Here is a 222,814-nt window from a genome sequence, read left to right on the forward strand (position 1 = left end):
TCCCGGTACGGTCTCGATCACCTGCGGGGCCAGCTTCTGGCGGAGGCGGTGCACGTACACCCGCACGATGCGCGGCCCGGAGGTCGTGCCCGGGAAGCACCGCTCCAAGAGCTCCTCGACGGTGAAGGTTTTCTCCGGGTAGAGCGCGAAGTGCTCGAGCAGCGCGAACTCCTTCTCGGTGAGGACGACCGATCGCCCGTCGTAGCGCACGCGGCGGGCGGCGAGGTCCACCTCGAGGGGGCCCCGCACGAGCCGGGACTGCTTGGTTTGCGCTTCGCGGCGCAGCAACGCCCGTACGCGGGCTAGCAGCTCGCGGAGGGCGAAGGGCTTCACGAGGTAATCGTCCCCGCCGAGGTCGAGCCCCGCCACGCGGTCCTCGAGGGCGTCCCGGGCGGTGAGGAACAGGATGGGGCCCTGGTACCCCGCCTCGCGTAACTGTTGGGCGAAGACGAAGCCGCCGTTCTCGTCCTCGGGGAGCATCACGTCGAGGATCGCGAGGTCGGGCTCGCCGTCCGTCAGGGCTCGCCAGGCCGCCTCGAGGTCCGGGGCCCAGGTGACCGCGTACCCTTCGCGGGTGAGGAGGGCGCGGAGGGGCTCGGCGACCGTGGGTTCGTCCTCTACGAGCAGGATCCGCATGCCCTTCTCCTTCCTGGACGCGGCCGCGCCTTGGCCTCGAGGGTAGCCGCAGGCGGTAAACGGGGGGTTAACGCGCGGCGACGGCCTTCCCCGGCCGTTCATCCAACACAGCGTCCGGGATGGCCTCGAGGGCGCGCTGCACGAGCTCGGGGCCCGCGGTGGGGTCCAGCAGGCCTTCCGAGAGCACGCGCCGGAAGCGGCGTCCGCCGGGCGCGCCCTTGAAGAGGTTCAGCAGGTGGCGGGCGATGCGCCGTAAAGGCACGCCCTCCATGAGGCGCGCCTCGATGTAGGGCAGCATCGCCATCACCACCTCGCGCCGGCTGGGGGCGCGGTCCAGGCCGAAGACCTGCTGGTCCGCTCCGGCCCACGCCCACGGGGTCTCGTACGCGGCGCGGCCGATCATGACGCCGTCCGTGTGCTCGAGGTGCGCCATGGCGGCGTCGAGCGTGCGCACACCGCCATTTAGAACGATCGTGAGTTCGGGGAAGTCCTGCTTGAGCCGGTACACCTCCCCGTAGCGCAGGGGGGGCACCGCGCGGTTTTCCTTGGGGGAGAGGCCCTGGAGCCAGGCCTTGCGGGCGTGCACGATGAAGACCGTGACCCCGGTCTCGGCCACAGTCTCCACGAAGCGGGCCAGGTGACGGTACTCGTCGAGGTGGTCGATGCCGATGCGGTGCTTGACCGTGACCACGGGCGCGGCCTCGCGCATCGCCCGGGTGATTTCCCGCACCCGCTCGGGGTCCGCCATCAAACACGCGCCGAACCCGCCCTCCTGCACGCGGTTTGAAGGGCACCCCACGTTCAGGTTGATCTCGTCGTACCCCCACGCGACCCCGATCCGGGCGGCCTCAAAGGCCAGGTCGGGGTCACTCGAGCCGATCTGAAGCGCGAGGGGATGCTCCTCAGGGTGGAAGGCCAACAGCCGAGCGCGGTCCCCGTGGATCAGGGCGCGGTCCACGACCATCTCCGTGTAGAGCCGGACCTTCCGGCTAACCTGGCGCATCAGGTAGCGGAAGTGCCGGTCGGTCCAGTCCATCATCGGGGCGATGGACAGGGTGTGCGGGTTGGGAGGCGGTGCGTGCGGCATGGCGCAGGCGTTACACGCGCACCTCTTCGGGCGCCTTCCGCTTCGGCTCGCGGAACTCGATCTGCTCCCACTCGCCTTCCTCGATCACCTCGAGGTTCGGGTTTTGCGCGCGGAAGTACGCGACCACCTCCTGCACCAGGTCGTCCGGGGTGGAGGCAGCGGAGGTGATCCCGACCGTGCGCACGCCCGCAAACCACTCGGGGCGGAGGTCCTGCGCGGTATCGATCCGTTCCGCGCGGCCCACCAGGTTCCGAGCGAGCTCGAGGAGGCGCATCCCGTTCGAGGAGTAGTTGCTGGTCAGGACCAGGAAGAAATCCACGTGCGGCGCGATGCGTTTCACGGCGTCCTGGCGGTTTTTGGTGGCGTAGCACAGGTCGTCCCGGCTCGGCACGACGAGCTTGGGGAAGCGCTCGCGCAGGATCGCGATCGTCTCGAGGGTGTCGTCCACGCTGAGGGTGGTCTGCGTGAGGACGACCACCCGGTCGGGGTCCGGGACCTTCACGGTGCGGGGGTCCGCGAGGCGGGGGTCCTTGCCCACGTGGGTGTGCACCGCGACCAGGATCGTGCGGTCCGGCGCTTCGCCCATCGTGCCCTTGACCTCCTGGTGGTCGGCGGAGTCGCCGATCAGGAGGATCCAGTACCCTTCGCGCGCGTAGCGCTTGGCCTCGGAGTGCACCTTGGTGACGAGGGGGCAGGTCGCGTCGATCTGCCACAGCCCCATCTCCGCGGCCTGCCGGCGCACCGTGGGAGGGATGCCGTGCGCGGAGAACACCACGGTATCGGCTAGGCGGCGCTCCTTGCGCAGCGCCTCGATCTCCTTGAGGTCCTCCACGAAATGCACGCCGTACGCCTCGCGCAGGCGGCGCACCACCACGTCGTTGTGCACGATAGAGTGGTAGACCACCAGCTCTCCCTGGTCTTTAAGCTCCCGCGCGGCCTTCTCCACCGCCTGGATGGCCATCACCACCCCGGCACAAAACCCCCGCGGTTTGGCCAGGTAGACCCGCTCGACCATGGGGCTCATTCTACCCTCTGGGCCGGGCGGGCGCTACACGGCGGCGTACCGCCCGCCCGGCAGCGCCTGGGCGAGGCCCTTGAGCTCGAGGGCCGCGAGGCCCGCGAGCACCTCGCCGGCCGTGAGCTGTAGCTCTTCCGCCAGCTCGTCCGGTAGGGCTTCGCCCGCCGCGCGCAGTGCCGCGTACAGCCGGGCCTCCGCCTCGGTAAGCTCGGGCCGGAGCGCGGGGGTTGGAGCGAGGTTCAGGGCTTCGAGGACCTCTGCCGCGTTCGTGACGAGCCCCGCGCCTTCCTGGATCAGCCGGTTGGGGCCGGCCGCGCCGGGGTCGGTGGGGCGGCCGGGCACGGCGAGCACCTCCCGGCCGAGCTCGAGGGCCAGCGCGGCGGTGATGAGCGCCCCGGACTTTGGAGGAGCCTCCACCACGAGCACGGCCCGGGCCAGGGCGGCGACCACGCGGTTACGACGGGGGAAGTACTCGGGCCGGGGGGGTTCGCCGAAGGGCAGCTCGCTCACGAGCGTGACGCGCTCGGCGAGCGCCTGGTTCTCCCGGGGGTAGATGCGGTCCAGCCCGCTGCCCAGGACCCCCACGGTGAGTCCGCCGCCCTCGAGGGCCCCCGCGTGGGCTTCGGTGTCGATGCCGCGCGCGAGGCCGGAGATGACCGCCACGCCGGCCTCGGCCAGGGCGCGGGCGGTTCGGCGCGTCCAGGCCTTGGCCCAGGGGGAGGCTCGGCGGGTTCCCACGATCGCGACGCTTTGCTCGTAGGGGGGCAACGCCCCCCGCACGTACAGCACGAGCGGCGGGTCCGTAAGGTGGCGCAGCGCCTCGGGGTAGTCCGCCTCCCACAACCCCAGGATCCGCGCGCCGTGGGCTGCCGCCTGGGCTCGAGCGCGCTCGGCGACGCCGTCGGCCAGGGTTTCGGCGTACGCCGCGGCGATCCGGGGGCCCAGCACCGCCCGGACGCGCTCCGGGGAGGCCGCCCCCTCCTGAAAAGCCCGCATGAACCGCGCCGGGCCAACGCCAGGGGTTAAGGCCAGGGAGAGCCAGTCCACATCATGAGTATAAAAGGAGGTGCCCGCGGGAACGGTTCGGGTGAACCGGGCCGGAGGTTGCGGCTATACTGAGTCGATGACGAACGCGAAGACCTACTCGGGGTTCGTGGCGATCGTGGGCAAACCCAACGTGGGCAAGTCCACCCTGCTCAACACGATGCTGGGGGTCAAGGTCGCCCCCATCACCCCCAAGCCCCAAACCACTCGCAAGACGGTGCGCGGCATCTACACCGAAGGCAACCGGCAGATCGTGTTCGTGGACACGCCCGGCCTGCACAAGCCAGCGGACGCGCTCGGGGAGTACATCAACGAGCAGGTGTACGAGGCCCTCGCGGACGTGAACCTGATCCTGTGGCTGGTGGACCTGCGCCACCCCCCCACCGACGAGGACCGCCTCGTCGCGCGGGCCCTCGAGCCGCTCGTGGGGCGGGTGCCGATCCTCCTCGTGGGGAACAAGGTGGACGCGGCTAAGTACCCGGACGAGGCCCTCGAGGCCTACCGCGCCCTCCTGCCCCAGATCGAGGAGGTGCGAACGCTCTCCGCCTTGGACGAGCGCGACGTGGCCAACCTCCGCGCGGAGATCCTGGCTCTTTTGCCCGAGGGGCCCTTCTTCTACCCGGACACCTTCACGCGCAGCGACCAGCCGCCCGAACAGTGGGCCGCGGAGATCGTGCGAGAGGAGGCGATGAAGCGCCTCCGGGAGGAGGTCCCGTACGCGGTCGCGGTCAAGGTGGAGACCTTCGAGGAACGGCCGAACGGGGTGGTGTACATCCAGGCCGTCCTTTACGTGGAGCGCGAGGGGCACAAGGCGATCGTGATCGGCAAGCAGGGCCGCATGCTCAAGGAGATCGGGCGGGCGGCGCGCAAGCAGCTCGAGGTCTTCCTGAACCGCAAGGTCTACCTGGACCTCGAGGTGCGGGTGTACCCGAACTGGCGCAAGGACCCCGAGGCGCTCCGCGAGCTCGGGTACGAGTAACGGGCAAACCCCCATCATGAACTTCACTACATATACTGCGTCCCCTACGCTGTAGGGTTAGCTAACGGAGGAGGCATGCCCTGGCTACTACCCAAATCCATCACTCCGGAGGCCGACGAGTGGCTCGAGCGCTGGCTGGGTGAACTCACCGAGCGCCTCGCGGACCCCGCGACCGACCGGAACGCCCTGGTGGCGGAGATCCTGAGCGAGGTGCTCTATGCCCGGCCCTACGAGGAACTTAAGGAAACGGCGCCCCTGGCAGCCTTAGCGCTGGACCCGCGGAACGTCACCTTCGAGGCGGAGTACTACGCGGCGACCGACCCCGAGAAGTTCGCGCGCGTCAAGCCGCTCCTTTGGCTGTGGAAGACGCTCGACCTCACGCCCCTAGGGCAGTCCATCCACTCGGGGGTGCGGATCCGCCGGGCGCTCGCGCCCTTTATCTTTAAGCGCGTGGGCAAAAACCCCAAGTTCTTCCAGAACGTGGAGTTCAGCGTGGGGTACAACCTCGAGCTCGGGGACGACGTGGTGGTGCACCGGCACGTCCTGCTGGATGATATCGGCGGGATCGTGATCGGGGACGGCGCTTCGATCTCGGACTACGCGAACATCTACAGCCACACCCACCACGTCCTGGCCTCCCCGGACGTGACCTTGAAGCAGACCATCATCGGGAACGGCGTGCGCATTACCTACCACGCCACGGTCCTCGCCGGGGTGCGGATCGGGGACGACGCGATGGTAGGGACCGGCGCGGTCGTGACCCGGGACGTGCCCCCGCACGCGATCGCGCTGGGTATCCCGGCGCGCCCCCGGCGCTACAAGGTGCGGCACGACTGCCCCTACTGCCGCGCGGAGGCACCTCACCCCTCGGACGAGGTGCCGAAACTCCCGGACCGCAAGCCCAACCCCGACTACCCGGACTTCCTGCCGCCGGGGTTCGGCACGCGCGAGGCCTGACGGGACCGCAAGGCCCGGATGAGTTCCTGCGCCCAGATCACGACCTCCCGCGCGGTCTTGCGGGAGGTCGCTCGGCTCAGGTCGTAATCGGCGCGTTCCCGCAAGCGCTCGGCCTGGCGCACCCGGCGGGCCCAGGCCGCGAGGTCCGTGCCCTCGGCCTCCTCGCTGAAGGTGCGGAGCAGGGCCTTGCGGTGCGGGAAGCTGCGCCCGGCCTCGAGGTAGTACGCCACCAGCGCCCAGTGCATCGCGTAGTACGCCCGGCTCAGGCTAGCGCGCGGGCTGTGCCCGAGGAGGAGCCGGGCCGCCTGGAGGTCCTCCTCGGCCCGCCGCCAGGCTTCGTGGCGCAGCTCGAGGGGCATGGTCTCAGGCGACCGTGACCTCGAGCCGGTCCGGGTAGAAGGCCAAATACCCCGCGATGGGCTGCGCGTCGGGCTGGTCGGGCTCCGGGTAGCTCCAAGCCGCGTTCTCCGCGGTGTGGTCCCCCACGCGGACCGTCCAGTAGCGGGCGAGGCCCTTGTAGGGGCAGCGGGTTTGGTGGTCCGTGGGGGTGAGGTACTCCATGCGCACGTCGCGCGGCGGGAGGTAATAGACCGGCGGCAGGCCGGTCTCGTGGAGGACCAGCGCATGGGTGGAGTCCGCCACGACCGTACCGTTAAACCGAACCGTTACCCGGCGCGCTGCGGGTTCCACGCGGAGGCGCTTCATGCCTTTACTGTACCCGCGCAGCGCGCCGGGGGCGTGTGGCGGTTGACGTTTTCTCGGCTCAGGTGTCCTCTAGGGCGAGCTTCTCGAGCTCCCCGTCGGGCTGGCCCGCCGGGTAGAGGCCGTTGAAGCAGGCGAGGCAGACCGGGCCGCCGATCGCGCGTTTCACGCCCGGCTCGCTGAGGAACGCGAGGGAGTCCGCCCCAATGTACGCCCGGATTTCCTCGACGGAGTGCGTCGCGGCGATGAGTTGCTTGCGGGCCGCGGTGTCGATCCCGTAGTAGCACGGGTAGCGGATCGGGGGGGAGGAGATCCGCACGTGCACCTCCCGGGCGCCGGCCTCCTTCAGCATCCGCACGATGCGGCCCGAGGTGGTGCCGCGCACGATCGAGTCGTCCACCAGCACCACGCGCTTGCCCCGCACCGCGGAGGTCGCGGCGAGCTTCAGCTTGACCTTTAAGGCCCGGGCCTCTTGCGTGGGCTGGATGAAGGTCCGGCCCGCGTACGGGTTCTTGTAAAGCCCGTAATCGAAGGGAATCCCGGAGGCGCGGCTGTACCCGATCGCGGCCCCGATCCCCGAATCCGGCACGGGCACGACCACGTCCGCTTCGACGGGGGCTTCGCGCGCCAGCTCCTCGCCCAGCCGGATGCGGGCCGCGTGCACGTCGATCCCGTCCAGCGTCGCGTCCGAACGGGCGAAGTAGATCCACTCGAAGGCGCAAGGGGTGGGGGCGGGCTCCAGGACCTGCCGGCTTTCCAGCTCGCCGGTCTCGGTAGAGACCCACACCAGCTCTCCCGGCCGCACGTCGCGCACGAACTGCGCCCCGATCAGGGGGAAGACCACCGGCTCGGAGGCGAACACGTACCCGCCGTTCTCCAGCCGCCCGATCACCAAAGGGCGCACGCCGTTCGCGTCGCGGAACGCCAGGAGGGTCTGCCGGTTCATCAAGGTGATGGAGAACCCGCCCTTAAGCTCCCGCATCGCGCGCGCGGTGGCCTCCACCAGGCTGAGCTGGCTGTAGCGGGCGATCAGGTTGATCATGACCTCGGTGTCCCCCGTGGTCTGGAATACCGCCCCCTCGCTCAGCAGGCGTTGCCGGATCTCCAAGGCGTTCACGAAGTTCCCGTTGTGCGCGATGGCCAGGATGCCCTTGCTCGAGCGCACCGTGAGCGGCTGGGCGTTAAAGCGCAGGTTCGAGCCGGTGGTGGAGTACCGCACGTGCCCGATCCCCAGCCGGGCCCCCTCGAGCTGGAGTTTCGCGAGCCGCTCGGGGGTGAAGACCTGACTGACCAGCCCCAGGTCCTTCTCGAGCCGCACCTCCTTCCCGTCGCTCACCACGATGCCAGCGGCCTCCTGCCCCCGATGTTGCAGGGCGAACAGCCCCAGGTGCAGCAGGCCCGCCACGTCCACGGGCTCCGGGCTCCAGACGCCCAGCACGCCGCACTCTTCGCGGGGTTTATCAAGGTTGAACTCGTCCACGCGCCTCACCCCAGGATCTCACGGAGCGGCTGCTCCCACGCCTCGCGCAGCTCGGTTACGTCCCAAGAGAGCCGCGCGCTTGGAAGGAGGACCTCGAGGCGCGCCCCGCCCACCTCGCCGAGCACGTGGTGGGGCAGGCCCTCGGCCTCGAGCCAGGCCGTCACGTCCTGCAGGTGCAGCTTGTCCACCGTGAAGAGGACGCGGCTCGCGGCCTCACCAAACAGGAGGGCGTCGGGCCGCAGCTCGTCCCGCAGCTCGACGGTCGCGCCGAAGCCGTAGGGGAAGGTCATCTCCGCCAGGGCGACGAGCAGCCCACCGTCCGCGACGTCGTGCGCGGTCTGGACCCAGCCCCGCTGGATCAGCTCGCGGATCGCGGCTTGAACGGCGCGTTCGCGCTCGAGGTCCAGCCGGGGTGGGCGTCCGGCCTCCAGGCCGTGCACGCGCCAGAGGTACTCGCTCGCGCCGAGCTCCTCGGTGTTCTCGCCCAGCAGCACGATGACCTCGCCAGGGGTTTTAAAGCCCATCTCCGCGCGACGCTCGAGGTCCTCCAGCACCCCCACCACGCCCACCATCGGGGTGGGGGGGATGCGGTAGGTGGGGCCCTCGTTGTAGAGGGAGACGTTGCCGCTCACCACCGGCACCCCGAGGGCGAGCGAGGCCTCGCGCAGCCCCTCGATCGTCTCCGCGAGTTCGTAGTACCCTTCGGGGGTCTCGGGGTTCCCACAGTTGAGGCCGTCCGTGTACGCGAGGGGCGTGGCCCCTACCACGCTCACGTTGCGGCACGCCTCCGCGAGGGCGTGCATCGCGCCAAGCCGGGGCGCGAGGAGGCTGTAGCGGGGGTTCGCGTCCACCTTGACCGCGATGGCTTTGTTCGTGCCCTTGACGCGCAGGATCGCCGCGTCCCCCTTGCCCGGGACGAGCACGGTGTTCGTGCCGACCTGGTGGTCGTACCGTTCGTAGATGGGGCGGCGCGAGGCCAGGTTGGGGCTCTGGAGCATCCGCACCAGGGTGGCCTCGAGGTCCGCGGGGATGGGCACGCGGGAGACGTCCGTCTCGCGCCGCTTCCGGATCTCGGGGTCCTCCCGGCCGACCCGCACGTAGGTGGGGGCCTCGGCGAGCGCCTGGACCGGCACCTCGGCCACGACCTCCTCCCCGTCCTTGATGCGGAAGACCGGCTCCGCGATCGTGCGGCCCACCGGAACGGCGTCCAGCTCGTACCGGGCAAAGAGGGCCTCGAGCTCCGCCTCCTTGCCCTCCCGCGGCACGAGCACCATGCGCTCCTGCGACTCGGAGAGCATGACTTCCAAAGGCGTCATGCCCGCCTCGCGCCGCGGCACCTTGCGGACGTCGAGCTCGATCCCGAGCCCCGAGTTGCGCGCCATCTCCGCGAGGCTCGAGGTCAGCCCCGCCGCGCCCATGTCCTGCACGCCCTCGACCAGGTCCCGCTGGATGGCCTCGAGGGTTGCCTCTAAAAGGAGCTTCTCCATAAAGGGGTCGCCGACCTGGACGCTGGGGCGCTTGGCCTCGTTGTCCTCCTCGAGCTCCTCGGAGGCGAAGGCCGCCCCGCCGATCCCGTCGCGGCCGGTCTTGGCTCCAGCGTAGTACACGGGCCGCCCGAGGGAGGCCCGGCTTTTCTTGAGGTCCTCCTCGCGCAACAGCCCCACGCACATCGCGTTCACCAGGGGGTTCTCCTGGTAGCTGGGGTGGAAGTACACGTCGCCGCCCACCGTGGGCACGCCGACGCAGTTCCCGTAGTGCGCGATGCCCGAGACCACCCCGGAGAGGAGGTAGCGGGTGCGGCGGGCGGCGGCCGCGTCGCCCTCGAGCTGGCCGAAGCGGAGGGCGTCCAGCACGGCGATGGGCCGCGCGCCCATGGCGAACACATCGCGCAGGATGCCGCCCACGCCGGTCGCAGCGCCCTGGAAGGGCTCGACCGCGGAGGGGTGGTTGTGCGACTCGATCTTGAAGGCGACCGCCCACCCGTCCCCGATCCGCACCACGCCGGCGTTCTCGCCCGGCCCTTGCAGCACGTGCGGCCCTTCGGTGGGCAGGCGCTTGAGGAGGGGGCGGGAGTTCTTGTAGGCGCAGTGCTCCGACCACATCACCTTGAAGAGGTGGAGCTCGAGCCGGTTCGGGGCGCGCCCCAACAGCCGTACGATCTCGCGGTACTCCTCTAGGGGAATGCCGACCTCTTCCAGCCAGGGGTTGAGCGTTTCTTCCATCGCCATACGGGTCCTCTTAGCGCGCGACCTTGGTGAGTTTCGGCAAGAGCTCGACGAGCTCGAGGTGGTTCTGAACGCGGGCCGTGGGTTCGGGGCCGCCGTTGCGCCGGGCGTGCCCCGTGTAGAGCACCGCCCAGGGGTAGCCCGCCTGGAAGGCGCCGGAGATGTCGGTGCGGGGGATGTCCCCGATGTGCAGGGCGTCCTTGGCTTCGACCCCGAGCGCCGCGAGGGCCGCGTCGAAGGCCTCGCGGCTGGGTTTGACGCTCCCGGTCTCATCCGAGAAGGAGTAGGCCTGGAAGTACCGGTCCAGCCCGTGCCGCTTCAGGTGCTCGCGCAGCACCCGGCCGGGGGTAAGCCCCGTGTCGGAGACGATGGCGAGCGGGTAGCGCTTCGCGAGCTGGGGGATCGCCTCCAGCACGCCGGGCAGGGGCTGGAGTTCGCCCGCGAGGGCGGTCTCCTCGAGCCGGCGCGCGGTCATGGCGATGAGCCCCTGGTCGTGGGGAACGCCGAGGAGCTTGAAGATGTGCGTGACCCGGTCGTAGGTGGTCATGACCTCGCCGGCCTGCCAGGCCTCCTCGAAGGCCAACGCGGCCTGGCGGTAGGCTTCACGCACCTGACCCTCATCCGCGGGAACGCCCGCCTCGGAGGCCGCGTCCAGCAGGATCTCGTACCGCTTGGGCATGACCCGCGCGGGAAACTCCGGGCTTTCGACGAACAGCGTCCCCCAAAAATCGAAGGTGATGGCCTTCATCCCACAACCTCCAAACTCATGCGCAGCGCTTGAAAGAGCCTCGAGCCGTCCTCCGAGCCTAGGGCCGCTTCGACCGCACGTTCCGGGTGCGGCATCATTCCCAGCACGTTGCCGCGCTCGTTCACGATGCCCGCGATGTGGTTCAGGCTGCCGTTGGGGTTGTGGGCCTCCCCCAGCTCCCCGTTGGGCCCCGCGTAGCGGAAGACCACCTGGCCCTGGTCCTCGAGCCGCGCGAGGGTCTCGGGGTCCGCGTAGTACCGGCCGTCCCCGTGCGCGATCGGGATGCGGAGCACCTCGCCCGCTTGGTAGAGGTGGGTGAAGGGGGTGTCGGTGCGTTCGACGCGCAGGAAGACCTCCTTGCACACGAAGTGCAGGCAGGTGTTCGCGAGGAGCGCGCCCGGCAGCAGCCCCGCCTCGGTCAGGACCTGGAAGCCGTTGCAGATCCCGATCACGGGGTGCCCCCGCTCGGCGAGACGGCGCACCTCTTGCATCACGGGGGAGAACTTCGCGAGCGCGCCGGAGCGCAGGTAATCCCCGTACGAAAACCCCCCGGGCAGGACGACCGCCTCGAAGCCCGAGAGGTCGGTCTCGGTGTGCCAGACGAGCTCGGCCTTCACCCCCGCCCGTTCCAAGGCCCAGACCTTGTCCCGATCGCAGTTCGAACCGGGGAACTGCACGACCGCGACCTTCACGCTACCTCCACCGCTTTGAGCTGGTAGGTGAAGACCTCCATCACCGGGTTGGTGATCGTCGAGGCCATCCGCTCCACCTGCTGGCGGGCCTCCTCCTCTGAGGAAGCGTCGAGCTCGAGCTCGATCACCTTGCCCACCTGGATGTTCCGCGCGTTGAACCCGAGCCGGTTGAGCACGCCTTCCAAAGCCCGGCCTTGGGGGTCGAGAATCCCTTCCTTAAGCTCCACCAGGATCGTCGCGTGGTAGGTCATCTCCAAACTCCTTCCCGTTCTACTGGGGCTCGGCCTGGGTGGCCGCCCGGACGCGCTTCAAGACCTCCTGGTACGCTTCCTCCACGCCGCCCAGGTCGCGGCGAAACCGGTCCTTGTCCATTCGTTCGCCGGTGCCGACCTCCCACAGCCGCACGGTGTCCGGGCTGATCTCGTCCGCGAGGACGAGCGCGCCGTCGGAGGTGCGGCCGAACTCGAGCTTGAAGTCCACGAGCTCGAGCCCTTGCCGCGCGAACAGGTCCTTGAGCAGCGCCCCGACCCTAAGCGCCTCGCGCCGCAGGGTCTCCACCTCCTTTGGGGTGGCGAGGCCCAGCGCGACGGCGGCCTCCCCGGAGATGGGGGGGTCGTTCAGGGCGTCGTTCTTGAGGCAGAACTCCACCAAAGGCGTCCGGAGGGGCGTGCCTTCCTCGATCCCGTACCGCTTGGAGAACGAGCCCGCGGCGCGGTAGCGCACGATGACCTCGAGCGGCACGATCTCCACCCGCCGCACCAGCATCTCGCGCTCCCCGAGTTGGCGCACGAAGTGCGTGCGCACCCCGTGGGCCTCGAGGTACGCGAACAGCGCCGCGGACACCTGGTTGTTCACCGCGCCTTTGCCTTGGATCGTGCCCCTCTTGGCGCCGTTGAACGCGGTCGCGTCGTCCTTGAAGTACACGCGCACGGTGTCCGCTTCAGGGCCGGGATAAATGATCTTCGCCTTACCTTCGTAGAGCTTCGTCTCCATCATCAGTCCCCAAGCACCTTCGAGCCGCCCGCTTGTCTCCTTGGCTCCCATTCTACAGCCCGAACCGAGCGTAGATCGCGTCTACATGGCGCAGGAACCATTCCGGATCGAACGCATCCGCAAGCGCTTCGGCGGAAAGCGGGTTTTCCGGATCGGTCCGCAGCAGGTCCCGGAAGGCCTGGCCCGTCTCCCAGCTCTTGAGGGCGTTGCGCTGCACGAGGCGGTAGGCGGCCTGACGGTCCAGCCCGTGCTCGATGAGGAGGTTCAATACGCGCTGCGAGTAGACCAGTCCCCGCGTGAGCTCGAGGTTGCGCTTCAGGTTCGCCTCGTGCACCACGAGCCCCTGCAGCACCCGGTGCATGCGGCGCAGCAGGTAGTGCGCCAGGGTGGTGGAGTCCGGGAGGATGACGCGCTCCACCGAGGAGTGGCTGATGTCCCGCTCGTGCCAGAGCGCGACGTTCTCCAGCGCGGCCTGCAGGTTCGATTTCAGCAGGCGCGCGAGGCCGGAGATGTTCTCGAGCGCGACGGGGTTCTTCTTGTGCGGCATCGAGCTCGAGCCGGTCTGCCCTTCCGCGAAGGGCTCCTGGGCCTCGAGGACCTCGGTGCGCTGCAGGTGCCGGAGCTCGACCGCGACGCGCTCCAGGTTCGCTCCTAGGATCGCGAGGGCGCTGAGGAGCTCGGCGTGCCGGTCGCGGGGCACCACCTGGGTGCTCACGGCTTCCGGCACGAGCCCGAGCCGTTCGGCGACGTAGGCCTCGATCTCGGGGGGCACGTGCGCGTAGTTCCCTACCGATCCGGAGATCATCGCGACGCGGATCCCTTCGCGGGCGCGCCTAAGGCGCTCCTGGTCCCGCTTTAAGGCCGCGTAGAAGGAAAGGAAGCGCAACCCGAAGCTCGTGGGTTCGGCGTGCACCCCGTGCGTGCGGCCCACGGCGGGCGTGTGCTTGTACCGCACCGCGAGGGCCTTCAGGTCCTCCAGCACCGGGGAAAGGGCCTCGAGGACGAGGTCCACGGCCCGCACGAGCAGGGCGTTTTGCGCCGTGTCCACCACGTCCGTGCTGGTCAGGCCCAGGTGCAGGTACCGGGCGATCGCCTCGAGGGCGGTCCACTCCACGAGCGCGCGGGTGAAGGCCACGATGTCGTGCCGGGTCTCGGCCTCGATCTCGGCCACGCGCCGGGCGAAGGCATCGTCGATGGGGCGGGCCTCGAGGGCCTGGCGTAGTCGGCGCGCGGTGCCTGGGGGCACCTCGCCGAGTCGTTCCCACGCCTCCAGCGCGAGGGCTTCGACCTCGGCCCACATGCGGTACTTGTTGGCCTCGGTCCAGAGCGCTTTCATCTCGGGGGTTTGGTACCGTTCGATCATCTGGCCTCCATCCAAACGCAAAGCGGCCCGGCGGCACGCCAGGCCCACGCACGCCTCAACGTGAGGCGGGAATTTCGGGGAACGAACGCCAATCGGTGGGTCACGCCGACCACTCGCCGTCCTTCGCTGCCTCACTGGACAGCCTGGTGGACGGCACCCCGAGCCTATCACGCGCTACGCGCGCGACGCAACTAGGACTCCGTCCCCGCCTCGCCTTCGCCAAGCGCGACGTACTGGACGCTGTGCGCGGGGATCAAGAAGGTGTGCTCGCGCAGCGTGACCCTCAAGGGACGGCCTGCCTCGAGCCGCGCCTCGATCTCCGCCAGGGCTTGCTCCGCGTCCTTTAGGCTGTCGTAATGCCCGTACGGCAAGCGGTCTACCGCCGGAGGGTTGAACACCCCGACGCGCCAGCCGCGCGGGCGTTCGGGCACCCGCCGTTGCTGCCGGTCTTCCTCGGTAAGGTGGTCGTTGGGATACAACCAGACCACGATGGACCAGACCTTGGCCATCTTTTCCCCCTTACGCCCAGTATACCCGTACGTCGCGCCGGCACGCGGTTGGGCGGCGGTCGGGTGATATCGTGAGGGTTGATGAAGTTCGCCCACCTGCACCAGCACACCCAGTACAGCCTGCTCGACGGGGCGGCGAAACTCCAGGACCTCATCGAGTGGGTCAAGCAGGTTACGCCCGACGAGCCGGCTCTCGCCATGACCGATCACGGGAACCTGCACGGGGCGGTGGATTTTTACAAGAAGGCCACCGCAGCGGGCGTCAAGCCCATCATCGGGTACGAGGCGTACGTCGCGGCCGAGTCCCGCTTCGACCGGAAGATGGGGAAGGGGCTGGACGGGGGGTACTTCCACCTCACGATCCTCGCGGAGAACTTCACCGGGTACCAGAACCTCTGCCGCCTGGCCTCCCGCGCCTACCTCGAGGGCTTTTACATGAAGCCCCGCATCGACCGCGAGCTCCTGCGCGAACATAACGAAGGGCTGATCGTGCTCTCCGGCTGCCTCGGGGCGGAGATCCCCCAGTTCATCCTCCAGGACCGCCTCGACCTGGCCGAGGACCGGCTCAAGGAGTACCTGGAGATCTTCGGGGACCGGTACTTCATCGAGATTCAGGACCACGGCCTGCCCGAGGACAAGAAGGTCAACGCCGTCCTCAAGGAGTTCGCCCGCAAGTACGGGATCGGCATGGTGGCCACCAACGACGGCCACTACGTGAAGAAGGAGGACGCGGAAGCGCACGCGGTGTTGCTCGCGATCCAGTCCAAGTCCACCTGGGACGATCCGAACCGTTGGCGCTTCCCCTGCGACGAATTCTACGTCAAAAGCCCCGAGGCGATGCGCGCCGCGCTGCCCGCGGAGGAGTGGGGGGATGAGATCTTCGACAACACCATGGAGATCGCGCGACGCTGCAACGTCGAGCTGCCTGTCGGGGACAAGATGGTCTACCGCATCCCGCGGTACCCCCTCCCCGAAGGGCGCGACGAGAACCAGTACCTGCGCGAACTGACCTTCCGGGGGCTGCTCGAGCGCTACCCGGACCGCGTAACCGAGGCGCTCTATCGCGAGTTCCTGAAAAAGCTCGGCCGCACCCCGCACGGGGACGCACAGGCCCTCGCCGCGGAGATCGCGTTGCTCCCGAAGGAACTCCGCGAGAAGGCCCAGGCCTTCTTGCCCAAGCTCGAGGAAGGCCTCGAGTGGGACGGGTGGGCGATCCTCGCGCGCGCCGAGTACGAGCTCAGCGTGATCGAGCAGATGGGGTTCCCCGGGTACTTCCTGATCGTGCAGGACTACATCAACTGGGCGAAGAACCAGGGGATTAGCGTGGGGCCGGGGCGCGGCAGCGCGGCGGGCAGCCTCGTCGCGTACGCGATCCGCATCACGAACATCGACCCTTTGGAGTTCAACCTGCTCTTCGAGCGGTTCCTGAACCCCGCGCGCGTGACGATGCCGGACATCGATACGGACTTCTCCGACGTGCGTCGCGACGAGGTCATCCAGTACGTGCGCGAGCGGTACGGGGAGGACAAGGTCGCGCAGATCGCGACCTTTGGGACGATGGCCTCCAAAGCAGCCCTAAAGGACGTGGCGCGGGTGTTCGGCATGCCGCACAAGCGCGCGGAGGAACTCGCGAAGCTCATCCCCGTCCAGTTCGGCAAGCCCATGCCGCTCGCTAAGGCCGCCGAGACCATCCCCGAGATCCGGCAGGCCATGGAGCAGGACGAGCAGGTACGGCGCGTCTTCGAGGTGGCCCGCCGCCTCGAGGGCCTGAACCGGCACGCCTCGGTGCACGCCGCGGGGGTGGTGATCGCTGCCGAGCCGTTGACGGACCTGGTCCCTTTGATGCGGGATACCTCCGGGACCGGCGTGGTCACCCAGTACGACATGGGCTCGGTCGAGGCCTTGGGCCTGTTGAAGATGGACTTTTTGGGGCTCCGCACCCTCTCCTTCCTGGAGGAGGCCAAGCGCATCATCCGGGAGTCGAAGGGGGTGGAGCTCGATTACGACCGGATTCCCCTCGACGACGCGAAGACCTTCGAGCTCTTGGGGCGCGGTGAGACCAAGGGGATCTTCCAGCTGGAGTCCAGCGGGATGAGCAGCACCGTGCGTGGGCTCAAGCCCCGCCGCATCCAGGACATCATCGCCCTCGTTTCCCTGTACCGGCCGGGCCCCATGGAGCACATCCCCACCTACATCCGGCGCCACCACGGCCGCGAGCCCGTCACGTACGCGGAGTTCCCCCACGCCGCGAAGTACCTCGAGCCCATCCTGCGCGAGACCTACGGCATTCCCGTCTACCAGGAGCAGATTATGCAGATCGCCAGTGCGGTTGCGGGGTACAGCCTGGGCGAGGCGGACCTGTTGCGGCGCGCGATGGGCAAGAAGAAGGTCGAGGAGATGCAAAAGCACCGGGTGCGCTTCGTCAAGGGGGCGGCCGAGCGCGGGATCCCGGAGGACGAGGCGAACCGGCTCTTCGACATGCTCGAGGCCTTCGCCAACTACGGGTTCAACAAGAGTCACGCCGCGGCGTACTCGCTGCTCTCCTACCAGACCGCGTACGTCAAGGCCAACTACCCCGTAGAGTTCATGGCGGCTTTGCTTACGGTGGAGCGCCGCAACTCGGACAAGGTCGCGGAGTACATCCGGGACGCGCGCGCCATGGGGATCGCGGTGCTGCCCCCGGACATTAACCGCTCGGGGTTCGACTTCCGCGTCGTGGGGCAGGAGATCCTCTTTGGGTTGAGCGCGGTGAAGAACGTCGGGGAAGGCGCGGTTCGGCACATCCTTGAGGAGCGCGATCGGGGTGGTCCCTTCAAGTCGCTCGCGGATTTCTTGAAGCGCGTGGACCTGCACCAGGTGAACCGGCGCGCGGCGGAGTCCTTGATCAAGGCCGGGGCGTTCGACGCGTTTGGCGAGCGGGGGCGGATGCTCGCCGCGCTCGAGAGCCTCATGAAGTGGGCCCAGGCCGAGAAGGAAAGCCAGGCGGCGGGGATGATGGGCCTGTTTGCGGGGGCCTCCACCGAGCCGCCGCTGCCGGAGGTGCCGCCCTTGGATGAGGTCACAAAACTCCGCTACGAGAAAGAGGCCCTCTCGATCTACGTGACTGGGCACCCCCTGTTGAACTACGAGGGGTTGCGCGAGGCCGCGACCTGCACGATCGAGGAGCTGCCCCGTTGGTACGCGGAGCAGGGGAACGGCCGCCGCGCACGGGCGTTGCTCGCGGGGATGGTGGAGTCCGTGGTGCGCAAGCCCACCAAGTCCGGGGGGATGATGGCGCGCTTCAACCTGGCGGACGAGACCGGCGCGGTGGAGGTCGTGGTCTTCGGCCGCGCCTACGGTCGGGTCTCCCCCCGCTTGAAGGAGGACCAGCCCGCCCTGCTCGTGGTCGAGGTGGAGGCCGAAGGCGAGGGGGAGACCCTCCGGGTGATCGCACAGGACCTGTACCTTTGGGAGGAGCTCGAGGGGCTGCCCCAGGTGCTCGAGCTGGATCTGGACCTGGCCCTCCTCGAGGATGAGCGGGTTCTGGAGCTCAGGAGCTTGTTGGACGAGCACGCGGGCACCCTGCCGGTCTACCTGCGCGTGCGGGGGCCGGGGGGGTGGGTGCTGTTGGAGGCCCGCGAGGTGCGGGCCGCGCCGGAAGCGCTTGAGGCGTTGGGGCGGATGGACTGGCTCACGGCCCGCACGGTCCCGGACCGGGAGGCATTGCTGTACGGACAGCTTGGAGGGGACGGCGCGGAGGAGGTGGTGCCGTTTTAACCCCACCGTAGCGAGCGCCACGGTGGGGGGACGAGACCCGGAGGATCTCGCTTACGCCTGGGTTTCCTGCTCGAGGAACCGCACCAGGCTGCGTACGCCGAACCCGGTGCCGCCCGCGGGGCCTAGGGCGTGGGGGCGTTCCGCGAAGGCTGGGCCGGCGATGTCCACGTGAACGAACGGAGTGGTGGCGAACTCGGTGAGGAATAGCCCTGCGGTGATCGCGCCGCCCCAGCGGACCCCGGCGTTTTTGAGGTCGGCCACGTCGCTTTTCAAGATCCGGCGGTAGTCCTCGTCGAGCGGCATGAGCCAAACCTTCTCCCCGGCCTCCTCCGCGGCGCGGACGAACCGCTTGCCCAGCCCTTCGTCCGCCGCGAAGACGCCGGCGATTTCCTCGCCCAGGGCGATCACGCAAGCGCCGGTCAGGGTGGAGAGCTCCACGATCGCGTCCGGCTTCTCCTCCGAAGCGTACGCCAAAGCGTCCGCGAGGGTGAGCCGGCCCTCGGCGTCGGTGTTCGTGACCTCGATGGTCTTGCCGTTCATGGCGCGGATCACGTCGTCCACGCGGTAGGCTGCGCCGCTCACCATGTTCTCCGCCGCGGCGATGTAGGCGCGCACCTCCACCTCGAGGCCGAGCCGGGCGGCGGCCAGGACCGCGCCGAGCACCGCGGCTGCGCCGGCCATGTCGGCCTTCATGCTCCGCATGCTCTCGCGGGGTTTTAAGGAGTACCCGCCGGTGTCGAAGGTCATGCCCTTGCCCACGAGGGCAACCCGGCGTTTGGGGGTGCCCTGGGGACGGTAGACGAGCTTGATGAAGTGCGGGGGGTTGGCCGAGCCTTGGGCGACCGCGAGGTAGGCGCCCATGCCCCGCGCCTGGATCTCCTCAGGACCCAAAATCTCGCACTCGAGCCCGTGCGCCTCGGCCAGGGCCTGGGCGCGGCGGGCGAGTTCGGCGGGGGTCAGGACGTTCGGGGGTTCGTTCACCAGGTCGCGGGCGTACCAGACGGCTTCGGCCACCGTCTGGGCGCGCTCCACCGCTGGGCCGAAGGCGCGGGCCAGGATGAACCGGACCTTGCGCTCCCGCGCGTGGGTTTTGTACTTGTTGAACGCGTACCCCCCGAGGAGGATGCCTTCGGCTAGGGCGTACGAGACCTCTTTTTTCCCGAAGCGTTCGGCTAGGAAGGCTTCCACGACGGCCTCGCGCAGGCCGGTCGCGGCGACGGCCTGCGCGAGGCGCGCGCCCGCGCGGCGCACGTGCTCGAGGGTCAGGCCGCGTTTTTTACCCAGGCCGAAGAGCATCGCGAACCCTTCCTCGGTCTTGACCAGAAGGGTTTCCCCGAAATCCCCCGCGAAGCGGGTTTTCTTCAGGGTTTCGGAAAGCGCGCCCGCGAGCTCTCGATCCAGCAGAACGCCTTCCTCGGTGAGCTCCCCGGCGAGCACCCCCACAACCCTAAGGGGCGCGGGAATCTCAAACACTTTCCGTCGAGCCGACTTAATACGAATGTTCATAGCGTTATGAGCATATCACGCCGTTTGTGGCAGAATGAACACCATGAAGCAGATCGGCGGTTCGGCTGCCTTGGAGGGTGTGATGATGAAGGCCTCGGACGCGTGGGCCCTCGCGGTGCGCCTGCCCGACGGCAGCATTCACGTGGAACGGCACGAGGAAACGGCGCTCGCTCAGCGGTTCGCGTGGGCGCGCTGGCCCCTCGTGCGGGGCGTGGTGGCCTTGTTCGATGCGTTGTCCGTCTCGTACCGCGCGCTTTCCCGCAGCGCGCAGCTGGTGGGCGAGGAGGAGGAGGAGCTTTCCCGAGGGGCGTTGTACGCCACCATGGCCGTGAGCACCCTGATCGGGATCGCGTTGTTCATCCTGCTGCCCGCCGGGATCTCGCGCGTGTTTGTGGACGCGGCGGCGCACCCCGTGCTGTTTAACGCCCTCGCCGGAGTGTTCAAGGCCCTGATCCTCGTGGGGTACCTGGTGATGATCGGCCGCCTCCCGGATATCCAGCGGTTTTTCATGTACCACGGCGCGGAGCACAAGGCGATCGCCGCGTACGAGGCGGGCTTGGAACTCACGGTGGAGAACGTGCGCGCCCAACCCGCGTACCATCCGCGGTGCGGCACGACCTTCATCGCCTTCGTCATCCTCTCGAGCATCGTGGTGTACAGCCTGCTCCCGCGCCCGGACGTGCTCTGGTGGCTGTTCTTGGGCCGGGTCGCTCTCCTGCCCGTGGTGGCCGGGGTGGCGTTTGAGCTGCTGCGCTTTTCCGCGACGCACACAGACCCCATCTCCCGCGCCTTGCGCTGGATCGGGTACCGCTTCCAGATGCTCACGGTGAAGGAACCCACCGACGACATGATCGAGGTGGCGATCGAGAGCACCAAAGCCGCGGTCGCGGCTCGAGCGAAGGCGGTCGCGGTGGCCTAGGGGGCGCGGTGCGGCTGGAGACCCTGGCGATCCACGCAGGGCGGGCGGTGGACCCGGCCACGGGAGCCGTCCGGCCCCCGATCCACCTCTCGACCACCTTCGAGCGGGACCCGGACGGGGGGTACGCCCGGGGGTACGTGTACGCCCGGTACGGCAACCCGAACCGCGCCGCGCTGGAAGAGGCCCTCGCGGCCCTCGAGGGCGGCGCGGCCGCGCTGGCGTTCGCCTCGGGGTCGGCCGCGACGATGAGCGTCTTCCAGGCGCTTGAGCCCGGGGATCACGTGGTCGCGCCGCTGGACGCGTACCACGGGACCGTGGGGTTGCTGCGCGAGCACTTTACGCGCTGGGGCCTCGAGGTCACCTTCGCGGACCTTACCGATCCCGAGCAGCTCGAGGCGGCCCTCCGGCCGAACACGCGGCTGGTCTGGGTTGAGACGCCGTCCAACCCCTTGCTGCGCATCACGGATATCCGCCGTGTGGTGGAAGCGGCGCACGCGGTGGGGGCGCGGGTCGTGTGCGACAACACCTGGGCCACGCCGGTGCTGCAGCGGCCCTTGGCGTTGGGGTGCGACCTCGTGGTGCACGCGACCACCAAGTACCTGAACGGGCACGGGGACGTGACGGGCGGAGTGGTGGTGGCGCGCGAGGTGGACGCGTGGTTTGAGCGCCTCCGCGCGATCCAGGTGCAAGGCGGGGCGGTGCCGAGCCCCTTCGACGCCTGGCTCGTGCTGCGCGGCCTCGCCACGCTGCCCTACCGCGTGCGGGCCCACACGGAGCACGCGGCGCGCGTGGCGGCCTTCCTCCAGGCGCACCCCGCGGTGGAGGCGGTGCACTACCCGGGGCTTGCGGACCATCCCGGCCACGCGGTGGCCGCCCGGCAGATGGAGGGGTTCGGGGGGATGCTGGCCTTCCAGGTGCGGGGCGGGCGGGAGGCCGCCCTTGCCGTGGCGGCGCGCGTGCGGCTCATCACCCGCGCCACCAGCCTGGGGGGGGTGGAGAGCTTGATCGAACACCGCGCCTCGATCGAGGGGCCCGGGACCCGCACGCCGGAGAACCTGTTGCGGCTCTCGGTGGGGCTGGAGCACCCGGAGGACCTGATCGCGGACCTCGAGCAGGCCCTGGAGGCCGCGGTGTAGCGCGTGTGCGCTGGCTTTCCTTTCCCGCGGGTGGTCGGGGTACAATACCCTTTTGTGAGCGAGCGGCGTAAAGGGCGTGTGCTGGCGGCGATGAGCGGAGGGGTGGACTCCTCCGTGACCGCGGCGCTGTTGAAAGAACAAGGTTATGAGGTCATCGGGGCCATGATGCGGTTTTGGCCCGATAACAAGCCCGAGGACTGCTTCAACACCTGCTGCAGCCCCGACGCGGCTTATGAGGCCCGCCGCGTCGCGGACCAGATCGGGATCCCCTTTTACCTCCTCGACTACCGCGAGGTCTTCGAGGTGGAGATCATTCAGCCCTTCCTCGAGGGGTACCGCCGGGGGGAGACCCCCATCCCGTGCGTGTGGTGCAACACGCGGGTGAAGTTCGACGCCCTCCTCAAGAAGGCCCGCATGCTGGGGTGCGACTACGTCGCGACCGGGCATTACGTGCGCCGCGTGGAGGGGCCCCAAGGCATCGAGTTCCACCGCGGCGGCGACCCGAGGAAGGACCAGACCTACTTCCTGTGGGGCACGCCCCGCGAGGCGATGCCGCACATTCTCTTTCCCGTGGGGCACATGCAAAAGCCCGAGGTCCGGCGGCTCGCGGAGCGGTTCGGCCTCATCACTGCGAAAAAACCCGAGAGCCAGAACATCTGCTTCGTGCCGGGCTCGGTGCGCGCGTTTCTCGAGGAGCACCTCGGCGGACAGCCGGGGCCCGTAATCGACCTGGAGACCGGCGAGGTGATTGGCGAGCACGCGGGCGCCCAGTTCTACACGGTCGGGCAGCGCAAGGGCCTCGGCTTGTGGAAGACGCACCTCGAGCGGTACGTGGTCGAGGTGCGGCCCCAGACGAACGAGGTGATCGTGGGGCCGCGGGAGGCCTGCCAGTGGCGGGGCCTGGAGGCGCGCGAGATCAACCTACTGCTGGATCCTGAGACGCTGCCCGAGGTGGTGACCGCCCAGGTGCGCTACCGGCAGCGGCCCGCCCGGGCGCGCGTGCGGGAGCTGGGGGCGGGGCGGTTTGTGCTGGAGTTCGACGAGCCGCAGTTCGCGGTGACGCGAGGGCAGTCGGTGGTGCTGTACGACGGGGACCGCCTCTTGGGAGGCGGGGTGATCCACCGGCCGCTGGGGAACGCGTTGGGCCTCGAGGTTCCGGCGGTGCAAGCGCTGGGGTAGCCAGTCCGGCGAAGGAAAGCGTCCGCGCCCCCCGGCCATGGCCGGGGGGCGCGGGTGTGGGGCGCTAGGCGTGGGTGGGGTCGGGCTGAGCTTCTTCGGGCAGCTCGAGGGCGGGGAAGAGGTGCCGGTGCTGCAGGGTGCGCACGGCGAAATCGTAGGTGAAGTAGCTGTACGCCCAGTTCGTCATGACCATGAAGCGGTTGCGCCCGCCGGTGAGGTACATGAGGTGCACGCCGAGCCACGCCACCCAGGCGGGGAAGCCCGTGAGCCGGACCCGCCCGGTCTCGAGCACCGCGTGGTTGCGGCCTAGGGTGACCATGTTCCCCTTGTCCTTGTACTGGAAGGGACGGAGGGGCTGGCCGCGGAGGTGACGGCGGATGTTCCGGCCGGCGAGGGTACCTTGCTGGATCGCGACCTGAGCGACCTGGGGGTAGGGGCGGCCGGTCTTGGGGTTGATGAGGAGGTTCACGTCGCCCACGACGTAGACGTGGGGGTCGCCCTCCAGGTGCAGCTCAGGGGTGGTGGGCACACGCCCGTTGCGTTCGGCGGGCAGGCCGGGCAGCGCGGCGCCCGCGACGCCGGCGGACCAGACGGTGGTGAAGCTAGGGATGAACGCGCCGTTCTTGAGCTTCACGCCGCTCGGGGTGACCTCCGCGACCATGGCGCGGGTCATGACCTCGATGCCGAGGCGCTCGAGGAAGCGCTGGGCGTAGGCGGAGGAGGCGGGGCTGAGGTGTGCCAGCACCCGCGGTCCCGCCTCGATCAGAAGGATGCGGATCTCGCGCGGATCGAGCTCGGGGTAGTCGCGGCGGATCACGTGGTTGCGCAGCTCACCGAGCGCGCCCGCGAGCTCCACGCCCGTGGGGCCACCACCCACGATGACCCAGGTGAGGAGGGCGCGTTTACGCTCGGGGTCCGGGGTGTGCACCGCCTCCTCGCAGGCGGAGAGGATGCGGTCACGGATCTCCTTGGCCTCCTTGAGGGTCTTGAGGCCGAAGGCGTGCTCGGCAACCCCGGGGATGCCGAAGTCGTTGGATTTGCTGCCGGCAGCCACGACCAGGTAGTCGTACGGGATGGGCTGCCCCTCGACCCAGAGGGTTTTCTCCTTGAGGTCCACCCCCTCGGCCCGACCCAGGTGGAAGCGGGCTCTGGGGAAACGGCGTAGGTACGCGCGTATGGGGAAGGCGATCTGGGTGGCCTCGAGCCCCGCAGCGGCGACCTGGTAGAGGAGGGGCAGGAAGACGTGGGAGTTGCTCTGGTCCACCAGGGTCACGCGAACCGTGGGGTCTTTGGAGAGCTCCCGTACCGCGTTCAAGCCTCCGAAACCCGCGCCGACGACGACGATGTGCTTCTGCATGCTAGTCCCTCCTGGAGCCGGTATCCCCGGCCTCCGGGACAAATGTACCATCTTTCACAAGCTCTGCCTAGGCCAAAGCTTACATTTCCGTTAGGGACGAACGTCCCGGTACAGGGCCCGGTAGACCGCGTAGGCCTCCAGCACCTTCGCCACGTACTCCCGCGGCTCGGCCCGCTCCTGAAAGCGCATGAACTCCCACCACCCTCCCAGCCGCGTCACCCCGCGCTGCGTGTACCCCACGCCGCCGTTGTACGCGGCCACCGCGCAGGCCAAGACCCCGCTGCAACGGTCGAGCAGCCAGCGCAGGTACCGTGCCCCGTACCGGATCGCGGCCTCGGGATCGTGCGGATCCCCTGGTGCCTCGCCGAGCATCCGTGCCACGTCCTCCCACGTCAAGCGCACGAACTGCATCAGCCCCCGCGCTCCGGTCGGGCTCACCGCCTGGGGGTCAAAGCGGGACTCCACCCGCATCACCGCCCAGATCAGGTACGGATCGATCCCCTCCCGGGCCGCGTACCGCTCCACCCACTCCCGGTACGGCCGCGGGTACCGAAGCTCAAGGACCTCCCGCCCCAAAAGGGGCAGCCGCTCCGCCTCGCGCACCGCCTCCCGGTACGCCCCCAAGCGGTAGAGCGCCTGAGCGAGCGCGAGCCGCTCCTCGGGCGACCGCTCCTGTTGCAGGGCGTACCGCACCTCCCCCAAAGCCCATGCTCGCTTTCCGGACGCCTCGAGCGCCCAGACGCGCTCGAGCACCTCAGGCGGGCGGGGGGTGGCCGGGGACAGTTCGGGGAGGGGCACGGGTTTCCCCACCATCGCGCCGAGACCGCCGTTTAGCCGTTCCCAGGCCGATTCCGCCAGGGACTTCAAGCCGTTCCGCTGGGCCAGCACCCAGGCCCGAAGCGCGGCGTCGTCCGCGTACACGGACGCGCCCCGAGCGAGCTCGAGGTACACCTCGAGGGCCTCCTCCGTCGCCTCCATGGCCTCCAGTAACCCGGCCGCGCGCCAGCGGCCCTCGGGCGTGCTGTTCCGGTACGCCTCAACCGCGGCGCGGAGCCGCCCCTGCCGCTCGTGCACGTACCCTTCCCCGTAGCGTCCTTCCGGCCCCGGGTAGCGCTGGAACGCCGCGAGGGCTTCGTCCCACCGGCCGAGCTGCACCAGGACCCACCCCAGGCCCAGCCAGCCGCGGGCGTTCGTTCGAGCCCACGCTTGGTAGGCGGGCAGGGCCTCGACGTACCGCCCCAGGCGGTACAGGGCCCGGGCCCGTAGGTCGGGACGCACCCCTTCGGGAAGGACCTCGAGCAACTCGGCGTAAGCCCGGCCAGCGAACAAGGCCTCGTACACCGCGTCGCGTAGGGAGGGGTGGGTTTGTGCGAGGCGTTTGAGCGCCCGGAGGGCCTCGGCGTCGGGCAGGGAACGCCCGTAGGCCTGCACGGCCTCCGTCGCGCGCCCGGCGGCCTCGAGCAGCCGGGCGGCGCGCACCCAGGCGGCGGGGGTGTCCTCAAAACGCGCGTAGATGAGGGCGTACTCGGCGCGTCTCTCGGAGGGAAGTTCGGCCGCTTCGGCTAGGGCGTCCGCGGCCAGGACCCGCACGTACCCCTCGCGCGTGCTTAGGGCCTGGAGGACCTCGAGTTGCCGGGCGGACAGGGCCCGCTCGAGCTGGGCGTAGGGTTCAGGCAGGCGCTGGGCCTTGCAGGACACAAGCGAAAGAAGCAGTACGCCAAGACCGGCCCCCCACCACCGCATACCCTTACCCTAGGCCAGCTGGGGAAGAGAATCGTGAGGTGTTTGACAGCCGGGCGGGGAACCCCCTAATATAAGTGCGGCTTTGGGGCGTCGTCTAATGGCAGGACAGCGGACTTTGGATCCGCCGGTCGTGGTTCGAGTCCACGCGCCCCAGCCACTTTTTTATTTCCCATGGCGGTGTGATCCACCTCCTAAGCCCGCACCGGTCCCGGGGCCTAGACTGAGGGTATGAGCCCGCGCGAGGCGGTAGTGCTCAGCGAAAACCCTCCGGTCCGCGCGCACCTCGAGATCCTGCTCGAGGCCGAGGGGTTTCGGGTCGCGGCGTTTGAAGGGGTTCAGGAGGCGATGGAGCACTTAAAGCGCACCACGCCGGACCTGGTGGTGTTGGACGAGGGGCGGGCCGTGGATGCTTTGGGGGTGGCCTGGCGTCTCAAGCGCGTCCGGCGGTTGAAGGGGGTGCCTGTGGTGATCCTCGCCGCTCGCGAGGACGACCGCACGCGCGTGACCGCGGAGCTCGCGCGGGTGGACCGGGTGATCTCCAAGCCCCTCGAGGAACGCAAGGTGCGGGCGGCGCTTCGTGATCTTTTCAGGTTCACCGGGTAAACTGGCCCTGTGAAGGTTGCGCGCTGGCTTCGGACCGGCAGAGTGTGGCGCTACCTGCTACTCGCGGTAGCGGCAGGCGTGGTGGGCGGTGGCGCGGCCGCGCTTTACGTCGCGTGGCGGTGGAGCCAGGACCTGCCCAGCCTCGAGGCGCTGGAGAACCTGAGCCTCACCGCGACCACGACCGTGTACGCGCGGGACGGGACGCCCATCGCCACGCTCGCCTCGGTGGAAGACGGCCGGGCGATCAACCGGTCCCTGGTGCGGCTCTCCGAGGTCTCGCCCGCGGCGGTCGCTGCGGTGGTGGCCTCCGAGGACCGCCGCTTCTTCCAGCACTACGGCATCGATTGGATCCGCCTGCTGGGCGGTTTGTACAACACCCTGCGCGGGGACCTCCAGGGTGGTTCGACGATCACCACGCAGGTCGTGAAGAACACCGTGCTGCGCGAATTGGCCACCACCCGCAGCCTCGAGCGCAAGTTCAAGGAGTTCCCCCTGGCCCTCGAGCTCGAGCGCCGCTACAGCAAGGAAGAGATCCTGGAGATGTACCTGAACGTGGTGTTCTGGGGGGGGAACCTCACGGGGATCCGTGCGGCGGCCGAGGCCTACTTCGGGAAGGACCCTTCCGAACTCACGCTCGCCGAGGGGGCGTACCTCGCGGTGCTGATCCCCGCGCCGAACGAGCGGTACAAGGACCTCGAGGGTGCCCGCCGGCGGATCCGGCGCCTGCTGGACCAGATGGTGGAGGACGGGTGGATCACGCCGGCGGAGGCCGAGGCCGCCTGGCGGCAGCCTCTGGTGCCCAAGGGGTGGGAGGCGCGCTACGACGCGGAGGGGAACCTGCTCGAGGCCCGGCTCGTGGACCCTTCCGCCCGCGTGATGCCCGAGCTCGCCGCGACTATCGCGCCGCACTTCGTGTTCGAGGTGCGCAAGGAGCTCCTGCGGCGTTTCGGGCCACAGAAGGTGTTCGGTCAGGGAGGGCTGAGGGTGTACACCACGCTGGACCTCGGGATGCAGAACGCGGCGGAGGCCGCGGCGGCCGAGGCGGTGGAGGCCGGGCGGTTGCCGGACGGAGCGCAGCTCGCGATCGTGGGCTTGGACCCGGAGGACGGCCGGGTGTACGCCATGGTGGGGGCCCGGCCCGGAACGGTCGGGGAGTTTAACCGCGCTACCCAGCTAGGGGACGGGATCGGGCGCAGTCCAGGCTCGGCGGTGAAGCCCTTCGTGTACGCCACGGCCCTCGAGGCGGGGTGGACGCAGGCCACCACGGTCGAGGATAGCCCCGTGGAGTACCCGGACCCGACCGAGCCGGACGGGGTGTGGAGCCCGAAGAACTTCGACGGCACCTTCCTGAATCGGCCCGTAACGATCCGGTACGCCCTGGATCGCTCGTTGAACGTGCCGGCGGTGCGTACCGCGGAGGCGATCGGGTTGGAGCGCGTGGTTGCGAAGCTGCGCGCGGCGGGGTTTACCGTGCCGAAGCACCCGGGGCTCGCGGTAGCGATCGGCGGGGTGGAGGTCACGCCTCTCCGGCTCGCGGCGGCGTACGCGAGCTTCATCAACGGAGGGTACGTGGTCGAGCCGCAGTTGATCGAGCGCGTGGAGGACGCGGAGGGTCGGGTGCTTTACCAGATGACCCCGACGCGCAAGCGGATCTGGGATGAGGTGGTGGCCTACCTGGGGTGGGACATGTTGAAGGGGTACGTGTACGACCCTATGGGGGGCTTGGCGCGCCGCGCCCGAATCCCGGGGCGCGTGGTGGGCGGGAAGACCGGGACCTCGAACGAGGCGCGCGACCTGTGGTTCGCCGGGGTGACGCGGGGCCTTTCGGCGGTGGTCTGGGTCGGCCGGGACGACAACAAGCCCCTGGTCTTGAACGGGCGGGCCCCCTCCTCCTCCGTAGTGAACCCCCCGATCTGGAAGAACTTCGTGGAGGAGGCCCTGCGGGGCCGGCCCGGCCAGGACTTCCCGCCGCCTAAGGGGCTTGTGGGGGTGAGCATCGACCTGCTCTCTGGAGAGCCGAGCCCCCAGGGTACCCTGGTCTTCTTCCGCGCCGAGCGCGTGCCTGCACGAGCCGCGGTTCCCGTGGGTGCGCACGTGCTGGTCGGGCTCGAGCCGGACCGCGACTGCATCGCGGGGGTGGGGGTGCCTTCGGAGGCGGTTCGCTGGAAGGCGGTCCCCCCGGACGAGGTAGACCGCTACCGTTGCCGCTAGGACACACCCCCGCCGGATGGCGGGGGTGCGCTAGGGACGCTTACTGGCAGTTCGGGCACAAGCCGCGCAGCTCGATCCGCGGGTCGCCTACGAACCAGCCGGTCTGCTCTTCGACGGAACGGGCGATCCCCTCTCCGTTGAAGGAGGGGAGTTCTTCAGCGAGCACGTCCTGGATCCGGCCGCAGCTGACGCAGATCAGGTGGTGGTGTCGTTCGGAGAAGCCGTCGTACCGGGTGTGGCCCTGCTGGTCCTTGAACTCCCATAGCAGGCCGGCCTCGCGCAGCACCTGGAGGTTCAGGTATACGGTAGAGAGCCCGATAGAGTACCCCTTTTTCTTGAGCCCGTGGTAGAGCTCCTCAGGGGTGGGGTGCCTCAAAACTTGCACCTCCCGCATATCCCGCATAAACCTTCACCCCCTCCCCCCGGCGGCCAGAGACCCAGGGCATAGAGCTCCCGCAGGGCGAGCTGCACCACGAGCTCAGGCAAGAGAACCCGCGCCGCCCGCTCCCTGGCCTCCCGCCAGCTTCCTTCCCCCTCCATGCCCACCCAGTGGGCCAACAGGTAGGCCAGAAGGGAAAGCACCAGAAAACGGTGCACCCCCAAAGCCGTCCGCTGCCCAAACTGCCCCAGGGAGAACTCGCTTTTCGCGGCGCGGAAGAAGTGCTCTATGGCAAACCGCCTCTTTCCCCAAGTGAGCGCCGTCCGGGGCGTGGCGGGAAAGGTGGCCACCACGTACCGCCACTCCCAGCCCCCTTGGGGCAGGGGGTAGCGGTACCAGGCCACCCAGACCGGGAAGGAAAGCCCCCAAAGGTAGACCCGGCTCCCCTGCCGCCTGAGGTCCCCAAGCCTCCCCCCTTCCCGCAGCCTCCGGTCCCGCCGCATCCCCACCACCGCTTCAAAACCCAACCGCTTCACCCCGAAAAGGAACCGGGTGGTGCCAAAGGCCGCATCCGCGGCCACCCGTATCCGGAAGGCCCGGCGCATCCAGGGGGGCAGAGAGGCCAGGAGGCTTAGGGCCAGGCGGGAGAGGGCCTTCTCCCCCTTGCCCCGCCAGAGGCGGTAGGCCCAAGGGATGCGGAGGTCTCCGTAGACGAGGTAGAGGACCACCAGATGGAGTCCCCACTTGCCGTGAAAAAAGGAGAGGGGCAGGGCCTGGAAACGGCCCCGCTTCTCCAGAGTGACTAGGTCCAGGACCACCAGGAGACGGGGCTTGGGGCCTTTTTTCTTTCTGGCCCGGTCCAGGGCTTTCTCGGCCTCTTTTCTTGCCAGGCGGATGAGAGCGCGGGTGGGCCAGGGGTAGCGGTTGAGGAAGCGAGAGAGGGCGGAGGGGGACTTGACCTGGCTGTGCTGGGGTCTGGCCTTGCCGTGGCCGTGGAGGAGGAGCAAGAGCAGGGCCTTGAGGGATTCCTGGAGGTGGGGGCTTGGCAAAAGGGCCAGGAGGGTCCAAAGTAGGGACAGGGCCGCTTGGGTCATGGCACCCGTCATCAGACGGGAAACCAGCGGCCCCTTTCAAGTGGTCCTGGCGCATAGGTATCCCCAGGGTGCATAAGTGCAAGTTTTGAGGTGCACGTTCTTACGGTCCAGGTAGGCGAGGATGCGTTCCCGGGGAAGGGTGTGCCGCAATCCAGCGTTTTTTAGCCTTTGGCGATAAATTTCCCGATCTTTAGTTCTAGCCATACTCTCCCCCTTCCTTTCCCTTTGCGTCATTATACATTAAAGTCCTTCCATTTGCGATGGGTTCCTAACTGTTTAATCGGTATAATTTAAGTGCGCATGGAGGTCTCATGAAGGATCGTCCCGCTTACCGCTTCCTTTACCTGCTCTACGCTCTCGGCGTCCTGCACCTACTGGGGCTTACGGTCCTCGAGGCGTACCGTGCGTACACGTACCGCCAGGAAGCCGCGCGCATCGAGGCGGAGAACGCCGAGATCGCGGCGCGCATATCCCTGTTGGAGGAAGAACTGGCCCACGCGGCCGACCCCGCCTACCGCGAGGCCCTCGCCCGGCGGCTAGGGTACGTGAGAAAGGACGAGGTGCTGTATGCTCGACCGGATCATTGAGCGCTTTCTCGAGGACGAGGGCCTGACCGAAGGCCTCACGGACGAGGACGCGCGGGAACTCCTGTCCTGGTTGGTGGGGCTCGTGGAGGAGATGGAGCATCCCGAGGGCGCGTACGTCGCGCAGCTGCACCGCATTGGTCGGCAACTCGCGCGGATCAGCCGCCGGTACGGCGTCCCCATTGAGGAGCTCATCGACCTCGTCGAGCTCGCCTGGGAGGAGCCCGGGGAGGACCCGAGCGGCGGAGCGCGTCCGATGCGGGCGTAGTACGATAACCGTGTGATTCGTGTGGTGCTCGTTGGTCCGCGGGAGGCCGCAAACGTTGGGATGGTCGCCCGGGCCATGAAGAACTTCGGGCTTAAGGAGCTGGTGCTCGTCGCTCCGGAAATCCGGGACATGAGCGAGGCGTACCGCCTCTCCTCCCGCGCGCACGACGTGCTCGAGCGCGCGCGGATCGTCCCCACCCTGGACGAGGCCATCGCCGACTGCGTGCTCGTCGCGGGCACCACCGCGCGCCGGCGGGAGCGGTACGCGGGCCTCGCGGCCACGCCGCGCGCAGCGGCCGGCCTGATCCGGGCCGCCGCGGCGCGCGGGCCGGTCGCGCTCTTGTTCGGCCGGGAGAACTTCGGCCTGTTCAACGAGGAGCTCGACCGGTGCCACTACGTGCTGCACATCCCCACCGCGCCGGACTACGCGAGCCTGAACCTCGCGCAGGCTGTGCTCCTGGTGGCTTACGAGCTTTTCCAAAGCCAAGCCGGGGCCTTACCCGAAACCGATCCGGCCCCCGCGGCTTCCCTCGAGGCCTACTTCCGCGACCTCGAGGCGTACCTGATCGAGATCGGGTACACCGACCCGCCCCGGCTGCCCAGCGTGATGCGGCACTTCCGCCGTATGGCGCACAAGGCGCTGTTGACCGAGGAGGAGGTGCGGATGCTCAGAGGCTTGTTGCGGCAAAGCCGGTGGGCCATGGGGAGGCGCCGTGATTAAGGGTGAACCGTACGCTGGCCTGTACCAGCGCGTGCGCCTCGCGCGCGCGCTCTTGCCCCCCGCGATCGTAGTGGTCGTGGTGTTGTTCGAGCTTTGGGTCTGGCCGTACGCCGAGATGCGCTGGGCTTTCTGGCTCCAGCTCGCCTTCTACGGTCTGATCGGCCCCTTCGTCACCTGGGTCACCCTGGACTGGATCGCGGAGGAGGTGCATAAACGCGAGACCACCGAGCGCGCCTTGCTCGAGGCGAACCGCCGCATCAACGCGGTGCGCGAGGTGATGCGGCGCTCCCTTCTCGCGGAGAACCTGGAGGAGGCGATGCGGTCCGTCGCTTCCGCCATCCGGGAAGCCCTAGGCCGGGAGGTGGCCCTCGAGCTCGAAGGGTTTCGCTGGGCCACCCCCGGCTTCACCGCGCCCCCCGCGCAGGAGATCCAGCTGCACCGCTCGGGGGGGCGGCTGCTTTTAGCGAGCGCGGCGGACCCGGACTTCCTCGAGGTGCTCGCGGGCGAGGTGGACAGCGTGCTCGAGGCGGCCAAAGCCCGCACGCGTGAGTTGTTGACCCTGTTTGAGGTGGACCAGGCCCTGCGGGCCGAGGCCAACCTGGAGAAACTCCTGGAGGGGCTCCTCGAGAAGATCGTTCGCTGGGCGGACGCCGAGGGAGGCGCGGTCTACCTGCTGGATGAGGAGGGGTTGCTGCACCTCTGGGCGCAGCGGGGGATCGACGTGCCGCCCCAGGCCTTCCTGCCCGAGGGGGCGTGGGCCGAGGCCCTGGAGGAAGCGACCTTCGTCGCGCCGCGCCGGCTCGCCGTTCCTTTGCGGGAGAAAACCCGCGTGGGGCTTCTCGTGCTGCAAGGGCCGGAGGAGCAGATGCGGGAGAAGCTTCCCTTCCTGCGCATTCTGGCGGGCCAGGTCACGCTCGCGGTGCGCAACGCGCAGGCGTACCTGCGCGCCGAGGAGCTCGCGATTAACGAGGAACGCAACCGCATCGCCCGCGAGATCCATGACGGCATCGCCCAGGCCCTCGCCTTCATGGCCCTAAAGCTCGACCTCGCCACGCGCCTGTTGGAACGGGACCCGAAGACCGCCCTCGCCGAGATCCAGACCGTCAAGGACACCCTCCGGCAACAGATCCGCGAGGTGCGGCGCAGCATCTTCGCCCTCAGACCGATCGACCTCGAGCGCTACGGCTTCCTGGACTCCCTCCGCCGCTACGCCGAAGCCTTCGCGGAGCAGGCAGGGTTCCGGGTGCGCCTCGAGCTGCCCGAGCGCGTGAACCTCTCGCAGGCTTCCGAGCTCGTCCTGTTCCGCGTGCTGCAGGAAGCCCTGAACAACGTCGCCAAGCACGCCCAGGCCCGCACGGTCACGGTGCGGCTCGAGCCGGTGGGCGCGAAAGGCGCGTGTCTCGAGGTTCGGGACGACGGGAAGGGGTTCGATCCCGAGGCCACCCAAGCGAGCGGCCTCGGGGGGTTCGGCCTTACCCAGATGCGCGAGCGGGTCCTGGCGCGCGGCGGTACCTTCGAGGTGCACAGTGCGCCCGGTGAGGGCACGCGCGTGCGGGCCAAGCTCTTGTACTAGGGAGGCCAAGTGACGTATAGCGGCGCGGTGCTCGCGGGGGGACGGTCCCGCCGGTTCGGGACCGACAAGGCCCGGTTCATCTGGCGCGGCAAGCCCCTGCTCGCCTGGGTGTTGGAGGGCCTCGAGGGCGCCGCGGAGCGCTTCATCGTCGCGAACCGGCCGTACCCGGAGTTCGGGGTGCCGGTGCAGCCGGACCTCCTCCCTGGGGGGGACAGCCTCTCGGGGTTGCACGCGGCCCTGGCGCGCGCCCGGTGGGACTGGGTTGCCGTCGCGGCGTGCGACCTGCCCTACCTCACGCGCGCCTACTGGGACCACCTGTATACCGAGGCCCAGCGTGGCGGCGTGCGGGTCGTGGCGGGCGTGGGGCCCGAAGGCTTTCCCGAGCCCCTCGCAGCCCTGTACCACCGCTCCTTGAAAGAGGAGGTCGAGCGCCGCCTCCGTAGCGGTCAGCTGCGGTTGGGACGGCTGCTCGAGGGTGAGGGGGTACGTCTCGTGCCGTGGGCGGTGCTCGAAGCGCGCTTCGGCCCGCGGTTGTTTACCAACGCCAACACCCCGGGGGACCTCGGGGCGGTATAAGGGTATAGGGAGGCAGGGATGCCAGCAACCGTGACGGTAGAGGTACGACAGGTGGGGCCCGCGACCTCCGAGGGACGGGTGCGCACCCACACGGTGCGGATCGACCGGCCGCTGGAGAAGGGCGGCGCGGACCAGGGTCCGATGGGTGGGGAGCTCTTGCTGCTGGCGCTTAGGGGGTGCTTCATGAGCAGCCTGCTCGCCGCGATTCGCGCGCGTGAGGCTGCGGTTACGAACGCACGCGTCGAGGTGGTGGGTACCCTGGCCGAAGCGCCCCCGCGGTTTTCCGCGATCGAGCTGCGGGTGCACGCGGACCACGCGGACCGCGCCTTGATGGAGAAGCTCGTGCAGATCTCGGAGCGCGCCTGCATCGTGGCGAACACCCTCAGGGACGCGGTGGCGCTAAGCGTGCGTTTGGTTTAGGTGCGCGGGACGTGTTGGGGGTTAGGGCTCCCGTTCAGTTACGCTCGTCTTGTCGGGGTCGGTGCGCCATCCCTGGGGGTGGCGTTTGGCTAAGGTGGAGGCTTGGCTTGCCAGGTTGATTAGATCGTCAGCGGTGGCCGCTGAGTTGGCGGGGATTCTTCCCTCACGCCGTCCTCCGGAAAGGCCCAGGGAGATGCCCAAGGGAGGCAGGCCGTCGATTTGGAGCGCGCGTACCGCAGTGATAAGAGCGTCAAGGTGTGGAATGACCTCCCGGCGGGGTTTCGGCAGGAGGATTGCAAATTCGTCCCCTCCGTACCGAAAGGCTTCACCCTGGTGGTTTTGGGCAAAGTGTTGAAGCACCTTAGCCACGGCCTTAAGCGCCCGGTCCCCGAGCACGTGCCCGTACTGCTTATTCAGAGTACCGAAATCATCGAGGTCCGCGAAGAGGAGGGTGGGATCCTCGCCGCGGGAGAGGATCTCCTCGAGACGGTAGCGCAGAAGATCCGCGCGCGGCAGTCCCGTGAGCGGGTCGTACTGGCTGCCCAGGGCGTGCATCAGCGTTTTTATGGTGAGGATGCCCACAGGACGCGCTGCCTCGACCACCACGATTCGCTCGACGCCAGCAGCCTGCATGCGCGTGTAAGCGGTAAGGATGCTCTCCTCGGGTGTGATCGTGATGGGGTTCGCGCTCATTGCGTCCACTACCAGACGGTTAGGGTGTGCGCGGCGGGTGTCTCGGGAGGTCAGGATACCGACGAGCCGTTCGCCTTCGACCACGGGCAGGCCGCCGATGCCCTGCTCCTCCATAAGGGCTGCGGCTTCGCTCACGCTCCGGTGCGCTTCGATCACGATCGGGTCAGGAGTCATGAGATCCGCCACACGCTGCATCGCGCCCATTTTATCCGAGGTGAAGCCCTTCCCGGATACTACGAGAAGGAGAGGGTGCGGTCCAGGAGAATCTCCAACTCGATATCCACCCGAAGCACGTCCTCCGGACTGATGAATTGGGCAAACTCCTCGAGCAGGATACGCGCGAGGTGTTTCCCGTCCAGAAACCGCAGATGCGCCTTGCGCACCAGGATGGCTTCGACAGGCTCCGCGTCGCCCTCGACCCGCAGCAGGGTGTACTGCCCTGGAGCGATGGCCTCGGCCATGCGGCGGGCCGCCTCCGGGCCGATGGGGGCTAAGCGGCCGATCAACAGGGCGTCCCGTATGGGCGGGATTTCAAAGCGCTGGGCTCGCGCGCGTACGCGCAGGCTGCGTTCGCCGTTGAACATAGAGGATTGGCGCATACCTTGACTATACGGGATATTGGATGTGGGCACTGGTTCTATAGTTGAGGTAAGGTGTGGCGCGCCCGCGTTTTGGGGGCGGCGCCCTCACACCTCGACCGGCACGCCGTACTGCGCCACCCGCACCGCCTGCCCCCGCGCGTGGAGGCGCTTCCCCAGGGCGTGCAGCTTCTCGAGCTCCCCGTGAACCAAGAGCACCCGGGGCTCCTCGGCGAGCCAGTCCAGCAGCTCGTCCTGCCCCGCGTGCCCGGAGAACCCGCCCAGGGTGTGCACCGAGGCCCGCACGGGCACCTCGTGCCCATAGATGCGAACCGCGGCGGGCCGCTCGAGGATCCGCGCGCCGAGCCCGCCCCGGGGCTGGTACCCCACGATCACCAAGGCGCTTTTGGGGTCCGGCAGGTGGTGACGCAGGTGGTGCAGGATTCGGCCGCCTGAGAGCATCCCGCTCCCCGCGATGATCACCGCGGAGCCCGCGAGGTCGTTCAAAGCCTTGGACTCCTCCACGCTCCGCACGTGCTCGAGCTGCCTTGGGCGGAACGGGTCCACCCCCTGGCGGTACAGGGCCTGCACCTCGGGGCTGAACGTGTCCACAAGCGCGGTGTAGACCTCGGTGATGCGGGTGGTGAGGGGGGAGTCCACGAAGACCGGCACCTCGGGGATCCGGCCCTCCTGCTCGAGCTCGCGGATGTGAAACAACAGCTCCTGCGCGCGTTCCATGGCGAACGAGGGGATGAGCACCTTCCCGCCCGCAGCGAGGGTTTTGGTGAGGATCTCGGCGAACTCCTCGAGCGTGGACTGGAACGGCCGGTGGGCGCGGTCGCCGTAGGTGCCCTCCGAAAGGACCAGGTCCGCGCGCGGCGGGTAGTCCGGGTCCGGCAAGAGCTCCTTGCGGCGGTTCCCCAGGTCCCCGCTGAACACCAGCCGCTTCCCGTCCGCGACCACCTCGACGAAAGCGCTGCCCGCAATATGCCCCGCGTTCCGGAGCGTCACCGTGAACGGCCCGAACGCGCGGGGGGTGTAGTAGGGGAGGGGCTCGAGCCGCCCCACCGCCTCTTGCAGGTCCGCTTCCGTCCAGAGGAGGGGCGGGGGCTCGAGGCCCTTGCGCAGGGCGCGTTCGTGCTCGTGCGTCATGACGCCGAGGGCGTCCTCCAGGATGAGGGGCACGAGCCGCAGGGTGGGCGGGGTCGCGTACACCCGCCCCGCGTACCCCTGACGCACCAAAAGGGGCAGGCGGCCCACGTGGTCGAGGTGCGCGTGGCTCAGGACGACCGCGTCCACCTCCCGGGGAGCGAAGGGGAAGGGCTCCGTGTTCTTCTCCTCATCCGCTCCTTGGTACAAGCCGCAATCCAGCAGCAGCCGGTACCCCTGGTGCTCGACGAGGTGGGCACTTCCGGTGACCGTACCGGCGGCTCCGCATGGGTATAAGCGCATGCTTTTACTTTACTCCTCGCATGACCTTTCCTTGGCCGTTTCTTCCCTAGACTGAAAGGGGATGGCACGGGTCCTCCTGGTGGAAGACGAGGAAAGCGTCCGCGTCGGCCTTCGGCTGGGGTTAAGGCAGGCCGGGTTCACGGTCCTCGAGGCCGCCACCGCTGCCGAGGGGTGGGCTCAGCTCGAAGGGTGCGACGTGGTGGTGCTGGACTGGATGCTTCCGGACGAGCCGGGGATCCGGTTCCTCGAGCGCCTGCGCCGCACGCCGCGGTTCGAGGGGCTTCCGGTTCTGATGCTCACCGCGCGCGCCGCGGAGGCCGACCGGGTGGAGGGGCTGACGCGCGGGGCGGACGATTACCTGGTGAAGCCCTGCTCGCTTCCGGAACTCGTCGCGCGCCTCAAGGCCCTCTTGCGCCGCGCGGGGCGGCGGCGGGTGGTGGAACGGCCGGGGCTGGTGCTGGACCTGGAGCGCATGGAGGTGCGCGTGGAGGGGCGGCCCGTCGAACTGACCCGGAGGGAGTTCGACCTGCTCGCGCACCTCGCACGCCACGCGGGCCGGGTCTTTACCCGTGAGGAGTTGCTGGAGCAGGTGTGGGGACCGGACTTCTTCGGGACCGCCCGCACCGTGGACCAGCACGTGGCGCAACTGCGCGAGAAGCTAGGGGACGCGCCGAACGCACCGCGCTTCATCGAAACGGTCCGGGGCAAAGGGTACCGCTTCAAGGAAGGAGGCTAGGCGCGCGGTGCACCCGTACCAAGCCGCTTTGGAGGCCGCGCGGGAGGGGGTGTTGCTCCACGAGCAGGGCGCGGTGACCTACGTGAACCCCAGCGCGGAGCGCATCCTTGGGATTCGGCGGGAGCGGGTCGCGGGCCGGCCCTTGATCGTCGCGTTGCGGGATCACCGGCTGGAGGCCCTGGCCCTCGAGGGCGGGGAAGGCACCCTCGAGGTGCGCGGCCGGGTCCTCGAGGTGCGCGCGGTGCCGGGGGTGCTCCTGCTTTGGGACGTGACGGAGGTGCACCGGAGGCTTGAGGACCTCGAGGCCGCCCGGCACGCGCTCGCCCACGAGTTCCGCACCCCCGTCGCGGGGATGGCCGCCCTCCTCGAGGCCCTGGAGGGCGGGCTTTCCGCGGAGGAGGCGGCCGAGGTGCGGCGGCTTCTACGGGCCGAGGTGGACCGGCTCGCGCGGCTGGTGGAGGGGGTGGATTTTATGGCGCCTCAGAGGGAGCCTTGCTTCCCGCTCGCCGAGCTCAAGCCGAGGCTGGAGCGCTTCCTTTCCGGGATGCTCAAGGCGCGCGGCGCGCGGCTCGTTTGGGACGCCCCACACCGCGTGCGGGCTGATCCGGACGCGGTGTACCAGGTGCTGCTCAACCTGGTGGAGAACGCCTTGAAGTACGGACCGCCCGGGGAGGTCCTCGTGGTGAGCGAACCCTACGAGGGCGGGTTGCGCCTCGAGGTGCGGGATTACGGGGCGCCGCTCGAGGAGTACAAGGGGTTGTTTCAACCGGGGCGCCGGGGGGTGCACGCGGCGAGCGTGCGCGGCAGCGGTTTGGGGCTCGCCTTGGTGCGCCGCGTCGCGCGCGGGTGGGGTGGGGAGGCCTACGGCCGTGCCTGGGCTGAAGGCAACGCCTTCGGGGTGACCTTTCCCCCGGAGCGGGTAGGCTAGGGAGAAGGAGGAACTGATGCGTGCACGTGAAGCACTGGAACGCGATCTGAACCGGATCACGGAAGAGACCCTGCGGATGATCAGCATGGTGCGGGAGATGCTGCGGGAGGCCACCGAGGCGTTGGTGGAGGCCGACGTGGCCAAGGCCCAGCGGGTGGTGGAGAACGATCGGGAGGTGGACGCCCTCGAGCTGAGAATCGAGAACGAGGCCCTCACCGCCATCGCGCGGCACCAGCCGGTGGCCACGGACCTGCGCTTCATCGCCACGGTGTTGAAGGCCCTCACGGACCTCGAGCGCGTGGGGGATTACGCGGCGCACGTGGCGGAGGACGCGATGCTGCTCGCGAGGGAGGCGCCGCTGAAGCGGTACGTGCTGCTGCCGGAGATGGCGAAGCGGCTGGACCAGATGCTGGACGCGCTGGCGAAGGCCTTCGCGGAGGCGGATGGGGCGGCGGCGCAGACCGTACTGCGGCTGGATGATGAGGTGGACGACCTGTTTGAGCAGATCACCCGCGAGCTGCTTACCTACATGATGGAGGACCCCCGCACCATCTCGAAGGCCCTGACGTTGATGCGCGTGGCCCGCAGCTACGAGCGGCTCGGGGACCATTTGGAGAACGTGGCGGAGCGGGTTTTGTTCTGGCTGACCGGCCGTATGGAGAAGCACCCGGAGGACGCGCGCGGCTGACATGCGCTTGACACGCGGGCGTTAGCTTCAGCGTGGGAGGTAATGGAGATGCGGAACCTAGCGATTCCCGTAGCGTTGGTGCTGATGAGCGGGGCGCTGGCCCAGGGGGATATCCGGGTGGACGGTTCCTCGACGGTCTACCCCATCACCCTGGCGATCGCGGAGGAGTTCGCCATCGAGAACCCCAAGGCCCGAGTAACGGTGGCCTTTTCCGGGACCGGCGGGGGGTTCAAGAAGTTCTGCGCCGGGGAGACGGACATCAACGACGCGAGCCGTCCGATCAAGCAGAGCGAGATCGAGATGTGCCGCGAGAACGGCGTGGAGTTCATCGAGATTCCGGTGGCCTTTGACGGGGTGACCGTGGTGGTGAACCGGGAGAACACCTTCGCCGAGTGCTTGAGCGTGGAGGAGCTGCGCAGGATCTGGGAGCCGAACTCCACGGTGCGGTACTGGAGCGACGTGCGCCCCGAGTGGCCCAAGGAGGAGATCGTGCTTTACGGTCCGGGTACGGACTCGGGGACCTTCGATTACTTCACCGAGGCCGTGGTGGGGGAGACCGGCGCGATCCGCACCGATTACTTCCCCTCCGAGGACGATAACGTCCTTGTCGCTGGGGTGGAGGGCAGCCCGTACGCGATGGGCTTCTTCGGGTACGCCTACTACGTGGAGGAGGCGGACCGCTTGAACGCCATAGCCATCGATAACGGTCAGGGGTGCGTGGCGCCCACCGAGGAGACCATCAACAACGGCACCTACGCGCCGCTCTCCCGCCCGCTCTTCATCTACGTGCGCAAGGACGCTCTGGGGCACAACCCCCTCCTCGTGGAGTTCGTGCGCTTCTACCTCTCCGAGGACGCTCGGGAGTTCATCGCGGACACCGGGTACGTCCCGCTTCCCGACGAGGCGTACGAGCTGGCGCTGGAGCGGTTCGAGCAGCGCGTAACGGGCAGCCTGTTCAACCAGGCCGAGCTGGGCAAGGGGGTGCTCGAGATCCTGCGCGGCGAGTAACGTCTTGACACTCACCTGACATACGCAACGGTAGAGTAGGGCCCAGGGCTTGGCGCCCTGGGCTTTTGGGTGTGGAGGCGGCATGCGAAGCGATACGCCTAACCGTGCGAACCTAGACGCCTTGCGCCGCAAGGCCGGGCGGCGCTGGCAAGAACAGCTGATCGGCGGGGTACTGTTTGCCTTCGCGGCGGTTTCGATCCTAACGACCCTCGCCGTGATCGTGTTATTGGCGAACGAAACGGCCGGGTTTTTCCGCGAGGTCTCCCTCGTGGAGTTCTTCACCGCGCGCGAGTGGACCCCCTTGTTCGCGAACCCGAGCTACGGGATCCTTCCCCTCGTGACCGGTACCCTGCTCGTGACGGGAATCGGCCTCGTCGTGGCCCTCCCCCTGGGGCTCGCCGCGGCGATCTACCTCTCCGAGTACGCCACGGACGAGACCCGGCTGCGGGTCATGCCGATCCTCGAGGTCCTCGCAGGGATCCCCACGGTGGTCTTCGGGTACTTCGCTCTGCTGTTCGTCACACCGTTGTTGCAGGAGTTTATTCCCGGCCTGAAGCTCTTCAACGCCCTCTCGGCGGGGCTTGTGATGGGGTTCATGCTGCTTCCGATCGTCTCCAGCGTTTCCGCCGACGCCATGCAGGCCGTGCCGCGCGCCTTGCGCGAGGCGGCGTACGGTCTGGGGGCCACCAAGCACGAGGTGGTCCTGCGGGTGGTGGTACCGGCCGCCCTTTCCGGCATCGTGGCTTCCTTTATCCTCGCGGCCTCCCGCGCGATCGGCGAGACCATGATCGTCACCCTCGCCGCGGGGCAGCGGCCCTTGTTCACCCTGGACCCCCGCGAGACCATCGCCACCATGACCTCCTTCATCGTGCAGGCTGGGACCGGCGACCAGCCCGCGGGTTCTTTGGCCTCGCGCGCCCTGTATGCGGTGGCCGCTACGCTGTTCCTCATGACGCTGGGCCTGAACATCCTCTCGCAGAAGGTCGTGGAGCGCTTTAGGGAGAGGTACGAATGAACCGCACACCCCTCTTGGCCAGTCCGGAAGAACAGGCGCGCGCCCGCCTGCGGCGGCGCAAAGGCGCGCTGTTCGGCGCCCTCACCTTCCTCCCGGTCGTTCTGGCGCTGGGCCTGATCGCGGTTCTCCTCTTCGATGTCGTCACCGGCGCGGTCTCCTGGCAGGTCATCGAGCCTTCGCGGCGCTCGAGCGGTCAGACCTTCGCCCTCACCGAAGCCCTAACCAAACGCCAGGTGATCGCCCTCGAGCTCGCCGCGCGCGGCTTGACGGAGGAGGAGATCCAGGCCTTCATGAACGACCCGGAGGCGATGCGCAAGTTCGAGGCGCGCAACCGCGTGGAGTTAATGTGGTACACGGAGGACGGCCCGTTCCGCTGGGTCGTGACTACGAGCCGCGACAAGCGCGTCGCGAACTACCCGCTGCTCGAAGGGTGGCGGCGGCTGGCGGAGATCCGGTCGGGCCTCGAGCCGGGCCAGCACCTGGTGCTGAACCCCTGGCTGGACCTTTCCTTCTTCTTCCGGGACGCCTCGCGCACGCCGCTCATGGCGGGGATTCGGGCCGCGCTTGTGGGGACCCTTTGGGTCATGGCCTTGACGGCCTTGATCTCGATCCCGGTGGGGGTAGGGGCGGCGATCTACCTCGAGGAGTACGCGCCGGACAACCGCTGGACCCGGTTGATCGAGGTGAACCTCCGGAACCTGGCGGGGGTGCCGAGCATCGTGTACGGCGTGCTGGGGTTGAGCTTGTTCGTCCGCGCGTGGGGGCTGGGGCCGAGCGTGCTTTCGGCGGCCCTGACCCTGTCGCTCCTCATCATGCCGGTGATCGTGATCGCGTCCCGGGAGGCGATCCGGGCGGTGCCGAACTCGTTGCGGCAGGCGGCGTACGGCCTGGGGGCGACGCGCTGGCAGGTGGTGAGCCGCGTGGTGCTGCCCAGCGCGGTGCCGGGGATCGTGACGGGGGTGATCCTCTCCGTGGCGCGCGCGATCGGGGAGACCGCCCCCCTGCTTTTGGTGGGGGCTGCGGCGTTCGTGCCGTTTTTGCCGTCGGGACCGCTTTCCGAGTACACCGTGATCCCGGTGCAGATCTACTCCTGGGTGACGGAGAACGACCCGGAGTTCGCGCACGTGGCGTCGGCCGGGATCCTGGTGCTGTTGGCGGTGCTTGCGGTGCTGTATAGCGCGGCGTTCTACGTGCGCCGTCGCTTTGGGAGGAAGTGGTGAGCGTGATTCAAGCGGTGGATAAGAACCACGAGACGGTCCGGACGGACCCTGTGCCGGAGGACCAGGCCGCGATCGTCGTGGAGAACCTGAACCTCTACTACGGGAACACCCAGGCCCTCCACAACGTCTCGATCCGGTTTCCTAGAAACCAGGTGACCGCGATCATCGGCCCGTCGGGGTGCGGGAAGTCCACCCTGCTGCGGTGCTTGAACCGCATGAACGACCTGATCCCCGGCGTGCGCGTGGAGGGGCGGGTCCTGTATGAGGGGGTGGATATTTATGACCCGCAGGTGGACCCGGTCGAGGTGCGCCGTCGCATCGGCATGGTCTTCCAAAAACCCAACCCCTTCCCCAAGAGCATCTACGACAACGTGGCCTTCGGGCCTCGCTTGAACGGGTACAAGGGCGATTTGGACGCCCTGGTGGAGAAGGCGTTGCGGGGCGCGGCGCTTTGGGATGAGGTCAAGGACAAGCTGCGCCAGAGCGCGCTCGGGCTTTCCGGGGGGCAGCAGCAGCGGCTGTGCATCGCCCGGGCGATGGCGACCGAGCCGGACGTGATCCTCATGGACGAGCCCACGAGCGCGCTGGACCCGATCGCCACCGAGCGGATCGAGGGGCTGATCCAGGAGATCAAGCAGGACTACACCGTGGTGATCGTGACGCACAACATGCAGCAGGCCGCGCGCATCTCGGACCGCACCGTCTTCATGCACCTCGGCGTTTTGATCGAGGAAGGGCCGACCGAGCGGATCTTCACCAACCCCAAAGACCCCCGCACGGAAGCGTACATTACAGGCCGGTTCGGGTAGCGCCCCGTATAATGACGGTGCAGTGCATGCGTGGAGGGCTTGGATCGCGTGGGGGGCGGGGCTCATTGCAGCCCTCCTCGCCACCTGGGGGAGTATTTCCGGGTGGCCAGGATGGCCGGTCCTAGCCGCGATCCCGATCGCGCTGCTCGCCGCGGGGTACGGGCCGGTGTGGGGCCTTGGCCTCGCGGCGGGGATGACGGGCCTGGGGTGGGCGTTGTGGGAGGAGTCGAGGGTATGGTCCTTGGCCGCCGTAGGGCTTACGGGCGCGGCGGCGGGCCACATGCTGCGGCGCGCCCAGCGGGAGCAACGCACAGCGACCTGGTCCTTGCTGCTCACGGTGCTCGAGGAACTCGCGGGGTGCGAGGACCGGAACGAGGTGCTGGCGCGCCTTCCGGGCCTTTTGGGGCGCTACCTCAACCTGAACGGCAGCGCGAGCGTCCTCGTGCCGAGCACGGACGGGGAGGGGTTGCGCGTTCTTGCGGTGCATGGGTTTTCCCCGGAGGAGGTCGGGCGGCTCCCGTGGCGTTCCGTGACGGGGCGAGCCTTCCACCGCCGCGAGGCGGTGTACGTCCCCAACGTGCACCGCGATCCCGATTACATCGGCCTGGCTGGGAAGGCGGCCCGCCCGCGGTGTGAGCTGGCCCTGCCGCTCTTGGAGCGTGACGAGCCGGTCGCGGTGCTCAACATCGAGTCCGCAGACCCCCTCACGCGCGCGGAACGGCAGGCCCTCGAGCGCTTCGTCCGGACGGTGAGCCGGTTCCTCACCACGCTGGCCGAGCGCCGCGAGGCGGTGTTTCTCGCCCAGCTCACCCAGGCGCTGGCCCAGGCCGACGCCCTCGAGGCTGCCGCAGACCGGGCGCTCGAGGTGCTGCTCGCGGCGGTGGGCTGCTCCAGCGGGGGCCTCCTCCAGCTCCGCGCGGGGCGTTTCGTACCGCTCGCCTTGCGGGGCCTTCCGCCCGAGCAGGAGGCCGCGGTGCGCGCTGGGGTGCCGCTCGGTAGCGGTTTGGTTTCGGAGGTGTACCGCGAGAACCGGGCGATCTTCGTCGAGGATTACCCCGCGTACCCTCAGGCGATCCCGGAGTTTGTGAGGGCGGGTGCGCGGGCGGTTGCGGCGCACCCGGTGGTGGGGGCGGGGGAGGCGCGCGCGCGGGTGATGCTCGTGTTGCAGGACACCCGGATCCGCTCCTGGAGCGCGGAGACCCAGAGGTTTTTAGGCGTGGCCGCCCGCGTGCTCGGCTTGATGATCGCGCAGTTTCGCGCCCAGGAGCGCCTCGAGGCCCTCTTGGAGTTGGAGCGGGGCCTTTTGGACCTCTCCCCCGAAGGGATGTACGCGAGGCTCGTGCAGGCTGCGGTGGACCTCGTGCCGGGCGCGGAGGCGGGAAGTTTATTGCTGCAGGAGAGCGGCCGGTTCCACTACCGGGCTGCGGTGGGGTACGACCTCGATCGCCTCGAGCCGATCACCTTCTCGGAGAAGGAGATGCTCGAGTGGTACGGAGAGGCCCAGGGTTGGCGGGAGGGGCGTCCGCGCGTTCTGGCGGAGGAGAGCGACGCGGGCGAGATCGAACGAATCAGCCACCGAACCGGGCTGCCCGAGGCGGCGGACGAGGCGGGGCGGCTCTCGGAGATCCGCGCGAACCTGTGCGTGCCCATCCCGTACCGCGGCGCGGTCCTCGCCGTGCTGAACCTGGACGCGTTCACGGACCCGCGGGCCTTTGACGCGGCTTCCCTAGAGGCGGCGCGCGCCTTCGCGGTGCAGGCCGCGGTGGTGCTGCACGAGGCCGCCCAGCGCCGCAGGCTGGAGGCCGCCGCCCTCACGGACGCGCTCACCGGGCTACAGAACCGGCGGGCGTTTAACCAGCGGATGCCTGAGGAGCTCGAGCGCGCCCGCCGTTACGGCCACCCGCTGGCCCTGTTGATCCTGGACCTTTCGGGGTTCAAGCGGGTGAACGACGAGCTGGGGCACGCCAAGGGCGACGCGGCTCTGGTGGCTGTGGCCCGCGCGATGCAGCACATCCGGCGGGACGGGGACCTGCTGTACCGCTGGGGCGGGGACGAGTTCGCGGTCCTCATGCCCCACGCGGACCTCCGCGGCGCGATCGCCGCCGCAAGCCGTTACGCGGACGTGATCTGCGCGGTGGAGGTCGAAGGGCGCCAGCTCGGGGTGAACATCGGCGCGGCGGCCTACCCCGAGGACGGGAAGGATATGGACGCGCTGCTCTCGGTCGCGGACCGGCGAATGTACGCCGCCAAGGCCCAAGGCCTGCGCTACCTGCCCCGCTCCGCCGAGGAGGCCTGGGAGGCCTGAACCTCTGCAAGCCGGCCGTCCTCGAGCCGCAGGACGCGCTCGGCGTGCGCGGCGACCCTGGGGTCGTGCGTGACCAGGATCAACCGGCGTTCCCCCGTGACGTGCCTGAGGAGGAGCTCGAGCACCCGTTCCCCGGAGGCCGAGTCCAGGTTGCCCGTGGGCTCGTCGGCGAAGACCAGGGGCGGGTCCGGGGCTAAGGCGCGGGCGATCGCCACGCGTTGCTGCTCCCCGCCGGAAAGCCGGGTGGGCAGGTGGTCCGCGCGGTGCGCGAGCCCCACGGCCTCGAGCACCTCGCGGGCGCGCTCGAGGCGCTTGGGGCGCGGCCAGCCTGCGAGGAGGAGGGGGAAGGCCACGTTCTCCAGGGCGGTCAGGGTGGGCACCAGGTTGAACTGCTGGAAGACGAACCCCATCGTGCGGAGCCGCAGCTCCGCGCGGGCGTCCTCCCCGAGTTGGGAAAGGCGCACGGCACCGTAACGGACCTCCCCGGCGGTGGGCACGTCGAAGCCCGCAAGCAGGTTGAGGAGCGTGGTCTTGCCGGACCCGGAGGGGCCCACGACCGCGGTCACGCCCGTGGGGAAGCGGTAGGTGAAGTCCTCGAGGGCGGTGACGGTCGCGTCCCCTTGCCGGTACCGCCGCGTGAGGTGCAGGGCTTCAAGGTCAGCCATCAGATCCTCCCTAGGGCCTCCACGACCGGGATGCGGCTCGCGGTGCGGGCGGGGAAGAGGCCGGAGAGAAGGCCCAGCGTGAGGGCCACCCCCAGCGCGAACAGGGCGAGCCGGGGCGTGACCGCGGAGAGCGCGATCCCCACCGCTTCGGTGGTGTACAGGTTCACGGCCCACGAGCCCAGGCTGCCGAGCCCCACCCCGAGCAGGCCGCCCGTGAGGGAAAGGGCGAGGGATTCGGCGAGCACTAGGCTGAAGATGAAGCGGCGCTTCGCGCCGATCGCGCGCATTACCCCGAACTCGCGGATCCGCTCGTACACCCCCATCATGACCGTGTTGGCGACCAGCAACCCCCCCACGACGAGCGCGACCAGGCTGATCCCGAAGCGCACGATGTCCGAGATCCTAAGGGCGCGCTCCGCGAACCGCATCACCTCGCTCATGGTTTGAGCGTCCAGGCCCGGAAGCAGCGCCTCGACCTCCTCGGCGACTTGCTCCGCGGGCACGCCTTCGGCGAGGTCGAGAAGCACCAGGCTGTAGTTCGTGGTGTCCAGCACCGCCCGCAACGGCGCCTGCCGCACGAAGATCAGGCTGTCCGCGAGCCCCCCAGATTCTTCTAGAATGCCGGCCACCCGCACGCTGACCTCGCGGTTGAGCCGGAGTTCCTTGCCGAGCTCGAGGCGGTGCCGCTCGGCCACGAGCGCGCCCACCACCGCGCCGGCGTCGGGGTCCAGCGTGCCTTTTTGGACCTTGAGGTTCGGGAAGATCGCGGTGGGCAGCACCCCGTCGGGGAGCCCCTCGAAGAGGAACTGGTCCCCCGGGCCGAACCCCCCGCGGAACAGGAGGAGGAGGGGAATGACCTGGCGGATCCCGATCCGCTCGGCCTCCGCCTCCAGCCGCGCGACCTCCTCGGGGCGGATCTCCGGGAGCGGTGCGGAGAAGCCGCTCGAGCCTTCCGGCAGGACCTGGATCTCCGGGCCGACGCGGGCGATCTCCGCGATGAGCGCCTTGCGGAGCCCCTCGCCGAAGGAGAGGAAGAGCACCATCGCGCTGGTCGCGACGATGATGCCGAGAAGGGTCAGCCCGGTCCGGACCGGCCGGGCGAGGAGGTTGCGGCTGACGAGCGCAGCGATTTCCATTTTCCTCTAATCTACCCGAGTTGGGGGGCGGAAACGGAAAGCCCCGTTATAATCCGAGGTGATGCGCACGGCCGAGATCCGCGAAAAGTACCTGAAGTTTTTCGAGAGCAAAGGGCATCTTGCGCTGCCCTCCTTTAGCTTGATTCCCGAGGACGACCCCACCCTGCTCTTCACCGTGGCGGGCATGGCGCCCTTAAAGCCCTACTTCCTCGGGGCTCGGCCGGTCTTCCCCGGCCACGAGGGCGAGCACCGCCGGGTGGTCACCTGCCAGAAGTGCTTGCGCGTGGGGGATATCGAGAACGTGGGCCGCACCGCCCGGCACAACACGTTCTTCGAGATGCTAGGGAACTTCTCCTTCGGGGATTACTTCAAGCGGGAGGCCATCCTCTGGGCCTGGGAGTTTTTAACGAGCCCCGAGTGGCTGGGGCTAGATCCCGACCGGTTGTACGTCACCGTCTTCGAGGACGACGACGAGGCCTACCGCATCTGGCGGGACGAGGTCGGGGTACCCGAGGAGCGGATCGGGCGGTTCGGGGAGGACGAGAACTTCTGGCCAGCGAACGCGATCAGCCAGGGCCCGAACGGCCCCTGCGGCCCCTGCAGCGAGATCTTCTACGACCGGGGGCCCGGGTTCGGTTCGGCGGACGAAACCGGCCCCAACACCGGCAGCGGGGACCGGTTCGTCGAGGTGTGGAACCTGGTCTTCACGCAGTACAACCGCACCGGCCCCGTGCCCGGCCCGGGGCAGCTCGAGCCTCTCCCTCAAAGGAACATCGACACCGGGATGGGCCTGTACCGCGTGGCCGCGATCCTGCAGGACGTGCAGGATTTCTACGACACCGACACCTTCCGCCCCATCATTGATCGGGTCGTGGAGCTGTCGGGCCGGCCGTACGAGGGCGCGGCCTCCGTCAGCCACCGGGTCATCGCCGACCACGTGCGCGCGGTGGTGGCGGCCCTCTCGGACGGCGCGGTCTTCTCGAACACCGGCCGCGGGTACGTGATCCGCCGCCTGCTGCGCCGCGCGGTGCGGCACGGGTACCTGCTGGGCCTGCGCGAGCCCTTCATGTACCGCCTCGCGCCCGTGGTAGCCGAGGTGCTCGGGGACTACTACCCCGAGATGCGCGATAACCTGCCCGCCACCGAAAAAGCCATCCGCCTCGAGGAGGAGCGCTTCCTCACCACGCTGGAAAGCGGCATCCGCCGCCTCGAGGACCTCCTCCAGGGCATCCCCCAAGGCGGCGTGCTTTCGGGCGAGGAGGCCTTCCGCCTCTACGACACCTACGGCTTCCCCTGGGACCTCACGGTGGAGATCGCCGCCGAGCGCGGCGTGCGGGTGGACCGGGAGGGGTTCGAGCGCGCCATGGCCCGCCAGCAGGAGCGGGCGCGTAAGGCGAGCGCGTTTACCGGGGAGGTGTTCGTCAAGAGCGCCGAGGCCCTGGACACCCTTGTCGCCGCGCGCGGCGCGACCGAGTTCACCGGGTACACCACCCTCGAGGACGAGGGGGAGGTCCTGCTCATCCTCGAGGGGGAGGCCGAGCTCGAGCGGGCCGAGGCGGGCCGGGAGGTTCAGGTGGTGCTGGACCGCACCCCCTTCTACGCCGAGGGCGGCGGGCAGATCGGGGACTTCGGGTACCTGGAGTGGGCGGGCGGACGCGCGCGTGTCGTGACCACGCGGAAAAGCCCCCAGGGGATTCACCTGCACCAGGTGCGGGTCGAGGAGGGGGTGCTCGAGCCGGGCCGTCGGGTGCGGGCGGTGGTGGACCCCGCGCGGCGCGCGACGGAACGGAACCACACCGCGACGCACCTCCTGCACGCCGCACTGCGCGCGGTGCTGGGGCCGCACGTGCGCCAGGCGGGGTCGCTCGTGGCGCCGGACCGGTTGCGTTTCGACTTCACGCACCCCGAGCCCCTGAGCCTGGAGGAGCTGGAGCGCATCGAGCGGCTGGTGAACCGCTGGGTGCAGGCCGACTTCCCCGTCACCTGGACGTACAAGCCCCTCGAGGAGGCCAAGCGCGAGGGGGCGATGGCGCTGTTTGGGGAGAAGTACGCGGACGTGGTGCGCGTGGTGAGCGTCGAGGGCAGCCCGGACGTGCGGGGGATCCTGGATGCGCCCGTGACCTCGAAGGAGCTTTGCGGCGGGTGCCACGTGCGCCGCACCGGTGAGATCGGGTACTTCGTGATCCGCAGCGAGGAGGCCTTGGCCGCGGGGGTGCGCCGGATCGAGGCCCTGACCGGCGAGGCCGCGGTCGCCTTCGCGCGCGGCTTATTGAACCGCACCCAGGCCCTCGCGCGCGAGCTCGGGACGACGGTGGAGGCGGTGCCCGAGCGCGTGCAGAAACTCCAGGAGGAGCTCAAAGCGCGCGGCCGCGAGATCGAGCGCCTCAAAGCCGAGCTGGCCCGCGCCCAGCTGGGGACGGGGGGCAAGGCCGAGGCGCGGGAGGCCGGCGGGTGGCGGTACCTCGCCGCGGAGCTGTCCGGGCTGGACATGAACGCCTTGCGGCGCGCGGCGGACGAGCTGCTGGAAGCGCGCGGGGTGGACCTGGTCGCGGTCGGCGCGGACGGCATGCTCGTCGTGAAGGTCAGCCCCGCCGCGCAGGAACGCGGCCTGGCCGCGGGGCGGGTGATGAAAGCCCTGGCCGAAGCTGCGGGCGGGCGCGGCGGCGGCCGGGAGGCGCTCGCGCAGGGGGGCGGGTTCGACTTGAAACGCGCGTTCGCCGCGCTCGAGGAGGTGCTGCGGAGCCAGTCATGAAGGTCGTGGCGCTCGACGTGGGGGACGCGCGGATCGGCCTGGCCGCGGGGGATACCGAGACCCGCTTCGCCTTCGGCCGCGGGTACCTGCAACGGACGAGCCTCGAGGCGGACGTGCAAGCCGTGGCCGCCTTCGCCGCGCGGGAGGGCGCGCAGCGGGTGGTGGTCGGCCTGCCCCTCCGCACCGACGGCAGCTTGAGCGCCCAGGCCGAGAAGGTGCTGCGGCTGGTGGAGGCGCTGCGCCGGGCGGGCCTTGTGGTCGAGACGGTGGATGAGCGCTACACCACCCAGCTCGCCCAGGCCCGCGTGCGCGCCTTGCCTAAGCGGAAGCGCCGGGAGAAGGGTCGGTTGGACGAGGCCGCCGCGGTGGCCATCCTCGAGACCTACCTGGGCGGCCCTCTCGCTTTGGGCTGCGAGCCGTGATGCGCGATCCCCGCTTGCCGTACCCCGTGTACCCGGCCCTGCCCGCCCCGGGCAGGGGACAACCTCCCCCGCGAGGACGGCGCTTATGGGTGGCGGGGCTAGCAGCGGCCGTGTTCCTGCTTGGGCTGGGGGCGCTGGGGTACGGGTACTTCCTGCTCGGACCGACCGGCGTCACGGCCGTGGTGCGGATCCCGAGGGGCGCGGGCGCGTACCAGGTGGCTGAGGTGCTGGAGGCGGCGGGCCTCGTGCGCGACGCGACCGCCTTCGCCCTGTACGCCCGCGCTACCGGAAAGGCTGGCGCGCTCCGGAGCGGCGTGTATCGCCTCGAGGGGCGGGGCGTGCCCCAGTTGCTCGAGGACCTGAGTGGGAGGCAAGCGCCCTTGGCGGCGCGCCTCACGTTCCCCGAGGGGTGGCGCGCTGTGGAGTACGCGGCGCGCCTCGAGGCGAACGGGTTTGACGGGCGGGCGTACCTCGAGCGGGTGCGCGACCCGCCCGCGGAGCTCACCCCCGAGTATGTGGAAGGCCCCACGCTGGAGGGGTACCTCTTTCCCGCGACGTACACCATCCCGCTGGATGCGACCCCGGAGGAGATCCTCCGGATGATGCTCGAGCGCTTCGAGCAGGAGCTCACACCGGAACGACGGGCGCGGCTTGCGGAATTGGGGTTGAGCGTGCACGCCTGGGTGACCCTCGCGTCGATCGTGCAGGCCGAGGCGGGCAGTGTTGAGGAGATGCCGTATATCGCCGGGGTGTTCCTCAACCGCTTGGATGCGGGGCTACCCTTGCAGTCCGACCCGACCGTAGCGTACGCCTTGGGCAAGCGCCTCCCGGAGCTGGACCGGTTCGCGGGGGATTTCGAGGTGGACTCGCCATACAACACCTACAAGCGCGTGGGCCTGCCTCCCGGCCCGATCAACAACCCAGGGCGGGCCGCGCTGGAGGCGGTCTTAAACGCCAAGCGCTTTTCTCCGGCCGGGAAACCGTACCTGTTCTTCTTCCACGCGCGGGGCGAACTGTACCTGAACGAGGATTTCGGGGGGCATCTGCGCGACCTCAACCGCTACCGTTACGCTCCATGAGCACCAGGGGGTTGCCGCCAGGGTCGGTGTACCCTGCGAGCCGGCCCCACGCCACTTCCCGCACCCAGCCAGGTTCGAGGCCGTGCTCCTGGAGGCGCTCGAGTTCGCGGAACACCGCGGGGACGCGCAGCAGTAAAGCGGCGCGGGCCTCGTTCGCGAGCGGAGGGGTGAGCGCGAGGCGGGGGGCTTTGGGGGTGGGTGCGAGCTCGCTCCAGGGGAGGCGCGCATCCGCGAACCGCTCCGGCCACCCCAGCGCGCGCGCGTACCAGTGGGTGCTCGCGCGCACGTTTCCGACCGGGTAGAGCACGGCGTGCACCGTCGCCTGCCCTACAGCGCGAGGCGCGGCGGGGGCGGGGGCATAGAGCAGGAGGTTACCGTCAGGGTCCCGGATCCACCCGCGAGCCCCCTGTAGGACCGCGACGGCCCCTAAGGGGAGGGGGGCCTGCACCAGCTCGAGGCGGGCACCGCTTCGAGGCACGACCCGCGCGCGGCTGGCCTCGAGCTCGCTTAAGGCGAACCCAAGGGCCTGGTAGAACCCCACGGAGGCCTCGAGGTCTGGAGTGGGGAGGCGTACGGTGTGGAGGAGCATGGCCTCATTATCGCTTGTGCCACCAGGCCCACCCCGCTGCGACCAGGAGGAGGGTGACCCAGGGGGTGGCCCTTAACCCGAACGCGTCCGCGACCGCGCCAGCCAGGAGGCCGCCGAGCGCGAGGGCGAGGGCCAGCATGGCCTCGAAGGCCCCGGTGGCTTCGGCTCGAGCCTCGGGGTAACGGCGGTAGAGGAGTTCGAGGGTGGCGATCTGGAAGGCGGGGTAGAGCGGGATGGCGAAGAGAACGGCCGTGACGTAGGGGTGGGGCCAGAGGGCGATGAGGAGGTAGAGCGCGAGGTAGCCGTGCAGCACCCACCCCAGCGCGCGCGGTGCGCCGAACCGCTCCACCCAGCGGCCGTACGCGGGGGAGGTGAGCATGCCGAGGAAGGTAACCACGGTGAGGGAGTACCCCACGAGCGCGGCCGGCCCTTGGAGACCCTCGGTCAGGTACACGCTGTAGAGGCTGAAGAACGCCTCGCCGCCCAGGACGACGAGGAAGGCGGGGGCGAGGAGGGACGGGACGCCGGGGGGAAGGCCGCGGCGGGGCCGGGTGGGGGGCGGGAGGGTAGAGGGCAGGGGGAGGAGGACCGCGAGGGCGGCGAGGGTGCCGACCGCGGTAGCGAGGGGTAGGAACCCTACCCGCTCGAAGAACAGTCCGCCCAAGAGGCTGCCGAGCATCCACCCCGCGGACTGCACCGCGAAGTACCGGCCCAGCGCCTGGGGGCCGTGCTGCCCGATCAGGGTCTTGAGGCCCGGCTGAAAGGCCGCTTGCAGGCTGGAGAATAGGGCGAGGACCGCGAGGAAGGCGAGGGGGTCCTCGAGGCGCGGCAGCACCCATAGGTTCGCCGCGTACCCCGCGAGCCCCAACCGCACGAGGCGTGTGAGGTGCGCGCGTCCCCAGAGCGCCCAGCGGGGCGCGAGGAGGAAGGTGAGGGTTGCGGGGATCCATACCACGCTCGTGCTGTAACGGGCCTCGCGGGTCAGCTCGAAGAGGTAGAGGGGGGCGTAGATCACCAGCAGCGCGAACGCGGTCGCTTCGATGAAGGCCAGCACGAACAAGGCGCGCACCCCCTCATGCTACAGGGGCTTGCTTACAATGGGAAGTAGAAGCAGGGAGAGGGGAGTGATGCGGGGGATGGACGTCCCGGTATTTACCTTCTACGGTCGCGTTCCGGAAGGGTTGCAGGAGTTTGTGGAGGGCGTGCAGGCCGCGCTCGAGGCGCGCGGGTACCGGTACGACGCGCAAGCGGAGGCTCCGCGACTCGTGCTGAACCTGATTACCCCGGAGGACCCGAGGCCCTACCGCCGCAAGGCCCAGGCCACCTTCGTGATCTCGCTGATGCGCCTGGATCGCGTGCCTGAACCGGCCATCCAGCGCTTGTACCCGTACCTGGTACGGGCGCTGTCCAACATGCTGATCGTGTACACACCCGGCCAGGGCGCGCGCTTTTTTACCCTCGAGCTCGGGCACTACATTGAACCCGAAGGGGCAGCGTTCTACGAGCGGGTCGCGGATCGGATCGATCCCATCGCGCGTTCCGTGCTCGTGATCAACAACCGTTTCGAGGCGGACCTCGAGCCCGAGTTGTGGCAGGGGGACGCGTTGACGGCCGCGCTGCGGGAGGCGGGTCGGCGGCTCGCGGCGTGGGACCTGCTCCCGGCCCCCTTCCCCATCGAGGAGATCCTTCCCCCTGAGGACCTGCGGCACGTGAAGCGGCTGTACGGGATCGGGGGGCTTTCCTACGGGAACCTCTCGGTGCGCAAGGACGCGCAGCGGTTTTGGATGTCCGCCTCGGGGGTGGACAAGAGCAACCTCCGCGAGATCGGCCGGGACATCCTGATGGTGAAGGGGTACGACCCCGAGGCGAACACCATGGTGCTCTCGGTTCCGCCGGGGGTGCGGCCCCGCCGGGTCTCGGTGGACGCGATCGAGCACTGGATGATCTACCGCGCGCATCCCGAGGTCGGCGCGATCATTCACGTGCACGCCTGGATGGACGGCGTGCCCTCCACGCAGTTCAACTACCCGTGCGGGACCTACCAGCTCGCCGAGGCCGTGGCGGAGAAGATGCGCGCAGCGCCGGACCCCGCCTGCGCGGTGGTGGGCCTCAAAAACCACGGCCTCACCATCACCGGACGCACCCTGGAGGAGATCCTCGAGCGCATCGAGGGACGGTTGGTGCGCCAGGTGCCGATGACGTAGGCTTGGGGTGATGGTGCACACGCCGCCCCTCACCCAGGTGGGCGCCCGCGCGCCGGCGGAGCGCCGGGTCTGGATGCGGGCCGTGCAGTACCGGCCCTCCATCCCACGGTTTGTGCTCGCGCGCCTGCTCGGCAAGCGGTTCCCCGTGACCGCCCTGCCCCTCAGGCTCGAGCGCGTTCCCGCGCCGGAGCCGCCCGCGGGGTGGGTGCGGGTGCGGGTGCGGCTGGCGGGCGTGTGCGGTTCGGACCTGGCGCTTTTATACGGAAAGAACTCCCCTAGGCTCTCTCCGTTCTTTTCCTTCCCGGCGGTGCTAGGACACGAGATCCTCGGCGAGGTGGCCGGGAGCCGCGTGGTGGTGAACCCGTTGCTCGCCTGCCGCGAGCGGGGCCTCGAGCCGTGCCCGGCTTGCCGTGAGGGGGAGGAGGGGCGGTGCGTGAACGTGGCGCGAGGCGCGCTCGCGCCGGGCATGCTGGGGTTTCACCGCGAGCTTCCGGGGGGTTGGTCGGAGATGGTGGTGGCGCACCCGGCCCGGTTGTACCCGGTGCCGGACAGGGTGCCGGACGAACGAGCGGTCTTCGCGGAGCCTTTCGCGGTGGTGGTGCGGGGGGTGCGCCTCGCGTTCGAGGGCGGGTTCCCGCGCCGGGTGCTCATGGTGGGAGCGGGCACGATCGGGTTGCTTGCGGTGCGGGCGCTGCGTTTGCTGGGGTTTACGGGGGAGGTGCACGTGATCGCGCGGCGGCCGCACCAGGCCGAGTTCGCTCGCCGGATGGGCGCGGACCGGGTGCACGCGGGGCTCGCGGAGGCCGCGCAGGCCGGGGGGAGCGAACGCTACCGCGCGGTCTTCGGGTACACAGCCTGGCGCGGCGGGTTCGACGCGGTGGTGGACGCGGCGGGGAGCGCCTCGAGCCTCGAACAGGCCTCCTGGATGGTACGGGAAGGCGGGACGATCCTCCTCTTGGGCGCGCCGGGGGTGATGGTACACGATTTCGCGCCGTACTGGTTCCGCGAGGTGCGGCTCGTGGGGAGTTACGTGTACGCCGCGCGGGATTTTCGGGACGCGGTGGAGATGCTCGTGGAGGCCGAGGGGCTCGAGGTCTTGTTGACGCACACCTTTCCCCTCCACGCCTGGCCCGAAGCGCTCCGCACCGCGGTGCGGCACCGGGGGGTGAAGGTGGCCTTTGCGCCGGGGGGCGCGCGTAGACGGGTTATGCTCTAGGGGAGCCGGTACAGCCGTCCTATACTGATAGGCAAGATGCCCGAGCAAGCCAGCGCGTTTCCCGGATGGACGGCGCGCGCCTGGGGGGTGGTCCTTGGAGGCGCTGCGCTCTATAGCGCGTTGTTCTACCTGACCTACCCGTTTTGGGGGCGGGGCCTGGCGCCCTTCTCCGCGCTGTGGGTCCTGGCGGCGGGGTGGAGCTTCGGACCGCGCGGCGGCATCATGGCGGGGTTCATGATCCTGCCCTGGCACCTCGCCCTCTTTAGTTGGGTGCGCGATCCCGGTCCGGCCTACCCCGCCCTCCTCCCCGCTACCCTGCTCGGCGTTATCCTTGGGGGAGGCACGGGGTGGGCCCGCCTCCTTCTCGAGCGCGCGCGGGCGGCGGAGGCCCGCTACCAACGGTTGCTCTACCACCTCCCGGTGGGGGTGGGGGTGCACGACGGAGCGCGCCTCCTGTACGCCAACCCCGAGCTGGCCCGCATCCTCGGCGCGCCCACCCCCAAAGCCCTCGTCGGACGGCCCCTGACCGAGTTCATACCGGAGGCGTACCGTCCCCAGATGCAGCGGCGGTTGGAGGCCCTGCGTTCCGGGCGCACCGCCGTGGTCTCCGCCACCTACCGCCTGCGCCGCCTCGACGGGACCCTCATTCCCGCGGAGGTCAGCGGGCAGCGCGTGCCCTTCGGGCATACGGAGGCCTACCAGGTCGTGGTGCGCGACCTGAGCGAGGAAACGGCCCTACGGACCCGGCTCGAGCACCTCACCTACCGGGACGCGGTCACCGGCCTGCCCAACCGAAACTACCTCAAGCTCACCGCGCGCCAGGTCCTCGAGCAGGCCCAGCGCCGCGGTTGGGTGGTCGCGGCGATCTTGATCGATCTGAACGGGTTTCACTCCATCAACGAGGGATTTGGCGTGCACGTGGGGGACCGGGTCCTACGGGCGGTGGCCGAGGCCCTCCAAGCCACGGTGCGCGCGGAGGACCTCGTGGCGCACCTCGGTGCGGACGAGTTCCTCGTCCTCGCGCAGGACTGCACGCCGGAGACGGCGCTGCGCCTCGTCCAGCGGTACCTCACCGCCCTCGAGGGGCCCTACACCGTTGACGGGCACCGGGCGTACGTGACCGCCACGGCCGGGGTCGCCCTCTACCCTGAGCACGGCACAGCCCTCGACGCCCTGCTCGCCGCGGCGAGCGCCGCACTGCGCGAGGCGCGCGGCCAAGGCGTGCCCGTGCGCCTGCACACCCCCGCGCAAGGCGGTTCTCCCGCGCCCGAGCGGCTCGAGCTCGAGATCGAACTGCGCCAGGCCATGGCCGCCCGCGCGCTGGAGCTGCACTACCAGCCCATCCGCAACCTGCGCACGGGCCGGATCGCGGGGGCCGAGGCCCTCGTGCGCTGGCCGCACCCCGAGCGCGGCTGGATTCCCCCCGGGGCGTTCATTCCCCTCGCGGAGGAGCGCGGCCTGATGCCCGAGCTGGACCGGTACGTGCTCCGCCGGGCCCTGGCCGAGATGGCGCGCGTGCCCGGGTGGTGCGCGGTCAACCTCTCCCCCCAGACCCTGCACGACCCTGGCTTCGTGCCTTTCATCCGGGAAGCCCTCGAGGTGTCCCGTGTGCCCCCGGGCCGGTTGGTCCTCGAGATCACGGAGCGGATGCTGGCCGACCCAGAACGCATCCTGCCCGTCCTTCAGGCGATTAAGGAGCTCGGGGTAGGCCTCGCGGTGGACGACTTCGGCACCGGGTACAGCTCCCTCACCTATCTGCGCCTCTTCCCCCTCGATCACCTCAAGCTCGACCAGCGCTTCACCCACGGGTTGACCCGCAGCACCCAGGACACGGCGCTCGTGGAGGGCATCCTCGACCTCGCCCGGCGGTTGGGGATCGAGGTCATCGCGGAAGGCGTCGAGACCCCCGAGCAGCTCGAGTGGCTCAAGGCTCACGCCTGCGATTACGCCCAGGGGTACCTGATCGCGCGGCCCGGCCCGTTGGAGGCCCTCGACGCCCTCGCGCGTCGGGAAGGCTCGTGATCACGCCTGCACCGGCGTTTGCCGGAGACGATAGCGCTGCACCAGGTACACCAGGGCGATCAGCGCGAAGCCGACGAGGTCGGTAGTGAGTCCAGGCCGCAACAACAGGAAGGCCGCGGCGATCAAGGGAAGGCGCTCGAGCCAGCTCATGCGGGTGAGGAGGAACCCCTGGGTGCCCGCCACGAAGGCCAGCATGCCCACCAGCGCGGTGGCCACCACCCCGGCCGCGTGCCATGCGCTTTGGATGTTGAGGAGCAGGAGTTCAGGGTTAAAGATAAAGATAAAGGGCAGGATCGCGGTGCGCATGTCGTAGATGAACCCCTGAATCCCGGTCTTGATGGGGTTGGAGCGGGCGATGGCCGCCGCGGCGTACGCGGCGAGCCCCACGGGGGGCGTGTCGTCCGCGAGGATCCCGAAGTAGAAGACGAACAAGTGGATTGCGACCAGGGGGATCTCCACCCCGGCGTTTTGGGCCAGGTCCCGGATCACCGGAACCACGAGCGCGGCCATCACGATGTAGTTCGCGGTGGTGGGCAGGCCGAGGCCCAGGATGAGGGAGGCGATCGCGGCCAGGATGAGCACGATGACGATGTTCCCGCCGGAGAGCGCCTGGACGATGTCGGTCAGGCCGAAGCCGAGTCCGGTTAGGGTAACGACCCCCACGATGATCCCCGCCGCGGCGGTCGCGATCGCGATCGAGGTCATGTTGCGGGCCCCGGTCTCGAACCCGTTGATGATCTCGATCAGGCCCGTGCGGAGCCCCTGCCAGGGGCCGCGCCCGCTCCGCCAGGCGCGCCACACCTCCTGCACCAGGATCAGCCCGATCAACAGGAACATCGCGTTCAAGGCGCTGCGTTCCGGCGTGTGGCGCAGGCCGATCAGCTCGTACATCAGCCAGGCGACCGGGATCAGGTAGTGCAGCCCTGAGAAGAAGGTGGGCCAAAACGGCGGCAGTTCCTCCTTCGGCAACCCCTTAAGCCCCAGCTTGAGGGCCTCGAGGTGCACCACGTAGAGGAGACCGATGTAGGAGAGCAGGGCGGGGATCAGGGCGTAGAGGATGAGGTCGGCGTAGGGGATCTGCAAGAACTCCGCCATGATGAAGGCCGCGGCCCCCATGATGGGCGGCATCAGCTGGCCGTTGGTGGATGCGCCGACCTCGGTCGCGCCGGCTTTCTCCGGTGGGTACCCCACGCGGCGCATCAGGGGGATGGTGAAGGTGCCGGTGGTGACCACGTTCGCGATCGAGGAGCCGGAGATCACCCCAGTGAGGAGGCTACCCACGACCGCGGCCTTCGCGGGCCCGCCCCGGAAGGTGCCGAGGGCGCTATAGGCGAGGTCCACGAAGTACTTTCCGGCGCCCGCGCGGTCGAGGAGCGCGCCGAACAGGACGAAGAGGAAGACGAACGTCGCCGAGACGCGGATGGGGGTGCCCCAGATGCCCTCCGAGGTCAGGTAGAGCTGCCCGATGATCTGCCGGAGGCCGTACCCGTTGTGCAGGTACAGGACGTCCGGAGGGGTGATGGGGATGATCCCCGCTGGGCCCATCGCGGCGTACAGGAGTAGCACGCTCGCGATGATCGGCAGGGCCCAGCCCACCACGCGCACCGCGGCGATGAACAGGGTGAGGAGCGTGAGCACGCCCATCACCACGTCCCGCGGCACCGGCACCCCGCCCTGGAGGACCACGATGGTGTAGAAGTTCACCACGACGTAGAGCGCACCGGCCACGGAAAGCCCGGCGAGCACCCAGTCCAGCCAGGGAATGCGGTCCTTGGGGCCGCGCTTGGAAGGGTAGGCCAAAAAGGCCAGCGCGAACGCGAAGGCCAGGTGCATCGGGCCGAGGCGCTCAGGCTCGAGGGAGCCCAGCCAGATCGCCCACACCTGGAAGAGGCTCCATAGAACCGCGATCCCGAAGATCAACCAGCGCTGCCAGACGGCCCGCGGGTTGCGCGCGCCGTACTCCACCTCCTGCATTAACTCGACGGCTTTCTGGTTGTGCGTCTCACTCATGCGTCTACCTCGCCTCAGGCTGGGTTTTCCTACAGCGTACGGGAACGCCCGCATGCGGCGAGAGGCGGGCGCCTACACGAAAAAACCCGGCCCCGGCCGGGGCCGGGTCGGCACGCTTTAGTTTACTCCTCCGGCGGGAGCAGGCGCTCGGGCACCGGGATGCCGACCTCCTGGTAGAAGCGCACCGCGCCCGGGTGGAGCGGGATCGGCATGCCGTCGAGGGCTTTCTCCAGCGTGAAGAACTCCCGCAGGTTCGGGTTCTGGATGTTGTAGAACTCCTCGAGCTTCTCCTGGAAGAGAAGCTTGGTGATCCGGTACACCACGTCCTCCGGCAGGTCCGCGGAGGCCGCCAGCGTGGCCTTCACGGTGACGGTGGGCACCGAGACGTCAATCCCCTGGTACACACCGCCCGGAATGATGACCTGCGCGTAGAAGGGGTACTGTTCCTTCAGCTTGTTGATCGTGTCCAGATCCAGCGCGAGGACCTCGATGTCCGTGGTCAGGGCCGCCTGCTGGATCGCCGCGGAGCCGATCCCCACGGTGTAGAACATCGCGTCGAGGCGGCCGTCCTGGAGCAGCTGGACCGCCTGGCCCGCGCGGCCGCGCACCTGCTGGCCGAGGTCGTCAAAGGTCAGGCCGTAGGCCTCGAGGATCTGCTTGGCGTTTTGCTCCACGCCCGAGCCCACGTCACCGACGTACACGCGCTTGCCCTTGAAGTCCGCGACGGAGCGGATGCCCGAGTCCGCCCGCGCGAGGATGTGGACCGGTTCGGGGTAGAGGGTGGCGATGCCGCGCAGCTTGGTCGCGGGGTTGTTCTTGCAGGCCTCGACGACCGTCCCGGTGTAGCAGTAGAAGGCGATGTCGTTCTGGATTAGGGTCATCTGAAGCTCGCCGCTTTGGATCGCGCCCGCGTTGAAGACGCTGCCGCCAGTGGAGCGGCCGTTGGCCCGCACCCCGATGTCCGCGTCGTTGATGATCTTGGCGATGCCCACCGCGGTGGGGAAGTACAACCCGGTCGTGGATCCCGAACCAATCGTGATAAAGGTGCGTTGCGCCAGGGCCCCGGCCCCAAGCGCCAGGCCCAGCAATGCCGCTAGCACGAACTTGCCGTGTTTCATGCGTTCACCTCCAAGGCAGATAGGTGCCTTACTCAAGGTAGCCTGAACCCATCCCCTCTGTCAACAAAGCATTTTGTTTCCTACAAACACTTCACCCGCGTTTTGGAGCGTGGAAGGAACGAGGTAGTTGCAATGGCGGACCGGCTGCGGAATCATGAAGGTAACGGAGCACCCATGAACCGGCAGCGCATCATCGACGCGATCGCCCTGGCCCAGCGGATCGTACGGCACCACCTCGCGGTGCAGCCGGGGGAGAACGTCCTCATCGTGGCCGACCCGGAGACCGAGACGGACATCTACCTGGCCCTAGCCGGATCGGTACAGGCTGTCGGCGCGGAGTACACCGTGGCCCTGATGCCCACCCGGGGCCAGGAGCGCGCCACACGCCTCACGCGCCCCATCGAGCGGGCCCTCGAGGAGGTGGACGTCCTCATCGGGGTGACGCGCGCCTCCGGCGCGCCGACCTACGCCCCGCGCGTCGCCGAACTCCTCGCCCAGCGCCGGATCCGTGCGCTCTCCATGGTGATGCGGGATCTGGACAACTACCTCAAAGGCGCCGCGACCGCAGACTACGAGGCCCTCGAGGCCCTAGGGCAGCGGGTGGCGCAGCTGTGGAGCCAAGCCGAGGAGATCCGCATCCAGACCCGAGCGGGCACCGACTTCCGCGCCGGCGTGACCAAGGAACCCGTGATGGGGCAGGTGGTGATCGTGGAGTGCGGCCTGGCGCGCGAACCGGGGCGTGAAGCGGCCTTCTCCGATGGGGAGGTCTCCCAACGGCCCCGGACGGGCACGTCCCAGGGCGTGCTCGTCGTGGACGGGCCCGTCGCGGGGCTGAAGGGCATGGACCCCTTCATCCTCGAGGTCGAGGCGGGACGCGTGGTGCGCCTCGAGGGCGGCGGCCATCGGGTGCGCCAGCTCGAGGCGGTCTTCCGCAGCCTGCCCTGCGCGCGGCACATCGCCGAGGTCGGGATCGGCCTCAACCCCAACGCCTTGCGGAACGGGGACTTCGAGGAGGAGAAAAAGGCCCTTGGCAACGTGCACGTGGCGCTGGGGAGCGACCTCTTTTACGGGGGGACGCACGAGTGCGGCCTGCACTGGGACATGGTCCTTTACGACGCGAGCGTGTGGCTGGACGACCTCCTGCTCTTTAAGGATGGCAAACTGATGATTGATGAAACCGCTTGAAGGCATCCGCGTGCTGGACCTGTCCCGCATCCTGGCGGGCCCCGTGTGCACCCAGATCCTCGCGGACCTCGGCGCGGAGGTGTGGAAGCTCGAGTCGCCCTGGGGGGACGACACCCGCCGCTGGGGGCCGCCGTTTCAGGAAGGGGAGAGCGCGTACTACCTCTCGGCGAACCGCGGGAAGAAGAGCGTCGCGGTCAACCTCAAGGACCCCCGCGGCCAGGCGCTCGTCCGTGAGCTCGCGGCCCGGGCGGACGTGCTGGTGGAGAACTTCAAGGCGGGGACGCTCGCGCGCTACGGTCTGGACTACGCGAGCCTCGCGCCCCTGAACCCCGGCCTCGTCTACTGCTCGATCACCGGGTTCGGGCAGACCGGCCCCCGCGCCCAGGAGCCCGGGTACGACGTGGCCCTTCAGGGCATCACGGGCATCATGAGCATCACGGGCGAGCCAGACGGCCCGCCCGTGAAGGTCGGGGTGGCCTGGATCGACGTGCTCACCGGGCTCTACGCCGCGATCGGCATCCTCACGGCCTTATGGGAGCGGGCCTCGAGCGGGAAGGGACAGTACATCGACCTCGCGTTGTTTGACGTGGGCCTCGCGAGCCTGGTGAACCAGGCCCAGGCCTACCTCATGACCGGGGAGGTGCCCGGCCGGTTGGGGAGCGCCCACCCGCAGATCGTGCCGTACCAGGCCTTCCAGGCCCAGGACAAGTGGTTCATCCTCGCGGTAGGGAACGACGAGCAGTACCGCCGCATGACCGAGGCGATCCAGCACCCGGAGCTCTGGGAGGACCCGCGCTTTCAAACCAACGCGGGCCGGGTCGCACACCGCGAGGCGCTTGTCGGGCGCCTGGCCGCCATCTTCCGCACGCGCCCTCGGCAGGCGTGGCTCGAGGTCTTCCACCAGGCCGGGGTGCCGGCCACGCCGGTGAACGACCTGGCCGAGGCTTTCGCGGACCCGCAGGCCGCGGCGCGCGGGGTGCTGTGGCGGGTGGCGCACCCCACGCTGGGGGCGTTGCCCCTTGTGGCGAACCCCCTGCAGTTCATGAGCCGCACCCCGGCAGCCCCCGCGGGGCCCCCGCCGCTCCTTGGGGAGCACACCCGCCAGGTGCTCGGAGCGGTGCTGGGCGTGGAGGAGGCCGAGCTCGAGCGGCTCGAGCGGGACGGTGTAATCCGCTCGCGAGCGTGAGAGACTTTAATCGAAGCTTAATCTTGGCCTCAAGATAAAGGTTTCTTTAGGAGGCTTTAAATTTCGCCCTGCCTCCCTTTCCCTAGGCTGGGGGTGGATTGGAAAGGAGGTAGGGTTATGCAAGCGAAGAACCTGGTTTTAGGTGCGGTGTTGGCGGGTGTATTGGCGGCTTGTGGGACGAACGCGCCGACGGCGAACCTGCCGGACGAGGACGCGGTGGCCGAGGCGCTTTCCGTGGAGGAGGGGCTGGACTCGGCGCTCCTCGAGGATCTCCCGGTGGGGTCGGGCGGCCTCGCGGTGCAGTCCGTGGCGGACCAGGAGGTCCAGGCTACGGCGAACGACTGGGGGTTGCCGCCGGTCGTGGGGCGCGTCCTGCGCGCCTGGGGGGTGCACCTGCCCCCGAAGGACGCGAGCGGGACCTGCGTGATTGACGTGAGCGCGCCGCCCGTGGACGACGACGGGGACGGGGTGGTGGACGCGGCCTCCGCGAGCTTCGACTGCTCCGGCACCATGACCCCCGAGGCGCATCAGGTGGACCAGGAGATTGACTTCACGGTGAGCGGCGTGATCGACTTCACCGACAAGACCGGAGACCACACCGGGTTCACCCTCACCCTGACGGACTTCGTCGTCTCCCTCTCCGGCACCCGGAACGGCCACGCGGTCACCCGGACCCGCACCGTGAACGGCACGGTGGACCTTAGCGGCTCGGCGGACACCGGCTGGACCTGGAACCGGGATCTGGACCTCTCCGTCGTGATCACCGTGGACGGCGCGGTGCACAGCGAGACCACGGTCGCCTCGAGCAAGACCAAGACCTACACCCCGGACGACCCCAACCAGCCGGGCGCGGCGGGCACGGTCACGGTGAACGGCACGACCACGATCACCCGCAACGGCGAGACCCAGGAGCTCACCGTGACCAGCTCGACCGAGCCGCCGCTCCACTGGAGCCGAGAGTGCGCCCGGAGCCTGTATCAGATCTTCAAGGAGCGCCGCTTCGGCGGGTTCGACGCCGGCTGGATCCGGCACGAGAACCTCACGACCGGCGCGTTCTTCCAGGTGACCTACAACGCCTGCGGTGACGTGACGATCAAGAAAAGCCTCTAAAGACCCTAAGTCAGGCGGGGCGGCCTAAAGCCGCCCCGCCCGCGGTGTTACGCCTCCTCGGGGAAGGCCTCGAGGAGCGCCTTTGCCAAAGCCTCGCCGGGCGTGGCCCCCTCGCCCCGGTGGGCCTCGGTTTCCTTCTCGAGCCAGACCGCGCCCTGGTTGAACAACACGCCGCGGTACCCCCGCCGGAAGGCCTCCTCGATCAGCTGGCCTAAGGAGCGGGCCTCGAGGCCGCGCGCGGTGAGGGCCTCGGCCAGGGGGGCGGGGAGGTCCGGGTCGAATCCCTTGCGCGCCGCGAGGGCCTGGTAGGGGCCTTCGCGGAGTTCCATCGTGCCGCCTTCGGCGAAGTACCGGTCCAGAACGCGGTACCAGTCGCCCTTGCGGGTGATGGGGCGCATCGCCGCGTACGCTTCGTCCAACTCCTCGGGGGTGTACGCGCGGTAGCGGTTCTCGTGCACCACCAGCGCGCGCGGCAGGCGGGGGCGGGGGGCGGGGTCCTCGTCGGGGACGCCCACGCACAGGCCGGCCACGGGAATCACGCCTTCCGGCAGATCCACGAGGGCGCTGATCTCCCGGATCCCGTTCAGCACCCCGCCGATCCAGCAGATCCCGTACCCGAGCGCTTCGGCCATGGTGGCGAGGGCGCTGCCGGCCAGGACCGCGTCCACGATGGCGAAGTGGGCCGCGGTGCGCGGCCAGCGACCGAACCTTCCGCCCCGGTGCTCCACGAGCCGCCGGAGCCGCCACACGTCCGCGAGGAGCAGGAAGAACTCCGCGGCGCTCTCGATGTGCTCCTGGTCCCCGGAGAGGTGCGCGATCCGCTTGCGGAGCTCGGGATCCGTGACGCGCAGGATCGAGTACATCTGCGCGGTGGCGTCCGTCGGAGCCCGCTGCGCGGCGTACAGGATCTTCTCCAGGTCGTCTTCCGGGATGGGTTCGCGCTTGAACTTACGGATGGAACGCCGGGTTTGGTAGAGGCGGTACAGGTCCATATCTGGATTTTAAAGACCCCGTGCTTGCCGAATGAAAAAGGACAAACGCCCTCCGGAACGCCCCAGGAAATCCGGTATAATCGGTCCAAATCCAGGGGGATACAGGGGGTGACGATGCCGATTCGTGTAGCGGTACCCAAGGAGGTGGCCCCTGGGGAGCGCCGAGTGGCCCTGGTGCCTGAGGTCGTGGGCCGCTTGGCGGGAAAGGGGTACCAGGTCCAGGTTGAGCAGGGCGCTGGCGCGGCGGCCGATTACCCGGACGCCGCGTACGCCGCGGCCGGGGCTCAGGTGGTGGCGGACCCCTACGCCGAAGCGCAGGTGGTCCTCAAGGTGCAGCCGCCCACCCTCGAGGAGCTCGAGCGGATCCCGCCGGGGGCCGTGGTGGTCGGGTTTATGCACCCGCACCGCTACCCGGACCGCGTGGCGCGCATGCGCGAACGCCGGGTGAACGCTTTCGCCATCGAGCTGATTCCCCGGATCACGCGCGCCCAGCCCATGGACGCCCTTTCCTCCCAGGCCACCGTCGCAGGCTACAAGGCGGCCCTGGTGGCCGCGAACCTTACGCGCCGCTTCTTCCCCATGCTCACCACCGCGGCCGGCACGATCCGACCAGCGCAGGTCCTTGTGCTGGGGGCTGGCGTGGCGGGGTTGCAGGCCATCGCCACCGCCCGCCGGCTTGGCGCGGTGGTCGAGGCCTACGACGTGCGTCGCGCCGCGGGGGAGCAGGTGCGGAGCCTCGGGGCGAAGTTCCTCGAGCTGCCCCTCGACGCCGAGGCCGAGGGCGGGTACGCCCGCGAGCTGACCGAGGAGGAGAAGGCCCGCGAGCGCGAGATGCTCGCGGAAGCGGTGGCCCGCGCGGACGCGGTCATCACCACCGCGCAGGTTCCCGGCCGTCCGGCCCCGCTCCTCGTGACGGAAGCGATGGTGGCCCGCATGAAGCCCGGCGCGGTGATCGTGGATCTGGCGGCCGAGTCCGGCGGGAACTGCGCCCTCACCCGGCCGGGCGAGGTCCTGGAGCACGGGGGGGTCACGATCTACGGGCCGCTCAATCTCCCGAGCGAGCTCGCGGTGCACGCGAGCGAGATGTACGCCAAGAATCTCTACCACTTCCTCGAGCTCCTCACCCAGGGAGGGGAGCGGCTCGAGCCCGACTGGGGGGATGAGATCCTGGCGAAAAGCGCGTTGGTGTGGGCCGGGGAGATCCGGCACGGTCCGACCCGGGAGCGGGTGGAAGGGAGTGCGGGATGAGCGAGTTCTGGGCCGCGCTGTACATCGTGCTGCTCGCGGGGTTCACGGGGTACGAGGTGATCCGCCGGGTTCCGGTGATCCTGCACACGCCGCTCATGAGCGGATCGAACTTCATTCACGGGATCGTGCTGGTGGGCGCGATGGTGGTGCTGGGATACGCGGACACCCCCGCGGAGCGGGCGATCGGCTTTTTGGGGGTGCTGCTCGGGGCCGCGAACGCCGCGGGAGGGTACGCGGTCACCGCGCGCATGCTGGAGATGTTCGAGCGGCGAAAGGAGGGGTAGCGTGCCGAACCTGATCGAGGCCGTGTACTTCCTCACCGCGTTTTTGTTCATCATGGGCCTGCGGCGGATGAGCCACCCGGCCACGGCCCGCCAAGGCATCGTGTGGGCGGGGGTGGCCATGCTGCTCGCCGTGGCCGTGACCTTTTTGTGGCCGGGGCTGCGCAATCACGGCTTGATGCTTTTAGCGATCGCGATCGGTGGGGGGGTGGCCTGGGTGCTCGCGGGGCGCGTGGCGATGACGGACATGCCCCAGATGGTCGCCGTGTACAACGGCATGGGGGGCGGAGCGGCCGGCGCGATCGCCGCGGTGGAGTTACTGCGGGGCGAGGTGGTCGGGCTGGGGTTCGTGGCCCTCGCGGTGCTTGGGGGCCTGATCGGCGCGGTTTCCTTCAGCGGGTCGCTCATCGCCTTCGCGAAGCTTCAGCGCCTGTTGCGCGAGCGCCCGATCGTCTTCCCCGCGCAGCAGGGCGTGAACCTCACGGTGCTGGCCGGCGCGCTCCTGCTGGGCGCGCTTCTGCTCGGCACGCCCTCCCCGGCCACCATCGGCCTGTTCTTCCTGGCCGCGCTGGCCTTCGGGGTGCTGATGACCCTGCCGATCGGCGGGGCGGACATGCCGGTCGTCATCTCCCTCTATAACGCCCTCACCGGCCTGGCCGTGGCCTTCGAGGGGTTCGCCATCAACAACATGGCGATGATCGTGGCGGGCACGGTGGTGGGCGCGGCCGGTACCCTCCTCACCCAGCTGATGGCCAAGGCGATGAACCGCTCCCTCGCGAACGTGTTGTTCGGCGCGTTCGGCGCGGAGGAGGAGTCCGCGGGCGCGGTGCAGGGAAGCCTCAAGCCCATCGACGCGGAAGACGCCGCGATCATGCTGGCCTACGCGAACAAGGTCATCATCGTGCCCGGGTACGGGATGGCCGTAGCGCAGGCCCAGCACAAGCTCAAAGAGCTCATGGACCTCCTCGAGGCGCGGGGGGTGGAGGTGAAGTTCGCGATCCACCCGGTCGCGGGACGCATGCCGGGGCACATGAACGTCCTGCTCGCTGAGGCCGGGGTGCCGTACGAGCGGCTGTACGACCTGGAGGAGATCAACCCAGAGTTCGCCACCGCGGACGTGGCGCTCGTGATCGGCGCGAACGACGTGGTGAACCCCGCGGCGCGCCGGCCGGGCACGCCGCTGTACGGGATGCCCATCCTGGACGTGGACCAGGCCAAGAACGTTCTAGTCGTCAAGCGCGGCCGGGGCAAGGGGTTCGCGGGGATCGAGAACGAGCTCTTCTACATGGACCACACCCGCATGCTCTACGGGGACGCGCAAGCGGTCGTGAACCGCCTGGTGCAGGAACTCAAGCAGGTGTACGCGGCCTAACGCGGATTGTTTCCCGCGGGGACCAACGGCTCCCCGCGGGTGGTGTAGTGTATATGTGGTGCGCTTGCGGGTGTCTGCGGCGTTCGGAATGAACAGGAGGAGAAGAAAGGGGAAGGTCAGATGGAGGAGATGATCGCGCGGCGGGCTGCCCTCAGCCCGGAGGAACAACGCCTCCTCGAACGCATCGAGGACCAAGAGTGGCTCGAGTCGCTCGAGTACGTGCTCGAAAGCGCGGGGCCGGAACGCACGCGGGCCCTCCTAGAGTTACTGGAGCGCCACGCGTTGCGCCACGGGGTCGCGCTCCCCTTCGTGGGGAACACCCCCCTCACGAACACGATCCCCGCCGAGCAGGAGATGCCCTACCCGGGGGACCTCGAGCTCGAAGCGCGCATCCGCAACCTGATCCGCTGGAACGCGGTCGCGATGGTGGTCCGGGCGAACAAGCACTCGGACGGGATCGGCGGCCACCTGGCCACCTACGCCTCGGCCGCGGAATTGTTCGAGGTGGGGTTCAACCACTTCTTCCGCGGCCGCGAGAAGGGGTTCGACCGCGACCTCGTCTACATCCAGGGGCACGCCTCCCCGGGGATCTACGCCCGCGCTTTTTTGGAAGGCCGCTTAAGCGAGGCCCAGCTCCGCAACTTCCGGCGCGAGCTTAAGCCGGAAGGGGGGCTTGCGAGCTACCCGCACCCGTGGCTGATGCCGGAGTTCTGGGAGTACCCCACCGTCTCGATGGGCCTCGGGCCGATCATGTCCATCTACCAGGCCCGCTTCATGCGTTACCTGGAGCACCGCGGCCTAAAACCCAAGTCCAGCGCGAAGGTCTGGGCTTTCATCGGGGACGGCGAGACCGACGAGCCCGAGATCCTAGGGGCGCTGCGCGTCGCCGCGCGCGAACGGCTCGACAACCTGATCTGGGTGGTGAACTGCAACCTGCAGCGCCTCGACGGCCCGGTCTACGGGAACGGGCAGGTCGTGCAGGAGCTCGAGCGCATCTTCCGCGGCGCGGGCTGGAACGTGATCAAGGTCGCGTGGGGGCGGCGCTGGGACGCCTTGCTCGCCCGGGACACCGAGGGCCGGCTCTTGAAGCGCTTCGCCGAGACGGTGGACGGCTGGTGGCAGAAGTACGTCGCGGAGGGGCCCAGGTTCTTCCGCGAACACTTCTTCGGCGCGGACCCCAAGCTCGCCGAGCTTGTGCAGGACCTCTCCGACGCGGACCTCGAGGCCCTCTTGCGCGACCGGGGCGGGCACGACCCCACCAAGGTGTACGCCGCGTACCGCGCGGCCGTGGAGCACCGGGGCCAGCCCACCGTGATCCTCGCGCACACGATCAAGGGGTACGGCCTCGGGGCCGTGGCCGAGGCGCGCAACGTCGCGCACCAGGTGAAGAAGCTCGATACGAGCGCTTTGCGCGAGTTCCGTGACCGCCTCCAGATCCCCGTGCCGGACGAGGCTTTGGAGGAGGTGCCCTTCTACCGGCCGGACCCGGACAGCCCCGAGATCCGCTACCTGCGCGAACGGCGCGCGGCGTTGGGTGGGTTCGTGCCCAAGCGCGAGGTGAAGGCCGAACCCCTCCCGGTCCCGGAGGAGGCCTTCTTTGAGGAGTTCTACAAGGGCACCGGGGGGCGGCCGGTTTCCACCACGATGGCGCTGGTGCGGATCATCGCGAAGCTGTTGCGGCACAAGGAACTCGGCCGGCGCGTGGTGCCCATCATTCCGGACGAGGGACGCACCTTCGGGATGGAGGCCCTTGTTGCTCAGGTCGGGATCTACTCGCCGGTGGGCCAGCGCTACGAACCGCCGGACGCGGGCTCGCTCCTCGTGTACAAGGAGGCCCAAGACGGCCAGATCCTCGAGGAGGGGATCACCGAGGCGGGCGCGATGAGCTCGTTTATCGCGGCGGGCACCGCGCACACGAACTACGGCATCCCCATGATCCCCTTCTACATCTACTACTCCATGTTCGGTTTCCAGCGCGTGGGGGACCTCATCTGGGCCGCGGGTGACAGCCGCGCGCGTGGGTTCCTCATCGGCGCGACGGCCGGCCGCACCACCCTCGCCGGGGAGGGGCTGCAGCACCAGGACGGGCACAGCCACGTCGCCGCCCTCACCGTCCCGAACCTCGTGGCCTACGACCCGGCCTTCGCCTACGAGATCGCCGTTATCATCCAGGACGGGCTCCGGCGCATGTACCACGAGGGCGAGGATGTCTTCTACTACATCACCGTGGGCAACGAGAACTACGCCCAGCCCGAGATGCCCGAACCGCGGGAGACAGTCAAGGAAGGCATCCTCAAGGGCCTCTACAAGCTGCGCGCCTCGAACCTCGCGGACGCCAAGCACCGCGCGCAGCTGTTCGGCAGCGGCGCGATCCTGAACGAGGTGTTGAAGGCCCAGGAGCTGCTCGAGGCCTACGGGGTCGCGGCGGACGTGTGGAGCGTCACCAGCTACAAGAACCTCTACCGCGACGCGGTGGAGACCGATCGCTGGAACCGGCTCCACCCCACCGAAGCGCCGCGCCTGCCGTACGCGGCCCAGGTGCTCAAGGACGCGCCCGGGGTGTTCGTGGCCGCCTCGGACTACATGAAGCTCTTGCCCGACGCCCTCTCCGGGTACCTGCCCAAGCGCATGCACGCGCTGGGTACCGATGGGTTCGGGCGCAGCGAGGCCCGGGCCGAGCTCCGGGATCACTTCGAGGTGGACGCGCGGCACATCACGGTCGCGACCCTGGCGGCCCTGGCGCGCGAAGGGGAACTCGACCCCAAGGTAGTGGAGCAAGCCATTCAGAAGCTGGGTGTTGATCCGGAAAAGCCCGACCCGGTCAAGCTGTGAGGAAAGGAGCGAAGCGTGGCAACGGAGGTCAAGCTTCCCGAGCTGGGCGATAACATCGAGTCGGCCCTAGTGGTGAGTGTTTTGGTGAAGGAAGGGGACCGGATCCAGCCGGGTGCGGCGGTCCTCGAGCTCGAGACCGACAAGGCCACCCTCGAGGTGCCCGCCTCGGCGGGCGGCGTGGTGCAGCGCGTGCTGGTCAAGGAGGGGGACGAAGTCCGGGTGGGGCAGGCCATCCTGGTGCTCGAGGAGGCCGCGGATGCCCCGGCGGAGGCCGCGGCCGAGCCGGCGTCGGAACCGGAACCGGCGCCTGAGCCAGAGGCGGTGGCGGCCCCGGCGAGCGCGGCGGAGTCCAAGCCGTCCGTGCCGGCTTCGGCCCCCGCCCCGCAGGAGCGGCGCCTGATCCCGGCCGCGCCCTCGATCCGCCGCCTGGCGCGCGAACTGGGGGTGGACATCCACCGGATCGAGGGGACCGGAATCGCGGGCCGCATCACCGAGGAGGACGTGCGCCGCGCGGCGGGCCAGGCCCCCGCTCCGGCCCCGGCCGGCGTGCCGCTTGAAGCTCCGCCCCTGCCGGACTTCAGCAAGTGGGGCGAGGTCGAGCGCGAGCCCATGAGCGGCGTGCGGCGCGCCACGGTGCGGCAGATGAGCCTGGCCTGGGCCCAGGTCCCGATGGTCACGCACTTCGACCGGGCGGACATCACCGAGCTCGAGGCGCTGCGCAAGCGGTACCAGAAGAAGGCCGAGGCCGTGGGGGCGCGCCTTACGATGACCGCGATCATCCTGAAGGTGGTCGCGCAGGCCTTGAAGAAGTTCCCCAAGTTCAACGCCAGCATCGACGTCGCGGCGAACGAGATCATCTACAAGAAGTACGTGCACATCGGCGTGGCCGTGGACACCCCGGCCGGGCTGTTGGTGCCCGTGATCCGCGACGTAGACCAGAAGAACATCCTCCAGATCGCCAAAGAGCTCGGTGAGGTCGCGGAGAAGGCCCGCAACCGCAAGCTCAAACCGGAGGAGATGCAAGGCGGTACCTTCAGCGTCTCGAACCTGGGCGGGATCGGCGGGACGGGGTTCACCCCGATCGTGAACACCCCCGAGGTCGCGATTCTGGGGGTGGCGCGCAGCAGCATCGAGCCCGTGTGGAACGAGGAGACCGGGACCTTCGAGCCGCGGCGCATCCTTCCCTTGGCCGTGACCTACGACCATCGCTTGATCGACGGGGCGGACGCCGCGCGGTTCTTGCGCTGGGTGTGCGAGGCGCTCGAGACGCCGTTCCTGCTGCCGCTTGAGGGATAGGCGCGCCGGGCTGGGTCTCGTGGGGAGGGCCTCAGGCCCTCCCGTTTTCATTACCGGACACCCACGGCGTGCGCCATAAGCTTAAGGTACTCGCTCAGGACCGCGCGTTGCCCTTCGGGGGTGGTCCACCAGGCTTCGGGGGGTGCCCCGCCCTCCGCAGGGCGCACGCGCACCGTGATCCCTGAGCCCTGAAAGGCGCGGCGGAAGAGGAGGCGGGCGCGGCGGGTGTGGTACGCGTCGGTGACCACGATGAGGGAGGTCCAGCCCCGTCCCTCGAGGAAGGCCCGCGCGTTTTGGGCCTCCGCGTAGGTGGTGCGCGCGTACCCCGGAACGACCCGGATCCGCTCCGGGTTCAGCCCGGCCTGAAGCGCGACGGCCTGGACCTGCGCGACGTACCGTGCGCGCGCGCCGGGCTCCGCCAGCGGGATCTGGGTGATGAGGAGGACCTCGGCGTACCCCGCCCGCACCAGCCGGGCGGCCGCAGCTGCCCGGTGCTGCGCCCCGGCGAGCGGCAGCACGGCCTGGGCGGGCTCGAGGGGATCCGCGACGACCAGGTACCCCCCGAGGCCCGGCAGCCACAGCACGCGGCCGGCCCAAAGCCCCACGGCGGCGAGAAGCGCGAGCCAAACGAGCCGCTTGGGGACTAAAGCACGGGAAAAACCGGAGTTCATGGGGTGCACCTTTACCCTACCCCGGCCCGCCGCGCCGCTTCGTAAGGCGGGCACCTCCGGGTGTGGGGCGTTACCGAAACCCAAGGGCGGCGGCCCTAGCCTGAGGGGAACGCGAGGGGAGGTGCGGCGTGAGGTGCGTGGGACTCGGGCTGACGTTTGTGCTGGGGGTGGCGTGGGCGCAAGGGGCGGTGCCGCCCTTGGACACCTCGAAGCACCTGGTGCCCTTGGAGGAGATTTACTTCGATACCTTCAACCCCCTAACCGGTGCGGTGCCCTTGAGCGAGGCCTCCCCGGAACTCATCCGGAGGCTGCGCGACGCGATCCCCCCGCTCAACCACCCGAGGTACGAGCCCGCGGACGCGGCGGAGGCTTGGCTGCGCGCGGACGACCTCGTGCTGGGGTACGCCGCAGGGGGCGGGGCGTGGGCCTACCCGGTCCGCATCCTGAACTTCCACGAGATCGTGAACGACACACTCGCGGGGGAACCGGTCCTGGTCTCGTACTGCCCCTTGTGCTTCAGCGGGATCGTGTACAGCCGCCGCTTCGAGGGCCGGGTGCTTCGCTTCGGGAACACCAGCGCCCTGTACGAGTCGGACCTGGTGATGCTGGATTACGAGACCGGCAGCTACTGGTGGCAGGTGGCGGGACGGGCCATCGTGGGGCCCCTCACCGGAGCGCGCCTTACGCCGCTCCCTAGCATGATGGCGACCTGGGCGGCCTGGCGTGCCCTGCACCCGGACACCCTCGTGCTCTCGCGCGGCACCGGGTTCAACCGACCCTACGACCGGGACCCCTTCGCGAACTACACGGACTTCGTGAACAGCGGTCGCTTTCCCTTCCCTGTGAGCGACGCCTCCCGGGACCCACGCCTCTTGCCGGCGACGGTGGTCCTCGCGGTCAAGGTGGGGGACGCGGCCCGCGCCTATCCGATCGAGGCCCTAGGGCGCCGGGCGATCCAGGAGGTGCTGGACGGTCAAGCGATCGTGGTCTTCATCGACGCCGAAGCCCGCACCGGTGGGGCGTACCGGCCGGTCGTGGAGGGACGGCGGCTGCACTTTACCCTCGAGGACGGGCGGTTCCGCGACCAGGAAACCCAAAGCACCTGGAACCTCGCCGGGCGGGCGGTGGATGGGCCGCTTGAAGGCCATCGCCTCGAGGCCCTCCCCACCCGCACCGCGTTCTGGTTTGCGGTGGTCGCGGCCGAACCCCGGATCACCGTGTACGCGCCGGACGCGAACGAACTCCCGTAGAATAGGGGCATGAGCCTGAAGCTTCGCGAACGCGTGACGAACGAGCTGAACCGGCTGAAACAGGAAGGCCTGTACATCAGCCTGAAGGTCCTCGAGGCCCCCCAGGAGCCGGTGACGCGCGTGGACGGGCGGGAGGTGGTGAACCTCGCGAGCAACAACTACCTAGGCTTCGCGAATCACCCGCACCTCAAGCGCCGCGCACGGGAGTACCTGGAGCGCTGGGGTGCGGGGAGCGGCGCGGTGCGCACCATCGCGGGTACCTTCACCTACCACCAGGAGTTCGAGGAGATGCTGGCGCGCTTTAAGGGCACCGAGAGCGCCCTCGTGCTGCAGGCGGGGTTCACCGCGAACCAGGGCGTCCTCGGTGCGCTGCTGGGCCCTGAGGACGTGGTCTTCTCCGACGAGCTCAACCACGCTTCGATCATCGACGGGCTGCGCCTCACCAAGGCCAAGCGCTTCGTCTACCGGCACGCGGACGTCGCGCACCTCGAGGCCCTCCTTAAGGAGCACGACACCGACGGCCTAAAGCTCATTGTCACGGACGGGGTCTTCTCCATGGACGGGGACATCGCGCCCCTCGACAAGATCGTGCCGCTCGCCAAGCGGTACGGCGCGGTGGTGTACGTGGACGACGCGCACGGCTCGGGCGTGCTGGGCGAGATGGGGAAAGGTACCGTGCACCACTTCGGGTACCACGCGGACCCTGACGTGATCCAGGTCGCGACCCTCTCCAAGGCTTGGGCGGTCGTGGGGGGGTACGCCGCGGGCGCGCGGGAGCTGCGGGACCTCCTCATCAACAAGGCCCGCCCCTTCCTCTTCTCCACCTCGCACCCCCCGGCCGTGGTGGGGGCGCTCGTAGGGGCCCTCGAGCTCATCCAGCAGGAGCCCGAACGCGTCCAGCGCCTTTGGGACAACACCCGCTACTTCAAGGACGAGCTCGCCCGCATGGGGTTCGACACCATGGGCAGCCAGACCCCCATCACGCCGGTCTTGTTTGGGGAGGCGCCCGCTGCTTTTGAGGCCAGCCGCAAGCTCCTTGAGCGCGGGGTCTTCGCCGTGGGTATCGGCTTCCCCACCGTGCCGCGCGGTCAGGCTCGCATCCGCAACATCGTGACCGCCGCGCACACCCGGGAGATGCTGGACCGGGCCCTCGAGGCTTACCAGGTGGTGGGGCGCGCGATGGGCGTCATCACCGGGTAGAGCGGGGGGTTTGAGCGGATTGCGACAGCTCGAGCAGTACACCATTAAGGACGCGGAGGAGACCTACCTGGTGCCGTACTGGGGGCACGGGTTCTTCCGTGTGGGGCGCCAGGGCGAGATGGAGGTCACGCCGCTCGGTCCGGACGGGCCGGGGGTTTCCTTGCTCGAGGTCGTGCGGCGCCTGGAGGACGAAGGCCGTCCCTTCCCCATGATCCTGCGGTTCCCGCAGATCCTCGAGGCGCGCGTGCGGGAGTTGAACGAGGCCTTCCGCGCGGCCATCGCCAAGTACGGGTACCAAGGCGCCTACCAGGGCGTGTACCCGGTCAAGGTGAATCAGCGTCGCGTCGTGGTGGAGACGATCGCCCGGGCCGGTCGCCCCTACGCGTTCGGCCTCGAGGCGGGCAGCAAGGCCGAGCTGGCTTTGATCCTGGCGCAGGAATTGGCCGAGGACGCGCTGGTCACCTGCAACGGGTTTAAGGACGAGGACTTCGTGCGCCTGGCCCTCATGGGGAAGAAGCTCGGCAAGCGCGTCGTCATCACGCTGGAGAAGTTCGCCGAGCTCGCGCGGGTCCTGCGCGTGGCGCACGAGCTGGGGGTCCGGCCCCTGCTCGGGCTGCGCTTCAAGCTCCGGGCCAAAGGATCGGGCCAGTGGGCCTCGAGCGGGGGCGAGGGAGCGAAGTTCGGGCTTTCCGCGCCGGAGGTGCTGCGGGCGGTGGAGGTGCTGCGCGAGGTGGGGATGCTGGACAGCCTGGTGATGCTGCACGCGCACATCGGCTCCCAGATCACGGACATCCGCCGCATCAAGGCCGCGGTGCGGGAGGCCGCGCAGACCTACGTGCAGCTCCGCCGGCTCGGCGCGCCGATCCGGTACCTGAACCTCGGTGGGGGGCTCGCCGTGGATTACGACGGCTCCAAGTCCGCCTTCTACGCCTCCGCGAACTACACGACCTGGGAGTACGCGGAGGACCTGGTTTACGTCACCAAGGAGGTCGCGGACCAGCACCGTGAGGTCCACCCCATCCTCGTGACGGAGTCCGGCCGGGCCCTCACCGCGTACCACAGCGTCCTCGTCCTCCAGGTGATCGACGTGATCCGCCCGCCTGGCGAGGCGGCGGTGGAGGTCCCTGAGGACGCGCACCAGCTCGTGAAGGACCTCGAGGAGGAGTACAAGAGCCTCACGATTAAGAACTACCGCGACATCTACCACGACGCGCTGAACGACAAGGAGACGATCCAGACCCTCTACGACCTGGGCCTCGTCTCCCTGCGCGACCGGGCCCTCGCGGAGGCGCTCTTCTACCAGATCGCCCGCAAGATCCACCGCTTGATCCGCACGCTGGATTACGTCCCGGACGAGTTCGAGGCGTTGCCTAAACTGCTCGCGGACAAGCTCGTCTGCAACTTCAGCCTCTTCCAGAGCCTTCCGGATACCTGGGCGATCAAGCAGCTGTTTCCCATCGTGCCGTTGGCGCGCCTCCTCGAACGACCGACGCGCGAGGCAACGATCGTGGACATCTCCTGCGACTCCGACGGCAAGATCGACCGTTTCATCGACCTCAAGGACGTGCGGCACACCCTGCCTATCCACGACCTCCGGCCCGGTGAGCCGTACTACCTGGGGGTCTTCCTCACCGGGGCGTACCAGGACGTCCTGGGCAGCACGCACAACCTCTTCGGTCGGGTCCTCGAGGCCCACGTGCGCGTGGAGGAGCACGGGTTCGTCGTGGAGCGCGTGGTGGGGGGAGAGAAGGCCCGGCGGGTCATCGAGAAGATGGGGTACGAGACCGAGGACCTCACCCGCGCGATGGCGGCGGTCCTCGAGGAAGCGGACGGGCTGAGCCCGGAGGAGAAGCGGGAGTTCCTCGAGCGCTACCGGAACGAGCTCGTGGGGTACACGTACCTGGAGGACTGAGCGTAATACAAGCGCGCGCCGCGGGCCCGGGGCCCGCGGCGCGCGGTCTAGATGGGGGTTAGAGCCCGGCTTCTTGCCGCAGGGCCTCGACCCGGTCCGTGGCCTCCCAGGGGAAGCCGGTGCGCCCAAAGTGCCCGTAAGCGGAGGTGGGGGTGTAGATGGGGCGCAGGAGGTCGAGCTGCTCGATGATAGCCTGCGGGCGCGGGTCGAACACCTTGCGAGCGATCTCGGCGATCTTTTCGTCGGGGAGCACGCCGGTGCCGAAGGTCTCCACCCGCAGCCCGACCGGGCGGGCCTTGCCGATCGCGTACGCGAGCTCCACCAGAGCGCGTTTCGCGAGGCCGGCGGCCACGATGTTCTTCGCCATGTACCGCGCGTAGTAGCTCGCGGAACGGTCCACCTTGGTGGGGTCCTTGCCGCTGAACGCGCCGCCCCCGTGCGGGACCGCGCCGCCGTAGGTGTCCACGATGACCTTACGGCCGGTGAGGCCGGTGTCGCCGTGCGGGCCGCCGATCACGAACTTGCCCGAGGGGTTGATCAGGTACTCGGTCTCCTCGGATAGGTACTCCTCCGGAATCGCGCGGCGCACCACCCGCTGGATCACGTCCTCCCGGATCTGGTCTTGCTCCATCTCGGGAGAGTGCTGGGTGGAGATGACCACGGTCTTGACGTACAGCGGCTTTTCCCCATCGTAGACCACGGTGACCTGCGACTTTCCGTCCGGGCGGAGGTACTCGAGCTCACCGGTCTTGCGGGCCTCGGCCAGCCGCATGGTGAGCTTGTGGGCCAACATGATCGGGAGGGGCATCAGCTCGGGGGTTTCGTCGGTCGCGTAACCGAACATCAACCCCTGGTCACCGGCGCCCACCCGGTCCAACGGGTCCGTGGATTTAAGCACGCGCACCTCGTACGACTCGTTGACGCCCCCCGCGATGTCCGGGGACTGCTCGTCGATCGCGGTGAGGACGGCGCAGGTGTCCCCGTCAAAACCGAACTTCGCGCGGGTGTATCCCACGTCCTTGATCGTCTTGCGCACCAGGCCGGGGATGTCCACGTACCCTTCGGTGGTGATCTCCCCGGCGACGAAGACAAGGCCCGTGGTGACGAGCGTCTCGCAGGCCACGCGGGCCTTGGGGTCCTGCGCGATGAGCGCGTCCAGGATCGCGTCGGAGATACGGTCCGCGAGCTTGTCCGGGTGTCCTTCCGTAACCGACTCAGAGGTGACCAGTCGCAGCAATTCCCTACCCTCCTTCAAAGAGGCATGCCGGCAAGCCGGCTGGATGCTCAGTATAGCACTCCTAGGAGCCCTGCAGGATGAACCGGCTCCGGAATCCGGAGGTGTGGCGCCCGTTGCGGCGTACGAGGAGCGGGTTGTGTATACTGGCGACAGTGCTGAAGCTAGGACTGGTTCTAATCGGGGCGGCCTTGTGGGCGCTGCCCCCCGCGCTATGGCCGGGCCTGGCCCTGGGGGTGGGGTTGTACCTCCTCCTGCGCCGCACCCACCTGCACGGCGCCTTCCTCTGGTTCGCGGGGGTAGCGGGCCTGTACCTCTTCGTCGGGGTTGAGCTCGAGCGCGCGGCCTTGCAGCAAGCGGCCGTGGCGTGGGGGAAGCTCACCCTGGTGCTTTGGGCGCTCGGATTGAGCCTCTCCGCGATGCGCGCCGGTTCGCTCCGCGCCGTGGCCTGGTTGAGCCCCCTGCTGCTGCTCCGGCCGGACGGGGGGATGCTGGCCTGGCTTCTCCTCGCGCACGTGGTCTGGATCATGGAGCGTGCCCGGGAACAAGCACGGTCACGCGGCGCGACCTGGCGAACGAACCGCTCCGCCCTTGGGGTGGCCGCGGCCAGCGTGGCGCTGGTGCTGCTCGGCCTTGTAGGGGGGCGTTTCGAGATCGCAGGCCCCATTGAGGCGGCCCCTGCGGTTCACGAAGACGCGCCGGCTGCGCCATCGGCGGTTTGGGAGGGCACAGGGCGCGCGCCGGCCGGGGGTGGGGGGCGCGCGTGGGTCGTGGAGGAAGCCCCCTCACCAGTGACCGCCCTGGCTCGAGCGGCCTTCCCGGGGATCGTGGCGGCCGCGCTGGGGGGGATCGTCCTCTTCTTCGTGGGGCTTGGGGCGGCCTTCCTTGGCGCGCGCGCAATCCGGACCCCCTTTAAGGGCGTGCACCTGGCCTCCCTACTCGCGGTGGCCTGGACCTTCGGGATGCTCCTCCTCTGGTTCGCCCTTCTTCAGGAAGGGCAAGGTACGGCCGGTGGGGGGAGCCTACCCGCACCCGCGGGGAGCCCAGGGCCCGGCACGGCTCCTGGCGCGGTTGTGCCGAGCCCGGTACCGCCCGCGTTGCGCGACGGGCTCGCGGGCCTTGGCTTGCTGGGCGCATTTGTGGTCCTGGGAGGGGTCCTGGCCGCCTTGGGCGTTCTTGCGCTCGTGTGGCGCGGTGCGGCTGGGCGGCGTTCGGCCGTGGACCGGCCCGTCCCCGCGTCATCGCACCTAGCGGGCACGGTACCCGAGGAAGGGTACGCGGGACGCGTGCGGGAGGTGTACCGCCGCTTCCTCGAGCTCATGCGTTCCCACCAGCCCCGCCAGGACCACGAGACCCCCCGCGAGTACGCGGCGCGCGTGGGGCGAACCTACGCCGGCCTCGCGGCGCCGGTCGCCGAACTCACCCGCCTCTACGAGCCCGTGCGTTATGGGGGGCGTAGCCCAAGGTCGGACGCGGAACGGGCCGAGCGCCTGCTGCAGCGGATTCAAGCGTATTGGGCACGGGAGGAAGCATGATCCAATCCTGGTATGAACGGGTACGCCACAACGTGGCCAAGGTCATCGTGGGTAACGCCGAGCCCGTCCGGCTCATCCTGGGCGCGTTGCTCGCCGGGGGGCACGTGCTCATCGAGGACGTGCCCGGCACCGGGAAGACCACGCTCGCTCGAGCCGTCGCCCGCTCCCTCGGGCTGCCCTTCCGGCGCGTGCAGTTCACCCCGGACCTGCTGCCCTCGGACCTGACCGGCGTGAACGTGTACCGCGAGGGCCGGTTTCACTTTCAGCCCGGCCCCGTCTTCACCTCGGTGCTGCTCGCCGACGAGATCAACCGCGCGACCCCCAAGACCCAGTCGGCTCTGCTGGAGGCCATGGCCGAGTTCCAGGTCACGGTGGACGGCGAGACGCGGCCCCTGCCGCGCCCCTTCGTGGTGCTCGCCACGCAGAACCCCGTCGAGATGGACGGCACTTACCGCCTGCCCGAGGCTCAGCTCGACCGCTTTTTGGTGCGGGTCGCGCTCGGGTACCCCGAGCTCGAGGAGGAGGTCGAGATGCTCCTCCGGATGCGCGAGCACCACGCCCTCCAGGACCTGCACCCCGTTTCGAGCCCGGAGGAGGTTCTGGAAGCGCAGGCGGCGGTCCGGCAGGTGCGGGTGGATCCCGAGATCGCCCGGTACATCGTGAACCTGGTACGCCGCACCCGCGTGGCTGAGGGCGTGACCCTCGGGGCGTCGCCGCGCGCCGCTTTAGCCCTGCAGCACCTCGCCATGGCCCTCGCTGCGATCGAAGGGCGGACGTTCGTGCTGCCCGACGACGTGAAGGCTGCCTTCCTTCCCGTGATGGGGCACCGCGTCCTCCTCGAGCCTGAGGCGCGCCTCGAAGGAGTAACGGTGGAAGCAGTCCTCCAAAGCGTTTTGGCCGCCGTGCCGGTCCCGGTGGAGCGCACGTGAGGGAGGCAGTGTGCTTTGGGTTTCGTTGCTTCTCTTCGCCTTCCTCCTGCTTCTTCCGAGCCGCGTGCGCGTGCAGGGTAGGGTGACGGCTCGCCGCGAAGAGACCTTCCCCGGACGGCCGGGAACGGCTCGGCTGGCGCTCGAGCTCATGGCGCCCGTGCCGGTCTATTACCGCGTGGAGTGTGCGGGGGTGGCGGCCTTGGGGTTGCTGCCCCGGCAGTACCTGGGGTTCGGCATGGGGCGCGTGCGGCTCGTGGAGGAGCTGACCCTCTCGCCTCGGCGTCGGGGGGCGCACGCCTTGCCCCGGGTGCGCGTTTTCGTGCGCGACGTGTTCGGGGTTTGGGAGCGTGAGGTGCCGACCGCTGTGATTCAGGGCCAGGTCCGGGTCTACCCCCGCGTCTACCCGGTGCCGCGCCCGGATCTGGCCCTGACGCTGCTCGCGGAAGGGCCGGAGGTGCGGGGGGTGGGGCTCGAGGACCCCACGCAGTTCCGCGGGGTGCGCCCCTACGCGCCGGGGGACCCGGTGCGGCACGTGCACTGGCGGGCCACGGCGCGCGCGGGAACCTTGATGGTACGGGAGTTCGGCCGGGTGCGAGCCACGGGAATCTGGGTGCACCTGGATACGAGCGGGACAGGCGCGGTGTACCTGGACCACGCGGCGGAACTTGCGGCGAGCCTGCTGGTGCGCGCGAACGAGGAGCGGCTCCTGGTGGCGCTCTCCGCGCCGGGGGGCATGGTGCCCCTCGCGCGAGGGGATGAGGCGGTACGGCGGGCGCTGGGGGTGCTCGCCGAGCTCGAGGCGGAGGCGGCGCCGCGCCCGGTGCCCATCCCACCCCCAGGGGTGAACCTGGTGATCCTCACGCAGCACGCGCCCGTCGCGGTGGTGGATGGGGCTTTGAAGGCGCGTTCCCGCGCGGCACGCGTGCACTTGATCGCCCTTCCGGAAGGGTTTTACCTGCGCCCCGGCGAGCGAGGGCGGCCGCTGTTCGGCAAGCCCGACGCGGTCCTGCGCCTCCTGAAAAAACGCGCGGTGCTGGAGCAGGAGGGGGTGTTCGTGCACCTCCTCCGAGGGGACGACGCCCTGGCGCGGCTTTCGGGGTGAGTATGGAGGAACGAGCGGTAGAATAAGCGTATGCTCGAGTACAAACGCTTGGAGATCGGGGACCCGCTCGTGGACGCGGAACTCAAGGATCCCGAGGGGCGCGCCTACCGGTTGTCGGAGTTTAAGGAGCCGTTGCTGGCCGTGATCTTCATGTGCAACCACTGCCCCTACGTCGTGGGGTCGGTGGGTCGCATGGTGGACCTGGCCCGGCGCTATGCGGGCCGCGTGGCCTTCATCGGCATCAACGCCAACGACTACACCCGCTACCCGGACGACTCCCCGGAGGGGATGAAGCGGTTCGCCGCCGAGCACGGGATCCCCTTCCCTTACGTCCTGGATGAGACCCAGAAGGTAGCGAAGGCGTACGGCGCCTTGCGGACCCCGGAGGTTTTTCTGTTCGACGAGCAGCGTACCTTGCGGTACCACGGCCGGATCGACGACTCCCCGCGCGACGCGACCCGCGTGACCGAGCGCAACCTCGAGGACGCGATCCAGGCCCTGTTAGCGGGCCGGGAGCCGCCGAAGGCCCGGGCGGAGGCCGTGGGGTGCACGATCAAGTGGCGGCCGGGCAATGAACCGGAGGTCCGTATCGGGAAATGAGTGATCCGGAAACGATCGATCGTTTCTTTACCCGTTACGGGTGGCGGGTGGAACGCCTTTCGGACGAGGTGTGGCGCACCGCGTTTCGCGGGGACGTCGCCGTCTACCCCCTTTTTGTCAAGCTCACGCCGGAGTTCGTGTACCTCACCATCGTGCCGTTCGTGGTCGCCCCGCGGGCCGAGGCCCGCGAGCGGGTGTACTGGGCGTTGCTGCGGTTCAACCGGGAGATGGCCCTGGCCAAGTTCGCCCTGGACGAGGACGGCGACGTGCTGCTCACCGTTGAGCTTTCCACCACCGGCCTAGACTACCCGCTCTTCGAGGAGGCCCTCACCTTCCTGACCCACTATGCCGACCTCGCCTACCGTGAGGTCCTGAACCTCGCGCAGGACCCCACCAGCCGCAGCCGGTTCGACGACGGCGGGGATGAAGGGTCCTTGCAGGCCTAATTCAACGCACCAACGCCTCCTTCAGAAGGAAGTCGAGGGCCGGCTCGAGGGCCACCTCGTCCAGGCTAAGTTCTTTAGCTGCTTGGAGGGGCGTGAGGCCCTTCGCGAGCGCGGAGAGAAGCCGTAAGGCCTCGGCGTTCTCGCGCTTGAGGCGTTGGGCGAGGTCGGTGAAGGGGTTGAGGGCGTCCTCGCCGCGCAGTGTGAGGAGGTAGCGGCGGTTAAGGCGCGGGGTATAGGGCAGGGGGGTGAGCCCCTCAAGGTACCGCGCGGCCAGGGCCCGGTAGCGGGGGGCGTTCGTGGGCGGATCGACGGGCCGCACGGGTTTGGCAGGCACCCCGAGGGCCAGCATCCCCGGCGGGATCTCGGCGCCCGGCGGGACCACCGCCCCGGCGGCGACGACTGCGCCTTCGCCGATGCGTGCGCGGTTCAGGACCACCGCGCCGATCCCGATCAGCGCACCTTCCGCCACGTGCGCCCCGTGCACGACCGCGCGGTGCCCGACGGTCACGTCTCGCTCGAGCACGCACGGCTCCCCGGGGTCAGCGTGGAGGACCGCGCCGTCCTGTACGTTGCATCCGGGGCCTATGTGGACGCGCTCGAGGTCGGCCCGAACCACCGCGCCGAACCAGATCGAAGCGCCTTCCTCGACCGTGACGGCTCCCACGACGTGCGCGCCGGGCGCGATGAACGCCGTGGGGTGAATTCGGGGCTCGTGATCCTCAAAGCGCCAGATGCTCAAGGGCTTCCTCCAACAAGCGTACGTCTTCCGGAAAGGCCAGCATCCTCCGGGCCTCGTCCGGAGGGAAGAATCCGCACCCGTTCAGTCCCGCCTCCATCCGCACCCGGCCTGCACCGCGCATGAGGAACCAGCGGATCTCGCGCGGCACGCCGCGGGCGTTGATGTACCGGGTGGAGGAGAGCGGGTGCACGATTCTAGCCTCGATCCCCGTCTCTTCCCGCACCTCCCGCACGGCGGCGGCCTCTGGGGTCTCGCCGGGCTCGAGGTGCCCTTTGGGAAAGACCCAGTACCCGTTGGCGTCCCGGATCAGCAGCACCTCGCCCTGGGGGTTGAACACCACCCCGCCCGCGCCGGGAACCGGTTTCGGTTGGCCTTGCATGCACGCCTCCCTCCCCACCCGTTAAGTGTACTTTTGCCGCAGGTAGGTTAGGGTGCCGTCGTCGATCTCGGCGCCGCCCGCGTAGCGTTCCTCGAGGTTCTCCACGCCGATCAGGGCACGGAAGGCCGCCTCGGTGGCTTCGTCCCACGCGCCGGTGACGGGGCCCGTGTAGTACCCTTCCCGCTTGAGGAGGGCTTGCAACCAGCGGATCTCGGCTTCTTGGAGGGGACGGCGGGACTCGGGGCGGGTGAAGAGCAGCCGGTGGACGGATAACAGGCGCTCGAGCTCGGCCACGGGGTCCGGGTGGTCGTCGACCCTGAGGTCGATCCAGCGGTCGCTGAGGCCCCCGTACCCCTTGCCCTCCCCGACCACGAGAAGGGCGGCCGACTGCCGGCCGCGCTTGTCGCCGCCCGCGCGGTCCCCGGCGAGGAGGGCCTTGACCAGCCGCTCGGGGAAGGGAAGGGTCGCGTGGTGCTTGAAGGCCTCCACCATGGCCTGCACCACCTCCGGCCCGGTGAGGAGGTTGCCTTGGGCCGCGTAGTTCTCCCCGGCCTCGCCGCCCGCCCAGGGGTGGCATCCCTCCCCGGTGAAGGTCAGGCTTTCCCCGGAAGCCGCGACGATCCCGAACTGCCGCAGGGGGAGTTCGGGGTCCGTGCGGCGGAAGGCTTCCAGGCACGCCTCGGGGCTGCCGCCGGCCTCCAGGATCGCGAGGGCCTTGGGGCCGAAGGAGGTGTTTGCGTAGGACTGCGTGGCGACCGCACCGACGCCAGCCTTGGCGTAGGGCACCACCGCGCCGACCGCGAGAAACTTGCTGGCCACCGCGACGCCGAGGTCCCCGGTCTCGGGGTCGCGCGCGACAAGGGAGAACGTGCTTACCGGTCCCATACTTCCATGGTAAACCCGGTGTATTGATAGATACACGCGCCAAGGGGGGAGCGCCTTAACGTTTGAGCATGGAGGAGAACAGAAGCGGGTGGGTGTGGATCGTGATCGCGGGGGTGGGGGTGTTGGGGGCGGTGCTTTTGTTCAACATCTCCGCCAGCTTGCAGCGGACGGCGACGGAAGTCAAGGCGCTGAGCGAGCAGGTGGCGAACCTCGAGGCGAGTATCGGGCAGGTGAGGACGGATCTGGAGCGGTTGCAGGCACAGGCGTCGGGGGTTGGGGACGGGATTGGCGCGCAGGTCGAGCCGCAGGAGATGGCCGCCCGGGTGTGGCGGTTGATCCAGTCCCAGAACTACGCGTTTTCCTGGCATTACGAGCCGGGAACGGCCACGGACTTCTATGAAGGGCAGCCGCCGCACGGGGCGGTGCTGCGCACCTTCACGAACGCGGTGGCCTACGACGCGGTGCAGGCCGAGGTCGGGGCGTTCCCGCCAGGGTCCGTGATCGTGAAGGAGAACCGTACCGCGGAGCGGGATCTGGACTCCGTGACCGTGATGGTCAAGGTGCCGGGGTTTAACCCGGAGGCGAACGACTGGTTCTGGGCGAAGTACGGGGCCGACGGCGCGGTGCAAGCGGCCGGGAAGGTCGAGGGGTGCATCGGGTGCCACAGCCAGGCTAAGGACAACGACTTCGTCTTTAACGCCACGGTGAACCCCCAGGCGCGGCGGTAGCGCGCGGCTAGATCTTAGTCCGTGGGGCGCAAGGGTATAAACTGGGAGGGATGAGCGGGGTTTTATACGCCATTGGCCAGACACCGATCGTACCGCTTGCGCGGCTGAGCCCACCGGGGCGTATGGTTTACGCGAAGCTCGAGTGGCATAACCCGGGCGGGTCGGTCAAGGACCGGCCCGCCCTGTACATGCTGCGGACCGCCTTGGAGGACGGTCGACTACGCCCGGGCGGGCTCGTGGTGGAGCCCACGGCGGGCAACACCGGGATCGGGCTGGCCTTGGTAGGGCGGGCGCTCGGCCTCGAGGTGGTCTGCGTGATGCCCGCGCGGTTCAGCCCGGCGAAGAAAGCGCTGATGGAGGCGTACGGGGCCACGGTCGTGACGACCCCCGCCGAGGGCGGGATGGAAGCGGCGATCGCCAAAGCGCGGGAGATCGCCGCGGTTGAGGGCGGGTTCGTGCCCAACCAGTTCCGCAACCCGGCGAACGTGCAGGCGCACTACGAGACGACCGGGCCGGAGTTCTACCGCCAGCTGGAGGGGCGGATCGACGCGGTGGTCCTCGGGGGCGGCTCGATGGGTACCTTCACCGGGGTTGTGCGCTACTTGAAGGAGCGCCTGCCGCGCCTCAAGGCCTACCTGGTGCAGCCCGAGGGGTCGTACCTCGTCGGCGAGTGCGGTCCGCACAAGGTCGAGGGGATTGGGGCCGACTCTCCCGAGACGACCGCGCTGCTCGACTGCGCTTTGGTGGACGGCGTGTGGAAGGTAACGGACCGGGAAGCACACGCGATGCTGCAGCGGTTAGGGCGGGAAGAGGGGGTGTTGCCCGGAGGCTCCGGCGCGGCCGCGGCGGTCGTGGCGCTTGCCGTGGCCGCGCAGCTCCCCGAAGGCGCGCGGGTCGCGACGCTGTTCCCGGACCACGCTGAGCGGTATCTTGTGCAGGGAATCTTGGGGAGGTTTGAGGAATGGAAGAAACCCTAGGCTTTGCGACACTGGCAGTGCACGCCGGTCAGGAACCGGACCCCGAGACCGGCGCGGTCATTCCGCCCATCCACCTCAGCTCCACCTTCCAGCAGCCCGCACCCGGCGAGCCCCGGCGCTACGAGTACAGCCGCACGCAAAACCCCACGCGTGAGGCCCTCGAGGCCCAGATCGCGGCCCTCGAGGGCGCGCGTTGGGGGTTGGCGTTTGCGAGCGGGATGGCCGCGGTGGACGCGGTGGCGCACCTGCTGCGCCCGGGGGACCGCGTGGTCTTGATGAACGACGTGTACGGCGGCACCTACCGTTACTTCGCCCGCGTGCTCGCGGACTGGGGGGTGACGCCGGACTTCCGCGATCTCACGGACCCTGAGACGTGGGCGTTCGCGGGGGCGCGGATGGTCTGGGTTGAGACCCCCACGAACCCCTTCCTGCGCGTCGTGGACCTCGCTGCCGTCGCCGAAGCCGCGCGCAAAGCCGGGGCGTTGCTTGTGGTGGACAACACCTTCGCGAGCCCCTACCTGACCCGTCCCCTCGAGCTCGGTGCGGACCTCGTGGTGCACAGCGCGACCAAGTACCTGGGGGGGCACTCGGACCTGGTGCTCGGCGTGGTCCTCGGGCGGGACGAGGCGTTGCGCGAGCGGTTGGCGTTCTACCAGAACTCGGTGGGGGCGGTGCCCGGACCGTTTGAGGCGTGGTTGTGCAGCCGGGGCTTGAAGACCCTGGCGCTACGCATGGAGCGTCACTCGGAGACCGCCCAGGCCCTCGCCGCGTGGCTTGCGGCGCATCCACGGGTGCGCCGGGTGCACTACCCGGGCTTGCCCACCCACCCGAACCACGCGGTCGCGGCGCGGCAGATGCGGCGGTTTGGAGGGATGCTCTCGATCGAGCTCGAGTCCAAGGAGGCCGCGGTGCGTTTTGTGAAGGCGTTGCGGTTGTTCACGCTGGCCGAGTCCTTGGGGGGGGTGGAGTCCCTCGTGAGCATTCCGGGCTTGATGACGCACGCTTCCTTGAAAGGCACGCCGTTTGAGGTGCCGGAGCGCTTGGTGCGCCTCAGTGTGGGTGTGGAGGACCTCGAAGACCTCCGTCGCGACCTCGAGGCGGCGCTGGAACGGGTTTGAGTTATAGGGTTAAGCGGCGCGCTGCGCGCGGCTGGGCATGGGGGCCACCGTGGCGTGCGCCACGGTGGCGGGGTTAGCGGGTGGGTTGGGGGATGAGCGTCAGGATCCACACGAACGGGGTCCATTGCTCGCGCTGCACCTCGCAGGGGGAGTCGCACAAGAGTTCGAAGAGGTACGCGAGGTCAGCGTAGTACTCCTGTTCGATCTCGCGCCACCAGTGCTCCCGGCCGCTCGCGAGGAGTTCTGCGCGCACTTGCTCGCGGTGCTGCACGTTCTGGAAGGCGTAGTCGGCGATGACGATGCGCCCACCCGGCTTGAGGAAGCGCTGCAGGTGCTGCAGGACCCGGGCCTTGCGCTCGTCGGGGATGTGGTGTAGGGCGTAGCTCGAGACGATCGCGTCGTACAGGCCCCGCACGCGCGAGAGGTCCTCGAAATGCCCCTCGACGGTCTCGAGGGTGGGGTACTTGGCCTTTGCGCGCTGGAGCATCTTTTGGGAGAGGTCCACGCCGGTCACCTCGACGCCCCGGTCTAAGAACCGTCCGGCAAGGTTTCCGGTCCCGGTCCCTAGGTCCAGGACCCGCCCCCCGGGGGGAACGGCGGCGAGCTCGACCACGCGGTCCAGGATCTCGTCGTAACGTTCAAACCCCCATTCGGCCTCGGTGACTGTCGCGTCGTACTGGTGGGCCCAGGCGTCGAACTCTTGGCGAAGGCGGTGTAGGTCCATGACACCGCCAGTATACCGTTGACTCAATGGGACTCAAGTCTTCTGGCACACAATGTGTGCCTGGTATGTAAGAAGGCGGCACGAACGCGCCCCCCTCCACAGAACCACCCAAACCGCGACGGCTGGAGGGCACTCGAGGGGGGCGTTGAAAACGATGCGCGCTAAGGGTTAGTGCGCAGGGCTGTCCGGATCGTGTACGTGACCGTGCGCCAGCTCTTCCGGGGTGGCCTCGCGAACCTCGCGGATCTTCACGTCGAACTCCAAGGTCTTGCCCGCGAGCGGATGGTTGAAGTCCACCGTCACCTGCTCCCCGTCCACCCCCACGACGGTGAGGGGCATGGGGTTCCCCGCGGCGTCCTCGGCGTAGAACTGCTCCCCAGGCGCGACGATCGCATCGTCGGGAAAAGCCGAGAGGGGCACGACCTGCACGCTATCGGGGTTGCGTTCCCCGTAGGCCTTCTCCGGCCCCACCGTCACCGCGAAGGCCTCCCCGGCCTCGCGACCCTCGATGGCCTCCTCGAGGCCCTCGATGATCTGGTTCTGGCCGTGCAGGTAGGCCAGCTGCCCCTGGTCGACGACCTCGCCGTCGACCCGAAGGGTGTACTCAAACGAAACGACCGTATTTGTGCTAGCTTTCATCCAGTAAACCTCCCTCCAGCCTGTGGCTGAAGTACGCCTAAGTATAGGCCCTCTCCGGGCCCGGTAAGGTGAGGGCCCACACCGTATCCGCCCGATCCTCCCGGAGTATCCTGAACACATGCGTGTGGAGGACGTGATTGGCCGCACCCCCATGGTTCGCCTGAGTCGCGTAGTGGAGCCGGACATGGCCGAGGTCTGGGTGAAGCTCGAGGGCCTGAACCCTGGAGGCTCGATCAAGGACCGGCCCGCGTGGTACATGATCCGGGACGCGGAGGAGCGCGGGATCCTCACCCCCGGTTCCGGCCAAACCATCGTCGAGCCCACCTCGGGGAACACCGGGATCGGCCTCGCGATGATCGCGGCGAGCCGCGGCTACCGGTTGATCCTAACCCTGCCCGCGCAGATGTCCGAGGAGCGCAAGCGCACGCTCCGCGCCTACGGGGCGGAGCTGGTGCTGACCGACCCCGCGCGCCGCATGCTCGCCGCGCGGGAGGAGGCCCAGCGCATCGCGGAGGAAACCGGGGCTTTTTTGCCGGACCAGTTCGCGAACCCGGCGAACGTACGGGCGCACTACGAGACGACCGGCCCCGAGCTCTGGGCAGCGATGGAGGGCCGCATCGACGCCTTCGTGTACGGCTCGGGCACCGGCGGAACGATCAGCGGGGTGGGCCGGTACCTCAGGGAGCAGGGCTCAAAGGCCCAGATCATTGCAGTGGAGCCCGCGCGCAGCAACGTCCTCTCCGGCGGTCAGATGGGGCCGCACCAGTTCCAGGGGATGGGGCCGGGTTTCATCCCCCCAAACCTGGACACCAGCCTGATCGACCGCGTGATCGCGGTCTGGGAGGAGGACGCCTTCCCCCTCGCACGGCGCTTGAGCCGGGAGGAAGGGCTGTTCCTGGGCATGAGTTCCGGGGCGATCGTTTGGGCTGCGCTCCAAGTCGCGCGCGAGCTGGGACCGGGCAAGCGCGTGGTCTGCATCAGCCCGGACACCGGGGCCCGCTACCTCTCCACACCGCTGTACGCGGAGGAGTAGCCTACCCCCGCTTCAGCCCCAGGACGAGCCCCGCGGTGAACCCGCCAGCAAATGGCAGGTTGAAGGTCAGTACCTCCAGAAGCTGGTTCCAGAACCCCCGCAGGCGCTCTTGATCCAGCAAGGGGTCCACGTCCTGCTGGATGCGGGTCCAATCGATCTGGATGTACCCCGCGTAGGCCAACAGCTGCAGGCTGAGGAATCCGATGCCCAGGATGACGGCGAGGACCTTCCCGATCTTTTTCAAGGCGTACCCGGTCGCAAACCCCGCGAGTCCGCCAAACGTGATCTGACCAACGAACGGTTGTAGGTTCTCCACGCCTCCATCATAGGCCCTCCGCACGTACCGCCACGTGCAGCGTGCCTCGAGCACACGGTGGCGTTTTCCCGCGCGGTGCGGTGTACTGGACCGTATGAGGATCGCATTGGGCAGCACCAACCCCACCAAACGCCAAGCCCTGGAGCAGACCCTCGAGCGGCTGGGCCTCGAGGCGGAGATCATCGCGTTCGCCGCGCCGAGCGGCGTGCGGGCCCAGCCCATGAGCGAAGCCGAGACCCGAGCGGGCGCCTATAACCGGGCGCGGGCCGCCTGGGAGAAGAGCGCGGCCTCCCTCGCGGTGGGCCTCGAGGGGGGCGTGGACCTCGCGAGCGGGTGGCTCACCATGTACGCCGCCGCCACGGACGGCCAGCGCGTTGCGCTGGGCCGGGGGCCGGGCCTGGCCCTGCCCGAGGAGGCCCTCGAGGCGCTGCGGCAAGGCCAAACGCTCGGGGCGTTCCTCGAGCGTCGCTACGGCCCCGCGGCGCGCCGGATGGGCGCGATCGGGTGGTACACGCAGGGGCGCCTGGCCCGTGCGGAGGCGTTGGCGCAGGCTGCGCTCATCGCGCTTTCAGGGCTTGGCCTTTAGGGCGTGGAGGGCGTCCTCTAGGCGCGAGAAGTACGCGTACCCTCGCGCTTCGGGCAAGCGAGGGGGGTCGATCAGGTACAGGAACGGCCCCTCCGGGTGGTTGACCACCGCGTGCCCCGCCTCGAGGACCCGCTCCGCCAGGTCCGCGCGGGGCGTTTCGAACGCGTACTCGCCGGGAATCCCGACCTCGGCGAGCAGCTGAAGCCACGCCGCGAACGCCTCCGGGTCCAGGTCCTCCGGGAGCTGGAAGCGCACCGCGCCTCGAGCCGCGCCGAGCGTCCGGTGCCGCCGCAAAAACCGGCGCAACGCGCGGCGCTCGGTACCGCTCGGGGTGTAGCGCAGGTGCTTGGGGGCGAGGAAGCTGTAGCGAAACCCCTCCGGCGCGCGCGCCCGCCAGCGGCTCACCGTTCGCCAGCTCGGCACGCGGTTTCGGGTGGAGGGCAGTTCCACCGTGTCGAACAGCGCCGCGTACCGCGCGAAACGACGCGCGTAGGGGAGCCCCTCGTAAAGGGGCGCGTCGCGCTTATAACCGAGCGTGCCGATCCGCATGGGTCACCGGTAGGCCTCGAGCCACGCCCGCGCCAACCGGGCCATCGCGGGGTGCATTTCGTGCCCCACCCCCTCGAGAACGCTATAAGCGAGCCGACCTGGGTGGGAGCGGTAGGCGGGGCGCAGCGCGTCTAGGGTCGCGCGCATGGACTCGAGGGGCACCACGGGGTCCTCCGCTCCGTGGATGTGCAGGAGGGGCGTGGGAGGGTAGGCTTCGGGCCGGGTGAGGGGCAGGGCCGCCGCGAGGGCCTGGGTCTCGGGGTGGGTGGGGGTGTAATCCGGGGGCGGCTTGAGCGGGTGGCCGCTCGAGGCGAGGGCCACCGCGGCGGAGAGCGGCACGAGACCGTGCGCGATCAACAGGTGCACCACGAACCCCCCCATGCTGAACCCCACCGCCCCGACCCAGTCGGCGGTTTGGCCCAGGCGAGCCTCGAGGGCCTGGAGGAGGCGCGGCGCCTCGTGTGCGCCGCGCCAGGCGGTGAGGTAGAGGTGCTCCACGAAGCGCTTCATGTCCTGGCCGGCGAGCGGGGGGCCGGAGGCGCGCTCGCCGTGGTTAGGCGCGTCGGGGAAGACGCACAACAACCCTGCCTCGGCCAGGGAGCCTAAGGCCCGCGCCGTTTGCTCCTTGCTCGCGAGCGCGCCGTGGAAGACGAGCACCACGCCCCGCGCCGCTTCCGGCCGTGCGAGGATGACCGGGATGCCGTCGAGCTCGAGGCGTTCTTTAATGACCCGCATCTCACGTGAAGAGCTCGGAGACGGACTCGCCCTGGTGGATGCGGTAGATGGCCTCCGCGAACAGCGGGGCTACGGTCATCACCTGGAGTTTTTCCGGTAGAGGGGTGGGGGGGCGGCAGGTGTTGGTCGCGGCGACGGCTTTGATAGGGGAGCGTTGGATGCGCTCGAGGGCTGGCCCCACGTACACGCCGTGCGTCACCGCGGCGTAGACCTCGCGGGCCCCGGCGGCGAGGAGGGTGTCCACCGCTTTGATGAGGGAGCCGGCGGTGGAGACCTCGTCGTCGATAATGAGGGCGATCTTGTTCTTCACGTCGCCCACGAGGCCGCGGGCCTCGACCTCGGTGTCGGAGATCCGCTGCTTGTCGATGAACGCGAGGGGCAGACGCAACCGCCGGGCGAGGTGGCTGGCCCGCTTGATGTCGCCCGCGTCCGGCGCGACGACCACGGCGTTTTCCAGGTCGTCGATCTGGGTGGCGAAGTGGTTGGCGATCACGGTCTCTGCGGACAGGTGATCCATGGGGATCTTGAAGAACCCGTGGACCTGGGGGGAGTGCAGGGTCATCGTGAGGACCCGGTCGGCTCCCGCGGTCTGGAGCAGGTCGGCCACCAGTCGCGCGGTGATCGAGATGCGCGGCTCGTCTTTCTTGTTGCTGCGCGCGTAGGAGAAGTAGGGGATCACCGCGGTAACCCGGTGGGCGCTCGCGCCTTTGGCGGCGTCGATCATCATCAAGAGCTCCATCAGGTGGTCGTGCACGGGCGCGGTGAGGGACTGGATGATGAAGACGTCCGCCTCGCGCAGGGACTCCTCGAAGCGCACGAAGAGGTTGTCGTTCGCGAACTTCTGGGTGGTGCTGCGGCCGAGCGGGATGCCGAGGTGGTCGGTGATCTCCCGGGCAAGGTCTGGGTTGGACTGTCCGCTGAAGATCTTCAGGGGCCTGTTCATGCCGGGCAACAGCATAGCATACTGTTCTCCGGCCTTTGGAGCGGCCAAGGGAGGGACGGTTACCTTTTGATTGGGTTTGTGTGGGATAAAGTAAAGGGTCCATGAGTGCCGGGCACTAGACTTTATGGCCTGCATTAGCTAAAATCTGATATGACTAGACTAAACATATGCGCGAGTTCAATCCCCAAACCCCCACCACCGAGAGGAGTGAAACGATGACCCTTCCGGAAACCCTACCGGCCGTTCCGGTCCGCGGGTCCGTCATCTACCCCACCATGGTCATGCCGATCGACGCCGGACGGCCCATATCGATCCGCGCCATCGACGAGGCCCTCAACCGAGACCGGGTCGTCCTCATCGTCAGCCAAAAAGACAAGGAGACCGAGGAGCCCGGACCGGACGACCTGTACCAGGTCGGCACCGTCTGCAACATCCTCCGCATGCGCAAAAACCCCGACGGGTCGGTGCAAATGCTGGTCCAAGCCTTCGCCCGAGCGCGCGTCACCCAGTACACCGCCCGGGAGGGGTACATCGAAGCCAAGATCGAGCGCTTCGAAGAAGAACTAGGCCCCGAGATCGAGATCAAAGCCCTCTTCCGCGAGGTCCAAGAACGCTTCCAAGCCGTCCTCAAGGAAGGCAAATACCTTTCCCCCGACATCGCCCAGTTCATCCAAAACCTCGAGGACCCCGCCCAGCTCGCGGACTACATCGCCTTCCACCTGGACTTCAAGCTCGAGGACAAGCAGCGCATCCTCGAAACGCCCACGGTCGCGGAGCGCCTCAAGCGCGTCCTCGTCCTCCTCGACGCCGAGCTGGAACTCATCGAAACGCAACGCCGCATCCAGCAGCAGGTCAAGGAGGAGATCGACCGCAACCAGCGCGAGTACTTCCTCCGCGAGCAGATGAAGGCCATCCAGCGCGAGCTGCACGGGGAGGAGGGCGAGGAAGAGGTCGAGGAGTTCCGCCGCCGCATCGAAGAACTCGACCTGGCCGAACCCGTGCGGCACGAGGTGGAGCGCGAGCTCAACCGCCTCGCGCGCATGCACCCCGACTCCGCGGAAGCCTCCGTGATCCGCACCTACCTGGACTGGATCGTCCACCTTCCCTGGAACACGCGCACGGAAGACCAACTGGACCTAAAGCGCGCCAGCGAGATCCTCGATGAGGATCACTACGGCCTGGAAAAAGTCAAGGACCGGGTGCTCGAGTACCTCGCGGTCCGCAAGCTCAAGGCCGACCGGGCGGCGCGCGGAGAGATCCCGAAGGAAGAAGTGAACCGCGGCCCGATCCTCCTCTTTGTCGGCCCGCCCGGCGTGGGCAAAACCTCGATCGCTAAATCCATCGCCCGGGCCCTAGGGCGCAAGTACGTGCGGATCTCCCTCGGCGGCGCCCGGGACGAGTCGGATATCCGCGGCCACCGGCGCACCTACATCGGCGCGATGCCTGGCCGCATCATCCAAGGCCTCCGCCAGGCCGGCACCAAGAACCCCGTCTTCCTCCTCGACGAGGTGGACAAGATGGGGACCAGCTACCAAGGGGACCCCGCCGCGGCCTTGCTCGAGGTGCTCGACCCCGCCCAGAACAAGGAGTTCACCGACCACTACCTGGGCGTGCCGTTCGACCTGAGCGAGGTGATGTTCATCTGCACCGCGAACTTCCGGGACCTGATCCCCGGCCCCCTCCTGGACCGGATGGAGGTCATCGAGTTCAGCAGCTACATCGAGCAAGAAAAGCTCGAGATCGCTAAGCGCTACCTTCTCCCGCGCCAGCTCGAGGAAGCCGGCCTTAAGCCCGGCCAGGTGAACATCACCGAAGCGGCGTTACGACGGCTCATCACCCACTACACGCGTGAGGCCGGGGTGCGGAACCTCGAGCGGGAGATCGGCAGCCTCCTCCGCAAGGCCGCGCGGCGCATCCTTGAGGAGGGCAAGGCACGCGTACGCATTACGGAGCGCGATCTGGAGAAGTACTTGGGCCCGGCCCGGTTCATTCCCGAGACCGAGGCCCGCGAGCCGCAGTGCGGCGTGGCGACCGGGATGTACTACACGCCGGTGGGCGGGGACATCATGTTCGTCGAGGTGAGCGTCATGCCCGGCAAGGGCCAGCTCATCCTCACGGGCCAGCTGGGGGACGTGATGAAGGAGTCCGCCCGCGCCGCGCTTTCGTACGCGAAGAAGAACGCCGAGCGGTTCGGCATCCCCCTTGAGCGGTTTGACGCCTCCGAGATCCATATCCACGTGCCGGCCGGGGCAATCCCCAAGGAAGGCCCGAGCGCGGGCGTGGCGATCACCACTGCGCTCGTGTCCGCCCTCACCGAGACGCCGGTGCGGCACGACGTGGCCATGACCGGTGAGATCACCCTGACCGGCCGCGTCCTGCAGATCGGCGGGGTGCGGGAGAAGGTCCTCGGCGCGCGGCGCGCGGGGATCCGGGAGGTGATCCTGCCCCGCGCGAACGAGCCGGATCTCGTGGAGATCCCGCGCAACCTGCGACAGAACATGACCTTCCGCCTCGCGGAGACCCTGGACGAGGTTCTGGACTGGGCCTTGGTCGGCGGCCTGAAGGCGCTGGAGGAGAAGGGGAAGGCGGCGAAGAAAACCCGCCGGCCTCGGAAGAAGGCCGAGCGGGTCGCGCGGGCGTAGCGGGAAAGGGTAGGCAAGGAAGGCCCGGCCCCGGAGCGCTCCGGGGCCGGGTTGTGTTTTTCGCTACTGTACCTGGACCGAGATCTCTGCTTGCCCTACGTTCCCCGCCGTATCGTAAGCGAATACGGTCAGGTAGTGGCGTTTGGGGGAAGCGGTGGTCAAATCCCAGACGAACTCGTAGGCGTTTGTGGTGGGGTTGAACACGATCTCACCGCTGCTCAGCGCTCCCAGGCGCTGGGCGCCATCGTAGAGCTCGATCTCGGTTACGTCGGGGGTGGAGCTTTCGCCGGAACTGCTGTCCCAAACCTCGATTTGCACCGTGTAGGTCGAGCCTTGTGGGATGACTTCCCCTGGAGACGGGGAGAGGAACCAGACGGCGGGGGGATCCAGGTCCATCCCCACACTGACGTTGGCGTTGCTGCCGCCTTGCGGTGTGATGGTGACGATAGCGGTGTTGTCGTTCGGGTTGGTGTCCGTGAGGTAGTCGGTTTGGATGGTAGCGCTCAGCGTGAGGGTTTGCCCGGCGGTGCCGCTGGTGGTTGTACCGTTCACCGTGAAGCTAGTGTTATCCCCGGGAGCTAGAGAGTCGTAAAGGTATACGATGTTGCTGTAGCTATCAAACCAACCGTTGGGTACATCAACATAGAAGTTAGTCACTCCCGACGGGACGTCGAGGGCGACCTGTACGCTCGAAAGGCTGGTGGGGCCGTTGTTGGTCACGGTGAAGGTACTGTAGAAGGAGCCTCCTTCGGAAGGAGCCCAGCTTTGGGGAACCGCGCTGATCGAGAGGTCTGTAATGGTGGTATGCCATTGGAGGGTCCAGTCGATCACGTGATAGGGGGTGGTGTAGGGGGCTTGGAAGGACCCGTTAAGGGGGGTTCCGGTGACGGTGAGGTAGGAGTATGGATCACCGGTGCTCACGACGAGGTTCCATCCGGCCTCCAGATTGAGGTTAACGGTCACCGTTATGATCCGATCATCAGGTGCGATGCAAGTGGCGTTTCCTTCTGCTTGTACACTGCGGTCCACGTACAGGAACGCTGCATCTAGGGTATACCCGCTGACGGTGAGGAGAGCTGTGCCGAGGTGGCTGTCAGTGAATTGATCCTTGATCCAGAATTGTCCGGGGACCAGCGTGGCGTTGAGGAGCGGTGCGGGCTCGGTCGTCCAGAAGACGGTGCAACCGGCCTGAGGTAAGACAGCGAACAGTTCGGACAGGTCGATGGCGATAGGGGTTAGTGCGTCCCCACCAGGGAGCTGAAGGCTAAAGCTCCCGTCCGTTCCCACCGGCGTTTCGTAGATGGGAGCGCCGAAAACATCGAGAGCCGTGACCTTGGCTTGGAAGGGACTGGGCCAGTTGGGGAGGAGCCCCGTGATGGAAAGCGGCGCACCTTGCCCGGTCGCTGGCGTGATGTTGTACACCCTTTCGATCGTGACCGGGTTGTGATCCTCCCCGAGGCCGCTGACTTGTGCTGTAACGGTGACCGGGTCACTCGTACCGTCCCAAGCGATCCGGACACCCCGCTTGTTTTGGTCGAGGATCGTGCCGCCTTGCACCGTGTAGGTGACCTCGTAATCGGTCGCGGGCACGCTAGCCCCGGTGATCCCGGTTAAGGGGTAAATAAACACATCGACTTCGGAGTTATTGGCCGTTAATCCTCCTACGGGAATCAGCAACGCACTGCGTAGGATGGTTTGTACGGAAAGGGTGACGCTCGTATCGCCCGATATGGCTTGGGTTGCCTCACCCCAGGCCACCTCGACGTCACTGTAATCTTTTACGGAAGCTTCGAATCGGTACGATTTTCCCGCAGGCAGGAGGACAGTGGCGGTGGGATTGTAGCGATCCACGGTAGCGGAGGTCACGGGCGTGCTTCCCTCGTAGACCGTAATGACGGCCTTTTGGGAGCTGCTTGGCGCTCCGGTGGGCTGGATGTCCTTGGGATCGTTAGAGAAAAGCTCCCAAATACTGGAAAGGCCGCTGTACGGTGCTTCGCTAGGGGATTCAGGGAAAGTTACGGAGACGGTAACCTTAGCGTTCTTGGGGGAGGGGGCGGGCTTGCTGCCGGAAGTAGCGTTTTGGTTGCATGCCGCAAGTAAAAGACCTAAAACACTTATAAGAAGTATGCGTCTCATAGATTACCTCCGCTATTAAGGCATAGCACCCCCCTTCATCCCATCCTGTGATTTTCATCACAACACCGCTGTCGCGTTACGCTGGCCGCACGCTGCTTTTGGAAGGGAGGGTGTCGCCCTCCCACGTGGGCCTAGGAAGAGGTTGATTCCTTCGTGTGCTACCTCATAGCTCCACCCCGGCCATCCTGAGAAGCACCCGGCTACGTATGAGGTTGTGAACGAGCAGGATGAGGTTCACCCGGGCCACCAGACCCCAGTAGGACCGGGCCTCTATCCGATGAAGCCCCAAAGACCGCACCATCACGCTAAACCGCGTCTCAATCCAGTTCCGTACCCTTCCCATCCACCCTCTCCACCCCGTCTCCACCACCGTTCCTCCCCTGACCCGATAGGGTGGCGTCTTGACCCCCTGGACCCAGCGAAGACCCCGGTCCCCGAGGACCGCGGGTAAACCGTCCAGGAGGTCCCTTCCCCAGGTATTCCGGGCATTACCGGGGAGAATGGCCCAACGAAAGAAGAGACCCCGCTCGTTCATCACCGGCATGAGGACGTAGCCTCCAAAAGCCCCCAGAGGTCCTACCCCCATCGCGGCCTCGGGAAGAGAGAGGCCGTGGATGCGGTGGCCGTGGGCCAGGGGGATAGGCTTGAGGTCCACCACCTGCAAAAGTCCTTCTCCGCCAGCAAGGCGCGTAGCGAGGCAGGCCGACAGCCCCTGGGCCTTCTGAAGGACCCGGTAGAAGCGGGAGAGGTGGGGGAGGGAGGGGAAGTAAGCCTTCAGGGTGGTTTTGGCGGCCAGGTAGCCTTTGGCGAGGTCCTGGCCCTGGAGGAGCAAAAAGATGGCGAGGGTCAGGAGCTCGGCCAGGGTGGCCTTCTGGTGCTTTTGCTTTGGGGGGGGGTTGAAGCCCTGAGCTTGCAAGGCCTTGAGTTCGTCATCCACCCAGATGTAGGTATCCACCAGAAGGGTTTCCGCGTCAAGATAGTAAAGGGGGTGCTCCCGGTTGGAGTCCATAGCACCCCCCTTCTTTCACATCTTGGGGGTCCAGATCAAGTAGCACACGAAGGTATTTGTTGTAGAAGGAGGGCTCCTCGGTTTTGAAAAGCGGAGCATGTCCTAGCTTTTGCGCGTTGAGGCTTCTGCGGCGCGTGCTCAGTGCACCGACCTACAGAGGTTGAGGGTTCACCTAGACGGTCGGAAGCGAAGAACGGCCTAATGTTTTAGGCCGGCAAAGTCCTACAGGAGAAGAAGAAAAGAACTAATCCTTTCCCTAGAAAGTTTCTTTATCCTAGTTTAGGCTTTGAAGAGAACCTCAGCATAAAGGGCTTCGTAGCGCTTCGTTACGGAGTCCGGGTGAAACCGCGCCACCGCGTCCTCCCGCGCTGCGCGGCGCATTCTGGGCAGCTCAGGGGAGGTTAGGAGGGCCGTGATGGCCTCGGCCTGCGCCTCGACGTCCCCCAGCTCGACGAGGCGGCCCGTGACCCCGTCCCGCACGACTTCCGAGAGGCCCCCGACGCGCGCGGCGACCACCGGCACGCCCGAGGCGAGGGCCTCGAGGGCTGCGAGGCCGAAGGACTCCTCCTGCGAGTGCAGTAGGAAAAGGTCCGCGGCCCCGATGACCTCCTCGGGGTGTTGGGTGGGGGGGAGGAAGGTGACGTGGCGCTCGACCCCTAGTTCCCGTACGGTTCGTTCGACGTGGGGTTTTTCCGGTCCATCCCCCAGCAGTACGAGCCGGGCGCGCACCCCGCGCCGCACGACCTTGGCGAAGGCCCGCACGATGTCGGGAACGCGTTTGATGGGACGGAAGTTCGAGGCGTGCAGCAGCATGGCTTCCCCAGCCTCGACGTAGCGGGACTTGAGGTAGGGCCGGGGGTGGAAGCGCTCGGGGTCCACCGCGTTGGGAATAACTACGGGGTGAACGCCGTAGACGACCCGGGCTTGGGCTGCTAGGGAGTGGGAGACCGCGCTCACGCCCGCCGCGGTCTGGAGCGCGAGGGCCGTCACCTCGCGAAACGCGGGGTCTAGGCCCAGTAGGTTCACGTCGGTGCCGTGCAGGGTGTGCACGAGCGCCGCGCCAGAGGCCGCCAGGTGAGCGGCGGCGGCGTGCGGGATCGCGTAGTGGGTGTGGATGACCTCCAGCCCCCACTCCCGCGCGGCGCGACGCAGCGCACCCGCGAGAGAGAGCGTGTAGAGGGGGCCGGGGAAGACCGGGTAGTTGGGGAGCTCGACCTGCACGAACCGGACCGGGGAGTTCTCCGGGAGCCGGAACGGGCGGCGCGTAGCGAGCATCACGACCGCGTGTCCCCGCAGGGCTAGGCGGTGCGCGAGGTCGGCGGCGACCACACCGCTCCCTCCCAGGCCCGGGTACGCGACGATGCCGAGGCGCATGGGCTCTAGTGTACCGGCCCGTTTCGTGCGGGATGGTGAGGCGGGATGCCGTTTTTCGCTTATGCGCTCGGGTTCCTGGGGGTGTTCGCACGAGGACGTACCTTCTTAGGGTAGAATCCAGTTTGTGAAGGCCTTCAAGCCACACGTTGCCGCGATACCGCGTTACCCGTACGCAAAGGTGCAGGCGCCGATCAAGCTTGATCAGAACGAGAGCCCCTACGACCTTCCCGAGGAAGTGAAACGGGCGGTGCTCGAGCGCCTCGCGACCCTTCCCTTCAACCGCTACCCCGAGATGCACGCCGAGACGTTGCGGGAGACGGTCGCTGATTTTGAGGGGTGGAGCGAACGCGGGGTGGTGCTCGCCCCGGGATCGAACGTTCTGATCCAGACCCTGGTCGCCGCCGCTCAGCGGGTGCTGGACCTCGAGCCTTCCTTCCCGCACTACAAGCTCTCCGCGACGTTGACTGCCACCCCCTACCAGGCGGTGCCTTTAGGGGAGGGGTTCACCCTGCCGGTGGAGGCGCTGGTGGCCGCGATGCGGGAGGCGGAGACGCCCGGCGTGCTGTTCATCCCCAACCCGCACGCGCCCACCGGTACCTTCTACTCCCCAGACGCCTTGAGTCAGCTTGCGGACGCGGCCAGCACGTACGGCTGGTTGATGGTGGTGGACGAGGCCTACTACCAGTTCGCGCCCGCGCACTTCAAGCGCCAGGCGCAGGGTCAGGGGCATGTGGCGATCCTCCGCACCTTCTCCAAGGCCTGGGGGCTTGCGGGGGTACGCGTGGGGTATTTGCTCGCCTCCGAGGAGATCGCGGAGGTGGTGCAGAACCTCTTGCCGCCCTTCGTGATCCCCGCCACGACCGCGGCCCTCCTCCAAACGGTCCTGGAGCACCCCGGGTACGTCGCGGAGCACACGGAACGCATCCGGCGGGAGCGGGAGCGGGTCTTTGTGGAGCTCAAGGCGCACCCTACCTGGAAGGCCTACCCAAGCCACGCGAACTTCCTCCTCATTCGCACGCCGGACGCGGAGGTGGCGTACAAGGAGCTGCTCGCGCGGGGGATTTTGGTGCGGCGCCAGGATCACTACCCGGGGTTCGAGGGGTGCATCCGCGTCTCGATCGGCACGCCGGTGGAGAACGATGCCTTCCTCAAGGCGGCCTTTGAGTTGGGGCGGGAAGGGACGAAGGAGGATGCGTAACGCCCGGATCGTACGCCACACCACCGAAACCCAGGTGCAGCTCGAGCTGGGCCTTGACGGGCCGGTCGGGGGCGAGGTTCGTACTGGCCTGCCTTTCCTGGACCACATGCTCCTCCAGCTCCAACGACACGGCCGGTTTCACCTCGAGGTGCGCGCCCAGGGGGATCTCGAGGTGGACGTGCACCACCTGGTGGAGGACGTGGGGATTACCTTGGGGCAGGCCGTGAAGCAGGCGGTGGGGGACGCGCGGGGTATCGAGCGGTACGCGGACGCGTTCGCTCCGATGGATGAGACGCTGGTGCACGTGGTGCTGGATGTTTCGGGGCGTCCGCACCTGGCCTTTGAGCCGGAGCGGCTCGAGGTGGTGGGGGCGCCGGGGGGCGTGAACGTGTTTCACCTGCGCGAGTTCTTGCGGGGATTGGTGAACCACGCGGGGTTGACGCTGCACCTTCGAGTCCTCGCGGGGCGCGAGGCGCATCACGTGATCGAGGCGAGCTTCAAGGCGCTCGCGCGGGCGTTGTTCCAGGCGACGCGCTTGACGCGGGCGGATTTGCCAAGCACGAAAGAGGTGCTGTAAACGCGATGCGGGCGTTGTTGATCGATTACGGTTCCGGCAACCTACGCTCGGCGGCTAAGGCGCTCGAGGCCGCCGGGTTTCGGGTGCGGGTCTCCGCTGATCCGCGGGAGGCGGCCCGCGCCGAGCTGCTCGTTTTGCCCGGCCAGGGGCATTTCGGTCAGGTGATGGGGGCGTTCAGGGCCTCGGGGTTTGAGGAGGCGGTGCGCGCGCACCTCGAGGCGGGCAGGCCGTTTCTGGGGATCTGCGTGGGGCTGCAGCTATTGTACGAGGGGTCGGAGGAAGCGCCGGGGCATCCTGGGCTGGGCGTGATTCCGGGTACCGTCCGGCGCTTTGCGGCGCGCAAGGTGCCGCACATGGGTTGGAACCCGGTGCGCTTTGACCCCGATAGCGCGTTTGCGTCCCTCGAGGGACGGCACTTTTACTTCGTGCACTCGTACTACGGCCCGGTCGTGGACGGCACGGTCGGGACCAGCGAGTACGCGGGTACGCCTTTCACCGCCGTGTACGCTCGCGGACTTGTGGTCGCCCCGCAGTTCCACCCGGAGAAGAGCGGGCGGGCGGGGCTGGTGTTCCTCGAGGCGTTGCGCGCTTACTTCGCGGCGTGAAGGGGGGTCTCGAGGTCCTCGCGGGTGATGAGCCGGCCTTGAGCGCCCACGGCGGTCGTGACTAGGGCTCCGGCGATGTTCGCCATGCGGGCCGCGGTGAGGAGGTCGTGGCCTTCGAGGATCGCGTGGGCGAACGCCGCGGTGTACGCGTCGCCTGCGCCGGTCGAGTCCACCACGCCTTCCACGGGGTACGGTTCGACGAGCTCCTGCTCCTCCGGTGTGACGACGATCGAGCCGAGGGGGCCGACCTTGACGATGACGCGTTGTAGTTCGTAGGCGTGTAGGGCCTGCACGCCTTCGCTGATGGAGCTCGCGCCGGTCAGGGTGAGGAGCTCGTGCTGGTTCATCAAGAGGTAGTCCACGCCTTTGAGGTACTCTAAGAGCTCCTTGCCCGCGATGCGGACCGCGCCGCTACCGAGGTCCGCGAAGATGGGGATGTTGCGTTTTTTAGCGGCGTTAAGGGCCTTTACGGCGTACTCGCGTTGGGGACCGCCCGCGAGGGCGTACGCGGAGACGACCAGGCCGTCGATCTGATCCAGGGAGCGCGGCCGGAACTCGGAGGCGTCCAGGTACCGGTTTGCACCGGGGTGCGAGACCATGGAGCGCTCCCCGCCCGAGACCACGAAGATCAGCACGGAGGAGGTGGTGTGCTCCGCGTCCTCCTGAAGGTGCTTGAGCTCGACCCCGGTTTGTTTGATCCTCGAGAGGGCCAGGTCGCTGAATGAATCTTTGCCGACGCGTGCCGCTAAGAACACCTTGTGCCCTAAGCTGGCGAGGTTCGCGGCGATGGTCGCGCCGGCCCCGCCGGGTTTCATGAGTGCGCGTTTGGCAGGGACCTCCTCCCCCGCTTCCGGGATTCGATCCAAGAAATAGATAAGATCCACCGAGACGTCGCCCACTACGAAAAACCGCATCTGCCCTCCTCAGGTTTCCTCGAATTTAATTGTGCTCCCATCTTACACCACGGGAGCGCCGGGTTTGGCAACTCCGCTATTATAGCGGCCCACCCGCGGGATGACCAGGGATGGTTACCCCGTAGGGCCAAGCAGCGCCGCCTTCAACCGCTGGAAGGCCTCGAGGTCCAGCGCCTCCCCCCGCACGCGCGGGTCCAGGCCGAGGGCTGAGAGGGCGGCCAGGACCCGTTCCCGCGCGTACCCGGCCGCCTCGAGGTTCTTCCGGAGGGTCTTGCGGCGCTGCGCGAACGCGGCCTCCACCAGGCGGAATAACGCGGGGTCGTCTGGAACGCCTTTGGACTCGAGGCGCACCAGGGTGCTCGTCACGTTGGGCTGGGGGTAGAAGGCCTGGGGGGGGAAGTCCCGGACGCGCTCCACGCGGGCGTGGTACTGAGCGCGGAGCGTCAACAGGCCGTACGCTTCGGTCGCGGGCCGGGCGGCGAGGCGGTCCGCTACCTCTTTTTGCACCAGCACCACCAGCCTCCGGAAGCGGTTCGCGCGCAGCACAGCGGTGAGGAGGGGGGTGGAGATGTTGTACGGCAGGTTCGCGACGAACAGGCTGTCCGGCGGCACCTCGTCCCAGGGGTACGCGAGCGCGTCGCCCGGCACGACCGTCACGTTCAGCCCAGCTAGGGTCTCCTCGAGGACCGGCAGGAGCCGTTGGTCCTTCTCGATCGCGGTGACTTTTGCGCCCGCTTCCGCAAGGGCTCGCGTCAGCGTGCCGAGCCCCGGCCCGACCTCATATACCCGCTCGCCCGGCCGCACCTGGGCGGTGCGCACGATCACGCCGAGCAGGTTGCCGTCCACCAGGAAGTTCTGCCCGAAGCGCTTGTCGGCCCGCAGGCCGTAGCGCTCGAGCAGCGCGCGCACTGTGCGCGGCGCGTAGAGGGGGGGAGTGGAAGGTTCCACCGGGCTAGGGGCTGGGGGTGAGGGCCTCGAGCATGCCCATGACGCGCGCCTTAGCGGCCTCGAGGGTCTCGCTCAGGCTCAGCGCGACCTCCGAAGCGAGGGCGGTGAGCGCGTCCTCGTACAGGCGGCGTTCGCTCGAGGCCAAGGGTTTCGCCTGGTCGCGGCGGTACAGCGTGCCCACGAGGGCGGCGAGCTTGAAGGGGTCACCGGAGGCTAAAAGGCGCTGTTCCTCCCGGTAGCGCGGCATCCACACCGAGGGGAGGGGCAGGTCCTCCGCGAGGGCTTGCCAGAGGCGCTCGAGCTCCGCGGCCGCAAGGGGCGGGCGTAACCCCGCCTCCCGTACGGCCCCCACGGGGACCATGATTCGCGCTGCGTCGCTGAGGAGCTGCACCACGTAGTACTGTTTACGGCTCCCCATGACCTCGCGTTCCACGACCTCCACGATGCGTCCAGCGCCTTGTGCGGGGTACACTACGGCGTCGCCGACCTGAAACATACTGCCCTCTATTCTAACCGGGCCGCGGCCGATGGTTAAAAGGACGCCACCCGCCAGCGCAGCACCTCAGGGCTTACGACGAGCTCGAGGTACTGGTTCCGGTCCAGCGCGTCAATCAAGGCGATGCCGTGCGGCTCGAGGATCTGGATGCCTTGGGGCATCGCGGTGTGCCCGTACACGCCGAACCGGTACCCCATGCGCGCGAGGTACTCGGGGTGCGTGCGCCACCAGCGCTTCGCTTCGTCGCTTTGGTAGAACATCGCGTCGTACGCCTGCAGCCAGGGGGCCGGCCCGACATGGGCGAAGTGCACGCCGTGCAGCCGGTACTCTCGGGGAAAGGCGTGGATCCACGCCTGGAGTTCCTCCGGTAGCGCGAGCCCCCCGCGGTCGGGATCGAACTCGGCGTGCACGATTCCGGAGGCATTCCCGAGCAAAGGGTGCCGTTCCAGCACGGCCGCCTCGTGGTTCCCTAAAAGCACGATCGCGTGCCCCTGGGCGGCCTCCACGTACCGCTTGAGGCGCCACAGGCCCCGCACCTGCGCTCGAGCCGCGGCCTTGAGGTGCGCGGGGTTTTGGGGGTCGTAGGGCTCGAGGCCCGTGAGGCGCGTGTACTGGGCAGCGGTCTTGGGGTGGATCAGGTCCCCGAGGAGGACGACCCGGTACCGTCCGTCGCGCACGGGCAGGGTGGGTAACAGCGTCTCGTCCGCGGCCTGGGCCCGCTTCAGAGCCTGCCAGAGCCGGCCGAACGCCGCGTGCACATCCCCGATGGCCACTACCTTAACCATGCGCTTGCTTCAAGAGGTTGCGCAGTTCCCCGTACAGCCGCCGGGTTTCCTCCGGGGTCTTGCCGTACCCGCCGTAGCGCGTGATGATCCGGGCCGCTTCCATCCCCAGCCCGGCGTCCTTGAGCCGTTCAACCAGCCGGTCGATGAGCTCTTGAGGTTCGGGTTTGCGCTCTTCTGGAAGGGATGGTGGGGTGAAGCGGCCGGTCTCTGGGTCGTAAGCTACCCACCGCTTCTCCAGCCGGTACAGGTCCCGCCCCACCCCGAACTTGACCGCCGCGCGTTTCAGGGCGTCGGAGAAGGCGGCTTTGAGGCTATCGCCTTCCCCCACGTCCTCCTTGGTGATGCCGAGCACGGTCAGGCGGCACTTGACCGCGGGGGGCGCGGTGGAAAGGACCTCGTACGCGTCGAACCACCCCTCGGGCCCCACCACCCGGTCGAGGCGCTCGAGGACGGCGCGTGCGTCCACGTACGGCACGACGAGGGCGCGGCGCTTGTCCTTGGAGAGGGTTTCGATGCGCCACTGGATCGCTTCGGGAGGGAAGGGTTCGGCGAGGCGTGCCCATACGGTTTCGCTCATCAGCTCGATTCTAAACCCGGGATGGGGGAGGGCTGGACAAAATCAGGACTCCGTGCTAACTTAATCCTTGCGGCGTGGGGCCGTAGCTCAGTTGGGAGAGCGCGTGAATCGCACTCACGAGGTCAGGGGTTCAAATCCCCTCGGCTCCACCAAGAAAGCCCGGGCGGCCAGGAGGCCGCCCGGAGCGTTTTGGGTTAGCGCGTGGCGCACAACCCCCACAACGCGACCCCCCCTCCCGAGCGCCGCAAGGCGATCACCCAGTCCCCGTTGCGCGTATCGATGAGCATAACCCGGACGTACGGGCTTTTAGCGATCGCGGTTCGGTTGCCGAGTACGAGCCCCGCCCGCTCCAACGCGCGCACCTCATCCGTCCATGCCCGTACGCCCGGACGTAGCCGCACCTTGAACACCAGGACCTGGGAACGGCAGGGCAGGCCAAGCGTCGCGGCTTGCCGTTGCACGGCGAGTTGCATGCCCAGGTAAGCGAGAGGCGCCTCGAGCCAGCGTGCGGGCGTGAAAGGCGAGGGGAGGGGGGTCCAACGCACCTCCGCGCCGCTCTTCGAGCCCGCGCACGCTGCAAGCCCCACTAAAAGACCGGCCGTGACCCAGCAACGCCAACCTCTCCCCACCCGAAAGGCGCCTCCCTTCGCATTAATGCTACTGGAAGGGGAGTGGTTCCCGTGAAGCTAACGCGCCTCCTGGGCGTACAACTCTCGCCCCTTGGGGGTGGCGAGGTCGGGCCGGCCGGCCTCGATCAAGGCCCGGTCGCGGATGCGACACGAGTCGCACAAGCCGCAGGGTTCCTCGCCCCCCTGGTAGCAGCTCCAGGTGCGTTCGATCGGCACGCCTAACGCGAGCGCGCGCCGGACGATATCCGCCTTCGTGTCCATCACCAAAGGCGCGACGAGCCGGGGGGCCTGCCCCTCCAGGCCGGCCTTGGTGGCGAGGTTGGCGAGGCGCTGGAAGGCCTCGAGGTACTCCGGCCGGCAGTCCGGGTAGCCGGAGTAATCCACGGCGTTGATTCCCAGGTAGATAGCCTCCGCGCCCCGCGCCTCCGCGAGGGAGAGGGCGATGGCCAAAAAGACCGTGTTGCGCCCCGGTACGTAAGTGGGGGGGATCACCTCCGGGTTGACGCCCCCGGTCGGCACCTGGATCGTGGGGTCGGTCAAGGCGCTGCCGCCCCACTGCGCGAGGTTCACCTCGAGAACGTAATGCTCCTGAATGCCTAAGGCTTTGGCGACCTCCTTCGCGGCGGTGAGCTCACGGGTGTGCCGCTGGCCGTACGCGAAGGAAAGAGCGATGACCTCGTACCCGTCCGCGAGGGCCTGGGCCGCCGCGGTGGCGGAGTCCAGCCCTCCGGAGAGCAAAGCCACGGCTTTTGGTTTCATCAACGTACCCCCAGTACCTTGTGCGTCTGCAGGCTGACCCGCCACTCGGGGTGCTGCAGGACGTACTCGAGAATGAGTTGCCGGCTTTTTTCGGTGCTCCACTCCGGTTGCAGGTACTTAAGTGCAGTGGGGGGCACCCGCGCGGCGTGGGTTTCGGCCCAGGCGAGGTCGCTCTGGTTCACGACCACGACCTTCAGCTCGTGCACGTGCGGGTAGACGGAGGGGTGTGGTGGGCGGAACTTCTTGGGGGAGAGCGTCACCCAGTCCCACGCGCCGCTGAACGGGTGGGCGCCCGAGGTCTCGAGGTGCGCCCGCAGCCCGGCCGCGCGCAGGGCGCGGCTTAGGGGCGTGAGGTCGTGCATGAGGGGCTCCCCACCGGTCACGACGACGATCGCGGGGGAGGCGGCCTGGGCCTCGGCCACGAGCGCGTCCACGGAGCGCCAGGGGTGCTGGCTCATATCCCAGCTTTCCTTGGTGTCGCAGAACCAACAGCCCACGTCGCACCCCGCGAGCCGGATGAAGAAGGCGCTCGTGCCCGTCCAGTGCCCTTCGCCCTGGACGGAGTGGAAGGTCTCCACCACGGGGTAGCCCTTACGCATCCTCGTACTCCACCCAGCTCGTGGGGGTCTCCCACACCGTGACCTTGAGCCGCACCCCTTCGGGGAGGCGGCGCTTGGTCTCGTCGTGAATGTACTTGGCGATCATCTCGGCGGTGGTCGCGTACTCGGGGGGCAGGACCTCGTTCAGCACCGCGTGGTCCAGCCCGCCTTCGGTGACGTCCTTCTTGGCCCAGCGTAGCGTCTTGAAGTCCGCGACCATCACCGGGTGCGGCGTGTGCGCCGAGGGGTAGAGCCGGTCGGAGGTGGCTTCCACCCGCACCCGGTAGGTGTGCCCGTGCATCCGGCCGCACGGCCCATCGTAGTCCGTGATGTAGTGCGCGCTGTCAAAGGTAAACTCGGTCACCAGCTTCCAACGGGGCATAACCCTCCACTCCCATGACGTTAGGGCCCAAAGCCCATGCCTCCAAACATCACAGCATAGGCCCCAAAAGGCTTGCTGACCAGCGACGGGCGCACGTTTGCCTCACAAGGCGCGCTCGAGCCGCGCTTGAGCCCAACGGGTTTCCGTTTCACGGCGCGCCGCGTCCCACCCCAGTTCCGCGGCGAGCAACTCCACCACGCGCTCCAGGGCTTCGCAGGCCGCGTTTCGATCCAAAAACGCCAGGCGGGTGCGCCGCGCGAGCACGTCCAGGGCGCGCACGGCGAGCTCCTCCCGGGCCGCCCACACCACCTCGGCCTCGAGGTACGGGTGCCCCGGCGCGAGCCGCGCCCCGTACCCTTCCCCTGCGAGGGCCGCCACCCGTTCCGCCTGGTCGCCGTAGGCGTGGTGCAGGTGAGCGGCGACGTCCGGCGCGAGGTCGAAGGCCTCGGCAAGCCGCGCGGCCCCGCTCGGGTCGAAGCGCGCGGCGCCCACGAGAGGAAGCGCCGCGGTCCGGCAGGGGCCTTGGGGGGTTAGGCCCGCACGTCGCACCGCGTGCGTGACCGCGTCCTCGGCCATCTTGCGGTAGGTGGTCCACTTGCCGCCCGTGATCGTGAGGAGGCCGGAGGGGCTTTCGAGGATCACGTGGTCCCGTGCCAGCCGCGCGGTGTCCGCCTCCTGGGGGCGGGCCACGAGGGGCCGCAGGCCGCTCCAGCGGGCCTTGATGTCCGCGCGGGTGACCTCGAGGTTAAAGTACCGGTTCACGTGTCGCAGCAGGTACTCGACCTCCTCCTCGCGCACCGGGGGGTGCGGGTCGGGTGTGGCGGGCTCGTCCGTGGTGCCGACGAGGGTGTGTCCCAGCCACGGGAGGACGAACAGCACGCGCCCGTCCTCCGTCCTGGGGATGAGCAGCCCCGTGTCCGGGGGGGAAAAACGCGCGTCGAGCACCAGGTGCACGCCCGAGCTGACCCGGAGGATGGGTGGGGCGTCGGGGTCGTCCAGGCGGCGAACCTCGTCGGCGAAGGGGCCGGTGGCGTTGATCACAACGGCGGCCGTGACCTCGAAGGCCTCGCCGGTGATTCGGTCCCGGACCGTCGCGCCCCGCACGCGGCCCTCGCGCTTGAGGAGAGCCGTGACCTCCGCGTGGTTCACGGCGACCGCGCCGTGCTGGAGCGCGGTGAGGACTATAGCGAGGTTCATGCGGGCGTCGTCGAACTGCCCGTCGTAGTACAGCACCCCCCCCACGAGCCCCTCAGGGCGCAGGATAGGGAAGCGGCGGAGGGCCTCATGGCGGGGGAGGAAGCGGCTCCAGCCGATCCCCGCCCGGCCCGCGAGCAGGTCGTAGAGCTTCAGGCCGGACCAGTAGTACGGGGCTTCCCACACCCTATAAAGGGGCGTGACGAGCGGCAGGGGGCGCGCGAGGTGCGGTGCGATCCTGAGGAGGATTCTGCGCTCGTGGAGCGCGTCCCGCACCAGGTTGAACTGCACGCGGTCCAGCCGCTTGACGGCCTGCTCCAGGTACCGCACCCCGCCGTGGATCAGCTTGGTGCTGCGCGAGGAGGTGCCGGCCGCGAAGTCGTCCCGTTCGACGAGGGCGACCTTCAGCCCCCGGCTCGCCGCGTCCAAAGCGATGCCCGCGCCGGTCGCGCCCCCGCCGATCACGAGGAGGTCGAACGCCTCCCGCTTCAAGCGCTCAAGCTGTGCCTGGCGCGTGTTCATGCCGAACTCCACCCGCGGGCCCGCTCAACCGCGCGCCGCCAGCCCGCGTAGAGCGCCTCGCGCCGGGCGGGGTCCATCCGGGGCTCGAAGCGGCGCTCGAGGGCCCACCGCGCCTGAACCTCCGGAACGCTGAGCATCCCGGCCCCCACCGCGGCGAGGTACGCCGCGCCCAAGGCGGTGGTCTCCGTCACCTTGGGGCGCAGCACCGCCGCGTTCAACAGGTCCGCTTGGAACTCGAGGAGGAGGTCGTTGGCCGCCGCGCCCCCGTCCACGCGCAGCTCCTTGAGTCGGAGGCCGGAGGCGGCCTCCATCGCGCGGATGGCGTCCGCGGTTTGGTACGCGATCGCCTCGAGGGCCGCGCGGGCGATGTGGGCCTTGGTGGTGCCGCGGGTTAGGCCGATCAGGAGGCCGCGGGCGTACGGGTCCCAGTGGGGCGCGCCCAGCCCCACCAGGGCGGGCACGAAGTACACCCCGCCCGCGTCGGGGACCGAGCGCGCCAGGGCCTCGACCTCCGCGGAGCGCTCGATGATCCCCAGCCCGTCCCGAAGCCACTGCACCGCGGCTCCCGCGATGAAGATCGAGCCCTCGAGGGCGTACGCGGGGGGGTGGCCTTCGAGCTGCCAGGCGAGGGTGGTGAGCACCCCGTCCCCCGTCACGGCCTGCGCGCCGGTGTGCATCACGACGAAGGCGCCCGTGCCGTAGGTGTTCTTCGCCAGGCCCGGCTCCACGCAGGCCTGGCCGAACAGGGCCGCCTGCTGGTCCCCGGCCACGCCCGTGATGGGGATGGCTGCGCCGAAAAGGGCTGGGTCCGTCTCCCCGAAGCGCCCCGCGGAGGGCCGCACCTCGGGGAGGAGGGCGGCGGGGATCTCGAGGGCCTCGAGGAGCTCCGGGTCCCAGGAGAGGGTGTGGATGTTGAAGAGCAGGGTGCGCGCGGCGTTGGTCACGTCGGTGGCGTGGACCCGGCCGCCGGTCAGGTTCCAGATGAGCCAGCTGTCCACGGTGCCGAAGGCCAGCTCGCCTGACGCGGCTCGGGCCTTGAGGTTAGGGTGCTGCTCGAGGAGCCAGCGCAGCTTGGTGCCGGAGAAGTACGGGTCGAGCACGAGCCCGGTCTTGGCGCGGACCGTAGGCTCGAGGCCCTGGACCTTGAGGGCCCCGCAGATGGGGGCGGTGCGGCGGTCCTGCCAGACGATCGCGTTCGCGACCGGCCGGCCCGTGCTGCGCTCCCAGAGGAGGGTGGTCTCGCGCTGGTTCGTGATCCCGAGGGCTGCTACCTCCTGGGCCGAGATCCCGGCCTGCTCCAGGGCTTGGCGAGCGGTGGCCAGCTGGGTCTCCCAGATCTCCACGGGGTCGTGCTCCACCCATCCAGGGCGCGGGTAGTGCTGGGTGAACTCCCGCTGCGCTTGGGCGACGGGCCGGCCGTGCAGGTCGAACACGATGGCGCGGCTCGAGGTCGTCCCCTGGTCGAGGGCGAGAATATACGGCATGCCTTCCTCCTCGCTTCTCCCTATATCTTACAGGTTACAGGGATCGCGTAGCCGCGCTAGGTCCGGGCCTGCCGCACCTCCAGGCTTCGCAGGCGGTTGACCGCGCCCGCGACCTCGAACAATCGGGGCAAGGCCAGCTCGGGGGAGGGCTCCATGGCGAACAGCCCCTCGATGCTGGCCTCCTGGTGGATGAGCTGCAGGGCTTCTTTTAAGGGCAGGTCGGGCCGGGCTACGGAGCGCAGGCGCTTGAGGAGGACGCCGATCGCGCGGGCTTGGGAGTCGTCCACGAGCTGCTCCAGTGCGGAGAGGTCGATGATCTCCTCCCCGAACACCAGCTCGCGCAGCCCCTTGGCCCGCACCTTCTCCTTGCGGCTACGGCGGGGATTGAACGACTCGGGAAGCGGGCAGCGCGGCGTGACGGTGAGGGGGTGGGCGGGGTCCCCGATCGTGCGGCCGGTGGGTTGGGCTTCGGCGACCGCGCGGGCTTCGCGCGTCACCTCGCGCGGCCGGTAGTCCTCCATGAGGATGACGGTGTCGGCCACATCCAGGTAGTCGCCGCTCCCGCCCACCACGAGCAGGACCGAGACCCCGAGCTTCTCGTGCATTTCCCGCACCCGGTCGATCAAGGGCGTGATCGTTTCTTTTTGGACGAGGCGCTGCATGCGGGCGTCGCGGATCAACAGGTTCGTCGCGGAGGTGTCCTCGTCCAGAAGCAGCACACCCGCGCCGGCCTCGAGGGCTTCCAGCAGGGCCGCGGCGAGGCTGGTGGAGCCGGAGGCGTCCTGCGTGGTGAAGGCGGCGGTGTCCTTCCCTCCGGGCAGGTCGTGGATGAAGGGCCGGAGGTCCACCCCGACCACGCTGCGTCCGTCCTCGCTGCGGATCTTGACCGTGTCGGCTCGCGTGACGACCCACTCGCGTCCGTCGCCGGGGATGTGGGGGTACACGCCGTACTGGATGGCCTCGAGGAGGGTGGTCTTGCCGTGGAACCCCCCGCCGGTGATGAGCGTGATCCCTTCGGGGATCCCCATCCCGGTGACCTCGCCGTGGTGCAGGGTCTTGAGGGTGACCCGGAGGCTGGGCGGGCTTTCGAAGGGCAGCGCGCCCTTTAAGGGGGCGCTGGAGACACCCGAGGCGCGCGGCAGGATGCTGCCGTCCCGCACGAAGGCGACGAGCTTGTGTTCCTTGAGCTGTGCCTGGAGGTGGGCGTGGTCCTCCGCGAGCTTGACCCACGTCCAGGCTTCTTTCTGGTTCAGGCGGCTCCAGAAGACCGCCTCCGCCGCGCGCGGCAGGTGCTCGGTGAGGAGGCGGGCGGCGCTGCGCCCCATCACGCTGCGCCCCTGGGCGGGCAGGCCCACGCGGAAGCGCAGCTCCAGGTACTCCTCGTTGATCGCACAGCCCGAGCGCGCGAGGATCTCCGCGTCCCCCGCGTCCACCAGCACCTTGCCGGAGTGGCCGGTTCCCCCGACGCGAGGGATGGACCGCGCCGCCTGGGCGAACACCCGCAGGAGGTAATCGGTCAGGGCGATTCGGCGCGGGGTCGAGGCCCACAGCTCCGGGGGAATCTGGTGGATGTGCTGCGGGATCCTGAGGCGCACGCGCGAGGGGGTCGCGAACGGATCGGCCTGAACGTGGTCCACGATGAGGACGAACCGCCCCTCGCTCCAGCTGCCCTTGATCTCGTTGTAGGCCTTGTAGCCGCGCCGGTCGATCTGCACGAGGCGCTGCTCGAGCTCGGCAAAGCTCCGCATGCCCCCATCATAAGCGGCGTTGGACGCCTTGGGGAGGCGTGGATTATGGTACGGGCGTGGTGCGCGTGGTGTTGTACCAGCCGGAGATCCCGCAGAACGTGGGGAACATCGCCCGGACCTGCGCGGCCGTAGGGGCGGAACTGCACCTGGTGCGGCCCTTCGGGTTCCGTTGGGGGGATCCGAGGATGAAGCGCGCCGGCCTCGACTACTGGCCGCATGTGCGGTACGTGTTGCACGACACCTGGGCGGCCTTTCTCGAGACGTTGGGGCCCCAGGACCGCCTCTTCGCCTTCACCACCAAGGGGGAACGGCGCTACACCGAGGTGGCCTACCGGCCGGGGGACTACCTGTTGTTTGGCCCGGAGACGCGGGGGTTGCCGCCGGAGATCCTCGAGGTTTGGCCCCGGCTGGTGATCCCGATGCCGGGGCCGGTGCGTTCCCTGAACCTGTCCGTGGCGGTGGGGGTTGCGGTGTACGAGGCGCTTAGGCAGGCGGGGTTTGCCGCGCCAGGTGAATGAGCGCTTCGCGGAGCGCTTCGATGCCTTTTAGGAACTCCGGGATGAGGATGTGCTCGTGGGGGGTGTGGTCCAGCGTGGAGTCACCCGGCCCGTACGCGACCATCGGGACCGGCCAGTGCGGGGCGAGCACGTTCATGTCCGAGGTGCCGGTCTTGAGCTTGAAGACCGGTCGCCCCCCGGCCTTGCGGATCCCGACGCGCAGAGCGCGGGTGAGCGGCGTGTCCTTAGGGCCTTGGTAGGGCACCTCCCGCCCGAAGAAGTCGAGCTCGAGGGTGGGCGGCGCGTAGGCGAGCAGGTGGCGGATGGCTTCTTCCGGGGGTAGGCGCGGCGGCAGGCGCAGATCGAAGAAGAGCTCGGCCACCTGCTTGGTCTGGGCGGGGTGGATCCGGAAGTCGCGCAGCGAGTACTGCACCTGGTCAAACGGCCGCATGCCGGTGTTCAGCCCCTCGGTCCAGGCGCGCACCGAGTTGAAGTAATTGATGAGCTCCTCGGCGGCGTTGGGCTCGTGGTGCGCGGAGTGGAAGTTGTCCTTTTCCCGTCGCACCCGAACGAGCAGGCGCCCCTTGTACCCGAGCGTGATCCCCTCCCAGCCCGAAGGCTCCCCGATGATCACGTAATCCGGGCGCAACAGGGGCGCCACGTACCGCGCGCCTTTGGAGGAGGGCACCTCCTCCTCGGTCGCGCCCACCAGGTGAACCGTGAGGCGCTCGAGTGCCTCCTGGGGAAGGCCCGCGGCGGCTAGGATGAAGGTCACGAACGGCCCTTTGGCGTCCACCGCGCCCCGACCGAAGAGCTTGTCTCCCGCAAGGCGCACCGGGATCTCGCCGGGCACGGTGTCGATGTGCCCCAAGAGCACCACCTGCACCGGCCCGGCCCCGAGCTGGCCGCGGGCGTTATCGGCCTCGTCCACCCAGGCCTTCATCCCGAGGCGGGCCATGCCCTCGGCCAGGTACTCGGCGACGAGCCGCTCAGCGCCCGAAGGGCTCGGGATCTCGAGGGCGCCCTTTAGAAACTCCACGGGGTCCAGCGTTTCCATACCTCTCCTTATCGCGCGAATCCGCCTACGCCGGGAAACCACACGGGGTCGAGCACGAGCACCTCCACGGCGGCGGCCGCCGCGTACGCCACGAACAGCAAGGCAAACCACCCAAGCCGCTGCGCCGTCGGGACCTTAAGGCCGCGCCACGCCAGCGCCAGTATTCCCAAAAAGGCCAGAGCGAACGGAAGCCAGACGCTCCACAGGGGCCACCCCAACGCGCGTGCGATCATGCCTTCGTCGTTTTGCGCGGGGGAAACGATCCCCAGGACGAAGAGCAGATAGGGCAGGAGGCGGGTGTACGCCATGACGGCCGCGAGGCTCGCGCCCACAAGGGCCCGGCGAGGGACTCGGTACAGCACCACCACCCCGAGCCCGGCCAGCGCGAGCGAGGCCAGCGGCCCCCCGGCGACCCCCGCGAGCCCGGCCCCCTCCGGCGCTAAGGGGAGGACGCGGTTAAAGGAGAACGCCGCGGGGATTCCCGCGAGGGCGTACCCTATCCAATGACCGAGTTCGTGGAGGGGGTTGCCTAAGGCGGGAATCACAACGAGGCACGCGACGGCCCAACGGGGCATGACCCTAGCGAAGCACCTCCCGCACGGCCTCGAGGACCCGTTCGAGGTCCGATCGTTCGATCACGAGGGGCGGCAGGAAGCGGATCACGTTGGGGCCTGCGGCGAGCGTCAGAACTTGGTGCTCCTGCTCGAGCCGCTGGATGTAGGGCGCGGACCGCTCCTTGAGTTCCAGGCCGATCATGAGGCCGAGCCCGCGGACCTCGCGCACCCGGGGGGAGTCCAGCTCCCGGAGGGCCTCGAGGAACCACGCGCCGAGCTCGGCGGCGCGCTCCCAGAGTCGGTGCGTCGCGATGTACCGCATCGCGGCGACGCCCGCGGCCATCGCGAGGGGGTTCCCGCCGAAGGTGGTGCCGTGCCCGCCCTTGGGCATCTTGTCCGCGATCGGGTGCGTGGTGACCATCGCGCCCATGGGAACCCCGCCGCCGATCGCTTTGGCGAGGGTGAGGATGTCCGGCGTGATCCCGAAGTGCTCCATGGCGAACAGCTTCCCGGTCCGGCCGAACCCGGTCTGGATCTCGTCCAGGATGAGGAGGGCCCCGACCTCCTGGGTGCGTGCGCGCGCGGCCTGCATGAACTCGAGCGTGGCCGGCCGGACCCCGCCCTCGCCCTGGACGGGCTCCAGGATGAGCGCGGCGGTCTCCTCGTCCACCGCGCGGTGAAGGGCCTCCACGTCGTTGTAGGGGATGAACTCGACCGGCTCCACGAGCGGCGCGAACGGCGCGCGGTACTTCTTCTCCCAGGTGACCGAGAGCGCCCCCAGGGTGCGCCCGTGGAAGGACCGCATGGCCGCGACGAACTTGGTGCGGCCCGTCGCGGCCCGCGCGAACTTCAAGGCGGCCTCGTTGGCCTCGGCGCCGGAGTTGGTGGGGAAGACGCGCTCGAGGCCGGGCGGGGTGAGCTCCACGAGGGTCTGGTAGAACTCGGCCCGCCGGTCGTTGGGGAGGGTTTGGGGCAGGACCATGAGGGTCTCGGCCTGGCGCTTGACGGCCTCCACCACGCTGGGGTTGCTGTGCCCCACGTTCGCGACGCCGTACCCGCCCACGCAGTCGATGTACTCCCGGCCCTCGTGGTCCCACACGCGCGCGCCCTTGCCCCGGACGATGACGAGGTCGTGCTTGTTGTATACGCCAGAGTCGTACCGTTTCTCGATCTCGAGCCAGTTCATACCCGCCTCCTTAGGGGTTATGCGATCACCGTGCCGCGGCCCGCGAGGGCTTGGGTGATGGGGGCCTCGACCCGTGCGTCCCCGAGGACCACGCGCCCCACGCCGTGCTGCACGGCCTGGGCGGCTCCTAGGACTTTTTTCTTCATCCGGCCTTCGGCGTGGGTCATGTAGGCCGCCACCTCCGCCGCCGGGATGCGCGGGATCAGGCTGGACTCGTCCGGGTAGTTCCGCAAAAGCCCCGGCACGTTCGAGAGGAGCAACAGGGCCTCGGCCTGAAGCTGCACGGCCACGCGCGCCGCGGCGGTGTCCCCGTCCGTGTTGATCGCCTCGCCTTCGTAACTGATCGCGGGCGGCGTGAGGACCGGGAGGTACCCGTGATCCAGGAGGAGCGTGAGGAGGTGCGTGTTGACCCGCTCCACCGTCCCGGTGTAGGTGTCGCGCCGCACCTTGAGCTTGCCGTTCTCCAGGTACTTCACGGCCTTCTTGCGCGGCCCCTCGAGCACGCGCCCGTCCAGTCCCGAAAGCCCCACCGCGTTCACGCCGCGTTGCTGCAACAGCTCGACGAGCATCTTGTTCACCTTGCCGCAGTAGACCATCTCGAAGATCTCGAGGGTCTGGCGGTCCGTGAGGCGGCTCGTCAAGCCGCCGGGGTGCTCGAGGAACCGCGGCGGGTGGCCCAGCGCCTCGGCGATGCGGTTGGTTTCGGCCGAGCCGCCGTGCACCAGGACGAGCCGCGTGCCTTCCTTCCAGAGCCGAGCGGCGTCCTCAGCGACCGCCGCGTAGTTGATGCCCTCGGATCCACCGACCTTGACGACGATCATGCCGACCTCCGGATCCGCCGTCACGGGTGCAGCCCCGTGTACGTCAGGCCTAGCGTCTCAGGCCAGCCGAGCTTGAGGTTCAGGGCCTGTAGGGCGTGCCCGGCCGTGCCCTTGACCAGGTTGTCCAGGGCGCTGATCACCACGAGCCGGCCCGTGTCCGGCTCGAGCTCGAACCCGATGTCGCAGTAGTTCGTGCCTTCGAGGACCTTGGGGTCCGGGTAGCGGTGCACGCCTTTTTTCTGCTTGACGATCCGGATGAAGGGGGCCTCACCGTAGACGGCGCGGTACGCGGCCCACACGTCCCGCTCGGAGTACCCGTCGGGGAGGAAGGCCTGCGCGGTCATGAGGATGCCCCGCACCCGCTCGCTGGCGATGGCGGTGAGGTGCACTTCGGGCCGGCCGGGCAGGTACTCGAGCACCTCCGCGGTGTGGCGGTGCCCGGTCGCCTTATAGACCCGTAGGGACCCCGCGCGTTCGGGGTGGTGCGAGGCCGGCGTGGCCTGGGCGCCCGCGGCGGAGGAGCCGACCAGGACGGTGACGAAGACCGGCTTGGGCAGCAGCACCCCTTCCGCGAACAGGGGGTACAGGCCGAGCAGCGTCGCGGTCGCGGTGCACCCCGCCCCGGCCAGGTACGGCTTGGCCAGGATCTCCGCGCGGTTGATCTCGGGGTTCGCGTACGCGAAGCGCTCCAGGAGATCGGGCCGGGGGTGTGGCGCGCCGTAGAACCGCTCGTAGAGCCCCAGGTCCTTCAAGCGAAAGTCCGCGGAGAGGTCGATGATCAAGGGGGCGAGGCCCTGGTAGCGCTCGAACTCCCGCGCTGCGACCCCGTGCGGCAGGGCCAGGACGAGCACGTCCGTGGGCTCGAGGGCTTCCGGTGTCGTGAACTTCAGGTTCGTGGCGCCGCGGAGGTTCGGGTGCACGAAGTGCACGGGCTGCCCCGCGTAGGTGCGGCTCGTGACCTGCTGGACCTCGAGGTACGGGTGCTGTAGGGCCAGCCGGAGGAACTCCCCTCCGGCGTACCCCGAGGCCCCCACGATGGTGACGGTTTTAATCTCGCTCACGCTGCCTCCCGTAGCGCTAGGGCGTACTCGAGGATCTTTCGGGGAATGTCCACGCCGGTGGTGTCCACCGAGTTCTTGAACTCCATGGTGTGGTTGACCTCGTTCACCACGAGCCCGTTGGGGGTCTCGAAGAGGTCCACCGCGACCACCCCGCCCCCTACGGCTTGGGCGGCCTTGACCGCGAGCCGGTCCAGTTCGGGGGTGACGGGGCAGTTCGAGGCCGTCCCGCCGCGGGCGGTGTTCGTGATCCAGTGCGGCGCGCTGCGGTAGATCGCGGCGATGGTGCGGTCGCCCACGACGAAGGCCCGGATGTCCCGGCCGGGTTTCTCCACGTACTCTTGGAGGTAGTGGAGCTGGTGCTGGTACCCCATGAAGGCCTTGTGCTCCAGGAGGGCCTCGGCCGCGTCGCGGTCGTTGACGCGGGCCACCATGCGCCCCCACGAGCCCACCACGGGCTTCATCACCACGGGGTACCCCCACGCCTCGAGGACCTCGAGGGTGGTTTCGGCCTCTAGGGTGAGCGCCGTGCGGGGTTGGGGCACGCCTGCGGCGGCGAGGGCGCAGCTCGTGGCCCACTTGTCCCCGCAGACCTCGATCACCTCGGGGCGGTTCACCACCGGGATGCCGAGGGCCTGGAGGTACCGGCTCGCGGCGAGGCCCCGGGACTGGCTCACCGCGCGTTCCACCACGACCGTGACGCCCTCGAGCTCGGGGGGGCGCGCGTCCAGGGTCATCCTAAGCCGCGGCAGGTAGATCTTCCGGTACGGGACCCCCAGGCGCTCAGCGGCCTCGAAGAGCAGCCGCTCGTCGGTGCGGATGCGGTCGTAGAGGATGGCGAGCACGGGGCTACTCCCCCCAGTCCTCCGCCTCCTCGGGCGCGGGCTCGAGCCGCAGGGGGTCGAGCTCCACAACCTCCAGCTCCGCGCCGCAGCTGTCGCAGACCAAGAGCTCGCCGAGCTCGGGGTTCTCTACCGTGATCGCGTTGCCGCACTCCAGGCACTCTACCGTCTGGGTCATCACTCCTCCTCCTCTTCCACGTCGGACCAGTCGGGCCGGAAGGTGAAGCCGCACTCGGGACAGACCACCGGCCCTTCCTCCTCCACTTCGATCGCTGCTTCGCAGCGCGGACAGTCCACGAAGAACCCGTGTCCGCCCTCGACCACCATGATCTCGAGCGGGTCCAGGCTCATCACCTCCACGACCGCGCTGCACGCCTCGCACTCCAGCAAGTCGCCTTCGTTCAACACCTCAAGCACGTCCTCTTCCAGCGCCAGTATCTCGCCGCACACCGGGCACTCGAGTTCACGGGAACCGGCTTCCATAAGGACCCTCCCATCCTCACTTTACCCGCCCGGAAAGCGCCCGCGGCGTTTGTAGTACTCGAGCAGGGAGCCCGCCTCGAGCGCCTCGAGCAGAAACGCGGGTGGGGGGGTGAGCCGGTAGGTCCGGCCCCCGTGCCGGAGCGTGCCGCTGGCGATCTCGAGTTCGACCTCGTCTCCGTCCTCTAGCGCGTCTACCACCTCCTCCGATTCAAAGGGGATGATCCCCAGGTTCACCAGGTTGCGGTAGAAGATGCGGGCGTAGCTTTTAGCGATGATGGCCTTGAGCCCGAGCCGCTTCAAGGCTTCCGGGGCGTACTCGCGGCTCGAGCCGAGCCCCAGGTTGCGCCCCGCCACGAGCACGTCTCCCGGCCGGAAGGCCTGGGCGAACCCGGGCCGGAGGTGGGCGAAGGCGTAGGTGTGGAACCGGTCCTCGCCCACCATGAAGGGCGCGTACTTCCCGGGGAGGATGTCGTCCGTGTTGATGTGGTCGCCGAACTTCCATACCCTAGGCATCGTTGGCCTCCAGCGCTTCCGGAAGGGTGATGTACCCCGCGACCGCGCTCGCCGCGGCCACCCGGGGGCTTGCGAGGTAGATCTCGGCGTCGGGTGCGCCCATGCGTCCCTTGAAGTTGCGGTTTGAGGTGGAGACGCAGACCTCGCCTGGTGCGAGCACCCCCAGGTGCCGCCCCATGCAGGGCCCGCATCCGGGCGTGCCGATCGTGGCCCCAGCCTGGATCAGCGTGAGGAGGGTGCCGTCTTTCGCGGCTTCCTCGAGGACCTGGCTGCTCGCCGGGATCACCAGCATACGCACCCCCGGCGCGACCCGGCGGCCCCGGAGGACCTCGGCCACCGCGTGCAGGTCCTCGAGGCGGCCGTTGGTGCAGGTGCCCACGAAGACCACGTCCACCTTCTTGCCTTGTACCGCCTGCACCTCGTGCACGTTATCCACGAAGAACGGGACCGAGACCCGGGGGGTGAGGGTGCTAAGATCGATCTCCACCTCACGGGCGTACACCGCGTCGGGGTCCGGGTAGAGCCACTCGGGCACCGCGTACTGCTCGAGGATTTCGCCGGAGGGCACCACGATCCCGGCTTTCGCGCCGGCCTCGACCGTGAGGTTGGCGAGGGTCATGCGCGCGCCGCGCCCCAGGGCTTCGGCCCCGTCCGTGAGGTGGATCTCCACCGCCATGTACGTGGCGCCTTCGGCGGTGAGGCGGCGCACCATCTCCAGGGCCGCGTCCTTGGCGCTGACCCCGGGGGGCAGGGGGCCGCGGAGGGTGAGCTTGATGGACTCGGGCACCCGCAACCAGGTCTGGCCGCTCGCGATGGCCAGGGCAATGTCGGTGGCGCCCATCCCGGTGCCGAACGCGCCCACCGCGCCGTAGGTGGTGGAGTGCGAGTCCGAGCCCAGCACGATCCAGCCGGGTTGGGCCAGCCCTTCCTCCACCAGGACCTGGTGGCAGATCCCGCGCCCCACGTCGAAGACCCGGACCCCTGCCGCCCGCGCCCAGGCGCGGGCCTTCTGCTGCGCTTCGGCCACGGTGACGTTCGCGGCGGGCGCGACGTGGTCGATCACTAGCGAGACGCGCTCAGGGTGCTTGGGGGGGTGGCCCAGCTCGGCCAGGCGTTGGATGACGGTGGGGGCGATCGAGTCCACCACCATGACCTGGTCCACCTCGACTACCACGAGCTCCCCCGCGCGCACCTCGCGACGAGCGCGTTGGGAAAGGATCTTTTCCGCGAGGGTCAGTCCGTTCATGCCAGCACCCACTCCCTGAGGATCCGGTCCAGCTCCTCCAGCGTGAGCGTGCCCTGGTCCGCCAGGGCCTTGATCCGGTGCGTGATGCGCTGGAGTTCCTCCTCCCCAAAGGAAAGGCCAAGCTCCTCCGCGCGCTTTTTGATCGCGGCGCGACCCGTGAGGCGGCTGCCGATGATGAGCTTGCGGGAAAGCCCGAAGGCCTCCGGGGGGTAGGCCTCGTAGGCCTGGGGGTTGAGGTAGATGGCCTTGAGGTGCATCCCTGCCTTGTGACTGAAGGCGCTCTCGCCTGTGATGTAGTTGTTGAAGGGGATCTGGATCCCGGTCATTCGGGCGATCATGCGGTCCAGCTCCGGGAGCATCTCCAGCCGGTACTTCCCGGCCACGTACTCGGGCTGAAGGGTATACATCCGCGCAAGAAACCCCCCGAGGGGCGTGATCCCGTTGCGTTCCCCGATCCCGAGGATGCTGGTGTCCACGTGCGTAGCGCCGGCCTCGAGGGCCTCGTACGCGTTGGCCACGGCGCACCCGGTGTCGTTGTGCCCGTGGAACTCGATGTCCACCTCCGGGCCGACCGCCCGCCGGACCTCGCGCACCAGGGCGTACACCTGGCGGGGGGTGGCGACGCCCACGGTGTCCGCGAGGCCCACGCGGTTCACGTACGGGGCGACGCTGCGGTAGACCGTGAGGAGGTCGTGCTCGTCCGAGCGGAAGGTGTCCTCGGCGGAGAACCGCACCTCGACCTCGGGGGCTTGCTCGCGGATGAGTTCGATGACCTCGAGGGCTTCCTCGATGATGCGGGGGATGTCCCGTCCGTGGGCGGCCCGCAGGTACTTGGAGGTGCCGAAGAGGAGGTCGATCCCCTGCACGCCGGTCTCGAGGGCGGCCCAGGCTGCTTCTTTACGGCACTGGATGTGGGTGATGACCTTGGCCTTGAGGTTCAGGTTGGCCAGGACCTTGGCGTCGCGGGCCGACTGGGGGGAGGCGACGGGCGTGGTGACCTCGATGTACTCGATGCCGAACGCGTCAAGGGCTCGGGCGATCTCGACCTTGTCGCCGGTGCTGAAGTGGGCGCGTTCGAACTGCTCGCCCTCGCGCAGGGTTGAGTCGATGATCGCCCAGCTGCCGAGGGACCGTGGGTTTGTCATCTTGCACCTCCATCGCTGCACCTCCTTAAAAAGAAGGCCGGCCCGCGAACTGAGCGGGCCGGGGGATGGGGAAGCCTGGGTAGGCTACCTACCCCCCGGCGCTCAGTTTTTTCGCGAGCCACGCCATCCTAGTGAAATGTTATACGAAGGGGTGCATGATGTCAACCATAGGTCCGAACCCGCTCCAGGACGGCACGGACCACCTCCTCGAGGTCCATCGCGGAGGTGTCGATCCACACCGCGTCCGGCGCAGGCTGGCTTTGGGCCTTGTCCGCCTCATCCCTGGCCCGAAGAGCCGCCTCGATGGCCGCCACGTCCTCGCCGCGCTCGCGGGCGCGCCGCTGGGCGCGCACCCGGGGGCTGGCCGTCAGGTAGAACTTGAAGCGCGCCCCGGGAAACACCGCGCTTCCCATGTCCCGGCCCTCCACCACGAAAGGCGGCTCGAGCTCAGCCAGCCGGGCCTTGACGTAAGCGCGCACCTCCGGGTGGCGCGCCACGGTGGAGACCACCGCGTCCACGGCGCTGGTGTGCAGCTGTGCGGTCACGTCCTCGCCGTTCGCGAGCACCCGGTTGCCTTCCGGGCGCGGCTCGAGCCGCACGGGATGAGCGCGGAGAAGATCGAGCACGGCCCGCGCGTCCGTGGGGGAGGTGTGGTAGCGCAGCACCTGGTAGGCGATGCCGCGGTACAGGAGGCCGGAGGAGACGAAGGGCACGCCGAGGGCCGCGGCGACCCGGCGGGCCACGCTGGTCTTTCCAGAGGCTGAAGGACCGTCGATGGTGATGATCAGCGACACGCGAGTCCCTCCAGGGTGTTCCAGAAGTCGGGGAAGGAGATCTCAGCCCACTCCGCGTCCTTCACCGTCACGCCGACCGGAAGGCCGCAGACCGCGAAGGCCATGGCGATCCGGTGGTCGTGCATGGGCTCCACCACGCCGGGGCGCACCCCGCCCCCCTGGATCTCGAGCCAGTCCGCGCCCGCCGCGACCCGCACCCCGAGGTTCTCGAGGTTGTGCGCGATCGCCTGCACGCGGTCCGACTCCTTGACGCGGAGCTCCGCCAGGTTCGGGATGTGCGTCGTGCCCTCGGCCCACGCGGCGGCCGCGGCCAGGACCGGCACCTCGTCCACCATACGCGGGATCAACTCGGGGTCCACCCGCACGCCGCGCAGCCGGGAGGAGCGCGCGCGCACCCAGCCCACGGGTTCGCCGTCCTGTCCCTCGGTGACCCGCCACTCGAGGTCCGCCCCCATCTCCGTCAGGACCTGGAGCAACCCGGTGCGCGTGGGGTTCAGGCCCACGCCGTCGATCGTGACCTCGCTTTCAGGGGTGATGAGGGCGGCGACGATGAAGAAGGCTGCGCTGGAGAAGTCGCCGGGCACCACGAGGTCCTTGGCCGGGTACGGCGCGGCGATGTGCGTGCGCACGCGGCGGCCCTCGACCTCGAGGGGCAGCCCGTAATGCCGGAAGAGGCGCTCGGTATGGTCCCGGGTCGGGGCGGGTTCCTCCACCTCGGTTTCGCCCTCGGCGAAGAGGCCCGCGAGGAGCAGGGCGCTTTTCACCTGGGCGCTCGCCACAGGCAGGGAGTAGCGGATTCCCTTGAGGCGCCCGCCGCGGAGGGCGAGGGGGGCGCGACGGCCGCCGTCGCGCCCGTCGATTCGGGCCCCCATCTGCCGCAAGGGCACGACCACCCGGTCCATGGGCCGGGCGCGGAGCGAGGCGTCCCCGGTGAGGACGCTGAAGAAGTCCTGGCCGGCCAGCACCCCGCTCACGAGCCGGATCAGGGTCCCGGCGTTGCCGCAGTCCAGCACGTCCGCAGCCTCGCGCAGACCGTGAAGGCCCACGCCCCGCACGCGGTAGTGCGGGCCTTCCTCCACGATCTCGGCCCCCAGCGCGGCGAGCACCCGGGCGGTGGAGCGCGTATCCCCGGCTTTTAGGGGGTGGAGGATGCGGCTGGTGCCCTCCGCGAGCGCGGCGAGCATCAAGGCGCGGTGCGTGACGGACTTGTCGCCGGGCACGCGCAGGGTGCCCGAGAGCGAAGGGGTGGGGGGCAGGACGCGATCCATCCCCTGGGATTATAGCGCTTGGTGCAGGGGGCGCCTTCGTGCGTGGGGTGAGGGGCCTATAGTAGTAGGGATGGACGCAACGCTGAACCAACCTGAACCGCGCTATTGGGAGAAGCTCCGGTTGGTGGCCGAGACCTTGAAGCTGGTGGAGGGCCCGATCGTGGTGGCGAGCCACGTGGACCCGGACGGGGACGCGATCGGTTCCTCCTTGGGGCTGGCCCGCGCGCTCCGCGCGATGGGGAAAGAGGTCCTGTGGGTCGCGGAACCCCCGCGCTTTTTGCGGTTTTTGGTGGAGGAGTCCGAGTACCACGAGCCCCTCGAGCGCCTACCGGAGGGCGCGACGCTCGTGGTGCTCGACTCGGCGGACGTGGCCCGGGTGGCCGGCGTGCCGGTGGAGGGGTTCGTCATCAACCTGGATCACCACGGCACGAACCCGCGCTTTGGGCACCTGTCGGTGGTGGACCCCACGAAGGCCGCGACCGCCCAGATCGTGAAGGACCTGATCGATCTGCTGGGCGTGGCTTGGACGCCGGAGGTCGCCACGCCGGTCCTGGTCGGCTTGATCACCGACACCGGCAACTTCCGTTTCTCGAACACCACGCCCGAGGTGCTCCAGACTGCGGCGGAACTCGTGGGGTACGGCGTGAAGCTCGCGGAGATCACCGACCGGCTCCAGTGGCGGCCCCCCCAGTACTTCAAGCTGATGGGGCGCGTGCTTTCGACCGTCCAGTTCCACTTCGGCGGGCTCCTGGTAACCGCGCACGTCACGCCCGAGATGGCCCAGGAGGCCGGCGCGACGGAGGAGGACTCCGACGACTTCGTAGGCGCGATCCGCTACGCCGAGGGCAGCGTAGTGGCGATCCTCTTCAAGGACCGCGGGGACCACGTGAAACTCTCCATTCGCAGCCGGGGTGGGGTGTCCGCGCAGAACATCGCCACGAGGCTCGGGGGCGGCGGGCACGTGCCCGCCGCCGGCGCGACCTTGGAGGGGGAGACCCTGGAAGGCGCGTACCCCAAGGTGCTCGCGGTGGTTGAGGAGGAGCTCCGCCGGGCCGGGTACCTCTAGCCCTTACTCCAGCTCGACCTCCTCCGCCAGCAGCACCCCGTTGCGGAACGCGCCTTTGACCTTGACTGCCATCCCCGTCCGGTCCGCACCCCAGAACGCGTCGGCCGGGATCCTTTGGTCCTCGAGCGCGTACGCGGTAAAGGCCGTGGTTTCCACGGGGATCCCGGCCACCTGGAAGGTGCGGGCCACGGAGTTGAACCCCGTAAGGGGACCTTCAAGCTCGAGCTCCACCGCTTCCCGTTCGTCCTCCACCTCCACCTCGCGGGCGTGTACCGTGACCCCGTCGTCCGCGAGGGTGCCCTCGACCTCTACGAACGCGCCTTCCGTCAAGACGCCTTTAACCTCGGCCTGAGAAAAGTCCACGAGGAAGTCGAGCAGCCGGAAGGTTCCGTGAACCGCGTCGAGGGCGTGCACGAGGCCGCTGAGCTCCACCGCCGCCCCCGCGGTGCGCGTTGGGGTTTCCAGGGCCCGCACCCGTTCCAACTGGATCTCCCCACGGCTGAAGGGGTCGTTCGGGTCCCAGCGCGCGGTGCGCTGACCTCGAGCCCGCACGAACCCCCCGTTCGCGAGCGGGCCCCGCACCCGTTCAGCATGCCCGAAGGCCGCCGTGTACACGCCGAGGCCGTAGGTGAAGGTTCGGGCGAGGGGGTCCAGGTCCCGGATCGCGAGGCGCAGCTCGGCGCGGTTGGGGTGCTCGGCCTGGTCCTCGGGGTGGTGCTCGATGCGGGTGGCGAGGATCGCCCCGTCGGGGTCGTTTGGGATCGGGGGACCGAAGGCCGTCACGAAGTCCCCGGGGCTGAGATCGGCCAGCGTAAGGGCAGTCTCGCCTCCGGTGGGTTCCTCCCGGACGATGCGGGTCGCGGGCGTCACGCGCGCCCTAAGACCGAGGACATCCACGAACCCCGCTTCAGGATCGACCTGATCGATCGCACCTTTGGCCCGAAAGCGGACCTCGATGTGCGTGACGTTGACGCGGGGGCCGCTGAGGGTGCCCGTGCCCGCGACCACGACGCCGGGCGCGACGGTCGTGGGCGCGGCGGGCTCGCCGTTCAGCGTGATCGTGGCGGCGCTTAGGTCGAGGACACGCCCGCCTAGCGTGAGCGCGTCGGGCGGTCCTTGGACGACCCCGGCGAGCACGAGGGTTGCGGAGGGGGAGGCGGTAGGCATCACGCTCCCGCAGCCCGCGAGGGTGAGGCCAGCGATCGCGCCGAGCAGCGCTCGGGTGCTGTACGGGTTCATTGTGCACCTCCAGCTCGGAGGGTAACGCCTCGAGCTGAAGGCCAGCTGAAGCGCGCTACGCGGAGTGAGCGTTTTGCCAGAGGCTGGGGAGGGAGGTGCCGTCTTGCGGGAAGACCGCGTAGCGCGGCGGGGCCGCGAGGGGCAGGGTGGGTCCGAGGGCGTTTTGGAGGGTTTGCGCGACGACGCGCGCACCGTGCGCATCGGCCTTCCAGAGGAGGATGAGGAAGCCTTCGGCCGTGGCGGCGACCCGGTCCTTGGGGCGGAGCTCTTTCCTGGCGAGCTGAACCTCGAGGGGCTGCGGGGCGCGCTGGGTGGGGAGGTAAAGGAGCGCGAGAGGAGCGTGTTCGGTCTCGGCGGCACGCTGCAGCTCGAGCCAGTCGGGTTGGAGGGCGTGGAGGACCTCGTGGATGCTGGGGGGCAGGACGAGCTGCACGGTGGGGGTGGGGTGCTTCCGGGCGGCGTTCAGGGCGGTTTCCGCCTGAGTCCAGAGCGCGTCCAGGCTGTGGCCGTGGTCGGGGTAGACCGCGATGCCGGCCCAGGCGGGTATCCCAAGGTGCTCCGCGATCAGGTGTCGGAGCTTTTCGGCGACGACCGCGGAGCCGTAGGTGTCCGCTTTCCACAGGAGGACGGCGAACCCGGCCTGGAGGGGGAGGAGGAGGTCGCGACGACGGAGGTGGCGGCGCAGCAGCCTCTCCTCCCGGGCGCGCAAGGACCGGGGGGTGTGGAAGATCGCGAGGGCGATCGGGAAGCCTTTAAGCTCAGCTTCCTGTACCAGACGCGTCCAGCAGCGCTCCAGGGAGGTCTCCGCCTGGAGGGGTAGGGCGAGGCTCAAGGCCCCCAGCGTGCATGCGAGGAGGCCGATTCCGGCCAGGACGGGTGGGGGGGGCGGTGTGAGGTACAGTACGAGGAGGGCAAGGCCACCGAGGAGGGCGACGGTTCCCCAAGCCCGGGGATACGGGCGGTAGACAGCCCAGAGCAACGCGCCCCCCAGCCCCAAAAGCCCGGTTGCGATCCACGGTTCACGGGATAAAGCCAGAAAGCCGATCAGGTAACCGCTCAAGATAAGGCCGACGAGCAGACGCCGTGGTTTCATAGGCTCCTTCCCTCAAACGCTCCGGCAGTACCTTCAGACTACCACCAGTGCGCGGTAGTCGTTCAGGTTGTTCTGCGTGGGACCGGTGACCACCAGGTCCCCTAGCGCGGCAAAGAACCCGTGGGCGTCGTTACGCTCGAGGTGATCCCGTACCGAAAGCCCTGCGGCGCGAGCCCGGGCGAGGGTATGGGGGGTGAGGAGGGCCCCTGCGGCCTCGGTGTTCCCGTCCAGGCCGTCGGTGTCCGCCGCGATCCCCCACACCCCCGCCTCGTCCAGGAAATGGGCCAGCCACAACAGGAATTCCTGGTTGCGGCCGCCCCGGCCGCTCCCGCGCACCGTGACGGAGGCCTCCCCGCCCGAGAGCAGGACAACGGGCGGGGGGACGGGGGTGTGGTGGGCGCGAATGGACTGGACGAGCGCGGCGTGGAACCGGGCGAGCTCCCGCGCCTCCCCCTGGAAGCGGTCGGAGAGGATCAGGGTGCGGTACCCCACACCTTCCCAGTAGGTCCGGGCTGCCTCGAGGAAGTCTTGATTGGTGCCGATGAGCCGGTTTTCGACCCGTTCGAAGAGCGGATCCCCGGGCTTGGGGGTCTCCTCGAGCGCTCCCCGCGCCCCGCGCTCGAGGTGCCGGCGCGCGCTGGGGAAGTCGAGCCCGTAACGGTCGAGGACCGCGAGGGCTTCTTGGAAGGTGCTGGGGTCGGGGACGGTGGGGCCCGAGGCGATCACGCTGGGGTCGTCCCCGGGCACATCGGAGAGGAGCAGGGCGGTGACGTGGGCCGGGGTAGCCTGGGCCAAGCGGCCGCCTTTGATGCGGGAGAGGTGCTTGCGTACCGCGTTGATCTCTTGGATGGTGGCGCCCGAGGCGAGGAGGGCCTGGGTCAGGGCTTGTTTTTCCTCGAGGCTAACGCCCCAAGGTGCGGCGAGGAGGGCGCTGCCCCCGCCGGAGACGAGGAGAATGAGGTGATCGCTAGGGGAGAGGCGTCCGGCGAGCTCGAGGGCTTTGTTGGCGGCGTTGAGGCTGCGCGCGTCGGGGGTGGGGTGCCCCGCTTCGTAGAGGGGAAGGTAGCGCGTGGGGCCACCGTGCCCGTCGCGGGTCACGCCGAAACCGGTAAGGGTGGGGCCGTAGTGATCTTCCGCCGCGGCGAGCATAGGGAGCGCAGCCTTCCCGACCGCAAGGAGAGCGGTGCGGCCGTGGGCGGACGGGGGAAGGTGGGCCTGGGTGAGGCGGTAGGGGTGGGTGGCCTCGAGAGCGGTGTGGAGGGACTGCGTGAGGTGTTGGCGCATTCGGTCACCTCCTGGGGGTTGGGGTGGGGTCGGTTGACAGGGGCCTGGTACATTGGGTACCTTACAGATAAGTGTAATCGCTGACAGGTTCGGTTGGAAGAGGGCTGGAGCGGCGTTTTTCGTGTAAGCGCTTTCACGGCCTTCGGGACGGAGCCCGCATGGACAAGCGCAACGTCACGATCTACGAGGTGGCCCAGGAGGCCGGGGTCTCGGTCGCGACCGTTTCCCGCGTCCTCAACAGCGGCCGGGTCGCCCCCGAGACCCGCCGGCGCGTCCTCGAGGCGATGGACCGGCTCGGGTACCTTCCGAACACCCTAGCCCGCAGCCTGGCCACCGGCACGAGCCGCGCGGTGGGGGTCATCATTCCCGACGCGGCCGGCCCCTTGTATGGGCGCATGCTGCGCGGCGTGGGGGATGCCCTGGAGGCCGCGGGGTACACCTACATCACCGGGACCAGCGCCCGCGATCCCGACCGGGAAGCGCGCATGCTCCGCGACCTCGGTGCCCGCAAGGTGGACGCGGTAGTCCTGATCGGCTCGAGCCTCGACGGCTCTGCCTTACGGGCGCTTGGGGCGGCCTTACCTCCGGTGGTCCTGGTCGAGCGGGAGGGGGGAGGCGCGGGAGCTCCTGCCGTCACCGTGGATAACGAAGGCGCGGCGTACGCCGCCACCCGGTATCTGATCGCACGGGGACACACCCGGATTGCTCACGTGCGGGGGCCGCGCCGCGCGGGGCAGGAACGGTACGCCGGGTACCGGCGCGCCCTGCGCGAGGCGGGACTCGCCGAAGGCCCCGTGGTTTCGGGAGACTTCAGCGAGCTCGGGGGGTACCGGGCGATGCGGGCGCTTTTGGAACGGCCAGGATTCACCGCGGTCTTCCTCGCGAACGACCGCATGGCGCTTGGGGCCTACAAGGCCCTTCGAGAGGCTGGGGTGCGGGTGCCGGAAGAGGTCAGCGTCGTGGGGTTTGACGATCTGGTCTTTGCCGCCTACTTGGACCCGCCCCTCACAACCCTCCGGCAGCCTGCCTACGAGCTGGGGCGCGCGGCAGCGAAGGCGGTACTGGCCTGTCTGGACGGTGCGGTCCCCGCGAACGTGGTGCTGTCGTGCGAGCTTGTGCCTCGCGCGTCAGTAATGGAGCGGTAAGGAGTTAGGGAGGTGTTGTGATGAGGAAAGGCTTCTGGGCGCTGTTGTGGCTGTTGGGAGGACTGGCGCTAGCCCAGCAGGAGATCGTGTTCTGGACCACCGAGGTCCAGCCTGAGCGCATGGCCAAGCAGGAGGAGATTGTTGCGAACTTCGAGGCCGAGACCGGCATCAAGGTCCGGTTGGTCCCGGTCGAGGAGAGCGACCTTGGTCCCCGCGTGACCGCGGCCTTCTCCGCGGGGGACCTGCCCGACGTGATCCTCACCCCCCTTAGCCAGGTGATCGGCTGGGCGGACGCCGGGATCCTCGATACCGAGGCGGCGACCGAGGTCATCGAGCGGCTGGGGCGTGAGACCTTCGCACCCGGTGCGCTCGAGCTCGCCGCCTTCCGCGGCAACACCGCGGCGGTGCCGATCAGCGGGTGGACGCAGCTGTTGCTTTACCGCAAGGACCTCTTCGAGCAGCACGGCCTTGAGCCGCCCACCACCTTCGACCGCATCCTGAAGGCGATCGAGGTCCTGCACAACCCGCCGGAGATGTTCGGTTTCGTAGCGGCCACGGACGTCTCCAACGACTATATGATGCAGGTCCTCGAGCACTTCTTCCTCGCGAACGGGGTGGAATTGGTGGACGAAGAGGGCAACATCACCCTCGACAACGAGAAGACGCGCGAGGTGCTCGAGTTCTACAAGAAGCTCGTGGAGGCCAGCCCGGAGGGGAACCTCTACTGGCAGCAGTCGCGCGAGCTGTACCTGGCGGGCCGGGCCGCGATGATCGTTTGGTCGCCATTTATTCTGGACGAGCTCGCGGGGCTGCGGGATGCCGTGCCGGTGACCGCGTTTGACGACCCCACGAGCCCCGAGCTCGCCAAACGCACCGGCGTGATCGGTAAGATCGCCGGGCCTTCGAACCCCGAGGGGGCCGGTTGGGCGAGCGTCACCTACCTCAGCATCACCGTGGATGCCGACACGGAAGCCGCGCAGCGGTGGGTCGAGTACCTCCTGAGCGAGGGATACCTCGACTGGCTCTCCTTCGCGCCTGAGGGCTTCTTCCCGGTGCGGCGCGGCACGCCGGACGACCCCACCCGCTTCGTGGAGGCCTGGGCCGACCTCCCGGTTGGTGTGGACCGCAAAGCTCCCCTCTCCCAGTTCTACCCGCCCGAGGTGATCCAAACCATCGTCGAGGGGCTGGACCAAGGCAAGCGCTGGGCCTTCTCGAAGGGGCGCGGCGAGCTGATCGGCAAACTCTACGGTACCCGCGTGATGGCCGAGCTGGTGCGGCGCTACGTGGACGGCGAGCTCTCCTTGGATGAAACGGTCCAGCAGCTCCAGCAGCGGATCAGCTTCCTGAAGTAACCGGCCGGGCCCGCGCCTACGGGGCGCGGGCCCTAATCCACGAAGCGAGGGGTTATGCGAGGGAACAGCCTTTCGGCCCGCGAAGCGCGCCTCGCCTTTTGGATGCTGGCGCCCACCTTCCTCATCGTTTTCGCGATCGTGATCTTCCCGGTGCTGGCGAACCTGTGGATCGCCTTCAAGCCCGTCACGCTCGGGGACCTACGCCCCCCCACCCCTGTGGTGCGCGAACGCATCCGCGCAAGCCCCGAAGCGCCCGGCGACGTCCTCCGAGTCCGTTACCAGATGCGAAACTCCAGCCAGCGCATCCCCATCGAGAATGTCGTCCTCGAGGACGTCCTGCCCGAGGGCCTCGAGCCCCTTCGGCTCGACGAGCGCTGCCGGGTGGAAGGCCGGACCTTGCGTTGCTTCCTCGGAACGTGGTCGCCGGGGCACCGGGAGAACCTGGAGCTCGAGTTCACCGCGACCGAGGTGTACTTCGCGCAAGGCGCGCCGCGCCCGACGGAGAGCCGGCCGGCGATCCAAGGACGCGCCCCGAACATCCTCACGAACCTCGAGTTCACCCTGGAGAACTTCCGCCGCGTGCTCAGCGGCCCGGAGTTCTGGCCTGCGTTCTGGACCACGATCGTGTACACGCTTTTTGGTACGGTCGGCTCGATCCTGTTGGGGCTGTTCGCTGCGCAGTTGCTCAACACCCGTTTCATGGGCAAGGGGATGCTGCGGGGGCTGTTCTTGTTCCCTTACGTTGCGCCGATCATCGCCGTGGCCTTCACCTGGGCGTTTCTGCTCGACCCTTTGTCCGGGACGGTGAACGCGCTCGGTGTCCGCTTCGGGCTTTTGGAGGCCCCGATCAACTTCCTGGGGCAGCGCAGCATTGAGCTGAGCGTGCTGGGCGTTACGTTCACCCTGCCGCTTGCGCTTTCGATGGTGATTTTGTTCGAGGCGTGGCGGTACTTTCCCTTCGCCTTCCTCTTCATCCTGGCTCGGCTGCAGGCGATCCCCCAGGACATGTACGAGGCGGCGGACGTGGACGGCGCGAGCCCCTTCCAGAAGTTCTGGTACATCACGCTGCCTCAGCTCGTGGGGATCCTCTCCACCCTCTTCCTCCTTAGGTTCATCTGGACCTTTAACAAGTTCGATGACATCTTCCTCTTGACCGGAGGGGCTGCGGGAACCAAGACGCTCACGATCCGGGTATACGACGAAGCCTTCGCCCGCGCGGATATCGGGGCGGGCGCGGCCGTGGCTGTGGTGCTCTTTCTGATCCTGGCAGGGTTTATGGTGGTGTACTTCCGTTACGCTCCGGAGGGGGAATGATGCAGCGCGGAGTTTCGATCTTCGGTTGGGTTGCGGGCGGCGTGGTCGGCGCGCTTTCCGGCGGAATGGTGGTGGCCCTGTGGGCGTTGTCCGCTACGATCCTTTCCGGGCACCCAACCGTGATCCCCCTAGGAGCGGCCTTGTGGAGCGGCGCGATCGTAGGGCTGGTGGTGGGGGCGTTCCGGCGTGGGAGGACCACCCCCGCTGCCGTAGCGCTCGGGGTGGGAGGATTGATGGGCTTCGCCTGGTGGGCCTTAAACAGCGGGCGGCCAATCGGGCTGGAGCGGCCGGACCTCTTCTGGGGGTTTTTCGGAAGCCTCGCGAGCTTCGCTCTGGTGGGGCACCTCACGCGCTACGCCCTGCGCGACCTGGACCTCAGCCAGCCCCGGCGCGATACCGTAGAGCACCTCCTCCTCCGACTGCTGCGCGCGGTGGGGTTCGTCTTCTTCGGCACGACGGTGACCTTCCCCTTCTACTTCATGCTGGCCTCGAGCCTCAAGTCGCGCGCGGAGATGCTCTTGGACCCCACCAACCTCAGCATCCAGTTCTCCAAGGGCCTACCCGAACTCCTCGAGGGGTACGTGGAGGTCCTCTACACCTTTAACTTCTGGCGGTACATCCTGAACTCCACCTTCGTCGCGAGCGTCACGGTAGTGGTGACGCTTGTGCTGGGGGTGCTCGGGGCGTACGCCGTGACGCGCCTGCGCTTCCCGGGCAAGGAGCTCATGTCCCGCTCCATCCTCCTGATCTACATGTTCCCCGCGATCGTGCTCGTGGTGCCGTTGTACGCGGTGTTCACCCAGCTCGGCCTGCGGGACACGCTGCCTGGGCTGCTCATCGTCTACCCCGCGACCACGCTGCCGGTCGCTCTGTACATGCTCCGGAGCTACTTCCAGACCCTGCCCGCCGAGCTCGAGGAGGCCGGGTTGATCGACGGGTGCAGCCGCATCGAGGTGATCTGGCGAATCACGCTACCCCTTTCGGTCCCGGCGCTGGCCAGCGTGGGACTGTACGTCTTCATGATCGCCTGGAACGAGTTCCTCTTCGCCTTCATGTTCCTGGACACCCCCGAGCTCTTCACCCTCTCGCGCGGCATGGTGGCCCTCAACACGCAGGAGGTGCCGCGACAGTTCCTAATGGCCGGCGCGGTCATCGTCACGGTACCCGTCATGGTCCTCTTCTTCTGGTTCGAGCGGTACCTGATCGGCGGGCTGACGGCCGGTGGGGTGAAGGGATGATCCCAAGCCCCAAGGAGGCGCGATGCGCATAGTATTCCTAGCGACCCGACTGGCCGGGACCGACGGCGTGAGCCTCGAGGCCGCGAAGATGCGCGCAGTCCTCGAGGCGCACGGGCACGAGGTCCACTACGTCGCGGGTGAGCTCGAGCCGGGCGAGGGGCGGGGCCACCGGATTCCCGAGATGCACTTCGCGGACCCCGTGGCCCAGGCGTTGGGCCAACGCGCGTTTTCGGGGAGCGGGCACGATCCCGAGCTGGACCGCGCGATCCGCGAGCGGGCGGCGGTGATCCTGGAGCGCCTTAGGCGGGTGGTGGCCGAGGTAGATCCCGCGCTTTTCGTGGTGCAGAACGCCTGGGCGATCCCCATGCACCTGCCCCTCGCGCTCGCTTTGGCCTGGTTGGTGCAGGAGACCGGCCTGCCGGTCCTGGCGCACAACCACGATTACTGGTGGGAGCGCGAGCGCTTCCGCACGAGCCGCGTGGCCTGGCTGCTGGAACGGTACTTCCCCTACCACCACCCGGGGGTGGTGCACCTCTCGATCAACACCGCCGCGCAGCGGGAGCTCAAGCGCCGGCGGGGGCTGGACTCCTGGCTGCTCCCCAACGTCATGGATTACCGCACGCCGCCTCCGGGCCTCGACGAGTACAACCAGGACTTCCGCGCCGCGATCGGCGTGGAGGAGGACCAGCCCCTTTTCCTCCAGCCCACCCGCGTCATTCCCCGCAAGGGCATCGAGCTCGCCGTGGACCTGGCCGCGGCCCTGGCGGACCTCGAGCCGGTCCTGGTGGTGACGCACGCGGCGGGGGACGAGGGGCTGGCGTACCTGCAGCGGCTCGAGGCCTACGCGCGTGACCGGGGGGTGGACCTGCGGTACGTGGCGGACCGGGTGAGCGACGAGCGGCGCGTGGAGGGCGGGCGGAAGGTCTACGCGCTTTGGGACGCCTACCCGCACGCGGATTTCGTGACCTACCCGAGCCTCTACGAAGGGTTCGGCAACGCCCTTTTGGAGACGATCTGGTTCAAGAAACCCGCCCTGGTGAACCGGTACCCCGTCTACGCTGAGGACATCGCGCCGAAAGGCTTTCGTTTCGTGGAGATCGAGGGCACGGTGACGCCCGAGGCCGTGCAGGCGGTGCGCGGCCTGCTCGCCGACCCGGAGGCCGTGAGCGAGATGGTGGAGCACAACTACCGCCTGGCCGAGACGCACTACGGGTACGCCACGCTCGAGCGCGTGCTGCGCGCGGCCCTCGCCGAGGCGGGCCTTTCCCTTTAGGGGACGTATGGCCTGGGACCTATCCACCCTGCAAGAACGGATGCGCGCGCGGCTGGCCTTCCTGTACGGCGCCCGGGAGGCCGGGGCGGCCTGGGAGGCGATCGCGAAGCGGGTCGCGGCGTTTCGCGATCGGCACCCGGAGTGGCTCGAGCAAGCCCCTGGCCTGTACGCTGACCACACCGACGTCCTCCTCATCACCTACGGCGACCAAATCCGGACGCCGGGAGAGGCCCCGTTGCGGACGCTGAAGGCCTTCATGGACGCGCACTTAAAGGACCGGGTCTCTGGGCTGCACCTGTTGCCGCACTACCCGTACTCCTCCGACGACGGGTTCAGCGTGATCGATTACCGGCGCGTGAACCCCGAGCTGGGGACCTGGGCGGACGTGGAGGCCCTCGCCCGCGCGTACCGCTTGATGCTGGACGCGGTGATCAACCACATCTCCGCGCAAAGCCCGTGGTTCCAAGCCTACCGGCGCGGGGAGGCCCCGTACGTGCACTACTTCATCGAGCTGGATCCGGGCACGGACACCTCCACGGTCTACCGGCCGCGGGAACACCCCCTCCTCACGCCCTTCGAGACCACGCGGGGCACGCGGTACGTCTGGACTACCTTCTCTACCGACCAGGTCGACCTCAACTACAAGAACCCCGCGGTCCTCGTGGAGGTGCTCGACGTGCTGCTCGAGTACGCCGCGCACGGGGCGGACCTCCTGAGGCTCGACGCGGTCGGCCTACTCTGGAAGGAGCTCGGCACCTCCTGCCTGCACCTCCCCCAGACGCACGCGGTGGTCAAGCTGATCCGCGACCTCCTGAACGCCACCGCCCCGCACGTGATGCTCGTCCCAGAGATCAACGGACCCTTCGAGGAAAACCTCCCGTACCTCGGGGACGGGTACGACGAGGCGCAGATGATTTACAACTTCACCCTGCCTCCCCTGGTGCTGCACGCCTTCTACACCGGGGAAGCGACGCGCCTCGCCCGCTGGCTCGAGGGCGTGCAGCTGCCCTCGAACCAGACGGCCTTCTTCAACTTCCTGGCCTCCCATGACGGGATCGGCGTCCGACCGGTCGAGCCGTTGCTGCCCCCCGAGGAGTTCCAGCTCCTCATCGAGCGGACCCTCGAGCACGGCGGCCGGGTCAATTACCGCCGGGGCCCCGACGGGGAGCGGCGGCCCTATGAGCTGTGCATCACGTACTACGACGCCCTCACCGCCCCGGACGAATCGCTGGATACCGGCGTGGCCCGCTTCCGCGCGGCGCACGCGATCCTCCTCGCCCTGGCTGGCGTCCCGGGGGTGTACGTGCACTCGTTGTTCGGCACCCCGAACTGGCACGAGGGGTACGCGCGCACGCGGCAGGGCCGCACCCTAAACCGCCGGAAGTTCACCCGCGCCGAGCTCGAGGCCGCCCTCGCGCGCCCAGAGGGCCGGTTCGCCCGCGTGTTTCACGAGATCACCCGGTTGCTCGAGGCCCGCCGGGCCGAGCCCGCCTTCCACCCCACCGCGCTGCAGCGCGTGCTCCACCTGCACCCGAACGTGCTGGCCCTGGAGCGCACCGCCCGCGCGGGGTACCGGCTCTACGCGTTGGTGAACGTCTCCGCGCACCCCGTCGCCCTCAGCCTCGAGGGGCTGCGTGGGGGGGAGGTGCGGGAGGTGCTTACCGGGACGCGGTACCCGATCCGGGAAGGGCGGCTCGAGGTGCGGCTCGAGCCCTACGGGGTGCGGTGGTTGCGGGAGCTGGGTACGCTATAAGTATGGACGAACTCCAGCTTCTGGACTGGCGGCGGCGGGTGCATGCCCTGTACGCCGAGGTGCGGGCCGTGCGGGACCCGCACGCGGCTTGGGTGCGCTGGCGGGCGGAGCGCGACAGGCTTTTCAAAACGCACCCGCAGTCCCCCCTCACCCCCGAGCAGCGGGCAGCCTTCACGGGGCTCGAGTACTTCCCTTATGACCCCGCGTGGCGCGTGGAGGGGATGGTGGAACCGGACCCGGCTCCGGAAGCCTTCACGCTCGCGCTGCGGGAGGACGGGACCTTCCGGATGCGCCGGTTCGCGCGGGTGCGCTTCCGGTTGGGGGGCGCGAGTTGGACTCTTGCCTTGTTCTGGATCGAGGGGTACGGGGGCGGCCTCTTCCTGCCCTTCCGTGACGCCACGAACGGCGACGAAACCTACGGGGGCGGACGGTACCTGCTCGACACGATCAAGGGGGCCGACCTGGGGGGGGACGAGGGACGGATCGTGCTGGACTTCAATTTCGCCTATAACCCCTCGTGTGCTTACCACCCCCGCTGGCACTGCCCGCTCGCACCGGAGGAGAACCGCTTGGCCCTTCCGGTGCGCGCGGGGGAGCGGGCCTTCACTGGGTGAACTGCCGGGCCAGGACGGGCAGCCCCTCGGCGAGCGTGGGGTGGATGAGCTGGCTTTGCTCCAGCACCCGCCACGGGGCCCCAGCCTCCATCAGCACCATGATGAGCTGCACGAGCTCGCCAGCCTCGTACCCTACGAAGGTCGCGCCCAGGATCCGCTCGGTTTCCTCGTCGATCACCAGGCGGAAGAACCCCTGGGTCTCGTCCAGGTCGATCGCGCGCGCCACGCGCTTCATGGGCAGCGTCGCCGCGCGCGCCTTGTACCCTTGCGCCTGGGCCTGCTCGAGCGTGAGCCCCGCGCGGCCCAGCTGGGGTTCGGTGAAGGCCACGTACCCCAGGACCCGATCGCCCCTCCGTCGCGCCTCGCCCTTCAGTACGGCCATCAAGCGGCGGTAGTCCTCCCAGGAGACGTGCGTGAACGCGGGTTGTCCGGTCACGTCCCCGATCGCGTACACCCCCTCGGCGGTGGTGCGGAACCGATCATCCACCTTGATAAACCCCCGCGCGTCCAGTTCGATCCCTGCCGCTTCGGCGTTTAAGGCTGGGGTGTTGGGGCGGCGGCCGGTAGCCACCAAAAGGGCCTCCCCCTCGAGGGTCTGGCCGTTTGAGAGCGCGACGCTGAACCGCCCGTTCTCGTGCGCGACGCGCTCGGCTCTCGTGCCGAGGTGGATCCGGACTCCGTCGGCCTCCAGAGCGGCGTGCAGCACCTCGCTGACGTCCGGTTCCTCCGTGGGCATGAGCCGTTCGGCCATCTCAATCACGTGCACTTCGCTCCCGAGCTGGGCCAGGCCCTGCCCGAGCTCGAGGCCCACGTACCCACCGCCCAGGACGAGCGTTCGGGCGGGCAGCTCGTTGAGCTCGAAGAAGGTGAGGTTGGTGAGGTAGGGGGTTCCCTCGAGGCCGGGGATAGGGGGGACGGCGGGCGCGGTGCCGGTGTTGATGATCACGAGGGGCGCGGTGACGGTCAGGCCGCCTCCTTCGACGGTGCGTTCACCCGTGAAGCGGGCCTCGGCCCGCACCACGCGCACCCCGGCCTTCTCGAGGCGGCGGCCCACGCCGCTGGACATCTGGTCGCGCACGCGGCGCACCCGCTGCATCACCGCGGGGAAGTCCACCCGGACCTCGGCGTGGACCCCGAGGCGCGCGGCGCGCCGGGCGCGCGCTGCGGCGTGGGCCGAGGCGAGAAGGAGCTTCGAGGGGTGGCACCCGTAGTTCACGCAGCTGCCCCCCAACCGGTCTCGCTCGAAGAGCACCACCCGTTTGCCTTCGCTAGCGAGGTCCGCCGCGAGCGGCACGCCCCCTTGACCGCTTCCGATGATGATAACGTCTACTTGCTCCATGAACCCACTATACCTATGAGAGGATGGGCGGCCGTAGGGTGCGCGACACGAGGCTAGCGAGGCGGGTAGATCGGGATCTCCAAGAGACGGCCCCTGGGGCTTCGGGTCGCGGCGAAGAGGAGGGCTTCGGCGATCGCTTCGGGGGCGATCCAGGTCTGGGGGTCGGTGTGGGGCATCGCCCGCCGGTTCTGCGGGGTGTCCACCGCCCCCATGGGGTAGAGAACGGCGACCCGGATCGCGTTTTCCGTAAGTTCGGCGTCGAGGGAACGCAGCAGGGCCGCGACCGCGCTTTTCGCCGCGGCGTACAGGCCCATCCCGGCCGCGCCGCCGCGCCAGGCGGGGCCCGCCGCAAACCCGGCGATGAACCCCCTCCCGGCGGCTTTCAGTTCGGGGAGCACTGCACGCACCGCGTAAAAGAGCGAGCGCACGTTTGCGTCGAACAACTGGTCGTATGCTTCAGGGGGCGCCTCGTGCAGACGGCCCGTGGCGAACCCCCTCACGGTATGGATGAGCCCGTCCACCCGGCCGAAGGCCGTCTTGGCGGCTTCCACCATGCGGACGGCCTCCGGGTATTGGGTTAGGTCGTGGGTGAGGGGGAGGGCCTCGAGGGCCTGGGCCCGTTCTTGCAACAGGGGTTGGGCCTTGTCTACCAGCACCAGGCGGGCCCCGGCCCGGGCGAGGGCCTCGGCCACTGCGCCGGCTATGGCGCCCGCGCCTCCGGTCAGGATGAACACCTGGTCTTGCAGGCTGGGCATAGCCTCATTATGCTCCGTGGACCGCGTCGCGGAGGATACGGCCAGGGAGGGCGGAGGAGCGTAGGGTGGGGGCACCGTGGGGTTCGTGCCGTGTTCGAGGAACGTTGCACGCGCCGGGACGTTCCCGCTCGGAGAGCGGAGGGGGGTAGCGCATGCTTTTACAAACGTGGCAGTGGATAAAGGACCGGCGCTTATACGGAGTATTGATGGCCTTGGCGGTGGGGGGGTGGGGGGGCGCGCAGCAGGGCGGGGTGCGCTTCGAGGTGACCTCCGTGGTGGAGGCATTGCCGGCGGACGGTGAGAGTACCGCCACCCTCGTAGCCTTCTTAGCGGATGCTGCGGGCCGTCCCTTCGACGGGGAGGTCGTGCGCTTCGCCTTGCAGCGCGGGGTGGGTACCTTGAGCGCCCCGGCTTTAGGGCAGGACGTGGTTGGGGAGGTGCCGGGTGGGGCGGCCGGGCGCGAGCCGCTCGTGGGGGATACTTCGGTAGAGGGGCGCAACCTGGGGAACGGCGTGTACGTGGCCCGTTACCGAGCCGGGGCGGTGCCTGGACGAGTCCGGATCGGTGCGGTGTGGCTCAGCGCGGCCGATGGGCCGCTGCCCCAGGCCTTCACAGAGATCGACCTGGTGGCCGCCCAAAGCCTTTCGCTCCGGGTGGATGACGACGTCCTCCTCGCGGATGGAAAGGACCAAGCCACGATTATCGCGTACGTGCTGAACGCGCTCGACCGGCCGGCGGTAGGGGAGCGGGTCACCTTCCGCGTCATCCGAGGGGCAGGGGAGCTCGAGTTCCTTGGGGAGGAGAACGGGCGCTACGCTGCGGTGTACACTGCAGGCACCACGCCGGGCGAGGCAGTGATCGAGGTGGCGCTTCCCACGATCTCGCGCCCCCTCCGCAAGCGCGTCACGATTACCGCGGTGGAGGCGGCGCGGCTCGAGGCGCGCGCCTTTCCCCAGCGGGTGGCGCGGCGCGTGACGCAGGGCCCGGTGCGTGCGAGAAACACCGCGACCCTTCTTGTGGCCGTGCGGGATGGGGATGGGAACTTGTTGCGGGGCCTCACACCGCGCGACCTGGTGGCGCAGGTGGTGCGGGGGCCGGGCTCGGTCTCCCAAGGGCGTGAGGTGCAGTTCACGAACGGGGAGGGTGCGGGAGTGTACTACTTCACCTTCTTGGCGAGCGCGGTGAACGGTACCGCGACGATCCAGGTCACGAACCTGGCCTCCCCAGGCGCGCCGACGATCGAGGTGCGGGTGCAGACGGTGTCCCAAAGGAGTGCGGGGCTCGCGGAGGGCCTCGAGTTCGAGGTGTACACCGACGACCCCTTTTACGCGGACGGCCAGTCGCAGGCGCTGGTAGTGGCGATGGTGGCGGACCGGCAGGGCGGGATGGTGGAGGGGCTGGATCTGGACTTCGTGATCACGGAAGGGCGGGGGGAGGTTGTGGCGCGCGGGGTGGAGCTGGAGAATCTCGCAGGTGGGGAGGGTACCGGCGTGTACACGACGACTGTGACGGCGGGCCAGGCCGCGACGGGGGCCCGTACCCGCGTGCGGGCCGCCGTCGTAAACCGGAGCGGTGCGCTGATCACGGGGGAGGTGACGCTGCGCAGCGACCCGCTGGGTACGCCGCGGGTGGTGATCTTCCCAGAGCGGATCCCGGCCAACCGGGCCGCGCGCGCGGTGATCGATATCTTTGATTTTGAGGCAGAGTCCCTCGAGGGGCAAGGAGCACGTTACCGGGTGCAGGTCCTTTCAGGGCCGGGGCAGGTCGTTACGGAAGCCCGGAACGATGGGGGTGGGCTGGACCTCGTGGCGGACGACAATGTGCACACGGCGTTGTACGAGGCGACGGCCCGCGCGGTGGATCAGCGTGTGCGCTTGCGGGTAACGGACGTGATCCCCGGGGGGTACCCGAGCGTGCAGGGGACCCTCCGGTTGGGGCAGGCTACCGTCCTCAAAGGGTTCGTCGTGCCGCGCGAGGTAAGCCGGGGTGAGGCGGTGCAGGTGATCGTGCTGGCCCGGGATGAGTTCGGTCTGCCCGCGGTGGGGCACGAGATCCTCCTTACCGTGGTGGATGGGAGCGGTGCGGTAGTGGCCCGAGGGCGGATGCGGGACGACGGGGGGCGGGTTGGAGGGTATGCGGACGCGTACGCCAACGACGGGATGTACGTGGGGGCTTTCCGCGCCAGTGCGATCGCGAGCCGCGAGATTACGTTGCGGATTACGGACACCACGCCCTCTCCGCAGCCGACGCTGAACCTGCGGGTGCGGGTGCGTTAGGCTGGGAGTTCCAATAATTTTCATCTCCATGCATGCTTTAACTGGGGAGGGCGGCCGGAAAGGCCGCGCTCCCCAGAAAATTCTTTTGGGCGTGCATGGAGATGCGCAGGCGAAATGAGAGTGAAGCCTCGATCTGGGGGCGTACGTATATATATGCGGCTTGGGGGTTATGGCGACGCGGCGTTTGGCTCCTAGGGGTTTGGGTCGCGGCGGCCTGGGGCTGGGCTGCCCAGGTCGAACGCTATGATATCGAGGCCTGGATCCAACCCGCCCAACACCGCTTTGAGGTCACGGCCCGGATCACCGTCTCAGGGCGCGGCTCCCTAGAGCTTTGGTTACCCCGCGCGTTCCGGATCCTGGAGGCGCCCGGGGCGCGTATTGAGGAGCGCGCGCAACACCGGATCCGCTACCCGAACCTCGAGCCGGGCCGGGTGCTCGTGATCCGCGCCGCGCTGGAAGGGCCGGTGGCGCTTGAAGGGTACTTCAACCTGGGTGCGCCGAGAGGGTACGCCCTCGACGCCTGGTACCCGGCCGAGCTCGAGTACCGGCCCCGCCCCTACACCCTGACGCTTTACCTGCCCGCCGGGGTGCGGGCTGTAGGGCCGGGTGTGATGGTGGAGGCCCCCGGCCGCGTCACGCTTACCGGGGACGGGTTCGGCACCCCGGCCTTCGTCTACGGGCCGTACCGACGCGTCGCCGCAGGGCGCGTGGAGCTTTGGTACCCCCCCGAGGCCCAGCCCACCGGCGGCCGGCGCGCGGTGCAGGCCTTGGCTACCCAAGTGGCGGGCATCGTGGAGCGCTACGAGGCCCTATTCGGACCGGGGCCGGACGGGCCGGTGCGCCTCGTGGCCCTCGAGCTGCCTGGCCGCATGGAGGGGTATGGCCTGGCCCACACGGTCCTGGTGCCCCCCCACCGCTTCACGAAACTGGCGGAAGGAAGGCTCGAGCCGGGCGCGTACGCCTTCTTGGCCCATGAGCTCGCCCACACCTGGTGGGGTAATCGCGTGATCCCCCAGGAGCCCGGAGCGTGGTTTCTGACCGAGGGTACGGCGAACTACCTCGCCGCCCTCCTCGTGGAGGAGCGCTTCGGCCCCCAGGTGGCCGGCCGCCTCTGGGAGTACTGGGCGGCCCTCGCCGCCAGGCGGGATGGGAGCGAGGCCTGGCGGTACACGCGAGCCGCTTGGATGCACCGCACGCTCGAGGGCCTGCTCGGTCGCGCGGTCTACCTCGAGGCCCTCGCGGAGCTTGCGCGAACCACGCCGTTCCCCAACCTCGAGGGCTTCCGTGTACACCTGGAGCGCAAGACGCGCGTGGGTCTTGCGCCGCTCTTCGCGGAGTGGATGACCGGCCGTTACCCGGAGTACACCCTCACGCGGGAGGCGTCCGGTTGGGTGCTGGAGAACCGCGGGACCGGAGGGGCGACGCCGGTCACGGTGGAGGTGGACGGCAAGCGTTTTCCGGTGGTGCTTGAGCCTTCCGGCCGGCTGGTGCTGGGCCGGGCGCGCCGGGTGCGCCTGGACCCCGAGCGGTACGTGCTGCCGCTGAACTAGGGCAGGGGAGGGGGCGCAACGCCGCGCCCCCTCCATCGGGTTTGGGCTTAGCGGATCTCTGTTTCGGCCCAGCGCTCGATCAGCTTAAGGGCTTCCACGTGGTCCGCGTCCGCGCCGATCTCGCGCTTAGCGGCCTGGTACACCTCGTGCACCAGCCGCAGCACCGGTGCGGGCAGGTCAGCTCCGTCCAGGACCCGCATCGCGATGCCGATGTCCTTGGCGAGGAGGCCTAGCTTGAAGGTAAGGGGCCAGGCCCGCGTCACGACCCGCTCCGGGATGAGGTTCTCCGTGGCGTTTGACCGGCCGGAGGAGGCGTTGATCACCTCGAGGGCCACCTCGGCCCGCACGCCCTGCTTCACCAGCGCGGCGAGCCCTTCCCCGGCCGCCCACAGGTTCACGGCGAGCAGCGCGTTGTTTACAGCCTTCACCGCGTGCCCTGCCCCGACCGGGCCTACGTGCACGATCTTCCCGGCGAAGGCCTCGATCGCCTCCCGGGCGCGCTCGAGGGCGGCCACATCCCCGCCGACCATCACGGTCAAGGTGCCCCGCTCCGCGCCGATGGTGCCCCCCGAGACGGGCGCGTCGAGGAAGGCGACGCCCTGCTCGGCGAGCCGCGCCGCGATGGTTCGGCTCGCCTCAGGCTCGCCCGAGGTGCAGTCCACCCAGACCGTGTCCGCTTTGAGGTGGGGCGCGAGACGGGCCGCGATCTCGCCCACCTCGCGCGAGGTGGGCAGGCAGGTGAAGATCACGCTGGCCGCGGCGACCTCCTCCAGCGCGACCGCCTTGGAGCCGAAGGCCTCGGCGTGCGCCTGGGCCTTTTCCCGGGTGCGGTTCCACACCAGCGTCTCGAAGCGTTGGGCCAGGTGCCCGGCCATGGGGTACCCCATGGCGCCCAGTCCGATAAACCCTACCTTCATGCTTCCTCCCGGTACACGTTCCGCACCGCGATCAGGTCGGCCTCCCCCAAGCCCATCCGCTCCGCGAGCGTGTACAACGCGCGGGCGTTACCCCCCATAAATAGCGGGAACCGCACGCGGCTGGCCTCGGCCTGGATCAGGCGAAGGTCCTTGTTCATGAGCTTCAGAGGCAGCTGGGGGGAGAGGTCCCCCGAACGGAGCTTCTCGCCCTTCCCCCGGTGGAACGGGGCTGCCAAGGAACTCTTCTCAAGCGCCTCGAAGAAGACCTCCTGCCCCAGCCCGAACGCCGCGGCGAGCGCGCTGGCCTCCGCGAGGGCCGCGCCGGTGAGCGCGGTGATCAGGTTCAGGGCGAGCTTGAGCAGCACCCCGCGCCCCAACTCCCCCGCGAACACGATCGTACCGCCCACCCCCTCGAAGTACGGGGAGAGGGGCTCGAGCCCGGTGGGGGTTCCGCCCGCGAGGATCACCAGCGCCCGCCGTTCGGCCTCCGGGTAGCTGCCTTGGAGGGGCGCGTCCACGTACTGCCCTCCGGCCTCGGCCACGAGCGGCGCGGCCTCCTGCGCCCAGGCCAGGGGGTTGGTGCCGTGATCCACCACGAACAGCCCGGGGTGCACCCCGTCGAGCACCCCGTCCTCACGGTAGAACACCTCCCGCGTGGCTTCGGGCGTCGCGAGCACGAGGCCCAGCACGTCCACCTGCCGGGCGAGCGCGGCGGGGGTCTCGGCCCAGCGCGCACCGGCGGCGAGTAGGGGCGCGGCCTTTTCCCGGGTGCGGTTCCAGACCCACACCTCCAAGCCGGCCTCGAGCAGGTTGCGCGCCATAGGGCGCCCCATGATGCCCGTACCTAGGATGCCAACCTTCATAACCCAACCTCCCGCACGCTAGGGTTTGGCCTGAGTATAAACCGGGGGGTCAGGCGCGCACGAGACGGCGGAACGCCAGGGCGCGCCAGGCCACGAGCAGCGCCAGCGTCACCGCGAGCGTGACGGCTAGAAAAATGAAAAACCCCAGGTCGAACGACCGTCCCAGCACCATGAAGCGCAGCCACACCCCGGCGGGCACCGCGAGCGCCCAGTTCAGCAAAAGGTTACGCCACCCCGGCCGGGTGTAGGTGCGGAGGAAGGGAGCCAGGAGAAACCAGGTGAGCCAGATGGGCGCGGCGTTCCGCAGGATCCCCGCGAGGCTCACGGCCTCCCCGTGCGCCATGAGCCCCAAAACGGCGAACGCCCCGATCATCAGGGCGTCTCCCCAGGCAAGGGTCCTACCCATGGCGGGCCTCCGCCTCGAAAAACACCTTCTCGGCCCGGTACGAGCTGCGCACCAGCGGGCCGCTGAAGACCTCGAGGAACCCCTCCTCGTACCCCCACTCGCGGTACTTCTCGAACTCCGCGGGGGTGACGTAGCGCTCCACCGGGAGGTGGTGGCGGGTGGGCCTTAGGTACTGGCCGAGCGTGAGGATGTCCACCCCTACGGCCCTAAGATCCCGCATCGCTTCGCGAATCTCCGCGTCCGTCTCGCCCAGACCCAGCATCAGGCTGGATTTGGTGAGGACGTGCGGGTAGCGGGCGCTGGCGTAGCGCTTCGCGTGCTCGAGGACCGCCAGGCTCTGATCGTAGGTGGCGCGCGGGTCGCGCACCCGCGGGGTGAGGCGGCGCACGGTCTCGATGTTGTGCGCGAACACGTCCACGCCGCTCGCGATCACCGTCTCGACGGCCGCTCGGTCCCCTTGGAAGTCCGGGGTGAGCGTCTCCACCTTCACCTCAGGGGTGCGGGCCTTGAGCTGGCGCACCACCGCGCCGAAGTGCGCCGCGCCCCCGTCGGGCAGGTCGTCCCGGTCCACGCTGGTGAGGACCACGTACCGGATCCCGTACCGCTGGTTGAGGGCCTCGATCGCCTCGGCGACGTGCTCGGGTTCCTTGGGGTCTACCCAACCCTGGGGGTTTCCGGTGTCCACCGCGCAGAACTTGCAGGCGCGGGTGCACACCCCGCCCAGGATCATGATCGTGAGGGTGCCGTGCCCCCAGCACTCCCCGATGTTAGGGCAGCGCGCCGACTGGCACACGGTGTGCAGCCGGAGGCGCTGCACCATCTCCTTTAGGTCCGTGTACGCCGGGCCGGTGGGTAGGGTGGCCCGTAACCAGGAGGGCTTGTTCCGATCCACGGGTTCGGGTCGCGCCTGCGCCACGCCGCCCGGCACTACCTTGATGCGTTTGATCTCGTGGGTTTCGGGGTCCTCGAGCTGGACCACCTTAAGCTCGATCATCTTGTCCATGTGACCTCCGCCTGGGGTTCGATGCCCTCGCGAAACACCTCGCGGAACGCCTCCACGACGCGCGCTTTAACCTCCTGCATGTCGAGCGGCCGTCCGAGCAGCTTCTCAAGGCTGGTCACGCCCTTGTCCGCCAGGCCGCACGGGATGATCACCGAGAAGTCCGCGAGGCGCGTGTTCACGTTGAGCGCGAACCCGTGGAACGAGACGCCTTCCTTCACCGCGACGCCGATCGCGCAGAGCTTCTCGTTGCCCACCCAAACCCCGGCGTACCCCGGCGTGGGGTAGGTCTCGATCCCGTACCCCGCAGCCACCCGCATGATCGCAGCCTCGATCTTGCGGAGCAGGTCCCGCACCCGCCGCCCGACCGGGAAGATCGGGTACCCCACGAGCTGCCCCGGCCCGTGGTAGGTGACGTCCCCGCCGCGCTCCACTCGGAAGAGATCAAACCCGTTTTCGCGGTACCACGCCTCGGGGAATAAGAGGTTTTCCCCCGTAGCTTTACGGCCCAGGGTGATCACGCGCGGGTGCTCGAGCAGGAGAAGGGTGGGCTCGAGCTCGCCCGAGACCACCCTCCGGTGCACCTGCTTTTGGTACTCCCAGGCTTCGGCGTACGGGACGAGGCCCAGGTCCTCGACGCGAAACTCCATGCCTCTAGTCTACGCCCCTCGGCCCGGCCGCGTGCCAGGATGAGGCTCACAGAGTCTAGAGCGCGAGTTCAGCGAAGATCGCTTCCAGGTTGGCTACGGGCCGGCCGTCCTCGCGCATGATCCGCCGCTTGGCGGGCGGGGCGGCGAAGTAGTCCGGCTGGTGCGCCGCGATGCGCTCCTGGAAGGTGGAGACCTCCTCCTGCCAGAAGATCCCGATCGGGATGCGTTCGCCCCACTCGGCGGCTTTTGCGGCGAAGGCCGCGATCCGCGCCGCGCGTTCCTCCTCCGAGGCATCCGCGGGCACGTTGGGGTCGTACCCTTCCTCCTCGAGCTTGTACACCCGCGGCCCGAACCACTCCTTGGTGTGCAGGTTGTTGTAGGTGGGGCAGGGCTGGAGCACGTCGATCACCGCGAGGCCCTTGTGCTCGATCCCCGCCTTGATCAGGGCCTTGAGGTGCTTGACGTCGTAGGCGTAGGCCCGCGCGATGAAGGTGTACCCGGCGGAAAGGGCGAGCATCAGGGGGTTGATCCGCCCTTGGGCGTTCGGGTGCGGCAGGCTCTTGGGCTGCTCGCCCAAGGCGAGGGTGGGGGAGGCCTGGCCTTTGGTCAGGCCGTACACCTCGTTATCGTAGATGAGGTACAGCAGGTCCACGTTGCGCCGGCCGGACCCCACGAAGTGCCCCGCGCCGATCCCGAGTCCGTCCCCGTCGCCGCCCACCGCGACCACGGTGAGGTCGGGGTTGGCGAGCTTCGCGCCGGTCGCGATCGGCAGGACGCGCCCGTGCAGGGTGTGCACCCCGTAGGTCTGCATATAGTGCGGGGTCTTCGCGGCGCACCCGATCCCGGAGAAGACCACGGTGTTGGTGGGGTCCGCCTTCATCTCAGACAGCGCCATCTGCAGCGCGTTCAGGATCCCGTAATCCCCGCACCCCGGGCACCAGTCGGAGTGGATCTCAGCCTTGTAGTCCGAAAGCTTCAGCTCGATCATGCCGCCATCCTCCTCACACGCCGCGCCTCAAGACGATGCGCTCCGATTGGACCTCGCCCTTGAGTACGGCCTGGATCGCCTCGGTGGCCTCGGTGGCGGAGATAGGCCGGCCGTTGTACTTGACCACGCGGTGCGCGGCCCGCACCCCGGTCTCCTGGCGCAACAAGTCCGCGAACTGCCCCGAGTAGTTGTGCTCCATCGTGACGACCGTCTTGCCCGCGAGCACGGCCTCGAGCTCGGTGGGGAAGGGCCAGAGGAGCTTCACCTGGACGTACTGGAAGCCGCCCAGCCGTTCGAGGGCCTCGAGGGCCGCGCCCTTGACCGAGCCCCACCCCACGACCACGACCCCCGCTTCCTCGCCGAACACCTGGAACTTCTCGTGCGTGGGGATGGTGCGCGCGGCGGTCTCGAGCTTCTTCATGCGTTTTTCCATCATGCGCTCGCGCAGCACCGGGTCCTCGGTGATATGCCCGTACTCGTCGTGCTCGTCCGAGGTGATCCAGTGCAGGCCGCCTGGCGTGCCCAAGGGGATGAAGGGGGAGACGCCGTCCTCGGCAAAGCGGTAGCGGGGCGTCTCCTGGTTTCCCCGTTCGGGATCGGGCGCGTACCGCTTGCCGCGCGAGATCCGGACCGCCTCGAGGTCGAAGGGCGGGAGGGTCACGGTGGTGCTCGCGAGGTACTTGTCGATGAGGTGCACCACCACCGTCTGGTACTCCTCGGCCCAGTTCAGGGCGCGCACCGCGTCGTAGAAGCAGTCGTTCACGTCGCCCGAGGCGAGCACGAGTTTGGGGTACTCGCCGTGCCCCGCGAACAGCGCGAAGCGCAGGTCGCCCTGCTCGGTGCGGGTGGGCAGGCCGGTGGAAGGACTGCCGCGCTGGTAGAGCGTGAGGACGAGGGGCACCTCGGCGATTCCCGCATACCCTAAGCCCTCCACCATCAGGCTCGCGCCCGGCCCGCTCGTCGCGGTGGCCGCGCGGGCGCCGGTCATGGCCGCGCCGATCGCCATCGTGACCGCGGCGATCTCGTCCTCGGTCTGCACGACCGTGACCTCCCCCCCGTCGAAGTGCGCGTGAGCCTCGAGGAAAACCGACTCGTCGGTCGCGGGGGAGATCGGGTAGTAGGTCTGGAAGGCCAGGCCGCCCGCGATCTTGCCGAGGGCGGTGGCCTGGTTCCCGTTCACGTAGAGGCGGCCGCCGCTATCCCCGATCGGCTCGAGGCCAAAGGGCACGGCGTGCCCATTGCGTTGGTAGACTCCCTCCACTACGGCCTTGTTGAGCTCGAAAACGCTCGGTTTACCCGCGAACTGGTCCTCGAGGGCCGCGACCAGGAGGTCCTTCGGGTACCGGAGCAGCGCCAGGCTCGCAGCGACCGCGATCGTGTTCAGCGTGCGCCGCGCCTTGAGGCTCGGCAGCCCCAGCTCGCCGCCGATCTCGTCCGCGAGGGCCTCGAACCCGTACGGGACGAGCGTGACGCCCGAGGCGCGGTGCGCCTCGAGGACGTCCGCGATGGTGGGGGCGTCTTTCCCGAGACGTTCGGCGATCGCGGCCTTGAGGCGCTTGTCGAGCATGGGGAGCCGGGTGAGGGGGGTGGCCTCGTGCTTGGGGTCGTACAGCAGCACGCCCCCCTGGCGGACCTCGCCCAGGTGCCGCACGATGGTTTCGGCGTCCAGCGCAACCAAAAGGTGCACCCCGTCCACGAAGGATCCCAGGGGTTTCGCGGCGAGGCGCACGTCCAGGTAGCTGTGGCGGCCCATGATGTTGGAGTGGTACTCGCGGCGGCCAAAGGCCCACCAGCCGCCCTTACCGGCGGCGCGGGCGAAGAGCGCCGCGGCGGTTTCCACTCCGCTGCCTTGTGGTCCCCCAACGCGCCATGTGAATTCTTGCATCATGCCCTCCGCGCTTTCATACCCTACCGCAGCCGCCTGTTAGGCGGCTACCCCGCCGGACACGCTGGCCGGGCGGGGGCGCGTTAGCGGCGCTCGTAGGAGGTGATCTGGAAGGAGGCGGCCAAGGTGCTTTCCGGGTAGCGCGCGGCGGCCGGAAGGTTTTGGAGGGTGGGGATGTACACCACCTCCGCTTTTTGCCCGGCGTTACAGTTGTTCCCACCGGCGCTCGTGGTGCAGAACTCGTTGGTGACGATCGTTCCGTAGGTCACGTTATCCTTTTGCGTGCGGAAGCGCTGGCCTGCGTAGATCACGGCCATCACGTGGCTGGGTTGGGTTTTCCGGATCTGGTGCACCTCGCGCTCGGCCAAAAGGGCCAGGACCTGGTTGGGGAAGGTAGCGTACGTCGTATCCGGAAGCAGGCTCACGTTCGCGCTGCTGTCACCGATGAGGATAGACCCGCCCGCGCCGCTGATGGGGTCGCGCTCCACGACGATCGCGGCGTTTTTCCCGCGCTGGGCGAAGCTGTAGGCGCGGTACTCGATCGTGCGTCCGCGCCCGACGAGCTTCAGGTCGAGGCCCACGATCTCGAGCGTGCCGTAGACCTCGAGACGCGGCGGGTTTCGGGTGGGGTCGTAACGGAACCCGCCCGCGGGGTTATACCCGCTGAGGCTGTAGGTGCAGTCCACGGGGTCCTGATCCAGCACGATCGCACCGGCCGTTGCGCTTTGACTTAGGAAGGTCGCGCACCCTCCCGGGTCGTTGAGCAACGCTCCACCGGGGTACCGCAGATTTCCTGGCATGATCCGTAGCCCTTGGGCTTCCGCTTCCTTTTGGATGCACTGCCGCCAGGTGAGGTTCCGGTCCGTGCTGCACCGCGTGCCGTCGAAGGTCGGAAATCTCGGGGCGAGGTTCGGGTCCAGGTCGAAGACGCCGCGGTCGTCGGCGCACACGCCCTTGGTGTTCGTGCACACCCCCGCGGCGCTCCCGAAGATGTCCGCCTCCTCGTCGCCCACGTACGCCCCGAGGAGCCGGTTCGTCGGCTCGCCGTACTGCGCACTCCCACCGACCTCGACCCGTCCGTACTGGACGCGTAGTGTGGCGCAGAGGTTGTCCAGCCGACGCATCTCTGGGTTCACCCGGGTGTGCACGCCGCCGTAGCCGGGGCCGGTCAGGTCGTACCCGTTCTTCATGCTGAAGTCCCCACGAGCATCGATCACCACCTTCTCCGGGGCGTTCGGGTCACCCACCACGTACAGCCCGCCACGGATCGTCGCTCCGCCGTTCAGGTGCTGGTTCGCGGCCCCCGCCCCGCTGAAGATCGCGTAGTTCCAGGGGCCGGTGTTGGACAGCTCGACCGTGGCCTGCACCGTCGAGCGCGCGCCCGCGAACACCCCCACCGAACGCACCACCATAAACCGCGGCCGGGTGGGGTCCGTGTCGATGGTGACCGTGTACCGGCCCTGAGCCTCCCCGAGGGGCAGGGTGGCGGTGTACGTGAAGGGCAGCTTCTCGCTGTACGTCGCGGTGTCCTCGATCACGCCGTCCCGGTTCCAGTCAATGCCCGCCGCCAGGGGGTTGCTGCACTCGCTGCGCGAGGGCAAGCTGTTCCCCGAACCGACGGCCCGGACCAGCGCGTACCGGTAGCTTTGAAAGAGGCGCGTCTTGGCCTCCTGCAACCCGGCCTCCGCGACGTAGAACGCCACGGTGGCCGTGCGGTCGTTGCGGGTCACCCACTGCTCGACCATGGCGGTGAAGCTGGCACCGAACACCAGCACCCCCACGACCACCAGGATCATGAGCGTGACCACCAACGCGATGCCTTGCTGCTTCATACCCGCCTCCTACAGGACCTGGTCGGTCTTCAGATTCCGGATGGGGGTGCGCTCCTCAAGGGTAAAGGTGTAGCGCCCCTGCGCTGACTGGCCCGTGACCCGCACCAGCGCTGCACGCACGAACTCCGCGCATCCTTGCGGGGTGTCCTCCTCGTGCCCGTCCTCACAAACGTAGCGGATCTCGAGGGCGACGATACCGTCGGCGAGGGGCATGTACGCGCTCGCCGGGGGCGGCAGGGTGTTCGTGGTGCTGCACGGCACGTCCGCCCGGCGCAGGGTATCGCCGTCGAAGTTGTACCCCACGACGCGGCATTCCTTTCCCGGGGGGCGCAGGCTGGTGTGGTACCGGACCTCGAAGGTGTCCTTACCGTTAGGGTCGTTCACGCCGCGAAGGCACGGCGTGTCCGGCGCGCAAGGCACCCAGTACCGCGTGTCGTACCGCACGGCACCGTCCCGCACGTAGCGGCTCGAGCCGGCCAGGCTCAGGTCTTGCGTGATCAGCTGCATCACCAGGCGCACGCGGTCCTGGAGTTCGTTCTTCTCCTGGACGCGCGCCGTGTCCTGAGCGTGCTGTGCGAAGAAGGTCACGGCGACACCGAGCACCACGGTGAAGATGGCTAGGGCAACCAGCAGCTCGATAAGGGTGAGACCGTGTGCGCGACGCACTCCAGACCTCCTAAGGGGTAACAGGCGGGCACGGCTGTAGGGCGGTCGGGTCCTCCCGCACCACCGCGGTGCGCGAGGCGAAGGTGTCGTAGCAGGAGACGCGGGTGACCAGGTAGAGGCTTCCCCCTTGAGGGTCCGTAGCCCAGGCGGTAATCCGGACCAACCCCTCTCCGGCAATCCCTCGGCTCTTTTCGCTTTGAATGCGCCACCCGTCCCCGTGGCACAGGGGCTCCGTTCCGCTCAAGCAGGTGTCGTAGTATGTAAGGAAATCGTCCAGAACGGCCCCAGCCCGCTCCTCCAGAATCCGGGTGGCCTCGGCCTTCAACTCACTCAGCGCGCGGGCACGGGCCGAGACCCGGTAGTTCAAGGCCTGCGAGAGGACCAGCACCCCGAACGCCACCCCGATGATGGCAATGGCGATCAGGACCTCCAGCAGCGTGAGCCCATGGGATCTCATTGAATGCGCGCCCTCCCTTGCGGACTGATCACGACGCGTTTGTTGTAGTCCCCACCGGTGTTCGTGAGCACGACGGTGCCGTTCACGAGGCCGATCGGCACCCCCCGCGGGTCAAAGAAGATGGGGAAGTGCCCCAGGGTGCTCGCCGCGGTGTCGAGGCGCACGGAGGCAAGCTGCCCCTCCCCGAAACGCACCGTTTGGAAGACCGTGTCCACGCACTGATCCTGGTCCTCGTCCCACACCCCTCCGCGCACCGCGTACCCCCCGGCACCCGCGGTGAGAATGAACACGCCGACCGGGCAGTTCTGCCGGATGGCCTCGAGGCGCGCGCGGGTGACCTGTGCCGCCAGGCCTCGAGCGGCCTGGTTCACGGCGAAACGGTCGGGGCGCAGGTTCGCGGCGCCCAGGACCAACACCACGCCGAGTATCGCGAGGACGATGAGCAGCTCGAGGAACGTGACCCCGCGGAGGACCTTCATCCCTCTCAATATAGGTTGATTCTTTTCCATTCGAAGGTCATTGGGTACCCCTAAATGGGGGGGTACCTCGAGGCCCCCTCATTTGGGGGTTACGGGTTGGCCGGGTGGGCGGGTATGCTGGGACGTGAGGGTATACGGTTATTGGGGTAACGATGCGGAACCTAAAGCAGCAGGGTTTTACTCTAATCGAGTTCCTGATCGTGGCCACGATACTGGGGGTTGCCCTGAGTATCGCGGCCTTCGAAGGCTGGCGGATGCTGCGGGGGCAGGAGCAGCGCGCCGCCGTCTCTTCTGTACAGCAACTATTCTGGCAAGGCGCGACCGCCGCGGCGAGCCGCGGCGCGAGGTTGGAACTGGTGCGCGTCGGGAGGGTGCTCGAGGTCCGGGCCGAAGCGGACGGGCGGGTGCTGCGTCGCTTTGAGCTGCCGGATGGGGTGACGACGAACCTTCCGGAGGGACGCTTGGCGGTCTTCACGCCGCCCGGGCGGGTCAACCTTGCGGCGAGCTTCCCGAATCCCTTTACGGTGCGGGCGGGGGGACGCACGTACCGCTTCACCGTTTCCTTGATCGGGGAGGTCAAGGCGGAGGTGGTGCCGTGAACCGTCGTGGACTGACCCTGCTCGAGGTGCTCGTCGCGATGAGTATTTTGGGGGTGATCCTCGCCGCCTTCACGGTGTCTGCGGTGAGTTCGTTGCGCCACAACGCGGTTTCTGGGAGCCGGACCGCGGCGGTGCAGCTCGTGAACTACCTGGGCCGTCGGGTGGTGGGGGGGGATCGGATGGTGCTGCCTGAGGTGAACCGAACCGTGCGCGCGTGGGAGTACGGGACGCTCCGTGCAGCGTTCCCAGACCTGCCGAAGGATGTAGCCCAGGCGAACCCCGACCGCTTCCGGGCGGAGGTTGTGAGCGAGGGAACGCCAGCTTGGGCCGCGCAGCTGGGCCTGGACCTGACGCAGTACCGGGTTCGCGTATGCTGGCGGGGGCCGGAGGAGGAGCACTGCACGGAGGTAGCGACCCTGGGCGTGAGCCCGAGCGCGGCGGGAAGCGCCCCGCCGTTACCCGGCATCAACTAGGGAGGTGGCATGCGCGCACGTCGAGGCTTTACCCTAACCGAACTGCTCATTGCCCTGGGGATCCTAGCGACCCTGATGGCCGCGGCGTACGGCGCGGTGGTGCAAGCCCTCCGCTTCCAGAGCGACCAGGAGGCCGTGACGAGCCTCCAGGCGAAGCTGCGTCGGGTCATGGAGGTCTTCACACAGGACCTGCGCAGCGCGGTCTTTGGGGGGATCACGAACCAACCCTATCCTTCCGGTGCGGAGAGCATCTCCTTCGCCTTGATGGACGGCGGTGCGGGGTACCCTGTGTTGCCGCACGACTCCGGGAGCAACAACAGCTTCAAGCGGGCTGCTGAGGTGAAGGTGGTTTCCTTGGTGGCGAGCACGCTCGACCTGGGGATTCGGCGGGGGGATACCGTGCTGATGGTGAACGCGAACGGGCAGGCGGTCCTCCTCCCAGTGACCAACGTGAACCCGGTGGGAGGCGGTCCGAACCGCTGGCACATCGTGCACGCGGGGTGCGGCAACACGATCGACTACACCCCGAACACCTTGGTGTTCCGCGTGGTGACGCTAGGGTTCCGTTACGACCCGAGCACCCGCACGTTATGGGAGCAGCGGGGCGGAGTGGAACGGCCTTTAGCCTTCGACCTCAGCCGTTTCCGCATCGAGTACGTGTACCGTGCGCCGAACGGGCGGGACGTGGTGAACCCCATCGGGTACGACGCGACAGGCACCCCCGCGATCGAGTTTGATGGTCCGGGTGGCACGTATACGCTGCGGCGTTTGCAGATTCGCTTGGGGGCGGAGGCCCCCTCGCGAGGGCGGATTATCGAACGGGAGTATGTGGGGCAGGTTGAGCTGGCCAGCAACAGCACGTACCGGGTGAGGGAGGTGTTGTCGTGCAAGTGAGACGAAGGCAAGCAGGGGTTGCCTTGGTCCTCGCGCTGGCCACCATGGTGGTGATCGCGGGTATCGCGACGCTGATGTTCACGCGCACGGTGGCGGAGATCCGCCATAGTGGGGATGACCAGGCCATCGTGGAGACCCTGATGCTCGCTCGAGGCGCGGCCAACGCCGGCGGCAGCATCCTGGCGGGGCCGGTGCGGGACCGTCTCGAGGAGATCGTGCGGGTGACCGCAGATACTGCCCGCCCCTGGAGTTATGGGAGTGGCACGGACACCCCGGACCCGGTGAGCGTGGCGCAGGATCTGAAACAGGTCGCGAACCGATTGCAAACGGCGGTGGACGCGCTGGTGTGCGGGTTGAATCCCGCGCCGGACGGTACGCGGGCGCAGGTTAGCCTGCGGGTGCACTTCACGCCGACCGCGTGCGGCCAACCCTTGCCGGGCGCGGTGCGGCTTCCGGATGGCCGGCTCGTGGAGGGCAACCCCCGTACTGGGGGCGGTGAGGGCGTGAGCCAGACCTACGCGCTGCCCTTCGTCATGGTGGCCGAGGCGCGGATCGGGCCGTACCGCCGTAACGTGGTGCTCCAGGGCGAGTACCGTTTCGTGTTGGGGCGCTCGAGTTTCGCCCGGTACGCGCTCTTCACTAACGTGCACGCCCTGCCGAACGGGACCGGCGTTTGGTTCACGAGCCGTACGCTTTTTGACGGGCCGGTACACACCAACCAGCAATTTCGTTTTTACCGCACCCCCTGGTTCGGTGGTGAGGTAACGAGCGCGGGGTGCACGTGGCCGGGCTATGCCGGGTGTAGCGGTAAGGTGCGTTACGGGGCGTATTTTTACGGTGCGGGCTTTATCCGTCGCGGAGCGATGCGTCCCGACGCGAGCCGGCCTTCGGTCACGAACTGGTACGGCACGCACGCACCGGAGTTCGCCGCGGGGGTGGACTGGGGGGCGAGCTTCATTCCCCTCCCGCAGAACAACTTCTCCCAGCGCAGCGCGGCGCAGGAGGACGGCCTGTACTTCGGGGGGGAGCTTGCGGGATTTATACCTTGCTGCGGTAGAGGAAGGCGGGGTGCGGTACCAGTACATTCGCGCTGAGGTGTGCTTGAACGCCCGCTGCCGTCGAACGCGGGTGGAGGAGTACCGCTACGCGGAGGATGGACGGCTTTACCAGCGGGTACGCAAGGGGAAGACCTACGTTTGGGCTCCCGTGACGCGCAACGGTGCCCAGGTCGTGTTTAACGGGGTGATCTTCGTCGGCGGGCAGGTGCGCAGCTTGCACGGGCCGAGCCGCACGGACCTCAGCGATCCGGCCACGGCCGGCCCAGCGTTGGCGCGGTTCGCGCAGATCACGGTCGCGGCGGAGGGGGACGTGCGCATTACCGGGGACTTGAAGTACGAGGATCCCCCGTGTACCGGTACCCCAACCCGCCGTCCTAACGGCAGCGTGGTGCCCGCGGAGTGCAACAACCTGGATGCGGTGAACGTGCTGGGCGTGTACAGCCAGAACGGTGATGTCCTTTTGGGGACCGGCACCCCCACCTCGCTCCGGGACCTCACGATCCACGGGGTGCTGATGAGCGCTCGGGGAACGGTTCAGGTGGACAACTACGACTGGATCCCTTCCCGGGGCGAGGTCCGGTTGCTGGGCGGGGTGATCGAGTACTACTACGGAGCGTTCGGCACCTTCGACGCCCGCACGGGGCGGAACCGGACGGGGTACGGCCGGAGCTTCACCTACGACCAACGCATGCGCAGCGGTACCGCCCCGCCCTTTTTCCCCACCACCGGTCTGGACGAGGTACAGTCGGTCTCCCTCTTCAGTTACGGTCAGCGCGAGCAGGTTTACTAAACCCAAACCGCCCCCCGGCAAGGCCGGGGGGCGGGGCCGTTCCAGGGATTAACGGTTCGCGATATGGATGGCTTGCTTGTGGAAGTGCTCCGCGGCCTCCATCACGCTCTCGGCGAGCGTGGGGTGCGCGTGCACGGTGAGGGCCAGGTCCGTTACGGTCGCGGCCATCTCGAGCGCGAGCGCGGCCTCGGCGATGAGGTCCGAGGCTTCCGGCGCGACGATGTGCACGCCCAACAGGAGGTCCGTGTCCGCATCCCCTACGAGCTTGATCACGCCCTCGGTCGCCCCGAGCGTCATCGCGCGTCCCGAAGCGGTGAGGGGGAACTTCCCGACCTTGACGTTGATCCCCTTCTCGCGAGCCTCCTCCTCGGTCATGCCGACCGCGGCCCACTCCGGGCTGGTATAGACCACGCCGGGAATCTGGTAGTCGAAGACCGCGTTGCCGCCCGCGGCGTTCTCCGCCGCGACCAGCCCTTCCTTCATGGCCTTGTGCGCGAGCAAGGGCGGCCGCGCCACATCGCCGATCGCGTACACGCCGGGAACGCTCGTCTCCATCCGGTCGTTCACCTTGATGAACCCTTTCGCGTCCACTTCAACCCCGGCGGCCTCGAGGCCCAGCCCCTGGGTGCGGGGGCGGCGCCCCACGGCGACGAGGATCTTGTCCACCACGATCTCTTCCTGCGCCCCGGTCTCCACGTGCTCCAGCGTGACGTGGTACCCGTCCTTCTTTTTCTCGTACCCGACGGCCTTGGTTTGGGTCTTGATCGTGATGCCTTGCTTGCCCAGGATCCGCGCGAGCAGGTTGGCGACCTCGGCGTCCGAGCCGGGCAGGATCTGCGGCATGAACTCCACCACGGTGACCTCAGCCCCGAACCGGTTCATGATCGAGGCGAACTCAAGCCCGATCGCGCCCGCCCCGATCGCGAGGAACCGCTTGGGCACGCCTTCCTCGATCTTGAGCGCGCCGGTGGAGGTCAGGATGCCTTGCTCGTCGGGCTCGAACCCAGGCAGGGTGGCGGGCTCGGAGCCGGTGGCGATGATGATGCTCCTGCCCTCCACCACCTCGCCGTTCACCTCGAGCTTCTTAGGGCCGACGAACCGGGCGAATCCCCGCTTGAGCTCGACCTTGTTGGCCTTGAAGAGGGTTTGTACCCCGCCGGTAAGCCGTTTGACGATCCCGTCCCGCCAGCTGCCGAGCTTGTTGAGGTCTACCTTGGGCTCGCCGAACTCGAGGCCGAACTCGGCCGCTTTCCGGGCGTTCTCGACCTCCTCGGCCGCGTGCAACAGGGCTTTGGTGGGGATGCACCCCACGTTGAGGCACACCCCGCCAACGGCATCGGCTTCGATCGCCAGTACCTTTTTCCCGAGCTGGGCGGCACGAATCGCCGCGTGATACCCGCCGGGACCGGTTCCGATAACGATAACGTCGTACATACCTCCTCCAGGATACCTGCTGATTCGGGAAGCGCCCCAGGCCCGGGCCTGGGGCGCTTAGGGTGGGGGGCTAGATCGCCTCCAGCAGGAGCAGGTCGGGATTCTCCAGGAGCCGGATGACCTCTTTGGTGAACATCGCGGCTTCGGCGCCGTCGATCAGGCGGTGGTCGAAGGAGAGCGAGAGGTACATCATCTTGCCCACCACGATCTGGCCGTCCCGCACCACCGGCCGGTCCACGATCGAGTGGACCCCCATGATCGCGGCGTCCGGCACGTTGATGATGGGGAAGCTGAAGAGCGCCCCGATCGAACCGATGTTCGTGACGGAGAAGGTCGACCCGGTGATGTCCTCGGGGGTAAGCCGGCCCTCACGGGCCCGGGTGGCGAGGTCGTTGATCTCGGCGGCGAGCTCGAGGACCGACTTGCGGTCCACGTCCTTGATCACCGGAACCACGAGGCCCGCCTCGGTCGCGACGGCCATGCCGATGTTGTAGTACTTCTTGTACACGACCTCCTGCGTGGCCTCGTCGAGGCTCGAGTTCAGGGCGGGGTACTTCTTGAGGGCGCGCGCGATGGCCTTGAAGATGAAGGGCAGGTAGCTGAGCTTGACGCCCTGGGCCTCGGCCTGGGGCTTGAGCCGCGCGCGCAGCTCGACCAACGCGGTGAGGTCGGCCTCGTCCACGGTGAGGGTGCGCACCGTGTACAGGTGGCTGGCCACCATCTGCTGCGCGATGGCGCGGCGCATGCCCCGAAGCGGGACGCGTTCCTCCAGGTCCTCGTACCCTTTGGGGGTCTTGTAGGCGACCGGGGGCGGGAAGCCAGCCGCGGGGGCCTGGGGGGCGGCGGGTTCGGGTTGGGCTGGGGCGGGCTGGGGTGCGGCCTTGAGGCTTTCGGCGTAGGCCTTGACGTCCTCCACGCGTACGCGGCCTGCGGGGCCCGAGCCGGGCACCTCGGCGATGTCGATCCCGAGCTCGCGCGCGAGCTTGCGGGCCGCGGGCACCGCGAGGACGCGGCCGTACTTGTTCGTGCCCGCCTTAGGCTTTTCGGCCACCGCGGCCCCGCCCCGGGCGGGGCGTTCGCCGGCGAAGGGGTTCTTGACCTTCTCCTCGGTCTTGTCGGGCTTGAACAGGCTCAACTCCTCGCCCTCGTCCGCCTCGTTCGCGGACGCGGCGGGCTCGACGATCGAGCGTTCCTCCTCGGCTTGCACGCTCGGGGCCGCGGCGCCCGCCTCCTCGATCAACGCGATCGGCGCGTGGACCGGCACCACGTCCCCTTCGTTCACGAGGCGCTTCACGAGCACGCCCGCGTACGGGCTGGGCAGCTCGACGGTGACCTTGTCGGTCATGACCTCGACGAGGGGCTGGTCCTTCTGGACCGTATCCCCCTCGTTGACCAGCCACTTCAGGATCTCGCCCTCGACGACGGACTCGGCCAGTTCCGGCAACAGCACTTCCTTCGGCATCGTTCACCTCGCTAGTAGTCCAGGACCTTCTTGGCCGCGTTTAGGATGCGGGTCACGGTCGGCATGTACAGCTTGTCCTGCGCGTACGGGTAGGGCGTGTCGAACCCCGTCACCCGCACGGGTGGGGCCTCGAGCTCGTCCAGCACCTCCTCCGCGATGGTGGCGGCCACCTCGCTCGCGACGCTCGCGTGGCGCGGCGCGTCCGCGATGACGAGCACGCGGCCGGTCTTGCTCACCGAGTTCAGCACGGTTTCCTTATCCCAGGGCATGAGGCTCCTTAGGTCGATGACCTCGGCGGAGATGCCCACACCCTCGAGCTCCTGGGCGGCTTTTTGCACCTCGGGCATCGAGGCCCCGTAGGAGATCAGGGTGAGGTCGGTGCCTTCCCGGCGGATTGCGGCCTTGCCGAGGGGGATGGTGTAATCCTCGTCGGGCACCTCTTCCTTTACCGCGCGGTAGAGTCGCTTGGGTTCCATGAAGACGACCGGGTCGTCGTCGCGGATCGCGGTCTTCAGCAGGCCTTTGGCGTCGTAAGGGGTGGAGACCACGACGACCTTGAGGCCCGCGGTGTGCACGAAGTGGGCCTCGGGGCTTTGCGAGTGGTGGTGCCCGCCCTTGACGCCGCCGCCCGAGGGCATGCGCACCACCATGGGAGCGGTGAACTGGCCGCCGGAACGGTAGCGGAGCTTGGCGGCTTGGGAGACGAGCTGGTCGAACCCGGGGAAGATGTAGTCCGCGAACTGGATCTCCGCAACCGGCCGTAGGCCGTGCGTGGCCATACCGATCGCGGCCCCTACGATGGCCGCTTCGGATAAGGGGGTGTCGATAACGCGGTCCGGACCGTACTTCTGGTAGAGCCCTTCGGTGGCGAGGAAGACCCCGCCGCGCTTGCCGACGTCCTCGCCCAGCACGACCACGCGGTCGTCCCGGCTCATCTCTTCATCCAGCGTACGTGCGATGGTTTGCACCAACGTCAGGGTGGCCATACGTTCCTCCGTGGTACAAGCGGCATGGAACCAACCGCCGGCAAAGGGGTGCCGGCCGGTGATGGGGGGCTTGGGTTAGCTCAGTTCCTCCAGTACGAGGGCGCGCTGTTCTTTCTGGGGCCAGAGGGGTTCGGCGTACACGTCGTCGAACATCCATTCGGCCGGGATCTCACCGGCGGCTTCGGCTTCTTCCGCGGCTTTAGCCAGCTCGGCGGTGATCTCTTCGCGCAGGGAGGCCTCCCACTCGGCCGTCCAAAGGCCCTGTTTTTCCAGGAAGCGGCGGAAACGCTCGATGGGGTCTTTTTGCGTCTTCCACAACTCCACTTCTTCCTTCGGACGGTAGCGGGAGTCGTCGTCCGCGGAGGAGTGCGGGCCGTAACGGTACACCACGAGTTCCACCAGGGCGGGGCCGTGCCCGCTGCGCGCGCGCTCCACGGCCTCGCGCACGACGTAGTAGCTCGCGAGCACGTCCATGCCGTCCACGTAGTAACCGGGCATGCCGTAGGCCTGCGCTTTAACGGCGATGTTCTCCGAGGCGGTCTGCTTCTCGTACCCCACGCTGATCGCGTACCGGTTGTTCTCGCAGATGAAGACAGCGGGCGCGCCCTGGACGGAAGCGAAGTTGATCCCCGCGTGCCAGTCACCCTCGCTGGTGGCGCCGTCCCCGAAGGTGCAGACCGCGACCTCTCCGGTGTTGCGGAGCTTCATGCTGATCGCCGCCCCGGCCGCAGGCGGGATGTGCGAGGCGATGGGGGAGGCCACGTTAAAGACCTTGAACTCCTTGGACCCGGGGTGGAACGGCATCTGCCGGCCCTTGTTGGGGTCGGCCTTGGTAGCGATGGCCTGGGCGAAGAGTTCCACCGCGGGAATCCCCAGGGCGAGCATCAAGCCCATGTCCCGGTAATAGGGGAAGAGCCAGTCGAACTTGGGCTTGACCGCGTGCGCGATCCCGACCTGGGCGGCCTCGTGACCGGCGCCCGGCGCGACGAAGCTCGTCTTTCCGGTGCGTAGGAGGATCACCAGGCGCTCGTCCAGGATCCGGGCGGCGAGCATGTCCCGGTAGAAGCGCTTGAGCGTCTCCGGCTCGAGGTCGCACTTAAAGGAACCGATCCACTCGCCGTCCTCACTGATGAGCGCGATGGGTTTGTCGGTGAAGGGTTTGAAGAGCCACGAGTCTTTGATCATGCGACACCTCCAGCAAAGACCCCCGGTCACGCGATACCGGGGGGCGGGGCAGCCGGATGCAGCCCGATGGTTAGGATGAGTACGATCGGTGTGCGCGCGCTTGGCATCGATGCCCCTTTCCCCGTCATTATAAACCACAGGGGTTATGCGGGGGTGGCGGCGGTGAGATGGTTGGTTTTAACGATAGGAAAGCCGAAACTGGCGTATGCAAAAAGCGGGGTGGCGGAGTATGTAAAGCGCATTACGAGGTATACTCGGTTCGAACTTCGCCACCTGCGCGAGGACACGCCGGAACAGGAAGCCGCGCGGCTTCTCGCCGCGAGCCAAGGGTGCTACCGCATCGTGCTGGACGAACGCGGCGACCGGGTGACCACTCTGGAGTTTGTGGAGCGGGTGAACCGCTGGGAGCGGCAGGGCCTCAAAAACATCGCGGTGCTGATCGGGGGGGCCGAGGGGCACCCCGAGGCGCTGCGCCGCCAGGCCGACTGGCTCCTCTCCCTTTCGCCCTTCACCCTGCAGCATGAACTCGCGCTGCTCATCTTCCTCGAGCAGCTCTACCGGGTGCACACGATCAAGCGGAACGAGCCGTACCACCGGTGACTGCGACCCGCACGCCCGCCGGGTCCACAAGCTCGAGCGCCGCTCCGTCCTCCCGGTAGGGGACGCGCCGGGCCTCGAGGTGGTGCTTGAGCTCTTCAAGCGCCTGTGGGGTTACGCGCCAGGCGTACCGGACGAGGCCGGTGGCTTCGGGCGGGGCGCGGCGTCCCCGGGCCCAGGTGTTCAGGCCGAGGTGATGGTGGTAATCGCCGGCCGCGAGGAACCGCGCGCCGGGGTAGGTGCGCTGCGTGACCGTGAGGCCCAACGCCTGTGTGTAGAACGCTTCGGCCGCCTCGAGGTCCGCCACGTGGAGATGCACGTGCCCTAGCCGGGTCTCTGGAGGGAGGGGGCGGGCGTGGGGGGCTTGAGCGAGAAGGCCCTCCACGTCGAGCGGGCGGGTGAACATGGCGAGCGCACCGTCTCGGTACGGCCAGGCGGACTTGGGGCGGTCACGGTAGAGCTCGAGCCCGTTCCCCTCGGGGTCGCGCAGGTACAAGGCCTCGGAGACCCCGTGGTCCGCGACGCCCTCCAGCGGGTAGCGGGCCTCGAGGAGCCGGCGGAGAAGGGCCCCGAGGGCCTCGGGACCGGGCAGCAACACGGCCAGGTGGTACAGGCCCACCGAGGGGTGGGGGCGTGGGGGGGCTTGGGGAGCGTGGACGAGCTCGAGGGTGAACGCCCCGCCGCTGGGGGCCAGGGTGTAGCGGTCGCCGCGTACCTGGGTTAGCTCGAGGCCCAGCAGGTCGCGCCAGAAGGCGAGGTGGGCCTCGAGGTCCCGGACGCGGAGCGTGGCTTGGCTGAGCTGGGCGGTTTCGGGCATGCGGAACGGCATCTTCTCACCTCACGAGGGGCGGGGCGGCTTCAGCGGGGGGAGGGCGGCCTCGATCCCGGCGCGGTGGGGCTCGAGCCAGGGGGGGAGGACGAGCCGCTCGCCCAGGTGCTCGAGGGGCTCGTCCACCGTGAATCCGGGGCCGTCGGTCGCGAGCTCAAAGAGGACGCCGCCCGGCTCCCGGAAGTAGATGGATTGGAACCAGAAGCGGTCGATGAGGGGGGTGGAAGGACACCCGGCAGCCTCGAGCCGCGCGCGGAGTGCGAGGGCGTGGGCCGCGTCGTCCACGCGCCAGGCCAGGTGGTGGACGCTGCCCTTCCCGAGCCGGCCTTGGGGGGCGTGGGGCGCCTCGCGGACCTCGAGGTAGCTTTCCCCTAGTCGGAAGCGGTGCCAGCCGTTTTCTTCGCCCAGGGGGGTGAAGCCGAGCGTTTGGGTGAGGAAGGTGGCCGTGGGGGGCAGGCGCCGCACCCAGATTCGGGCCCCGTACAGGCCCATGATCTGGTAGGGTTCGGGGACCTCGGCGTGCGCCCAGGGGGTGAAGGGGCGGGGGGTGGTTTCCACCAGGGCGACCTCGAGGCCGTGCGGGTCGCTGAAGGGAAGGACGGTCTTGCCGAAGCGGGTTTCGGGGCGGCCCGTTGGGACGCCGTAGCGCTCGAGGCGCGCGCTCCAGTAGGTGAGGCTGCCTTGGGGGATGGCGAGCGCGACCTCTACGCTTGTGCCGGCACCTTCGCGGCTGGGGGGGAGGTGGGGCCAGGGGAAGAAGGTGAGGTCGGTGCCGGGGCGTCCTTCGGCGTCAGCGTAGAACAGGTGGTAGGTGGTGGGGTCGTCCTGGTTCACGCTTTGCTTGACGAGCCGGAGGCCGAGGACGCCGGCGTAGAAGTCCAGGTTTTCCTGGGCGTCACCGGCGATGGCGGTGATGTGGTGTAGGCCACGGGGGCTTGGGGGCATGCGGGGTTCCATATGAGGGCGTGGGGCCAGGCTCCTTACCGCAGGAGCCCAGCCCTCCCTTGGAGCGTTACTGGGCTTGGGCCTCGACGGGCGCGACGGCTTCGACGTCGATCTCGAATCGGACCTCCTCGCCCACGAGCAGCGCGCCGAACTCCAGGACCTGGTTCCAGGTGAGGCCCCAGTCCTTGCGGTTCAGGGTGCCTTCGGCGTGGGCGGCCGTGCGGAGGTTGCCCCACGGGTCCTTGACCGGGGTGGTGAGGGTGGCTTCGAAGGTGACGGGGCGGGTGACGCCGCGGATCGTGAGGTCGCCGGTGATGCGGTAGCGCTGGTTTCCTAAAGGCTCGATCTGGGTGCTTTTGAAGACAATCTCGGGGTGGTTGTCGGCGTCGAGGAAGTCCGCCGAGCGGAGGTGGGCGTCGCGCTGCGCGTCGCGGGTGTCGATGCTCGCGGCCTTGATGCGCGCCTCGATGGCGACGGGCTGGTTGGCGTCGTCCAGTTCAACCTGCCCGGACACCTCGTTGAACTGACCCCGAACGGTCGCGAGGCCCATGTGCCGTACCGCGAAGGTGATGCTGGTGTGGCTAGGATCGATGTTCCACTTTTGGCTCATGCTCCTTCACCTCCCGTTACCTTGAAGCCCGAGAGCACTTCAAGATCCATAGCACATATTATTGTGTAGCGATTTATGTTGTCAAGCGATTCGTTTGGTTAAGCGTCATGTGGTATAGTAAAGCTAATGATGAGCGACCAGGGGTTCTGCCCCGTCTACGAATCGATCAACCTGCTGCAGGAGAAGTGGACCCTGCACATCGTGCGCGCCCTTTTGGAGGGGCCCAAGGGGTTTAACGAGCTCGCGCGTGCCATAGGGTGCAACCCCGCCACGCTCACGCAGCGCCTCGAGCGGTTGGAGGCGGTGGGGGTGGTTCGGAAAACGGTGCACTCCGTGATGCCGCCCCGAACCAGCTACGCGCTCACCGAGGCGGGGGTGGCCCTCCAGGAGGTGATTGACGCGATCGATCGTTGGGCGCGGCGTTACCTGGTGGCGCCGGTCAAGCGCGACTAACCCTTGGCGAGGCTTCTCGGAAGCCTTCCGCGTACCTTTAGGGTAGCGGTAGGGGCTGGTTGTGCTGGCGTGAGGCTGCACCTCTGGTTTTGCTTATATAAAACAAGAACATGAGCTCTATATCCAAGGGGCTTCCCGGAAAGACTACAACATGTGAAGGATCTTATCGCCTATAATTAAGTTATGATGGATAAGGAACAACAGGAGAATTGCCCGATTGAGCGCGCTCTGGAGATTCTTGGCCGGCGGGGTACCTTCGTGATCCTACGCGATTTGATGGACGGCCCCAAACGCTTCAGCGAGCTGCAGGCCTCGACGCATTTGCCCCCACGCACCCTTTCGATGCGCCTTAAGGAACTTGAAGGAGCGGATCTCCTGACCCGGACGCAGTACCCCGAGGTGCCGCCCCGCGTAGAGTACGAGCTCACCGAACGAGGGCGGGCATTAAAACCCGTGCTGGATGCGCTTGCAGCCTGGGGCGAATCGCTCTAGACGGCCTCGAGCCGCGCCGGGCTCCCGGTGACGGGAGCGCCGGGGTACGTTCTTGTGCTTGATAACGCCAACCCCCCGGAGGTCCTCCGGGGGGTCGAGGGTTTAGCGGTTCCGGCTTGGACTTAGAAGTCCATGTCCGGCGTGCTGCCGGCCGGAGCCGCCTCCTTCTTCTCGGGCTTCTCCGCCACCACGGCCTCGGTGGTGAGCACCATGCTGCCGATCGAAGCGGCGTTCTGCAGGGCGCTCCGGGTCACCTTGGCCGGGTCGACGATGCCGGCCTCCATCAGGTCCATGAACTCGCCGGTCGCGGCGTTGAAGCCGTACGCGGTGGTCTTGGTCTCCGCGAGCACCTGGCTCACGATGACCGAGCCCTCGTACCCGGCGTTCTCCGCGATCTGACGGGCCGGCTCCTCGAGCGCACGCCGCACGATCTTCGCGCCGGTCGCCTCGTCGCCCTCGAGCTTCTGGATCACCTCATCCACCACGGGGATGGCCCGCAGGAGGGTCACGCCACCACCGGGCACGATGCCTTCCTCTACCGCGGCGCGGGTGGCGCTGAGGGCGTCCTCGAAGCGGTGCTTCTTCTCCTTGAGCTCGGTCTCGGTGGCCGCACCCACGCGGATCACGGCCACGCCGCCCGCGAGCTTCGCGAGCCGCTCCTGGAGCTTCTCCTTGGCGTACTCGCTGTCGGTGGTCTCCAGCTCCTTCTTGATCGCGTTGATGCGGGCGTCGATGTCCTCCTTCTTGCCCTTACCGCCGACGATGGTGGTCTCGTCCTTGGTCACCCGGACGCGCTCGGCGCGGCCCAGCATGGAGAGGGTGACGTTCTCGAGCTTGAAGCCGAGCTCCTCGCTGATCACGGTGCCGCCGGTCACCGCCGCGATGTCCTTGAGCATCTCCTTGCGGCGGTCACCAAAGCCGGGCGCCTTGACGGCCGCCACGTTCAGGGTGCCCCGCAGCTTGTTCACCACCAGGGTCGCGAGGGCCTCGCCCTCCACGTCTTCCGCGATGATGAACAGGGGCTTGCTGGTCTGGGCCACCTGCTCGAGGATCGGCAGCAGGTCACGAATGTTGGAGATCTTCTTCTCGTGGATCAGGATGTAGGGCTCCTCGAGGGAGGCCTCCATCGCGTCGGGGTTGTTGATGAAGTAGGGGCTGATGTAGCCCTTGTCGAACTGGTACCCCTCGACGAACTCGAGCTCGGTCTCGAGGCCCTTGGACTCCTCGACGGTGATGATCCCTTCCTTGCCGACCTTCTCCATCGCGTCGGCGATCAGCTTGCCGACGTCAGGGTCGTTCGCGGAGATGGTGGCGACCTCCTCGATCGCCTTGCGGTCCTCGACCGGGATCGCGAGCTCGCGGATCTTCTCGACGGCGGCCTCGACGGCCTTCTCGATGCCCCGCTTCAGGCTGAGGGGGTTGGCCCCCGCCGCGACGTTCTTCAGGCCTTCACGCACGATGGCCTGCGCCAGGACGGTGGCGGTGGTGGTCCCGTCACCCGCGACGTCGTTGGTCTTGGAGGCCACCTCCTTGAGGAGCTGGGCCCCGATGTTCTCGAGGTGATCCTCCAGCTCGACCTCTTTGGCTACGGTCACGCCGTCCTTGGTGATGGTCGGCGAGCCGAACTTCTTCTCCAGCACCACGTTGCGGCCACGGGGACCCAGGGTCACCTTGACCGCGTTCGCCACGGCGTTCACACCGCGCTCGAGCGCACGACGGGCGTCCTCGTCAAACACCAGAATCTTCGCCATAATCTCCCTCCCTTACTTCTGCACGACCGCGAGCAGGTCACGCTCGGACAGAATGACGTACTCGTTGCCCTCGATCTCGACCTCGGTGCCGCCGTACTTCGCGAAGACGACGATGTCGCCCTCCTTCACCTCGAGGGGCACGCGCTCGCCGTTGTCCAGAAGGCGGCCCGAACCCACCGCGATGACCTTACCCTTTTGGGGTTTTTCCTTCGCGGTGTCCGGCAACACGATGCCGCCTTTGGTGGTGACTTCTTCTTCGATGGGCTCGACGACGACCCGGTCGCCCAAGGGCTTCAGGACCACTTTAACCTCCGCTGCCATGTGCTTCACCCCCTTTTGACACTCGGTGATTATGAGTGTCAATCCAGGAGCCATTATTGAACCGCAACCCCCTTTTGTCAAGGGGGTTCTGTGAAGCTGCGAACAAGATATGAGTATAAGTAATTCAAGTTTTGGATCGTTGCCGCAAGGCCTCGTACAACAAGAGCGCCGCCGAAACCGAGACGTTCAGGCTGTCCGCCCGCCCGCACATCGGGATCCGCACCCGCACGTCCGCGGCCTCGAGCCACTCCGGGGGCAGCCCCGCGTGCTCCGGTCCCACCGCGATGGCCACCGCCCCCGTGAGGTCCACCTCCCAGTAGCTCGTCTCGGCGTGCGGGCTCGCCGCGACCAGCCGCCGCCCACGCGCCCGCACCCAGTCCAGCGCCGCCTCCGAGGAGGCCGCCGCCGTGGGCAGGGTGAACACGACCCCGGTGCTCGAGCGGATCACGTTCGGGTTCATGAGGTCCACACCGCCTACGGCCACCACCGCCCCGGCCCCGGCCGCGTCCGCGGAGCGCAGGATCGCCCCCAGGTTCCCGGGCTTTTCCGGGTTCACCGCGACCAACACAGGCGCGTGGGGTGGAGGGTCGAGTGCCTCCAAACGCGGAAAGGAAGGACGCGCGACCAGCACGAGCCCGCCGGGATTCTCCCGGTAACTGACGCGCCGCATCGGCTCCTCGGCAACCTCAAGGACCGGCACGCCTCGAGCGGTCAGCCCCTCCAGCAGCGTTCGTTCCTCCGGCCCAAGCCCCTCCGGCCAAACCACCGCGAGTTCCACCGGCACCCCGGCGGCGACGGCCCTTTGCGCTTCGCGCGGCCCCTCCACGAGGCAGCGCCCTTCCCGCTCGCGGTGGCGGCGCTCCTTGAGCCGAGCGAGCGCCTTGATGCGGGGGTTTTGTGGACTGGTGACGCGCATGCAGCCCCCTACGTATCAGAGGAGCGCGACTCCTCCGAACCGTTCTCCAGGGCATGAAACCGCTCGAGCACGGCGCGCACCTGCTCGTGAAACCCCCGGTACCCTGTGGGGCGCAGCCCGCTCAACAACTCGATCGCCTCATCCACGTGCGCGACCGCGTACAGGTGGAACCGCCCCTCACGCACGGCCTCGAGGACCTCGCGCTCCAGGGTCAGGTTCTGGGCGTTGGCCTTGGGGAAGACCACCCCTTGTCGCCCTGAAAGCCCTTGCACGCGGCAGGCGTGAAAGAACCCCTCGATCTTGCGGGCCACGCTACCCACCGGAAGGACCCGGCCGTACTGGTCCACCGCACCGGTGACGGCGAGGTCCTGACGCAAGGGCACCTGCCCGATCGCGGAGAGCACTGCGAGCAGCTCCGCGAGCCCCGCGGAGTCCCCCTCGATCTCATCGTACTGCTGCTCGAAGACCAGGCTGATCGTCGCGGAGATCGCGCCGACCTCCGCGTATTGGCCCCGGAGGTACCCGGCGAGCGTCAGGACCGCCTTGTTAAAGACCGGACCGGAGAGGTTGGTTTCGCGCTCAATGCTCACCACCCCGTCCCGCCCCGGGGCCGCGCGGGCGGTGATGCGCACCGGCCGTCCGTACTCACCGTGAAACCCTTCGATCACCACCAGGCCGTTCACCTGGCCCACGCGAGTCCCTTCGGTCTCAATGAGCCACGTTCCTTGCTTCAGCCCGTCGAAGTAAAACCGTTCGGCGAGGTCCACCCGCGCATGGCGCGCCTGAATCGCAGCCTCCACTGCCGCTCGGTCCACCGTACCGTCGGCGAGGGCCGCTGCCTCGCGCGCCAGGGCCAGCAGCTCGTTCACGCGGGCATCCGTCTTATCGATGCGTTCCACCCAGCGCTTGCCCTCGTCCACCAGCCGCGCTACCGCTCCCAGGGTGAAGGGCTTCAACCCCCGCTCGGCGAGCAGGCCCGCCACGGCCCGCACGGTCTCTTCGTTAGCATCCAGGTACGGATCGAACTCCACCCGAAAGCGAAACAACTCCCGGAACTCCTCGTCTAAGGACTCCAACAGATCGAAGACGTGCACCGGCCCCACCAAGAACACCTGCACCCGAACCGGGAGCGGCTCCGGGTCCAAGCCCAGCGTCCGCACCCGTTCCTCCTCGCCGGGTTCCTCGATCGCCACCTGGCCGTTCTTCAAGGCGCGTTTCAAGGCATCCCAACTGTGCGGGTGTTTCAGCACCTCGGCCGCTTCGAGGACCAGAAACCCGCCGTTCGCCCGATGCAGTGCCCCGGGCCGGATGAGGCCGGCGTGTGTGGTCAGCACGCCCTCCTCGACGGTGTGCTCGATGCGTCCCACGAGCCGCGAGAGCGTCGGAACCGGTTCGAACACCACCGGTGCCCCGCCGCCCGGCCGGTGGTGGATGAGGAGGTTGGGTTTGACAGCCTCCCAGGACTCCGGTAGGCGGTCCTCCACCACGGCCCGCACCATCAAGGCATACAGGTGGTCCAGGTACCGCTCGGCCGCGGGGTAACGGGCAGTGAGGGCGCGGCGCTTGGGCTCCAGGTACCGCTCGGCCCACCGTCGGCGCAGCTCGTCCACTGCGCGTTCGGCCTGATTGGCGAGGTCCAGGTACGCGAGTACCGTCTCCTCGAGGCGGGCCTCGAGCTCAGGCAGCGCGGACTCATCCTGTCCTTCCAAACGGAAGCCGTCCTCGGTGCGGTGCAGCGTGAACCCGTGGGTCGCAGCTTCCTGTTCCAGTTCGAGGAGCAGGGCTTCCTGACGCGCGCGGTACTGCCCTTCGATCCGGCGCTTCTCCTCGAGGAAGGCCGCCTCACGGAATAGGGTTTGTAAGGGCTCCGCCTCGCACAAGAACGCTTCGACCTCCCGTACGAACCGGGGGCCTTCCCCGTTGGGCAGGACGAGCCCCATTACCTCCCGTTCGCTGACCGGAAGGTACAGCAGGTCCGGCGGGGTGGGTCGAGTTGCCGCGACGGGACCCAGGTACGCGAGCAGGGTTTCCTTCTTTTGCGTGCCGCTGGGGCCGGTCAGGTACGCGTGGGTTTCGGCCTTGAGGGCGTGCTCGAGCGCAGCTTTGGCCTTGGTTTGGCCGTAAAACGCCGGGGGGGGTGGCAGGTCTTCGTTGGTGCGCTCCGGCTCCTGTACCGGCGTTTCGTAGATCAGCTCATCGTACGTGATCCGTCGCATCCCCATTACTGTACTGGAGGCAGGGGATGGGTGCGGTATGCTAGAGCATCAAGGGGGTCAGTCAAGATGTCGGAGCAGGTGAAGCGCCCGGTCAGGTTTCTTGTGAGGGCAAAGGCACCGGAAGGACTTGGGTTGATGGCGCGCGTGGCGGTACGCCCCCTAGGGGGAGCGGTGCCGCAGCATTGGTGCGGCTAATGGGGGAGCACGCCGGTAAAGCCTTCTACCGTGCGACGCGGCTCAGGCCGGGGGATGAGTTGCCGCGCCGGAAGCTGCCCACGGCCAAGGTGTACGCCACTCCCATTGAGACGGTCGTCCTACCGCCGCCTCGCTCAGAAGGGGGGGCGCCGGTGTGGCGGGTGCTGCGCCGGGTGCGGCCGGACCCTCCGGTCTCGGGGATGACGCTGACGCTTGCGGACCTCTCGCAGGTCTTGTCCCCGCTGGCCGCGAGAAAGGAGGGACGGGGGTACCCGTCGGCGGGCGGGGCGTACCCGCTCGAGGTGTACGTGGCGGCGCAACGCTTGCAGGACACCTTCGCGGGCACGTACCACTACGCGGTGAAGAACCACCAGCTCGAGCAGACCGCGCTGGGGTTTGACGCGGGCGCCTGGCGGGAGGCGCTGCTCGGTATGGAGCTCGTGGAGGCGGCCAGCGTTCTGGTGGTGTTTACCGCGGTGCCGGAGCGAAGCGAGGCGGTGTACGGCCTCAGGGGGTACCGCTACGCGTTGATCGAGGCGGGGTACGCGGTGGGCGCGGTCATGATGGCCGCGACGGCCTTGGGGCTTGCCGCGTACCCTGCGGAAACCTTTTATGACGAGCAGGTAAGCCGGTTGCTGGCCTTGCCGGAAGGGGAGCATCCGGTAGTGGTGCTATTGTTGGGGCGGTGATGGAGCCGGTCGGGGTTTTCGTTTACGGCACACTGCGGGTGGGGGAGCGCAACTTTCCCGTAGCCCGGCAGGCCGGTTGGGTGGCTTCGGAACCCGCCGTATTGGAGGGATTCGTTCTATACGACCTGCCCTACGGGTACCCGGCGATCGTGCGGGGTGCGGGGCGGGTGTACGGCGAGGTGCAGTACTACCGGGACCTCGCGCGTGCCCTCGAACGCCTCGACGTACTCGAGGATGTGGGTGCCGAGTACCTCCGCGTTCGGGTTGAGGTGCAGGTCCGGGGGGAGCGCGTGGGGGCGTGGGCCTACGTGTACCCCAACCTGGAGGCGGTGCGCGCGGCGGGCGGACGCCGAGTGCCCTCCGGTCGCTGGACGGGGGGGCTCGAGGCCCAATAACGCTCTCAAGAGGTGGTCTGAAGATCGCGGTAGGCCTGGCGCAGCTCGCGGTAGAGCTGGCGCTTTTCTGAGGCACTGAGCGCGGAGAGGGTGCGGCCTTTGAGGGCGTGACGGAGGACGGCCTCACCGCCGGGCAGTTTCCGGATCTCGCGGATCAGGGCCTGAAGGGCCACCTCACCGGCGGGTTCTACCCCGGTCTCGAGGCTGGGTTCTTCGAGGAGGCGTTTGCGCTCGGGATCGTAATCCACCCAGACCGGTGGGGTGCGGTACAGGTACCGCGCGATGCCGAACTTGACCGCGGCGCGCTTGAAGGCGTCCGAGACCGCGGCCTTGATGCTGCCACCCTCCCCGGCCTCCCCTACGTCTTCCTTAGCGACGCCAAGCACCACGAGGCGGCACTTGGCCAGGCCGCGGGCGTAGTCCACCTCGTAGCTGTCCTGCCAGCCCTCAGGCCCGACGACCTCGTCCAGGCGCTCCATCACGGCGCGTGCGTCGATATAGGGGACCACGAGGGCGCGTGTGCCGTCCTTGCTGGTGGCCTGGACCTTCCACTGCACCTCTTCCGGAGGGAAGGGGGCGGCAAGGCGTTTGATCGCTTCAGTAAGCGACACGGCGTACCTCCTTGCTCAGGGGAGGTGGGGTTTTCGGCGAGGGGTAGGCCGCGCTCCGGTAAACCCGGAGGGCCTCGAGCCACCGTGCCAGGAGCCGGGTGGAGGGGTGAGGGCGGTGCTGCAGGCGGTGAAGGGCCGTTTCGAGGGCCTCTTCAAGGGCGTGGAGGCCTTCGAGGCCTGCGCGGTTATCCACCTCGATGAACAGGTTGAGCGCCTCATTGGGGTGGACCCGTCCGTGTTTGAGGCGGTGCGCGATGCGCAGTAGTTCGTTCATCGTCTATTTTCCTCCTTCAATTACGATATTAACATATTCATATGTGCTTGGCAATACCTAAGCGTGTGGTTACGCGTTGACCATAAGAGCGTTCTTGCGTACACTCGAAACAAGGAGGAAGCAATGACCCTAGCGGAACGCCTGCGCGAGCTTCGAAAGGACCGGGGGTGGCGGCTGAAGGACCTCAGTCAGGCCTCCGGCCTGTCCATCCCGTACCTGTCGGATCTCGAGCGGGGGCGCACCAACCCCAGCCTCGAGACCCTGCAGACCCTGAGCCGCGCCTACGGCATCAGCGTCCACGACCTCCTGGCTCCGGTGGACTTCTACGGCGAGCGCACCCAAGCGGCCCTGCCTCGAGGGCTCGCGGAGCTCGTGGAGGACCCCGTGCTGGGCGCGGACCTGACGCCCGAGTGGGTGGAGACCCTTTCCCGCATCGAGCTGCGCGGAAAGCGCCCCCAGAGCAAGCGGGACTGGTACGAGATCTTCCTGCACCTCCGGCGGGTGCTGGAGGGGTAGCCGTAGAATAAAAGCGTGCACGACACGTACCGAGACCGGGTGCGCGCCTTAGCGCGAGCCTTTCGGGAGGCGCACTGGCCGCTCACCCCGCAGCGCATGGCCAGGGGCATCGGGTACACCCTGGCCTACACGGACCTCGGCGGGCCCGATGGGATGCTGGACCCGGTTGGAAAACGCGTCCTCATCGCCGCCGGGCAAAGCCCCAGACGCCAACGCTTCACCCTTGCGCACGAGGTGATCCACCACCTGATCCAGCACGATGACGAGCTGCTCTCGGACCTGCACGACGCCTTCGAAGGTCCGGCCTTCGAGGAGGCCCTCGAGGCGCTCTGTAACTTGGGCGCGGCCGAGATGCTCCTCCCGAGCCGGGCGGTCGTGGAGGCCGTGGCCCAGCACGGGTATCGGCCCCGCCTCATCCCCGAGCTCGCAGAACGCTACGGCGTTTCGGAGGAGGTCGCGGCCATCGCTCTGGCCGAACACGGTCCCGGCCCGGCCCTCGCCCTCATCGCTGGGGGACGGCCCCTCCGGGTCTTGTTCAGCGCGCGTGGGAAAGGCATGCGCGCCCGCCTCCCCAAAGCGCGGGGCATCGCCGCAGACCACCCCCTGACCGTCGCGCGCGAGACCGGCCTGCCCTTCCGGGGGAAAGCCCCCCTCCCCGGAGGGCGCACGCCCCTATACCTGTGGGCCCAACCCCTCCACGGAAAGGTGTACGCCCTCTACTGGGTAGCGTAGATGCGCCCCCTCTATCGCGCCACACTCAAACCCCGTCCCGCCACCGAGTGGTTGAACCACCTCATCTACCGACCCCTCGCGCACCTCGTCGTGCTGGCGCTTTGGCCGACCCGGGTACGACCAGAAGCCCTAGTCCTCATCCATACCGGAATCGGCCTCCTCGCCGCCTGGCTCGTGGCCCGCGGGCCGGCGGGGGACGTGCCGGCGGCCCTGTTGCTCCAGCTCAAGACCGTACTGGACAACGCCGACGGCCAGCTCGCCCGCGCCAAGGGATGGACCAGCGAGCTCGGACGCTACCTGGACACCCTCGGGGATTTCACGGTGAACGTCGCGCTGTTCGCCGCTTTGGCGGCCCGGACCGGCGCCTGGGTGGAGGCCATGGGGGCGCTGGCGATCCTGACCCTCCTCCTCTCCTGGGACTACAACCTCGAGCGCCTCTACCGCGCCGCCCGGGGTGAGGCCTTTCGGCCGCCATTCGCGGAGGCAAGTGGCGGCCCTTGGCTGCGCGGCTTGCAGAGGGCGTACCGCCTCCTTTTTGCTCCGCAGGATGCCTGGGTCGAACGCCTGGAGCGCGCGGCATTCGCTTGGGGATCGCGCGGCGCGCCGCCCATGGCGCGGGCCGCGCTCGCCCAGCTCTGGTGGAGCCCCACCACCCTCACCCTGGCCGCCAACCTGGGCCTCACCACCCAGCTCGCTATAGCCGGTGTCTTCCTTGCGTTGCATCAGCCTAGGGCGTACCTTACCTTTGTGCTGTTGGAGGCGGGCTATCTTGGACTGGTGTACGTATGGCGGATATGGCGGCTCAAGAACGCTACCCTATCCCTACGGTAGGCGCGCTCGTACAGGGCCCGAGCGGCCGGATCCTCCTGGTGCGTACCACCAAGTGGCGTGGGACGTGGGGGGTGCCGGGCGGTAAGGTGCGTTGGGGCGAATCGCTCGAGGCCGCTCTGCGCCGCGAGGTGCGGGAGGAGGTGGGGCTCGAGCTCACCCGCATCCGCTGGGCCTTGGTGCAGGAGGCGGTGAACGACCCGGCCTTCTACCGGAGCGCGCACTTCATTTTGCTGAACTACTTCGCGGAAACGGACCGCGAGGCGGTGCGGCCGAACGAGGAGATCGCCGAGTGGGCCTGGGTCGTGCCGGAGTCGGCGTTGGACTACCCCTTGAACCGCTACACCCGCGTTCTCATCGAGCGCTACCTGGAGGAACGAGATGGGTAAAGTCGCGTTGGTTACGGGCTCCGCGAAGGGCATCGGGCGGGCGGTCCTCCTCGCCCTCGCGCGAGCGGGGTACGACGTCGTGGTGCATTACCGCAGCAGCCGCGAGGCAGCCGAGGCGGTGCGGCGGGAGGCGGAAGGGTACGGGGTGCGAGCCGTCGCGCTGGCTGCCGACATCACCCGCCCCGAAGCGGCCCGCGGCCTGGTGGAGGAGAGCGTGCGGGCTTTGGGAGGGCTGCACGTTCTGGTCAACAACGTGGGCAACTACCTGTACAAGCCGATCGAGGCTACGACGGTGGAGGAGTGGCACGAGATGCTCGACTCCAACCTCAACGCCACCTTCTACGTGACCCAGGCCGCGCTGCCCCATCTGATTGGGGCCGGGTGGGGCCGAATCGTGAATATCGGGTACGCCGGGGCGCACAACCTGTTGGGGCGCACGCACATCACGCCGTACGTGATCGCGAAGACCGGGGTGATCCTCTACACCAAGGCCCTGGCCAAACGCCTTGCGGGCCGTGGCGTTACCGCGAACGTGGTCGCCCCGGGGGTAGCGGAGAACTCGGTGACCCAGCCTGTGGAGGAGATCCCCATGGGGCGCGTAGCGGCGCTGGACGAGGTGGCGCGCGCGGTGCTGTTCTTCGTGGATGAGGCCTCCGGGTACCTCACAGGGCAGGTGCTCGAGGTCGCGGGGGGTTGGAACCTCTGACCGGATAAGGAGAAGGTATGGAGCGTAAGCGGATCGAGCTTGAGGATACCGGGCTTTCCTTCGAGACCGAGATGGACTTGGAGCGCTTGCGCGTGCTGGCGCGGGAATGGATCGAGCTAATCGGTGAGGACCCGGAGCGGGAGGGGCTTGAGCGAACCCCGGAACGCGTCGCGAAGGCTTGGGCCTACCTCACCCGCGGGTACCGGCAGACCCTCGAGGAGGTCGTCAACGGCGCGGTCTTCGCCGCGGAAGGTTCGGAGATGGTGGTGGTTAAGGGCATCGAGTTCTACTCCTTGTGCGAGCACCACCTCCTGCCCTTTTACGGAAAGGTGCACGTGGGGTACATCCCGAACGGGAAGATCCTGGGGCTATCCAAGTTCGCTCGCATCACCGAGATGTACGCCCGACGCCTCCAGGTGCAGGAACGCCTCGCCCTCCAGATCGCGCAGGCCATTGAGGCAGTCCTCAAGCCTCAGGGAGTCGGCGTGGTGGTGGAGGGGGTGCACCTGTGCATGATGATGCGCGGGGTGGAGAAGCAGCACTCCGCAACCACGACGAGCGCCATGCTAGGGGTATTTCGGGAGAACGCCAAGACGCGGGAAGAGTTCCTCAGCCTGGTGCGTACGTGAGCGGCGCGCCCCACGAGGAGCGTATAATTCAGTCATGAAGAACCGCTTCGTGCCCATCATCCTCGCGGGCGGCCGCGGCGAGCGCTTCTGGCCGCTCTCGCGCCGGGATCGACCCAAGCAGTTTCTGCGGATCCTTCCGGGTGGGCAAAGCCTCCTCGAGGCGACCGCGGAGCGCTTACTGCCGCTGGCGGGGGGATGGGACGGGCTTTGGGTCGTGACCTCGGAGGACCTGCGAGAAGGCATTCACGAGCACCTACCGCACCTGCCCACTGCGAACCTCCTGGTCGAACCGGAAGGGCGCGACACGGCCCCGGCCGTGGCTTGGGCTGCCCTCGAGGTCGCCCGGCGCTGGGGAGAGGATGCGGTACTGGCCTTCTTCCCCGCGGATCACTGGATCGGGGACGTCGCGGCCTTCCACCGTACGCTTCAAGCGGGGGTGCGCCTCGCTACTCGACGGGACGGGATCGTTACCCTAGGCGTCGAGCCGACCCATCCCGCCACGGGGTACGGGTACATCGAGCGAGGGGAGCCCGTGGGCAGCTACCAGGGGTTCGCTGCTTACCGGGTGGCGCGCTTCACGGAAAAGCCCGATCCCGAAACGGCTCGAGCCTACCTGGAGACCGGGCGGTACGCTTGGAACAGCGGGATCTTCATCTTCCGAGCGGGGGTGATTCTGCAAGAGTTTCGGGCGCACGCCCCGGAGATCTTGGAACCCCTGGAGCGCCTCGGCCAGGACGCGTACCCCACGCTGCCCAGGAAGAGCGTGGATTACGCGGTGATGGAGCATACCCGCGCGGCCTACGTGATCCCCGCCCGGTTCGGTTGGGATGACCTGGGGGACTGGACGGCTTTGGAGCGGTTGCTGCAGGGGGAACACCCCGGCACGCGCCTGGCCCGGCACATCGGGTTGGATACGGAAGGTGCGTTCGTTTACGCGACGCGTGAGGACGAACTCATCGTCACGATCGGGTTGGAGAACGTGGTGATCGTGCGGGATGGTAAGATCACCCTCGTCGTTCGCAAGGACCAGGTGCAAAAGATCAAGAAGGTCCTAAAGTCTATTAAGGACGATCCAGAGCTGCGAGAACTCCTGTAATCCGCGCTGTTCAGGCCGGGGGCGTGGGCTGTTAACGCCCCCGTTACGCGTACGTTTCTGGATCGATAGCTGCTCCGGGGGGAGGGTAACGGAGGAGAGGAGGGTAGCTCAGGCGCCCACCAAACCGAATAACGGGGGGTTCACGCGCCGTTCGGTAGCGTTAGCGTACGGCGATAGCTGGGTTCGCCCGAGCGAACGGAGGGGTGGGCGGAATGGAAGTCAGCCGAAGCACGGCGCGGGTTCCCCAGAAAATGCGTATCGATTCAGGGCGTTCCGGCGAGAAGGCCAACGTCGTCGCGGTGATCCCCGCATATAACGAGGAACGCTTCATCGCCAGCGTGGTCATCAAGACGCGGGGGTACGCCTCCCACGTGATCGTGGTGGACGACGGCTCCACCGATCGGACCGCTGAACTCGCCGAGGTTTCCGGAGCGCGCGTGGTGCGCTTGGAAAAAAATCAGGGAAAGGCTGCGGCCTTGAACGCGGGATTCAAGGCCGCGCTCCAACTCAAGCCGGACGCGGTGGTGTGCCTGGATGGCGACGCTCAGCACGAACCGGCGGAGATTCCCGAGCTGGTCCGGCCGATCCTTGCCCAGGAGGCGGACGTGGTCGTGGGTTCGCGCTTCCTCGAAAAGCGCAGCCCGATCCCCGGATGGCGGCAGCTCGGGCAGCACACCCTGACCGCCGTGACCAACCTAACGAGCGGCGTCAAGATCAGCGACAGCCAAAGCGGGTACCGCGCCTTCTCCCCCAAGGCCGTGCGCACCCTTCGTTTCCGCAGCAGCGGGCTTTCCGTGGAGTCGGAGATGCAGTTTTTGTTCAGCCAGGCGGGCCTCAAAGTCAAGGAGGTCCCGATCAGCGTCTCCTACGCGGACGGAAGCAAACGCAACCCCGTCGTGCAGGGCCTACAGATCCTCGACGCGATCCTCAGCCTCGTGGCTCGCCGACGCCCCCTTCTCTTCTTCTCCCTACCTGGCCTCTTCCTCGGCGTGATCGGGGTGCTGCTCGGAATTCGCGTCGCGCTCCACATGCAAGCCACCGGGGAGCTCCTCATGGGCACGGCGATCCTAACCACCCTGGCGCTCACGGGCGGCCTGCTCCTAGGCGTTGCTGGGGTGATGCTCCACAGCATTCAGCACATGATCCGACGGATCCAGGAAGAGATCCGCGACGCGATGGCCTTACGGCGGGAAGACACCCCGTGACTCCACGCTGGTAAAGGAGGCGTTAGCACGTTGCGGCCGTACCTCAGCGTTGTCATCGTTTCATACCGAAGCCGAGAGCACCTCGAGCACAGCCTGCCGGCCCTGTACGCGCAGGGCGTACCCTCGCTCGAGGTGGTGCTGGTGGATAACTGTCCCGGCGATGGAACGGCCGATTGGGTGCAAGCCCACTACCCGGAGGTACGGGTGGTTCCGAGCCCCACCAACACCGGATACGCGGGAGGGAACAACCTGGGCTTCCAGCACGCGCAGGGCCGGTTCGTGCTGGTGATGAACCCTGACGTGCGGTTGCACCCGGGCGCGCTCGAGGTGCTGCTCCGTGCGGCCCAGACGCACCCCCGGGCCCTCATCACCCCTAAGCTGCTCAACCCTGACGGCACCGTGAACGCCTGCGGCAACCAGATGCACTACACCGGCATCACCACCTGCCGCGGCCTGGGGGACCCCCCGCAGCGCTACCGCGGCCTGCACGCGGTTCCCCTGATCTCTGGCGCGGCCTTCATCGCCTCCCGGGAGGTCTTCGAGGCCCTGAGCGGGTTCGACGCGGCGTACTTCATGTACCTGGAGGACACCGACCTTTCTCTCCGAGCGCGGCTTTTGGGCTTTGAGGTGTTGTGCGCGGCGGACGCGGTCGCCACGCACGCGTACACCCTCGGCATGACCCCGCAGAAGTTCTACTACCTCGAGCGCAACCGGTTAGTAACGCTCTTCAAGCTCTTAGAGGCCCGCACCTTGTGGCGCATGCTGCCCGCCTTGCTCCTCACGGAAGCGGCCGTGTGGGCTTTCGCCTTCCTCCGCGGACCGCGCTACCTCGAGGCGCGGCTGCGAGGGTACGCCTGGCTTTGGCGGCACCGGGCCGCGCTACGCGCGAAGCGCCGCGTGATTCAGCGAAGCCGGCGGGTTTCGGACCCGGTCCTGCTCCACGAGGCCCTGATCGCCCTGCCTTTTGATCAGTTGGTGCGCTCCCCGGGGCTGGCCCGCTGGTTGGACCGCCTGACGCGCCCGCTCTACCGCTGGGCGCGCGCCATGCTTCGGGGGGTGCGCGCGTGAGGATCGCGCACGTCACGGCCACCTTCCCCCCGTACTGGGCGGGGACGGGCAACGTGGCCTACCACAACGCCCGCGTCCTCGCGGAGCGCGGCCACGAGGTCACGGTCTTCACCGCCCAGACCTCGCCGAACGGTGCGCTCGCGGCACCGTTTAGCGTCGAGCGCCTCGCGGTCGCCTTCCGCTTGGGTAACGCGCCCTTGACGCCCAGCCTCCTGACGCGCCTGGAGGGGTTTGACCTCATCCACCTGCACTACCCCTACATCTTCGGGGCCGAGATGACCGCGTGGCGGGCCGCGCGCGGCCGGGTGCCGCTGGTGGTCACCTACCACAACCGCCTCGAGGACCCCAGCCCCTTCAAGCGACTGGCGTTCGGAGTGTACAACCGGACGATCGAGGGGTTCGTGCTGCGTGCAGCCGCCCGCGTGCTCGCCGTCTCCCTGGACCACCTCTTCCACGTCCACCCGCGCCTGCGGGGGGCTTCGCACCTGCGCGAGCTACCCAACGGCGTGGACACCCACTTGTTTCGTCCCGTGGACCCAACCCAAGCCCGGGCTGCGCTCGGCCTTTCCCCCGAGGATCGGGTGGTGCTCTTCGTCGGTGCGTTGGATGCCGCGCACCGCTTCAAGAACTTCGAGGGGCTCCTCGAGGCGTTCGCCCGGCTTGCCCTCGAGCGAAAGGTGCTTCTTGTGGTGGGGGATGGTCCGCTCCGGCGGGTGTACGAGGACCAGGCCCGGAGGCTCGGGGTGGCGTCCCGCGTGCGTTTCCTCGGTCCGCGCGCCCCACAGGACCTGCCCCCGATCTACAGCGCCGCCGACGTCACGGTGCTGCCCTCGATCGGGGTGGAGTCCTTCGGGCTCGTGCTGCTGGAGTCGCTGGCGTGCGGCACGCCGGTCATCGCTTCCGCGCTGCCCGGAGTGCGCACCGTCGTCGCGCACGGGAGCGATGGGTACCTGGTGCCGCCCGGGGACGTTCCCGCCCTGGCGCGCGCCCTCGAGGAACTCCTCGCGGACCGCGCGCGCGCCGTGGAGATGGGGTGCCGGGGGCGCGCCCGCGTCGAGCAGCGCTACGCGTGGCCGGCGATCGGAGCGCGGCTCGAGGCCGTGTACCGGGAGGTGCTGGGGTGAAGCTCGAGGTTCGGGTAGTGCCGTTGCCGATCCCCGAGCCGGTCGGGGCCCACGAGCTGGCGTGGTCCTACCTCCTGGACCGGGTGTTTGCCGATGCGTACCACGCCGGGGTGGCGGGCCTCCGGATGACGCTGCCTTCCGAGGCGCTGGTCGCGGAGGCCGAGCTGCGGGCCGAGCTGTCCGGGGAGGGCGGGGAGGGGTGGGGGGTGGCGCTGCTGGGAGGGGGTGACGAGCCGCTCGTGGGCGCGCGGCGGGTGTACGCCCTGGCGTTCAGGGGAGTGGCCGCGCCCCCGGCCGGGACGGGGCGGGGGTGGGTGGAGGAAGCTGCCCTGTACGTGTACACGTGGCGTGCACGCGCGTGGGGTGGCGCCATGCACCTCGCCTCCCTGTTGGGGTGGCCGTCCATAGGCGACTGGGCCTGGCACCGCGTACGCCGGGCGTTCGCCGCGACCCGCCCGACCCTGGCGTACTACCGTTTGTCGATCCGGAGGCCGGCATGATCGCCGCGACGGCACAAACCGCATCCGTGGCGCAAGCGGTCGCGAACCTCGCGGTGTGGCTCGAGACCGTGCGCCAGCCGGGAGGGTACGCGGGGCCGGTCGCGCACTGGTGGCAGAACCGCTACCGGTACACCGGGCCGGGCCTGGACTGGCGTTACGAGGGGTTGCTCGAGGGGTACCGCGTGCTCTACGAGAAGACCGGGGATCCCTGCTGGAGGCAGCGGTTGCAGCGCGCCGCCACCGACTTGATGCAGGGCCAGCGGCCGGACGGCACGTACCGCTCTTCTTGCTTCGAGCTGAACCCGGGCACGATGGGGACCCCGCACGAAGCCGCGGCGACGCTGGGCCTGCTCGGCGCGCTGCGGTACCTGAAGGATCCGGACGCGGCCCTCGCCTGCGCCCGCAGGAACCTGGAGGGGCTGGTCCGGCGGTTGTGGGACCCGAACCGCCAGGGGTTCAACGACCGGCCGGGGGTGTACGGGCGCGTGCCGAACAAGCTCGCGACCCTCGCCCAGGCCTTCCTGCGCTTCGCCGTGGTGAGCGGGGAGGAGGTGTGGCTGGGGTACGCGCGGGCTGCGCTTGAGGACGTGCTGGGCTACCAGGTGCCGCGCGGGCCCCTCAAAGGTGCGATCCATCAGTACGCGCCCCGGCCCGGGCGCGGGGACGGCCGCTTCTTCCCGTACTACAACGCGCGGTGCGTACCCCCCTTGCTCGAGGCCGCACAGGTCTTCGGGGAGGAACGCTACCGGGTGGCGGCCCGCGCGGCGCTCGGTTTCCTCGAGCGCACCCACCGCGCGGGGGGGTGGCCGCAGCTCCTGTACACCCGCGGAGGGGGCGTTGGTCCCCGCTGGGTGGCGGGAGCGGCGGATATCCTGCGCGCGTTTCGCTTGATGGGGCGCCCCCTGCCCAACGGGGCGCTCGAGTGGTTCTTGCAGCGCCAACTCCCCAGCGGGGCGTTCCGCACCGCGGAGGGATTCAGCCCCGGGGGGCGGGCGGACTACCGGGACCTCACGCCCGTGACCGGGTGGAACGACAAGGCCCTGCGCTTTCTCGCCGAACTGCTGCCCAGCGGGGCGCGATTGCCCCAGGCCACGACCCGGACGGTGCGGCTCCCTACGAGGGTGGGGCGGCGTGCGGCCGTGCTCGTGGAGACCCCGGAGGAGGTGCGGATCGTGGGGGCGAAGGGAGTGCACTTATACCACTGGGTTAAGGCTGAGCCTTGGGCTCGAGTCTGCGTGCAGGAGGTGGATTTCCGGTGAACGGGGTGTTCCTCGCGGCGCTCGTGGGGTTGTGGCTCGCGCACGCGTACCGGATCGCCCGGGCGGTCCCAAAGGCCTCTCCCCAGCCGCCTGCGCTTACGCCGCGCGCGCACTGGCCCCGCGTAAGTTTTCTGGTTCCCGCCTGGGACGCGCGCGCCCACATCCCCTACTTCCTCGCTGCCTACCGATCGCTGGCGTACCCCGAAAAGGAGCTGATCCTGTGCGCGGGCGGCCCCGACGGGAGCTACGCGGTGGCCAAGGCCCTGGAAGGCGAGGGGGTCACGGTACTCGAGCAGCACGCGGGGGAGGGGAAGCAACGCGCGCTCGCCCGCTGCTACGCCCGAGCCACGGGAAGCATCCTCTACCTGACCGACATCGACTGCCGTCTTTCGGACGCCGTAGTGGGCGCGGTTCTCGAACCTCTCCTTCGCGGCGAGGCCCCGGCGGCGACCGGGCCCTCCCGTCCCTTGGACGCGCAACTCCAGCATCCTTTCGTGCAGTTGCAATGGGCGGTGGAGCGGATGACCCTGCCGGAGACGACAGGGCCGGTGGCGGGGTTGTTGGGGCGCAACGCCGCCGTGACCCGCGAGGCCCTCGAGGCCGCGGGAGGGTTCATGACGCCGGCCCCTTCAGGCACGGACTATACCCTGGCCAAGGAGCTCCTCCGCGCGGGGAAACGCATCGTGTTCGTGCCGGGCGCGTATATGCCGAGCGAGTACCCCGAGCGCTTGAGCGTGTACGTGCGCAAACAGGCCCGGTGGGTGCGGAACGTGTTCGTGCTGGGATGGCGGTACCGGGCGTGGCTCGAGGTGCGGGCGGTGGCGCGAACCTTGGCGTTGCCGTACGCGCTGCTGGGTGGCGCTGCGCTGGGGGGGATGGGGGTTGAGGTCGGGTGGTGGGGGGTGGTGCTGCTGGGCAGCCACGCGCTGTTAAACCGACTGTACTACCAGCGCCGGGCGGCGCTGGGGTTGGATCTCAGGGTCGCGGCGCTGCATTTCATAGCGGACGTGTGGGCCGCGACCCGGGCGGGATGGCAGGTGCTGCGGGGTCAGTGGACCTGGTGATACGCGTTACTCCTGCGTTGCTTGGCGGTGCCTTGGGCGGTTTGGGGGATCACGATGCGCACAGGACGCCATGCTGCTGGCCGTGCTGCGGGGTAACGGGAAGGTCACGGGGCGCTGGTTAGCCTTAATCCCATAGCGAGAGGAAGGTGAGTCTTCAGTGAAGGTAGCGATTCTAGCCGGAGGGTTCGGTTCACGACTTTCCGAAGAGACCGTGGTTCGGCCCAAGCCCATGGTCGAGATCGGGGGGAAACCGATCCTGTGGCACATCATGCGCTACTACGCCCACTTCGGGTTCAAGGAGTTCGTCATCGCACTGGGGTACAAAGGGGATTACATCAAGAAGTGGATGGCCGACTACTGCGCCTTGAACGGAGACTTAACGGTCGAGCTGGGCAAGGGACGGGTGCACGCGCACGGGGGAGAGGCCGTGGACTGGACGGTGGAGCTGATCGAGACCGGCCTATACACCAACACCGGTGGCCGCATCAAGCGCCTCGCGCCGCACCTGGGAGGCCAGACCTTCATGCTCGCTTGGGGCGACGGGGTCTCCACCGTGGATCTGCGCCGCCTGCTGGATTTTCACCGCTCCCACGGCAAGCTCGCCACCATCGTCGCGGTACACCCCCCGCCCCGGTTCGGACAGCTCAAGATCGAGGAAGGGCACGTGACCGAGTTCACCGAGAAACCCATCGACTCCGGCTGGATCAACGGCGGAATGTTCGTCCTCGAGCCCGGCGTCTTCGAGTACATCGAGGGGGACGACACCCTGTGGGAGAAAGAGCCCCTGGAGCGCCTCGCGGCGGACGGGGAGCTGATGGCCTACCGGCACGAGGGGTTCTGGCAGTGCATGGACACCCTAAGGGACAAGGTGCTGCTCGAGAAGTACTGGGAGAGCGGCAATCCCCCGTGGCGGGTCTGGGAGTGAGCGGGGCATGCGGGTCCTGGTAACCGGGCACCACGGGTATATCGGCAGCGTGCTCGTTCCGATGCTGCAAGCGGCCGGGCACGAGGTGGTGGGGCTGGACGCGTACTACTTCGAGGGGTGCACGCTGGGGGAGGAGCCGCCGGAGGTGCCCGCGCTGCGTCTGGATGTGCGCGACGTTACCCCGGAGCACCTCGAGGGGTTCGACGCGGTCATTCACCTGGCGGCCCTCTCCAACGATCCTTTGGGCGACCTCAGGCCGGAGTGCACCTACCAGGTGAACTACGAGGCGACGGCGCACCTCGCGCGCTGCGCGAAACAGGCAGGGGTGCCGCGCTTTTTGTACTCCTCCTCGTGCAGCCTGTACGGCGCGTCGGACGACGGGTTTTTGACCGAAGAGGCCCCGTTCCGGCCGGTCACGCCTTACGGGCACTCCAAGATCCTGGCCGAGCAGGCCCTCGCCCGCCTCGCGGACGAGACCTTCAGCCCCACCTACCTCCGGAACGCCACGGCCTACGGGGCCTCCCCGCGGCTTCGGGGAGACCTCGTGGTGAACAACCTCGTAGGGTACGCGGTCACCACCGGGGAGGTCCTGATCAAAAGCGACGGGACGCCCTGGCGTCCCCTCGTGCACGTCGAGGACATCGCCCGAGCCTTTCTCGCGGTGCTGCACGCGCCCCGGGAGCGGGTGCACAACGAGGCCTTTAACGTGGGGCGAACCGAGGAGAACTACCAGATCCGGGAGGTGGCCGAGATCGTGCAACAGGCTGTCCCGGGAAGCCGCGTGCGCTTCGCTGAAGGGGCCGGGCCCGACAAGCGGAACTACCGGGTGGATTGCAGCAAGATCCAGCGCGTCCTGCCCGAGTACCGGCCGCAATGGACGGTGGCCGAGGGGGTCGCGCAGCTGCGCGACGCGTACCAGGCCAACCGCCTCACCCTCGAGGTCTTCACCAGCGCGCGGTTTTTGCGCATCAAGCGGGTGCTCGAGCTGCAGCGTGCCGGGCTGCTGGATGCGGATTTGCGCTGGCGTGTGAAAAGCCCGGAAGTGAAGGAGGTCAAACCATGATGCGGATCGAGACGACCTGCCGCGCTTGCGGTGCGGCGGACCCCACGCCCTTTCTTTCCTTAGGGGAGATGCCTCTCGCGGACGGGTTGTTGAAGCCCGAGGATCCGGTGGACGCGGAGGCGTTTTACCCGCTGACCGTGGCGTTCTGCCCGGCCTGCGGGTTGGTGCAGCTCCGGGAGACCGTCTCGCCGGAGGAGCTCTTCTGCCAGGACTACCCGTACTACTCCTCCTTCTCGGACACGCTGCTGGAGCACGCCCGCAAGAACGCGGAGCACCTGATCCAGTCCCGCGAGCTCGGTCCGGAAAGCCTGGTTGTGGAGCTCGCGAGCAACGACGGGTACCTCCTCCAGTACTTTCACAAAGCCGGCATTCCGGTACTGGGGATCGACCCGGCGGAGGGTCCGGCCGCAGCGGCCGAGGCCAAAGGCATCCCCACGCTGCGCGCGTTTTTCGGAAGGGAACTGGCCGAGGAACTGCGTGCGCAGGGCATGCAGGCCGACGTGGTCCTCGCCAACAACGTGCTCGCGCACGTGCCGGATCTCGGAGGGTTCGTGGACGGTATCCGCACCCTCCTCAAGGACGACGGCGTCGCGGTGATCGAGGTGCCGTACGTGCGCGACCTGGTGGAGCGTGGGGAGTTTGACACGATCTATCACGAGCATTTGTGCTACTTCTCGGTTTCCGCTTTGGATCATCTGTTCCGCACGCACGGCCTGTCCCTCAACCACCTCGAGCCCCTCGCCATTCACGGCGGCTCCCTGCGGCTTTATGTCGGGAAGCACCCCGCGCCGAGCGGCGTGGTGGCCCAGTACCTGAGGACGGAGGCCATGCTCGGCATGGATCAGCTCGAGTACTACGCGGGGTTTGCTGAACGGGTCCGCACGGTGAAGCAGGAGCTCCTCGAGCTGGTGTGCGCCTTGAAGAAGGCGGGGCGGCGCATCGCGGCTTACGGCGCGGCCGCGAAAGGCGCGGTACTCCTCAACTACGCGGGGCTCGGCACGGACCTCGTGGAGTTCGTGGTGGACCGGAACGTGCACAAGCAGGGCCGGCGCATGCCGGGAACGCACCAGCCGATCTACGCGCCGGAAAAGCTGTTGGAGGAGATGCCCGACTACACCCTCCTGCTTGCGTGGAACTTCAAGGACGAGATCCTCAAGCAGCAGGAAGCGTACCGGGTGCGCGGCGGGCAGTTCATCATCCCCATTCCGAGTCCTGTGCTCGCCTAGGAGGCGTATGGTGGAACCGTATTGCTACGCGTGTGGGGCCCCAAACCCCCGCGCCTTCTACACCGTGGATGCCGTACCGGTGCATAGCGTGCTGCTCATGCCGAGCCGCGACGAGGCTCTTCGGTACCCCCGCGGTCGGCTCGAGCTGGGCTTCTGCTCGAACTGCGGGTTTATCCAGAACAACGCCTTCGACCCGAGCTTGCACGAGTACTCCACGCGGTACGAGGAGACCCAAGGGTTCTCCCCCACCTTCACCCGGTTTGCCGAGGAGCTGGCCCGGGGCCTGGTGGAGCGGTACGGGATCCGGGGGAAGACCGTGCTGGAGATCGGGTGCGGCAAGGGGGAGTTCCTCAGCCTGCTCGTCGAGCTGGGGGACAACCGCGGGATCGGGATCGACCCGAGCCTCATCCCCGAGCGGCTCCCGGCCTCCGCCCGGGAGCGCATCCTGTCCGTACAGGACTTTTACGAGAACCACGTGGACCTCACGCGCGAGGCCGACGCGGTGATCTGCCGGCACACCCTCGAGCACATCCAGCCGGTGCAGGACTTCATCCAGCTCGTGCGCGAAGGGATCGGGAACCGCCGCGACGTGCTGGTCTGTTTCGAGGTGCCCGACGTGGCGCGTGTCCTCGAGGAAAACGCGTTTTGGGACGTGTACTACGAGCACTGCTCGTACTTCAGCCTGGGCTCCTTGGGGCGGCTTTTCCGCGAGGCGGGGTTCGAGCTGCTCGAGCTCTACCGCGACTACGGCGACCAGTACCTGATCTTGGTGGGCCGCGTCGGCACGAACGGCGAGCGCTTTTCCGGGGAGGAGTCCCCCAAGCGGCTCGAGCGGATGGTCGCCGTCTTCGAGACGCGGGTGCAAGAAGCGATGGATGTTTGGCGGGAACGCTTTGCGGCTTGGCGTGCGGCGGGGAAGCGCGTCGTGCTGTGGGGAGGCGGTTCGAAGGGCGTGGCCTTCCTCACCACGCTGGGGCTAGGGGAGGAGGTGGGGTACGTGGTGGACATCAACCCCTACAAGCAAGGCATGTACATGCCCGGCAGCGGGCACGAGGTGGTGAGCCCCGCCTTTCTCGAGGCCTACCGGCCCGACGTAGTCATCGTGATGAACCCGATCTACACCGAGGAGATTCAGGCTGAGCTCGCACGGTTGGGGCTCGAGCCCGAGCTCGTGCGGGTGGGGGTGCCCGCATGACGGCGCCTTGTCCGGCCTGCCGTGCTGGCGCGCTCGAGGTCTTTTTTGAGGCGCGGGATGTGCCCGTGTACGCCAACGTGCAGTGGCCTACGGCCGAGGCCGCGCGTGCTGCCGCGCGGGGGGACCTTGTGCTGGGGTTTTGCGGGCGTTGCGGGATGATCTACAACCTGGCCTTTGACTCCGCGCGGCTGGAGTACGACGAGGCCTACGAGAACTCCTTGCATTTCTCCCCCACCTTCGCCCGGTTTGCCGAGGAGCTGGCCCGGGGCCTGGTGGAGCGGTACGGGGTCCGGGGGAAGACCGTGCTGGAGATCGGGTGCGGCAAGGGGGAGTTCCTCAGCCGGCTCGTGGAGCTCGGGGACAACCGCGGGATCGGGATCGACCCGAGCTGTCCCGGCGTGGAGGATCCCCGCGTGCGGGTGATCCCGGCGTACTTCAGCGCGGACCGAATCGACGCGACGCCGGACCTCATCGTGCTCAGGCACGTGCTCGAGCACGTGCCCGACCCGCACGCCCTCCTCGCGGAGATGCGCCGCGTGGCCAGGCCGGGCACGGTGGTGTACATCGAGGTGCCCAACGCCCTGTTTACCCTCGAGGACCTCGGCATCTGGGACCTGATCTACGAGCACTGCGCCTACTACACGCCGGTGGCGCTCGAGGGGTTGGTGCGCCGCGCGGGGTTTTCCCCGCGCACGGTGTACGCGCACTACGGAGGGCAGTTCCTCTCGGTGGAGGCGGTGCGGAATGGGGGTGGGGCCAGGTTGGAAGGCGAGGGGGCGGGGTTGGCCCCGTTGGTGCGCGCCTTTGCGGGGCGCTACCGGGAGAAGATCGCCTACTGGCGGGATACCCTGGAGCGTTGGGGTGCGGAAGGGCGTCGGGTGGCGCTTTGGGGAGCGGGGTCAAAGGGGGTGACCTTCCTGAACCTCGTGGGTCGGGAGCGCGTGTGCTGCGCGGTGGACGTAAACCCCCGCAAGCAGGGGAAGTACGTGGCGGGCACGGGTCAGGAGATCGTGCCTCCGGCGCGGCTGGGGGCGCTGGAGGTGGACACGGTGCTGGTGATGAACCCTAACTACCGGTACGAGATCGAGGAGACCCTGGCCGCGCTGGGGGTGCAGGCCCGAACGGTGCTCGTGTAAGGCCTACGGGATGGCGTCGTTGCGCCAAAGGTGGAGGTACTGAGGGGCGTCCCACCCGATGCTGATGATCTCCAGGTCACCGTCCGCGTCGAGATCCGCCACCCGCGCTCCCAGGTGGCTTTCCTTCCCAGCGTCCACCGGGTGCGGAACCCAACGGGTGCCGTGATCCCGGTTCTCCCAGATCACGACCCGGAGCGCACCGCGGTGTTCCGCAGTGATGATGTCAGGGTCCCCGTCCCGGTCCATGTCCGCCACGCTCATGCTGTTCGTGCTGCCCTGCACGGCTACGGTGTGGCGCGGCCAGGGGGCGGTACGGGGATCTGCAGGTTGCTCGAACCAGAAGGTGTACGCGCCCTCGGGCTTGCCGTTCTCCTCGCTGACGATCACGTCGAGCCGGCCGTCCCCGTTCACGTCCGCGACGGCCGCGCGGTCCCCGGGGTTTTCCGTGGTGCCGATCAGGTAGCGCGGCCAGTCCGCGCTTCCATCCCCCGGGTTTTCCCACCAGTGCACCGCGCGCCCCCCTACGGCCGGGCCGAGGGTGGCGATCAGGTCGTCGTCCCCGTCCCCGTCTAGGTCCCCTGCGGCGAGCAGGTCCTCGGCTACCGCCTCTGCGCTGACTCGCACCTTGGGCCAGGTCCCTGCCTCCGGGCGCTCGGGGATGCGGAGGTACCACAGGCCCGCCCCCGTAGTGAAAGCGATTTCCGGAAGGCCGCCGGGCTCGAGTTGCGCCAGGGTGTACCCCTGGCTGTTGATGTGCTCGGTGGGCTCGAGGGTCGCCACCTGCCGCACCGACCAGCGCTCCCCTTGGGCGTCCTCGGGGCGCACCCAGTACACGCCGGGCAGCGCTTGCGCGATCGCGTCGAGCCGGCCGTCCTCATCCACATCCACGAGCAGCATCGCGTCCACGTTCTCCGGAAAGGCGATGCGCGCCCACGGGCCGGTCAGGTCCCCGCCAGGGTTGCGGTACGCGTACCGTCCCGAGACGATGTCCGCGTACCCGTCACCGTTCACGTCGCCCATCGCCAGGCCGAGGTAACGCACGTTCCCCTGGAAGACCTCGCGCGTGCGGTCTACTTGAATGTACGCCCATTGGTCCAGGGGCAGCGGCGCGTGGGTTTGGGCGGCGACGAACCCGATGAGGGTAAGGGCAAGGATTCTTCCTAAGCGTGTGCACACTCGAGTACCTCCGAAGGGGGAGCCTACCTCCATACTAGGCCCCCGTGACTCGGGAAAGGCCGTTAAGCCCGTCGTTAACGCTTGTTACCCTGGGGCCGAGACCCGGCTTTTAAGGGGGAAGGAGGGTAACGCCGCGCAGGCGGGGCGTGTGGGAAGCGGTCCGGCTGGGTAACGTGCGGATCACGCCTTTTGCGATAGCTTGAAGCATCGGTGAGACATGGGGAGGACGTGGGTATGAAGGAGCGGGCGCCTTTGGTGAGTGTGTTGATGGCGACCTACAACTACGGGCGCTTCCTGCCCGAGGCGATTGAAAGCGTCTTGGCCCAGCGGATGGGGGATTTCGAGTTGATCGTCGGGGACAACGCCTCGACCGATCACACCCCGGAGATCCTCCGCGCTTACGCGGGGCGGGATCCTCGAGTCAAGCCGTTTTGTAATCGTGTGAACGTGGGGATCACCGCGAACTTTAACCGTTGCTACCAGCGGGCCTCACCCCACAGCAAGTACTTTCTGCTACTGCCAGCGGACGACCGGCTGACTCCGGACGCGCTCGAGGCGCTCGTGGAGATCGCGGAGCGTCACCCTGAGGTGGCCGTGGTGCACGCGGACGCCTACCGGACCACGTCGAACGGGCGCGTGCTGAATACCTACACCCAGATGGTGCATAGCCCCATAGCGCCGGGGGTGCACCAGGCGGCGCGGGCGTTGTACCGAACCAACTACATCCCCGCCCAGGTTGCGCTGGTGAGCCGGGCGTGGTTCCAGCGGCTTTACCCCGAGCCGTTGCCCCTCGCGGACGATTTGGTGTACGCTTCCGATTACCACTTGTGGCTCCAGATCTTCTCGCGGGGTGGGCGGGGGTACTACCTGCCGCGCCAGCTGGCGTACATCCGTAAGCACGAGCGGGCGCACACGATCGAGGCCAATATCGTGCCGCGCCTTTTGGAGGAGCGGTACATCTTCGAGCATAAGCTCAAGGGGGTGTGCCCGCCCGAGCTCGAGGAGGAACGGGTGCGCGCCATTGCGGTCCGCACCGCGTCTTTGGGCTTCGTACACCTGCGCCGCGGGCAGGTGGAGAGGGCCGGTTTCTGGTTGTCTCAGGCGTTGCGGTACACCACATCCCCGCGCCGGGACCTGACGGTCGCGCGATGGATTGCGGGGTTACCGGCACCCCGGTGGGTGCGGGCGCAGTTATGGCGCCTGGCGGAGGTGGGGGGACGGTTGTGGTCCCGGCGGGCTTCAGCGTGAGGGCAGGCGGTTCAACCAGATGTCCACCCGGGGAGCCTGCCAGTGGAAGGGTTTGATGAGGAGGTCGGGGCGTCCGTCACCGTCGAGGTCCCCGACCTTGGACTCGTGGTTTCCGACGCCTTGGGCGAGCACCACCGGCGTGAAGCTCCCCTGGCCATCCCCGAAGAAGATCCACATGCGCGCGTCTGGGTTGTTGGGAACGGCCGCGCCCAGCGACCACTGCATCATCTCCGCTACGAAGATATCCAGGTTCCCGTCCTCGTCGAAGTCTGCGAGGGCTAGGCTGTGCCCGTGATCCACGGGGGTGTCCAGCAGGTCGTGCCCCACCCACCCCTCCGCGCCTAGGGCGTACCAGCGAATTCGTCCCACCCCGTCCCCCACGAGCATGACCACCTCCGGCGGACCGCCGGGAACCAGCTGGCCCACCGCCGCGCGGCCAAAGACCTGTTCCCGATCGATCAGGTGCGCGCGAAAACGTCCGTTCCCCACGTACTCAAACCAATGCCCGCCGCCCACAAGGTCCAAAACCCCATCCCCGTTAATATCGGCCTGCGCCAAACCCTCGGGGCTCGGGTCGCCCTCCCACCGGAAGATCGCGGTACGGGGCCACTCCCCCTGGCTGGGGTCCGGGGGGATTTCGGCAAGGAACAAGGCTCGGTCCCCTTGGTTCCAGAAGGCGAGCTCGAGCTGGCCATCCCCGTCAAAATCCCCGAAGAGCTGGTCGTGGTGCTTGTTTGCGCCGGAGGCCTTGATGAGGTGCCGGGGCCAGGGAGTGTCGGGAGCGTAGTTCGGGTAGGGGTTCTCCCACCAGTAGACGCGGTTGCCGGTGGCGTCCTCCCCGAGCACAAGATCCAAATCCCCGTCCGCGTCGATGTCAGCGTACGCTCCGCCCGCCTCGATGGGCAGCGCTTCACGCTCGATGAGGTACTGGGTCCAGCTCGAGCCTTCTTGGCGGTACCACACCACGGATGGGGCGTACTTGCGTCCGGCGAGAACGAAGTCGTTGCGCCCGTCATTGTCAATGTCGAAAATTAAGCTGGCCGTTTGTTCCTGCCCTAACCAGGGGGTGGGGAGGTCACCTTGAACGCTCGAGAGCTGGATCCACGGCGTGCTGCTCGAGGCGTGAGTGAAGGCGCCGAGGAGGAGCGCACCCGCTACGGTGAGGCCACGGAGCGTTCGGAAGGGCATACGCTTACTCTACGCCGGGGGGGCGTTACCGGGGGTGTTACTGCCTCGTGACCGCCTTGGGTTGTTGGGGGGGGAGCGGCCTTGGGAACCCGTCCGCGAAGGGGACCAAGGGTAACGGAGGGGTTACGGTTCGAGGGATAGCGTGATGAACGTTTGCAGGAGTGCGAAGGGGGCGTAGATTCTTGGGTGGGACGGGTACGCCGCGGGTCTCGGTACTGATGCCCACGTACAACTTCGCGGAGTTCTTGCCGCAGGCGATCGAAGGGGTGCTCGCTCAAACGATGCGGGCCTTCGAGCTCATCATCGGGCACACGCCCTCCGCCGATAACACGGCGGAGATCGTTGCGTACTACCAGCGCCGCGATCCCCGAATCGTGTACTTTCGCAACGCGGCGTACATACCCGCGGTGGCGAACTTCAACCGCTGCTACCGGCGCATGCACCCTGAGAGCCGGTACTGGATCATGTGCGGCTCCGACGACCGGTGGGCCCCCACCTTACTCGAAAAACTCGTCGCGGCGCTCGAGGCACACCCGGAGGTGACGATCGCGCACTGCGACGGGTACCGGGTGGACGTGCAGGGACGGGTGATCAACAAGTACTCGGACCTGTACCCGGAAACCACCCCCCCGCCGGGGGTGCATCGGAACGTGCGGGAGCTCTTCTTCGCGAACTACATCCTGGCTTTCGGCGCGTTGGTGCACCGAGATCGGATGGCCCGCTTGTACGATCCGGAAGTGGTATTCGACCCCGAACTGACGATGACGCCGGAGTACGCGTTGTGGCTGCGTGTATTCCTTCGGGGCGCGTACGGGTACTACCTTCCCGAGCCGCTCGTGTACTACCGTAAGCACCCTAAAGCGCACGTCATTCAAGCGCACGTCATCCCCCGCCTGCAGCAGGAGGTCCGGATCTTCAAGGAGAAGCTGGCGGGGTTCTGCCCCTCCGAACTCGAGCCGTTGCGGCAAGAGGCCTTGGTGGTGCGCCTGGCGCACCTGGGGTTTGAGCTTCTCGTGGCGGGAAGGCCTCGGGAGGCCACCCAGGCCCTCGAGGAAGCTTGCGCACGCGATACGCGCGGCCGGCTGGATATTCGGGTGGCTCGGCGCATCGCGCGGCTACCCCTACCGGCCCGTGTGCGTTCCGCCTTCTGGCGCACGGCCCTGGTGGGTGCGCGCGTGCTGCATAGGGCCTGAACTTAGTTCAGCGTGGCCCGGCTTGGCCGCAACACCCCGCCCTTTAGCCGTCCCCAGCCTAGGGCATGCCCCTTCGTGGTGACGAGGTACCAGCCGTCCTCGCCCACGGCCTCGACTCCTTCACCTTGCGCGAACCGCAGCGCGCGCGAGTCCTCAGGATCGAGATCGAAGGTGGGGCCGGCTGTACCCGGGCGCAGGTAGTGGGCGAGGGCTTTTGCGGGCACGAACCGGCCCTTTTTGGCCTGGCCCAGGTATAGCCCCGGCGCGGGCGCTTTGATGCGATCCAGGCTGGGCAGGTCCTCTGGGAGCAGGTAGAGGTGCCCGGAGCGCTCCCAGATCACGCCCTCGGGGAGCGTCTCGAGGTGCCTCCTCGCGAAAGCCCGCCACTCGGCCTGGGCCGTCGGGTCCACGCGCGGCACCCGTACCCGCGGGGGCGTGCCTTCCGGGCCGTCGGTGCGGCGCAGGCGGGCGAGGTAATGCCCCTCCCCCCGGAGCCGGTGAGGCCAAAGGCGCGCGGTCCGTTCGAGGCGCACCTCCCCACCCCCCCACGCGGGCACGCCGGGCGCGAACGCGGGGTGAAAGCGCGCGTCCTCCACCTCGAACTCGGGGTGGGCCTCGAGGAGGGCGGCCACGACCGCCTCGTTCTCCTCCGGGGCGAAGGTGCAGGTGGCGTAGACCAGAACTCCGCCGGGCCGTACGAGCGCGGCCGCGGCGAGGATCAAGCGCCGTTGAATGCGGCTGGCGCGGGCGGGGCTGCCGGGGCCCCAGTGCCGCACGGCCTCGGGATCCTTGCGGAACATGCCTTCACCCGAGCACGGCGCGTCCAGCACAACACGGTCGAAGTACCCGCCCCAGGCTTGGGCCAGCTGCTCCACGCGCGCGCTTACTACAGCAAGGCGCGCTCCCCAGCGCTCCACGTTCTCGAGCAGGCCGCGCACCCGGCGGCCGTCCACCTCGTTCGCGATGAGGAGGCCCTGGCCCTGCATGCGCGCTGCGAGGTGCGTGGTCTTACCGCCGGGCGCAGCCGCGAGGTCCAGCACGCGCTCCCCCGGCTTGGGGGCGGCGAGCACGCCGACCGCCTGCGCGGAAGGCTCTTGGATGTAGTACAGCCCCGCGTAAAAGTACGGGTGCGGCCCCGGCCGGGCTTCCGGCGGGTAGTAGAACCCCTCAGGGCACCAGGGGATGGGTTCGAGGGGCCAGGGGCTTAGGGCTTGGAAGGCGCGCGGCTCGAGTTTTAGGGTGTTCACCCGTAGCCCGTAGCTGCGGTCCTGGGCGGTGAGGGCTTTGAGGAAGGCGGGGTACTCCTCCCCGAGGAGGTCGTGCATGCGGTGCAGGAAGGCCTTGGGAAAACGCATCCGGTCCCCTATGGTACACGATCCTCTTTGCGGGGGTGGACGCCGGTTTCGGTGGCTAGGAAGGCGACGGGTTGGTCCCACGGGTCGCGCGGCAGACGGTCCACCACCAGAGCCTCGGCTGTGAGGCCGATGGTGAGGGTGTGGGGGGGGAGGGTAGCGAGGAACCGGTCGTAATAGCCTTTGCCGTATCCGAGGCGGTAGCCTTCGCGGTCGAAGGCCAGGCCGGGGACGAGGACGGCGTCCAGGGCGGTGGGGGGGATCTGGGGGGCGTGGGGGGCGGGTTCGTAGAACCCGAGGGGGTGCTTCACGAGCGGGGCGTGGAGGGGGTGGACGGTCAGGCCGTGAGGCGCGGTGCGCGGCAGGTAGTAGTGCGCCTGGAGGTAGGCCTGGGGAAGGGCGCGGGGGTCGAGCTCGTGGTTGAAGGCGTGGTAGAGCAGGATGTGCCGGGCGCGCCGTGCTTTTAGGAAGGCGGCGAGGTGCGCTACGAGCCGCTGGCTGAGGGCGGGAGTGTCGAGGGCGGCGCGCTGGGTTTTCGCCCAGGCGCGCAGTTCGCGCTTCGTCATACCTTATAGGGTAGCGGCTTGGGGATGGGTGCGGGGATTGACACTCTAGGGGGTTAAGTGTCAAAATGCGCCTCGGGCGCGAGGAGGGACGAGCTATGCCGGTATACGTGTACAAGGGACTGGAAACGGGCGAGTACTACGAGTTCGAACAGGGCTACCACGACGAACCGTACACCCAGCACCCGGAAACGGGGGAGCCGATCAAGCGGATCATCGTGCCCCCAGCGATCATCTTCAAGGGATCCGGGTGGCACATCAAGGACTACGCCTCCTCAAACGGCAAGGGCAAATCGGAGGGGTCGAACTCCGAGGATTAACCCCACGCCCACGGCCTCGGCCAGAGCGCCACAGGACTGAATCTGTACCAAAACGGGTCCCGAACGGGGCCCGTTCCGGCTTGTCGTCCGCAACTATAGCGCTCCCCGCGAATCCTCAAACGGAAACCCTCGCTACTGTGTCCACTCCACGATTCGGATAGGGTTTAAAACAGGCATGGGATTAGTGATCGTAGCGAACCGAGAACCCTTGCGCGAGCAAGAGGGCCGCTGGGTGCCTTCCGTTGGCGGCTTGGTCACCGCCTTGCTCCCGGTCCTCGCGCGGCGTGGTGGGGTCTGGGTCGCGTGGGGGGATCGCACCGCACGGGAGCGTCCCACCCTGCCGTATCCTCCCAACCACCCGCAGTTTACCGTGCGGCGGTTGTACCTCAGCGAGCGTGAGGTCTCCCACTACTATTACGGGATGGCCAACCGCGTGCTCTGGCCCCTGGCTCATTACTTTATCGAACGCACCGACCTGCGGCGGGAATTCTACAAGGAATACGCCCGCGTGAACCAACGTTTCGCGGAGGCCACGCTGGAGGTGTGGGGCACGGACGACACGGTCTGGGTCCAGGACTACCAACTGATGCTCGTACCCGGAATCCTGCGCCAAGCGCGGCCCGAAGGGCGGATCGGCTACTTCTGGCACATTCCTTGGCCCGCGGTGGAGGTTTGGCGTGTGCTGCCCTGGGCGCGCGCGCTGCTGCGCGGGGTGCTCGGCGCCGACGTCGTCGGCTTCCACGTTGAGGAGTACGCGGAGAACTTCCTGGACGCCGCGCGCCGGTTGTTGGGCGCCGAGGTGCGGGACAACCTCGTGTGCTGGGAAGGGCGCAGGGTACGCATCGAGGCCCACCCAATCGGTATCGACACCCGCGCCTACCGGCACCTCTCCTACGACCCCAAGGTGCGCGCCGAGGCCCAGCGCATTCGTCGAGAAGCGGGTACCGAGCACATTCTTTTGGGCGTGGACCGCCTGGATTACACCAAAGGCATCCTCGAACGCCTCCTCGCCTTTGAGCGCTTCCTTCAGGCCAACCCGTACTACCGCGGGCGCGTGACCTTCTACCAGGTCGCCACGCCCAGCCGGACGCGGGTCGAGTCGTACCGCGCCCTCAAGCGGGAGATCGATGAGATCGTTGGGCGGATCAACGGCAGCTTCATGCGCGACGGTTGGGTGCCTGTGCGTTACCTGTACCGCGCGTTTACCCGGGAGCAGCTAGCAGCCTTCTACCGCGCTGCGGACGTAGCCTTGATCACGCCGCTGCGTGACGGCATGAACCTGGTAGCCCAGGAGTTCGTGGCCGCGAGTGAGGACGGCATCCTGGTCCTCTCCGACCTGGCCGGAGCCGCGCAGGTGCTGCCCGAGGCGCTGCACGTGAACCCGTACGACATCGAAGGAGTTGCCCAAGCGATCCGCGAAGCGATCCGTATGCCGATGCGCGAGCGGTACGCCCGCATCTCGGCCTTGAAGCAACGGGTAGAGGCCCTGGACGTGCACGGGTGGGCCCGACGGTTCCTGGAAAGCCTGGAGGTGTAACGATGAAGGTTCCCCGCGCTCCCAACCCCCTGTTCCTCATAGATTACGACGGTACCCTTGCGCCCCTGGTCCAGGACCCGGCGCGAGCCTACCCCCACCCACAGGTGCCGCGCCTGCTCGCGGAGCTCTCCCGCCGCCACCCCCTGTACCTGGTGACCGGGCGGCGCGTCGCGGACCTCGAGCCCCTTCTTCCCGTTCCTGGGCTCCGGGTCGTGGGGGTGCACGGCATGGAGGAGGGCATCCTGGGGGAGGAGGCGCGGACCCTGGTGTTTTCGGGGGTTCTCGAGCGCATCGAACGGTTGCGTCGGGAGGTGCCCCGGATGGAGGGGGTGCGCCTGGAGGACAAGGGGTGCGCGATCGCGCTGCACTACCGGGGCGCGCCGGACGAGGCCGCGGTGGTGGAGGCGCTACAGCGGTGGGTGGCGCGACTCCCGGAGGGCCTCGAGCCTCTGTGGGGCAAGAAGGTCCTGGAGGTGCGCCCCGCAGGGTACAACAAGGGGCAGGCGGTGCGGCGCATTGTGGCGATGTACCCCGGGCGCACGCCCGTGTATATCGGGGATGACGCTACGGACGAGGAGGCCTTTGCCGCTTTAGGGGAGGACGCGCTGACGATCCGCGTTGGACCCGGCCGGACCCGTGCTCGTTACCGGCTTGAGGACGTGGAGGCAGTGGTCGCTTACCTCGAGGGGTACCTGAACCCCTCCAAGAAAGCCGCGGCAGAACAGGGGGCCACGAACGGTTGATGGGGCTTGTACCGTCCTCCCCCTTGCCTCGCCAGGGAGGACGGGAGGCTCGCACGTGAACGGAGAAGCTGCGGTTAAGGGGTTACACCACCTCCCACCCTTCGCGTTGGCGGCGCACCTGATCCAAACGGAACACCGCGTTCACCAGGCCGAGGTGGCTGAACCCTTGGGGGAAGTTCCCCAAGAGGGTGCGATCCTCGGGGTGCAGCTCCTCACTGTAGAGCCCGAGAGGGCTCATGTGATCGAGAAGCTTCTCCAGTGCCGCGCGGGCGTCCTTAAGGTCACCGGCAAGCGCGAGGGCTTCAACGAGCCAGAAGGAGACAAGGAGGAACGCGCCTTCGGGGCCGCCCACCCCGTCGTCAGAGCGTTCTGGAAGGTACCGGTAGAGCAAGGGATCCTCCCTTGCGGTTAAGTGTTCGCGCACCGCGCGTAGGGTGGACTGGAACCGCGCGTCGCTCGCGGGAAGGAAGCCCACCTCGGGCATGACCAGCACCGCGGCGTCCAGCGCCTCCGAGCCGTAGGCTTGCGTGAAGGCTTGCAGCTTAGGGTTCCATGCGCGCTCGAGGACCTCCGCGTGGATCTCCATCGCTTCCTGGGTCCACGCCTCCACGGGCGCGTCCACGCCGAGCTTGAGCGCAAGCGCGACGGCACGGTTGAGCGCCACCCAGGCCCAGATCTTGGAGTACGTGTAGTGCTGAGGGCCGCTGCGTGCTTCCCACACGCCGGAGTCCGGTTCGCGCCAGCGGCGCCGCACCACCTCGACCAGCTCGCGTAGTTTCTCCCACTCGGTGATCGTGAGGACGCCGCCATGCCGGTCGTACCGCACCGCAGCGTCCAGCAGGCTCCCGTAGATATCCAGCTGAAACTGGTGCACCGCCCCGTTCCCAATGCGAACGGGGCGGGAGTCCATGTACCCCCGGAGGGGGAGTTCGCGCTCGGGCAGGTGGTGTTCCCCCCGGATGCCGTACATGACCTGCAGGCCGTCAGCGTCGCCCAGGCACTGCTGTAGCAGCCAGTCGAAGTACGCGGTGCCCTCCTCGATATACCCGGCGTTGAACAGGGCGCGCAGCATGAAGGCCGAGTCGCGCACCCAGGTGTAGCGGTAGTCCCAGTTGCGCTGACCGCCCGGCCATTCGGGGAGGGAGGTGGTGGGGGCCGCGACGATCGCGCCGGTAGGTTCGTAGATCAAAAGCTTCAGCGTCAGGAGGCTGCGCTCCACCACGCCTCGGTAACGCCCGTGGTACCGCAATCGGTCGATCCAAGCCCGCCAGAACTGGCGCGTGAGCCAGAGGCGGCGCGGGGACTGGTAGCTGCGCACCGGGTGCACCTCGTGCGCGCCCCAGTCAGCTACCATCCAAGCCTCGTTCCCCGCTTCAATGGTAAAATGCCCCACTGCGCGGTTCCCATCGATCTCGAGCGGTACGTTGCTCGAGAGGCTGATGGAGCCCTCTCGGGGGTGACGGGCGAGGATCCCGTAGGGGCTAGGGTCGTACAGCGCGGCGTGCAGGCCGTACCCGAAGCGGGGCTCGAAGATCACCTCCATGGGCACTTCGCCCCGCACGCCCTCGATCATCCGGTGGATTTCCGCGGTCGGTACCCGCCGCCCTGGCACGTACGGCATGAAGTCCCGCAGGCGCGCGGTGCCTTTGGCCGTGACGAACTCCGTGACCAGGATGTTCGTGCCGCGCTCGTAGTGCTGCCGTGCTTGGAAGGGAATCGCGGGCCGCACGGCGAACCGTCCAGCGCGCGGGTCAAGCAGCGCCGCGAACACCGCGGGGGAGTCGAAGTCGGGGAGGCACGCCCAGTCCACGGAACCATCGGCCCCCACCAGGATCGCCGTCCGGTTGTCTCCGATCATGCCGTACGCAGCAAGGGGTTTGTACTCAGGGAGGTGTTGCGGATCAAAGGAGAACGACTGCATAAGGCCTCCTACCGGGGCGGGACGCTGACGAGGCTGACGTAGTCCCCCTCCCGGACACCGTGGCGTTCAAACCACCCCTGGTTTACCTCCAGCGCGCCCCTATAGGCCACGCCAGGGGTGTACACAGGACAAGGATCCGCCAGGCACGGCTCCATGTCCATGATGCGCAGGATCACGCCCTCCCCGTCAAAGAACGCGATCGAGAGCGGAATGCGCGTGTTCTTCATCCAAAACCCCGTATCCGTGGTGCGCGGGAACAAAAACACCATCCCGCGGTCCTCGGGGAGGGAGTCGCGGAACATCAACCCCCGCGCCCAACGTTCAGGGGTGTCCGCGATCTCCACAACGAGCTCGAGCGTGCGTTCTGAAGTCACGACGAGCAGGGTGCCTTCCGGGAATTTCGGCCCGGGCGGTACGCGGCTTTGCAGCTGAAAGGCCACAAAGTACCCGTACGCTCCTAAGAAGGAAAGCATCCCGATGAGAAGCCATTTCAAGCGCGCCATCGTCGCTGCACCTCGATCCGCACCTGCTCAACTATAACCTCCGGGGGCTGGGTTGCGTCGAGCACCACGAAGCGCTGGGGTTCCGCCCTGGCCAGGACCCGATACCCTTCCCGGACCCGTCGATGGAAGGCGAGGCTTTCCTGCTCGAGCCGGTCCCGCTCCGCTTTCCGGGCGAGCCCCACCTCCGGCGGCAGGTCGAGCAGGAAGGTGACGTCGGGCACCAACCCCTCCAGCACTGGTTGGCTGACCGCTCGGAGCCACTCGAGGTCCAGCCCGCGGCCGAACCCCTGGTAGGCGTAGGAGGAGTCCACGAACCGGTCCGAGATCACGACCTGCCCCGCGGCGAGGGCCGGGCGAATCACGTGCCGCACGTGCTCGGCCCGATCCGCGGTGTACAGGAGGAACTCCGTGACGGGATCCATGCTTTCCGAGAGCAGCCACTGGCGCACCGCGCGCCCGAGTGGGGTGCCGCCCGGCTCGCGCGTAACCACGACCGAAACGCCCTGTTGGCGTAGCCACGCCGCGAGGTGCGCAGCTTGGGTGGACTTGCCCGAGCCCTCGGGTCCCTCAAAGGTGATGAAGAACCCGGGCTTCATAGGCCGGTGGGGTGGTCCAGGAAGACCCACTCGAGGCCGAAGGTCTCCTGGAGCTTTTGGGCGAGGGCCTTGACGCCGAAGACCTCGGTGTCGTAGTGCCCGGCGTAGATCGCGTTCATGCCGCGCTCGAAGGTCTCGTGGAACACCTCGTGCTTGGGTTCACCGGTGATGAACAGCTCGAGCCCCTCACGCGCGGCCTCCACGACCGTCCAGGCGGCCCCGCCTGAGACGATGCCTACGCGCTCCACCGGGTCCTGGCCGCCCTGGTGCACCAGGCACTGCATCCCGGTCAACTGGCCGAGCTTGTCCGCGATCTGCGCGAGGGACTCCGGCACCGGGAAGCGGCCTTTAAACCCGATCTTCACGCCCTTGAACTCCCCGAAGGGCTCGAGGTCCACGAGGCCCAGCTCACGCGCGAGCACCGCGTTGTTGCCGACCTCCGGGTGCGCGTCCAGGGGCAGGTGCGCGGCGTACAGGTTGATCCCGCCGGAGAAGAGGAGCTCGAGCCGCCGCTTATGGGGGCCCGTCACGGCCAGGGGTTTTCCCCAGAAAAGGCCGTGGTGCACGATCAGGAAGTCCACGCCGGCCTCGAGGGCCTTTTCGAAGACGGGCGCGGCCGCGTCCACCGCCACGCCGACGCGCGTTACCTCGGGGCGGCCCTCGACCTGTAGGCCGTTCAGCGAGAGATCCGGGTATCGGGGGAGGTCCAGGTACTCGTCAAGCCAGTTCACAAGCTCATCGCGTCTCATCGGGCACCCCTTCGTTGGGTTTAGCGCTCCCATAGGAGCCCAGCATGCCCTAGTCTATCGCGATTCCCAGCGCTTTGCGCACCTCTTCGGCCTCGTCCCAGGGCAGGGTCTCGTCCGCGCGTTCCAGGGTGCGTTCGTGCCCTTTGCCTGCGAAGACCACCGTATCCCCTGGGCGCGCAAGGGACAAGGCGTACCGGATCGCGTCGCGCCGGTCCGGCTTGAGGGCGTAGTGGGTGCCGCGCACGCCGCCGGCCTCCCGAGCGCCGCGCTCCATCTCCTGGAGGATGGCGTGCACGTCCTCGCTGCGAGCGTCCTCCTCGGTGAAGACCGCGAAGTCCGCGAGCGTGACCGCGGTGCGGCCGAGCGGAGCGCGTTTGGCGGGGTCACGCTCCCCCGCCGCGCCGATCACCACGATGAGCCGCCCAGGGGTGGTGGGGCGCAGGGCGGTGAGGGCCTTGGCGAGCGCCTTGGGGGTGTGCGCGAAGTCCACCACCGCGCGGATGGGGTGGGCTTGCAGGATCTGCATGCGGCCCGGCACGCCGGAAAAGCGCGCGAGCGCGGGGAGGGCCTCCTCGAGCGGTACGCCCGCGCGGTGCGCGGCGGCGAGGGCCGCGAGGGCGTTCTCCACGTTGTACCGCCCGATCATGGGGAGGAAGGCCTCGCCCGTGAACCCGGGGGCTTCGAGGGTGAACCGAAGTCCGTCCGTGCTTTCCCGTACCCGTACCGCGCGGTACGCGCCGGCCTGTACGCCGTAGGTCGTGTGCGGGCGGTGCGTGAGCCGCATCGCGTACGGGCACCCCGCGTTGAGGATGCTGAACCCCGCGCGGTTCACCAGCGCGGCCTTGGCCTGGAAGTACGCTTCCAGGCTGCCGTGAAAATCCAGGTGCTCCGGGCTCAGGTTCGTCCAGACCGCGAGGTCGTACGCGACGTCCGCCACGCGGTGCTGGGCGAGGGCGTGCGAGCTCGTCTCGAGCACCGCGTGCGTGAGGCCACGCCGCACCATCTCCGCGAGGGCGGCCTGCACCTCGGGCGCCTCGGGGGTGGTGAAGTGCCCTTCCAGAAGGCGCGTTTCCTCCCCGTAACGCAGCCCGACCGTGCTGATCAGCCCCGCGCCCCGGCCCGTGCGGGTTAGGAGGTGGTGCACGAGGCAGCTCGTGGTGGTCTTGCCGTCCGTTCCGGTCACGCCGATTACGAAAAGCCGCGTGGAAGGGAAGCCGTAGAAGGCCGCGGCGAGGCGCGAGAGGGCACGGCGGGCGTCGGGGACCCGGAGGTAGGGCACTCCGGGTTCGAGGGGCTCCTCCCCCACGATCGCGACGGCTCCCCGCTGGACGGCGTCGGGGATGAAGCGGTGCCCGTCGCAGCGCTGGCCCCGCAGGGCCACGTAGACGAACCCCGGCTGCACCCGGCGGGAGTCGTGAGTGACGCCCTTCACCGGGTGGGGAGGACCCGGCGCTCGGTACAGGGCGAAGAGCTCGGCCACGGTGGTCACGGGGGTCATTCTTACCCCGTTTCCACACCGCGGGCAAGCCCGGGGGCTTACTGGAAACCGGGGCGGGGGCCCTGGGCGGCGTCCAGGGTGAAGTAGGTCATGCCCACGCGGTTCCCCGCGATCACGTACGCCAGGTACAGCATGCCTTCCGGCGTCTGGTACGCGTAGCGCTCGCTGTTGGCGAAGGCCCCTTGGTACGTGCCCGAAAACCCTGCGCGCCCCTCGAGGGCGTGCGCGAAACGCCGCGTGAACCCGGCAAGCTGCGGGGGGATCTCCAAGCAGGTCTGGAGCACGACCCGCGCCCCGGCGGGCAGGGCCTGGGGCTGGAGGGGCGGGCACTGCTCGAGCGCAACCTCACGGGCTTCGGTCAGCTCGATCACGTAGGTGAGGTGGGCTCGAGCCGTGTCAGGGTTGGCCAGCGTCAGCGTGGCGAACACGGTGAGGATGGAGAGGAACACAGGTCCGCGCATACCGGATCTACTTTGCCACGCCGGTGAGGTGTCTTCAAGGGAAAACCCGATGATTTAGGACAATATGCGACACTTGTTCTCTTTATGCATCCTGTTTGCGTGAGCCTGCCCCTAACCCGCGCCGTAGCCTTGGCTATCTTGAAGAAAAACCCTGGTGAAGGAGGTGGCGCATGCGGCTGACGCTCAGCATGCTCAAGGCCGATATCGGCGCGGTTGGGGGGCATACCGCGCCCAGCCCGGAGGTACTGGCGCGTGTGCGGGAGGTAATCACGGAAGGGCAGAGGGCGGTCTTCCTGGACAGCCTGGTCTTCCACTGCGGGGACGATATCGTGGTTGCTCTGACCCACACCCGTGACCCGGGGGACCCCGAGGTGCACGCGCTCGCCTGGGAGGCCTTTCAGGAGGGCACCCGGGTGGCCCAGGCCCAGGGGCTGTACGGGGCGGGGCAGGACCTTTTGAAGGACGCGTTCAGCGGAAACCTGGTGGGGCTCGGCCCGCAGGTGGCGGAACTGCAGTTCGAGGAGCGCCCCAACGAGCCCGTCGTGCTGCTCGCCGCGGACAAGACCGAGCCCGGCGCGTACAACCTCCCCCTGTACCTGGCTTTCGCCGACCCCATGCACTCCCCGGGGCTTTTGCTCTCCCCAGGCCTGCAAGCCGGATTTCGCTTCCGCGTCATGGACGTGGAAGCAACCGAAGCGGAGCACGTGATCGACCTCGCGGCTCCCGAGCGGCTCTACGACCTCGCCATCCTCCTGCGGGACCCGCACCGGTTCGTGATCGAGTCCATCTGGTCCCGCAAGTACCCCGACGAGCAGGCCGTTGCGGTGAGCACCACCCGGCTACGCAACATCGCCGGGCGGTACGTGGGCAAGGACGACCCGGTCGCGATCGTGCGCGTGCAGAAGATCTTCCCCGCCACCGAGGAGCTGGGGCCGTGCTTCGCCCTCGCTCCGTTCGTTGCGGGCGACACGCGGGGCAGCCATCACCTGCCCCTCATGCCGGTCCCCGCGAACACCCCGGCCTCGAGCTACTTCTGCATGCCCATGGTGATGGGGCTTGCCGTCTCCATCAAGAACGGCCGCTTCACGCGCCCCGTTGATATGTTCAGCGACCCCGTGTGGGAGCACGTGCGCCGCCACGTCGTGGAGAAAGCCATGGAGATGCGCCGCCAGGGGTTTGTCGAGCCCGCGATGCTCCCGTACGGGGAGCTCGAGTACACCGGGATTCGCGATCGGCTCGAGCGCCTCCTCGAGGAGTTCACGGTTCGGTCGTGAGGGGAGGGGTCAGGCCGCCGGCCTCGAGGGCGTCGTACACCCATTGCCGTGCTCCTGCGTCCTCCACGAAATCAAGCTCGTCCCCCGGAACGATGAGGACGGGGGAGAGGGTGTAGTTTGCGACCCATTCCTCGTACAGTTCGTTCAGGGCCTGGAGGTACGCGTCCGGGATGGCCCGCTCGTAGGTCCGGCCGCGTTTCGCGATCCGCGCGCGGAGGGTGGGGAGGGAGGCCCGGATGTACACCAGCCGGTCCGGCATGCGCAGGGCGGGCGCGATCCCCTCGTAGAGGGCCAGGTAGGTGCGCCAGTCCCGTTCGGAGAGGTATCCCTGGCGGTGGAGGTTCTTCGCGAAGATGAAGGCGTCCTCGAAGATCGTGCGGTCCTGCACCACCCGTTTGCGGCCGTTGATCTCCTTCAGGTGCTGCTCGAGCCGCCGCGCGAGGAAGAAGACCTGGGAGTGGAAGGCCCAGGCCCGCATGTCCCGGTAAAAGTCCTCCAGGTACGGGTTTTCTTCCACCGCTTCGTACACTGGATGCAGCCGGTACCGTTCGGCCAGCATGGCGGTCAGGGTGGACTTGCCCGAACCGATGTTTCCCGCGATCGCGATGTACATGCCTGTCCACCCTCCTAGAGGTTTGCCTGCCCTACCCGCTGCAGCACCTCGCGGGCTACCCATTCCCGGTCCGCGGGGTTCTCCGCGTAGTTGATCTCGGTGTTGTCCAGCACCCAGAGGGGATGCGGGTACCGCTCGAAGTGCCGGTCGTACGCCTCGGTAAGGCGCGTCAGGTACTCCGGAGAGATCTCCCGCTCGAACGGCCGTCCCCGGCGGTGGATGCGCTCGAGGAGCACCGGGACGGGGGCGCGCAGGTAGATCGTGAGGTCCGGCGCGGGGAGTTTAGGGGAGAGGTGCGCGTACAGGTCCGCGTACAACTCCCACTCCGCGTCCTTGAGGTTCAGCGAGGCGAAGATGTAGTCCTTGTCGAAGAGGTAATCCGCGACGACCGCCCCCGTGAACAAGGAGGGTTGGGAGAGAGGCAGGAGCTGCTTGTACCGCGAGAGCAGGAAGAAGACCTGAACCTTGAAAGCGTACCGCTGAGGATCCTGGTAAAACAGCGGTAGGAAGGGGTTTTCCTCGACGACCTCGAGGAGCAGCTCCGCGTTCAGGTGATCGGCAAGGTGGCGGGCGAGCGTGGTTTTGCCCACACCGATGGGACCTTCGATAGCGATGTACATGCCTAGGCTCCTAGCGACGAGCGATCAACGTTACGGTGACCTCTAGCTTCTTGTTTCCGCGCCATATGGTTAGGGTGATCGTGTCCCCGGGGCGGTACCGGGCCACCTCCTGGATCACATCGTGGCGAGAGCGTACAGGCTTCCCGTTGATCGCGAGAATCACGTCCCCCAGCGTGGTGAGTTTGCCGAGCCGATCCCGGCTCGCGCCGCGCAGCCCGGCTTGGTCCGCTGGGGAGCCCGGCTCGATCTGGTCCACCATGGCCCCAAGATCGCTGGAAAGCCCCGCCAGGCGGAGCAGGAGGGGGTCCAGCTGGGAGAGGTCGATCAGCGTGGCGCCGAGGTAGCCGCGTTGCGGTACTCCATAGCGCTCGAGGTCCTGGATGCTTTGCGCAACGAGGTCTGCGGGGATGGCGAGCCCCAGCCCGCCGATACCGCTCGGGCCACCCAACACCGCGTCCACCACGCCGACGACGCGCCCTTGCCCGTCCAGGAGGGGGCCGCCGGAGTTGCCGGGTTCGACGCGCGCGTCTGTGTAGATGACCTCGGCGATCTCTAGCCCCACGTCGGGGTTGCCGATCTGCGCCGTGAACTCGAAGGGGCCTTTACCGGAGATCACCCCGACCGAGACGAGGTTGCGTTGCCCGAACGGGCTGCCGATCACGATGGCGGTCTGGCCCGGTACCAGGTCCTTGGCGCTGCCGAAGGTGAGCGTGGCCGGCGCGCTCGTGCCGAGCACCGTGAGCAGGGCGATGTCGATGCCGCGGTCCACCGCGAAGACCTGGGCGGGGAAGGTGCGCCCGTCCTGGAGCGTCACGGTGATGTTTCGCAGCCCGTCGATCACGTGAAAGTTCGTCACCACCCGGTTCGGGCTGTAGAAGAACCCGGAGCCCCAGACGGGCCCTTCCGCGAACTCGCTGAAGGCCGGCGTGCCTTGGATCTTAACCACGGCGAGGATCGCGCGGCGGATGACCTCCACCCGCGCGAGCTCGTCCGGGCTGGTCAAGGCCGCCCAGGAGATGGTGGCGTAAAACACGACCGCCGCGAAGGCCAGGACCCGCTTATGCCAAGATGCGTGCATCGCTTCCAGTATAGGCGGTTACATGACCTCGGGCGCGGTGATGCCGAGCAGTTCAAGCCCCGTGCGCAGGGTGTCGCGCAGCTGCCGTACGAGCTTGAGGCGCGCCCCCCGCAACCCCTCCGGGGCCTGGAGCACCGGGGTGGCGGGCCGGCCCTCGGGGGTCTTAGCGTTGTAGTACGCGTTCCAGGCCGCGGCGAGGTCCAGAAGGTACTGGGCTAGGATGTGCGGCGTTTTTTGCTCCGCCGCGTCTTGCACCGCCTCCGGGAAGCGCAAGAGGACCTTGGCCAGCTGCACCTCGTACGGCGTAGCCATAGTCGGGTCCGCGTCCGCGTCGGTAAGCCCGGCCTCCGCTGCCTTCCGCAGGATCGAGTCCGCGCGGGCGTGCGCGTACTGCACGTACGGCCCCGAGTCCCCCTCGAAGGATAAGGCCTGCTCCCAGCGGAAGTCGATCTGCTTCTTGGGTTCTGTCTTGACCATCGCGAACCGCACCGCGCCGATCCCCACCACCTCCGCAGCCCGGTTGGGGTCGGGGTGCTCCGGGTTCTTCTCCGCGATGATCGCGCGCGCCCGGCGCACCGCCTCGTCCAGCACCTCGTCTACGCTCACCGTGTGGCCCTTGCGGCCCGAGAGGGGCTTGCCCTCCAGCAGCACCGTCTCGTACGCCAAATGGTAGGCGCGCGCCGCCAGGTCGGGCCGCCCCTCCACCTCGAGGCTCGCCCGCACCACGGCCTGCGGGTGGCTTTGGCGCACGTCGATCACGTTGATGGTCTCCTTCGCCCCCCCAAACGGCATCGCTTCGCCCTCCGGGGCGCTCGTGTACAGGGTCTTCCCGCTCGGCTCCTGGGCGTACGGGCGGAACTTCAGCCCCTTAAACAACCCCATCTTCCAGAACTGGAAGGCGATGTCCTTCGCGGTGTAGGTCGCGGTGCCGTTCGAGCGGATGAGCACCAGGTACGGGTCCTCGAGGCCCGGCAAAAACGCCGACACGTCGATCACGAGCGCGCCCGCGTACTTGCCCTGGGTGGGGCGGCTCACGTACGGGGTCTGCTCCAGTAGCGCCATGGCCTTGGCCAAAAACCCCTCCCGCACGATGTCCGACTCCCACACCAGGACGTCGTATTCCGCGCCCAGGCGGTGCATGGTCTCGAGCTGCGCGCGCACGATCTTGTCCACCTCGTCCCTGAGCTCTCCGGCCTCGAGGCGGTGCAGCACCTCCTGGATTCGAGGCTCGAGCCGGGCCTTCGCTTCGGGGTCCGCAAGCTCCTGGTGCAGCCGCACGTACGCGGCCCCCACCCAGTGGTCGTACTTCTGGGTGCCGTCGTAGGTGAGGCCGTAGTGCTCCAGGGCGAACAGGGATTCCGCCACCTGCCGGCCGGTGTCGTCGATGTAGTTCAGGACCTCGACCTCGCGTCCCGCGAAGCGCAGGATGCGGCTGATCGCGTCGCCCAGGCAGATGTTGCGCAGGTGCCCCACGTGAAGTTCCTTGTTGGGGTTGACGGAGGTGTGCTCGACCAGAACCTTTCCGGGGCGTTTGGGGAAGGGCTCGAGGGGCGCGGCCGCCGCTCGGATAAGGTGGGCCGGCTCGAGCTCGAAGTTGAGGTACCCCCCCACTGCGAAGGCGCGGGCGACGCCCTGGGGGAGGGGGAGGTGCTCGGCGAGCTGGGCGGCGATCGCGGGGGGCGGTTTGCGCAGCGCGCGCGCGAGCTGGAAAGCGATGGGGGTGCCGTAGTCCCCGGGCTTGTCCGGCGGGGTTTCCTGCACGACGACCTCGGGGGGATCCTCCACGCCAAGGGCTTGCAGGGCTTGAAGAACGGAGGTGCGCAACTGGGACTTCACGTCAAGCATCAGGGGGCTATCTTACCAGTTTGGGCTGGGGCGTGTTGCTTTAGCGCCTCGAGCACCGCTTGGGCGGCCTTGCGGTTCATGCCGGGGAGGCGCGCGAGCGTTTCCAGGGGGGTTTGCCGGAGTTCTTCTAGGGTGGAGAAGTGCTCCAAGAGCACCTGTTTGCGGCGCGGCCCGATGCCGGGAATGCCGTCGAAGAGGCTCTTGAGGTGCTTTTGGGTGCGGAGCTTGCGGTTGTAGCGCAGCCCGTTGCGGTGCGTTTCGTCCCGCAGGTGGATGAGGAGCTGTAGCGCGGGGTGGGTGAGGGGGAGCGTGACCCGTTCGCCGCTCGGAAGCACGAGGGTCTCCTCGCGTTTCGCGAGGCCCACGAGCGGCACGCTGAGCCCCGCGCGTTCGAGGGCCTGGGCCGCCGCGCGCACCTGGCCGAGCCCACCGTCGATGAGCAGAAGGTCCGGGACGGGGAGTTTGTCCGCAAGCGAGCCGGTGAAGCGGCGGTACACCGCTTCCGCGATCGCGACGTAATCGTTGGGGCGGCCCGCTAGGTTGCGGATGCGCATGCGCCGGTACTCGCTCTTTTTGGGGCGCCCCCCCTCGAGGACCGCGATCGAGGCGACCACCGCCTCCCCCATGAGGTTCGAGATATCGAAGCCTTCGATGCGGTAGGGGCGATGGGAGAGCCGCAGCACCTCCGCGAGCGCCTTGAGGGCGGGGTGATCCCCCTTGCGCTCGAGCCTCTTCAACTCGGCCTCCAAGCCCAGCCGCGCGTTTTTCGCGGCGAACTCGAGGAGTCGGGCCTTCTCTCCGCGCTGGGGGACGCGAAGGGCGACCTTACGCCCGGCCCGTTGGCTTAGGAAGGCCGCGAGGGGGGCTTCCGCCTCGACGTGAAAGGGCAGCAACACCACGGGGGGGAGGGGGGTGGCCTCGAGGTAGTGCTCGCGCAGGAAGGCCTCGAGGATCTCAGCGTCCTCGGCCTCGTTCACGCCCTCCACGAAGCGGTTGGCTCGCCCAAGGATGCGCCCGCCGCGCATCTGGTAGAGCTGCACCATGGCGTACCCGCCCGCGCGGGCGAACCCCAAAAAATCCAGGTCGCCCAACTCGAGGGCGTACGCCTGCTGGTCCGCGTTGAAGAAAGCCTTGAGGGCCTGGATCTGATCCCGGATCTCGGCGGCCAGTTCGAAGTTCGTCTCGCGCGCGGCTTGGTGCATGCGGGCTTCCATCTGGGCGATGAGGGCATCGATCCGGCCGTCGAGAACCTGCTCGACCTGGCGCACGACCGCAGCGTACGCGGCGGGGTCGGCCTGGCCCACGCAAGGGGCGAGGCACCGGCCCATCGCGTGGTTCAGGCACGGGAACCGGCGGCGCTTCATGGGGTAGCCGGAGTTTTTCCGTAAGGGAAAGACCCGGTCGATCAAGCGCTTGATGCGCCGTACAGCCCCTGCGTCGGGGAACGGCCCCCAGTACCGCGCCCCGTCGTCCTGCACGCGCCGCGTGACGAGCAGGATGGGGAAGGGCTCGTTCGTCAGCTTCAGGAACGGGTAGTGCTTGTCGTCCTTAAGCAGCACGTTGTACCGGGGGTGATGCGCCTTGATGAGGTTCGCCTCGAGCAGAAGAGCCTCGATCTCGTCTCGAGTCACGATGAACTCGAGGCTGCTCGCTTCTTGAGCGATGCGCGCGGGTTTGCCTTCGGCGTGGAAGTAGCTCGTGACGCGGGCCTTGAGGCGCTTGGCCTTCCCGACGTAGATCACCTCGTCCCCGGCCTTCCACAGGTACACGCCGGGCGCTTCGGGCAGGGGGGGAAGGTCGGCGGGACGCATCGGTATTAGTCTACGGGTAAAATACAGCCATGAGCGAAAACCACGACAAGGCACTCTATGAGGCGTGGGTGGAGGTGCTGGACTGGTTGAAGGCGTACGCGGTAGAGCGCGGGGTGCGGTTCGAGTGGGAGGCGGACTTCCCCGATTACATTTACCGCATGCACCGCCCGTACGACCTGCCAACCCGCGTAATGACGGTTTCGCTTTCGGATGAACGAGGCGAGCCGTTCTTCCTGGCGGACGTTTCTCCACGGCACGCGAAACTCAAGCAGATCAGCTTCCGGGTTCCCGGGGGGCACCTGCACTGGCACGCGCACTATGAGGAAGGGCGCGGCCTGGTGCTCGGGGGGAAGATCCCGCTCACCAAGGAGAAGCTGTACCAGCTTGCGGACCGAGCGCGGCACCACGTGGACGAGCGCCGGGTGGAACGGGTCTCTTAACGCTTGCGCAGGCGAAGGGCGCGGGCGCGGGCCCGCGCTTTTTTGTGTGGGCGTGAGCCAGGCCGCACGCGACGCGCCGAGGGTAGGGTAGGCTTTGGAGGTACCCGTACACCAGGCATCCGGACGCGAGCGGCGATGCCGTCGCTTGAAAGCGAGGCAAAATATGCTTGAACAGTTACGACGCAACGGCCTTTGGCTTTGGGGAGCGGTGGCGCTCGTGGGGGGCAGCTTCACGGCCTTCGGTGAGGGCGGCGCGTGCGCGGTCGAGGTGCCCGATCCAGGGCTGGAGGCCGCGCTGCGCGAGGCCCTCAACGCGGCCGAGGCGCCCCTTGCCTGCGAGGACCTGGCGCGGCTCGAGGCGCTGAACGCCGCGGAACGCAGGATCCAAAGCCTCGAGGGACTAGAGCACGCCGTGAACCTGGTGACGCTTGACCTGAAAGGCAACCGGATCGCGGACCTCACGCCGCTCGCGGAACTGCGCTACCTCGAGGAGCTCGACCTGGTCTCGAACCGCATCACAGACCTCGCGCCGCTCGCGAACCTCACCCGCCTCAAGCGGCTCCACCTTGGCAACAACCAGGTGCAAAGCCTCGAGCCGCTCGCGGGACTCACCCAGCTAACCGAGCTAAGGATCGGCAACAACCGGGTCGCGGACCTCGCGCCCCTCGCGGACCTCGGGCGCCTTGCGGTGCTGGTGGCTTGGCGCAACGCGGTGACGGACCTCCAGCCTTTAGCGAACCTGACGCGGATGCGGGTGTTGAGCTTGGCCTCGAACCGCGTCACGGACCTTACGCCCCTCGCGGAACTTGCGCAGCTGGACACGCTTTTCCTCTCTGAGAACCAGATCGCGGACCTCGCGCCCCTAGCGGGCCTTACCCAGTTGAAGGTGTTGAGTTTGGATTTTAACCGTATCACGCACCTCGATCCACTTGCGAGGCTCGTGGAACTCACGGAGCTGGGACTGGACGCCAACCAGATCGCGGACCTCACGCCCCTCGCAGGGCTTACGAATCTTCAGGTCCTCTCCGCCTCCGAGAACCGGATCGCGGACCTCACGCCGCTTGGGGGGCTCGTGCGGCTGGAGCAGCTCGGCCTGAACTTCAACCGCATTCGGGATATCTCCGCGCTGGAGGGGTTGAAGGCCTTGAAGGTGCTCGAGCTCGAGGGGAACCAGATCGTGAACCTCGCGCCGCTCGCGGGGCTCACGGAGCTGCGCGTGCTGGTTTTGGGGCAGAACCGGATCGCGGACCTCACGCCGCTGGGCGCGCTCGTGAACCTGGTGCAGCTTGAGGTAAGCCGCAACGAGATCACGGATTTGGGAGCGCTCGCGCAGCTGGAGAACCTGGTGCGTGTTTCCTTGGTGCGGAACCGGGTAACGAACCTTGGCCCGCTCGTGGCGAACGCGGGGCTTCAGGGCGGCGAGGTGATTGATGTGCGTTTGAACTGCCTGGATCTTTCGGGGGACCCGGAGGTGTTCGAGCAGCTCAAGGCGCTCGAGGCGCGAGGGGTGCACGTGGAGTTCGTGCGGCAGGACAGTGCGTGCGTACCGTAGGGGGCTAGTCCCATACCGCGAAGGCCCGCACCGGCCCTCCCGAAGCCCCCTGATGTTTGGGTGCTCCGACGATGATCGTCGCGCCGGCGGGGGGGAGTTCTCCGAGGTGCGCGAGGTTCTCCAGGCCGTACTTGCCCGCAGGCAGTACGGTGAGGTGGGTTTTGAAGTCGGTCGAGGCACCGAAGTCGAGGCTTAGGGTGTCCACACCAATGCCGGTGATCTCGCGTTCCTCGATCAGCATGGCGGCCGCGTCCGGGTGGAAGCCGGGGAAGTGCATCGTGCCGCTCGCGTCCATGTTGCGGTAGCGCACCGCGTTAGAGGCATGCTGCTCCCACCCGGAGTACATGGCCACGAAAGCCCCCGCAGGTAGGCGGTCGTACCGCCGCTCCCAGGCGAGGATGTCGTCGGGAGTGAGCTGCGCGTCTGGGTCCTTGGCCGCGCGTTCCGCGATGTGGATCACGGCGAGGGGGGCGAACAGGCGTTCTACGGGCAGTTGCTCCGCGGTGGGGCCGTCGGCGTCAAAATGCGCGGGCGCATCCATATGGGTTCCGGAGTGCTCCCAGAAGTCCACGCGGTTACCGTAAAAACCGTTTTGCTCCACCGTGACGAGGGGGGTGATGCGGATCGGATCGAACCCGGGCCACATCGGGAAGTTCGGGGAGAGCGGGTGAGTAAGGTCTTGCACCTTCGTAAACCCCTTGACGGCCACGCGTTTTTCGGCTCGAGCTACCGTGCCGGCGAGAGCCGCCGCGCCTAAGAGCCCTAGGAACCCGCGGCGGGTCATGCGGGCCGCCACCGCATCCATAACCGTGGGGGCGCACATGCGTTTCCCTCCCTTGCTGGTGGGGGATGGGTCGCTAGGGGGTGGGGAGTAAACGCAGGGCGTACCTGAAATTATACGCCCTGCACGTGTAAAGCCACAACCGGTTCGGGGGTAAGCCTACCGGTTGTGGGGTCGGGTTCGGATTAGGAGCATCGCGAGCGTGATCAGAACGAACGCGGTGAGGGCCATGAAGGGAATGGTGACGAAGCCGAAGTAGTTCACGTACTCATTCGCGCAGGGCACGGGGGGTTTGCAGGGAAAGAGCGCGAACCCCTCGACCTTCTGGGTGAGGTAGTGGGTGAGGCTGATCGTGCCTCCGATCACGGCAAGGGGTAGTACGTAACGGCGAACAGCGAAGTCCCCGTACCAGTTGGCGATCCCGAGGATCACGACGAGGGGGTACATCAGGATCCGCTGGTACCAGCACAGCTCGCACGGTAGGAAGCGGCGCACCTCGGAGAAGTACAGGCTTCCGGAGGTGGCGACGATCGCGACGAGCCACGCGAAGGCAAGCAGGAAGGTGTTGCGCTGATCTGTACTCACGCGAGCTATTCTTACCCGTCGAGGGGGAAGAGGGCAAGCGGGGAGGCCGGCGCGGCCGGGGCGGACCGCGCCTATCCCAAAAGGGCCTCTACGAACTCCCCGGCGTCGAAGGGTTGGAGGTCGTCCGGCCCCTCACCCACGCCGATGAAACGGATGGGGACGCCCAGCTCCCGCACGATCGGGACGAGCACGCCACCTTTCGCGGTGCCGTCGAGCTTGGTGACGATCACCCCCGTGAGCCCGACCGCTTCGTGAAACCGCTTCGCTTGTTGCAGGCCGTTCTGTCCCGTCACCGCGTCCAACACGAGCCAGACCTCGCCGGGTTCGCCGGGATCTGCCTTGTCGATCGCCCGTTTGATCTTCTTCAGCTCCTCCATCAGGTTGTGCTTGGTGTGCAGGCGGCCGGCGGTGTCCACAAAAAGCAAGTCGATCCCGCGCGCCTTGCGGGCCTGCGCGGCGTCAAAGGCGAGCGCGCCGGGGTCCGACCCCTCCGGTCCCTGGATGACCGGAATGCCGAGCCGCTCGCCCCAAAGCCCCAGCTGGGCCCCGCCCGCCGCGCGGAAGGTGTCCCCCGCGCAGAACATCACGCTCCGGCCGTGCTGACGGTAGTACCGGCCGAGCTTCGCGATCGTAGTGGTCTTACCCACCCCGTTCACGCCCACCATCAGCACGACCCGGCCCTTGGGCTCCACCACGGCCTTCTTCGCGTTCGGCGTGAACCCCAGCTTCCGGAGCTTCGCCCGGCGAGCGTCCGGCTCGAGCTGCAGAACCAGGCTTTGCTTCACGGCCTCCCGGAGGTCCTTCTTCCCGGACTGACGCACCTCCTCCAGGATCTCCTGGGTGGCCTCCACCCCCACGTCCGCCGCGATCAGGGCGAACTCGAGCTCCTCGAGCACCTCCTCCGGGTCGCCGCCCCACGGCACGGCCTGCGCGATCGCCTGGCTCGTCTTTTTGAGGCCTTCCTTGAGGCGCTGGAACCAGCTCATGCCTCTTCCGCCTCCGCTGTTTGGATGGCTCGCTCGAGGCGCTTTAACACCCGGTCTTTACCCAAAAGCTCCAGCAGTTCGAACATGCCCGGGGACTGGAGCGTGCCGGTTAGGGCCGCCCGTAGGGGCTGCATGACCGCGCCGGGCTTCGCGCCTTTCTCCGCGGCGTACCCGCGGATCAAGGGCTCGGTCAGTTCGGGGTCCATCTCCGGGAGGGTGCCCAGCCGCTCCTTGAGCTCGACCACGTACTCCAGCCCGGCCTTGAGCTTCTTGAGGGCCTTTTCCTCGAAGGGGTAGGCCTCGGTGAAGAAGTACCGGGCTTTTTCCACGAACTCCTCGAGGGTCTCGAAGCGGATGCGCATGGCCGCGACGACCCGCTGGAGGTACGCGTCCGAGCCCCACTCGAGCCCCGCCCGTTCGAGGAAGGGTTTGACGCGCTGGGTGAGGTCCTCGAGGGTGAGCACCTCGCGGATGTACTTGCCGTTCATCCACTTGAGCTTCTCGTAGTCGAAGACGGGCCCGCCGAGGGAGACGCGCTCCCAGCTGAAGGCCTCGATGAGCTCCTGGAGGGTGAAGATCTCCCGGCCGTCCGGCATGGAGAACCCCATGAGGGAGAGGTAGTTCATGAGGGCTTCCGCGAGGATGCCCCGCTCGCGGTACCAGTCCACCGAGGTGTGCCCCGTGCGTTTGGAGAGTTTGGCCCCGCCGGGCGCGCGGAGGAGGGGCATGTGGTACCACAGGGGTGCCTCCCAGCCGAACGCTTGGTACAGCAGCACGTGGATCGGGGTGGAGACCAGCCACTCCTCGCCGCGGATCACGTCCGTGACGCCCATCAGGTGGTCGTCCACCACGTTCGCGAGGTGGTAGGTGGGGAACCCGTCCGACTTGAGAAGCACGACGTCCGGCACCTCGGCGTGGTCGTAGGTGACGAGGCCGCGCAGCTCGTCCTTCACCACCGTCTGGCCGGGGCGCGGTACCTTGAGGCGCACCACGTGGGGCTCGCCGGCCTTGGCGCGGGCCTCGGCCTCCTCAGGGGGGATATGGCGGCAGTGCCCGTCGTAGCCCAGGGGCAGGCCCCTCTTCTTTTGCTCCTCCCGCAGGGCCTCGAGCCGCTCGGGGGTGCAAAAACAACGGTACGCCGCGCCCGTCTCGATCAGCTTGGCCGCGTGCGCCTGGTAGATCGCGGTGCGCTCGGACTGGCGGTAAGGGCCGTTCGGACCGCCGATGTCGGTGCCCTCGTCGTAGTCCAGGCCAAGCCAGCGGATCATCTCCTGGATGCGGGCCTCGGCCCCCTCCACGTACCGGTTGCGGTCGGTGTCCTCGATACGGACGATGAACTTTCCGTTGTTCTTGCGGGCCCAGACGTAATTGAAAATCGCGATGTACGCCGTGCCTACGTGCGGATCGCCGGTCGGGCTGGGTGCGATGCGCGTCGTCACCATACCCGATCATTCTACCCGTCTAGGCGGCGCTTAGGAGCGTGAGCAGCGCCAAAGCCCAGAGGAGGGGGGTGAAGTACCGGAAGTGGCCGGCCTCGAGGACGCCGAACAGAAGCCGCATTCCGAGGAGGCCGAAGACGAATGCGGAGAGGAACGCGCCGAACAGCGGGCCCCACGGGACCTTCCCGACGCCTTCCTGGATCCCGAGCAGCATCGCGCCGAGGGAGACCAGGGTGTACATCAGGAAGCTGAAGCGCGCCGCGAAGCTAGGGGAGAGCCCCCGGCCGAGCAACACCGCGATCGTGCTGCCGCTACGCGAGATGCCCGGGACGAGGGCCAGGGCCTGGGCGAGTCCCGCAAGCAGCGCGTCCCAGAAGGTCATGGCGTCTGCGGTGCGCTTCGGGCCGCCCTGTGGCGGGACCAAAAGGAGCAGGGTCCCGGTGATAAAGAACCCTACCGCGGCCACACGGGGGGTGTTGAGCGCCTCGAAGACCGGAGCGAGCACTAGCCCTAAAAGCGCGGCGGGTAGGGTGGCGAGGAAAAGCCAGAGCATCAGCCGCCACCCCTCCTCGTGGCGTGCCTGAGAGGCGGTGAGGCCGCGCGCGAACCCGCGCGCTACGGTGGTGATCTCACGGCGCAGGACCCAGGCCGCGGCGAGGAAGGTGCCGCTGTTGGTGGCCAGATCCACCCAAAGCGGCAGGCGCTCGAGGTCGAAGAGAAAATGGTTTCCCAGGACGAGGAACCCGCTGGAGGAGATCGGCAGGAACTCGGTGAACCCTTGGATGGCGCCGAGGACGATCGCGCGGAGGAGCTCGAGGTCCATACAGGTTCGGATTCTACCCCAGCCCGCGCTCGAAACGAAAAAACCGGCCCCCGCGGGGGCCGGTGCGGGACGGATGGGGGTTAGCGCTTGGAGTACTGCGGCGCGCGGCGGGCCTTGTGCTTACCGTACTTCTTGCGCTCGACCTCACGGGCGTCGCGGGTGAGCAGCCCTGCCGGCTTGAGCTTGGCGCGCAGGTCGGCGTCGTACTGCAGGAGGGCGCGGGCCAGGCCGAGCTTGATTGCGTCGATCTGGCCGCTCTTGCCCCCGCCCTTGACGGTGATGTAGAGGTCGAAGCGACCCATCAGGCCCGTCACGCGCAGAGGCTCGAGGGCCGAGACGGCCTTGATGATGCCGCGGAAGTAGTCCTGGAAGTCCTGCTTGTTGACGGTGATCTTGCCGTCACCGGGCCGCAGGAAGACGCGGGCCACGGCGGTTTTGCGCCGGCCGGTGCCGTAGTACTGCTCCAACGCCATTACTTAACCTCCAGTTCGAGCTTCTCGGGCTTTTGGGCTGCGTGCGGGTGGGTGGGGCCGGCGTAGACCTTGAGCCGCTTGAGCATCCGCCGCCCCAGGGGGCCCTTGGGCAGCATGCCTTTGACCGCGTGCTGCAGGACCCGCTCGGGGTGCTTCTTCAGCATCTCCCCGACCGGGATCTTGCGCAGGCCGCCCGGGTACCCCGAGTACCGGGTGTAGTACTTGTCGGTGAGCTTCTTCCCGGTGAGCCGCACCTTCTCAGCGTTGATCACCACCACGAAATCCCCCGTGAGCATGTTGGGGGTGTACTCGGGGCGGTGCTTGCCGCGGAGGATCTTGGCGATCTCGCTGGCGAGCCGCCCCAGGGTCTTACCCTCCGCATCGATCAGAACCCACTTGGGTTCGATATTTTTCGGTACGTACGTCTTGAACACAGCGCGCCTCCAGCTCTCGGGGTCTCCTTCCGCCTGCGGGGCGATCGGGGTTGGGGGACCCCACAGACAGAACACCAGCGAGAAGTATACCACAAGGGGAAGACGAGAGCCAAGGCGTTGGGGTTTCGGGGTCATGTAAAAAACTCGGTTGAGTAAGAGGGGAGCCCTTAGTCTGGTTCTGCCATGAAGCCGACTGAGGGCTCCCCGAGCTCCATCGTACCCTGTCCCCACTGCGGAGCCACCCGTGAGGAGAGCGGGGGCTACCGCAGACGCAAGCTGCGCACCTTTCGGGGCATCCAGGAAGTCAGAGTCAAACGGATCCGCTGCGCCCAATGCAAGCGCCAGAAACGAGCTCTCTACCCGGAGGACTGCCCTAGAAGCCGCTGGTACGCGATCTCCATCCAGGAGCACTTCCTCATCCTCGCAAGCCATCGCGCCCCTGAAAGCGTCCAAAACGATCTCGCCAAGAACCTGGGCTTCCCCCTCACCCGTCCCACCCGCCTCCGCTGGCTCAGGTCCGCGGGGGCCAGGGCCAAACGGCTCCTTCAGCGGGAGAACCGTCTTCTCCGAGGGCGGGTGTACTGGGGGAGTGTGGATGAATGGGCCTTTGGCCGGGGCCCCAAGGGGTACGGGTACCTTTACTTTGAGGCTTGGACGGGTTGCCCGCTGTGGGGAGACCTTGGCCATCGGCGGCGTTACGAGCGGGTGCGGGAGCTCCTTTGGAGGTTACCTCCAAGGCTGGGGGTGGTTTCGGACGGGGCGCAGGAGGTAGGGGAGGCGTTGGGCTGGTTGGGGCGGAGGCTGCTTTGGGCCCGGTGCGCTTTCCACCTGATGCGGGAGGTACGGGCCAAGGTGGACCGGAAGGC

219 protein-coding genes, 2 tRNA genes and 1 pseudogene (1 of these 222 cut by a window edge) are annotated in these 222,814 nt (G+C 68.3%); 102 read left to right on the forward strand and 120 right to left on the reverse strand.

Features of this window, described 5'->3' with window-relative positions:
• From MARKY_RS02825 to dprA, 4 genes are all read right to left on the reverse strand, one after another.
• A protein-coding gene (locus MARKY_RS02825) for a response regulator transcription factor (RefSeq protein ID WP_013703356.1) crosses the window boundary here: on the reverse strand, positions 1-636 show its 5' portion. Its footprint begins 21 nt before the window's first position; 636 of the gene's 657 nt are visible here — the first part of the coding sequence; the start codon lies at positions 634-636; its stop codon lies off the left edge, out of view.
• A 67-nt stretch (positions 637-703) separates the two neighbouring features.
• Positions 704-1,723: a tRNA dihydrouridine(20/20a) synthase DusA gene (dusA, locus tag MARKY_RS02830; RefSeq protein WP_013703357.1), complete on the reverse strand. Its 1,020-nt coding sequence runs from the start codon at positions 1,721-1,723 to the stop codon at positions 704-706.
• 10 nt (positions 1,724-1,733) lie between these two features.
• Complete coding sequence (gene ispH, locus MARKY_RS02835; protein ID WP_041657786.1) at positions 1,734-2,738, reverse strand: 4-hydroxy-3-methylbut-2-enyl diphosphate reductase; 1,005 nt, start codon at positions 2,736-2,738, stop codon at positions 1,734-1,736.
• A 33-nt stretch (positions 2,739-2,771) separates the two neighbouring features.
• Entirely contained in the window at positions 2,772-3,788 is a 1,017-nt protein-coding gene (dprA, locus tag MARKY_RS02840; protein WP_041657787.1) for a DNA-processing protein DprA, read from the reverse strand.
• 76 nt (positions 3,789-3,864) lie between these two features.
• Between dprA and era the strand changes: the two genes are divergently transcribed.
• Together era and MARKY_RS02850 are read left to right on the forward strand one after the other, a co-directional pair.
• Positions 3,865-4,764: a GTPase Era gene (gene era, locus MARKY_RS02845; protein WP_013703360.1), complete on the forward strand. Its 900-nt coding sequence runs from the start codon at positions 3,865-3,867 to the stop codon at positions 4,762-4,764.
• Positions 4,765-4,839: 75 nt separating this feature from the next.
• A complete protein-coding gene (locus MARKY_RS02850; protein WP_013703361.1) occupies positions 4,840-5,721 on the forward strand; it encodes an acyltransferase in 882 nt (293 codons plus the stop codon).
• Here MARKY_RS02850 and MARKY_RS02855 read toward each other — a convergent pair.
• From MARKY_RS02855 to MARKY_RS02900, 10 genes are all read right to left on the reverse strand, one after another.
• Positions 5,676-6,080, reverse strand: a complete 405-nt coding sequence (locus tag MARKY_RS02855) for a HEPN domain-containing protein (protein WP_013703362.1) — start codon at positions 6,078-6,080, stop codon at positions 5,676-5,678. The genes MARKY_RS02850 and MARKY_RS02855 overlap by 46 nt on opposite strands.
• Positions 6,081-6,084: 4 nt before the next feature.
• Positions 6,085-6,426 (reverse strand): DUF427 domain-containing protein, encoded by a 342-nt coding sequence (locus MARKY_RS02860; RefSeq protein WP_013703363.1) that lies wholly within the window; start codon positions 6,424-6,426, stop codon positions 6,085-6,087.
• Positions 6,427-6,484: 58 nt separating this feature from the next.
• Entirely contained in the window at positions 6,485-7,903 is a 1,419-nt protein-coding gene (purF, locus tag MARKY_RS02865; protein ID WP_013703364.1) for an amidophosphoribosyltransferase, read from the reverse strand.
• A gap of 5 nt (positions 7,904-7,908) precedes the next feature.
• Positions 7,909-10,125: a phosphoribosylformylglycinamidine synthase subunit PurL gene (gene purL / locus MARKY_RS02870; RefSeq protein WP_041658240.1), complete on the reverse strand. Its 2,217-nt coding sequence runs from the start codon at positions 10,123-10,125 to the stop codon at positions 7,909-7,911.
• A 16-nt stretch (positions 10,126-10,141) separates the two neighbouring features.
• The gene (locus tag MARKY_RS02875; RefSeq protein ID WP_013703366.1) at positions 10,142-10,876 is read right to left on the reverse strand and encodes an HAD family hydrolase; all 735 of its coding nucleotides are present in this window, start codon (positions 10,874-10,876) and stop codon (positions 10,142-10,144) included.
• Positions 10,873-11,568, reverse strand: coding sequence for a phosphoribosylformylglycinamidine synthase subunit PurQ (gene purQ, locus MARKY_RS02880; RefSeq protein WP_013703367.1), 696 nt, complete (start codon positions 11,566-11,568; stop codon positions 10,873-10,875). The genes MARKY_RS02875 and purQ overlap by 4 nt, the downstream gene beginning before the upstream one ends.
• Positions 11,565-11,819 (reverse strand): phosphoribosylformylglycinamidine synthase subunit PurS, encoded by a 255-nt coding sequence (gene purS, locus MARKY_RS02885; protein ID WP_013703368.1) that lies wholly within the window; start codon positions 11,817-11,819, stop codon positions 11,565-11,567. The genes purQ and purS overlap by 4 nt, the downstream gene beginning before the upstream one ends.
• 19 nt (positions 11,820-11,838) lie before the next feature.
• Positions 11,839-12,564, reverse strand: coding sequence for a phosphoribosylaminoimidazolesuccinocarboxamide synthase (gene purC, locus MARKY_RS02890; protein WP_013703369.1), 726 nt, complete (start codon positions 12,562-12,564; stop codon positions 11,839-11,841).
• A 49-nt stretch (positions 12,565-12,613) separates the two neighbouring features.
• On the reverse strand, positions 12,614-13,924 hold the full coding sequence (gene purB, locus MARKY_RS02895; protein ID WP_013703370.1) for an adenylosuccinate lyase: 1,311 nt from the start codon (positions 13,922-13,924) through the stop codon (positions 12,614-12,616).
• Between the two features lie 191 nt (positions 13,925-14,115).
• Complete coding sequence (locus tag MARKY_RS02900) at positions 14,116-14,433, reverse strand: hypothetical protein (RefSeq protein ID WP_013703371.1); 318 nt, start codon at positions 14,431-14,433, stop codon at positions 14,116-14,118.
• Positions 14,434-14,514: 81 nt separating this feature from the next.
• Between MARKY_RS02900 and dnaE the strand changes: the two genes are divergently transcribed.
• A complete protein-coding gene (gene dnaE, locus MARKY_RS02905; protein WP_013703372.1) occupies positions 14,515-18,189 on the forward strand; it encodes a DNA polymerase III subunit alpha in 3,675 nt (1,224 codons plus the stop codon).
• A gap of 51 nt (positions 18,190-18,240) precedes the next feature.
• On the opposite strand, the gene MARKY_RS02910 is transcribed toward dnaE, so the two are convergent.
• Positions 18,241-19,695, reverse strand: a complete 1,455-nt coding sequence (locus MARKY_RS02910) for a leucyl aminopeptidase (protein ID WP_013703373.1) — start codon at positions 19,693-19,695, stop codon at positions 18,241-18,243.
• Between the two features lie 43 nt (positions 19,696-19,738).
• Between MARKY_RS02910 and MARKY_RS02915 the strand changes: the two genes are divergently transcribed.
• Genes MARKY_RS02915 through mnmA form a run of 3 tightly spaced genes read left to right on the forward strand, consistent with a single transcriptional unit; the run spans position 19,739 to position 22,929 of the window.
• The gene (locus MARKY_RS02915; RefSeq protein WP_013703374.1) at positions 19,739-20,614 is read left to right on the forward strand and encodes a DUF1385 domain-containing protein; all 876 of its coding nucleotides are present in this window, start codon (positions 19,739-19,741) and stop codon (positions 20,612-20,614) included.
• Positions 20,615-20,622: 8 nt separating this feature from the next.
• Complete coding sequence (locus tag MARKY_RS02920; RefSeq protein ID WP_013703375.1) at positions 20,623-21,750, forward strand: trans-sulfuration enzyme family protein; 1,128 nt, start codon at positions 20,623-20,625, stop codon at positions 21,748-21,750.
• 54 nt (positions 21,751-21,804) lie between these two features.
• The gene (mnmA, locus tag MARKY_RS02925; RefSeq protein ID WP_013703376.1) at positions 21,805-22,929 is read left to right on the forward strand and encodes a tRNA 2-thiouridine(34) synthase MnmA; all 1,125 of its coding nucleotides are present in this window, start codon (positions 21,805-21,807) and stop codon (positions 22,927-22,929) included.
• A 64-nt stretch (positions 22,930-22,993) separates the two neighbouring features.
• On the opposite strand, the gene MARKY_RS02930 is transcribed toward mnmA, so the two are convergent.
• Complete coding sequence (locus tag MARKY_RS02930; RefSeq protein WP_013703377.1) at positions 22,994-24,286, reverse strand: NAD(P)/FAD-dependent oxidoreductase; 1,293 nt, start codon at positions 24,284-24,286, stop codon at positions 22,994-22,996.
• Between the two features lie 90 nt (positions 24,287-24,376).
• The gene (locus MARKY_RS02935) at positions 24,377-26,029 is read right to left on the reverse strand and encodes a transglycosylase SLT domain-containing protein (RefSeq protein ID WP_013703378.1); all 1,653 of its coding nucleotides are present in this window, start codon (positions 26,027-26,029) and stop codon (positions 24,377-24,379) included.
• Positions 26,030-26,112: 83 nt separating this feature from the next.
• On the opposite strand from MARKY_RS02935, the gene MARKY_RS02940 reads away from it, so the two are divergent.
• The 3 genes from MARKY_RS02940 to MARKY_RS02950 all read left to right on the forward strand — a co-directional run bounded on the left by MARKY_RS02940 (position 26,113) and on the right by MARKY_RS02950 (position 28,843).
• Positions 26,113-26,186 (forward strand) — tRNA-Gln (locus tag MARKY_RS02940).
• A 71-nt stretch (positions 26,187-26,257) separates the two neighbouring features.
• Entirely contained in the window at positions 26,258-26,632 is a 375-nt protein-coding gene (locus MARKY_RS02945) for a response regulator (RefSeq protein WP_013703379.1), read from the forward strand.
• A 42-nt stretch (positions 26,633-26,674) separates the two neighbouring features.
• Entirely contained in the window at positions 26,675-28,843 is a 2,169-nt protein-coding gene (locus tag MARKY_RS02950) for a transglycosylase domain-containing protein (protein WP_013703380.1), read from the forward strand.
• 40 nt (positions 28,844-28,883) lie between these two features.
• On the opposite strand, the gene MARKY_RS02955 is transcribed toward MARKY_RS02950, so the two are convergent.
• The 3 genes and pseudogenes from MARKY_RS02955 to MARKY_RS12050 all read right to left on the reverse strand — a co-directional run.
• Complete coding sequence (locus tag MARKY_RS02955) at positions 28,884-29,246, reverse strand: Fur family transcriptional regulator (RefSeq protein WP_013703381.1); 363 nt, start codon at positions 29,244-29,246, stop codon at positions 28,884-28,886.
• On the reverse strand, positions 29,216-30,316 hold the full coding sequence (locus tag MARKY_RS02960; RefSeq protein WP_013703382.1) for a transposase: 1,101 nt from the start codon (positions 30,314-30,316) through the stop codon (positions 29,216-29,218). Before MARKY_RS02960 ends, MARKY_RS02955 begins: the two co-directional genes overlap by 31 nt.
• Positions 30,317-30,406: 90 nt before the next feature.
• Positions 30,407-30,520, reverse strand: a pseudogene (locus tag MARKY_RS12050) (transcriptional repressor); the annotation flags it as partial.
• Positions 30,521-30,627: 107 nt separating this feature from the next.
• Here MARKY_RS12050 and MARKY_RS02965 point away from each other — a divergent pair.
• Genes MARKY_RS02965 through MARKY_RS02990 form a run of 6 tightly spaced genes read left to right on the forward strand, consistent with a single transcriptional unit; the run spans position 30,628 to position 34,457 of the window.
• Positions 30,628-30,903, forward strand: a complete 276-nt coding sequence (locus MARKY_RS02965) for an FtsB family cell division protein (RefSeq protein ID WP_013703383.1) — start codon at positions 30,628-30,630, stop codon at positions 30,901-30,903.
• Positions 30,884-31,168, forward strand: coding sequence for a hypothetical protein (locus MARKY_RS02970; RefSeq protein ID WP_013703384.1), 285 nt, complete (start codon positions 30,884-30,886; stop codon positions 31,166-31,168). The genes MARKY_RS02965 and MARKY_RS02970 overlap by 20 nt, the downstream gene beginning before the upstream one ends.
• Before the next feature lie 12 nt (positions 31,169-31,180).
• Positions 31,181-31,888, forward strand: coding sequence for an RNA methyltransferase (locus MARKY_RS02975; RefSeq protein ID WP_013703385.1), 708 nt, complete (start codon positions 31,181-31,183; stop codon positions 31,886-31,888).
• A complete protein-coding gene (locus MARKY_RS02980; protein ID WP_013703386.1) occupies positions 31,881-33,461 on the forward strand; it encodes a sensor histidine kinase in 1,581 nt (526 codons plus the stop codon). Before MARKY_RS02975 ends, MARKY_RS02980 begins: the two co-directional genes overlap by 8 nt.
• Before the next feature lie 9 nt (positions 33,462-33,470).
• Entirely contained in the window at positions 33,471-34,037 is a 567-nt protein-coding gene (gene mobA / locus MARKY_RS02985; RefSeq protein ID WP_013703387.1) for a molybdenum cofactor guanylyltransferase, read from the forward strand.
• A gap of 18 nt (positions 34,038-34,055) precedes the next feature.
• Positions 34,056-34,457, forward strand: coding sequence for an OsmC family protein (locus MARKY_RS02990; protein WP_013703388.1), 402 nt, complete (start codon positions 34,056-34,058; stop codon positions 34,455-34,457).
• 21 nt (positions 34,458-34,478) lie between these two features.
• Here the strand turns inward: MARKY_RS02990 and MARKY_RS02995 are convergent, their stop codons facing one another.
• The 3 genes from MARKY_RS02995 to MARKY_RS03005 form a co-directional block, all read right to left on the reverse strand.
• Positions 34,479-35,345 (reverse strand): CBS domain-containing protein, encoded by an 867-nt coding sequence (locus MARKY_RS02995; RefSeq protein WP_041657789.1) that lies wholly within the window; start codon positions 35,343-35,345, stop codon positions 34,479-34,481.
• 38 nt (positions 35,346-35,383) lie between these two features.
• Positions 35,384-35,749, reverse strand: a complete 366-nt coding sequence (locus MARKY_RS03000) for a hypothetical protein (RefSeq protein ID WP_174490734.1) — start codon at positions 35,747-35,749, stop codon at positions 35,384-35,386.
• Positions 35,750-35,836: 87 nt separating this feature from the next.
• Complete coding sequence (locus MARKY_RS03005; protein ID WP_013703391.1) at positions 35,837-37,180, reverse strand: MBL fold metallo-hydrolase; 1,344 nt, start codon at positions 37,178-37,180, stop codon at positions 35,837-35,839.
• Between the two features lie 61 nt (positions 37,181-37,241).
• Here MARKY_RS03005 and MARKY_RS03010 point away from each other — a divergent pair, with 61 nt between their 5' ends.
• The 8 genes from MARKY_RS03010 to MARKY_RS03045 all read left to right on the forward strand — a co-directional run bounded on the left by MARKY_RS03010 (position 37,242) and on the right by MARKY_RS03045 (position 45,889).
• Positions 37,242-37,916 carry a response regulator transcription factor gene (locus MARKY_RS03010; RefSeq protein ID WP_013703392.1) on the forward strand — a complete coding sequence of 225 codons (675 nt, stop codon included), beginning with the start codon at positions 37,242-37,244 and terminating at the stop codon, positions 37,914-37,916.
• Between the two features lie 7 nt (positions 37,917-37,923).
• Complete coding sequence (locus MARKY_RS03015) at positions 37,924-38,844, forward strand: sensor histidine kinase (protein ID WP_013703393.1); 921 nt, start codon at positions 37,924-37,926, stop codon at positions 38,842-38,844.
• Between the two features lie 16 nt (positions 38,845-38,860).
• On the forward strand, positions 38,861-39,532 hold the full coding sequence (gene phoU, locus MARKY_RS03020) for a phosphate signaling complex protein PhoU (protein ID WP_013703394.1): 672 nt from the start codon (positions 38,861-38,863) through the stop codon (positions 39,530-39,532).
• A gap of 48 nt (positions 39,533-39,580) precedes the next feature.
• Positions 39,581-40,540, forward strand: coding sequence for a PstS family phosphate ABC transporter substrate-binding protein (locus tag MARKY_RS03025; protein WP_013703395.1), 960 nt, complete (start codon positions 39,581-39,583; stop codon positions 40,538-40,540).
• An 82-nt stretch (positions 40,541-40,622) separates the two neighbouring features.
• The gene (gene pstC / locus MARKY_RS03030) at positions 40,623-41,555 is read left to right on the forward strand and encodes a phosphate ABC transporter permease subunit PstC (protein ID WP_013703396.1); all 933 of its coding nucleotides are present in this window, start codon (positions 40,623-40,625) and stop codon (positions 41,553-41,555) included.
• Positions 41,552-42,775, forward strand: coding sequence for a phosphate ABC transporter permease PstA (pstA, locus tag MARKY_RS03035; protein WP_013703397.1), 1,224 nt, complete (start codon positions 41,552-41,554; stop codon positions 42,773-42,775). Before pstC ends, pstA begins: the two co-directional genes overlap by 4 nt.
• A gap of 2 nt (positions 42,776-42,777) precedes the next feature.
• The gene (gene pstB / locus MARKY_RS03040; protein WP_425357339.1) at positions 42,778-43,584 is read left to right on the forward strand and encodes a phosphate ABC transporter ATP-binding protein PstB; all 807 of its coding nucleotides are present in this window, start codon (positions 42,778-42,780) and stop codon (positions 43,582-43,584) included.
• 22 nt (positions 43,585-43,606) lie between these two features.
• On the forward strand, positions 43,607-45,889 hold the full coding sequence (locus tag MARKY_RS03045) for a sensor domain-containing diguanylate cyclase (RefSeq protein ID WP_013703399.1): 2,283 nt from the start codon (positions 43,607-43,609) through the stop codon (positions 45,887-45,889).
• Here the strand turns inward: MARKY_RS03045 and MARKY_RS03050 are convergent.
• The gene (locus MARKY_RS03050) at positions 45,850-46,554 is read right to left on the reverse strand and encodes an ABC transporter ATP-binding protein (RefSeq protein WP_013703400.1); all 705 of its coding nucleotides are present in this window, start codon (positions 46,552-46,554) and stop codon (positions 45,850-45,852) included. The genes MARKY_RS03045 and MARKY_RS03050 overlap by 40 nt on opposite strands.
• Complete coding sequence (locus MARKY_RS03055) at positions 46,554-47,690, reverse strand: ABC transporter permease (RefSeq protein WP_013703401.1); 1,137 nt, start codon at positions 47,688-47,690, stop codon at positions 46,554-46,556. The genes MARKY_RS03050 and MARKY_RS03055 overlap by 1 nt, the downstream gene beginning before the upstream one ends.
• A 61-nt stretch (positions 47,691-47,751) precedes the next feature.
• Between MARKY_RS03055 and alaS the strand changes: the two genes are divergently transcribed.
• The 3 genes from alaS to mltG are packed head-to-tail and all read left to right on the forward strand — an operon-like array spanning position 47,752 to position 51,943.
• Positions 47,752-50,442 carry an alanine--tRNA ligase gene (gene alaS, locus MARKY_RS03060; RefSeq protein WP_013703402.1) on the forward strand — a complete coding sequence of 897 codons (2,691 nt, stop codon included), beginning with the start codon at positions 47,752-47,754 and terminating at the stop codon, positions 50,440-50,442.
• The gene (gene ruvX / locus MARKY_RS03065; RefSeq protein WP_013703403.1) at positions 50,439-50,864 is read left to right on the forward strand and encodes a Holliday junction resolvase RuvX; all 426 of its coding nucleotides are present in this window, start codon (positions 50,439-50,441) and stop codon (positions 50,862-50,864) included. Before alaS ends, ruvX begins: the two co-directional genes overlap by 4 nt.
• Positions 50,864-51,943 (forward strand): endolytic transglycosylase MltG, encoded by a 1,080-nt coding sequence (gene mltG, locus MARKY_RS03070; protein ID WP_013703404.1) that lies wholly within the window; start codon positions 50,864-50,866, stop codon positions 51,941-51,943. Before ruvX ends, mltG begins: the two co-directional genes overlap by 1 nt.
• Here mltG and MARKY_RS03075 read toward each other — a convergent pair.
• Both MARKY_RS03075 and MARKY_RS03080 read right to left on the reverse strand, forming a co-directional pair.
• Complete coding sequence (locus tag MARKY_RS03075) at positions 51,918-52,532, reverse strand: VOC family protein (RefSeq protein WP_013703405.1); 615 nt, start codon at positions 52,530-52,532, stop codon at positions 51,918-51,920. The genes mltG and MARKY_RS03075 overlap by 26 nt on opposite strands.
• A 7-nt stretch (positions 52,533-52,539) precedes the next feature.
• The gene (locus MARKY_RS03080; protein ID WP_041657793.1) at positions 52,540-53,601 is read right to left on the reverse strand and encodes an MFS transporter; all 1,062 of its coding nucleotides are present in this window, start codon (positions 53,599-53,601) and stop codon (positions 52,540-52,542) included.
• Between the two features lie 58 nt (positions 53,602-53,659).
• On the opposite strand from MARKY_RS03080, the gene MARKY_RS03085 reads away from it, so the two are divergent.
• The 3 genes from MARKY_RS03085 (at position 53,660) to MARKY_RS03095 (ending at position 57,974) form a co-directional block, all read left to right on the forward strand.
• The gene (locus MARKY_RS03085; RefSeq protein WP_013703407.1) at positions 53,660-54,736 is read left to right on the forward strand and encodes a class II aldolase/adducin family protein; all 1,077 of its coding nucleotides are present in this window, start codon (positions 53,660-53,662) and stop codon (positions 54,734-54,736) included.
• A gap of 73 nt (positions 54,737-54,809) precedes the next feature.
• Positions 54,810-55,952 carry a zinc-dependent alcohol dehydrogenase gene (locus MARKY_RS03090; protein WP_041658247.1) on the forward strand — a complete coding sequence of 381 codons (1,143 nt, stop codon included), beginning with the start codon at positions 54,810-54,812 and terminating at the stop codon, positions 55,950-55,952.
• A gap of 36 nt (positions 55,953-55,988) precedes the next feature.
• Entirely contained in the window at positions 55,989-57,974 is a 1,986-nt protein-coding gene (locus tag MARKY_RS03095; protein ID WP_013703409.1) for a putative bifunctional diguanylate cyclase/phosphodiesterase, read from the forward strand.
• Here the strand turns inward: MARKY_RS03095 and MARKY_RS03100 are convergent, their stop codons facing one another.
• Complete coding sequence (locus tag MARKY_RS03100) at positions 57,975-59,984, reverse strand: TRAP transporter permease (RefSeq protein WP_013703410.1); 2,010 nt, start codon at positions 59,982-59,984, stop codon at positions 57,975-57,977.
• Between the two features lie 122 nt (positions 59,985-60,106).
• Positions 60,107-61,102, reverse strand: a complete 996-nt coding sequence (locus MARKY_RS03105) for a TAXI family TRAP transporter solute-binding subunit (protein WP_013703411.1) — start codon at positions 61,100-61,102, stop codon at positions 60,107-60,109.
• A gap of 174 nt (positions 61,103-61,276) precedes the next feature.
• On the opposite strand from MARKY_RS03105, the gene MARKY_RS03110 reads away from it, so the two are divergent.
• The 3 genes from MARKY_RS03110 to MARKY_RS12205 all read left to right on the forward strand — a co-directional run bounded on the left by MARKY_RS03110 (position 61,277) and on the right by MARKY_RS12205 (position 64,583).
• Positions 61,277-62,287 carry an aminopeptidase gene (locus MARKY_RS03110; protein ID WP_013703412.1) on the forward strand — a complete coding sequence of 337 codons (1,011 nt, stop codon included), beginning with the start codon at positions 61,277-61,279 and terminating at the stop codon, positions 62,285-62,287.
• Positions 62,274-63,473, forward strand: a complete 1,200-nt coding sequence (locus MARKY_RS03115; protein WP_013703413.1) for a CaiB/BaiF CoA transferase family protein — start codon at positions 62,274-62,276, stop codon at positions 63,471-63,473. The genes MARKY_RS03110 and MARKY_RS03115 overlap by 14 nt, the downstream gene beginning before the upstream one ends.
• 117 nt (positions 63,474-63,590) lie before the next feature.
• On the forward strand, positions 63,591-64,583 hold the full coding sequence (locus MARKY_RS12205; RefSeq protein ID WP_013703414.1) for a hypothetical protein: 993 nt from the start codon (positions 63,591-63,593) through the stop codon (positions 64,581-64,583).
• A 47-nt stretch (positions 64,584-64,630) separates the two neighbouring features.
• On the opposite strand, the gene MARKY_RS03125 is transcribed toward MARKY_RS12205, so the two are convergent.
• Positions 64,631-65,575, reverse strand: coding sequence for a nitroreductase family protein (locus MARKY_RS03125; RefSeq protein WP_013703415.1), 945 nt, complete (start codon positions 65,573-65,575; stop codon positions 64,631-64,633).
• A gap of 114 nt (positions 65,576-65,689) precedes the next feature.
• Here MARKY_RS03125 and MARKY_RS03130 point away from each other — a divergent pair, with 114 nt between their 5' ends.
• From MARKY_RS03130 to aceF, 5 genes are all read left to right on the forward strand, one after another.
• Positions 65,690-66,823, forward strand: a complete 1,134-nt coding sequence (locus tag MARKY_RS03130) for a Re/Si-specific NAD(P)(+) transhydrogenase subunit alpha (protein WP_013703416.1) — start codon at positions 65,690-65,692, stop codon at positions 66,821-66,823.
• Positions 66,820-67,107: an NAD(P) transhydrogenase subunit alpha part 2 gene (locus MARKY_RS03135; RefSeq protein ID WP_013703417.1), complete on the forward strand. Its 288-nt coding sequence runs from the start codon at positions 66,820-66,822 to the stop codon at positions 67,105-67,107. Before MARKY_RS03130 ends, MARKY_RS03135 begins: the two co-directional genes overlap by 4 nt.
• A gap of 1 nt (position 67,108) precedes the next feature.
• Positions 67,109-68,476: an NAD(P)(+) transhydrogenase (Re/Si-specific) subunit beta gene (locus tag MARKY_RS03140; RefSeq protein WP_013703418.1), complete on the forward strand. Its 1,368-nt coding sequence runs from the start codon at positions 67,109-67,111 to the stop codon at positions 68,474-68,476.
• A gap of 129 nt (positions 68,477-68,605) precedes the next feature.
• On the forward strand, positions 68,606-71,308 hold the full coding sequence (gene aceE / locus MARKY_RS03145) for a pyruvate dehydrogenase (acetyl-transferring), homodimeric type (protein ID WP_013703419.1): 2,703 nt from the start codon (positions 68,606-68,608) through the stop codon (positions 71,306-71,308).
• A gap of 15 nt (positions 71,309-71,323) precedes the next feature.
• On the forward strand, positions 71,324-72,604 hold the full coding sequence (gene aceF, locus MARKY_RS03150) for a dihydrolipoyllysine-residue acetyltransferase (protein ID WP_013703420.1): 1,281 nt from the start codon (positions 71,324-71,326) through the stop codon (positions 72,602-72,604).
• A 50-nt stretch (positions 72,605-72,654) separates the two neighbouring features.
• Here aceF and MARKY_RS03155 read toward each other — a convergent pair whose 3' ends face one another.
• Positions 72,655-73,275 carry a YdcF family protein gene (locus MARKY_RS03155; protein ID WP_013703421.1) on the reverse strand — a complete coding sequence of 207 codons (621 nt, stop codon included), beginning with the start codon at positions 73,273-73,275 and terminating at the stop codon, positions 72,655-72,657.
• A gap of 128 nt (positions 73,276-73,403) precedes the next feature.
• On the opposite strand from MARKY_RS03155, the gene MARKY_RS03160 reads away from it, so the two are divergent.
• The 3 genes from MARKY_RS03160 to speA are packed head-to-tail and all read left to right on the forward strand — an operon-like array spanning position 73,404 to position 77,637.
• Positions 73,404-74,525, forward strand: coding sequence for a DUF3179 domain-containing protein (locus MARKY_RS03160; protein ID WP_013703422.1), 1,122 nt, complete (start codon positions 73,404-73,406; stop codon positions 74,523-74,525).
• A 9-nt stretch (positions 74,526-74,534) separates the two neighbouring features.
• A complete protein-coding gene (locus MARKY_RS03165; RefSeq protein ID WP_013703423.1) occupies positions 74,535-75,725 on the forward strand; it encodes a glycine C-acetyltransferase in 1,191 nt (396 codons plus the stop codon).
• A 19-nt stretch (positions 75,726-75,744) separates the two neighbouring features.
• Positions 75,745-77,637 (forward strand): biosynthetic arginine decarboxylase, encoded by a 1,893-nt coding sequence (speA, locus tag MARKY_RS03170; RefSeq protein WP_013703424.1) that lies wholly within the window; start codon positions 75,745-75,747, stop codon positions 77,635-77,637.
• Positions 77,638-77,695: 58 nt separating this feature from the next.
• Here speA and metK read toward each other — a convergent pair whose 3' ends face one another.
• Complete coding sequence (gene metK / locus MARKY_RS03175) at positions 77,696-78,871, reverse strand: methionine adenosyltransferase (protein ID WP_041658251.1); 1,176 nt, start codon at positions 78,869-78,871, stop codon at positions 77,696-77,698.
• A 155-nt stretch (positions 78,872-79,026) separates the two neighbouring features.
• Here metK and MARKY_RS03180 point away from each other — a divergent pair, with 155 nt between their 5' ends.
• The 5 genes from MARKY_RS03180 to MARKY_RS03200 are packed head-to-tail and all read left to right on the forward strand — an operon-like array spanning position 79,027 to position 83,483.
• Positions 79,027-80,406, forward strand: a complete 1,380-nt coding sequence (locus MARKY_RS03180) for a DUF4129 domain-containing protein (protein WP_041657794.1) — start codon at positions 79,027-79,029, stop codon at positions 80,404-80,406.
• Positions 80,403-81,335, forward strand: a complete 933-nt coding sequence (locus tag MARKY_RS03185) for an AAA family ATPase (RefSeq protein WP_013703427.1) — start codon at positions 80,403-80,405, stop codon at positions 81,333-81,335. Before MARKY_RS03180 ends, MARKY_RS03185 begins: the two co-directional genes overlap by 4 nt.
• A 10-nt stretch (positions 81,336-81,345) precedes the next feature.
• Positions 81,346-82,437, forward strand: a complete 1,092-nt coding sequence (locus tag MARKY_RS03190; RefSeq protein WP_013703428.1) for a DUF58 domain-containing protein — start codon at positions 81,346-81,348, stop codon at positions 82,435-82,437.
• Positions 82,438-82,467: 30 nt separating this feature from the next.
• Entirely contained in the window at positions 82,468-83,037 is a 570-nt protein-coding gene (locus tag MARKY_RS03195; RefSeq protein ID WP_013703429.1) for a thioredoxin family protein, read from the forward strand.
• The gene (locus MARKY_RS03200; RefSeq protein ID WP_013703430.1) at positions 83,034-83,483 is read left to right on the forward strand and encodes a YbjN domain-containing protein; all 450 of its coding nucleotides are present in this window, start codon (positions 83,034-83,036) and stop codon (positions 83,481-83,483) included. The genes MARKY_RS03195 and MARKY_RS03200 overlap by 4 nt, the downstream gene beginning before the upstream one ends.
• Position 83,484: 1 nt before the next feature.
• On the opposite strand, the gene MARKY_RS03205 is transcribed toward MARKY_RS03200, so the two are convergent.
• From MARKY_RS03205 to MARKY_RS03215, 3 genes are read right to left on the reverse strand one after another with little or no spacing between them, the layout of a single operon-like run.
• A complete protein-coding gene (locus tag MARKY_RS03205) occupies positions 83,485-84,222 on the reverse strand; it encodes a gamma carbonic anhydrase family protein (RefSeq protein WP_013703431.1) in 738 nt (245 codons plus the stop codon).
• Positions 84,203-84,601, reverse strand: a complete 399-nt coding sequence (locus MARKY_RS03210; protein ID WP_013703432.1) for an NUDIX hydrolase — start codon at positions 84,599-84,601, stop codon at positions 84,203-84,205. The genes MARKY_RS03205 and MARKY_RS03210 overlap by 20 nt, the downstream gene beginning before the upstream one ends.
• Before the next feature lie 21 nt (positions 84,602-84,622).
• The gene (locus MARKY_RS03215) at positions 84,623-85,486 is read right to left on the reverse strand and encodes a DUF1028 domain-containing protein (protein ID WP_013703433.1); all 864 of its coding nucleotides are present in this window, start codon (positions 85,484-85,486) and stop codon (positions 84,623-84,625) included.
• Between the two features lie 68 nt (positions 85,487-85,554).
• Between MARKY_RS03215 and MARKY_RS11375 the strand changes: the two genes are divergently transcribed.
• The 3 genes from MARKY_RS11375 to MARKY_RS03230 are packed head-to-tail and all read left to right on the forward strand — an operon-like array spanning position 85,555 to position 88,309.
• A complete protein-coding gene (locus MARKY_RS11375) occupies positions 85,555-86,214 on the forward strand; it encodes a cytochrome P460 family protein (RefSeq protein WP_013703434.1) in 660 nt (219 codons plus the stop codon).
• A gap of 50 nt (positions 86,215-86,264) precedes the next feature.
• Positions 86,265-87,191 carry a PLP-dependent cysteine synthase family protein gene (locus tag MARKY_RS03225; protein ID WP_013703435.1) on the forward strand — a complete coding sequence of 309 codons (927 nt, stop codon included), beginning with the start codon at positions 86,265-86,267 and terminating at the stop codon, positions 87,189-87,191.
• Positions 87,192-87,208: 17 nt separating this feature from the next.
• On the forward strand, positions 87,209-88,309 hold the full coding sequence (locus tag MARKY_RS03230) for a cystathionine gamma-synthase (protein WP_245526788.1): 1,101 nt from the start codon (positions 87,209-87,211) through the stop codon (positions 88,307-88,309).
• A 73-nt stretch (positions 88,310-88,382) separates the two neighbouring features.
• On the opposite strand, the gene MARKY_RS03235 is transcribed toward MARKY_RS03230, so the two are convergent.
• Together MARKY_RS03235 and MARKY_RS03240 are read right to left on the reverse strand one after the other, a co-directional pair.
• Positions 88,383-89,033, reverse strand: a complete 651-nt coding sequence (locus MARKY_RS03235; protein WP_013703437.1) for a class I SAM-dependent methyltransferase — start codon at positions 89,031-89,033, stop codon at positions 88,383-88,385.
• 168 nt (positions 89,034-89,201) lie between these two features.
• The gene (locus MARKY_RS03240; RefSeq protein ID WP_013703438.1) at positions 89,202-89,672 is read right to left on the reverse strand and encodes an FKBP-type peptidyl-prolyl cis-trans isomerase; all 471 of its coding nucleotides are present in this window, start codon (positions 89,670-89,672) and stop codon (positions 89,202-89,204) included.
• A gap of 118 nt (positions 89,673-89,790) precedes the next feature.
• Between MARKY_RS03240 and cysK the strand changes: the two genes are divergently transcribed.
• On the forward strand, positions 89,791-90,705 hold the full coding sequence (cysK, locus tag MARKY_RS03245) for a cysteine synthase A (RefSeq protein ID WP_013703439.1): 915 nt from the start codon (positions 89,791-89,793) through the stop codon (positions 90,703-90,705).
• Position 90,706: 1 nt separating this feature from the next.
• Here cysK and MARKY_RS12060 read toward each other — a convergent pair whose 3' ends face one another.
• Entirely contained in the window at positions 90,707-91,021 is a 315-nt protein-coding gene (locus tag MARKY_RS12060) for an FUN14 domain-containing protein (protein WP_013703440.1), read from the reverse strand.
• A 94-nt stretch (positions 91,022-91,115) separates the two neighbouring features.
• Here MARKY_RS12060 and MARKY_RS03255 point away from each other — a divergent pair, with 94 nt between their 5' ends.
• Positions 91,116-91,607 carry a DUF84 family protein gene (locus tag MARKY_RS03255; protein WP_013703441.1) on the forward strand — a complete coding sequence of 164 codons (492 nt, stop codon included), beginning with the start codon at positions 91,116-91,118 and terminating at the stop codon, positions 91,605-91,607.
• On the opposite strand, the gene MARKY_RS03260 is transcribed toward MARKY_RS03255, so the two are convergent.
• From MARKY_RS03260 to MARKY_RS03270, 3 genes are read right to left on the reverse strand one after another with little or no spacing between them, the layout of a single operon-like run.
• Positions 91,590-92,156 (reverse strand): DUF72 domain-containing protein, encoded by a 567-nt coding sequence (locus MARKY_RS03260; protein ID WP_013703442.1) that lies wholly within the window; start codon positions 92,154-92,156, stop codon positions 91,590-91,592. The genes MARKY_RS03255 and MARKY_RS03260 overlap by 18 nt on opposite strands.
• Positions 92,157-92,159: 3 nt before the next feature.
• Positions 92,160-92,891 (reverse strand): alpha/beta hydrolase, encoded by a 732-nt coding sequence (locus tag MARKY_RS03265; RefSeq protein ID WP_013703443.1) that lies wholly within the window; start codon positions 92,889-92,891, stop codon positions 92,160-92,162.
• A 1-nt stretch (position 92,892) separates the two neighbouring features.
• The gene (locus MARKY_RS03270; protein ID WP_041657796.1) at positions 92,893-93,834 is read right to left on the reverse strand and encodes a ribose-phosphate diphosphokinase; all 942 of its coding nucleotides are present in this window, start codon (positions 93,832-93,834) and stop codon (positions 92,893-92,895) included.
• A gap of 215 nt (positions 93,835-94,049) precedes the next feature.
• Between MARKY_RS03270 and lon the strand changes: the two genes are divergently transcribed.
• Positions 94,050-96,476: an endopeptidase La gene (gene lon / locus MARKY_RS03275; RefSeq protein WP_041658255.1), complete on the forward strand. Its 2,427-nt coding sequence runs from the start codon at positions 94,050-94,052 to the stop codon at positions 96,474-96,476.
• A gap of 63 nt (positions 96,477-96,539) precedes the next feature.
• Here the strand turns inward: lon and MARKY_RS03280 are convergent, their stop codons facing one another.
• The 3 genes from MARKY_RS03280 to bshA all read right to left on the reverse strand — a co-directional run bounded on the left by MARKY_RS03280 (position 96,540) and on the right by bshA (position 100,995).
• Entirely contained in the window at positions 96,540-98,327 is a 1,788-nt protein-coding gene (locus tag MARKY_RS03280; protein ID WP_148230395.1) for an Ig-like domain-containing protein, read from the reverse strand.
• A 448-nt stretch (positions 98,328-98,775) separates the two neighbouring features.
• On the reverse strand, positions 98,776-99,621 hold the full coding sequence (locus tag MARKY_RS03285) for a transposase (protein WP_013703447.1): 846 nt from the start codon (positions 99,619-99,621) through the stop codon (positions 98,776-98,778).
• Positions 99,622-99,900: 279 nt separating this feature from the next.
• Complete coding sequence (bshA, locus tag MARKY_RS03290; protein ID WP_013703448.1) at positions 99,901-100,995, reverse strand: N-acetyl-alpha-D-glucosaminyl L-malate synthase BshA; 1,095 nt, start codon at positions 100,993-100,995, stop codon at positions 99,901-99,903.
• A 178-nt stretch (positions 100,996-101,173) separates the two neighbouring features.
• On the opposite strand from bshA, the gene MARKY_RS03295 reads away from it, so the two are divergent.
• Genes MARKY_RS03295 through hisH form a run of 3 tightly spaced genes read left to right on the forward strand, consistent with a single transcriptional unit; the run spans position 101,174 to position 103,375 of the window.
• A complete protein-coding gene (locus MARKY_RS03295; protein WP_425357340.1) occupies positions 101,174-102,193 on the forward strand; it encodes a pyridoxal phosphate-dependent aminotransferase in 1,020 nt (339 codons plus the stop codon).
• Positions 102,186-102,770, forward strand: coding sequence for an imidazoleglycerol-phosphate dehydratase HisB (gene hisB / locus MARKY_RS03300; RefSeq protein ID WP_013703450.1), 585 nt, complete (start codon positions 102,186-102,188; stop codon positions 102,768-102,770). Before MARKY_RS03295 ends, hisB begins: the two co-directional genes overlap by 8 nt.
• 5 nt (positions 102,771-102,775) lie before the next feature.
• Positions 102,776-103,375, forward strand: a complete 600-nt coding sequence (gene hisH, locus MARKY_RS03305) for an imidazole glycerol phosphate synthase subunit HisH (protein WP_013703451.1) — start codon at positions 102,776-102,778, stop codon at positions 103,373-103,375.
• Here hisH and MARKY_RS03310 read toward each other — a convergent pair.
• The 5 genes from MARKY_RS03310 to MARKY_RS03330 all read right to left on the reverse strand — a co-directional run bounded on the left by MARKY_RS03310 (position 103,360) and on the right by MARKY_RS03330 (position 107,095).
• Positions 103,360-104,289 carry a carbohydrate kinase family protein gene (locus tag MARKY_RS03310; protein WP_013703452.1) on the reverse strand — a complete coding sequence of 310 codons (930 nt, stop codon included), beginning with the start codon at positions 104,287-104,289 and terminating at the stop codon, positions 103,360-103,362. The genes hisH and MARKY_RS03310 overlap by 16 nt on opposite strands.
• Before the next feature lie 114 nt (positions 104,290-104,403).
• Positions 104,404-105,237, reverse strand: coding sequence for a 16S rRNA (adenine(1518)-N(6)/adenine(1519)-N(6))-dimethyltransferase RsmA (rsmA, locus tag MARKY_RS03315; protein ID WP_013703453.1), 834 nt, complete (start codon positions 105,235-105,237; stop codon positions 104,404-104,406).
• 4 nt (positions 105,238-105,241) lie between these two features.
• Complete coding sequence (locus MARKY_RS03320; RefSeq protein WP_013703454.1) at positions 105,242-105,733, reverse strand: CarD family transcriptional regulator; 492 nt, start codon at positions 105,731-105,733, stop codon at positions 105,242-105,244.
• A 35-nt stretch (positions 105,734-105,768) separates the two neighbouring features.
• A complete protein-coding gene (locus MARKY_RS03325) occupies positions 105,769-106,518 on the reverse strand; it encodes a metallophosphoesterase (RefSeq protein WP_013703455.1) in 750 nt (249 codons plus the stop codon).
• Positions 106,511-107,095 (reverse strand): Rad52/Rad22 family DNA repair protein, encoded by a 585-nt coding sequence (locus tag MARKY_RS03330; RefSeq protein WP_013703456.1) that lies wholly within the window; start codon positions 107,093-107,095, stop codon positions 106,511-106,513. The genes MARKY_RS03325 and MARKY_RS03330 overlap by 8 nt, the downstream gene beginning before the upstream one ends.
• A 76-nt stretch (positions 107,096-107,171) precedes the next feature.
• On the opposite strand from MARKY_RS03330, the gene MARKY_RS03335 reads away from it, so the two are divergent.
• Positions 107,172-107,247, forward strand: a tRNA-Ala gene (locus MARKY_RS03335).
• A 42-nt stretch (positions 107,248-107,289) separates the two neighbouring features.
• Here the strand turns inward: MARKY_RS03335 and MARKY_RS03340 are convergent.
• The 7 genes from MARKY_RS03340 to MARKY_RS03370 all read right to left on the reverse strand — a co-directional run bounded on the left by MARKY_RS03340 (position 107,290) and on the right by MARKY_RS03370 (position 114,412).
• On the reverse strand, positions 107,290-107,640 hold the full coding sequence (locus tag MARKY_RS03340; protein WP_148230396.1) for a hypothetical protein: 351 nt from the start codon (positions 107,638-107,640) through the stop codon (positions 107,290-107,292).
• A gap of 141 nt (positions 107,641-107,781) precedes the next feature.
• Entirely contained in the window at positions 107,782-108,483 is a 702-nt protein-coding gene (queC, locus tag MARKY_RS03345; protein ID WP_013703458.1) for a 7-cyano-7-deazaguanine synthase QueC, read from the reverse strand.
• A complete protein-coding gene (locus tag MARKY_RS03350; RefSeq protein ID WP_013703459.1) occupies positions 108,483-109,082 on the reverse strand; it encodes a 7-carboxy-7-deazaguanine synthase QueE in 600 nt (199 codons plus the stop codon). Before MARKY_RS03350 ends, queC begins: the two co-directional genes overlap by 1 nt.
• A complete protein-coding gene (locus tag MARKY_RS03355) occupies positions 109,075-109,464 on the reverse strand; it encodes a 6-pyruvoyl trahydropterin synthase family protein (protein ID WP_013703460.1) in 390 nt (129 codons plus the stop codon). Before MARKY_RS03355 ends, MARKY_RS03350 begins: the two co-directional genes overlap by 8 nt.
• Before the next feature lie 102 nt (positions 109,465-109,566).
• On the reverse strand, positions 109,567-111,180 hold the full coding sequence (locus MARKY_RS03360) for an FAD-dependent oxidoreductase (protein WP_013703461.1): 1,614 nt from the start codon (positions 111,178-111,180) through the stop codon (positions 109,567-109,569).
• A complete protein-coding gene (gene glpK, locus MARKY_RS03365; RefSeq protein ID WP_013703462.1) occupies positions 111,177-112,664 on the reverse strand; it encodes a glycerol kinase GlpK in 1,488 nt (495 codons plus the stop codon). The genes MARKY_RS03360 and glpK overlap by 4 nt, the downstream gene beginning before the upstream one ends.
• A 56-nt stretch (positions 112,665-112,720) precedes the next feature.
• Positions 112,721-114,412 carry an ABC-ATPase domain-containing protein gene (locus tag MARKY_RS03370; protein WP_013703463.1) on the reverse strand — a complete coding sequence of 564 codons (1,692 nt, stop codon included), beginning with the start codon at positions 114,410-114,412 and terminating at the stop codon, positions 112,721-112,723.
• Positions 114,413-114,468: 56 nt separating this feature from the next.
• Between MARKY_RS03370 and MARKY_RS03375 the strand changes: the two genes are divergently transcribed.
• Complete coding sequence (locus MARKY_RS03375) at positions 114,469-114,930, forward strand: tRNA (cytidine(34)-2'-O)-methyltransferase (RefSeq protein ID WP_041657800.1); 462 nt, start codon at positions 114,469-114,471, stop codon at positions 114,928-114,930.
• Here the strand turns inward: MARKY_RS03375 and MARKY_RS03380 are convergent.
• From MARKY_RS03380 to aroA, 13 genes are all read right to left on the reverse strand, one after another.
• A complete protein-coding gene (locus tag MARKY_RS03380) occupies positions 114,896-115,966 on the reverse strand; it encodes a [LysW]-lysine hydrolase (protein ID WP_013703465.1) in 1,071 nt (356 codons plus the stop codon). The genes MARKY_RS03375 and MARKY_RS03380 overlap by 35 nt on opposite strands.
• Positions 115,967-115,974: 8 nt before the next feature.
• Entirely contained in the window at positions 115,975-116,541 is a 567-nt protein-coding gene (locus tag MARKY_RS03385) for a hypothetical protein (protein ID WP_013703466.1), read from the reverse strand.
• A 4-nt stretch (positions 116,542-116,545) separates the two neighbouring features.
• Positions 116,546-117,706, reverse strand: a complete 1,161-nt coding sequence (gene lysJ, locus MARKY_RS03390; protein WP_013703467.1) for a [LysW]-aminoadipate semialdehyde transaminase LysJ — start codon at positions 117,704-117,706, stop codon at positions 116,546-116,548.
• Between the two features lie 17 nt (positions 117,707-117,723).
• Positions 117,724-118,527: a [LysW]-aminoadipate kinase gene (locus MARKY_RS03395; RefSeq protein ID WP_013703468.1), complete on the reverse strand. Its 804-nt coding sequence runs from the start codon at positions 118,525-118,527 to the stop codon at positions 117,724-117,726.
• A gap of 20 nt (positions 118,528-118,547) precedes the next feature.
• Complete coding sequence (gene argC / locus MARKY_RS03400) at positions 118,548-119,588, reverse strand: N-acetyl-gamma-glutamyl-phosphate reductase (RefSeq protein WP_013703469.1); 1,041 nt, start codon at positions 119,586-119,588, stop codon at positions 118,548-118,550.
• On the reverse strand, positions 119,585-120,430 hold the full coding sequence (gene lysX / locus MARKY_RS03405) for a lysine biosynthesis protein LysX (RefSeq protein ID WP_013703470.1): 846 nt from the start codon (positions 120,428-120,430) through the stop codon (positions 119,585-119,587). The genes argC and lysX overlap by 4 nt, the downstream gene beginning before the upstream one ends.
• A gap of 4 nt (positions 120,431-120,434) precedes the next feature.
• Entirely contained in the window at positions 120,435-120,605 is a 171-nt protein-coding gene (gene lysW, locus MARKY_RS03410; protein ID WP_013703471.1) for a lysine biosynthesis protein LysW, read from the reverse strand.
• Positions 120,605-120,910: a hypothetical protein gene (locus tag MARKY_RS03415; protein WP_013703472.1), complete on the reverse strand. Its 306-nt coding sequence runs from the start codon at positions 120,908-120,910 to the stop codon at positions 120,605-120,607. Before MARKY_RS03415 ends, lysW begins: the two co-directional genes overlap by 1 nt.
• 21 nt (positions 120,911-120,931) lie before the next feature.
• Positions 120,932-121,423 (reverse strand): LeuD/DmdB family oxidoreductase small subunit, encoded by a 492-nt coding sequence (locus tag MARKY_RS03420; RefSeq protein ID WP_013703473.1) that lies wholly within the window; start codon positions 121,421-121,423, stop codon positions 120,932-120,934.
• Positions 121,416-122,669 carry a 3-isopropylmalate dehydratase large subunit gene (locus tag MARKY_RS03425; protein ID WP_013703474.1) on the reverse strand — a complete coding sequence of 418 codons (1,254 nt, stop codon included), beginning with the start codon at positions 122,667-122,669 and terminating at the stop codon, positions 121,416-121,418. Before MARKY_RS03425 ends, MARKY_RS03420 begins: the two co-directional genes overlap by 8 nt.
• On the reverse strand, positions 122,666-123,814 hold the full coding sequence (lysS, locus tag MARKY_RS03430; RefSeq protein WP_013703475.1) for a homocitrate synthase: 1,149 nt from the start codon (positions 123,812-123,814) through the stop codon (positions 122,666-122,668). The genes MARKY_RS03425 and lysS overlap by 4 nt, the downstream gene beginning before the upstream one ends.
• 161 nt (positions 123,815-123,975) lie before the next feature.
• Positions 123,976-124,608, reverse strand: coding sequence for a (d)CMP kinase (cmk, locus tag MARKY_RS03435; protein WP_013703476.1), 633 nt, complete (start codon positions 124,606-124,608; stop codon positions 123,976-123,978).
• Positions 124,599-125,876 carry a 3-phosphoshikimate 1-carboxyvinyltransferase gene (gene aroA, locus MARKY_RS03440; protein ID WP_013703477.1) on the reverse strand — a complete coding sequence of 426 codons (1,278 nt, stop codon included), beginning with the start codon at positions 125,874-125,876 and terminating at the stop codon, positions 124,599-124,601. Before aroA ends, cmk begins: the two co-directional genes overlap by 10 nt.
• A gap of 70 nt (positions 125,877-125,946) precedes the next feature.
• Between aroA and MARKY_RS03445 the strand changes: the two genes are divergently transcribed.
• Positions 125,947-126,942 (forward strand): DHH family phosphoesterase, encoded by a 996-nt coding sequence (locus tag MARKY_RS03445; RefSeq protein ID WP_013703478.1) that lies wholly within the window; start codon positions 125,947-125,949, stop codon positions 126,940-126,942.
• Between the two features lie 3 nt (positions 126,943-126,945).
• Here MARKY_RS03445 and MARKY_RS03450 read toward each other — a convergent pair whose 3' ends face one another.
• From MARKY_RS03450 to MARKY_RS03460, 3 genes are read right to left on the reverse strand one after another with little or no spacing between them, the layout of a single operon-like run.
• Complete coding sequence (locus MARKY_RS03450) at positions 126,946-128,181, reverse strand: DUF5666 domain-containing protein (RefSeq protein ID WP_013703479.1); 1,236 nt, start codon at positions 128,179-128,181, stop codon at positions 126,946-126,948.
• Between the two features lie 55 nt (positions 128,182-128,236).
• Complete coding sequence (locus tag MARKY_RS03455; protein ID WP_013703480.1) at positions 128,237-129,274, reverse strand: diguanylate cyclase; 1,038 nt, start codon at positions 129,272-129,274, stop codon at positions 128,237-128,239.
• Between the two features lie 33 nt (positions 129,275-129,307).
• Complete coding sequence (locus MARKY_RS03460; protein WP_013703481.1) at positions 129,308-130,558, reverse strand: glycerate kinase type-2 family protein; 1,251 nt, start codon at positions 130,556-130,558, stop codon at positions 129,308-129,310.
• Positions 130,559-130,716: 158 nt separating this feature from the next.
• On the opposite strand from MARKY_RS03460, the gene MARKY_RS03465 reads away from it, so the two are divergent.
• The 7 genes from MARKY_RS03465 to MARKY_RS03495 are packed head-to-tail and all read left to right on the forward strand — an operon-like array spanning position 130,717 to position 139,247.
• Positions 130,717-131,703 (forward strand): LacI family DNA-binding transcriptional regulator, encoded by a 987-nt coding sequence (locus MARKY_RS03465; RefSeq protein WP_013703482.1) that lies wholly within the window; start codon positions 130,717-130,719, stop codon positions 131,701-131,703.
• 20 nt (positions 131,704-131,723) lie between these two features.
• Entirely contained in the window at positions 131,724-133,055 is a 1,332-nt protein-coding gene (locus tag MARKY_RS03470) for an ABC transporter substrate-binding protein (protein ID WP_013703483.1), read from the forward strand.
• Between the two features lie 54 nt (positions 133,056-133,109).
• Positions 133,110-134,369, forward strand: a complete 1,260-nt coding sequence (locus MARKY_RS03475; RefSeq protein WP_013703484.1) for a carbohydrate ABC transporter permease — start codon at positions 133,110-133,112, stop codon at positions 134,367-134,369.
• Entirely contained in the window at positions 134,366-135,607 is a 1,242-nt protein-coding gene (locus MARKY_RS03480; RefSeq protein WP_013703485.1) for a carbohydrate ABC transporter permease, read from the forward strand. Before MARKY_RS03475 ends, MARKY_RS03480 begins: the two co-directional genes overlap by 4 nt.
• 22 nt (positions 135,608-135,629) lie before the next feature.
• On the forward strand, positions 135,630-136,880 hold the full coding sequence (locus MARKY_RS03485; RefSeq protein ID WP_013703486.1) for a glycosyltransferase family 4 protein: 1,251 nt from the start codon (positions 135,630-135,632) through the stop codon (positions 136,878-136,880).
• A 7-nt stretch (positions 136,881-136,887) separates the two neighbouring features.
• Positions 136,888-138,633: a sugar phosphorylase gene (locus MARKY_RS03490; RefSeq protein WP_013703487.1), complete on the forward strand. Its 1,746-nt coding sequence runs from the start codon at positions 136,888-136,890 to the stop codon at positions 138,631-138,633.
• A 2-nt stretch (positions 138,634-138,635) separates the two neighbouring features.
• A complete protein-coding gene (locus MARKY_RS03495; RefSeq protein ID WP_013703488.1) occupies positions 138,636-139,247 on the forward strand; it encodes a DUF1684 domain-containing protein in 612 nt (203 codons plus the stop codon).
• On the opposite strand, the gene MARKY_RS03500 is transcribed toward MARKY_RS03495, so the two are convergent.
• Complete coding sequence (locus MARKY_RS03500) at positions 139,237-140,586, reverse strand: dihydrolipoyl dehydrogenase family protein (RefSeq protein WP_013703489.1); 1,350 nt, start codon at positions 140,584-140,586, stop codon at positions 139,237-139,239. The two genes, MARKY_RS03495 and MARKY_RS03500, sit on opposite strands and share 11 nt — an antisense overlap.
• A 53-nt stretch (positions 140,587-140,639) precedes the next feature.
• Positions 140,640-141,341: an SDR family oxidoreductase gene (locus MARKY_RS03505; RefSeq protein ID WP_013703490.1), complete on the reverse strand. Its 702-nt coding sequence runs from the start codon at positions 141,339-141,341 to the stop codon at positions 140,640-140,642.
• 206 nt (positions 141,342-141,547) lie between these two features.
• Between MARKY_RS03505 and MARKY_RS03510 the strand changes: the two genes are divergently transcribed.
• Positions 141,548-143,617: an Ig-like domain-containing protein gene (locus MARKY_RS03510; protein WP_041657802.1), complete on the forward strand. Its 2,070-nt coding sequence runs from the start codon at positions 141,548-141,550 to the stop codon at positions 143,615-143,617.
• 101 nt (positions 143,618-143,718) lie between these two features.
• Positions 143,719-145,167 (forward strand): M1 family aminopeptidase, encoded by a 1,449-nt coding sequence (locus MARKY_RS03515; RefSeq protein WP_169311728.1) that lies wholly within the window; start codon positions 143,719-143,721, stop codon positions 145,165-145,167.
• Positions 145,168-145,214: 47 nt separating this feature from the next.
• Here the strand turns inward: MARKY_RS03515 and MARKY_RS03520 are convergent, their stop codons facing one another.
• The 11 genes from MARKY_RS03520 to MARKY_RS03570 form a co-directional block, all read right to left on the reverse strand.
• Positions 145,215-146,084 (reverse strand): NAD(P)-dependent oxidoreductase, encoded by an 870-nt coding sequence (locus MARKY_RS03520; RefSeq protein ID WP_013703493.1) that lies wholly within the window; start codon positions 146,082-146,084, stop codon positions 145,215-145,217.
• Complete coding sequence (locus MARKY_RS03525) at positions 146,081-146,947, reverse strand: NAD(P)-dependent oxidoreductase (protein ID WP_013703494.1); 867 nt, start codon at positions 146,945-146,947, stop codon at positions 146,081-146,083. Before MARKY_RS03525 ends, MARKY_RS03520 begins: the two co-directional genes overlap by 4 nt.
• Positions 146,948-146,996: 49 nt before the next feature.
• Complete coding sequence (locus MARKY_RS03530) at positions 146,997-147,353, reverse strand: DUF3054 domain-containing protein (RefSeq protein ID WP_013703495.1); 357 nt, start codon at positions 147,351-147,353, stop codon at positions 146,997-146,999.
• On the reverse strand, positions 147,346-148,347 hold the full coding sequence (gene lipA / locus MARKY_RS03535) for a lipoyl synthase (protein ID WP_041657804.1): 1,002 nt from the start codon (positions 148,345-148,347) through the stop codon (positions 147,346-147,348). The genes MARKY_RS03530 and lipA overlap by 8 nt, the downstream gene beginning before the upstream one ends.
• Complete coding sequence (lipB, locus tag MARKY_RS03540; RefSeq protein ID WP_013703497.1) at positions 148,344-149,003, reverse strand: lipoyl(octanoyl) transferase LipB; 660 nt, start codon at positions 149,001-149,003, stop codon at positions 148,344-148,346. The genes lipA and lipB overlap by 4 nt, the downstream gene beginning before the upstream one ends.
• 55 nt (positions 149,004-149,058) lie before the next feature.
• Complete coding sequence (locus MARKY_RS03545; protein ID WP_013703498.1) at positions 149,059-149,991, reverse strand: 2-oxoacid:ferredoxin oxidoreductase subunit beta; 933 nt, start codon at positions 149,989-149,991, stop codon at positions 149,059-149,061.
• A gap of 13 nt (positions 149,992-150,004) precedes the next feature.
• Entirely contained in the window at positions 150,005-151,876 is a 1,872-nt protein-coding gene (locus MARKY_RS03550; protein WP_013703499.1) for a 2-oxoacid:acceptor oxidoreductase subunit alpha, read from the reverse strand.
• An 83-nt stretch (positions 151,877-151,959) separates the two neighbouring features.
• Positions 151,960-153,708, reverse strand: a complete 1,749-nt coding sequence (locus tag MARKY_RS03555) for a pilus assembly PilX family protein (RefSeq protein WP_013703500.1) — start codon at positions 153,706-153,708, stop codon at positions 151,960-151,962.
• 9 nt (positions 153,709-153,717) lie between these two features.
• Positions 153,718-154,374, reverse strand: a complete 657-nt coding sequence (locus tag MARKY_RS03560) for a PilW family protein (protein ID WP_013703501.1) — start codon at positions 154,372-154,374, stop codon at positions 153,718-153,720.
• A gap of 10 nt (positions 154,375-154,384) precedes the next feature.
• Positions 154,385-154,831: a type II secretion system protein gene (locus tag MARKY_RS03565; protein ID WP_013703502.1), complete on the reverse strand. Its 447-nt coding sequence runs from the start codon at positions 154,829-154,831 to the stop codon at positions 154,385-154,387.
• Positions 154,828-155,310: a GspH/FimT family pseudopilin gene (locus MARKY_RS03570; protein ID WP_013703503.1), complete on the reverse strand. Its 483-nt coding sequence runs from the start codon at positions 155,308-155,310 to the stop codon at positions 154,828-154,830. Before MARKY_RS03570 ends, MARKY_RS03565 begins: the two co-directional genes overlap by 4 nt.
• 152 nt (positions 155,311-155,462) lie before the next feature.
• On the opposite strand from MARKY_RS03570, the gene MARKY_RS03575 reads away from it, so the two are divergent.
• Genes MARKY_RS03575 through MARKY_RS12070 form a run of 5 tightly spaced genes read left to right on the forward strand, consistent with a single transcriptional unit; the run spans position 155,463 to position 159,124 of the window.
• Positions 155,463-155,909 (forward strand): prepilin-type N-terminal cleavage/methylation domain-containing protein, encoded by a 447-nt coding sequence (locus tag MARKY_RS03575; RefSeq protein WP_013703504.1) that lies wholly within the window; start codon positions 155,463-155,465, stop codon positions 155,907-155,909.
• Entirely contained in the window at positions 155,906-156,382 is a 477-nt protein-coding gene (locus MARKY_RS03580) for a type IV pilus modification PilV family protein (RefSeq protein WP_013703505.1), read from the forward strand. The genes MARKY_RS03575 and MARKY_RS03580 overlap by 4 nt, the downstream gene beginning before the upstream one ends.
• A gap of 9 nt (positions 156,383-156,391) precedes the next feature.
• Complete coding sequence (locus MARKY_RS03585; protein ID WP_013703506.1) at positions 156,392-157,276, forward strand: PulJ/GspJ family protein; 885 nt, start codon at positions 156,392-156,394, stop codon at positions 157,274-157,276.
• Between the two features lie 23 nt (positions 157,277-157,299).
• Complete coding sequence (locus MARKY_RS12065) at positions 157,300-158,370, forward strand: DUF4900 domain-containing protein (RefSeq protein WP_245526790.1); 1,071 nt, start codon at positions 157,300-157,302, stop codon at positions 158,368-158,370.
• Positions 158,345-159,124, forward strand: a complete 780-nt coding sequence (locus MARKY_RS12070; protein ID WP_013703508.1) for a hypothetical protein — start codon at positions 158,345-158,347, stop codon at positions 159,122-159,124. The genes MARKY_RS12065 and MARKY_RS12070 overlap by 26 nt, the downstream gene beginning before the upstream one ends.
• 48 nt (positions 159,125-159,172) lie before the next feature.
• On the opposite strand, the gene lpdA is transcribed toward MARKY_RS12070, so the two are convergent.
• The 4 genes from lpdA to MARKY_RS03610 all read right to left on the reverse strand — a co-directional run bounded on the left by lpdA (position 159,173) and on the right by MARKY_RS03610 (position 164,191).
• A complete protein-coding gene (gene lpdA / locus MARKY_RS03595; RefSeq protein ID WP_013703509.1) occupies positions 159,173-160,558 on the reverse strand; it encodes a dihydrolipoyl dehydrogenase in 1,386 nt (461 codons plus the stop codon).
• 70 nt (positions 160,559-160,628) lie between these two features.
• A complete protein-coding gene (locus tag MARKY_RS03600; protein WP_013703510.1) occupies positions 160,629-162,020 on the reverse strand; it encodes a dihydrolipoamide acetyltransferase family protein in 1,392 nt (463 codons plus the stop codon).
• Between the two features lie 11 nt (positions 162,021-162,031).
• The gene (locus MARKY_RS03605; RefSeq protein ID WP_013703511.1) at positions 162,032-163,006 is read right to left on the reverse strand and encodes an alpha-ketoacid dehydrogenase subunit beta; all 975 of its coding nucleotides are present in this window, start codon (positions 163,004-163,006) and stop codon (positions 162,032-162,034) included.
• A 75-nt stretch (positions 163,007-163,081) separates the two neighbouring features.
• Complete coding sequence (locus tag MARKY_RS03610; protein WP_013703512.1) at positions 163,082-164,191, reverse strand: thiamine pyrophosphate-dependent dehydrogenase E1 component subunit alpha; 1,110 nt, start codon at positions 164,189-164,191, stop codon at positions 163,082-163,084.
• Between the two features lie 162 nt (positions 164,192-164,353).
• Here MARKY_RS03610 and MARKY_RS03615 point away from each other — a divergent pair, with 162 nt between their 5' ends.
• Positions 164,354-164,791: a 23S rRNA (pseudouridine(1915)-N(3))-methyltransferase RlmH gene (locus tag MARKY_RS03615; RefSeq protein ID WP_041658257.1), complete on the forward strand. Its 438-nt coding sequence runs from the start codon at positions 164,354-164,356 to the stop codon at positions 164,789-164,791.
• Here the strand turns inward: MARKY_RS03615 and MARKY_RS03620 are convergent.
• From MARKY_RS03620 to MARKY_RS03630, 3 genes are all read right to left on the reverse strand, one after another.
• Positions 164,763-165,617 carry a VOC family protein gene (locus MARKY_RS03620; protein WP_013703514.1) on the reverse strand — a complete coding sequence of 285 codons (855 nt, stop codon included), beginning with the start codon at positions 165,615-165,617 and terminating at the stop codon, positions 164,763-164,765. The two genes, MARKY_RS03615 and MARKY_RS03620, sit on opposite strands and share 29 nt — an antisense overlap.
• Positions 165,618-165,626: 9 nt before the next feature.
• Positions 165,627-166,562, reverse strand: coding sequence for a ring-cleaving dioxygenase (locus MARKY_RS03625; RefSeq protein ID WP_041657805.1), 936 nt, complete (start codon positions 166,560-166,562; stop codon positions 165,627-165,629).
• Positions 166,563-166,629: 67 nt separating this feature from the next.
• Positions 166,630-167,172 carry a YceI family protein gene (locus tag MARKY_RS03630; protein ID WP_013703516.1) on the reverse strand — a complete coding sequence of 181 codons (543 nt, stop codon included), beginning with the start codon at positions 167,170-167,172 and terminating at the stop codon, positions 166,630-166,632.
• Positions 167,173-167,298: 126 nt separating this feature from the next.
• On the opposite strand from MARKY_RS03630, the gene MARKY_RS03635 reads away from it, so the two are divergent.
• Both MARKY_RS03635 and MARKY_RS03640 read left to right on the forward strand, forming a co-directional pair.
• Positions 167,299-167,625: a winged helix-turn-helix transcriptional regulator gene (locus tag MARKY_RS03635; RefSeq protein WP_013703517.1), complete on the forward strand. Its 327-nt coding sequence runs from the start codon at positions 167,299-167,301 to the stop codon at positions 167,623-167,625.
• Positions 167,626-167,808: 183 nt separating this feature from the next.
• Entirely contained in the window at positions 167,809-168,117 is a 309-nt protein-coding gene (locus tag MARKY_RS03640; RefSeq protein ID WP_013703518.1) for a winged helix-turn-helix transcriptional regulator, read from the forward strand.
• A 122-nt stretch (positions 168,118-168,239) separates the two neighbouring features.
• On the opposite strand, the gene groL is transcribed toward MARKY_RS03640, so the two are convergent.
• The 4 genes from groL to MARKY_RS03660 all read right to left on the reverse strand — a co-directional run bounded on the left by groL (position 168,240) and on the right by MARKY_RS03660 (position 173,321).
• Positions 168,240-169,868 carry a chaperonin GroEL gene (groL, locus tag MARKY_RS03645; RefSeq protein WP_013703519.1) on the reverse strand — a complete coding sequence of 543 codons (1,629 nt, stop codon included), beginning with the start codon at positions 169,866-169,868 and terminating at the stop codon, positions 168,240-168,242.
• Positions 169,869-169,880: 12 nt separating this feature from the next.
• Positions 169,881-170,189 (reverse strand): co-chaperone GroES, encoded by a 309-nt coding sequence (gene groES, locus MARKY_RS03650; protein WP_013703520.1) that lies wholly within the window; start codon positions 170,187-170,189, stop codon positions 169,881-169,883.
• Between the two features lie 124 nt (positions 170,190-170,313).
• A complete protein-coding gene (locus MARKY_RS03655) occupies positions 170,314-171,105 on the reverse strand; it encodes a TrmH family RNA methyltransferase (RefSeq protein ID WP_013703521.1) in 792 nt (263 codons plus the stop codon).
• An 8-nt stretch (positions 171,106-171,113) separates the two neighbouring features.
• Complete coding sequence (locus tag MARKY_RS03660; RefSeq protein ID WP_245526791.1) at positions 171,114-173,321, reverse strand: Lon protease family protein; 2,208 nt, start codon at positions 173,319-173,321, stop codon at positions 171,114-171,116.
• 194 nt (positions 173,322-173,515) lie between these two features.
• Between MARKY_RS03660 and MARKY_RS03665 the strand changes: the two genes are divergently transcribed.
• Both MARKY_RS03665 and MARKY_RS03670 read left to right on the forward strand, forming a co-directional pair.
• Positions 173,516-174,205: a SagB/ThcOx family dehydrogenase gene (locus MARKY_RS03665; protein ID WP_013703523.1), complete on the forward strand. Its 690-nt coding sequence runs from the start codon at positions 173,516-173,518 to the stop codon at positions 174,203-174,205.
• The gene (locus MARKY_RS03670; protein WP_013703524.1) at positions 174,205-174,600 is read left to right on the forward strand and encodes a gamma-glutamylcyclotransferase family protein; all 396 of its coding nucleotides are present in this window, start codon (positions 174,205-174,207) and stop codon (positions 174,598-174,600) included. Before MARKY_RS03665 ends, MARKY_RS03670 begins: the two co-directional genes overlap by 1 nt.
• Before the next feature lie 5 nt (positions 174,601-174,605).
• Here MARKY_RS03670 and MARKY_RS03675 read toward each other — a convergent pair whose 3' ends face one another.
• On the reverse strand, positions 174,606-175,211 hold the full coding sequence (locus MARKY_RS03675; protein ID WP_013703525.1) for a Rad52/Rad22 family DNA repair protein: 606 nt from the start codon (positions 175,209-175,211) through the stop codon (positions 174,606-174,608).
• Positions 175,198-175,485, reverse strand: coding sequence for a hypothetical protein (locus MARKY_RS03680; RefSeq protein ID WP_013703526.1), 288 nt, complete (start codon positions 175,483-175,485; stop codon positions 175,198-175,200). The genes MARKY_RS03675 and MARKY_RS03680 overlap by 14 nt, the downstream gene beginning before the upstream one ends.
• Before the next feature lie 123 nt (positions 175,486-175,608).
• Here MARKY_RS03680 and MARKY_RS03685 point away from each other — a divergent pair, with 123 nt between their 5' ends.
• From MARKY_RS03685 to MARKY_RS03770, 18 genes are all read left to right on the forward strand, one after another.
• Complete coding sequence (locus MARKY_RS03685) at positions 175,609-176,001, forward strand: helix-turn-helix domain-containing protein (RefSeq protein WP_013703527.1); 393 nt, start codon at positions 175,609-175,611, stop codon at positions 175,999-176,001.
• Positions 176,002-176,016: 15 nt separating this feature from the next.
• Positions 176,017-176,733, forward strand: coding sequence for an ImmA/IrrE family metallo-endopeptidase (locus MARKY_RS03690; RefSeq protein WP_013703528.1), 717 nt, complete (start codon positions 176,017-176,019; stop codon positions 176,731-176,733).
• Positions 176,734-177,564: a CDP-alcohol phosphatidyltransferase family protein gene (locus MARKY_RS03695; protein ID WP_013703529.1), complete on the forward strand. Its 831-nt coding sequence runs from the start codon at positions 176,734-176,736 to the stop codon at positions 177,562-177,564.
• Positions 177,519-177,950, forward strand: coding sequence for an NUDIX domain-containing protein (locus tag MARKY_RS03700; protein WP_013703530.1), 432 nt, complete (start codon positions 177,519-177,521; stop codon positions 177,948-177,950). The genes MARKY_RS03695 and MARKY_RS03700 overlap by 46 nt, the downstream gene beginning before the upstream one ends.
• On the forward strand, positions 177,943-178,656 hold the full coding sequence (gene tmpR, locus MARKY_RS03705) for a bifunctional dihydropteridine reductase/dihydrofolate reductase TmpR (RefSeq protein WP_013703531.1): 714 nt from the start codon (positions 177,943-177,945) through the stop codon (positions 178,654-178,656). Before MARKY_RS03700 ends, tmpR begins: the two co-directional genes overlap by 8 nt.
• 17 nt (positions 178,657-178,673) lie before the next feature.
• Complete coding sequence (gene folE, locus MARKY_RS03710; RefSeq protein WP_013703532.1) at positions 178,674-179,285, forward strand: GTP cyclohydrolase I FolE; 612 nt, start codon at positions 178,674-178,676, stop codon at positions 179,283-179,285.
• A gap of 34 nt (positions 179,286-179,319) precedes the next feature.
• On the forward strand, positions 179,320-180,381 hold the full coding sequence (locus MARKY_RS03715; protein WP_013703533.1) for a mannose-1-phosphate guanylyltransferase: 1,062 nt from the start codon (positions 179,320-179,322) through the stop codon (positions 180,379-180,381).
• Positions 180,382-180,632: 251 nt separating this feature from the next.
• The gene (locus MARKY_RS03720) at positions 180,633-181,586 is read left to right on the forward strand and encodes a glycosyltransferase family 2 protein (RefSeq protein WP_148230398.1); all 954 of its coding nucleotides are present in this window, start codon (positions 180,633-180,635) and stop codon (positions 181,584-181,586) included.
• Between the two features lie 30 nt (positions 181,587-181,616).
• Complete coding sequence (locus MARKY_RS03725) at positions 181,617-182,654, forward strand: glycosyltransferase family 2 protein (protein WP_013703535.1); 1,038 nt, start codon at positions 181,617-181,619, stop codon at positions 182,652-182,654.
• Positions 182,651-183,778 (forward strand): glycosyltransferase family 4 protein, encoded by a 1,128-nt coding sequence (locus MARKY_RS03730; protein WP_013703536.1) that lies wholly within the window; start codon positions 182,651-182,653, stop codon positions 183,776-183,778. The genes MARKY_RS03725 and MARKY_RS03730 overlap by 4 nt, the downstream gene beginning before the upstream one ends.
• A complete protein-coding gene (locus MARKY_RS03735; protein WP_013703537.1) occupies positions 183,775-184,278 on the forward strand; it encodes a hypothetical protein in 504 nt (167 codons plus the stop codon). Before MARKY_RS03730 ends, MARKY_RS03735 begins: the two co-directional genes overlap by 4 nt.
• Positions 184,275-185,537: a hypothetical protein gene (locus tag MARKY_RS03740; protein ID WP_013703538.1), complete on the forward strand. Its 1,263-nt coding sequence runs from the start codon at positions 184,275-184,277 to the stop codon at positions 185,535-185,537. The genes MARKY_RS03735 and MARKY_RS03740 overlap by 4 nt, the downstream gene beginning before the upstream one ends.
• The gene (locus MARKY_RS11380) at positions 185,534-186,601 is read left to right on the forward strand and encodes a glycosyltransferase family 2 protein (RefSeq protein ID WP_013703539.1); all 1,068 of its coding nucleotides are present in this window, start codon (positions 185,534-185,536) and stop codon (positions 186,599-186,601) included. The genes MARKY_RS03740 and MARKY_RS11380 overlap by 4 nt, the downstream gene beginning before the upstream one ends.
• A gap of 157 nt (positions 186,602-186,758) precedes the next feature.
• Positions 186,759-187,526, forward strand: coding sequence for a glucose-1-phosphate cytidylyltransferase (gene rfbF / locus MARKY_RS03750; protein WP_013703540.1), 768 nt, complete (start codon positions 186,759-186,761; stop codon positions 187,524-187,526).
• A 7-nt stretch (positions 187,527-187,533) separates the two neighbouring features.
• Positions 187,534-188,589, forward strand: a complete 1,056-nt coding sequence (locus tag MARKY_RS03755; RefSeq protein ID WP_013703541.1) for an NAD-dependent epimerase/dehydratase family protein — start codon at positions 187,534-187,536, stop codon at positions 188,587-188,589.
• A complete protein-coding gene (locus MARKY_RS03760) occupies positions 188,586-189,815 on the forward strand; it encodes a class I SAM-dependent methyltransferase (protein ID WP_013703542.1) in 1,230 nt (409 codons plus the stop codon). The genes MARKY_RS03755 and MARKY_RS03760 overlap by 4 nt, the downstream gene beginning before the upstream one ends.
• A 7-nt stretch (positions 189,816-189,822) precedes the next feature.
• Positions 189,823-191,010, forward strand: coding sequence for a class I SAM-dependent methyltransferase (locus MARKY_RS03765; RefSeq protein ID WP_013703543.1), 1,188 nt, complete (start codon positions 189,823-189,825; stop codon positions 191,008-191,010).
• Positions 191,007-192,146, forward strand: coding sequence for a class I SAM-dependent methyltransferase (locus MARKY_RS03770; protein ID WP_013703544.1), 1,140 nt, complete (start codon positions 191,007-191,009; stop codon positions 192,144-192,146). The genes MARKY_RS03765 and MARKY_RS03770 overlap by 4 nt, the downstream gene beginning before the upstream one ends.
• Before the next feature lie 3 nt (positions 192,147-192,149).
• Here MARKY_RS03770 and MARKY_RS03775 read toward each other — a convergent pair whose 3' ends face one another.
• Positions 192,150-193,322 carry an FG-GAP repeat domain-containing protein gene (locus MARKY_RS03775; protein WP_013703545.1) on the reverse strand — a complete coding sequence of 391 codons (1,173 nt, stop codon included), beginning with the start codon at positions 193,320-193,322 and terminating at the stop codon, positions 192,150-192,152.
• Positions 193,323-193,556: 234 nt separating this feature from the next.
• Between MARKY_RS03775 and MARKY_RS11385 the strand changes: the two genes are divergently transcribed.
• A complete protein-coding gene (locus tag MARKY_RS11385) occupies positions 193,557-194,570 on the forward strand; it encodes a glycosyltransferase family 2 protein (RefSeq protein ID WP_013703546.1) in 1,014 nt (337 codons plus the stop codon).
• Here MARKY_RS11385 and MARKY_RS03785 read toward each other — a convergent pair.
• On the reverse strand, positions 194,562-195,758 hold the full coding sequence (locus MARKY_RS03785; protein ID WP_013703547.1) for an FG-GAP repeat domain-containing protein: 1,197 nt from the start codon (positions 195,756-195,758) through the stop codon (positions 194,562-194,564). The two genes, MARKY_RS11385 and MARKY_RS03785, sit on opposite strands and share 9 nt — an antisense overlap.
• Positions 195,759-195,976: 218 nt before the next feature.
• Here MARKY_RS03785 and MARKY_RS03790 point away from each other — a divergent pair, with 218 nt between their 5' ends.
• The gene (locus tag MARKY_RS03790) at positions 195,977-196,951 is read left to right on the forward strand and encodes a glycosyltransferase (RefSeq protein ID WP_041657807.1); all 975 of its coding nucleotides are present in this window, start codon (positions 195,977-195,979) and stop codon (positions 196,949-196,951) included.
• A gap of 2 nt (positions 196,952-196,953) precedes the next feature.
• Here MARKY_RS03790 and rsmF read toward each other — a convergent pair whose 3' ends face one another.
• Both rsmF and MARKY_RS03800 read right to left on the reverse strand, forming a co-directional pair.
• Positions 196,954-198,306, reverse strand: a complete 1,353-nt coding sequence (gene rsmF, locus MARKY_RS03795) for a 16S rRNA (cytosine(1407)-C(5))-methyltransferase RsmF (RefSeq protein ID WP_013703549.1) — start codon at positions 198,304-198,306, stop codon at positions 196,954-196,956.
• 8 nt (positions 198,307-198,314) lie between these two features.
• Positions 198,315-198,869 carry a 5-formyltetrahydrofolate cyclo-ligase gene (locus MARKY_RS03800; RefSeq protein ID WP_013703550.1) on the reverse strand — a complete coding sequence of 185 codons (555 nt, stop codon included), beginning with the start codon at positions 198,867-198,869 and terminating at the stop codon, positions 198,315-198,317.
• A 95-nt stretch (positions 198,870-198,964) separates the two neighbouring features.
• On the opposite strand from MARKY_RS03800, the gene MARKY_RS03805 reads away from it, so the two are divergent.
• The 3 genes from MARKY_RS03805 (at position 198,965) to otsB (ending at position 201,466) form a co-directional block, all read left to right on the forward strand.
• Positions 198,965-199,186: an FmdB family zinc ribbon protein gene (locus tag MARKY_RS03805; protein WP_013703551.1), complete on the forward strand. Its 222-nt coding sequence runs from the start codon at positions 198,965-198,967 to the stop codon at positions 199,184-199,186.
• A 175-nt stretch (positions 199,187-199,361) separates the two neighbouring features.
• Complete coding sequence (locus tag MARKY_RS03810) at positions 199,362-200,723, forward strand: alpha,alpha-trehalose-phosphate synthase (UDP-forming) (RefSeq protein WP_013703552.1); 1,362 nt, start codon at positions 199,362-199,364, stop codon at positions 200,721-200,723.
• Between the two features lie 2 nt (positions 200,724-200,725).
• Positions 200,726-201,466, forward strand: a complete 741-nt coding sequence (gene otsB / locus MARKY_RS03815) for a trehalose-phosphatase (protein WP_013703553.1) — start codon at positions 200,726-200,728, stop codon at positions 201,464-201,466.
• Positions 201,467-201,548: 82 nt separating this feature from the next.
• On the opposite strand, the gene MARKY_RS03820 is transcribed toward otsB, so the two are convergent.
• The 6 genes from MARKY_RS03820 to MARKY_RS03845 are packed head-to-tail and all read right to left on the reverse strand — an operon-like array spanning position 201,549 to position 207,194.
• The gene (locus MARKY_RS03820; protein ID WP_013703554.1) at positions 201,549-203,387 is read right to left on the reverse strand and encodes a glycoside hydrolase family 15 protein; all 1,839 of its coding nucleotides are present in this window, start codon (positions 203,385-203,387) and stop codon (positions 201,549-201,551) included.
• A gap of 8 nt (positions 203,388-203,395) precedes the next feature.
• Positions 203,396-203,890: a DUF192 domain-containing protein gene (locus tag MARKY_RS03825; RefSeq protein ID WP_013703555.1), complete on the reverse strand. Its 495-nt coding sequence runs from the start codon at positions 203,888-203,890 to the stop codon at positions 203,396-203,398.
• Entirely contained in the window at positions 203,878-204,486 is a 609-nt protein-coding gene (tmk, locus tag MARKY_RS03830; RefSeq protein ID WP_013703556.1) for a dTMP kinase, read from the reverse strand. The genes MARKY_RS03825 and tmk overlap by 13 nt, the downstream gene beginning before the upstream one ends.
• A complete protein-coding gene (locus tag MARKY_RS03835; protein ID WP_013703557.1) occupies positions 204,483-205,235 on the reverse strand; it encodes a Nif3-like dinuclear metal center hexameric protein in 753 nt (250 codons plus the stop codon). Before MARKY_RS03835 ends, tmk begins: the two co-directional genes overlap by 4 nt.
• A 49-nt stretch (positions 205,236-205,284) precedes the next feature.
• Positions 205,285-206,733 carry a UDP-N-acetylmuramoyl-L-alanyl-D-glutamate--2,6-diaminopimelate ligase gene (locus MARKY_RS03840; RefSeq protein ID WP_013703558.1) on the reverse strand — a complete coding sequence of 483 codons (1,449 nt, stop codon included), beginning with the start codon at positions 206,731-206,733 and terminating at the stop codon, positions 205,285-205,287.
• 38 nt (positions 206,734-206,771) lie between these two features.
• On the reverse strand, positions 206,772-207,194 hold the full coding sequence (locus tag MARKY_RS03845) for a hypothetical protein (protein WP_013703559.1): 423 nt from the start codon (positions 207,192-207,194) through the stop codon (positions 206,772-206,774).
• A gap of 170 nt (positions 207,195-207,364) precedes the next feature.
• On the opposite strand from MARKY_RS03845, the gene MARKY_RS03850 reads away from it, so the two are divergent.
• Positions 207,365-208,468, forward strand: coding sequence for a fructose-1,6-bisphosphatase (locus tag MARKY_RS03850; protein ID WP_013703560.1), 1,104 nt, complete (start codon positions 207,365-207,367; stop codon positions 208,466-208,468).
• Here the strand turns inward: MARKY_RS03850 and MARKY_RS03855 are convergent.
• From MARKY_RS03855 to uvrC, 5 genes are read right to left on the reverse strand one after another with little or no spacing between them, the layout of a single operon-like run.
• Entirely contained in the window at positions 208,452-209,081 is a 630-nt protein-coding gene (locus tag MARKY_RS03855) for a deoxynucleoside kinase (RefSeq protein WP_013703561.1), read from the reverse strand. The genes MARKY_RS03850 and MARKY_RS03855 overlap by 17 nt on opposite strands.
• Positions 209,082-209,095: 14 nt before the next feature.
• Positions 209,096-209,701 (reverse strand): deoxynucleoside kinase, encoded by a 606-nt coding sequence (locus MARKY_RS03860; protein WP_013703562.1) that lies wholly within the window; start codon positions 209,699-209,701, stop codon positions 209,096-209,098.
• Positions 209,702-209,711: 10 nt separating this feature from the next.
• Positions 209,712-210,779 carry a S1C family serine protease gene (locus MARKY_RS03865; protein ID WP_013703563.1) on the reverse strand — a complete coding sequence of 356 codons (1,068 nt, stop codon included), beginning with the start codon at positions 210,777-210,779 and terminating at the stop codon, positions 209,712-209,714.
• 18 nt (positions 210,780-210,797) lie between these two features.
• The gene (locus MARKY_RS03870; protein WP_013703564.1) at positions 210,798-212,624 is read right to left on the reverse strand and encodes an arginine--tRNA ligase; all 1,827 of its coding nucleotides are present in this window, start codon (positions 212,622-212,624) and stop codon (positions 210,798-210,800) included.
• Positions 212,624-214,435 carry an excinuclease ABC subunit UvrC gene (gene uvrC, locus MARKY_RS03875; protein ID WP_013703565.1) on the reverse strand — a complete coding sequence of 604 codons (1,812 nt, stop codon included), beginning with the start codon at positions 214,433-214,435 and terminating at the stop codon, positions 212,624-212,626. The genes MARKY_RS03870 and uvrC overlap by 1 nt, the downstream gene beginning before the upstream one ends.
• A 29-nt stretch (positions 214,436-214,464) precedes the next feature.
• Between uvrC and MARKY_RS03880 the strand changes: the two genes are divergently transcribed.
• Positions 214,465-214,875, forward strand: coding sequence for an NADH-quinone oxidoreductase subunit 15 (locus tag MARKY_RS03880; RefSeq protein ID WP_013703566.1), 411 nt, complete (start codon positions 214,465-214,467; stop codon positions 214,873-214,875).
• Between the two features lie 163 nt (positions 214,876-215,038).
• A complete protein-coding gene (locus MARKY_RS03885; protein ID WP_013703567.1) occupies positions 215,039-216,427 on the forward strand; it encodes a leucine-rich repeat domain-containing protein in 1,389 nt (462 codons plus the stop codon).
• Between the two features lie 4 nt (positions 216,428-216,431).
• On the opposite strand, the gene MARKY_RS03890 is transcribed toward MARKY_RS03885, so the two are convergent.
• The 7 genes from MARKY_RS03890 to rplM all read right to left on the reverse strand — a co-directional run bounded on the left by MARKY_RS03890 (position 216,432) and on the right by rplM (position 221,948).
• Positions 216,432-217,232, reverse strand: coding sequence for a cyclase family protein (locus MARKY_RS03890; RefSeq protein ID WP_245526792.1), 801 nt, complete (start codon positions 217,230-217,232; stop codon positions 216,432-216,434).
• Between the two features lie 135 nt (positions 217,233-217,367).
• On the reverse strand, positions 217,368-217,793 hold the full coding sequence (locus tag MARKY_RS03895) for a disulfide oxidoreductase (protein WP_013703569.1): 426 nt from the start codon (positions 217,791-217,793) through the stop codon (positions 217,368-217,370).
• 71 nt (positions 217,794-217,864) lie between these two features.
• The gene (gene ftsY, locus MARKY_RS03900) at positions 217,865-218,779 is read right to left on the reverse strand and encodes a signal recognition particle-docking protein FtsY (RefSeq protein ID WP_013703570.1); all 915 of its coding nucleotides are present in this window, start codon (positions 218,777-218,779) and stop codon (positions 217,865-217,867) included.
• Positions 218,776-220,221, reverse strand: a complete 1,446-nt coding sequence (gene gltX, locus MARKY_RS03905) for a glutamate--tRNA ligase (RefSeq protein WP_013703571.1) — start codon at positions 220,219-220,221, stop codon at positions 218,776-218,778. Before gltX ends, ftsY begins: the two co-directional genes overlap by 4 nt.
• A 19-nt stretch (positions 220,222-220,240) precedes the next feature.
• On the reverse strand, positions 220,241-221,041 hold the full coding sequence (locus tag MARKY_RS03910) for an undecaprenyl-diphosphate phosphatase (RefSeq protein WP_013703572.1): 801 nt from the start codon (positions 221,039-221,041) through the stop codon (positions 220,241-220,243).
• Between the two features lie 80 nt (positions 221,042-221,121).
• Positions 221,122-221,508 (reverse strand): 30S ribosomal protein S9, encoded by a 387-nt coding sequence (rpsI, locus tag MARKY_RS03915; protein ID WP_041658269.1) that lies wholly within the window; start codon positions 221,506-221,508, stop codon positions 221,122-221,124.
• 5 nt (positions 221,509-221,513) lie between these two features.
• The gene (gene rplM, locus MARKY_RS03920) at positions 221,514-221,948 is read right to left on the reverse strand and encodes a 50S ribosomal protein L13 (RefSeq protein ID WP_013703574.1); all 435 of its coding nucleotides are present in this window, start codon (positions 221,946-221,948) and stop codon (positions 221,514-221,516) included.
• Positions 221,949-222,814 lie beyond the last annotated feature (866 nt).

It is taken from the genome of Marinithermus hydrothermalis DSM 14884 (assembly GCF_000195335.1).
Taxonomy (GTDB): Bacteria; Deinococcota; Deinococci; order Deinococcales; family Marinithermaceae; genus Marinithermus; species Marinithermus hydrothermalis.

Coding starts and splice junctions, on each gene's coding strand:
- dusA (WP_013703357.1), bottom strand. CDS start 1,723: ATGCCGCACGCACCGCCTCCCAACCCGCACACCCTGTCCATCGCCCCG.
- ispH (WP_041657786.1), bottom strand. CDS start 2,738: ATGGTCGAGCGGGTCTACCTGGCCAAACCGCGGGGGTTTTGTGCCGGG.
- era (WP_013703360.1), top strand. CDS start 3,865: ATGACGAACGCGAAGACCTACTCGGGGTTCGTGGCGATCGTGGGCAAA.
- MARKY_RS02850 (WP_013703361.1), top strand. CDS start 4,840: ATGCCCTGGCTACTACCCAAATCCATCACTCCGGAGGCCGACGAGTGG.
- MARKY_RS02855 (WP_013703362.1), bottom strand. CDS start 6,080: ATGCCCCTCGAGCTGCGCCACGAAGCCTGGCGGCGGGCCGAGGAGGAC.
- MARKY_RS02860 (WP_013703363.1), bottom strand. CDS start 6,426: ATGAAGCGCCTCCGCGTGGAACCCGCAGCGCGCCGGGTAACGGTTCGG.
- purL (WP_041658240.1), bottom strand. CDS start 10,125: ATGGAAGAAACGCTCAACCCCTGGCTGGAAGAGGTCGGCATTCCCCTA.
- MARKY_RS02875 (WP_013703366.1), bottom strand. CDS start 10,876: ATGAAGGCCATCACCTTCGATTTTTGGGGGACGCTGTTCGTCGAAAGC.
- purS (WP_013703368.1), bottom strand. CDS start 11,819: ATGACCTACCACGCGACGATCCTGGTGGAGCTTAAGGAAGGGATTCTC.
- purC (WP_013703369.1), bottom strand. CDS start 12,564: ATGATGGAGACGAAGCTCTACGAAGGTAAGGCGAAGATCATTTATCCC.
- purB (WP_013703370.1), bottom strand. CDS start 13,924: ATGATCGAACGGTACCAAACCCCCGAGATGAAAGCGCTCTGGACCGAG.
- MARKY_RS02900 (WP_013703371.1), bottom strand. CDS start 14,433: ATGGCCAAGGTCTGGTCCATCGTGGTCTGGTTGTATCCCAACGACCAC.
- dnaE (WP_013703372.1), top strand. CDS start 14,515: ATGAAGTTCGCCCACCTGCACCAGCACACCCAGTACAGCCTGCTCGAC.
- MARKY_RS02910 (WP_013703373.1), bottom strand. CDS start 19,695: ATGAACATTCGTATTAAGTCGGCTCGACGGAAAGTGTTTGAGATTCCC.
- MARKY_RS02915 (WP_013703374.1), top strand. CDS start 19,739: ATGAAGCAGATCGGCGGTTCGGCTGCCTTGGAGGGTGTGATGATGAAG.
- MARKY_RS02930 (WP_013703377.1), bottom strand. CDS start 24,286: ATGCAGAAGCACATCGTCGTCGTCGGCGCGGGTTTCGGAGGCTTGAAC.
- MARKY_RS02935 (WP_013703378.1), bottom strand. CDS start 26,029: ATGCGGTGGTGGGGGGCCGGTCTTGGCGTACTGCTTCTTTCGCTTGTG.
- MARKY_RS02945 (WP_013703379.1), top strand. CDS start 26,258: ATGAGCCCGCGCGAGGCGGTAGTGCTCAGCGAAAACCCTCCGGTCCGC.
- MARKY_RS02955 (WP_013703381.1), bottom strand. CDS start 29,246: ATGCGGGATATGCGGGAGGTGCAAGTTTTGAGGCACCCCACCCCTGAG.
- MARKY_RS02960 (WP_013703382.1), bottom strand. CDS start 30,316: ATGACCCAAGCGGCCCTGTCCCTACTTTGGACCCTCCTGGCCCTTTTG.
- MARKY_RS02965 (WP_013703383.1), top strand. CDS start 30,628: ATGAAGGATCGTCCCGCTTACCGCTTCCTTTACCTGCTCTACGCTCTC.
- MARKY_RS02970 (WP_013703384.1), top strand. CDS start 30,884: ATGCTCGACCGGATCATTGAGCGCTTTCTCGAGGACGAGGGCCTGACC.
- MARKY_RS02990 (WP_013703388.1), top strand. CDS start 34,056: ATGCCAGCAACCGTGACGGTAGAGGTACGACAGGTGGGGCCCGCGACC.
- MARKY_RS02995 (WP_041657789.1), bottom strand. CDS start 35,345: ATGCAGCGTGTGGCGGATCTCATGACTCCTGACCCGATCGTGATCGAA.
- MARKY_RS03000 (WP_174490734.1), bottom strand. CDS start 35,749: ATGCGCCAATCCTCTATGTTCAACGGCGAACGCAGCCTGCGCGTACGC.
- MARKY_RS03005 (WP_013703391.1), bottom strand. CDS start 37,180: ATGCGCTTATACCCATGCGGAGCCGCCGGTACGGTCACCGGAAGTGCC.
- MARKY_RS03010 (WP_013703392.1), top strand. CDS start 37,242: ATGGCACGGGTCCTCCTGGTGGAAGACGAGGAAAGCGTCCGCGTCGGC.
- phoU (WP_013703394.1), top strand. CDS start 38,861: ATGCGTGCACGTGAAGCACTGGAACGCGATCTGAACCGGATCACGGAA.
- MARKY_RS03025 (WP_013703395.1), top strand. CDS start 39,581: ATGCGGAACCTAGCGATTCCCGTAGCGTTGGTGCTGATGAGCGGGGCG.
- pstC (WP_013703396.1), top strand. CDS start 40,623: ATGCGAAGCGATACGCCTAACCGTGCGAACCTAGACGCCTTGCGCCGC.
- pstA (WP_013703397.1), top strand. CDS start 41,552: ATGAACCGCACACCCCTCTTGGCCAGTCCGGAAGAACAGGCGCGCGCC.
- MARKY_RS03050 (WP_013703400.1), bottom strand. CDS start 46,554: ATGGCTGACCTTGAAGCCCTGCACCTCACGCGGCGGTACCGGCAAGGG.
- MARKY_RS03055 (WP_013703401.1), bottom strand. CDS start 47,690: ATGGAAATCGCTGCGCTCGTCAGCCGCAACCTCCTCGCCCGGCCGGTC.
- alaS (WP_013703402.1), top strand. CDS start 47,752: ATGCGCACGGCCGAGATCCGCGAAAAGTACCTGAAGTTTTTCGAGAGC.
- ruvX (WP_013703403.1), top strand. CDS start 50,439: ATGAAGGTCGTGGCGCTCGACGTGGGGGACGCGCGGATCGGCCTGGCC.
- mltG (WP_013703404.1), top strand. CDS start 50,864: ATGCGCGATCCCCGCTTGCCGTACCCCGTGTACCCGGCCCTGCCCGCC.
- MARKY_RS03075 (WP_013703405.1), bottom strand. CDS start 52,532: ATGCTCCTCCACACCGTACGCCTCCCCACTCCAGACCTCGAGGCCTCC.
- MARKY_RS03085 (WP_013703407.1), top strand. CDS start 53,660: ATGCGGGGGATGGACGTCCCGGTATTTACCTTCTACGGTCGCGTTCCG.
- MARKY_RS03090 (WP_041658247.1), top strand. CDS start 54,810: ATGCGGGCCGTGCAGTACCGGCCCTCCATCCCACGGTTTGTGCTCGCG.
- MARKY_RS03095 (WP_013703409.1), top strand. CDS start 55,989: ATGCCCGAGCAAGCCAGCGCGTTTCCCGGATGGACGGCGCGCGCCTGG.
- MARKY_RS03100 (WP_013703410.1), bottom strand. CDS start 59,984: ATGAGTGAGACGCACAACCAGAAAGCCGTCGAGTTAATGCAGGAGGTG.
- MARKY_RS03105 (WP_013703411.1), bottom strand. CDS start 61,102: ATGAAACACGGCAAGTTCGTGCTAGCGGCATTGCTGGGCCTGGCGCTT.
- MARKY_RS03110 (WP_013703412.1), top strand. CDS start 61,277: ATGAACCGGCAGCGCATCATCGACGCGATCGCCCTGGCCCAGCGGATC.
- MARKY_RS03115 (WP_013703413.1), top strand. CDS start 62,274: ATGAAACCGCTTGAAGGCATCCGCGTGCTGGACCTGTCCCGCATCCTG.
- MARKY_RS12205 (WP_013703414.1), top strand. CDS start 63,591: ATGCAAGCGAAGAACCTGGTTTTAGGTGCGGTGTTGGCGGGTGTATTG.
- MARKY_RS03125 (WP_013703415.1), bottom strand. CDS start 65,575: ATGGACCTGTACCGCCTCTACCAAACCCGGCGTTCCATCCGTAAGTTC.
- MARKY_RS03130 (WP_013703416.1), top strand. CDS start 65,690: ATGCCGATTCGTGTAGCGGTACCCAAGGAGGTGGCCCCTGGGGAGCGC.
- MARKY_RS03135 (WP_013703417.1), top strand. CDS start 66,820: ATGAGCGAGTTCTGGGCCGCGCTGTACATCGTGCTGCTCGCGGGGTTC.
- aceE (WP_013703419.1), top strand. CDS start 68,606: ATGATCGCGCGGCGGGCTGCCCTCAGCCCGGAGGAACAACGCCTCCTC.
- MARKY_RS03155 (WP_013703421.1), bottom strand. CDS start 73,275: ATGAACTCCGGTTTTTCCCGTGCTTTAGTCCCCAAGCGGCTCGTTTGG.
- MARKY_RS03165 (WP_013703423.1), top strand. CDS start 74,535: ATGAGCCTGAAGCTTCGCGAACGCGTGACGAACGAGCTGAACCGGCTG.
- MARKY_RS03185 (WP_013703427.1), top strand. CDS start 80,403: ATGATCCAATCCTGGTATGAACGGGTACGCCACAACGTGGCCAAGGTC.
- MARKY_RS03195 (WP_013703429.1), top strand. CDS start 82,468: ATGCTCGAGTACAAACGCTTGGAGATCGGGGACCCGCTCGTGGACGCG.
- MARKY_RS03200 (WP_013703430.1), top strand. CDS start 83,034: ATGAGTGATCCGGAAACGATCGATCGTTTCTTTACCCGTTACGGGTGG.
- MARKY_RS03210 (WP_013703432.1), bottom strand. CDS start 84,601: ATGCAAGGCCAACCGAAACCGGTTCCCGGCGCGGGCGGGGTGGTGTTC.
- MARKY_RS03215 (WP_013703433.1), bottom strand. CDS start 85,486: ATGGGACCGGTAAGCACGTTCTCCCTTGTCGCGCGCGACCCCGAGACC.
- MARKY_RS11375 (WP_013703434.1), top strand. CDS start 85,555: ATGGAGGAGAACAGAAGCGGGTGGGTGTGGATCGTGATCGCGGGGGTG.
- MARKY_RS03225 (WP_013703435.1), top strand. CDS start 86,265: ATGAGCGGGGTTTTATACGCCATTGGCCAGACACCGATCGTACCGCTT.
- MARKY_RS03235 (WP_013703437.1), bottom strand. CDS start 89,033: ATGGACCTACACCGCCTTCGCCAAGAGTTCGACGCCTGGGCCCACCAG.
- MARKY_RS03240 (WP_013703438.1), bottom strand. CDS start 89,672: ATGAAAGCTAGCACAAATACGGTCGTTTCGTTTGAGTACACCCTTCGG.
- cysK (WP_013703439.1), top strand. CDS start 89,791: ATGCGTGTGGAGGACGTGATTGGCCGCACCCCCATGGTTCGCCTGAGT.
- MARKY_RS03255 (WP_013703441.1), top strand. CDS start 91,116: ATGAGGATCGCATTGGGCAGCACCAACCCCACCAAACGCCAAGCCCTG.
- MARKY_RS03260 (WP_013703442.1), bottom strand. CDS start 92,156: ATGCGGATCGGCACGCTCGGTTATAAGCGCGACGCGCCCCTTTACGAG.
- MARKY_RS03265 (WP_013703443.1), bottom strand. CDS start 92,891: ATGCGGGTCATTAAAGAACGCCTCGAGCTCGACGGCATCCCGGTCATC.
- MARKY_RS03270 (WP_041657796.1), bottom strand. CDS start 93,834: ATGAACAGGCCCCTGAAGATCTTCAGCGGACAGTCCAACCCAGACCTT.
- lon (WP_041658255.1), top strand. CDS start 94,050: ATGACCCTTCCGGAAACCCTACCGGCCGTTCCGGTCCGCGGGTCCGTC.
- MARKY_RS03285 (WP_013703447.1), bottom strand. CDS start 99,621: ATGGACTCCAACCGGGAGCACCCCCTTTACTATCTTGACGCGGAAACC.
- bshA (WP_013703448.1), bottom strand. CDS start 100,995: ATGCGCCTCGGCATCGTCGCGTACCCGGGCCTGGGAGGGAGCGGTGTG.
- hisB (WP_013703450.1), top strand. CDS start 102,186: ATGCGTAACGCCCGGATCGTACGCCACACCACCGAAACCCAGGTGCAG.
- hisH (WP_013703451.1), top strand. CDS start 102,776: ATGCGGGCGTTGTTGATCGATTACGGTTCCGGCAACCTACGCTCGGCG.
- MARKY_RS03310 (WP_013703452.1), bottom strand. CDS start 104,289: ATGCGGTTTTTCGTAGTGGGCGACGTCTCGGTGGATCTTATCTATTTC.
- MARKY_RS03320 (WP_013703454.1), bottom strand. CDS start 105,733: ATGTTTCAGGTCGGCGACGCCGTAGTGTACCCCGCACAAGGCGCTGGA.
- MARKY_RS03325 (WP_013703455.1), bottom strand. CDS start 106,518: ATGGTTAAGGTAGTGGCCATCGGGGATGTGCACGCGGCGTTCGGCCGG.
- MARKY_RS03330 (WP_013703456.1), bottom strand. CDS start 107,095: ATGAGCGAAACCGTATGGGCACGCCTCGCCGAACCCTTCCCTCCCGAA.
- queC (WP_013703458.1), bottom strand. CDS start 108,483: ATGAAACCAAAAGCCGTGGCTTTGCTCTCCGGAGGGCTGGACTCCGCC.
- MARKY_RS03350 (WP_013703459.1), bottom strand. CDS start 109,082: ATGCGTAAGGGCTACCCCGTGGTGGAGACCTTCCACTCCGTCCAGGGC.
- MARKY_RS03355 (WP_013703460.1), bottom strand. CDS start 109,464: ATGCCCCGTTGGAAGCTGGTGACCGAGTTTACCTTTGACAGCGCGCAC.
- MARKY_RS03360 (WP_013703461.1), bottom strand. CDS start 111,180: ATGAACACGCGCCAGGCACAGCTTGAGCGCTTGAAGCGGGAGGCGTTC.
- glpK (WP_013703462.1), bottom strand. CDS start 112,664: ATGCCGTATATTCTCGCCCTCGACCAGGGGACGACCTCGAGCCGCGCC.
- MARKY_RS03370 (WP_013703463.1), bottom strand. CDS start 114,412: ATGCGGAGCTTTGCCGAGCTCGAGCAGCGCCTCGTGCAGATCGACCGG.
- MARKY_RS03380 (WP_013703465.1), bottom strand. CDS start 115,966: ATGGAAACGCTGGACCCCGTGGAGTTTCTAAAGGGCGCCCTCGAGATC.
- MARKY_RS03385 (WP_013703466.1), bottom strand. CDS start 116,541: ATGCCCCGTTGGGCCGTCGCGTGCCTCGTTGTGATTCCCGCCTTAGGC.
- lysJ (WP_013703467.1), bottom strand. CDS start 117,706: ATGAACTGGCTCGAGATCGAGAAACGGTACGACTCTGGCGTATACAAC.
- MARKY_RS03395 (WP_013703468.1), bottom strand. CDS start 118,527: ATGATCGTCGTCAAGGTCGGTGGATCCGAGGGCATCAACTACGCGGCG.
- lysW (WP_013703471.1), bottom strand. CDS start 120,605: ATGACCCAGACGGTAGAGTGCCTGGAGTGCGGCAACGCGATCACGGTA.
- MARKY_RS03415 (WP_013703472.1), bottom strand. CDS start 120,910: ATGGAAGCCGGTTCCCGTGAACTCGAGTGCCCGGTGTGCGGCGAGATA.
- MARKY_RS03420 (WP_013703473.1), bottom strand. CDS start 121,423: ATGCCTAGGGTATGGAAGTTCGGCGACCACATCAACACGGACGACATC.
- MARKY_RS03425 (WP_013703474.1), bottom strand. CDS start 122,669: ATGAACGGACTGACCCTCGCGGAAAAGATCCTTTCCCAACGCGCTCGT.
- lysS (WP_013703475.1), bottom strand. CDS start 123,814: ATGACAAACCCACGGTCCCTCGGCAGCTGGGCGATCATCGACTCAACC.
- aroA (WP_013703477.1), bottom strand. CDS start 125,876: ATGGATCGCGTCCTGCCCCCCACCCCTTCGCTCTCGGGCACCCTGCGC.
- MARKY_RS03445 (WP_013703478.1), top strand. CDS start 125,947: ATGGACGCAACGCTGAACCAACCTGAACCGCGCTATTGGGAGAAGCTC.
- MARKY_RS03450 (WP_013703479.1), bottom strand. CDS start 128,181: ATGAACCCGTACAGCACCCGAGCGCTGCTCGGCGCGATCGCTGGCCTC.
- MARKY_RS03455 (WP_013703480.1), bottom strand. CDS start 129,274: ATGAAACCACGGCGTCTGCTCGTCGGCCTTATCTTGAGCGGTTACCTG.
- MARKY_RS03460 (WP_013703481.1), bottom strand. CDS start 130,558: ATGCGCCAACACCTCACGCAGTCCCTCCACACCGCTCTCGAGGCCACC.
- MARKY_RS03465 (WP_013703482.1), top strand. CDS start 130,717: ATGGACAAGCGCAACGTCACGATCTACGAGGTGGCCCAGGAGGCCGGG.
- MARKY_RS03470 (WP_013703483.1), top strand. CDS start 131,724: ATGAGGAAAGGCTTCTGGGCGCTGTTGTGGCTGTTGGGAGGACTGGCG.
- MARKY_RS03475 (WP_013703484.1), top strand. CDS start 133,110: ATGCGAGGGAACAGCCTTTCGGCCCGCGAAGCGCGCCTCGCCTTTTGG.
- MARKY_RS03480 (WP_013703485.1), top strand. CDS start 134,366: ATGATGCAGCGCGGAGTTTCGATCTTCGGTTGGGTTGCGGGCGGCGTG.
- MARKY_RS03485 (WP_013703486.1), top strand. CDS start 135,630: ATGCGCATAGTATTCCTAGCGACCCGACTGGCCGGGACCGACGGCGTG.
- MARKY_RS03490 (WP_013703487.1), top strand. CDS start 136,888: ATGGCCTGGGACCTATCCACCCTGCAAGAACGGATGCGCGCGCGGCTG.
- MARKY_RS03495 (WP_013703488.1), top strand. CDS start 138,636: ATGGACGAACTCCAGCTTCTGGACTGGCGGCGGCGGGTGCATGCCCTG.
- MARKY_RS03500 (WP_013703489.1), bottom strand. CDS start 140,586: ATGGAGCAAGTAGACGTTATCATCATCGGAAGCGGTCAAGGGGGCGTG.
- MARKY_RS03505 (WP_013703490.1), bottom strand. CDS start 141,341: ATGCCCAGCCTGCAAGACCAGGTGTTCATCCTGACCGGAGGCGCGGGC.
- MARKY_RS03510 (WP_041657802.1), top strand. CDS start 141,548: ATGGCCTTGGCGGTGGGGGGGTGGGGGGGCGCGCAGCAGGGCGGGGTG.
- MARKY_RS03515 (WP_169311728.1), top strand. CDS start 143,719: ATGCGCAGGCGAAATGAGAGTGAAGCCTCGATCTGGGGGCGTACGTAT.
- MARKY_RS03520 (WP_013703493.1), bottom strand. CDS start 146,084: ATGAAGGTAGGGTTTATCGGACTGGGCGCCATGGGGTACCCCATGGCC.
- MARKY_RS03525 (WP_013703494.1), bottom strand. CDS start 146,947: ATGAAGGTTGGCATCCTAGGTACGGGCATCATGGGGCGCCCTATGGCG.
- MARKY_RS03530 (WP_013703495.1), bottom strand. CDS start 147,353: ATGGGTAGGACCCTTGCCTGGGGAGACGCCCTGATGATCGGGGCGTTC.
- lipA (WP_041657804.1), bottom strand. CDS start 148,347: ATGATCGAGCTTAAGGTGGTCCAGCTCGAGGACCCCGAAACCCACGAG.
- lipB (WP_013703497.1), bottom strand. CDS start 149,003: ATGGAGTTTCGCGTCGAGGACCTGGGCCTCGTCCCGTACGCCGAAGCC.
- MARKY_RS03545 (WP_013703498.1), bottom strand. CDS start 149,991: ATGATCGAGCTGAAGCTTTCGGACTACAAGGCTGAGATCCACTCCGAC.
- MARKY_RS03550 (WP_013703499.1), bottom strand. CDS start 151,876: ATGCAAGAATTCACATGGCGCGTTGGGGGACCACAAGGCAGCGGAGTG.
- MARKY_RS03555 (WP_013703500.1), bottom strand. CDS start 153,708: ATGAAGCAGCAAGGCATCGCGTTGGTGGTCACGCTCATGATCCTGGTG.
- MARKY_RS03565 (WP_013703502.1), bottom strand. CDS start 154,831: ATGAGATCCCATGGGCTCACGCTGCTGGAGGTCCTGATCGCCATTGCC.
- MARKY_RS03570 (WP_013703503.1), bottom strand. CDS start 155,310: ATGAAGGTCCTCCGCGGGGTCACGTTCCTCGAGCTGCTCATCGTCCTC.
- MARKY_RS03575 (WP_013703504.1), top strand. CDS start 155,463: ATGCGGAACCTAAAGCAGCAGGGTTTTACTCTAATCGAGTTCCTGATC.
- MARKY_RS03585 (WP_013703506.1), top strand. CDS start 156,392: ATGCGCGCACGTCGAGGCTTTACCCTAACCGAACTGCTCATTGCCCTG.
- lpdA (WP_013703509.1), bottom strand. CDS start 160,558: ATGTACGACGTTATCGTTATCGGAACCGGTCCCGGCGGGTATCACGCG.
- MARKY_RS03600 (WP_013703510.1), bottom strand. CDS start 162,020: ATGCCGAAGGAAGTGCTGTTGCCGGAACTGGCCGAGTCCGTCGTCGAG.
- MARKY_RS03605 (WP_013703511.1), bottom strand. CDS start 163,006: ATGGCCACCCTGACGTTGGTGCAAACCATCGCACGTACGCTGGATGAA.
- MARKY_RS03610 (WP_013703512.1), bottom strand. CDS start 164,191: ATGATCAAAGACTCGTGGCTCTTCAAACCCTTCACCGACAAACCCATC.
- MARKY_RS03620 (WP_013703514.1), bottom strand. CDS start 165,617: ATGCCGTTCCGCATGCCCGAAACCGCCCAGCTCAGCCAAGCCACGCTC.
- MARKY_RS03625 (WP_041657805.1), bottom strand. CDS start 166,562: ATGCCCCCAAGCCCCCGTGGCCTACACCACATCACCGCCATCGCCGGT.
- MARKY_RS03630 (WP_013703516.1), bottom strand. CDS start 167,172: ATGAGCCAAAAGTGGAACATCGATCCTAGCCACACCAGCATCACCTTC.
- MARKY_RS03635 (WP_013703517.1), top strand. CDS start 167,299: ATGATGAGCGACCAGGGGTTCTGCCCCGTCTACGAATCGATCAACCTG.
- MARKY_RS03640 (WP_013703518.1), top strand. CDS start 167,809: ATGATGGATAAGGAACAACAGGAGAATTGCCCGATTGAGCGCGCTCTG.
- groL (WP_013703519.1), bottom strand. CDS start 169,868: ATGGCGAAGATTCTGGTGTTTGACGAGGACGCCCGTCGTGCGCTCGAG.
- groES (WP_013703520.1), bottom strand. CDS start 170,189: ATGGCAGCGGAGGTTAAAGTGGTCCTGAAGCCCTTGGGCGACCGGGTC.
- MARKY_RS03655 (WP_013703521.1), bottom strand. CDS start 171,105: ATGCGCGTCACCAGTCCACAAAACCCCCGCATCAAGGCGCTCGCTCGG.
- MARKY_RS03660 (WP_245526791.1), bottom strand. CDS start 173,321: ATGCGACGGATCACGTACGATGAGCTGATCTACGAAACGCCGGTACAG.
- MARKY_RS03665 (WP_013703523.1), top strand. CDS start 173,516: ATGGGGGAGCACGCCGGTAAAGCCTTCTACCGTGCGACGCGGCTCAGG.
- MARKY_RS03670 (WP_013703524.1), top strand. CDS start 174,205: ATGGAGCCGGTCGGGGTTTTCGTTTACGGCACACTGCGGGTGGGGGAG.
- MARKY_RS03680 (WP_013703526.1), bottom strand. CDS start 175,485: ATGAACGAACTACTGCGCATCGCGCACCGCCTCAAACACGGACGGGTC.
- MARKY_RS03685 (WP_013703527.1), top strand. CDS start 175,609: ATGACCCTAGCGGAACGCCTGCGCGAGCTTCGAAAGGACCGGGGGTGG.
- MARKY_RS03695 (WP_013703529.1), top strand. CDS start 176,734: ATGCGCCCCCTCTATCGCGCCACACTCAAACCCCGTCCCGCCACCGAG.
- MARKY_RS03700 (WP_013703530.1), top strand. CDS start 177,519: ATGGCGGATATGGCGGCTCAAGAACGCTACCCTATCCCTACGGTAGGC.
- tmpR (WP_013703531.1), top strand. CDS start 177,943: ATGGGTAAAGTCGCGTTGGTTACGGGCTCCGCGAAGGGCATCGGGCGG.
- folE (WP_013703532.1), top strand. CDS start 178,674: ATGGAGCGTAAGCGGATCGAGCTTGAGGATACCGGGCTTTCCTTCGAG.
- MARKY_RS03715 (WP_013703533.1), top strand. CDS start 179,320: ATGAAGAACCGCTTCGTGCCCATCATCCTCGCGGGCGGCCGCGGCGAG.
- MARKY_RS03720 (WP_148230398.1), top strand. CDS start 180,633: ATGCGTATCGATTCAGGGCGTTCCGGCGAGAAGGCCAACGTCGTCGCG.
- MARKY_RS03740 (WP_013703538.1), top strand. CDS start 184,275: ATGATCGCCGCGACGGCACAAACCGCATCCGTGGCGCAAGCGGTCGCG.
- MARKY_RS03755 (WP_013703541.1), top strand. CDS start 187,534: ATGCGGGTCCTGGTAACCGGGCACCACGGGTATATCGGCAGCGTGCTC.
- MARKY_RS03760 (WP_013703542.1), top strand. CDS start 188,586: ATGATGCGGATCGAGACGACCTGCCGCGCTTGCGGTGCGGCGGACCCC.
- MARKY_RS03765 (WP_013703543.1), top strand. CDS start 189,823: ATGGTGGAACCGTATTGCTACGCGTGTGGGGCCCCAAACCCCCGCGCC.
- MARKY_RS03770 (WP_013703544.1), top strand. CDS start 191,007: ATGACGGCGCCTTGTCCGGCCTGCCGTGCTGGCGCGCTCGAGGTCTTT.
- MARKY_RS11385 (WP_013703546.1), top strand. CDS start 193,557: ATGAAGGAGCGGGCGCCTTTGGTGAGTGTGTTGATGGCGACCTACAAC.
- MARKY_RS03785 (WP_013703547.1), bottom strand. CDS start 195,758: ATGCCCTTCCGAACGCTCCGTGGCCTCACCGTAGCGGGTGCGCTCCTC.
- MARKY_RS03790 (WP_041657807.1), top strand. CDS start 195,977: ATGCCCACGTACAACTTCGCGGAGTTCTTGCCGCAGGCGATCGAAGGG.
- rsmF (WP_013703549.1), bottom strand. CDS start 198,306: ATGCGTTTTCCCAAGGCCTTCCTGCACCGCATGCACGACCTCCTCGGG.
- MARKY_RS03800 (WP_013703550.1), bottom strand. CDS start 198,869: ATGACGAAGCGCGAACTGCGCGCCTGGGCGAAAACCCAGCGCGCCGCC.
- MARKY_RS03805 (WP_013703551.1), top strand. CDS start 198,965: ATGCCGGTATACGTGTACAAGGGACTGGAAACGGGCGAGTACTACGAG.
- MARKY_RS03810 (WP_013703552.1), top strand. CDS start 199,362: ATGGGATTAGTGATCGTAGCGAACCGAGAACCCTTGCGCGAGCAAGAG.
- otsB (WP_013703553.1), top strand. CDS start 200,726: ATGAAGGTTCCCCGCGCTCCCAACCCCCTGTTCCTCATAGATTACGAC.
- MARKY_RS03820 (WP_013703554.1), bottom strand. CDS start 203,387: ATGCAGTCGTTCTCCTTTGATCCGCAACACCTCCCTGAGTACAAACCC.
- MARKY_RS03825 (WP_013703555.1), bottom strand. CDS start 203,890: ATGGCGCGCTTGAAATGGCTTCTCATCGGGATGCTTTCCTTCTTAGGA.
- tmk (WP_013703556.1), bottom strand. CDS start 204,486: ATGAAGCCCGGGTTCTTCATCACCTTTGAGGGACCCGAGGGCTCGGGC.
- MARKY_RS03835 (WP_013703557.1), bottom strand. CDS start 205,235: ATGAGACGCGATGAGCTTGTGAACTGGCTTGACGAGTACCTGGACCTC.
- MARKY_RS03840 (WP_013703558.1), bottom strand. CDS start 206,733: ATGACCCCCGTGACCACCGTGGCCGAGCTCTTCGCCCTGTACCGAGCG.
- MARKY_RS03845 (WP_013703559.1), bottom strand. CDS start 207,194: ATGCGCGGACCTGTGTTCCTCTCCATCCTCACCGTGTTCGCCACGCTG.
- MARKY_RS03850 (WP_013703560.1), top strand. CDS start 207,365: ATGCGGCTGACGCTCAGCATGCTCAAGGCCGATATCGGCGCGGTTGGG.
- MARKY_RS03855 (WP_013703561.1), bottom strand. CDS start 209,081: ATGTACATCGCGATCGCGGGAAACATCGGTTCGGGCAAGTCCACCCTG.
- MARKY_RS03860 (WP_013703562.1), bottom strand. CDS start 209,701: ATGTACATCGCTATCGAAGGTCCCATCGGTGTGGGCAAAACCACGCTC.
- MARKY_RS03865 (WP_013703563.1), bottom strand. CDS start 210,779: ATGCACGCATCTTGGCATAAGCGGGTCCTGGCCTTCGCGGCGGTCGTG.
- MARKY_RS03870 (WP_013703564.1), bottom strand. CDS start 212,624: ATGCTTGACGTGAAGTCCCAGTTGCGCACCTCCGTTCTTCAAGCCCTG.
- uvrC (WP_013703565.1), bottom strand. CDS start 214,435: ATGCGTCCCGCCGACCTTCCCCCCCTGCCCGAAGCGCCCGGCGTGTAC.
- MARKY_RS03880 (WP_013703566.1), top strand. CDS start 214,465: ATGAGCGAAAACCACGACAAGGCACTCTATGAGGCGTGGGTGGAGGTG.
- MARKY_RS03885 (WP_013703567.1), top strand. CDS start 215,039: ATGCTTGAACAGTTACGACGCAACGGCCTTTGGCTTTGGGGAGCGGTG.
- MARKY_RS03890 (WP_245526792.1), bottom strand. CDS start 217,232: ATGGATGCGGTGGCGGCCCGCATGACCCGCCGCGGGTTCCTAGGGCTC.
- ftsY (WP_013703570.1), bottom strand. CDS start 218,779: ATGAGCTGGTTCCAGCGCCTCAAGGAAGGCCTCAAAAAGACGAGCCAG.
- gltX (WP_013703571.1), bottom strand. CDS start 220,221: ATGGTGACGACGCGCATCGCACCCAGCCCGACCGGCGATCCGCACGTA.
- MARKY_RS03910 (WP_013703572.1), bottom strand. CDS start 221,041: ATGGACCTCGAGCTCCTCCGCGCGATCGTCCTCGGCGCCATCCAAGGG.